This is a genomic window from Mesorhizobium sp. M1348 (assembly GCF_040317925.1).
Taxonomy (GTDB): domain Bacteria; phylum Pseudomonadota; class Alphaproteobacteria; order Rhizobiales; family Rhizobiaceae; genus Mesorhizobium.
On the sequence record NZ_JAMYLH010000012.1, the window covers coordinates 1 to 176,013 of the forward strand.

A 176,013-nucleotide genomic window follows, 5' to 3' on the forward strand; every position below is an offset into this window, starting at 1 on the left:
AAACAACAAAAAAAAAAAAAATATTTTTTTTGTTTTTTTTTTCTCTTTTTTTTTTTTTTTTTTTTTTGGGGGGGGGGGGGGGGGGGGGGGCTTTTATACTCTCCCCCCCCCCCCCCGCTTTTCGCGAAGCCGGTAGCTGTCACCGCGGATGGTGATCACTGTCGAATGATGAAGCAGGCGATCAAGGATCGCGGTCGCGACCACGGGATCGCCAAACACGCTGCCCCATTCGCCCACCGAGCGGTTGGAGGTGATCAGGATCGATCCCCGCTCATAACGCCGCGACACCAGCTGGAAGAACAGATGCGCGGCGTTGGCTTCGAACGGGAGATAGCCGAGCTCGTCGATGATCAACAGTTTCGGCCGCGACAGGGTCGTCAGCTGCTTTTCGAGTGAACCGTCGTCATGGGCCTTGGCCAGCATCGCCACCAGCGTGGCCGCCGTGACGAACTGGACGCTATGGTTCTGCCGGATCGCCTCGCGCCCGAGAGCCACCGCCAGATGTGTCTTGCCCGTACCCGGAGGTCCAAGGAACAGGACCGTGTCGCCATGGGCAATCCAGCGGCAGGTCGCCAGCTCCCGGACTTGGCGCGGATCCAGCGACGGCTGCGCGTCGAAGTCGAAGCCATCGAGTTCGCGCACAAACGGGAACTGCGCGATCTTGCCTGCCATGGAGATGCGCCGCTCGTCGCGCCGCGCGATCTCGCGCGTCACCAGGAAGGCCAAAGCCTCGCGCAAGGTCATTTGCGAACGCGCCGCTTCGTCCAGCAGCGTATCGAGCTGATCCCGGATCGCGGTCAGCTTCAGCCGGTCGAGCTGAGCCACCAGCATCTCGTGATCGACCGTCGTCATCACCAGCTGCCTCCCACCAGTGCCTCATATTCGGCCAGCGGCCGCAACAGAGCGGAAGGCGCAACGATCTCCGCCGGCGCCGATCGCACCGGCGCAGCAGCGCCGACCACGCCGGCAAGATGCGCCCGCTCGACAATCCGTTGGCGACGCCCGCGGCACAAGGCATGATCCGCCACCACCTCGCCCGCATGACGCACGATAACGCGGCCGCCCAGCACCACGACTTGGACGCTCTCCCCGATCAGCCGCCAGGGAACCGAGTAACTGTTCGTGTCCAGGTCGATTGCGCAGTCCGCCTGGACCTTGCGCACGAGATCGCGCAGCTGCCCAAACGGTGCCCGTCCGCCCAGAGGGCGAAGCGCCATGGCTTCTTCGGCAAAGCGCTCCGCAGGAGCCACGCCGGTCGTGCCATGCACACGCTGATCAGCAATCTCGCGTGTCCACCGGTCCAGATGCGCCTCGAACGCCGCCCAGTTCTCGAACCGGCGGCCGGCAATCGCATTGCGCTTGACATAGCCGACCCCGCGTTCGTCCTTCCCCTTCGTACGCGCCCGGTAGGGCGCACAAGCCCGCGGCGTAAATCCCCAGTAGCGGGCAAAGGTGTGCAGCCTCACATTGAACCGCACCTCCCGCGTCGTCGCATCGTGATGTTCGACCAGCGCCTTCGGATTGTCGAACAGTACTTCCGTTGGAACCCCGCCGAAGCGAAGGAAGGCTCCTTCCATCCCCTCGAACCAGTCCGCCTGGCGCTCCCGAAGCGAGGGACGGATATGCAGCCGACGCGAGTAACCCAGCGTTGCTACAAACAGGTGCACCCGAACACGCTCGCCGCCGACCCACGCCCGCGTGTCGCCAAAGTCGATCTGCATCTGATGTCCCGGCGCCGTCTCAAACCGAACCGTCGCGCGCTTCTGCGCCCTCAACTCCCGACGCCAACCCTGCACCCGAAGCTCCACCGACCGAAGCCCTATAACGATCCCATGTTCGCTCTCCAGTTCCTGGCGCACCACATCGGCGTTGCCGCCATGGCGGAAGAAGCGCTCCCGCAGCCAATCGTCCAGCCCGTCAAACGCGGTCCGCCGCACAGGCTTGCGAAACGGAAAAGTCCCACCCTCGCGCAGATACCGACGCACCGTGTTGCGCGCGCATCCGAATTCCTTCGCAAGTCGCTTCGCTCCCCAGCCAAGCTCATGCAGCCGCAGCATCGCTGCCACTTCTTCAGGCTGAAGCATCTCCTCCCCCCGCATCGTTCTCGACAATGCAGGAATCGCCGAAATCTCAACCGTCATCCATGCCTCCTCTCATAACCGAGGGGTCAGTTCTTCATTTCGTCAGGGGGTCAGTTTCTCAATTCGGCCGACAGCTGGTGCTGGATTTCCAACGGGTGACCTTGAGAGACAAATGCTTCGGCTCGCCGGAAACGCGACCAGCATCTGACCACCCGCTATGCGGCAGATGGACAAGAACTCAGGCCGCCATCGCCAGCCACATCCGCAATGCCGCCGGATCGATGGAAGCTGCTTACCCCGCCAGCCTCTCCGGTCATGCCGCCTGCGTCGTTAATACCTTGAACAGCAGCCTGGCGGTTAAACCGCCTTGCGTGTTCGGTATGGCGGCACAGCGGTTTGGAGATCGGAGCCGACTGGCAGCGAACGCCACGCCCCACGGTAGCGATGCCTCGCAGCCAGGTTGGATGACCAAGCAGCGGCATGTGCGGCAGGCTTGCACCCGCTTCAGATGCGAGACGGGTCAAGACAATCATCCTGCACAACGCCACGCGGCGGTGAGCCGGTTTCGAAAAGGGCCGGCCCCGGCCGTTCATACAAGTGGAGTTGGGGGCGCGGGGCCGGATCAAGCCTATCGCGTTGGACCCGCCGGGACCGCGCGTACATCATCCCGGCAACGCCAGGCGCTCGCCTGGCGTCATGCGGGCTTCGGCTTGGCGCGCCGAATGTCTGGACCGGCATCGCGGAGCAATGGCGCACCAGTCTACGACATGGTGCGTAGTCGCCATGCTGCCCCTGGCCAGATCGTAGATGACCTCGGCTTGTTCGCCATGGCGAGCCGAAGCACGTTGACGGCCGTGCCGGGTGATGCGCCGTCCCAGACTATCATCCCAAAATCGGCGCGCGCCATCTCCCGGTCTTTGGCGGCGTAGATCCAGTATCCTCTAGCGCCTTCAGGAGACGGGACCCGGTAGGCAGCCCAGTCGCCCAGATCATTGCGGGGTTCCTTGGCCGCATGGAAGACCCCGACATGTTTGTAGCCGTAGCCCGCGAGCAGGCCCTGCGCCTCGGCATCGGCTCCAGACGCGTCGCCAATCAGCACGCCGTGCACGGCAACAACGATTGGGCGGATCCGAGCGATGGCAGGTTCCGGCAGCTCAAATATCTCGCGTGAACCCCCTATGAATATCATCGACATCATGACTTTCCCTTCTCTCCAGGGCTCCCTCGCTCTGACCGCCGTCTCCCTCTGGCCCTGCGTGAGGGGTCACCCGAACGCCGAGACGGCGAAGCCGGCTCGGGGAGCGGCGGGACGCCGCAACTAAAGCCCGGTCGGCGGCAGGCCGGCGCGCAGACCTGCCGCTTCCGGAGGCGCTACGCGCGCGGAGCTAGTGGCCTTTGTCGGCCAGCCAGAGGCTCACGTCCTGGATCGAGCGCATGAGCACCGACGGATTGTCCCGCGCGGGAATGAAGCCCCAGCTCTGCCAGTAGCGCTCTGCCTCGGCGTCGATCGCCCGCACCACCACCGCGCGGCCGCCGACGATGTCGGCGCCGGCGACGCAGCGATACAGCGCGTCCTTGACCAAGCCGCTACCGACGCCTTGTCCGGCATAGCGGTGGTCGACGGCGAGTTGTCCGATCAGCAGGCAGGGGATCGGATCGGGCGGGCGTCCGGTGCGGATGGCGCGCGGTGCGCTATTTGGCTGGATCACGCCCGGCGCGAGGCCGTAATACCCGACGACTGTTCCCTCGTCGTGAACGACCAGGACGCGGGTAAACCCGCGGGCCTGGTTCGTTCGCGCGAAGCCGGCCAGCCAAGCATTGAGCGCCGGCTTGCCGCAATCGAAGCTGTCGAGGCGATGTGCGTGGTCGAGGAGTTCGATGCCTGAAAGCGCCACCTAGCTGTCCCAGGGCGGGGACCGACGCAGCCGCTCGGCCGCCTTCGTCGGGGGCGCAGCGGCCGGGGCTGAGATCGCCTGCATGAAGGCGTCATAGGCTTCCGGGGACACGCGGATGACGGTTTCGTTGAGGATGGCCGCCTGCGCCTCGTGCAGCGCGGCGCGCCGCATGAACTCCGTGCGCGACAGGCCGAGCAGCTCCGCGCCGCGGTCGATGATAGTGAGATCATCGTCGCGAAACCGCATCGAGACGGGTGCTTCCTTCCTGGTGGGTGTGGTGGCCATGGCGCGCTCCTGTGCTGCGAACGTATATACGTTAGTGTAACGCGGAACGCAATACTACGTTCCCTGGCGACGTTTCGTGGCGGATGGTCTCAGGATTTCTCGCCGGATCGGTTCTTCTCGGCTTCTCGCCCCAGTCGCCATTGCCGCAATCCAGAGCAAGGTGGCTTTGGTCAGCTCCGGCGGATCAATTACGGCTTAAGGAAGTGCATTTGTTTTTGGCGGCCGGATGAGCGGGTCCAGAAGCGAAGTCGCTGCCATGACTGTCGCCGGACGAGCCCCGGCTATCCCGAACCTGATGAACATCTGACGCGATGGCGACTTTCGGGCCGTCACGCCACAAAGGAGGAACGGCTATGAAGGCTGGGCGGCGGCACTTTCATTCTCAGGCGCCGCTCTATGCCACCTGTCGGCCAATGTGACATCGCCACTGCGGTCCTTCGAACAAGTCGATTCGATTCTGAATTTCGGCCTTTAGATGATTGTAGCGATTGAATCAGCGACAAGGGCTGGGCAATCGCGGTTGTGGTGACCGCGAGCCACTAAGCTTGTGCCGTACCCTTACAATGATTCATCAAGGCGTTTACCTCGGCAATCACGAGATCCGGCGTGATGTCGAACTTGCATCGGACTTTGACCGGACAATGCCGCACTTGGTCCAGACCACATCCGCGACATTCAATAACACTCATAAGCATGCTGACCAAGGGACCTCGAAACCCCCAAATCTCCGGTAGATGTGACGCCGTGAAAATGCCGATAGTAGGGCGGCCAAGCTGGGCAGCGACATGGCCGGTGCCTGAATTGTTCGAAACGACGAGCGCGGCCGAATTCACGAGACAATTGAATTCCAATTCTGACAAGTCGACAGCCGTCCGAATGTTCGCGGCTCCACGTTCCCTAGCTATCTTCGCAACCTCCTCAAGCGCTTCCAGGCATTCGCCACGGCCAACGAGGACCACCTCACCACGGGTCGAAAGAGCAGCGACAACTTTGCCAAAACTTTCAATCGGCCAATCTCGCAGGCTGGAATTGGAGAACGGAGCCACGACAATCGGGGCATTGCCTGTAGTCGAATTCTGTGGGTGACCCGCTCCGCTTTCGAAATAGGCAGCTGCCTTTGCGACCAGAAAGAGGAGGATTTCTGACACATGCTGGAGACGCACCTGCTTACGGTCAATGAACCAATCAAGCCATCTACGGGGGATTTTGTTAGCAAGCCCTATTTTTTGGACCAGCTTGTAGAAAATGGTTCTGCGCAGTTTCAGATTGAATGGCGCTATCGCAATATCGATCTGATGCATGCTGTACGGATCAACTATCGCCGCACGGTGCCTGGCGGGGACTTCAAGCAAGATGGGCCTTGTTTCTTCCGGAACACGCATATCAATGGCAAGATCAAACTCGCCGGTCAGCAGCGGCCTTATGTCGGCGGCTGCTTTGCGCGTTTTGACTTTTGGGTTGCGAGGAAAAAAGTCAAAAGCAATGTGATCGTCGGCGAGGTCGAACTGTTTTGCAGTAGCGATGTTCCAGCTTCCCACCACCAGCGTAATGTGGGCATGCGCAAAACGCTGACGAAGGTCCTTTAGGGGCCCTAGAGACATCCAAAAGTCGCCGACATGATCAAGCTTGAGGACCAAAATTCTCATCCTTGCGCTTGACTGTTCCGGCTCTTCCCAGCTGCGGTATATAATTTGATTGCGGTCGTGCTTTGTAAAATATGCCATTGCCATTCCGAAGATTATACGGTCAACACTGATAGCCCAGTGACGCGTGTGTAGGGTTGGAGTGCTCCCCACTTGTCCGCGTCTCCGCAAGAATTCTGCCATCAGATCCAAGCCGCGCTCCAGCAGGAGCTGTCGGGCGAAGTCTGCATCTCTAGCGGTGGTAGCGCGCCAAGAAGCCAGCTATGTCCCGACCCGCAATGTGAAGGGCTTCGTCACGGTCTTGCATGCAGTGAGTTCGAGAAACGCCGAGTAGACGGCGTTCGCCAAGCCGCCGTCCCCAGATCTCGAGCATAACGGCAGTGGCCTCGCTCTTTGGTCGATGCTGATCCTGAATGAGACCGTCGCCGCCGGCGACGACATCGCCGGCCGGATTGACCGTCTCCGGCACGCCCTGTCGCTGTGGTCCCGCATCATGGTGGTTACAAAGGACCCGCCGCAGGCGCTTTTTTCTGCGCGTCCGGGTCGTCCAACATGAAGTGGACGAATCAACCCTGTGATGAAGTCGACCGCCGGCCCGCGGTGCGCTGGCCGGCGGCGTCGATGAACACCTTTATTCGCCGAGCTTGGATAGCGGCATCCCTATCACGCTGAGAGCCTGTTATGCTGGTCCAGCGTTTGATCGCAGTCTTGATCCATGCGAGCAGCTTGTGAGGGATGCAACCGAACGAGGCGCTGCTCCCACAGTCGTCGCAGGCCCTCCATCACAGCGTCACGCTTAGCCTGATCCGGCGCAATTGTATTGAGGAGATCTCCCAACATGGCTTCGCCCTCAATCCGCATCAGCAGATTAAACAAGTCGTGTGAAATTCGTACACTGTCACTGCTGAAGTGGGTCGTGCTGATCTCGCAGTGAGTCTCCCGACGATCTGGCGCTTTGTAAGCGCGGGTTTGATGGAGGGACACATAGGGCGGCAACGAAACCGCAAGCGCAGTCCAATCCTGCAGCGTTGCAGCCCGCTTTTTTACCAGGAAGGGCCCGACCACAAGTCCATCCAGCTCTGTCGTCAGAAAGGTGGCAATCGCGTCTGCAACCGAATCCACGATCGGTTCGGCATTGTTGTTAAAGGACGTATTGAGCAGAATTGGAGTGCCTGTGCGCTTCTTGAACGCATTGATGACCTCCCAGTACGCGGGATTGGCGTTGCGCGATACTGTTTGCAGGCGAGCGGTACCGTCGACGTGCGTGATGGCACCGAGCAAGGCGCGCTTTGAGTCACGCACGCGAACGACGAAATTCATGAATGGAAATTCGTGCCTACCGTCCGGGAGGTCGAAAAATTCGCTCGCATCCTCCTCCAGCACAGATGGCGCGAAGGGCCGATAGCCTTCGCGCTTCTTGACCATCGCATTGATCCGGTCCTTGTTTGCGGCGGGCCGAGGGTCGGCAAGAATGCTGCGGTTGCCCAGCGCACGTGGCCCAAACTCCGAACGCCCCTGCACCCAGCCGATCACGGCGCCGTTGGCGATCCAGTCGGCTGCACTGCTTGCCACGTCATCAGAGCGTTCAACCTCGAGATGTCCGGCCCATGCATTCAGTTCCTGTTGCACGGCGCGCTCGCTCCCGAGATCAGGACCCCAATAGACCTCCTGCAGTCGCTCACACGGCGCGGGGCGGCCCATCTCGTTAGAGACTATCAGCGCAGCTCCCAATGCGCAGCCAGCGTCGTGAGACGCGGGTTGCACGAAAATGTCTTCGAAAAGCCCTGAATACAGCAGCTTACCGTTCATCGTGCAGTTGTGGGCCACCCCCCCCGCCAGGCACAACCGCTTCATGCCGGTGGCCTCACGGTGATGCCGGAGAATGTGGAACACGATCCGCTCAAGCGCTTCCTGCAGTGACGCACTCACATCTCGATGCTGCTGGGTGAAGGGCATTCCCTTTCGCCTGACCTCGATATTGCGGAGCAACGCCGGACCGATGCGGTCGAGGTGAACACGGTAGCCACCGCCGTTGGCGGAGAGCTCGTAGAACTGCTCGAAGAGCTCGCGATAGGGAGCGGGGTCGCCGTAGGGCGCGAGTCCCATTACCTTATACTCGTCGAACAAGCCGTAGCCGAGATAGCGGATCGTCTCGAGATAAAACAGCCCAAGAGAATTGTTCTCGGGGAAAGCCTCGAGTTGCGTAATTTCTGTGCCAGACCCTACCGCCAAGAGGCCCGATAGGAAATCACCAGAGCCATCAATCGCTAGAATGAGACTTTGTTCGAAGCCCGACATTGCAAAGGCGCTCACGGCGTGCGCCTGATGATGACTTACGAATGAAATACGCGAACTGTCCAACTTAGTGCCGAACTCACGCGTTAACAGATCCTGCACCAACGTTTTAGCATCCAACGGAATGGAGAGAATGTCCGGGTGGGATGCGGACATTCCTTCAAGCATGGCGTTGGCATAGGGCTCGCTGGCGTAGAGCGCGACACGATCAATGTCGTTGAGCTGAACCCCCGCCGCTGACAGACAGTATTGAATCGAACGAATTGGGAGCTTGTTGGAGTGTTTCATCCGATTGAGGCGTTCCTCTTCGACGGCTGCTATCACCCGTCCGTCTCGGACGAGCACCGCGGCGCCATCGTGCATAAAGGCGTTCCGAAGCTCGAATCGGTTTTCATGGACTTGGTCAAGTCCGCCGCTAATTCCTAGACACAGCATTTCTTTCTCCACATAGTGACGGGCAAGCCAAATTGGCCTGCCTCAGACCGTTTCCAACTAAATAGGCCGCGTTGTCGCTTGCAGCTGCAACCGCCTGTCAGGCATCACCGGCATCAAAGAACGCCTCATAAGGGTCCGCCTGAATCAACATGAGATGCTTCGATCGTGGCGCCTGCCGTTCCATGACGCCGAGAGCTTGGCTGGATCATCGAATCTTGAGCGGCTGCTGACTTGCATGCCGGCGATGCCGTTTTCATCTGCAGCACGAACTTGTGACGCGGGCTGCCTATATCCTTGCGAAGGGGCGGCTGTTGACGAATAATGCCGCGCCGTGAACTGGCCCGATTTCATTCCCCGAAAGACCGTCGCACAGGCGAGTGACATGTGCTGCACTGTCCGCCTGCTTCCCGGTCGCACATCCGATAACGCCTTCGCTTGTGCAGGAGGCCGCATCGCGTCATTCGTCGGCCAAACATGGCACCGACTGGAAGCCCGGCAATACCGCGTAGATGTAAAGTGCGCTGATGTTGTATGGTAGCGCTGCCGGCCGGGTCTCCAATCCGCTGCCCAAACGAGCGGACTGCCTGCGGCAAAAAGCCCGCCACAAGCAGGCAGCTGGCTCGCCTGCAAGACTTCGCAGCTCAGGAACATTGGGGACGACTAGCGTCGAACCGCCGACATGATCGGCCAGTTGCAACTCACTTCTCGGCACGACCTCCACTGCACGTCAGGGCGCATGGAAGATTTTCTCCTTTGGATGGGTGATCGGTGCGGACGTGCTTTTGTCCATGCAAGATTTCCGAAGAGTTATGAAATCGTTTGTTTCGATCAAAGTCATCCACACTATGAATAGCTGCCGGACATGCGCTTCAAAGGGGCTTCAGGCTTCCCGGATGGCTACTCCGATTCGAAGCGCGTGGCATTCCATGCGCTCTATGACAACATTTTTCAGCAAAGGGTATGAGAGCAAACCCACACTTCTTTTTCAGAAGTCGCTTCGAAGCAGCCCAGGCCTTGATGGGCTTCTTCACCAAGTTCGGCGATGGTGCCGCAGACATTCTTCCTCTTTCCGGGCTGAACAAGCGCAGAGTTCGCGCCTTGGCAGTGTATCTGGGCGCTCCGTCTGATCTTGTTGAAAAGATCCCGACCGCCGACCTGGAGAACCTCGTCCCGGTCTCACATACGATGAGATTGAGGACTTCCTCGAAGGCCAAGAGATCAACGAAGCGGCGCACAGGCGTATACTTCATGCGCATTCCAGCACAGCCCATAAGCGAGCGCTTCCCGTCACAACGATTGCCATGACGGGTTCGATATTTAGGCATCGGCAATAGCGTCTCAACATACACGATCGATGGGCTTGCCGCAGTTAGGCAGCTAGCGGCCTGAATTACCGCTGGAGCGAAGCGCTGCTCTTTCAGCCCGCATGCGGTCATGAGGTTGACAGTGTCGGCACGTATCGCCGAGGCCGGCACGCGAACTCATTCTTCCTGAATGCCTGCTCTATCGATCTTCCGCAGCGTACCCACTTGACCGGTCGCTTCGACATTCCAGGCACCTGGATTGTAGCCGATCCTTGCCGCTCTCCTTCGGCCGGTCGCAATGCTAGACGTGCGGCCGTTACGCGATGCAGAGCTTGTTGTCAGATGCGTGATGCGAAACGTGAGATGCAGCTCAAGTTTCGGCGATGGCAGGCGCGCCGCATTGTTGATATGATCCGCGCAGAAAAGGCGCGCAAATGACATCGGATTCAGAGAAGGCTGAGGCCGTCGAGCAGTTGCTTGATACACCTGACCTTGCAACCGCACTGGAAAGTGAACAGTTTAAGAAATTCCTTGACCAGGTGCCGATTGCCATTGCCGTTTCGGACCTTGCCGCTGAAGAGCGCGTGGTCTACGCCAATCCGGAATTCGAGAAACTGTCAGGCCTGACGGCCGCCAGGCTCACCCGAGAAAACTGGGCGGCCCTTTTAGGCACAGGCCTCCATCAGCAACAGGACAGGCCGCTAGCCGAGGCCGTGGTCGAGGGAACCGATCTGGTCGGCACCTTCAGGCTGGAACGCGGCGAGGACAAACCCGCGATTGTCGACGTTTATTCGAACGAGATAGAGGACGACAACGGCAAGGTTTGCTTCCGACTGGTGGCACTGGTCGACGTATCGGCTCACGGCGAGGCGGGAGATCAGCGCTCGGCCGAGGAGCGGGTCAGCGAGAAAGACACACTGCTTCGCGAACTGCAGCACAGGGTGAAGAACAACCTGCAGATGATCACCGCACTGATCCGGCTGGAAAGCCGCAACGCTACCGAGGCCGACCGGAGACGGTTTGAGCGGCTCGCCGGTCGCGTCGACGCTCTAGCGATCCTCTACCAGACGTTAACGGCCGACGAGCCGAAGGAGGAGGTCGACCTTGGTGTGTATCTCAGCCAGATAGCGTCCGCGGTCATGAGCTCGCATGCGGTCGAGGGGATCCGGCTGGATATGAAGGTGGATACATATCCGGTGTCAATAAACGTCGCCATGCCGGCGGGACTGGTCGTAAACGAATTGCTGACCAATTCGCTTAAGCATGCGTTCCGGGGCCGCGACGGCGGCACGATAACGCTGCACAGCATCGTCGATGGCGACGGCTGCAGGGTTATTGTGGCGGACGACGGAATCGGCCTGCCGGAAGGCGAGGTGTGGCCCAAACCAGGCAAGCTCGGAGCGCTGATCGCGCGATCGCTGACCGAGAACGCCAAGGCGCAGCTAGCCGTCGAGTCCAGCGCCAACAAAGGGACGAAGGTGACCATCGTTTTCAAGCGGTCGGCGGCAGCAAGCTGAACGGTTGCTGTCGACTAGCAGGCTGGCGGCTGGCTTCATGTCGCGGCTTTGAGCAGGTGGCTGCAAATAGGCCCGGACGCGCTTCGCGGCCAGCTTCACATGGTCGAGGTCTTCCATTATGCTCCAGGCTTGCTGCTTCTGACTTCGGCGGCCAGTCCATCCCCACCTAGCGGAAGGCACTCCCGCCTGATTACGTTGCGGCTTGAGTCTTGACGGCGGGGGCACCTGACGCCTTCGCGCTCATCACGCGCGGGCCGGCAATTCAGCAGCGAGTCATCGCTTGGCCAATCTTGCCGCGGACGAAGGTCTAACCTACAAATAAAATTGGTCCGACTGTTCGTGGCCGGAGGTAACCGCGAATTTCGCTATCGGGACAGGAGAGCAGTGCTGTAGGCAAACCGGGATGCGTGCATTCGTTCGACTGGTTCTACGATTATCCTGACGCCTGGGGTGACCAGTTGCACCAGTATTTCCTACTACGCGCAATCTTTGCAGGGTCATGTGCAGATCATCGCGGCCCGCCAAGACATCGGAAAACTGATCGACGATCCTTCAACCCCTGAGATATTGCGCGCCCGAATGGCATCGGCGGCCGCCATATAATAGTTTGCGGCAAAGACGGCCGCGATCGAACGGCTGAGGACGCGCTCGCCAACAGATTGCGCGACAGACGATGGGGTGGATACCGCGGATACGACGCCTGGTTCGATGCTCCGATCAACAACGCGAAGCTCGCCGCGACTTCCGTCTACAGCGATTCGGTTCAAAGGCTTGGCGCGTTCGACAAAGCTCGCCGCGCCGAAGCGCGATGCATAGAAGCCGGGATAGTCGCCCGAACACAAGTCGAACAAGCGGAGTGGTCGACCGTTTCGTCCTCCCCGGGACGAGCCGGTTGCTCTGGCCTGGGGCGACCTGATGGGTCTTGCGGAGCACCGTCTCCAGCATGGCGATCAGGTCTTCGGGAAGTATGGCGTCATTCTGCACAGACGGTTTTGCGTGGCTGTTACGGATGCCGGCGGGCACGGTGGCGATATGGCGGTCCTTTCGATCGAGCGGCTCGCCACGCTGCGTATAATTCCACGCCAGGGAGGAGAGACGGCGCTCGATCGTCGCCACAGAGTTTGGTTTCTTGTCTCCTGTAACCTTTCTGGATGCACAGGCCGTAATGTAGAGGCCGACGGTCTGCGGATCAAGCGGCAACACCTCGAGGTGCTGCCGGCGCGCCCAGGCGCAAAAAATCCGCTCTCGACCGAGCGGCGTCAGACCGGTATTCTTATGGATGTTCATCCGGTCCCCCTGGAGTCACTGAAGCTTCGACAATCTCAGCTTTCCCGGTTCGGACCGGATGGACAACCTACTGAAAGCTCACAACTAGCTACCAATGCGATCAGCTTTCGGGCTATCGGGCGCATCCAGGGAGGATGGGTATGTTCTTGGCTAACGGGCTCAAGCTGCGGGACCGCGGGTGCACGCTGGCACTGATGTTGGCGATCATATGTGTATGTGCGCCTGCACTGGCGGCAAACGCGTCGGATCAGGCGTGCCGGTCCATCGCCAAGCTCAAAATTCCAAGCGTGATCTTTACCGAGGCTAGCCTTCAAAAGCCGCAGGAGATCCCCGCAGATCCCTTCACTGCATTCACCGGCGCCTCGCCTCAGGCGGTAAAAGTGGGCGGGCACTGCCTTGTCCGAGGTGTTATCGGGAAACGCCAGGGGGTCGATGGTCAATCATATGGCACCCGGTTTGAGGTGCGTCTTCCGACGACCTGGAACGACATGTTCCTTTTCCAGGGCGGCGGCGCAGTTGATGGCTTCCTGGCGCCGGCCGTCGGGACCATTCCTTGCCGGAACTCGACCGCGGCTCCCGGGCTCTTGCGCGGCTACGCTGTTGTAAGCATGGATGGCGGGCACCCAAGCCCCGATCCGGCTTTCGGGGTCGATCAAGCCGCACGCATTGATTTTGCGTACGCCTCCATTGGCAAAGTCACTTCGGTCTCGAAGCAGGTGATTGCCAAGTTCTATGGGGCGGCTCCGAAAAAGTCGGTGTTCATGGGATGCTCGAATGGCGGTCGTGAGGCGTTGATAGCGGCTCAGCGATATCCGCTCGAGTTCGACGGCATTGTTGCAGGTAGCCCGGGTTTTCGTCTCAGTGCCGCCAACATTGCCGAAGCCTGGGATACTCGCCAGTACATGAGCATCGCTCCCAAGGACGAGGCCGGCCATCCCATTCTATCCCGCGCCTTCTCCCAGCAGGATCTGAAGATCGTCGCCAAGGCGGTTCTCGCTGCTTGTGATGCCCGCGATGGCATTGAGGATGGCGTCATCAACGCCTGGCAGCAGTGCCGGTTCGACCCAAAGGTCCTGTCCTGCCAAGGCGATAAGACGGACAGCTGCCTCACGGCTGGTCAAGTGCAGGCCATGAGCCGCGCGTTCGCGGGTCCGGAAAGCTCCGATGGCGAAAAGCTTTACAGCGATTGGCCATATGATACGGGCGTTGCGGGCGCGGACTGGAGAATGTGGAAGCTGGGCAATTCCCCCACTTCCCAGTCGGATGCAAATAACATCGTTCTGGGAGCCCGCTCGCTTCAATACTACTTCATGACGCCCCCGGCGCCGAATTTTGACCCCCTGAAGTTCGACTTCGACAAGGATCCGGCACGCGTTGCGGATACGGCCAAGCTCAATGATGCGACCGGCACGTATCTCGCCAGCTTCGCTGCCCACGGTGGAAAGCTGCTCTTGTTTCAGGGACTTTCCGATCCAGTCTTCTCAGCCAACGATCTGGTGCGCTGGTACAAGCAAGTCGTCGAGGTCACAAGCGGCGGCGATTTGGAAGCGACTCGCCGTTTCGTGCGCATGTTCATAATTCCGGGGATGACCCACTGCGGCGATGGCCAAGCCTTCGACGACTTTGATCCTTTGGCCGCCATCGAGGGCTGGATAAACCAAGACAAGGCTCCGGATTCTCTCGCGGCTGGCAGCAAGGCATTCCCCGGCAAGCACCAGCCGATCTGCGCTTATCCCACTCAAGCTGCCTATGGCGGTAAGGGAAATCCCGATGAGATCGCGAGCTATTCGTGTCGGGGATAAGAGACCTCGTCATTTGTTCGCTTCAATCTGCGCGCATTCCCGGAACAGGTCTCCCGGACCAAGGATCGGTTGGAAAAGCTAAACCCGGAATTTGTGGGCCGTGCCATAACGCAGTTGATGATCATGCCTGACTACGAAGCGTCGGCCGCCGATAGTCTGGACACAGCGCTCGCTGTGCTCGATGAGGTAATTGTTATCGCCTGAGATCTGACCGCCTCATCCCAGCGGACAAAACGGGGGCATCAGAGCCCGGACGCCTTGGTGAGATTTACGCGGAAACGATCGCGCCGGCGCTGATAATTTCGCGTCATCTCCGCGGAGGCATGGCCGAGCTGTTTTTGCACATAGCGTTCGTCGACCTCGGCCGACGAGGCGAGGCCGGCGCGCAGTGAGTGGCCGGCGAATTTCTTGGCCCGTTCGCCCTCCGACAGATCGCCGCGCACGCCGGCGGCGAGCGCCGTGCGCTTGACTAGGCGTGCGACCTCCTGGTCGTTCAAGCGATCGGCACCGACGGCTCTGCCTTGACCAGCAACGCGCCGAAACAGCGGTCCGTGCGCAATGCGCGCCAGTCTTAGCCAGGTCTGCAGAGCGACCACAGGGCAGGTGGCGTCGGAGGAGCCGCGGCCGATTTCGACCTCGCGCCAGCCGGTTTTGCCGCGCAATGTGACAAGCAGACCCTTATCGGCAAAAATCTCGACCCAGCCGCGCCCGTCCTCGGTCTGATCCCTGCCGACGTCGAGGCCGACGATTTCGGATCGGCGAAGGCCGCCGGCGAAACCCAAAAGCAGCATGGCGCGGTCGCGCAGACCACGCAGCGTGCCGCGGTCGAGGGTCTCGAACATGCGATCAGATCCTCGGGCAGGATCGCTTCCTTCTGCCTGGGAGGGGAGGCGTGGGTGTTGCGAACGCCAGCCACGACCGTTGCGATGTGGCGGTCCTTGCGGTCCAGCGGCTGACCGCGCTGGGCAAAATTCCAGGAGAGCGACGAAAGCCGGCGCTCGATGGTTGAAACGGTGTTGGGCCTTTTGTCGCCAGTGGCCGTACCTGACGCGCAGGCGGCGATGTAGAGCCCGACGACCTGAGGATCGGGCGGGAACATCTCGATGCCTTGGCGCCGGCACCAACTCGAAAAATGCTTCCAGTCGGCTGCGTAGGCGCGACGCGTGTTGGCCGAACTCGCCGCCTCGATATAATCGCGCGCGCGGCCGGCGAGCGCCTCAAGCTGCGCAGGCAGGCTGGGATTGGCAATGGCTGGAAGGGGAGGGGGACGAGGCTAGGTCGGCATCGCCCATCTGCATGACGATATCGACGATGTCGGGCAAAGCCGCGGCGCTTTGTGTGTGAAGCTTGTCCGAAATTCGTAGCATATTTCGGACATCTTGACCGTCACTTCGTCCGAAATCGGACCACAGATTTCGGACAAAGCCCCGGCATCAACCCGCCAATATCTCGATCTGCCGTCGCCGCTGCAAACGTCGCCTGTGAGAGGCGAGCCGCCTCTAAACTGGTCGTATATCCCGATTAATAATAAGAATGTAGTCAACTTCCATATTTTAGAGGGCACGCATGCTGCCACTCAACCGGCCTGATCACCACACAAAGTGAGGAAGAACCTGGTTAGGTGCAAAGCGACAATTGCCTCGACAGCGGGTCCCGGAAGGTTTATGCTGCCCAATCTTACCGCAATCCGAAATGGCGATTGAGTACCTTCACGAGTGAAGGGATTCCCGCGGTCTTAGAGATGAGTTGTCGAATGGCGCGAAGTCGCACAGAATCGCGAAGTCGCACAGAATCGTGTGTTTGATACCGATCAGGATCGCGAGCTATTTCAGGCGCAGAGAGGTCTTGCGCCCGATGCACGAGTTGCTCCCGGTCCAACGGAAGTGAATGGGGTGGAACTGCTTTGTCGACCAAATTGTTGACGGAACGTCCGGCGCCCATTGTTGCTACATGTCTGGATTCTTGGGGCGTTTTGGATGATGCAATCCACCATCTCACTCCAAAGGGCAGTGGAATCTGGAACAATGTCGCTTTTGTACGCAGGACATCCTTCGCGCCCGATTGGCATATTGTCTTTAACTCTGCTTCTATTTTTGGGCTCCCTGTTGATATCGAGGCGAGTCCAAACAGGACAATTTTTGCAATCGGCGAACCGCCGACGAAAGCTCATCGCGCATTTCATGAAGGGCAGGGGAAAAATACCATCGTCCTGACGTCTGACGCAGAGCTGGCTGCTCGGCAGAATGCAGAGCGCCGATTCGTTTTGTCTCCACCTATCACTCGGTCTTGGTCTGTAACAAAGACATATGACCAACTTCTGGTCAGCGAAGTCGTGGACAAGCCGCTTCGGCTCTCATGGATTACCAGTAACATCGCCCTGCTTAAAGGGCATCGATATCGGCTGGCGTTTCTGGAACGGCTGAGAGAGGAGCTCGATTTTGACCTGTTCGGCCGAGGTTTTCGGCTGATTGGAGATAAATGGGACGCACTCGCACCGTACCGTTACAGTATAGCTTTCGAGAATACTCGTGCTGATTACTATTTTACAGAGAAGCTTATGGACTGCTTCGTTGCTGAAACAATGCCGATCTATTACGGCAGCCCGGCAATCACGAGGTTCTTCCCTTCCGACTCAATGGTTCTGATTGACCCAGAGGACAAGAACGTAATCCAAAAAATTCAAGAAATCATCGACTCGGACCTCTGGAAGGAGCGTCGCGGCGCAATACAAGAGGCGAAGCGGTTGGTTCTTGAGAAATACAATACGTTTGCTTATCTCGCGGGCTTCATCGAAAGCGTTCACGATAAACCCTTACCGCCGGAAGTTATACACATCGGTTCGCCTGCGGTCGATTTTGGGACAGACGAATGAAGTACTCCAACGCTCGCTTCGCGTGCCCGGCGGTTGGTGGTCTGGCGAGATCGGTACGGAGCGCTCGGCGGAGAATGCCTACCTGCGCAGACGGGCCGGCACGGGCGCACGAGGTCATGCGCCCCCGGCTGCCGCTGATCAGACGAACTGGGGAAGGCCAGGAACGGAATTGAGGACCTCGTCCACGAGTTCGTCGCCGGCATGTTCCTTGGCGAAGGCGATCGTCTCGTTGGCGATGGCGGCGATCTTTAGAATGCTGAGACCCTCACTCATCAATTGCTGGCCGAGCCCCATGAGGCCGCCTCCGCCCTCTGGGTCGTTGCCATGATACTTCGCCACTAATTCCGAAGCTCCGGGAATGGCCGCGATCATGCGCGCAACGGGACCGTCGGCCGCGTGGCGTTGCAGGAAACCCAGCATTAACCCAACGGCCTTCTCTGCGAGAGCCGGGCCGATGCCGGCACCAGTGGCGATGCGCGATAAGAATTCTTCCATGGCAGGGTTCGTCTCTCTTTAATGAGGTTTACACGGGGCCGGTCCGGCGCCCAAAGCGCCCTTGGCCGAACCAGAATTGCACTCCACAAAAATAGGCCGGCGGAAGTGCTATTGCAACTGCGCGTAAAACCGCCTCTGTCAACGCAAGCTGCGTCGGACGTGCGTATTTCGCAAAAACGGGACAGTCGTTCCGCTAAATCGCGGACAGCAGTTTCACTAATTCGCGGACAGCAGGATGGGGTCGGCGCTCGGTTGCCTGGTTGAAGTCATTTGTGATTGATTTCGCCGTTTTCGGCGCCGGTCAAGGGCGACGGTGTTTTTTGCTTTCTCATGCTGTCGCCTTCGAGGGTGATGCGATGGGCGTTGTGGATGATCCGGTCGAGAATGGCGTCGGCTATTGTCGGCTCCGCGAATGCTTCATGATGCACCTTTCCTTGATCGCCTGGTCCGTTGCAGTCGGCGTTGAAGTTGATCGATCTGGTCGCTGGAAAGGTTTCCGCTTGGCCGCGGGCGTCACCATTTCTTTCCCACAAGATCCTTCAACGCGGCATTGTCGAGCATGGCGTCGGCCAGAAGCCGCTTCAGCCGCGTGTTCTCGTCCTCCAGAGCCTTCAGTCGCCGAGCCTCGCAGACATCCATCCCGCCGAAGCGGGCCTTCCAGTTGTAAATCGAGGCGTCGCTGACCCCGTGCTTGCGGCACAGATCGGCAACCGATACCTCGGCCTCATGTTCCTTCAAAATTCCGATGATCTGCTCTTCAGAGAAGCGGCTACGTTTCATGTCCTGGTCCTCTCGATGGGCCAGAACGAACTTCAAACCGGATTAGATAAGAGGGGCAAGGTCAAGGTCGATGACTCAACTGTTGTGTGGGGAGAGCTCTTACTTCTCATTCGCTCCAAATGCGGACGCGGCGCACGAGCTCGGAAGTTGAGATCCCGTAGCGATCGTGAAGCGTCGGCAGCGCGCCAGCGTCGAGGAACTCGTCGGGCAGGGCGATCTGGCGAAAGACTGGGGTCACTCTCTCGCGCATCAGCAGCGCGGCAACGCCTTCGCCAAGGCCACCAATGATGGTGTGGTTCTCCGCCGCCACCCGAACGGCGCGCGGCAGCGAGTATCGCCTCCGTATCCAGAGGTTTGATCGTCGGAACGTGCAGAACGGCGCAGCCGATCCTGTCGGCTTCAAGCGCCTTCGCGGCCTCCAGCGCGCGCATGGTCATCAGGCCGCTGGAAATGAACAATACGTCCGCGCCCTCGCGCAGCATTCGCGCCTTGCCGATTTCAAATGTATAGTCGTCTTCGTCGAGCACGACAGGAACCTTACCGCGCGAAAGCCGCATGTAGACCGGCCCGTTGTAGTCCGCGATCGCCTCCGTGGCCTGTTCGATGTCGAGCGCGTCGCAAGGGTCGATGATCGTCAGGTTCGGCATCCCGCGGAAGATCGCGATGTCCTCCGTCGCCTGGTGGCTGGGGCCGTAGCCGGTCGTCAGCCCCGGTAAGGCGCAGACGATCTTCACATTGAGTTTCTCCTCGGCGATCGCCATGCAGATGAAATCGTAGGCACGTCGCGATGCGAAGACGGCGTAGGTGGTGGCGAAGGGCGTAAAACCCTCCCGCGCCAAGCCGGCGGCGGCGCTCATCAGCACCTGCTCCGCCATGCCCATCTGATAGAAGCGGTCCGGATGCTCCTGTGCGAAGACATGGAGATCGGTGTATTTCGCGAGGTCCGCCGTCAGGCCAACTATCCCGGGCCGCTGGTGCGCCAGTCTGGCCAGTGTGTGCCCGAACGGCGCATTGCGTGTCGGTACGCCATCGGGCGCGATCGACGCGATCATCGCCGATGTGGTCTTGCGCTCACCGGCATTGGCGGCGTGGCGCGGCGCGAACTTTGACAACCTCAACGCGGACGTCCCTTTTCCAAAGCTTCGAGCGCTAACGTCCATTCGTGCGGTTCGACGCGGATGAAATGCGTGATGTCGCGGGTTTCCAGGAATGGCACACCCTTGGCCATGCGCGTATCGCAAACGATCACACGCGGACGAGGTTCCTTCAGGCCGCGCGCCATGTCGAAGGCCTTGCGGACCGCCTCGATGTCGTTGCCGTCGACGCGCTGCGCATGCCAGCCGAACGCCTCGAACTTGTCGGTCACCGGTTCGGAGGAGAGCATGGCCGTCGACGGACCATCGGCCTGCTGATTGTTGAAGTCGACAATGGCAATGAGATTGTCGAGCTTGTGGTGGGCGGCCGACATCGCGGCTTCCCAGGTCGAGCCCTCACCGAGCTCGCCGTCGGACAAAAGATTGTAGGCGAAACTGTCGCTTCGCTTGCGCGTCAGCCCCATGCACATGCCAACGGCAATGCCAAGGCCGTGACCGAGCGAGCCGCCGGTGATCTCCATGCCGGGCGTGTATGGCGCCATGCCGGACATCGGCATACGGCTTTCATCGCTGCCATAGGTTTCGAGCTCTTCCTCCGGCAGCACGCCCGCTTCGATCAGAGCCGCGTAGAGCGCGATCGCATAGTGTCCGATCGACAGCAGGAAGCGGTCGCGTCCCTCCCACAACGTGTCCTCCGGCCGGTAACGAAGCGCATGGAAATAGGCGACGGCAAGCACGTCGGCGACACCCAGCGCCTGTCCGACATAACCTTGGCCCTGGACTTGACCCATCCGCACGGCGTGTCGGCGGATACGATAGGCTCGTTCGGCCAGGCTGACATTGCTGCCAGCGCGAGGCATCTCAAGCTCCGTTGTCCACTCAGCCATGGATTAGCATCCCACCGTTGACATCGATCACGGCGCCGGTGATGTAGCTGGCCAGATCGGAAGCCAGGAAGAGATAGGCGCCGGCTACGTCGCGCGCCTCGCCCAGCCGGCTGAGCGGGATTCCCTTGATGATGTCGGCGCGCATGGCGTTGGTCAGTTTGCCGCCGGTGATGTCGGTCTGGATCAGGCCCGGTGTGATGCAGTTGACGCGGATGCCTTCGGGACCGAATTCGCGCGCCATGGCCTTGGCAAGCCCCAGAACACCCGCCTTGGCAGCCGAATAGTGCGGGCCACCGAAGATGCCGCCGCCGCGCTGGGCCGAAACTGACGACATGCAGATGATCGAGCCGCCGCCATTTTCGCGCATGTTCGGGATGAATGCCTGGCTGAGATGGAGCACGCCGCGTAGGTTGACATCGAGGATGCGGTCCCAGTCAGCCGCGCTGATCTCCAGCGTCTTGACCGGCTGCGTGACGCCCGCATTATTGCAGAGCACATCGATCCTGCCCAAGGTTTCTGTCACTTGCGCCGCCGCCCTCTTGCAGGCGTCGAGGTCCGCGACGTTGCACGCAAGGCCGAAATGGTCGGGTCCAAGCGACGCAGCGGCGTCACGCGCTTGCCCGTCATCGAGGTCGAGTATTGCAACGCGAGCCCCGTGCTGTACCATCAGCGCTGCCGTGGAGCGGCCAATTCCCCGGGGGCCCGCGGCCCCCGAAATCACCACGGCCTTGCCCTTCAGCAACAAGTCGAACTCTCCTGCTATTTCTGTTTGCCGGCGATCTAAAGTCGGTAGAACCGGGCGGCGTTGTCATGGAACAGCGCGAGCCGCTCCTCGTGCGGGTGGGCGATCGTAATTTCCTTGAAGGCGTTCAAAATGGCGTCGAAGCTCGAGAACAGCTTGTCGACGGGGAAGTTCGTCGCGAACATCGAGCGGCCGACGCCGAAGGCTGCGATCGCCTCCTCGACATAAGGACGGATCGAGAACGTGGTCCAAGTCCAGTCGCCCATGCCGAGGCCCGAGATCCAGGCGACGTTCGGCGCTTGCGCTAACTGGTGCATGCCTTTTTTCCAGGCGCCAAAATGCTCGGCGCCGTCGACCTGCATGCCGGTGTGATTGAGAATGATCTGCACGTCGGGAAAGTCGCGCGCCAGTTCGAGGAACTCGCTCATCTGCGGATAGTAGAGCTGCGGGTCGAAGCTCAGCCCGCGCTTCGCCAGCTCCCGGAAGCCGCGCCGCCATTCGGGCGTACGACTGACCTCCGGCCGCGCCAGATAGGTCTTGGCGGGGTCGGGATGATAATTCATCGGTCTGCCGCATGCCGCGGAAGTCGGATATTCCATGTGGCGGTCGAGGAGGTCGCCGACGTCGGGTTGGGACAGGTCGGCATAGCCGACGATGCCATGCGGAAAGCCTCGCTTGTTGGCGATCTCCTGCAGCCAGCGCGTTTCCCCAACCGGATCGCCGGGATCGAGAAGCAGCACTTCGGCTCCGGTGGAAAGGGCACGAGCGATCTGGACGATCTGGCCTTCGTGGAGGGACAATTTGCGTGCCGGCATTATCGATGATCGCTTCGCCGATCGCTGGGTCGATCAGCTGGAGCGGCTTCGACACCAGGCCGGTTGAAACGGCCACCGTCGATCGCAGCGCCTGCACCGCTGGTTGGCAGGAAAGCCCATTTTGGCGTCAAATAACGATGGAAGATTTCATCCGGGCCGACGTGGGCGATCTTCACCCGCGCGCCCCGTTCTCGAGATCACGAATAAAAGCCAGAACTGCCTCGACCTGACCGTCGGCGACGAGCTCGGCTGCGGTGCGATGGCCATAGTCGGCGATCGGCTCGTTGCGATACCAGTAGATTGCCTTGTCGACATCGCCGGTGAGTTCCGTCGCGGCCGAGATCACCTTCACCATCTCGCGCATCCGGCCCTGCAGGCGCTCCGATGACGGGTTACGGAGCGTGTTGCGGTGGACACCGGTCAACTGGGCGAGGTTGGCCACCTTTACGCCAAGCGCCTGTGACAGGCGCTTCGGCGAGATATAAGGCGTGCGCGGCTCCTGAAGGCTATCGACAAAGCCTGAAACCACCGTGGAATGTGCGAGCTGTGCGTGGGCCATGACAAATCTCCGACCTCTCATACGCACAATATATGCACATTTCGAGGCATAGCAAGTGGACAGAGGCCCGACGCCTTCCACCACACTGCCTGCGCGGCAATGCGCCTGATGCCGGCCGTAGAGGGAAACTTAGCCTGTGTCTGGGAGCGGACATCGGGATTAAACATGCTGGAGGTTTTGGTCGCACCTCATCTCACGTCGTGAAGCGAAAGTAGCTTCCGGTAGCAGCCGACACTCGCGCTCTCCGCACGCTAGTGAGCTGCAGGGCTGAGTTGATCGCCGAGACGCTTCAGCTCAGCTCGGTTAGTCGCTTATTCTCGAGATAAGCGCGCCATCTGCGGGTGAGTTTGCCGCGACGGAGTTGATATATACCCGGCAAAGCGACTGGTGCGCCTTCGACGACCGCATTGTAGTCCGACAGGAGTAGCAGCAGGTCCGGCTCTGTGTAGCCACGTGCGGCCGCACTTTCGACGCGTTGGAGGACATCATCGATAGCGCCGGCGGCGTTCTTGTGTGCGATCATCGTGCCGACTGTATCGGACGAAAGCAGAAAAACTAGGGCCGCCACCAGCACGCGCGCAAGTGAGACCTGTGCGTCGGTGGACATCGAAGACATAGCATGCCAGAGCGTGAAGCCCATCAGAAGCGCAACCGCAACCAGCACGAGGCACATCGCTTGGGCACTCGCGCGCTGCAAGTCGCGCGTCCAATATGCTGATTCTTCAATCAACTCGGCCAGGCGGAAATAACTCGGCTCTGCGCGGCTCGCAAAGTAGCTTTCCTCGCGCACCATTGGCTTGTTTTCGATGGGTGCGGTGAAGCCGTCAAAGATTCTAAGCCGCTGCTCTGCCGAGAACCGTGCATTGAGACCGCTTGCCAAGAGCACCGCCCGGCGCGCTTGGTCGCCAGCCGAGCGGTGCTTCCGCTGCCTGCTGCCCAGCAAGAGCCAAAAGCCGGCAAGCCCGAAGCCGATGAGCGCGAAGTTGAGAAGGGTGGCGTTGTCACTGGAATAGACTGAGATTGCGGCGATGGCCGCAACACCAAGTTGGGCGGCAAGTGCCAGGTTCTGGTATGCCTGCGCACGGTTCAGCTCCGCACGCTGATGGGTCAGCAGGCGGTCATTACTAAACGCCCCCGCTGCATTACGCAGAACCTCGGCGACAAAGCTAGACTTGCCTCGAGTGTAGGCCTTGGCGTCGGTCGGATACGCCTGCGCAAGGCGTTGCTTGAGAGCGGCATAGCGGCTCGCTAGGTCTGGATCGCCGGACAACTCGTCGCGAAATACAATCATGTCCTGTCCCCAAGAGTTGCCGTTGGGAACCAGGTGAAGGTGAAAGGGCGTGACGGGATCGGGTTTCACAAGAAAAATGCGCGGTGGGTTATCGCAACTCTCCTCCTCGACATAGCCCGCTGCTTTCAGCGTTGCGGCGACTTGTTGTGCTTCTGACCAGTCGAGAAGGGAGACCAGGAGGTCAATGCACGGCTTGCCCATAAGACCGCGGATCGCCGTAGATCCTACATGATCAATAAATGCTCGCGCCGGTGCAATGACAGCGCGGATCGCCTCCGCCTCGCCGGCACAACGCGAGGCCCATTCTTCGTCGTGCGCGACAATGCGTACCTTATCATGCGCAGCCATTTTCTCTCCACGCATGGCAGAATCAAACACCCTGGATCTTGTACTGCTCGACCACATTACCATGGACGCCATGATACGTGTTCGGCTTGGTCACGGCACGCGGGCTACGCATCGGTTTCTCGCAATCTATCCAAAAAGCATTCGTCCCCGTATGAGAGTTAAATTCTCATTTTAACTCTCGGTCATGTAGAGCAGATTATCTCTTTCTTGTTCGCAAACCCGTGCGGCATTCCTTGGCTTTCCGTACCTCTCGTTCCGCCAATGAGAGCCAGTCGGGAACGTGAGCGTTTCGACAGCCGTTGGGGACTAGCACATATCAAGGGGGGCAGTGTGAAACTTGTAAATGACTTCAAAAACTTTCTATCCGATACCGTCAATCTCAATCAAACCCGTATTACACTGCTAGAGGACCGAGCGGAGACGATTAATAGCTTTCTTCGAGAATCCGACTGGGAACCGACAATCTCCACCTTCATCGAGCAGGGCTCGTGGGCGCACGACACAATCATCCGCCCGGTGGATGGCGGAGAATTCGACGCCGATCTGCTCGTCAGGGTTCGGCCGGTCGATGGCTGGAGTGCCGCTCAATACGTGAAGGACCTGGGGCGCGTTTTCCTTGAGAGCGGACGATATGCCGACAAGACAGTCGTTTATGATTACTGCGTCACGATCACCTATGCGGACGATTGTAAGATAGATATCGCTCCGTTAGTGATGGATCGCGAGTATCAAGGAACGCTCGAGGTCTGCGACAAGCGCAACGACAAATTCGACGAATCCCAGCCCATCGAATACACTCGATGGATCCGCGAGAAGAACGGGTACTCGGGCAATAACTCGTTTCGCAAGGCGACCCGGCTCATCAAATACATCCGGGACATCAAGAAGCGTTTCAGCTGCCAGTCGGTTCTTTTAACGACTCTCATTGGTCACCGAATCGAGTGGTTCGACAAGGATTCGGACGCGTTCGCGGACACGCCAAGTGCGTTGCAGACAATCATGCGTAGGCTCGACGACTGGCTGCAGGCACGGCCAGACAAGCCGGAAGTCAACAACCCTTCGCTCCCCACCCAGGATTTTGCCGACCTATGGAACGATACCCAGTACGCGAACTTCCGAAACTTCGTGAACAAGTACCGGTTATGGATCGATGAAGCGATCGATGCCGAGACCCGCTCTGACAGCATCGAAAAATGGCGCAAGGTCTTCGGCGACGATTTTGCAAAGGGAGAGAACGTAAAGAAGACCGAGGCTTCTGCGATGCAGCGAACGAGTGCGCTTCTCATGGAAGGGGCAGCCCACCTCGATAGCCTAGTCGACAACGTAATCGACTTTGGTATCAGCATCCTTCCATTGTGGTTCCGAACGCCAACCCACCTCCAGGTCCCGCGTTGGGAGCCCGCCGAACACGTTTCTCGGAACGTCCAGGTCTTCGCCGAATATCGCGCGTCCCAGTATTCTGCCAAGGGATATCCGATCAATTCAGGCGAGGCGTTACCCCCGCGGGGTGGTCTCTGGTTCGACGTTCGTGTCAACAAGTTCCAGACGGTGCCGGCTGACTGCTACGTGCGGTGGCGCATCACCAATACCGGGGCAGTGGCGATGGCCCTCAAGAAAGGGCGGGGCGGCTTCGAGAAGCCTACCGACGGTGACCGTCGCTGGGAAGCGCTCGAATATCGTGGCGTCCACATGGCGGAAGCATTTATCATCCGTAGAAGCGATGATCGGCTCGTTGGTTTCAGCGAGCCGTTCTACGCTGTGATCAAGTAGGTTGAGGGAAGGGAGCTATCGATGCCCAGGCTAGATACGGTAGGTGGCAACTACTACAAGCCCCTCGAGTGGGCCGAAGCTGTCGGATCTGGACTGTTCTGGGTAGTTTCGATCCTCTCGATTGCGGCGCTTTTCGCCGATAAGGTGGCCTATCCGATTGTCTACGATATCGTGCAGATCGTCTTCATCGTTTGCGTGCTGCTGTTCTTTTTTCAGGGACAGATCCAGAAGCTCTATCTCTTTCCTCGTGCCGAAGACGAACGCCGGCAGGAATTGCTGTCGAACAGTTACGGCGTGATGCTGACGCATGAAGAGACAGTCGGCTACTACAATAATGACCAGACAAACCCGTTGAAGCGCCTCGCGGCGTCGGTCATGGAAAGCACGTTCTTCACGCGCGAGATTGTTCGAAAGATGCTCGTCGGACAGCGAACGAAGACCGCAGGTTACCTCGTGATCTACTTCGTCGCCGTCCTGAATCGCTCCACGAATCTCGAAGTCCTTGCTGTCGCGGCTCAGGCGGTCTTCAGTGAGGATATCATCGCCCGGTGGCTCCGGATGGAATGGCTCCGTATCCGCAGCGAGCAGGTTTTCAATAATCTAACTCGACTGTTCACAGGAAAGCAGGCCTTCTCGCGACCCGCAGCTCAATCGCAGGCGATCGACTTTTTTTCGTTCTATGAGACGACGAAATCTACGGCCGCGATCCTTCTCTCATCTAGGCTGTTTCATAAGCACAACGCCCGCCTGACGAAGGAATGGGATCAGATTCGCGGTCGTCTCGGAATCTGAGGCAAACATGGTCACAACTATATCGGAGGGCTTTCGCCAATTCAGAACGAACCTTGAAATCACAAGTCTTCAGGAAAGCACTACGTCCAGCCGTCAGCAGAACGTGCGGGACACGGTCGCCGAAGATTTCGAAGTTCTCGAATCCTTTCTGACCGGATCCTATCGCCGAAACACGATGATCGCACCCCTCACGACGGCAGACATCGACGTCTTCATCGTGCTCGATCCGAAATACTACACGGACCAAAGCCAGCATGCACTGCTGTCATCCGTGATGACGACACTCAAGAAGAGGTATCCGAAGACACCGAAAATAAAGCCCGACGGCCAAGCGGTGACCATCACCTTCACGGATTTCAAGGTCGATGTCGTTCCGGGCTTTTATCGAACTGGCGGTGGGTTTCTTATTCCCGACTCGCACCTGAAGAGATGGATCCCCACGGATCCGAAGAAGCACGTCGACTTGTGGTCCGCGTCCAACAAAGCTCACCACGGCTCACTCGTGCCACTGATCAAGATGCTGAAGTGCTGGAACCGCGAGAAGGGAGATCTCTTCCGCTCCTTTCATCTGGAGGTCCTAGTGCGCCATGTTCTGAAGGACGTCACTATCACCGACTATCCGAGCGGCGCTCGATGGGCATTCGACAAAATGAGGGACAAGGTCTGGACCAAGATTGCCGATCCCGCCGGCTACAGCGACGACGTCGCTTCCTATCTCGCTAAGTCCGAGGCCGACAGGATGATCGCCGCTCTCGACCAGGCATATCGGCGGGCCCGTACTGCGGAAAACTACTCGAACCAGGGATATGCGAAGCTGGCGATCGACGAATGGCGGTCGATTTTTGCTGACTATTTCCCCGCATACGGATGAGGCGACCACACTCGAAGAACGAAAAACGGGCAGCAGTCTTAAGCCTCGGGCTGGTTGCATGTTAGTTTCCAACAAACCAACTCGGAAGTCGCTGCTCGACCAGGGGAAACTTGATGGATGAGGAAGCCGCCCAGGAGAGCGCGCTACAGAGACGCCTAGGCAAGCTGCTGGCCGAAGCGTATGATGAAGTCGTATCTGCCATTCTTTCTAAGCTTGAGGGTGGCGGCAAACCATCCCAGGTGAGCAGATATCCGACCTTCTCGCTGCATAACAACGGCATGGCATCGTTGGGCGATGGCGCTTGGACGGGGGTGGGTCCGCTAGAATATGCTTCACTGCTCGAACCTCCCTACAACGACCCTGAGGCGCGTCAGTTAGGCAGGTTCCCACCCATTCGTTTCCCTGCAGTGGCGAGGCTGGCAGCGTTCGCCCTTGAATACCCCGAAATCGCCCGCATTCCCCCGACGGGATCCGACGCGGAAAATCCGTTAGCAAGGGTCGCTATCGACCTTCTAGTCGCGCGGGCTGCGGATGTTCATTTTCTTCGCTTCGGCGCGGCCCCCGCGACGGGCGCGACCCGCGATGTCGTTCTGAAGCCGCTTTTCAAAGGATTGTTTGACTCGCGCCTGAAGCTTGCGGTGCTCGCACCGGTCGCACTCGTCCGGTTCGACTTCGACCGGGTGCGCCTCGGACCCTCTGCCTATATCATGCGGATGTCGCCAGATTTGCAACGAGCGCGATGGGAGATGAAGGCCTACGGCGCTAACGGTCATGACCAAGTGCTCGCGGCCGCGACCCATGCTTTCGTGCTTACCGGATGGGACGTTCCGAACGGCAATTGGATCGAGCTTAGCCAGACACTATCGAACTTCAGCTCGGAAGCACGCGAGCGCATCGATGCGCTATTCGCTGCGCTCCGGCTCGAGACCGGGATCGAGACTGGATATGCGCAGGAAATCCGGCTTGCGAGGGGCTGGCGTCACCGGCATAATTATGGGCTGCCCAATGTTTATGCCGTTGGCGCACGCCGCTATCCCGAGGTGTTCGACGATTTTGGTTGGAACCGTGCGGACCTACCCCTCGTCAGCAAGGCGCAGATGCGCAAGGTCGCATGCCTTCTTGAAGCATTGGAAAGTTCAACAGGCGAAAGGCTTGCCTTGGCCACCCGTCGCCTGAACACGGCAATGACGCGCAGTGACCTCGCCGACGCAATTCTCGACGCCACAATCGCTCTTGAGGTTTTACTTGGCGACGGAGACGGGCAGGCGATCTCGTGGAAGCTCCGGATGCGCGCAGCCGCGTTGGCAGGTATCGAGGGAGGTCAAGCTGGTGCGAAAGCCATGAGTGACGCGATCGCGGTGGTCTATTCGACCCGATCAGCCATTGTCCATGGCACTCGGCGACGAATTGGCGCTGCCGACGCACATGCAGAACGGGATTTGGCGGCGAAGGACCTGGCGCTCGATGCATTGCGTGGCCTGCTTAAGATCCTCATCCGCCGACCTGAGTTTCTCGATCCACGTCGTATCGACGGCGATCTGTTGATGGCACCGCCGTGCATCACAACTAGCACCTAGACCATCGGACCGATGTCAGTTCCCAAGCGCCATCACTACGTGCCGCAGATGATTCTGAATGGCTTCACAGACTCGGATGGCTGGCTGCACTGGTGCCGCCTCTGCGAACGACCCGTCACGGTCCGCCGCGCAAGACCTCTTGAACTGTTCCATCAGAATCATCTGTACAGCACGCTTTCTGAAACCGGGGCCAAGGATCCGGCAATGGAGCACGCTCTTTCAGTTCTTGAGAGCGAGGCTGTTGGAGTCGTGCAATCCATTCTGGTGCCGGCACGGGAGGGCCGGCTTCCCGTCCTTACATCCGAGCAAAAGCGCCTCTGGTACATATTCTTTCTAACCCAGTGGCGACGCAGTCCTGAGACCCAACGAGCCAACGTCTCCGATGCTGAAGCACTGCGAATGGTTGAGGATACACTCGACGAGCTCCGCCAAGCCGCACCCCATCGACTTGACGAAATCGAAGCGCTCGCGACGGCCGATGCCAAGGCTCGAACAGTACGCAACGTTCGAGTTCAGACAATCGGACAACCGAGTGCAGAGGTTATGCGCGTGCTCGAGCGACGTGGCATCGCCATACTGCGCATCGTCCAGCCGAAGAAAAGCTTCATCGTCGGCAGCCGGCCAGTCGTGAAACTAACCGCGCCCAATCGCACCGATCTTAACGATCCGACGGTCGAGATGTGGCTCCCGATCGCGTCAGACGTTGCCGTGGGAGCAGGACAAGGCGACGGAAAGATAAGTCTTCACGATACGGTCGATGAACGCCCAGTGCGGCAGCTCAACATTGCGATCGCAGGCCAGAGTGGCACCATCGCTGCCGGTTCAGCAGCGCTGGTCAAATCCATAGCCAATGCTCGGTGAACAAATCCGAATATCCGAGGGCTCGCGGGTAAGGCCGACCTCGCGCTTCTATATGGACGGCGGCCACGAGTACCACCCGGATTTCGTGCACGCAGCAGATCAGCAGTTGGCAGGCTGACTTTCGATCGAAGGTAACCCGCAGGCCTTCTTCAATCAGCTGAGCACGATCAGTGTGCCGGTGACGATGCAACGCAACCCAACGTACCCGAAATTAATGTTGGTGTTCGGCCGCCGCGCCGAATACGCGGAGAGCGAACTGCGGCGCAGCCGTATTGACACCGAAGAGCGCGACGATTCAAGATTATCACGTTCGACACCCTCGCGGAGGGTCTATATGGCAAGCGCACATTGTGGTTCGGCGTCCGGCGCGCCGAGTTCATGGATCTTCAGAATGAGGAAGTTCGTTGACGATAATCTCTTTATCTGGGCCGATCCACGTATGCTAACCGTCAGCGAAGGGCTATACGAAAAGCTCGAGGCGGTCGGGGGCAAGAACAAGCCTTCGCCCTTCCCTACAACAGGATGCGGCCATCTTATGGGCAATATCCATCCGGATGCGCTGAAGGCGAGGATGCGCCGCCGAACGGCCGCACCCGCGACGGCGGGCTGACGGACCATGGCCGACCAAGAGCCGACTGCTGCCGAAGATAATAAGCCTGTGCAGGTGGCGCCCAAGCGCCAGGAAGCCGCTGAGACCGAGAGCAACGGCCACGCGGAGAGCACTGTATCAGAAGGGTTCATCACGGTCGCCGACCTGCCGCGCGGCCTCTACGACCATGAGGGGCACGAATCCGTGCGAGACCGCGGGCGGCGGCGGTATCACCCGTTTGCCTATGATTTCGACTCCACTTCGATGAGTCTTGACGATCCGAGCGAGCACTGGGAGGAGAAAGGGAAGGCGCTCCATATCGAGAACCGCAACAAGGCGATTGAGAGGCTCAAGGCCGAGTACGGCGAACGCCGCCATGCGCAAGTGATCCAGGACACTAAGGACCTTGGCGCAAAGGCGTTCTCCATCGTCAGTTATCATAACCTGATGCATGAACAGGCGCGCCGCGCCTTTGTATCAGGGCTCTACTTCCCAGCCTTGGTCGCTGCGTGCGCCCTCGGCGAGCGCATCCTGAATCACCTCATCCTGGACCTTCGGGATCACTACAAAGCGTCGCCGTACTACCGCCGTGTTTATCGCAGCGAGTCTTTCGATGACTGGCGGTTCGCCGTGCGCGTGCTGGAAGACTGGGGCGTGCTCTTGCCTGATGTTGGGATGGCTTTCATGGAGCTGGCGACGCTGCGCAACCGCTCTGTCCACTTTAATCCCGCGACCTACTCCACAATGCGGGAGGACGCTCTATCGGCATTGAAAACGCTCGGCCGCATCATCCAACTGCAGTTTGGCGGGTTCGGCCGGCAACCATGGTTTGTCGAAAACACGCCCGGCGCGCAGTTCATCAAGCGGACATACGAGGACGTTCCCTTCGTTAAGACTTATATCGTGCCCTTGAGCGGATTTGTCGGCGTAGAATACGGCATGAACCTCACGGAACGGGGTTGGCGTCATCTCGACTACCATGACTATGGTCCGGGCGATGTCGACGACTCCGAGTATGCGCGTCTCTACCGTGAGCGGGATCACAGCAAAGTCGTAACGCGCGAGATGGTGGAGCGCGCTGCACGAGCGCAGGCAACGGCCGCGGCCGAGGAAGGGGCGGAAAGCGCCCGCTCCGAAGGCGTCGCGCCCCAGGCATATCTCCACAGCGATCGGTTCCGCCGCGATTTGGCGCTTCGGAGTTGAGCCCGAAATCGCTGCGCATGCGCAGCGAAGCGAATTGACATTATTACGGGCAATGACCGCTATCGGGGTTTCGGTATTTCGAGTACGAGCGGCGGAAAGGGCGTCGGTTGGTTATGGGCAGCTTTCCATCAACCGCGACCGAAACCGGACGGACCGCAGTCGACCCCCTTCCAGTCATTCATAATGTCCGCCGGAGCTGCGAAGAGCCAGGGCTATTGACCTCGAAGGACACACAACGCGCCTCTCCATGTTCGCCTTTTGTGCTTCGAAAGTCGCATAAAATGGCAGACTGGAACTCAACGGCGGCTCATTGGTTTTGCGGGTTCAGCTCGTGGAAAAGGTCCGTCGGCCTTCCCTGAATGCCGGTTTCCGCATCGCCTACCTCGATTTCGTCGATGACCGCCGGACAGGCGAGGCGGAGCCGTATCTCGCCCGAGAGCACATTCGCGCGCATGATTTCGACGAACGCGCCTATCTTTTCATCCGCAGTGAGAAACCTGCGTTTGACGGATGCAGTGGTGCTACGCTTGTGGAGCCCGGGGCGTCTCTATGCGGCAATCCTTCATCGTGAGCCGATGCTATTGTGCAAGTTTCGCAGCACTGCGGGTGGCGATATCGCCCAAGACAGCATGAAGAAGCGTTCCAACTTCCTGTTCGGCGACCCCGGGTGCAATTCCTGATTCGGACAGTTGAACGAGAATTGCCTTGGCGGTGTTGCGCCAGAAGGCGTTCGCGTCCTTCCCGTTCTTGGATTCCAGGACCCGGGCGATCCCTTCGACCAACTTCCGCCGCCGATGCAGCGGAAACGCGCTTATGTTTGAATCACACATCGATCACCTCACCCCTTCAGTCGCGCGAATAAGCATTGGCGGGTGAGAAAATTTGGTTAACAGCGCTTTTGGACAATGGTCAGCAATGGAATAAAGCGTCTACCCAACAAGCCAAGAGGTGTGCCACGTGTTGATGATCGGCGCGTGCTGAACGGCCATCTTCTGGGTGCTGCGCTCCGGTGCTCCATGGCGCGACCTGCCTCAGCGCTATGGCCCGCGCACCACCTGTTGCAACCGCTTCGTCCGATGGCGAAAAGCAGGTGTGTGGCTGCGCAGTAACGAGTCTACGGCCTAAGGTTTGCGGAGCCTCACGCCGGCGCGGCTGCCGTTCTCCGGGATGAACTCGACGCCGGCGGCCTAGAGGGCGATGCGCAAGGCAGCAACGGTTCGCTCTTGTGTGGAGCCCTGTCGGGCCGCGACATCTACTTAATGTCTATTTTAGACAGTCGCCGCGACCATAACTTTTGATAACAGGTCAGGGTCGCGGGATGCCGAGCCGCTTGAAATACCGGGTTACGTCCGGATGCTCGCGATCGTCCCGCCTCAACCGCGCAAGCGCGTCATCATCGCCGGCGAGCGCCATAGCCAAACCGGGAGCGCTTATTCTCCTTTTCTGCGGCCCGCCGTTTCGCCCGACCTCAGGGAACGATATCGCCCCCCATGTATTAGAAACCCATGGACACTATGGAACCCCACGGCCACGGGATGGCGGCCGATCTTTTGACATCGGAAGTTGCCAATGCCAGGCAGCGCATCCACCGGACCGAGCTCGCGCTTCAACGCACTGAAGAAATGCTGGCGGAAAATCTCGCGCTGTGCAGCAGGATACGAACTGCGGTCGAGGCCGCAGACCGCTTGGTGAAGATCGATCCCCCCAGCTTTGAAGGACGTCGCGCGGGTTGAACTGGGCCGGCGTTTCATTCGCCTTGCGGCACCCTGCCGCAAGAGCCTGCCCGTTGGCATCACAGCGTGAGCAAACATTGGACAGAAGCATTCCAACGTCCACGATGTGCAACGCCGACGCTAGATAGACACGAATTTCAGTTCAAAGAGCGAGGTTAATGCTGCGGCAAACGAAGGGGGCACGGGGTGTCTTCGCGCGAGCCAGTTATCCGATCTCCCGCTCAGAAATTTCTACCAAATATTCCGACCTCCTGATGGAACCCATTCGTTGCGGGCGAGTTGCGGCTGATTGGGACGGACTTCCCGAACATGACAACGAGCAACAAAGCAGACCATCAGTCTGTCTCCGAAGCGTTTCGGAAACTGATCCGTTCCGAAGGCTATCGTCATCACGTACAAACGTTCTTAAATCTGGAGGTCGAACCAGAACTGCCGCCAACCCTACAGTCATTACTTGCGGCTATTGATCGGGCCAAACAGGGGCCGACGGAAGAAGTCCCTTAGCGGGCTGACTGAGCGTCAAAGCGGAAGAGTACAGAGGCTCGCTCCGTACTTTTTTCTCTGGTTCCCGCTCAGAAATTCCGCCAAACATTTCTTCTTGATTTTTCCCGATAGAGGGTAATGAATATCCCCTTGGGTTCTCGCTGAGGTGGGAGGCCTTGTATGAACGTTTGGACGAACTGCCGACCCGACAAAGCGACTGCCAAACACCTTGTTCACGAGCTGATCCTACAAGCCCGTCGCGGCCAAATCATCTCCGTCAAAGAGACTATCGCAGCGGTGCGCCGAGACGGGCCACATCTGGCGGAAACTGACTGCGAGCTGGTGGAGGTTATTGTCAATGTTGCCCCAGCCTTTGGCCTGTTCGTCGGGTTCGATCTTCGCGAATAGCCTCATGGCAACCCATTGGTTCTCGCCTGCGGTGTACGTCAGGACAGACCGACCTGGGATTGTGGGAGAAAGGCGGCTCGAGGCGCGTCAATAGGATCGTGGAGGAGCATGAGGGTCTTCGCGAGCCGGTGTCCGATCCCCACCACAGAAATTCTACAAACATTCCTGACTGTCGCGGCCCAGCGCCGTACCAATTTGTACAATTCGTACATGGCCTTGATGCCGCTCAGGTAGGGAGTAGAGTACGCTTCGGCGTGTCCCTGGGGAGGGCTGGATGAGCGTCGCGCGAAGGGTCGGTCCGCTTCTAGAGCAAGCAATCACTGTACTCCTCAACAGGGCGGACCGTGGCGACACGGTCTCGATAAAAGCGGCACTACGCGAAACGCGGGAGACTGCGCCTTATTTGGTGGCCTCCGATGAAGAACTGACCGAGGCGATCGTCGAGGCAGCAACTGCCATGGGCCTCTGCGTGGCTTTCGACTGTGGCGAGTAGCTGTCAGCCACTTCAGTCACTGTGGCATCGCAACAAAGCGCGCCGTCCTGCGCTATTTTCCCATTTTCAACAGTTAGAGGTAATCCGCAATTACCTTCGCAACGTGCTAAATCTGCCTGTAGAACGGGAACTGCCGGCTGAGCAAAGGTAATTGCTGGAGGAACTTGATAGGGCCGACAAAGAGTGACGTATGGCTCTCCACTGGTTCAACCCTCCGGTCCCGGTCAAGACCGAGCGTCTCGGGATCATCCGCAACGTCAACAACGCCGAGGCAGCCGGCGAGGAGCTGATGAAGTGGACCAAGCGTGGCCCTTGCTGGGACCTCGCGGTGCGCGTTTGCATGACCGTGATTTTCGACGAGATGGAAGCTGAGGAGGCCCGCAAGGCATTCCTGGCTGCGGCAAAAGAGGAGGGGACATTACTCCCCCCAATGACAACCAGCTAAATTGGATTGCGGTATAAGGTTCTAGGTGTCTCAGACTGAAACCGCCTTCGCGAAAGGAGCCCGCCGCCAAGCATGGAGATGAGAGGCGACGGACCCCCCCACAGCGGCTGCACATCCACGAAGTAATCCCGCTGCCGCCTCTAAACCCGCGAGGGCCTACATCGTTCCCTTAGCTGCAGCTAAAGCGGGGTTGGTCGGCGGGCTCTTGCCGCTCTAAGTTCCCTCTTATGGGTCCCCTCTGGTTCGCTCCCCCGGTCTACGTGAAGACGAAACGTCCGGGCATTCGCAATGGGGTCAGCCACGTCGAGGGAGCCGCCGAGGAACTCCTGGCATGGGACACAAAGGGCCCGAGGTGGACGAAGGCGGTCCAATCCTGCGTCGACGCGTTCGAGGGCAGGATGTCCCCCATGAGGTGCGTGAAGCTTTGAGGCGGCTGCCAAGGAGGCCAACGTGTATCTCTCCCCTGAGTAGGAGGTATCATGGCGCCCATCTGGTTCGTCGCTCCGGTGTTCGTGAAGACTGAAACCGGTGTCAGGCATGGCTGCAACGCTGCAACAATGCGAAGGAAGCCCTTGAGCAGCTCAAGATGTGGACCCGGCGAGGGCCTCACTGGCATAAGGCGGTGACCCTCTGCCTGTCAGCCTTGGAGGGCGATTCGATTGACCCCCACATAATACGAAAGGCCTTTGAGGCTGCCGCCAAGGAGGCCAAGATGTATCTCTCCCCTGAGTAGCAGTTGTCGTGGCAACCCATTGGTTCTCCCCTCCTGTGTACGTCAGGACCGACCGACCTGGGGTCAGCTACGGGAGCAACAACGTCGAGGGTGCCGCCGAGGAACTCATGAAGTGGACCAAGATGGGACCTAAGTGGAGGAAGGCTGTGCAACTGTGCGCCGACGCCCTTCAGGACCGTGTGACTCCGGAAGAGGTCCGTCAGGCTTTCGAGGCTGCTGCCAAGGAGGAGGGGGTGCTCCGTGAGTAGCAGGCCGGTGCCCATGGCTATGTTGGGAAGGACCCGTTAGGCTGTCTAATGCTGACCAAGTCCGCGCTGCTCGAAATAGACCCGGATACGAGAGCATTCACTCTGGTTGGCGCATTCATGGGCCATTTTGCACTTCTTGAAACTGGCATCGGAGCTGCTCTGGGCGAGGTAGTTGGCGTCAATGGGGCACGTCGAGTAGTCATCAATTGAAACATGGGGTTCGACGAGAAGATCAAAACCGTACGCACAGGGGACCGGAACCGGAAATCTCGGGCTTCTAAAGCCGATGGCAGAAAGCGGATATCCTGTGGCGGCATTTGAGGGCACGTTCCTGCTCTTGATTATTGCCAGTGAGCTGTGCGCGCAAATCGGGAAATGGAAGGGCCGGAGGTAGGAAGCACAGCCTCAGGCCGAGGCGCTAATCAAGCGGGTCGGCAATGATCGCGAAAAGCTCAATACGCCCTGCAGCGAAACTAAAGAAGTAGTCGCGCGTTGGACGGCGGATAACGCTATTTCGTCTCTGAGTATGGTTTAGGTCAGAGTGGTCAAGCCAACGTCGCATAAGGCAATCGATGGGTCGAGCGCTAGTCGAGCGAAGTCGCCCGCTCGTGACGAGGTCACTTTAGCGCCGCCTGCTTTCCGGCCGCTCCAGCTCGCAACGCTCGTGGACACGGTCCCTGCCGGCGATCGTTGGATCCATGAGATGAAATACGACGGCTATCGTATTCTCGTTGCCGTCGGCGGTGGCGAGGCGCGAGCCTACACACGATCTGGTCTGGACTGGTCTAGCCGTTTTCCCTCGATCCTCTCCGAGGCTCGCGAGCTCAAGGTGCGCTCCGCCTTGATCGACGGCGAGGCCGTGGTTGTCGATGCGGAAGGAAGATCTAACTTCCAGGCGCTTCAGAATGCATTGAAGGGTGCCCCGGCGACTATCGACTTTTATGCGTTCGATCTGCTGCAGCTCGACGGCGAAGATCTGACAAGGCTTCCTCTTCTTGAGCGCAAGGCGAAGCTGGAGGCGATCTTGCCTGCGAAAAATCCGGTCCTTCGTTACTCCGACCATATCCTCGGCCGCGGAGAAGAGCTGCTCGATCGCTTCTGCGCAGCCGGCCTTGAGGGCGTCATCTCAAAACTCGCGGATTCGAGTTATGTGGCGGCCCGCGGCGCAAGCTGGCTGAAGATCAAATGCATCAGGCGGCAGGAATTTGTGATTGTCGGCTGGACGCCGTCCGACAAGGTCCGCGCGTTTCGGTCCTTGATCCTTGGCGTTCATGACGGCGGCAAGCTGCGTTACGCCGGGAAAGTCGGCACCGGCTTCGATACCGCTGAACTTCTTCGTCTCTTGAAGGTCATGGCGCCGCTTGAGCAGAAGGCCGCGACCGTCGACGCACCGCGCGCCGAAGTGCGCGGCGCACACTGGCTCCGTCCGAAACTGGTCGCTGAGATTGCCTTCACCGAAATGACAAATGAAGGGACGTTACGACATCCGAGCTATCTTGGTCTCCGCGAAGACAAGAAGCCGGAGGCGGTCGTGCTCGAGACGGAACGTCATGCAGCCGATCTCGCCGCGTCTGCGACAACCGCCATCGCGATAAGTAACCGTGACCGCGTCATCTATCCGGAGTCCAACATCACCAAGGGACAGCTCGCCGACCATTACGCAGCGGTCGCGGCGATCATGCTTCCTTGGGTTGGCAGCCGGCCGATCAGTCTGGTTCGATGCCCACAGGGCCGCGGGAAGAAGTGCTTCTTCCAAAAACACGACGCCGGCAGCTTTGGCGACAAAGTCCACCACGTCGGCATCACGGAGAAGGACGGGCACGAGGAACCATATCTCTATGTCGACGATGCCGACGGACTGATGACTTGCGTCCAGATGGGAACGATCGAGCTGCATGGATGGGGGGCTCGGATCGAGGATGTCGAAAAGGCCGACCGCCTCGTGTTCGACCTCGACCCCGATGAAGGCCTCGATTTTGAGGCCGTCCGCGCCGCTGCCTTTCAGTTCCGCGCTATCCTTAAATCGCTGGGGCTTACGACTTTCCCGATGCTGACGGGAGGCAAAGGAGTGCACGTCATCGCGCCGCTCACCCCTGACGCCGAGTGGCCAGAGGTGAAGGACTTCGCGTCTCGCCTGGCGCAGGCGGTCGCCCGGAGCGATCCGGCCCATTTCACGGCCGTGTTGTCAAAGGCGCGCCGCAAGGGTCGCATCTTTGTGGACTATCTACGCAATCAGCGCGGGGCGACCGCGATCATGCCCTACAGCGCAAGATCACGTCCGGACGCTCCTGTCGCGGCACCGATCACGTGGGCGGAGATGAAGACAATAGATGCGCCCTCTCATTTCCACGTGGGCGATGCTCCTGAATTGAAGAAACGCGCAGCCTCCAAAGCTCTGGCTGGATGGGGTCGCGCTGACCAATCCTTGCCCAATCTGTAGCGTCCGACGCGTGAACAGGCAGTAAAGCCGGGGTTCAAAGGGCAACGGGGCGCTCATGGCCTTGCCTGATTGGAACCTGCGGAGATCGGCCTCGTTTGGCTGAAGCCATAGCAAAAATCGATCCGAGGACCGTCGCCAGTCTTTTGAGGGAATACGCACAACGGGCGTCTATGCGCGGCGACAATCCCTATCGCATAAAGGCATACTTGCGCGCGGCAGACAGTCTGACGGCACTGTCGCAGCCGCTTGATCGGATCATCGCCGCCGGCGCCCTCACCAGGATCCCGGGGATCGGTGACGCGATCGCAGACATCGTGACCAAGCTTTACCAAACCGGCACGCACCCGAGCCTTGAGAGGCTGCGCGAGGATGTTCCAGCGGGCGTGATGGAGCTGTTTGCCATACCCGGGCTTCGTCCCGATAAGATACTGAAGCTTCATCAGGCGCTCGGCGTGAATTCGCTGGCGGAGCTCGAGGCCGCAGCAAGAGAAGACCGCATACGCCCAGTCGAAGGCCTCGGCGCCGCGCTTCAGACAAAACTCCTGCAGAACCTGGCCATCGTGCGAAGCGGCGAAACGCAACTTCACCTGCACAAGGCCGCCGCTCTTCTCGAACATGCGATCATATCGGTGAAGCAACAGCATCCAGAGTTTTCGCGCGTCGAAATTGCAGGTGACTTCCGGGCGGTTGCGAGCTCGTTTCCGACTTCGCCCTGGTAGCGCAGGGCAGAAAGTCGACTGGAATCGAGGATACGACCCTCAGGCTTGTTGTCACGGACAGGAAGCACTTTGGCGCGAACCTGCTCGAAGCAACCGGTTCGGCAGACCACCTTGAGCAACTGAAGACGTTCGCGGCCGACAAGGGATTCACCCTAAACGCCGACGGGCTTCATCGCGGGAGAAAGCTGATCGCGTCAGCGACAGAACAAGAAATCTACCAAGCTCTAGACTTGCAGTTTATCGAGCCTGAATTGCGCGAAGGCAGGGACGAGATTGAGAGAGCGGCAAAGCAGAAGCTACCCGCCCTCGTTCGGGATGAAGATCTGCATGGCATCCTGCATTCTCACACGACCGCATCCGACGGCAACGAAACGCTTGGGGCAATGGCTGAAGCCACGCGCAAGCGCGGTTTCGAATACTATGGTGTGGCAGATCATTCTCAGTCCGCCCACTACGCAGGCGGCCTTTCGTTGCAGGAGATTGCTGAACAGCACCGCGAAGCTGACCGGCTGAACAAGGCATACAATGGAAAATTTCGCATACTGAAGGGCATCGAAGCGGACATCCTGGCGGATGGCTCGCTCGATTACCCGAATCATATCTTGGAGCACTTTGATTTCGTCGTCGCGAGCGTGCACAGCCGCTTCAAGTTGCCGAAGAAAGAGCAGACGGAGCGTATCATTGAGGCGATCGGAAATCCTCGGACGACAATCATCGGGCACATGACCGGTCGCCAGCTGTTGCGCCGGCCCGGTTATGATCTCGACATCGACAAGGTCCTCAAAGCGTGTGCGAAATACGGCGTTGCCGTCGAAATCAACGCACATCCGTGGCGACTCGACCTCGACTGGCGCTGGCATCAAAAGGCACTCGATCAGGGCTGCATCTTCAGCATCAATCCGGACGCTCATTCGATCCGCGAGCTCGATCACATGCATTGGGGTGTCGAGATGGCGCGCAAGGGCGGTGTCCCTGCGAAGCGGGTCCTGAACGCGATGCGTTTGACGGCCCTCCTTGCGCATCTCGCACTGCGCAGGCAAACGTCCTAACCTGCTTGTGCGCCCGCCCTATCAGCGCAGGAGTCCGTCATTCTCAAAATCTTCCCAGCCGCGCAAACTGGAGTGCGAGTTCTCATGGGGCCCATAACCAGCTGAAGCTGCAGTTCCGCGACCGCTTCTTTGAGCGCGTTTCATAGCGGCCCTCCCAGCGGCTCGCCGCCTATTCTCTGCAGCTGTCGCTGCGTCCTGTTCGCGCCAGACCGTAACCAGGTCGCGGTCAAGCACATCTTCCACGTGCTGAGGGTCGAACACGTGAAAGGTGATGTTCCTTGCCCGCCCGCGGAGTTTCACCGTTTTCGTCCCGGCGCTCTGCAAGCGACCATCTTTCAACCAGCGGTGCCGTTCGGCCGTCGAGATCGTCAGAATGTCCTCGATTTCACGAGGGATTACGGGCAAGTCTTCGATATTCTGCAGTGCTTTGGATACGATCCCGAATACCACCTGCACATCGTTCTCGGCGCCCTCAGACAGGCGCAGGGTAAGCACGCGGGACTCGATATTGAGCAATTTCCTGAACTCCGTTGGAAGGCGGGCGCGTATTTCGAGAAAAATACCCCTCGCTCTGACGGACGATCCAAACGTTGCAGCCGGGGTCAAAGGCCACTCTCCAATCAGCTTCGCTGTTGCATTGATTTTACGGCGCGTGGACATGCCCCTTTATATAGGTCCCCGATAGTCGGCAGCGATGAGCCGATCGCAAAGCCAACATGAGTTCTAATCCGCCAGCGGTCTGAACCACGATGCCCAAAGGCGCAACCACGATTGTGAGCGGGGCCGTTTGCAACTTCGGCTAACAGGAAACGGCAGAGTTGATCTCGAAGTGCGATATCAGGCGCGTCGCCGCCTGGCGGCTTTTTGGGGGCCGTTTGCTGTCCGTCCGGTTATTGCCGAGGGACCAGTTAAAGCCGCCGTTCGGCTCACGACCTCTTCGCGGAATACAAGGCAAGTTCAGATCCCGCGGAAGTCGACATTGAACTGCCTCTCCGTTTACACGTTTGGCAAATGTTGCGAATGGAGGGAGTTGCATGTTTGAAGGTTTCTCGCTGGAGCAGATCACTTCCGGAAGCGACGCTCAGAGTGCGGGTTGGTGGAAGGGGCCACCGCTTCCTGATGCTGCACGGTCATCCTCGCACCCATGCCACTTGGCATCGCGTGGCGCCGATTTTGGCTGAGGAATACACCGTAATTTGCCCTGGTTTTCGGTGCTCGCCCTTGCGGTGTGTCGCAACACAATCAGCGCGTCCGGTTTGCCGTGAACAGATCTTGCTGATGCACCAGTTCGTCCGCGACGGGCTGACGGAGGCGGCGTGTGCCATTCGGGTGGATGGCCGAAAATAACCCCACCTCTGCATGACGCGAATTGTCCCAGCCCGGGTAGGCCGTTATCGGGTACAGGCAAATACCCTCGAATCGATGCTCCGACACCCATAGCGGCACGCACCTCGTCGCGGCATACATAGTGGAGCCAAGCCGGCCCGCCGGATCCCTCTGAGCCGGTCTCGGCAATGAACATCGGCTTACCGTACCGATGAGCAACCTCGAGCAACATTTCCGACAAAGCGCGGTACTCATGGTGTCCCATCGATATCGTCGGCCCGTTTATTTACCATTGATTGGGCGGCTAGAAATTCAGGCCCACGACATCGACAACATCTTCGCTCCCGCCCAACTCAGGTTCGACGCGGCCCAGCAACATGTCGTAAGCTTCGAACTGCCCCTGACGGGCGTTTTCGGCCCGACCCCGTTCGCTGCGGGTCCGGTCACGAGGAGCGATTTGGATAAGGGGCTCGGCCCAGACAAATCTGCAGGCGGAGTCGATCTCCCGCATTGCACGAACACCCGCGATGGCAGCCTTCACGAGATGCCGCTTGAACCATCCACGTTTGTTCGGCCCCACGCGGGAAATAGCCGACCTCAACAGCCCATGCGAAAAAGGAGATCTAGTTGATGGGACACAACAGAGGCGGTGTTCCGGCGATCGAACGCTGTACGCTCACGGCTTCTGCCGCGAACGAGGCATAGGCATCGATGAAATGCAGCGATCGCTGATCGACATGGTCTGGAGATCCGTAATGGAAGATGTCCCAGATAACCTGGACACCTGCCGATCGGGCCGCCTTGACCATTGGCGCCCAACTTGACCAGTCATAGGCGAAGCTTGCGGAACCGGAGCCTCCACCTGGTGCTCGTCCATACGCCCCACTTCGCTCATTCGAAGTCTTCTTTCAGCAGTCGGCTTCGAACTCGGCCGCCTTGTTAGGACCGGGAACCGCGTTGGCGAAATACCGCATCCAATGGGGCGCGCCATCTTCGTTGCTCAGTCCAGCTCGTCCTGGCGCGACCGGGTAATGCCGAACCGATTTGGTCGAGCCTTTGTTCCTGTGGTGGACTGTCCGGAGCTGGGTGGCGAAGGAGGAACAAGGAGGGCCGTGCCAAGTTCGGGGCGATATACCACCGCCGCCGATCGACTCGAGCGGCTGCTCAGCAACAAGAGAGGCACGGGATCACATGACCGTTCAGATTCGACTTTCCGAGATCGACCACGCCAGGCGCGAGGATCGTGGCGACGGCGCTTGGAGCATCGCACCGGACTTGGGCTATTTGCGCCTAGCAATCGTCAATGTCGTGTTCTTCGGCGCACCGGGCAGCGGAGATCGGAACTGGATGCTGATCGATACCGGGTTGCCGACGTCCCGCGGCAGCATTCTTGCGGTCGCGGAAAAGCGGTTTGGCACGAACGCACGGCCGGCCGCGATCATCCTGACCCACGGCCATTTCGACCATGTGGGAACGGTTCTAGACCTCGCGAATAGGTGGGAATCGCGCATCCACTCGAGCGCCCCTATCTGGACGGAACCGCGTCCTATCCGCCACCGGATCCCTGGGTCGGGGGTGGACTGATGGCGCTGCTTTCGCCGCTTTTTCCACGGGGGCCAATTGATCTTGGCAACCGTTTGGAACTCCTACCTGCCGACGGATCGATCCCCGGAATGCCCGGATGGCGATGGCTACACACACCCGGGCACGCTCCTGGGCATATCTCGCTCTGGCGCGAGGAGGACCGCTCGCTGATCGTAGGGGACGCTTTCATCACCACCGGTCAGGAGTCAGTCTATGAGGTCGCCGTTCAGGATCTTGAGATGCACGGTCCGCCGCGCTACTTCACGCCGGACTGGGATGCGGCGGAAAGATCCCTGAAGCACCTGGCTGCCCTGAACCCGCACATGGTCATCAGTGGACACGGTGCGGCTGCTGCGGGAGTGGGCATGCGTCAAGCTCTTGACAGCCTGGCTGAGCGGTTCAGGGTGTTCGCCGTCCCGCCGAAATTGAAATTCGTGCGCGAGCCGGCGGCAGTCCTAGGTAGCTGAGGCTAACTGAGCCGCCGTCGTTCTGAAGTATGATCAAGTTGGGCAGACTCTGTCTCTCGACCCGGTAGAGTTACCCGTCGGGTCGCGCTTTCCATCGTCGCGACAAACTCTGACAAGCGGAACAAACCCGGGAGGCGCCGGGTTAGGGTCGCTCGATCGGCGCAGGGCGACTGCGGCCAAGCGCCCCGAAGTTCTGCGTCAGGAGAAGACGTCAGATGGAAAACGAGTACCCGAAGGACGCGTCCTCTCCGCCCGCGAGCCGACCGGCAATAAGTTGTTCGAGTCCACACGCGTCGGCATCCGCCAAGACTTGGCTTTGATTCGCTCATCGGCCAAAACCGTGGAGGAGACCAAATGGCAAATCTGGGAAGATTGGCGATCGCGATGCTTGGCGTTCTGGCATACCAAAACCGCGACAAGCTCTGTGAATTGATTCCGGGAGCGGGGTATCTTAACCCAAACGACCCGCAACGCAGAATTCTGGCTCAGATAACGAATGGCGTGTCGAGGGCTGACCTTGGTGAGATCCTCGACCGGTTCAGGGAGGTGGGGGCAGGATCGAAGGTCGACTCGTGGGTTGGCAGCGGGCCAAACCAACCGATTGAGCCAAGGGACGTCCAAGCGGCAATGGACGAAGGTACACTCACGTCCATTTCGATGCAGACGGGTCTTTCGCGCGAGGAGCTAATCAAAAGGATTGCGCGGGATCTACCCGAGACAGTCAACGAGATGACGCCGAATGGTGAATGGCCGCCTGAGCCGACACATGGCTTGGATAAGTCGACCCTGCTCGACAATGTATCCTAGGGGACACAGCCAGGAATGCAGCCGGCCAAGGCGAGATCCAGGGTGGCAACTCTACACCGGGGGACGCTCCTGCGCGATCGCCTTCATCCGCTCGCGAACCAAGGATCTGTTTCGAGCGCGCCGAACGCGCAACTGGCCGCCATCCTGAAAATGCGGCACCGCTGCATCGCGGCGCCCTCGCTCGCGTATATCGGTGAGTGGAAGAAGGCGCGTTCCTGGCTGGCCAGAGCGCTGGCGATCGATCCGGACGACTTCGTGACGCAGTACAACGCCGCTTGCATGTATTCCGTGCTCGGGGAAGTGGAGGAAGCGGTGCGGTACCTGGAAAGAGCCGTCGGAGGAAGCGTGAGTCAGAACCTATTGGAACGAATCCCGTCACGAAGTCGATTTCGACGCCATTCGCGATCACCCGCGGTTCGTGCAGCTTCTTAGTTCACTTGGCTTGTGACGCACAGCTGTACTTGCACAAGCTTCGGCCTGCCTAGCAGCCGCGTTCGGTTTGGGTGGCGGATTCAACTGATCGCAGCAACACACGAGTCTGTCTGAAAGATGGAGTGTGAGCCATGAAGCAGCGAAGTCGCATCTGCTACTCGGCCGCTCAGCGCCTGAGATTTGGGTTCGATGGCAGGCGGGCGAGTCGATGAGCTCGATCGGACGACGATTCGATCGGGAGTCTTCATCGGTCCGTTCTTGCCGCCGCGCCTGGGCCTTGCACTGGCGGGCTGCCGGCCTTGCCTGTCGCCGGTGGTGTTTTCCCGCACATTTTGCTGCTGCCGCTGCTTGTGCTGCTCACCTGGCCGCTCGCCATGGGCAAGTATTTCGCCCCGGCATCGTCTCTGTGGGGTTTGCTTCGTCGGCAAAGGACATCGCCAGCCTGGCCCTCACAGCTGCGGTCGATCGCGGCCGAATCGGCATTGATGCTGGCCGACGCGCTGGCCGGCGGCCGCTTCACCCGCCACAATGATCTGTTGCTGCCTGCCGGCATTATTGCCGGGGCCGGCGACCGGTTGTTCGATATGAAAGCCGAGGCTCTTAGACTACAATCGGAGATTCCTAGTTCGTTTGTCGATATCATCCCGCAGGCCGGCCACATGGTCCACCACACCGCACCGCACCGCTAGCTGTTCTCGCCATGGTGGACAGGGTCGCTGCCGCGGCCAGCATGAAGGAGGCCGGCACTGGCGCGATCCCGAAGAAGTGGAATCGCGATTTTCGGAAAAGATCATGCTCAAAAGCAATAGGTAGAACCCCGTCCCGACTCTATCGGGTGGCGAATCCGATGATTTACTTCACGGCGGCACGCACTTCAGCGAACCGCATCCTGTGCATCCATCCGCGCCGGTTCGGCTAACATCGACGTCGAGGTCCCGTATCTTGGGGATTTGGCCAGGGGAACGGCCCCAATTCCGTGTTCGGCTTCTGCCTCTCTTTGTGGCTGCCAGCATCTAGTCGTCTGCAAATCGAGGCCACGGACTGACAAGCACCCCCGCACTACAAGGAGCTGGCGGTCGGAGAACAAATGTAGACATGTCGCACCATCCTTGCGGGTACGGCTTGCGATGCATACTGACGGTCGAGGGCTTAATGTAACCAAATCAACGGCTCGGCGTTTCGGTCAGCGCCGTTGCAATGAGCGAAGCCATAACCTCTGTCACGAGCATAGACTGGCGATTTCATGAGTCGCAATTTTCTGGTGATCGAACCTGAGGAAGGAATTGCCGTGCTCAAGGGGCTTGCCTCCTCGGCGCGGATCTCGATGCTGAAACTGCTGCATGAGAAGGGGCCGATGAATGTCAACGAAATCGCCGCCGAGCTGTCGCTTCCGCAGTCAACCGTCTCGACCAATATCCAGGTGCTGGAGGATGCGGGGCTGATCCGCACCGAGAGCCTGAAAGCGAAGAAAGGCAACCAGAAAATCTGCTATCCGACCGCCGAAAAAGTGCTCATCGTGTTCAAGGGTGAGTATCGTAAGGTCAAGAACGACGCGATCGAAGTGTCGATGCCGATCGGGCTTTACACCGGCTTCGAGGTTACCGCGCCCTGCGGCCTTTGTTCGCCGGACGGCATCATCGGTCTGCTCGATGTGCCGAACACTTTCCTTGATCCGGACCGCATGAAAGCCGGTCTGCTATGGTTCACGCGCGGTTTTGTCGAATACCAGTTCCCCAACAATGCCAAGCTCGCCAATGCCGAGATCACCGGACTCGAAGTTGCGTTAGAGCTGTCTTCGGAAGTGCCGGGCACCAGCGCCGATTGGCCCTCGGACATCACGCTGACGATCAATGGCGTCGATGTCGGCACATGGACGTCACCGGGAGATTTCGGCGACAAGCGCGGCGTCTTCACGCCCTCCTGGTGGAAGCTCAAGGGCTCGCAATACGGCAAGCTGAAGACCTGGCGAATTGCCAAGGACGGCACCTATGTCGACGGCGTCAGGATTTCCGAAACCGGCCTCGCCGCACTCGATCTGAAGAGCCATCATTCAATCCGCGTCCGTATCGGCGTCAAGGACGACGCCGAGCGCCCCGGCGGGATCAACATTTTCGGCAAGGGCTTTGGAAATTACGATCAGGACATCCTGCTCAGGATCAAAACCGCGTGAATCCACTGGCGGCGTGCTGCGCGCAATTATGGTCCACTGCCGAATTTCAGCTGGCAACGTCGTTTATGGCGACCAGCTTGCCTGAGGTGTGTAGATGCCCTCGTCGCAAGCTTCGCCGACTGGCTGCGTATCACCTACTAGCCTCAATCACCGGTATAAAGCGATCCCTCCCACCAACCGCCAGAGCGTTTTTTTCATCCTCCGTTCCGGCAAATGCCGGAACTTACCATCTAGGCAACTCTCGAAAGTATATGCCGATCTAGGTCACACTTTGCCAACCCGAACCGCCAGCGATGGTTCGTCGCCTCACGCCTGCTCTGGTAGAACAAGGTCAGTTGCCGGCCGTCGATCATCACCGTCGAATGGCCATTCTCGCCGGGCTCACCAGGGTCGAGAACAGGGCCAACGGAAACGTAGGGACCCTTGACGTCATCGGCGATGGCGAAGAAGACGCGCTGCCGGCTGCCGCGCGGACCTTCGGGGAGGAAGCAGGTGGCGTTGAGAAGCACACGACCGTCCGGCAGCTCGACGAGCTGCGCGCCTTCGATCCCCCATTCGTAATCGGGGTGCTCGCGCGCATTGTGATGCGGCACGTCGAGATGATCGAGTATCTTGCCGAGACGTTTCCATGGCCCGAACCAGGAATCGGATTGGCTGCGCGCCAGATAGACATCAGGCTGGGGCACCCTGGTGAATTTGGGCATGCCTGAATAGACGATATAGCGCTTGCCTCCGATGATTGCGGGGTGGGGATCGTAGATGCCGTCCTCATCGGTGTCGGGCAGCGACAATATCGCCGCATTGAGCACCACCCAATGAAAGCCGTTATTGGACACCGCGTGCTCGCAACGTCCGCCGGACTTCATGAATTCGGTCTGGATAAACATGTGGAAGACGCCGCACTCATGAATGACGCCGGGCGCCGCAATGCCAGATCCGGTTACCGGCAAAACGATCGCCTCGTGCTCTGTCCAGGGTCCATAAAGATCCGGCGCTGTGGCGTGGAGGATTTTCCAGCTCTCTGTTGTGACGGTGCCGCTGGAGCCGAAGACGTGCCAGAGCGTGCCGTCGAACACCGGACAAGGGTCCTTCAGATCATCCACAACCTGCGGGTGAAACAATGGAAAGACGTTGGTTTCAAAGTCGATCTTCATTCGCCAGCCATCCCTCGATTCGTCTCGGTCTCCATTCAAATGAACCACCGGCGCGACTCAGATGAATCGATTCCAAGCGTATTTATAGCTCCGCTGATGAACGGTTGTTGAACGATTGAAGGATTTGAACCGCTCTGTGGCAAAGGGCCACATTTGGGGAGCCGACCTGACGCGAGGGGCTTCATCATGTGGATCGAATGGGGGCGGCCGGCTCGCCCCTTCTCTGTTGAGCCGTCGCAAGTGGAGCGGACGGCTGGTCTCGCCCGAGACAGTTTGGAGCTATGGAACAACTTATCGGGATGGAAGTTATATAGAAGGCTGCGAACTTCATGTCAAAGCTGCCTCGATTGACTTTTGTTAGTCGAGGCATTTTGTAACTATATCGAAGGATAATCTACATGGAAATGGCGGCGGGCCGGGCCAAAACACCAAAAAACCCTGTACAACCGTCTATTTTAATTTGCTTTTCACACCTCCGATGGAACTTCGTATATCAGAGACCACAACACATTCTCACCCTGGCGTCAAAACAGCAACAGCTAATTTACTTCGAAGAGCCGATCTTCGATGAGAGGCGCCACCCTTCGATGCGGGTGCACAATGTTACCCCCAAGATCAGAATAGTGACGCCGCTGATCCCAGTTGGTACTTCCGCGACCAGGGCGGACACAATCCAGCGCAGGTTCGTCGATCAGATCCTCGCCTCCACGCCGCATGACCGATTGACGACCTGGTATTACACGCCCATGGCGCTACGCTTCAGCGATCATCTCGCCTGTGACGTCTGCGTCTACGACTGCATGGATGAACTCTCCGCGTTCAAAGACGCTCCCGCAGAGTTGACGCAGTTGGAAAAGGCGCTGTTGCAACGTGCCGATGTCGTCTTCACGGGCGGGCAGAGCCTCTACGAGGCCAAGCGCAGCTTGCATCGGGCGATCTTTCCCTTCCCGAGCAGCATCGACGTTACCCATTTCCATCAGGCTAGGGCGCCAGGTGAAGACCCGTTCGATCAGGCCGACATACCTCACCCGAGGGTGGGGTACTTCGGGGTCATCGACGAACGGCTCGACCTTGAACTTATCGCGCAGGCGGCTGCGGCAATGCCAGACGTGCATTTTGTCATGCTCGGCCCTGTCGTCAAGATCGATCGGGCGAGCCTTCCCACGGCAGGCAACCTGCATTGGCTGGGCGGCAAGTCCTATGCAGACCTGCCGAACTATCTCAGGCATTGGAGTGTCGGCTGGATGCCGTTCGCGCTCAACGAAGCGACCCGCTACATCAGCCCGACCAAGACTCCCGAGTTTCTTGCGGCAGGACTGCCGGTGTTGTCCACGGCGATCGTCGACGTTGTGCGTACCTATGGCGTCGAAGGCCTTGTCGAGATTGTTGAGGCGGAGGATATCGAGGCCAAGCTTCGCTTGATCCTGGCCCACCCCCGCGATTTCCTGGTGAAGAAAGCCGACGCCTACCTCGCCGACATGTCCTGGGAGAAGACCTGGAGCGCGATGGCTGCCCACATCGAGCGCGCCCATGCGATGAAGAGCGTCGTCCCATTCCTGAGGAGGGCGTGAGCGTGTTCGACTGGTTGATCGTAGGGGCCGGTTTCGCCGGCAGTGTGCTGGCCGAGCGTATCGCATCGCAACGGCAGGAAAGCGTCCTGATCATAGACCGACGAAATCACGTCGGCGGCAATGCCTTTGACTGCTACGACGAGGCGGGAATACTAATTCACCGTTACGGGCCTCACATCTTTCACACCAACGCCCAATCGATCGTCGACTATCTGTCGCAATTCACCGAATGGCGGCCTTACGAACATCGCGTGCTGTCGCTTGTCGATGGAAAGCTGCTGCCGATACCGATTAATCTCGACACCATAAACCGCCTCTACGGCCTTGAGTTAACGTCCGAGCAGCTGCAGGACTTCTTCGCTTCCCGGCGCGAAACGGTCAAAGAAGTCCGCACCGCTGAGGACGTCGTGGTCAGCACTGTCGGCAGAGAGCTCTACGAGAAATTCTTCCGCGGCTACACGAGGAAGCAGTGGGGTGTCGACCCTTCCCAGCTGAGCAAGTCGGTGACGGCGCGAGTCCCAACCCGGACCGATCGGGATGATCGCTACTTTGGCGACACTTTCCAGAAAATGCCGGCAGGCGGGTATACGCGCATGTTCCAGCGCATGCTGGATAATCCCAAGATCAAGATCATGCTGCAGACCGACTACCGCGAAATTCGCGACAAGATCCCCTTCCAGCGGATGATCTATACCGGTCCGATCGACGAGTATTTCGACTGGAAGCTTGGTCGCTTGCCCTACCGCTCGCTGCGCTTTGAGCACATGACGCTTGATTGCGAGCAGTTTCAACCGGTTGCCGTCGTCAACTATCCGCAGACGGAAAAATACACACGGATCACCGAGTACAAGCATCTGACCGGTCAGCAGAATCCGAAGACCAGCCTCACCTACGAATACCCCACCGACGTCGGAGATCCTTATTACCCGGTGCCGCAGGCCGAAAACGAGGCTTTGTACAAAAGATACGAAGCTTTGGCCGCGGCCTGCCCGGAGGTCTGGTTCGTCGGACGTCTGGCGACATATCGTTATTACAATATGGATCAGGTCGCCGGCCAGGCATTGGCAACGTTCGCGCGCATTCAGAGGAGCCTGCCGGCAACCGCGATTGTGCCCCCGTCGGTGCAGCGCGAGGCGGCCGAGTGAACATTACATAGTTGAGGGGCATTCGATCGATCCTACGTTGGGTTGTTGTGTTGGTCACGGACGCGGCCGATTGGCCGAATTCGGCATGCAAGTTGCGGCTCGCAGCAATCGAGGCCTTCCCTAGCCGTTATCCTCGGCGAAACCCGCCAAGCTCACCGTCCTGGCTCTCATCACCGCGGCCAAGCTTCGCGACAGTTTTAGTCATGTCGTCGTTAACGCAGGAAGCCCGGCGCCCTGTTCGACCGGCAGAACTATACCGCGCTTGCTGGTTCTTTTCCAAACACCTCGAACAATCGGCGCTGGCGTTCCAACTCGTCCGCAAGTGGCTTGCGAACAGTGCGCGAGCCGTCCGCATGAATGGTGGAGAACAAGCCGACTTCGGCGTGGCGCGAATTGTCCCAACCTGGGTAGGCCGTCACCGGGTACAGGCATATACCCTGAACAGGTGCACCGAGGCTCGTCGCATCGCGCACTTCGTCGCAAACGTAGTGAAGCCAGGCTGGCCGGCCTGAACCTTCGGCGCCGGTCTCGGCGATGAACATCGGCTTCTTGTATCGCTCGGCGACCTCGACCAGCATTTCCGAAAGTGCACGGTATTCGTGGTGCCCCATCGGTATCGTTGGGCCATTCAAGTACCATTGGTTGTGCGGATAGAAGTTGAGGCCAATGACGTCCACAACGTCCTCGCTGCCGCCCAACTCCGGTTCCACGCGCCCAATCAGCATGTCATACGCCTCGAATTGCCCCTGGCGAGCATTTTCGGCGCGCTGCCGCTCGGGGTGAGTACGGTCACGAGGAGCAATATGGATCAGCGGTTCAGCCCAGATGAACCTGCAGCCGGGTTCGGCCTCCCGCATGGCCCTCACGCCGGCGACCGCTGCCCTGACAAGGTGTCGTTTGAACCACCCACGCTTGTTCGGCCCGACGCGGGGGAAATAGCCGACCTCCACAGCCCATGCAAAAAACGAAATCTCGTTGATCGGGCACACCAGGGGAGCCACCCCGGTAGCGGAGCGATGAACCCGAACAGCTTCCGCGGCGAAACGGACGTAGGCCTTGATAAACCCCGGGCCACCTTGGTCGATATGGTCTGGCGAGCCATAGTGGAAGATATCCCAGATAATCTGCACCCCGGCCGCCTGGGCTGCTTCGATCGCCGACGTCCAACTCGACCAGTCGAAGACTCCGGGCGCTGTTTCAATCAGGTGCCAGCGCAAGCCGTCGCGGATCGTGCGAAGCCCAAGCTCGGCACAACGGCGATAGTCGGCATGTGCATGGATGTCATGTGAGGTCGCGCGGATCAGATCAAGACGGGCCCCGTCGGCGCGCCTGTGGGAGGAACACTCGAAACCAGCCATGAAAAAGCTGTCGAACCCGGAAGAGCCTGCCGTGGGCCGACGAGCGGTATCCTCGTTCATACCAACATCCTGTCGCCCAAGGCGTGGGCAAGTAATCGCATTCGCAGTCCCCCATTGTCAGTTCCGGTGGCCTAGTCGAAACCGGTCGGCCACCACCACGTCGACGGCTCGGCGGCTGCGGTGTACACGTGTGCCTGGATTGGCGAATACAACCAAGCTCCAATCCCGTCTGCCGGGGGCCGCGGTCGCGTCGATTCGATCCGAAGTTATGCGGCCTGTTGCATCGCCCGTTCGTTGACGCCTGTTTCGCCTAGTCGGGTGAGCGCCTCATCGGTTGCTTTTTCTTCCTTGAGCGTCTGTTCGAGTAGCGGGACGGCGTCTTTCAAGCCAAGTAACCCGGCCCATGTGACAAGAGTCCCGTAGCGCGCTATTTCATAATGTTCGACGGACTGGGCTGCAGCCACGAGACCCGCGTCCAATGCCGGAGCCTCCTCGAATTCCTCCAAAATCTCCTGTCCTTCTTCGATGATGCCGTCGATCGCCGGGCACGTTTTCCCTTGGGCTCTCTTGCCAAAGGCGTCGAAAACTTGCTGCAGGCGCTCAATCTGACCCTCTGTCTCGTCACGATGTTTTTCGAACGCCGCCTTCAACTCTTCGGACTCCGCGCCCTTTGCCATTTTCCGGAGCGCCGTCAGAATCTTGCGTTCGGCGTAGTAGATGTCTTTCAGACCATCATAGAAAAGGTCTTCCAAGCCCTTGGAGCTGCCCTGAGAGCTTTTTTTCGTCGCCATTGTCATCTCCTCTTTCATTTCTATCGACGCATGCATGGCTCTAACTGGACCAGTCTCTTGTTGTTCCTTCGGCGACGGCACACCGGCAGCCAACAGCGAGCGACGGTCGGGTTGACCGCTGATTCCAGTCCGCCGCGCCAGCAGCGGCTTGAGCATCTCGGCTGCGCTCCATTGCGGAACTTCCGGAATGAGGATCGTCTGCCTCAAGGGTTTCCGCTGTCATCGAGTCCTTGCGGCCGCATTTTTCGCAACGGACCTTTGCCCGCACCTGATCAAGGTTCCCGATCTCTTCTCGGAGTTCGAGAGGGTTGGAGAAGCGCTTAAGGCGTTGGCGTCCCGGATCATTGCAAATTACATGGCCGGACTAGTGGACGAGGAAGAACTACTGTCGAGGCTTCCCGGCAGGCGCTTGGACGGCAAGTGCAGACCTGAGCGAATCCCCTGGCTAGAATTGGTCCGGAACCGTACAATAGCAAATCGTCAGCAATACAACATGGCCGCTGACGCTTGGGAGCGACTGTCGCACTCTTGGCCCAATACGAGGCATTGGTGTAATGGCGGAAGAACAAGGGCGGCTCGGCCCGAAATCTGAAATCGTCAGCGAGCTCGCGCGAGAGTCAGGCGTATCCGAACACCACATACGCGAGATAATGTCGCTGGTCGGCTTCGATCGCGGCTCAATCCTGAGGGAAGCTCGTCTCCTCAAAAAGAACAACTAGGGCCGGCGGTTTTTGCACGGCGTCGGCGGCATCTGGTCCACCGGAAATGCATTCTGGGCCGAAGCATCCTTCTGGTTGCTCGGCTTTGTCCTGTTGATGAGCGCTGCCGCGGCGCTGGCCGGCTTTACCGATTTTCTTGGAAATTCAAGGGTGCGGTCCATCAATGCAGCGTGGCACCATATGGTCGGCAATGTCGTGGCCGTGGTGCTGGCGCTGGCCAGCTTCATGCTGCGCCTAAGCGCCGGTGCCGCCGAGGGCGCCTTGCCCTGGGGCCCGGCGCTATCAACGATTGTCGTTCTGCTGCTCGTCTACACCGGCTGGAAAGGCGGAACGCTTGTCTACGAACACAGGGTAGGCGTCCATCCCGAAGAGGGTGAGGATCTCAACTCCCGCCCGGAATTATCCCGATAGGTTGACGAATGGCCGAACTGCGGGGAGCCGTCGTCGTGGTCGCCGGCGCCTCGAGCGGCATCGGCAGAGCGACTGCTCTGGGTTTGGCGCGCAAAGGCGCACGGCTAGTGCTGGTCTCAAGAAACGCGGACGCACTCGACAAGGTCGCCAAGGAGTGCGCCGGCTTGGGCGGTGAGGCGCTGACCTTTGCCACCGATATGGCGGACGATGCGGCCCGTGGAGAATGCGCAGCTTTGCCGTGTCGCGTTTCGGCAGGATCGACGTGTGGGTGAATTGCGCCGCAGTCCTGCTTTTCGGCCGCTTCGAGGAAATCCCGCCGCATGTGTGATCAGGACGTTTCTGGTGGATGGCGCCGGTACTGAACAAAGCTTGTGACCAGTCGGATGCGGTGAGTGGAAGAGCCCGCCGGCTTCCCCAGCCCCCTTGGGGTGCAACCTGTAGTGAATGGACTGGAAGACAATCTTGCCGTCCTGAATGACGGAACTGTCGGCGCCCTCAATGGCTTCGGACCTGGACGAAGTTGCCGACCAGATCAGCAGTGTATAGGGGCCGCGGACCTGTTTTGCGATGTAGTTGAACTCACCTTGAGGCAGCTGCTCGCGCAGGCGTTTGGACGACAGGCGGACGGCATCATGGCCTCTAAATTCGAATTCGCGGTCAAGAGGACCACGTCCACAGCATAGTTGCGCCTAAGATCCTCCTCGATGTCGCCAGCGGCGCGAAGCCTCAGATGGTCTTCGAAAACCCCCTCTGCGGCCGAGCACGTTATGTCTCCTTTGCAGTACCGGAAAGGCCGTGGACAGCCGTCTCGTCCTTCGCGATGCTGAACGGATGCGACCGCGGTTTGTTCCTGAGGCCAACATGCGCTGGAGCCGGATTGCCTTGCACCCCCGATCACAAACGAATGAGAACATTCAATCGGGGTCCTCATGGCTTCCGCCATCGACATTCTGGCATGCTGACCAGCGACGAGGTCGGCAATTCTCCAGGACTAGAGCGGCCGGCCAGGTGCGCTTGCAGCGGTGCCGGAGGGACCTCACGCTCCAAGGCCGTCCTGGCCTTCGCCAGCGACAACCACAAGGCCTGCAAAAAAGCTTCATCTGCTTGCGGTGTTAATCCGACCTCCTTGCAATGTTCAACGATCCTGTCCTGAATCGACACTGCGGTTTCATACCGTTGGACAACCCTTGCCAGAACGTCCTGACAGGTGCCAATCGCCACCTCCCGAATGTGGTCAGCGACGGGAGAGAGGCCAGCACGGGTGACATCATGAGCAACGGGGCGTCCCGATCAGTCGGATGTATTCCGCCTCGGGCTGCCCATAAGAACGATCCGCCAACGCGCGTCTATAGCAATAGCTTCAGCCTTCAATTGAACAAGCAATCGTGCGGGGACCGGTCCTCACCCATGACCAGGGCTGATCCGGTCATACCGTCAAAGCCAATAATGCCAACCTCGGCCTCGACCTCAGCCCGAAGCTTCGCCACCATTGACCCGAGACCGCTCTCGAAGAAATCGAGGTGTCAATCGGGACCGAGGCCTGCTCCAGGTGCGTCGTCAGTCCCAAGTGACGGCCTTCGAGGTGAGGCTGCAGCAATGTCAGATCCGGCGCGCTCAGGCGCCGCTACAGTTCGTTCTTGAACGAGGTTTCCATCTGCGCTGTCTCCCGATCGGGGCGGAAGCGCGATGGTCGCTCACAGCTGACGACGCCCTAACAATTGTCGACAGTCAGGGGAAAGTATACCTAAAAGGGCCGGGAGTCTCAAAAAGCTACTATGCTGACCAGAGAAGCTCGTCAGTTTGGCGATCATCAAGATGCTGCTAACAAGCAGTGTCCGCCTCTACCGGTCGAAGGTTGCCTTCGCAATCTGGTGTGCGCCTTTTGTCGAAGCATACGGCCCCACACTGATTCATCCTCTGGGGAAGCCAAGCGGTATCGACGCTGCCTGAAAAATTACGCGCAAGCGCTCCACACTTTCGGGGCGGCGCTTCGTCGATCGCCCAGAGTAGCCAAGCACCCCTTCTTTATCCCATAGTATTCGTCTTCGCCTATTGCTCCGGAACGGCAGAGGTTTGCGGACGATTTCGTGCTGCTTCGGCAATTTCCGGGATGTATTTCGTCGCGGTGCAACTTCGGTTCACATTGGCGCGTGCGTCGAATACCTCTTTCTCGCAGACCCGCTTGGCGAGCTCGATAGGCACATGAACTGCCAGAGGCACTTCCACCTCGGAGATTCCAAGCTCCCGTGCGATCTGCTGTTTCACTTCGTGCCTGCCAAGCGAAACGTCGACGCCGACATCCTCGGCATCTTCGGTTGTCGATGATGCGCCTTGCCCCGGAAGATCTTGCTGCTCGGTCTGAGCAAATGACTGCACGGCAAAGAGTTGCAACGCGAACACGGTGAGCGGCAAAATTCGTTGGAATACTCTCATGCCTGGCTCCTGCAGGTGCCTTTAACAACGGCAAAGTGTTTGAAGCGTTCCAGAGGCGGGGATGCGCGCGCTTAGCGGCAGTCGAGGCGGGTTTTTTCTGTTGGCGTGGAATACGATATGGCGACCATGGTTGGGTGCCGACAGCCGACTGTGCTGGCACATCGGAGTGTAGGAAGTTGCCTACCGAGAAAGAAAGACAAGCCAGGAGACGAGCGCGCCTCGGATGCTGCACGAGGATTGACCGACATTGAGCCTGCGGCACGAGACGCAAAGACCGCGGCTTCGGGAGCAGCGCCTGAAGGCCGCACTTGCTGTGACGTCGGCCCGCGGCATCTAAACCGAAGAGGACACCAAAACCGCGAAAGCCTAGCAGTCACTTGCACCACACGGGAGCTTGCATTCAACCCCACGGTGCTCAAGATCCAAGTAGGCTCTGCAGCTCTCTAGGCTCAGAACGTCGTGCACCCAAGTTAGATCCTGCTGCAGCAGTCAGGACTACCCCAGAACGAATATGGCCAGCAGGGCAACAAAGAGAACAAGGGCGATCGCGGCGCCCCAGATGAGGACCTTTCCGGTGCCGCGTTGCTCTTCCTCGCGAGAAACGTCTTTCGCCATTCCATGCATCCTTTGCGAAGGTCCAAACTGAGCAACGTGCCGTGCCAGGCTGTTCCCAACGCTCTCGGAGCCAACTTGGTGTCAGTCCAACTGCCGGTTGCCGTAGGGCTTCTTCGCTCTAGCGCTATCGGCAATACAGCGCGGCTCTCCTCTGAGCGCGACCGCAGCTCCCTTCAGGCAAGATGCGCGAGCAGACGGATATCTATCTGACCGAAAGCAAAAGAAACCACGCGTGCACTGAAAGCACAAGCAAGCGCAAAGGTTCCTGAACTGATGCTCGGCTGGCGGGAACTTGCTCGCCAGCCGAGTTGAGTTCAGGCGGTGGTCGGGGGAGATCAGCCAGCCACACGCTGGTGATTCCAACCTGAGCCGATGTGCCAATCAGCAACCTTCGTCGGTCTTTTTGACCTGGCCTGGCGCGGCGGTGTTGGCGGCCGTGTCCTGCTGACCTGGCGCAGCCTGCTGAGCGCTGCCAGTCTGCTGGCCGGGCGCGCAGTCTCTGGCCGAGTTCGGATTTGTGGTGCCGCTGGTGGTGGTCGTGTCGGTGCCTTGATCGCCGGACATGTTGGTCCCGCTGCTCGTCGTGCCGGTGCCCTGATCCGTCGTGCTGGGCATGGTCGTCGTGGTCGAGGTTCCGCTCGTCGAGGTTCCGCTCGAAGTTCCGCTGGTCGTCTGGGCAAAGGAAAGCCCGGCCGACACCGCCAGCACGGCCGAAGCCAAAAGGATGCGTTTCATCTTCTTTCTCCTGTCTGAATGCGCGGGATGCGCCTGGCAAATTGAACAGGCAGACAGAAGGAGTGTTCCCCGATGACGTTCAACTTTTGTAACTCTGGTCGTAGGTCAGCCTTAGGATGGCCAGCGTATATTAGAACCTCATGACGGCGGCTCGAGTCGAAAAGCAATCAACGAGCGGAGAGGCCGTCGCGTTCCTTGTGACTGCGGTGGCGCGGTGAGGCACAAGGCTCAATGGGGAGCGCCAGCGGCCGCGATCAGCGCCTCGTCGAGAATCCACTTCAGCTTCGCCGAGCGCTGGTAGCTTCATTTGCTTGCCGTTCTTACTTGCCGGGAACGACATGCAGCGGTCGCAGTATGCCATGCGGGACCTTCAATATGTCGCCGTATGTCGCCGCGTCGGATGCCAGGAAGCGGCCAGTGCCAGTTGGACTTTGTGATGGAGCGGCGCAGCGGCGAGCGTCCACGGGCCGTTTTCCTTGCGCCGATCTTCCGCGATCTTGGCCTTTTCCACGCATCGCTGCAGGATTTTCGCGAGGTGAATTGAGACCCGCCACGACGCTGATCTCTGCGACGGTCAAGGCCCGTTCGGCGGGCTCTACTCCGGAACAATGTCCTCTTCTGAAAGTTTCCTTAGATCGCAAAGGAGATTCGAGATGTCAGAAAGCCGCGAATGGTTTGTCCAATGGCTTAGAGATGCCCATGCCATGGAAGAGCAGGCCGAAACGATGTTGAACGGGCAGTTGGGTCGCATCGAGAACTATCCCGAGCTGAGCGACCGGATCCGACAGCACCTCGACGAAACCAAGCAGCAGGCTGCTCGGCTGAAGACTTGTCTCGATCAGATGGACGAGGGTTCATCCACGATGAAGGACGCTGGCGGTAAGCTGACGGCGATGGCGCAATCGCTGAGCGGCGTCTTCGCTGGAGACGAGGTGATGAAAGGATCGCTCGCGAGCTACACGTTCGAGCACATGGAAATCGCCTCCTACACGATCCTGATTGCCGCTGCTCGATCGCTCGGCGAAACGGAGGCTCTTCGGGTTTGCGAAGAGAATCTGCGAGAGGAAGTCGCGATGGCGGATTGGCTGAAAACCCGTCTTCCCTCGACGACCGAGCAGTTCCTTGCGCGGGCCGAAGCGGACAGCGACAGCGCCAAGCGGTGATCGGGTAGGAACGTAGTGACCGTGAACTGGGTGATCGGGATTCGTCCGCTAGCGCATTCCCCTTCGTGAACGCTGGGCAACGAACACGCCTAGCAGGCGGTCCCGAGCTGCGCATTTCGAGAAATTGCAACGACGAGCGATGCTAATATTGCGGCGTCGTCACTTAGAGAGTTGAAGCGTTCGTCTGCGCAAGCCTGGTCGAATACATTGGCACTAGCCAAGATCGGAAGGGCTAGCGCAGCGCTCGGCGAGATCAAGCTTGAGGGGGCGTGTTAAAACGTTCGAAACGAGGTCGCGATAGCGGAATGCCCGAGAACACTCGTCCCTGATCACTGAGCAGTGCGTGCGCGGGCACCGGCAGCGCCAAGCTGGATCGAAGAAAGTTCGTCCTGACAGCGGACAGAGCGCGCCGTTGCGCTCACGTTATGGGGTCGGCAGCACTTGCACGGTTCGGGGTGAATTCCGCTTCAGCCGGTCGCTGGCGGTTTCGCTGAAGGCCGTGACCGACCGGCCGACGATCATCATGCTCGAAGGGGTTGACCGCTTTGTCCGATCTTCTCCGCCGTGCGCATCGTCATCGCGCCGTCCGTGGTTCCAGAATATGCAACCCGATGGCTGAACTCGTCGGGACTCGATAAATGTGAGCGCGGCACCATACTTTGCCTTCAGGACGACTGTTTCTCTGCAATGACCTCTGTCTACGCTCATCCAGTTCGGTCGGTGTCCATCTGCTCATTCAGACGTCGTTGATAGGCAAAGCCGACAGCCGCGGCGACTGCCAAACCCGCCGCCGCCAGAAGGAGTTTGTCCTCGGTATGCTCATTGCCTGATGCGTCTTGAACAGCTAACGAAGCTTCATCGAAGGGTGCGGATGCTTTTGCGACAGTCTCGCCCTGGTGCGGCCCAACGCCGCTATGGCGGATACCCGCAGCCAGACGTTCTGTCTTCTCTTTAACAGTTTCCTTGGCCACGCCGGTCAACTCGGCAGCTTCGCGTTTTATTTTGCCAGCCGTTTCAAGAGCGAAATCACTGACGCTTTCCGCCAAATCGCTAGATTGCTCCTTCAGGCGCTCCTTGGCGTACGATAGGTGATCAACCTGCTGCTCGCTGGGTGGCCGGGCTGAATTGGTCCGCAACAAGCTGATCAATCCCGCTCCGACGAGTGCGGTTGCGATCGGCGGATGGCGGAGGAAACGCCACCCCAAACCGGCCCCAATCGCCAAAGCAGCGCTCGGATTGGCAGCCGCCTTGGCCTTGAGATCGTCAATAATCGCCTGCGCCACCGATTGCATTGAGGCTCTTGCTTTCTCCACCAGCGCATCCTTTGCCTCAAGCGCTTCGTGTTTCAAATCATCGGTAAATTCGGAGAGCGTGTTTGGCGACCGAAGTGTCGACAAGTCCTCGGCGAGCTTAGCCCGGGCAGCCTCAACTTCGTATTCAAGATGCTCAAGTTGCGGATCGGCCATCATAAATCTCTCTTGCCACCGGGGCGGGCAGGTTTGCTCGACCGAGCGTTGCCCGACCGCTGCGATTTGGCCGTTATTCCTTCCGAAGGGGTGGCGCTGCCCGGTTGCAGCTTGGCGGCCGGAGTGGATGAACCGCTCGATCCACTTGGGCTTGGCGAAGGCGGCTGCACGGGTTCACTTGATTGCTCTTCTGACAAGGCGCTTCCAAAGGCGCCCGCAACGTCCCTTGCGACCTCCTTCAGGCCGTCCGAATTCAGCCCATGTTCCTCGGCGGCGCTTTTGAGCCGTTCGCCCGCCTTTGCTGTCGAGGACTTCAAGCGTTCCCCAGCTTTTTCAGCAGCATCCGTCAATCGCTCTCCTGCTGGGCCGAGCGTGCGCCTCTCGACATCGCTGGCCGGCAAAGCAGCAGCTATAGCGGCACCAGCTGCGAAGCCGGCCAGAACAAAAGCCAATGGCTGTTCTTCCACCATGCGGCCAATCGTGTCTTGCAACGTTGATTGGGCTTGCTGCACCACGCGCCCTGACTTCTCGGATACGGAGCGACCGGCCTGTTCTGCGTATGACGCGGCGGATGATGCGTACTGACTTGCGGTTTCACTCACCTTCTCCCCAATGCCGGCTAAATTGTCGCGCATGGCCTCTGCTGTCTCGCTAGCCTCTTCCTGCGCTTTGGACGCCCCGCCGCTGGCGGTGCGTACGTGCGGAGCATTTTGGCGCCCGTCGGTTGCACGGGATTGCTCGCGATGCCCGGCACTTGAACTGCGGCTGCGCATTAGCAGCGCGCACCCTGCTGCGACGAGCAGAAGGCCTTCGGGATTGTTCCTAGCGGAGCTGAGAAGCCATTCTTTCGTTCCAAAATCCTGGACCTGTGAATTGCGGCTCATGTTAATTGCTCCTTGGTTGTCGCAATATCCTGCTTTATTTGGCTTATGGAGTGTGTCGGCAGAAGTTCTTTTTGCGCATCAGCGCGGCCCCGATAGTAGGCGAAAGCAGCGGCGAGGGCCGTTGCGGCCGCGACGATCAGACACGACCAGTGCAGGGCCATCCCTAAGCTGGCTATTCCAAGTACGAGGGCTTGCACTAGAAGCAGAGCGGCGACCACTCCCAGCACGCCAGCAGCAGACATCCACACACCTGCTTGGAGCTTCGTTGAGACGTTGGCGGACAGCTCCGCATGCGCCAGGCGCAACTCTTTTTGAAAGAGGTCGGCGACGTCCGCCAACACTGCCGACAGTGCTTGAGGGAGAGGCGAATTCTTCAGTTGTTCCTGTGCCATCAGATCAGTTCGCTCCCTGCCGCCTTCCCTTGATGGACTCTGGTGCGGGAGGCGCGCTCTTCAGTGTGCGGAACGTCAAAAAGCCCGCTACGGCGGCCAGCCCAAACACCAAACCCGGCTTGCGCCTCGCCAAATCGGACGCTGCAAGAACCAGCTGATCGACGGACCTGTCTCGCAGGTCGTCTGCGTATCCATCAAGCCTATTCGCGAAGGTTCGCACGACCCCAGCGACTATCGGTGCGTTTGCGTCGAGGTCCTCGGCCGCACGCTTGGTCGAACTCGCCAGTTGGCCCATCACCTCGGCGCCGCTGCCGACCTGACGGTCCAACATCTCCTTCACCTGATTGGTCACGGTGGACGCGCCACCAACGGCCGCCCGTTTGGCGGTTTCCGCTGCCCCTTGCGCTATGTCGGACGCTTTGGATAACGTGCCGCTTACGGTCGCTCCTATGTCTTCCGAGGTACCGTCACCAGCTCTTACCGCAGTCGGGGGACGCCGTTCAGAATTCCGGTTGTTCATGGTTTCCTCCATTCGAGGAGCAAACGGAGGTAAGGCCCGTTGGTTCCCAATGGGTGACCATCTGGGGTGTCAAGTTGCGTTTGCGAACTCGTGGCGCGCATCGCGTGCTTTTGCATTGGGAATGATGGGTAGCTTGCGGGCGGGCGCAATGCGAATAGTCATCTTTTCCTTTCCTGTCTGAAGGCGCGGAGGGATCATATCTGGCGACGGTGAGCGCGATGAGGAAGAGGATGGAGCGCGGACCTTTACGGCCGCCGCGCACCGGTCTTCGACCGCTGCGTCTGCCGCTGTCATTGGCGATCGGCGCCAAGCCCACGAGTTTGGCGATGGCCTTATTGGAAAGGTGTCAATCTCGGACAACTCGGCCATCAGGAGTACGCGGGGCCCTTGACCGAACCGAAGGCCTGATCGAGACAGGCCCACAGCGGATCGTCGTCGAGTAGCGAGGCGATCTCGCCCTTCAAGTCGGCGGCTCTGACGCTTGAGCAGAACAATGAACCTCGTCGAGGCTGGCGAGGTTTCGGCATCGGCGACGATGCTTTTGCGTTGCTTCTGGATGGTGAGATCGCCAGTCCTGGGCAAGCCGGGCGACCAGCGCCTTGAGCCGTTGCTCACGCTCGGCTGCAGCCGCTTGACGATGGCGTGCAAATTGATCTGCGCGCTACGCGTTGCGCTCGTCCAAACGCGACTGCTGGTCGGCGGCATCGGCCGGTCCGCCCAGTGTGTCGGCGACCGTGGCACCTCGCGCACCCATCGGCTGCTGCGCACCTGTGGTGGTGTCCATCGCTGTCTGATGCTCCATCTCGGAATTCAGCTCCGCACCTACAACCAGGATAATCACAGAAATCCAAGTCCACATCATCAAGCCGATGACTGCCCCAAGAGCTCCATACGTGGCGTTGTAGTTGGCGAAGTTTTCAAGATAATAGGAGAAGCCTATCGAGACTGCGATCCAGACCACAGCGGCGAGGAAGGCGCCCCATGTCGCCCATTGCCACTTTGCCCTTTCCCGGCTGGGTCCGTAGCGGTAAATCAGCGTGATCCCGACGCCCACCATGATCAGCATCATCGGCCACCGAAAGATCCGCACAAGGGCTTCGGTCCAGCCGCCGAGGTTCAGCAGCACAAGCATGGCCGGCACAATCCCCACCGAGATGATAAAGCCGATACCAATGAGGATGGCGCCAAGTGTGAAGCCCAAGGCCAGGAGATTCAGGTGGATGAAGCCGCGCTTTTCACTCTCCTCGTAGGCGATGTTCATGGCTTCGAATAGCGTCTTTATGCCGTTACTGGCGCTCCACAGTGCGACGGCAAGGCCGAAGATGAAGCCGAAGCTGAGCGCGCCAGCCTTCTGAGCGGCCAAGGACGCAAGCTGAGATCTGATAATATCCAGACCTCCCGAAGGCAGTACGCCGCCAAGGAACGCAATGTGCTCAGCGATGGTCTGAGGATCGGCGACGAAACCATAGATGGACACGAACGCGGCAAGCGCTGGAAAGAGGGCAAGAAGCAGATAGAATGCAGCCCCCGCCGCGATCAGCATAACACGGTCCTCGGTTACCTCAGCAAAGACCCGCCACAGCACGTCCTTCCAGCCGCGGCTGGGAATCTCTGACGGCCATTCGGCATTGCGTCCGCGGCTCTCCCGTTCGGCCCGCCGCTCAAGTTGCATTTGACCTTCGTAAGCGTCCTCGGTTGTTTTCTTCGACATGGCCGCCGGTCCGGAGCATCTTCTTCGCGGGGCAAACGTATAATAGCGCCAAAGGATGCAGGTGCAGACCTGCGCTTACAAATAAACATCCGCCGCCTGCAGCAACACCTGCGCCATCCCCACTTGGCCCTTCGGCTCCCATGCCCATGTGGCGGGGGATGCGACGGCTGAGCGTGCATGTTGTCGGGACGACGCAGCCTGATCTAAATCCTCATTGCGCTGGATCATTTTAACGACACCCACGTTACCAGCCATGATCTCACTCGCGCCTGAACATCAGTTCGTCAACGCCGGAAGCATTCGGCTTCATGTCGTTCAGGCCGGGCCTGCCGAGGGTAAGCCGGTCATGCTCCTGCACGGCTTCCCGGACTTCTGGATCGGCTGGAGACGGCAGATCGGTACGCTCGCTTCCGCCGGATATCGGGTCATCGTTCCCGACCAGAGGGGCTACAACACCAGCGACAAGCCAGAGGGCATCCGCGAGTACACGCTCCCCAAGCTCCTCGGCGATGTCGTCGCCCTGGCCGACGCGCTCGGCATCGGAAGGTTTCACCTCGTCGGCCATGACTGGGGCGGCATCGTCGCTTGGGCCGCCGGGGCAAAGTTGCCTCATCGCCTGGACAAGCTCGTCATCCTGAATGCGCCCCATCCCGAGGTGCTGTTTACCCATGCCCTGCGATCTCCGACGCAGTTTCTGCGGAGCAGCTACGCGGTTTTCTTCCAGATCCCCTTGCTGCCCGAAGCCGTTTTGGGTGCGCGCCGCTCGGCCTTGCTCGCACGGGCACTCAGGACATCCAGCCGGGAAGGTGCCTTCGAAGAAGAGGAGATTGCAGAATATCGGCAGGCTTGGGAGCGGCCGGGGGCGCTGACCAGCATGCTCAACTGGTATCGCGCCTTGCGCTTTCGCCCGAGCCTGAAGGAGCGGATCACGACGCCCACTCTTGTTATGTGGGGGATGCAGGACCAGGCTCTGGAATCCGGGCTGGCCAAGCGCAGTCTCGCCCTTTGCGACGATGGCCGCCTGCAGACTTTCGAGGAGGGGACGCATTGGGTTCAACGCGAAGAGAGCAACGCGGTGAATGCGGCGCTTCTGGCGTTCCTGGAGGGCTGAGGAACTCAAACATGGATAGAAACTGGGGGCAGCGTCAGATGGAGCCGGAGGAGGCCTGCAGGGCATTCCTGGCTGCTGCAAAAGAGGAGGGGACATTACAACTAGCTAAGTTGGATTGCGGTATAAGGTTCTATTATCTCCGACCAACACCGCGCTTTGCGGAGTAGATCGACAATGAGATCGACATCGTCCGTCGCCCTGACATCCCCAAGCGTGACTTCGTCGGTAATGAAAAGAGCGGTCGTGCATCCGCCCACAAATATCAGATGCTCCCGAAAGTCGCTTCCCAGCGCCTCGGCTACTATCTGTAGCATGTGGAGCAGCTGGCCTCGGATGGTCATTTCTTCAGAAGCCTTTCAGAAAGCCGCTCACCGGCAAGGCCCACCTCCCGCTGGTTTCCGAGCCGGATCGCATCGACAAGCGCAAGATATTCGTCCAGCCGCTCATCTTTCGGAACAGCTTCAGGCACGCTCTTAAACAAGGGCTCGATCGATTGCCCCATATCCCGGCCTTCCGCAAACGGCCAGATGTGGATGTACTCACCGCCGCTTATCAGCAGTCCTTTTAGCATTGGCGCGGCAAAGGCCGTCGGCATGCCGCGCGTGATGCCGCCCGCCTTGCGGGGAACACAAATTTCAGTCCGTGGACGATAAAATTGTGTAGATTGCGGCGATGGGGATTGGCTCGGCCCGTATCTCGATCTTTGATGGCGAGTCCCGACGAGAGGCTTCGCTTGATGGAAGCGTCAATCTCGTTTTGCTGATCCCGAGTAGCGATTCCAGGCCGCGAACTGAGTACGGGGCCCCGCCCGAGAAGCTCCAATGAAGCTCCCCGGAGCCAACTTGCCCCTCCTGCTCCTGCAAGCTCACGAGCTTCAGAAGCACCACGATATCCTGACTTCTCATCCCATTCATGCGGTGTGTCCTCTGTCCTAGGACTAAGGACATAAGACCATATCAAGGTGTATGACCCCAGTGCAGAGCGAACTCAGAAAACATCAAGTTCTGGCAATGGCTTGCGCCTCTCACTCGGCCTCAGCAAACTCGAAAGCCAACTCTCCGCCAGCGAACTGGCCGGGACGAACCGTCCTGATTTCGCTGCCGACCTCCATGATGATGCCGCAGTATTCTTGACCCATGTGCATGGGGCTTCGACATTCTGGATCCCCCTATACGGCCACAGGTCCGAGCCGCAAATGCAGGTCGCCGAGAGCTGGATGATGGGTCAGTCGGATGAAGAACCTTCGGGTCGGCGACTTCATCGCAGCGGATATCGCCAGGAGACGCTTTCCGCCTGAAGCCCTCGGCAAGCGTAGAGAGCTCGCGCTTTTGTTCAAAAATCTCGCGGCGCTTCGCACGGACGCTCGGCTGTCTTCGCGTCCGGGACAGCCAGGACCCACTTATCCGACGGTGAATTTCTGCGCTGGCCAAACAGTGCGGCTGCACCTTATCAAAAATCGCGATCAGGATTGCGCGGAGAACTGGGCTTGATGAGCAGATGATTCTCCGTGGTCTCTTCGACCGCGAGTGTCTCGGCTCGACGGCATCGGTCTTGGCATCGCGATCCCTCACGCTCTGCTGGGCACGATCTCTTCGCCAGTCGTGTCTTTGACACGCTTGGTCCAGCCCGTTGACTTCGACGGGCCCTACGACGATCAGTCGATCTCATTTAGACTGTGCAGCCAGGGCCTTCTCACGTCCAGGCTAATAGCCCGTTTTGAGGCGTTTCGGCTGCCGCGGGAGAAGGCAGTATTTCGGCTTCAAGTGGGGCGGCTCTTCAGTGTTAGCGAGGCCGGCATGACCTCACATCAGATCTTCAACCATCCGCGCAATTTTCCCCAGACCTGCGGTGGTCCCTCTTGTTCTAAGGAGTCCCTGTTCAGCCGCGGCCGCCTTGAAGGCCTCGAGCGCAGCTTGCTGGCTGCAATGCCCGGCGAGGGACTCCTCGACCATTCGGATCGCGTTGAGCCGCCCCGGCTTTCCCATTCTAGGCCATGGTTGCTGAAGCACCTTCATTGCGTCGGCTATGGACGCGACCACCGTCAGGTTGCGATTGAGGCAGATTGTAATTGGACTGAAGGCCCGCATTCTTGTCGCTCCCCACGATTGAACGCAGCTAAACGCGAAGACAAGGGCAGTGGTTGCATGAATGTGGATTACCGCGAATTCAAAGAATCGCTGGCCGATGCGATTGAGGCTGAGCTGGCTCTCCTTGGGCCCGGCACTTTGCCTAGCCGGACCATCCTCTCGTCGTACAACAGGACCCGGCCGGCAAAAAGCATCTGTGCACCGTCCGACGCCGCGAACTATTTTTCGAGCTCGTCACGCCGCTTGCCGACGGCTTCTCAAGCACACCGCGACGAATTCGACGGCTGTGAGGGAGGAGATGAAAAGATTATGGTCGTTTCGTTGGGCCGTCCTTTAGAGCAGGGGCTCCGAGGCGGTTTGTATCGAGCAGATGTCGCATCAGATCTTGACCTGGAGATCGGCTCCGGCAGCGGGATCGGCGCAGCGCGGCAAGGATGCCACGTTCCTTCGGCGGCCCACCGGCGATGGTCTGGCTGACGGCCCCGCGAAGGCGCGAAGCATCGAGGTCTTCTTCTGCCAGTCGGGCGAGCCAACTTTCTTTGGCTGGGAGGGCGGTGCAGTGCTTCGGCTCGGAACTGTTGACACATGCGCCAGGCTGGCAGACCGGAAGCGGCGGCGTGCCCTGACGTCATGGAGACTAGCCTCGCTTCCGAAGCCGCAGATTGTGATCTCGTTGGCTATGCAGAGCATCCAGCCGTCGTTTTGATCCGTTTCCGTCATCCAGAGCCAGCGACCATCCATGAGATCCGTCTCAAACGCTTAAAAGCCGGTCTTGCCCCGCCGCGACTGTGTGGAAATCAGCCATGTTTCAAAGTCGGAATGCTGGACGAACTCGACAAGGAACTGGAGCGACGCAAGCACTGCTTCGTTCGCTACGCCGACGACTGCCCTCTATGTTCGCAGCGAGCGTGCGGGCGCACGGGTGATGGCCAGCGTCGAACACTTCCTCGACAGGCGTCTGAAGCTGAGGGTCAAGATACGGAAGAGCGCGGTCAGCTTGGGAGAGGAGCGTTTCATAGTCTGGTGGGGCCTAATTCGCCTCGTAGTCCTAGTGGTCACCTATCGGCGCTCACCGGTCCCCTGAAGCGCCCGATAAACGCTCCGCTCACTGACCCCCAGTCCCTTTGGCTATCGCTGTTCTGGTCATGCCCTCGGCATCCAACTTCACGATTTTGTCGCGCTTCCCCATCGCTGTTGGCTTCCGTCCTGGGTACTTGGTCTTGTCGCCTTTTGGCGGCATCGATCCCGATCCGTTGGCGCTCCAGCATGACGCTACGCTCAAGGCCATCCGCCAGTATCTGGCGCCCTTCTACAAGTGGCGGCAGGCCGAGATCGTGGCGGCGGCCGAGCCGCTGATGCCTGCCACCAGGCCTTATATCCGCATCATCAACCGGCGCGATCAGGCCAGACCTTTGATACGCCTGTTCGTGGCCTCCACGCTCATATCGGCGCAGCGGGCGCTCGACATCACTAGAGCTCATTTGGCAAGCAGCCCGCCGCTATACACTGGCCGTGTCCAGGCGTGGGCGTGGCCTTTCCGCTTGGGTATTAGGGTGCGGCCTGCCCGATCGGCCGTCCCTCGATCGACCCTGAGTTGCTGATCCGCATGCGGATCGTCGGCCAGCTCGTCCTCGACTCGATGAGCGAAGTCGTCGACGCCGTGCGCACCGGGAAGACAAGCCTGGAGCTGTAGCGGCCTCGCCTGTCCCGCCCCGGTGTCGTCGCTTCGCTGGCGCCACGGTGAGAACGCATAGATCTGGTCCAGTATTTTCAGCATCAGAACGTTGAGCTGGCGGGAACTTGCTCGCCAGCCGAGTTGAGTTCAGGCGGTGGTCGGGGGAGATCAGCCAGCCACACGCTGGTGATTCCAACCTGAGCCGATGTGCCAATCAGCAACCTTCGTCGGTCTTTTTCACCTGGCCCGGCGCGGCGGTGTTGGCTGCCGTGTCCTGCTGACCAGGCGCCGCCTGCTGAGCGCTGCCAGTCTGCTGGCCGGGCGCACAGTCCCTGGCCGAGTTCGGATTCGTGGTGCCGCTGGTGGTCGTCGTGTCGGTGCCCTGATCGCCGGACATGTTGGTGCCGCTGCTCGTCGTGCCGGTGCCCTGATCGGTCGTACTGGGCATGGTTGTGGTGGTCGAGGTTCCGCTGGTCGAGCTTCCGCTCGAAGTTCCGCTGGTCGTCTGGGCAAAGGAAAGCCCGGCCGACACCGCCAGCACGGCCGAAGCCAAAAGGATGCGTTTCATCATCTTTCTCCTGTCTGAATGCGCGGGATGCGCCTGGCAAATTGAACAGGCAGACAGAAGGAGTGTTCCCCGATGAAGTTCAACTTTTGTAACTCTGGTCGTAGGTCAGCCTTACGATGGCGGGCGTATATTAGAACCTCTTGAAGAGGACACTGCCCGCACCAGAATCCATGGCATGGCTCGGGGAATAGGCATTGGTGACCAGGTGGCGATTACTGCCACGGTTCGAAGGCGGATAACAGAGGACCGCGTAAGCGTCTCTATCCCAGGTTACGACTTCCCACATTCCATCATCGACCACACCAAGGTGAACCGAGGCCAGCAAATCGACCTGAAAGGCGAGGTCACGCGCATCGACGAGGACACCGTGACGATCGACCTCGGGCCGCTGGTCACGGTCGACCGTGACAAGGTCCGGCTAATGGAGAAATATCGGCCGCCAAAACGACGAAAGGCACTTGTCGATGCCCCGGATTAGAACCGACAACATCGCGACCGGCTATGAGGGCAGGCCGCATGACGGGCCGGTAGAGGACGAGTCGAAGCACTTGGTCTACTGCCCAGTCTGCGGCCAAACGTTCGACGCGCGCGATCTTGGACAGGTCTTTCATCACGCTGAGCCGCAGCACGAGCCGCTTCCGGTCGAGCAATAGTCCAGCTAGTTGAGCTCCGGCGGCAAACCGACGTTGAGACCCTTCAGCGCGCCAGCGACGTACGTTGGATGAGAAAAAGGGTGCTGCGTGCACCCCGCCTTCCCCGCGCGCCGATGTTCCACCTGGACCGCAAAAAAGTCCCGCCGCACTGCCAGAACGGCGGGACCGATCAAACGCTTTTCACCAGGCGGGGGGATGCGGGGGGTGGGCTTGCCAAGTGAGCGCGGACCGTAACCAACCCTAAGCGCAACAGCGGCAACGCGTCCACCAACCGCCGGTTGGAGCGACAGGACGATTGAGCCGCCGGCAGGTCAGGTCATCCCGGGTCGCTATCGCTCGCAACCAGACGGTAGCGGAAATTGTTGCGGATGTGGTCGTTGAAATAGCGGCCCTTGGCGAACGCGGCCCGGAACGCCGCAAAGGTTTCCGGCGGTACCCCCTCAAACTCGTACCGTTTACGGCTGGCGACGAACCACACCGAGAGGGTCCTTCTATCCAGATCATATTCCATCTTGCGGATCGAAGTAGATGGCATGAGCACCACAGGCCGAGGCCCGCGCCTTGCGGGAGCGCGGGCCGATCGGGATACCGATCTGCAGCAATACCTGGAGGTGGAGGATTCGCTGCGTGCACCGAACTTTCGCGGCGGTCCAGTGTTCCCAATCGAATGCACAAAAAGCTAGCTGCACCTTTCGGCATCACGTGGACGTTGGATTTCTGAGAAAGCGGGAGCGTCAATACCAACTTCTGGCGATGGAATTTTCCCGTGAGATAGGCACGCTCCAGGCGAAGGAGTGGATCGCCATGACCGCCATCGCCTACAACCTTGCCAACGATATCAAAGGATCGTGGAGGGTCGTCTTCGTGCCGGACGAACTGCATCTGTATGTGGAATTCAGCCAGCCAGACGCCGACACAAACCCGGTTGATTGGATGAGCGTTGATGATTTCCTTGTATGGCAGCCGAAAGGCGCGCTTCACAAGCGAGCGCGCGACAGCTTGGTTTCGCTCATTTGCAACGCGCTGACAGGGCGATGAGACAAGGGAAAACCCGCGCCGAGATCGAGTGCGAGCGCCGCGGGTGGGCCTATTCGACGTCCCGAAGGCACCGCGACGATGCCGCCAACGCGATAGCTAAAGCTCTTATCGGTGAGGCGCGCGGGCTTGGCTTTGAAGCGTCAGCGGCGCGACATTTCACCTTTCGCTCGGTGATCGCATTTTCGATGTCGATGTCGCTGACGTTAAGCTTTCTCACGAACTCCGCGTACGACCAGGCTGGCGTTCGTCAATCGACCTCCTGCAAGCCGAGACCGAACCAAGATCGAGGCACAAATGGTTCACGCTTCGTGCTTCGAAGCGCGTAAAAAGGCAGTGTGGATCCGCCATCCATCGCCGGCCAGAATCTTCCTCGCTACCCGCACAAACGCGTCGGCTCCAATGATAGGCGGGCATATCTTCCGGACTTGTCTGAGGTTTGTCTGTCAGCACATCTAATGTGCCTGCACAGAAGCCAACATTTCTGCGACCAACCGCGTACCTGGCACCGCCGACAGGTTGCTGCGGCGGATTTTCGCTTTCGCAGGTGAACAATGCCTATCAACCTTGTCATCGCACCTGGTCGCACGTAGAGGCCGTTCGAATTCTCATCGCTCGGCGCGATGTTTGGTCCGTCTGCCCAGAAGAGCGGAGCAAGCCATTGACACCCACGAAGTTGCTGATTGGGCAGATCGCTGTCGTATTCACAATTGTCATTCTTGGCGTGTGGACTGCAACCCAATGGTGCGCCTACATGCTCTCCTATCAGCCGCCACTCGGCGCGCCCTGGTTTGTGACAGTCGGCTGGCCGATCTACCAGCCGTGGAAACTGTTCGAATGGTGGTTCCAATTTGACGCCTATGCGCCTGAAGTCTTCGACAAGGCTGGCATACTTGCCGGAGCCAGCGGGTTCCTGGGCTGTGCCGCCGCGATAGCTGGGTCCCTCTGGCGCGCACGGCAGCGGGGGTTGGTCACCACCTATGGGTCCTCACGATGGGCCATGAAGCTGGAGATCGAGAAGGCGGGCCTGTTTCAGCCGGCCGGCGTTTTCCTTGGCGGACTGAATTATCGCTATCTGCGCCATGACGGACCGGAACACGTCATGGCCTTTGCGCCGACACGGTCGGGCAAGGGCGTCGGACTCGTTGTTCCAACCCTTCTTTCCTGGACCGGCTCGGCCGTCATTCACGACATCAAAGGCGAGAACTGGCAGCTGACCTCTGGCTGGAGGTCGAAGTTCTCGCACTGTCTCTTGTTCAATCCGACCGATCCGAGATCGGCGCGGTACAACCCGCTGCTGGAAGTGCGCAAAGGTCCAGATGAGGTCCGCGACGTTCAGAACATCGCCGACATTCTCGTCGATCCGGAAGGCGCGCTGGAGCGGCGGAACCATTGGGAGAAGACCAGTCATTCACTTCTAGTTGGCGCCATCTTGCACGTGCTCTACGCCGAAGAGGAAAAGACACTCGCCCGTGTCGCCACCTTCCTGTCGGACCCGCAACGCTCATTCGCTGCGACACTGCAGCGGATGATGACCACCAACCACCTCGGCACGGTGGACAAGCCCCAGGTCCATCCGGTCGTGGCCTCGGCGGCTCGTGAGGTGCTGAACAAGTCAGAGAACGAGCGCTCAGGCGTTCTCTCGACCGCCATGTCGTTTCTCGGGCTCTATCGTGATCCAACGGTGGCCGCGGCAACATCGGCCTGCGACTGGCGCATTGCCGACCTTGTGGATGCCGAGCGACCGATGTCGCTGTATCTGGTCGTGCCGCCGTCGGATATCTCGCGCACTAAGCCCCTGGTGCGATTGGTGCTCAATCAAATCGGCCGGCGGCTGACCGAGCGCCTGGAGGGCGATCCAAAGAAGAGCCGCAAGCATCAGCTCCTGATGATGCTGGATGAATTTCCGGCGCTCGGTCGGCTCGACTTCTTCGAGACTGCGCTCGCCTTCATGGCAGGCTACGGCATCCGCGCTTATCTGATAGCGCAATCGTTGAACCAAATCTCCAAGGCCTATGGCGAGAACAACGCCATTCTCGACAATTGCCATGTGCGGATTGCCTTTTCCTCAAATGACGAGCGCACGGCCAAACGCATCTCGGACGCGCTCGGTACCGCGACGGAACTCAGATCGATGCGCAACTATGCCGGCCATCGGTTGGCGCCCTGGTTGTCCCACGTCATGGTAAGCCGCCAAGAGACCGCTCGCCCCCTGCTGACGCCGGGTGAGGTGATGCAGTTGCCGCAGGCTGACGAACTAATCCTGGTTTCGGGATTGCCGCCGATTCGCGCCAAGAAGTTGCGTTATTACCAGGATCCGAATTTCACGGAGCGAGTGCTGCCTTCGCCGGTGCTGCGCGACGGTGCCTACGCGGATCGGCCCACGTCGCGCCCGGACGATTGGAGCGGACAGGTGCGCGGCCTGGATCGGCGTCTTGCTGGCGACGACGACAGTGCCGGCGCGGCAATCGAAGACGGAGGTGTCCAGCAGCAGCGCCATCCGGGCCTGCCCGAAGAACGGACCCTCGTCGCCCAGGAGCCTGATCATGGCGATCTGTTCACGCCCGCAGACGATGACTGCGAGACGCTCGCCGACAAGCGCGTCATGGATCGGATTTCCACCGCAGCACGTGCGTACGGCCTCAATGAGGGAATGGGCGACGACAAGGACATCGTGCCCGGCTTCTGAACGGCGCGCCATACGCGGGCGCATCTCAGCGTAGATAACGGCCGTAAGCGATTTCGAGGATCTCGACGATGCTCGTTCCCGTCGCCGGTGCATCAGCGCCGGTCAGAGGGAACAAGCAGCATGAAGCCCCACCGCATTCGTCACCAGTTTTTGCTTGGACCCGAGTTGAGCGAGAAGCTGGAGAACCTCAGCCGCAATCCATCGACCACCAAATCGGCCATTGTGGCGCACGCGGTCGAGGCCTTTATCGAGCGGCGTGGGGAGAATGAACTCGACCACCGCTACGGCAAGAGGCTCGACCGTCTTTCCCGTGACCTCGGACATGTCAGGCGCGATGTCGAGATGATCCTGGAGAGCCTGGCGCTCTTCATCCGCTTTTCGATCACGCTTCATGCTCACACGCCGGTGCCGGACAAGGCCACGCAAGCGATTGCCCAGGAGCGCTTCGAGAAATTCGTCGAACAGGTCGGCCGCCAAATCGCTTCCGGTAAACGGTCACTTGGCACCGACGATCGCAGGGGAGGGGAAGGATGAGTTCTCATCCGGAAGCCGACCATCGCCGCCGCGCCATGCTGCGCACCGCCATGGGTCCGGCGATCACCGAAGCCCTTGCCGATCCGACCGTCATTGAGGTGATGGTCAATCCCGACGGTGCGCTGCGGCTCGACCGGTTGGGTGAAGGCCGGGTCGACACCGGCGTGCACATGCATCCTTCTGAGGCCGAACGCATCATCCGCCTGGTCGCCTCCCACGTGCGCGCCGAGGCGCATGCGGACAATCCGATTGTCAGCGCCGAATTGCCATCGGGCGAGCGCTTCGAGGGTCTGCTGCCGCCTGTCGTGCTGGGGCCATGCTTCGCCATCCGAAAGGCTGCGGCGAAACTCTACACGTTGGCCGACTATGTCGCCGACCGGGTCATGCTGCCGCTGCAGGCCGATGCGCTGAAGAAGGCGGTCCGCGAGCGGCGCAACATCCTGGTCGCCGGCGGCACGTCGTCGGGCAAGACAACACTTGCCAATGCGCTGCTGGCACAAGCCGCCGATTGCGACGAGCGGGTGATCCTGATCGAGGACACGCGCGAACTGCAATGCGCGGCGAAGGATTGCGTTGCCTTGAGGACGAGGCGGGGGTCGGTCACGCTCGCCGATCTCGTGCGCTCGACCCTGCGGCTCAGACCCGACCGCATCATCGTGGGCGAAGTCAGGGGCGCGGAAGCCCTGGACATGCTGAAGGCATGGAACACCGGGCATCCCGGCGGCATCGCGACGGTTCACGCCAATTCGGCGCGCTCCGCTCTCTACCGTATCGAGCAGCTCGCCCAGGAAGCCGTCGTCACCGTTCCCCGCCGCCTCATCGCTGATGCGGTAGATCTGATCGTCTTCATCGCTGGGCGCGGATCCTCGCGCCGCATTGACGCGATCGCTGAGGTCACCGGTCTCGACAGCAGCGGTGATTACGCCCTCACCCCGCTCACGCTTCCGCAACTCCAGCAGTTTTGAAAGGTCACCTCATGCTCAAGAAGCTTCGCTTCCTTTCGTCCACCGCGCTCGCGTTTCTTCTCACCGTCCCGGCCCACGCAGCGGGCTCCGGCATGCCTTGGGAACAGCCGCTGCAGCAGATCCTTGAGTCGGTCCAGGGACCGGTCGCCAAGATCGTCGCGGTGATCATCATCATCACCACCGGCCTGACCCTTGCTTTCGGCGACACGGCAGGCGGTTTTCGCCGGCTGATCCAGATTGTCTTCGGCCTGTCGATCGCCTTCGCGGCATCGAGCTTCTTTCTCTCCTTCTTCTCCTTCGGCGGCGGGGCACTCGTCTGATGGCCACCGGAGAGCAGCATATCGAGGGTTTCGAAGTCCCCGTTCACAGGGCATTGACTGAGCCGATCCTGCTGGGCGGCGCGCCGCGAGCGGTGGCGATCCTCAACGGCACGGTGGCCGCCGCCATCGGACTTGGCCTGCAGCAGTGGATCGCCGGACTGGCGCTCTGGATCGCCGGCCACACGCTCGCGGTCTTTGCCGCTCGCCGCGATCCGGACTTCGCCAGCGTGCTTGTCCGTCATCTTCGCCTGAAAGGGTGGCTTGCATGCTGAACCTTTCGGAGTATCGCGGCAAAGCCGATCGGCTGGCCGATCATCTGCCCTGGGCCGCTTTGGTGGCGCCCGGCATCGTGCTCAATAAAGACGGTAGCTTCCAGCGAACCTTCCGGTTCCGTGGCCCCGACCTTGAAAGCGCGACCGAAGCCGAGTTGGTCGGCATCTGCGCACGAGCCAACAATGCGCTACGAAGGTTGGGCTCCGGATGGGGGTTGTTTTTCGAGGCCGAGCGCGTTGAAGCGCTGGGCTATCCGAGCTCGGCTTTTCCCGATGCTGCCTCATGGCTGGTCGATGAGGAACGGCGCGCGGCCTTCGAGGGCAAGGTCGCGCACTTCGAGAGTCGCTATCATCTGACCTTGGTCTTCATGCCGGCGCCAGATGGCCAGGCGCGGGCGGAAAGCGCACTGGTCGACTCGCATCACTCGGGAGGGGCTAGAGACTGGCGCCAGGAGCTGGCGTGGTTTCGCGACGAGACCGACCGCGTCCTGGATTTGCTGTCCGGCTTCATGCCGGAAGTGCGCGCCCTCGATGATGCCGAGACGCTAACCTATCTGCACGGCACAATCTCGACCTACCGCCATCCGGTCGCCATGCCGGAAACGCCAATGTATCTCGACGGTGTTCTGGTTGACGCGCCGCTTACCGGCGGCCTGGAGCCGATGCTGGGTGAGCAGCATCTGTGCACCCTCACCGTTCTTGGTTTCCCGAACGTCACCCGGCCAGGGATCCTCGACGCGCTCAACCATCAGGATTTCGCCTACCGCTGGATGACGCGCTTCATCCCGCTCGACAAGACGGAAGCCACAAAGACACTGACCCGGTTGCGCCGTCAGTGGTTTGCCAAGCGCAAATCGGTCGCAGCCATCCTGCGCGAGGTCGTGACCAACGAACCCGTCCCTCTCGTCGATAGTGACGCCGACAACAAGGCGCTCGATGCGGATGCCGCCCTTCAGGCATTGGGCGGCGATCACGTCGGCTTCGGCTATCTCACCACAACGGTGACGGTATGGGACCAGGACCGGCAGGCCGCCGCGGAAGAGCTCCGAGCGGTTGAGCGCATAGTCAATGGGCTCGGCTTCACCACGATCCGTGAAAGCATCAACGCGGTCGAGGCGTGGCTCGGCTCGTTGCCCGGTCATGTCTACGCTAACGTTCGCCAGCCGCTCGTTCACACGCTGAATCTTGCCCATGTCATGCCGCTGTCGTCGGCGTGGGCCGGTCCGGTGGACAACGAGCATCTCGCCAACGTGACTGGGACCGAATCCCCGCCGCTTCTCTTCGCAGAGACCAACGGGTCGACACCGTTTCGGCTTTCCACCCACGTCGGCGATGTCGGCCACATGCTGGTCGTTGGGCCGACCGGTGCCGGCAAGTCGGTTCTGCTCGCGCTAGTCGCTCTGCAGTTTCGACGCTATGCCGGGGCGCAGGTCTATGTCTTCGACAAGGGCAATTCGGCTCGTGCGGCAACACTGGCCATGGGCGGAGAACACCACGCGCTGGGCGCGGATGGTGCGCTTGCCTTCCAGCCACTGAGCAATATCGGCGACCAGACTACTCGCAGCTGGGCGGCGGAATGGATCGCCGGCCTCGTTGCCCATGAGAATGTCAGCGTTACGCCGGAGGTAAAGGAGGCGATCTGGTCGGCACTCATCAGCCTTGCGACTGCGCCGGTGCAGGAACGCACGCTGACGGGCCTGTCGGTTCTGCTTCAGTCCAATGGGCTCAAGGCCGCGTTGATGCCCTACACGCTCGACGGTCCCTTCGGCCGGCTGCTCGATGCCGATGAAGATCGGCTGGCTTTGTCGGATGTGCAGTGTTTCGAGACCGAAGAGCTGATGCACAGCCAAGGCGCTGTGCTCCCGGTGCTCACCTATCTGCTCCATCGTCTCGAGGAGCGGTTCGACGGACGGCCGACGCTGCTGATGCTCGACGAGGCGTGGGTCTATCTCGACAACCCTCTCTTTGCCGCCCGCATCCGCGAATGGCTGAAGGTGCTGCGAAAGAAGAACGTCTCCGTCATTTTCGCCACGCAGTCACTTGCAGACATCGCTGCCTCGTCGATCGCGCCGGCAATCATCGAGAGCTGCCCACAGCGCATTTTTCTTCCCAATGACCGTGCCGTGGAACCGCAGGTGCGGGCAGCCTATGAGTGCTTCGGCCTGAACGAGCGGCAAATCGAATTGGTCGCCCGTGCCACACCGAAGCGCCAGTATTATCTGCAGTCGCGCCGCGGCAACCGCCTCTTCGAGCTCGGGCTCGGCCCGATCGCTCTTGCGCTCTGCGGCGCCTCTGATCCGGCCACGCAGACCCTAATCGACAAGGTGCTGTCAGAGCACGGACAGGAGGGCTTTGCCGCCCGGTTTCTGATTGCGCGCGGCCTCGATTGGGCTGCCGAGCTTCTCCAGCAATTCCCTCAACCAGACAAGGAGCAATCGTCATGATGCGGCGCCGCCTTCTCACCAGCCTGATCACCGTTTCCCTGATCGCAAAACCAATGGCCGACTACGTCCAGCCGGCCCACGCCCTGATCGTGTTCGATCCGTCGAATTATGCGCAGAACGTGCTGACAGCGGCACGTTCCCTGGAGCAGATAAACAACCAGATCCAGTCGCTTCAGAACCAGGCGACGATGCTGCAGAACATGGCGCGGCACCTTCAGCGCCTGGATTTTTCTTCCGTGGGCCAGCTCACAGGTTCGCTCCAACGGATCGACGGCCTGATGACCCAGGCCAGCGGCCTGAGCTTCGATCTCGACAAGCTTCAGAACCAGTGGCGTGTGCAATATCCGGAAAGCTACGACGCCACAATCGAGGTCAACGATGTGGCGAGCGCCGCGCGCGAGCGCTGGCAAAACGCCATGCAGGCGTTCCGCCAAACCATGAGCGCGCAGTCGCAGATCGTGGAGAACGTGCGGGCCGACGGCGACCTGCTTACCGATCTCGTCAACCGCAGTCAGGGCGCGGCAGGTGCCCTTGAGGCAAGCCAGGCCACCAATCAGCTGATCGCGCTTTCGACCAAGCAGCAGATGCAGATCCAGACGCTGCTCGCGACCCAGTTCCGGGCTGAAGCCGAAGATGCTGCCCGCAAGGCGCAGTCCGAGGAAGCCGCCCGCGAGACGACGAAGCGTTTCCTGGGCACCGGTACGGCCTATCCCGGCAACTGATCAGCAGTCTTCAAGACAACGAGGAAGACGGCGACATGAATGACCTCGGCGTCATCGATCGCTTTATGCAGACCTTCATCCGCTATATCGACAGCGGGTTCGGTCTGCTTTCGGGCGACGTCGCCTTTCTCACTACCATCCTGATCGGCATTGACATCGCGCTGGCGGGCCTGGTCTGGGCGTTCGGCGGCGAACCCAATATTCTCGGTCGGCTCGTCCGAAAGGTGCTCTATGTCGGCGCCTTCGCATTCATCCTGAACAATTTCAGAAGCCTTGCCGACATCATCTACCGCTCCTTTGCCGGGCTCGGCATCAACGCTTCGTCCGGCAATTTGTCCGCCGACAGTCTCCTGCGGCCAGGCCGCATTGCCGCGGCCGGCTTCGAGGGCGCCTGGCCGCTGCTCAATCAAGCGAGCCAGCTAGTCGGCTTCCCCGAGATCTTTGGCAACGCGCTGACCATCTTCGTGCTGCTTCTCGCCTGGTTCCTGGTCCTCATCGCCTTCTTCATCCTTTCCATCCAGCTTTTCATCACCATCCTGGAGTTCAAACTCACCACATTGGCCGGCTTTGTTCTGGTGCCCTTCGCGCTCTGGAACCGCTCGGCGTTTCTGGCCGAGCGCGTGCTCGGCAATGTGATCTCGTCGGGCATTAAGGTGATGGTGCTTGCCGTCATCGTCGGCATCGGCTCCACGCTCTTCGGCGAGTTCGCTTCCGCCCTGCAAGGCAAGGAGCCGGACTTGGCCGCGGCCATGTCACAGGTACTGGGCGCGTTGGCGCTGCTTGGGCTCGGCATTTTCGGACCGGGAATTGCCTCGGGTCTTGTTTCCGGCGCGCCGCAGCTTGGCGCGGGAGCCGCACTCGGAACCACCGCGGCGGCCGCCGGATCAACGCTCGTTGCCGGAGGTGCGGCGCTTGCCGGCGCGCGCATGGCAACCGGCGGCGGTCTCGCCGCCGTTCGAGCCGGCACGGCCATGGGATCGGCTGCTTCCACAGCTTGGCAGATGAGGCGTGCAACATCGCCCGAGTCCGGCCTCTCCGGCGTAGCTGCTGGACTGCAGGGCGTTGCCGGCGCAGCTGGCGGCGCCGCGATTCGGGGAATGCGATCTGCAACAGAACCATTCCGGCGCAGCGCCGATGCCGGCCGCGATGCCGCCTGGACCGCGACGGGCGGCACGCCGACCGCATCAATGACCGGAAACCCTGCCGCGTCAGGTGCCAATGCCGCGCCGGCGTGGGCGAGGCGCTTGCGTTCCGAACAGACCGCGCGCGCCCATCGCCACGCCGCCACGCAGGCCGTCCGCGATGGCGATCGGGGTGGAAGCGGCGCCAACCCCTCTCTCAACGATAAGGAAGACTAGATGCTCTTCAAGCGACCTGTTCAGCGTTACGGGAAGACGCCCCACCCCGTCACACCATACCAGAAGGCCGCCCAACTTTGGGACGAGCGCATCGGCACTGCGCGCGTGCAGGCAAGGAACTGGCGCCTGATCGCCTTTGGCTGCCTCGCTCTGGCCATCGGGCTCTCTGGTGGACTCTTGTGGCAGTCGATGCAGGGCCGCGTCGTGCCCTATGTCGTCGAGGTCGACCGCTTCGGTGAGACACGGGCTGTCGCGCCGGCAATCCAAACCTACGAGCCCGACGATGCCCAGATTGCCTGGCATCTCGGCCGCTTCATCCAGAATGTCCGCTCCGTCTCCACCGATGCGGTGTTGGTGCGGCAGAATTGGCTCTCGGCCTACGACTTTGCCACCGACCGTGCAGCCCTCTTTCTCAACGAGTACGCTAAGGCCAATGATCCGTTCGGCAAGATCGGCACGCGCAGCGTCTCGGTGCAGGTGACGAGCGTGGTTCGAGCGTCCGAGAGCTCCTTTCAAGTCAAATGGACCGAGCAGGTCTTTGAGCGCGGCAGCCTCGCCAGCACAACGCGTTGGACCGGGATCCTCACCATTGTGATCCGGCCGCCGAACAATACCGATCAGCTGCGCAAAAACCCGCTCGGCGTCTTCATCAATGCCATCGACTGGTCGCGCGAGCTCGACAGTGCCGCGCAGACTTCCGTTCCCCCAAAGGAGTCCGCCAATGATAAATAGACTCTCGTCGCTCCGCACTGCGCTGGTCCTGTCGACGTCGGCTGCGGTCATCTCCGCCTGTGCCTCGAAGCCGGTGCCGCCACCTCAGATTTCCTATGATGCTGCCAAGTTCCAACCGGCGGCAATCAAGAAGGCGCCGGAGAAGCCCGTCAAGGTCGTGGAAGTGCCGACACCGCTGCCGCTGCCCGGCCAGTTGCAGCCCGAGCCGGGCAAGGCTGCTGAAGACAGGCGCTCGCCTGAAGAACGTGTCGCCGATGCCAACAAGGCGGCGACGCAGCAACCCACCAAATATGGCTATGTGAATGCGGTGCAGGTTTACCCTTTTGCCGAAGGCGCGCTCTACCAGCTCTATGCCGCACCGGAGCGCGTCAGCGATATCGCTCTGCAGTCAGGCGAGAAACTCCAATCCGTGTCGGCCGGCGACACAGTGCGCTGGGTAATTGGCGACACCGTCAGTGGCTCCGGCGATGACCAGCGCACCCATGTGCTGGTGAAGCCCTTCGCGCCAGGACTTGCCACCAATCTGGTGATCACCACGGACCGGCGAAGCTATCACCTGCAGCTTCAAAGCACGGATAAGACCGCCATGGCGGCCATCTCCTGGACTTACAGCGAGGACCAGATCATCGCGCTACGCCGGCGCAATGCGCAGGCCGACGCCGCTATGCCAGTGGCGTCGAATGTGGCTCTCGAAAATATTCGCTTCCGCTATTCGATTACCGGCGACATGCCGCCCTGGAGGCCGACGCGCGCGTTCGATGATGGCAGCAAGGTCTACATCGAGTTTCCGCGCCGCATCGATCAGGGCGAGGCCCCGCCGCTCTTCATCGTCGGTGCTGACGGGGACAACCAGCTCGTCAACTACCGCGTACGGGGCAACTATTACATCGTCGATCGCCTCTTCGCCGCGGCCGAACTGCGCCTCGGCGCCAAGCAGCAGCAGGTGGTGCGCATCAGGAGGACCGACGGCAGGCAAGCGCCGCGGCGGATATTGCTCTTTTCGCGTTCCAGCAGGTGAGGGACGGCCCATGACGGATACTTCCCGCTCCGATGCTCCACCGAAACTCGATCCAGAACAGCTGCAGCTGCGGGCCTCGCCTCGCCGCGCTGTGCGCTTCAAGCGCGGCATTATTGTCGCCATTGCTGCTGTTGGTTCCGGGACCGTTCTAGCCGTCACCATGATGGCGCTGCAAGGACCGACACTGCGCATCAAAGAGCAGGCTGAAGAGCTTTACAACACCGAGCGGAAGCCAACCGCGGAGGCAATTGAAAGGCTGCCTAAGGACTATTCCGGGATCAAGCCCAAGCCTCCGGTGCTTGGACCACCGCTGCCCGGCGACCTCGGCCGCCCCATCCTTGAGCACCAACGCCAGCTGGGCATCGCGCCGGGCCAGGAGGTTTCGGCGGAGGAGCAGCGCCTTGCACAGCAGGCGATCGAGGCGCGCGAATCGCAAGTCTTCTTCCGGATCGAAAATCGACCCCGGCAAGCGGATGCCGCCGGCAACGGGCAGGGCGGGCGTCCACCCTTTGATGGAACGGCTCCACAATCCGATGCCGCACGCGATTCAGCTTCCGTTGCACCGGCCGAGGGCGACCAAAACAATCAACAGCGCAAGCTCGATTTTGTCAGCCAGCGGAACACAAGTGGAATCTACAATCTGCATGCACTGCAGACGCCGGCTTCGCCGTATCAGCTGATGGCCGGCAGCGTCATCGCAGCGAGCCTGATCACTGGCATCAATTCCGACTTGCCCGGCCTCGTCGTCGCACAGGTCACCGAGAATGTGCACGACACAGTCACCGGCAGCACCTTGCTCATTCCGCAAGGCTCTCGCCTGATTGGCACCTATGACAGCGTTGTTGCCTTTGGACAAAGGCGCGCGCTGCTGGTCTGGCAACGGATACTGCTGCCCGACGGCTCTTCGATCGAAATCGACAATCTGCCGGCGACGGACACCGCCGGCTATGCCGGGCTTGAGGACAAGGTGGATTTCCACACCTGGCAGCTGATGAAAGGCGTTGCGCTGGCCACGTTGCTAGGGGTCGGCACCGAGCTGAGCCTCGGGGAAGACGAAAGCGACCTGGTCAAAGCAATCCGCGAATCCGCTCAGCAGAACGTCAGTCAAGCTGGCCAGCGCATCACCGAGAAGAACCTCAATATTCAGCCCACGATCACCGTCCGCCCTGGTTGGCCACTGCGCGTCATCGTGCACAAGGATCTTGTGCTACGGCCGTACCCGAATTGACTGGAGTCATCATGACCAATCTGAAACTCGGCAAACTTCCGGATCGGACACCTTCGAAGATCACCATAAGCGTAAGTGCAGACCTGAACCAAGCACTGAAGGACTATGCGGCGCTTTATCGTCAGACCTATGGCGAGTCCGAATCGGTAGCGGAACTGATCCCGTTCATGCTGGCGGAGTTCCTGGAGAGCGATCGAGCGTTTGCCAAGGCCAGAAAGGAAGGGCTCCCTGTCGTCGACAAGTCAGAGAAATCGCGGCGGAAGGCAATTTCAGGGTCCGAATAAGTCACAGCGACCAGTGAGTCCGAGGGGGCACCTTTCTAGGCGGGCGAATGCATTCAAGCAACTTGCCGGCGGCAGCCGAAACATAGGGCACAAAAGACGAGCTGATCTGCCCCGAACCAATGCCGGCTCTGCGCCTTTGACGGCCGTAAAGGTCCACTTCACAGCTTCTTAAAACCAGATGAGGTGGATGGCTCCCGCTCTAGGCATCTGAGTGCCACAGTGGGTTTGCTGTCAGGCAACCCGAGCAAAGGAGCCATCCGCCATGCAGATTACTACCGTGGGCCTTGATCTGGCCAAGCGCATTTTTCAGGTTCATGCCGTCGACGCGTCTGGGGGCGTTGTCGTGGGCAAGGCCCTGCGGCGGTCGCAAGTCCTGCCGTTCTTCGCCAAGCTGCCGCGCTGCCTGATCGGAATCGAGGCCTGCGGGACGTCACATCACTGGGCTCGAGAACTGACGGAGCTCGGCCATGAGGTCCGCTTGATGCCGCCGAGCTACGTGAAGCCTTATGTGAAGCGCGGCAAGAATGACGCGGTGGACGCGGAAGCGATCTGCGAAGCGGTGACACGCCCGACCATGCGCTTCGTGGCGATGAAGTCGGCCGAGCAACAGGCGGCCCTTTCGCTTCACCGCACACGCAATCTTCTGGTCAAGCAGCGCACGCAACTGGTGAACATGATCCGCGGCCTGTTGGCCGAGTTCGGCATCGACATTCCCCAAGGTTTGGAGCGGGCGCTCAGGCTGGCGCGCCAGATCGCCGCGAAGGAAGTGGAGCCGGAAGTGCCGGCAATGGCAACGCAGGTTCTCGATCTCCTGTGCGACCAGGTGCTCGACACCCATGCCCGGCTCCAGACCATCGACCGGTCGATCCTTGCCCAACAAAGAACGAATGAAGTGGCACGGCGTCTATCGACCATACCTGGCATTGGCCCGATCGGTGCCACAGCCTTGGCGGCCTCGGTTGCCGATCCGGGTCAGTTCCGCTCGGGTCGAGAGTTTGCCGCCTGGCTCGGGCTGACACCTTCGCAAAACTCGAGCGGCGGAAAGGACCGTCTCGGGCACATCACCAAGATGGGCGACCGGTACCTGAGAAAGCTCCTTGTGATCGGCGCGACCTCTCTGATCCGACGGGCGAGGCATAAGCCCGAGGCTGCGGATCCGCGCCTCCTCGCGTTGCTCGCCAGGAAGCCAGCGCGCGTGGCGAGCGTAGCGATGGCAAACAAGATGGCCCGCGTGGTGTGGGCTATCATGGCGCGCGGCGAAACCTATCAAGCGCGTCATGCTCCGAACCTTGCAGCGTAAGTTGCGCAGAAGACGAGACATTGAAGCAGAAATCAGATCGAGCCGATCAATCGGCTCCATGAGGTTGTAAGAGCGACGCGATGTGATGGCGAGACCGGTCAGGCCGGGAACAGGGATAACCCATGCGATGTCGGAGGCATCATAGCCTGCAAAGCAGATTGGGACCTTGTTCGCCGACCCCATCAGGGCCAGCAGCTTCAAACGGCTGCATGAACAGGCCGGACAGAAGACTGCACCCGACCAATGCGCCAGAACGACGAATTACCTCTTGCAATACGGGAGCCATCCACAGAAGACATCGCTGGCGATGCCCTCGAAGTCGACCATGCCCACTTCCGGACGTTGGCTTCTTGTTGGAAGCGGGCATTGGTTGGCAGGGCCAGAACTGCCGCTTGCGGCCCGTCGCGCTTGCCTTCATCAACCACAGATCGAGGCATTTGCGCCTCATGGCGTGCTCGCTTTGTCTGTCGCCTACTGACACCAACAAAACAGGCAGGCCGGGATCAGCCTGCCTGTTACGAGGGCTACTGCGGCGGCCCAAAGGAAGTGAACCGGGTCCAGACACGGCCCAGCGCAGACAGCACACGCTTCAGGAAGGACAGACGCGCGGGGTCGCCGTGCGCGTGGCGTTCGATCTGCTTGCGCATCACCGCTTGCGACGTGGCTGGATCGAAGGTGCGCAGCCACTCAACCTCGCCGACCGTAATGAAGTAATGCGAATTGCAGGGTGCATCGCAGACGGCAATCGAAGGGCGCACCGTCGCCATACCGCCTTGTTCAGTGACCTGGTGGCTGTCGGGCACCAGCAACGAAACACGATGACCACAGCCGCAAGCGCACAGCAGGGCCCCGATCTCGAACTCCTCGCTGTGATAGACGACGCCCGGCACCAAAGGCTTGGGCATGCGCTCGACCGCTTCATAGCGAAATCTCATCTAGACTCCCCCCGCCCGGTCCATTTCGAAGGTTACGGTATCGAAGATTATCGAGGTCGCATCACTCTCCCGGTCCAGCAACCCGAAATGCTGCTTGAACCGGATCACGGCCATGTTGGCATTCAGCGCATTGAGCTCGGGAATCTGCGCCTGCTTGCGATATTCGTCAGCCTTCGCGTTTTCGACCGGCAGACGCACCGTACCCCGATTGTTGTCGAAGGCGGCACGGTCGGTGCCCGTAATGCGCACGAAGCCGCTGAGCCCGACGGCCGAGCGGTTCAGGCCCATGCCGCAATCGACAAAGGGAATGTTGTTCGCACTCAGCCAGTCCACGATCAACAGGCGCGCCGGCCCCTCATCAACCGAGACGAAGACGAAATCGAACTCGCGGAGGCGAATAACATTGTCGGCCGTGATGCGTTCGGCGACCGGCACAATGCCCGCATGCCATTGATCATAGTGCATGGCAAGCGCCTCGACTTTCAGCTTGCCGATGGCGCCGGGGATAAAGCCCGGCCATCTGAAGATCGTGTGGAGATGGACCTTGTCATCATCGAACAGCGCAATCTGCTCAAGATGCGTACGAGCCACCGAATCGAGAATGAAGGAGCCAGTTCCGCCAAGGCCGACGATGGCGACCTTCTTGCCGCGCATGAGCGCTGAGAGATCATTGAGGTGATAGCGCGCGGACATGGTGTCGGGAAAGCGCAGCGGCGAACCCTGCGCGGCCGCCTTGACGGCGATCCCACCTAGGGGTGTAGCCTGAGGATAAGCATTGACCGCCGGCGTCGTGATCGTATCGATGTATGTCTGTACCTTTTCCTCGAACGACTGGTACGCGCGCAGCGCGCCCTGCTCATCCATCAACTTGTAAGAGAAGGAGCAGCTCATGACGAGATCAGGCGTCACCTCAACGGGATTGGGACCGCCGCCAAGCCTGAGCTCGCGTCCCTGCTGGTCGTGGGGTCGGCTGCCGCGCCACCAGGCTTGGTGATCGGCGGGGGGGCCGATGACCGGGCCGGTCAGACCAAGTGGGCAGGCCCAATCGCCGTGCTGCAAGCCGGCCTCGCTGTCGAGGTAGGGCAGACCGTATATAACGAAATAACCGCCCACGAAGTCGATCAGGTATCCCGTCTCGTCCAGATCACGAAGGAAGGGGTTATGATTCACCAGTTCCGGCAACTCGAAAGCGCATTCCATCCTTCACCTTCACCTTCTGACCCGGTGCGAGCGTGCCGCTCGGGTTCTCGACCGGACCGTGGGAGTATTTGACGAGATATTCGTTCGAGGGCTTTCCGCCCTGCCCGAGATAGAGATCGACCACGCGGGCGTAAGTGATCTGTTTGGTGTCGATCTCGTGGTCATCGCCATTAACCAGAATGTCGAAGACCTTCTGGCTGTAGAAATGCTGATCCTGCGTCAGATGGATCGGCGTGTCATCGCGCGGAATGCGCTCATCTTCCTCGTCGCCCGCGACCTCGCGGTAGAGCCTCTCGTGCTGCTTAATGTCGGCCAGCGCATAGAGCGCTTCACCGGTCGTTGGGTTGGGCGAATTGATCGCCACTCGATTGATGTGGATGCGCACGATGTGCGACGCAGCAATGTCCAGCATGACTTATATCCTTTCCCGCCTCTGGCGGCGCTTGCGTTTCGCCCCGACCGGTGGCATTTTGGTGTCCGGCCAGACAACAGAAGGGGTTCGAAAAAAGCCCTGGTCTAATTCACATCAGATCAGAGCCTGTTGTCCACACAGACAACAAATAGCGATTGAAAAAAATTTGTCAAGGAGGGCGAATGCCGGAAACAGCACTGGGTGTGTGGTTGAAAGGCCTAAGGGAAGAAAGAAAGCTGAGCCTAAGGGATCTCGGCCAGCGCAGCGGGGTCGATCACGCCTACATTCACCGGCTTGAAACGGGCGTAAAGGAAGCCCCATCCGAAGACGTTTTGGACAAGCTAGCGACTGCGCTGTCAGCCTCAAAGCGCGATCGCGAAGTTCTGCGCCACCTCGCGCGCCAGGAGAACGTTAATCCGAATATCTTGGAATTTGTCCGTCAGGATCAGAGTATCAGCGCCGAGGAGCTGCAGATGCTTTCCACCGTTGTGAATCGCGGCACGCGCGCGGATTACGCGACCTCGCTCGCGCGCATCAGGCGCATGATGATGGAAGACGATGATGGATGAGTTGTCAGTCGTTTCATCTGCACGGGCGTTTATCAGCAAATGCGGGCCGCTTGCGCAGCCGGTCTCAGTCGATATCTATGCGGCAGCAATCGACGGCACGATCAAAAAGGAAGCCTTGAACGACGGCGAAGATGGCTGGTCGTTCAAGACGCCCAAGGGCAAATACAAGATCTGCGTGAACTGCAATCAGAACAACAGGCGTCAGAGGTTTACCGTCTGCCACGAGGTTGCCCACGCGGTTTTAGACATCGCCCCCGATCATAGCCAGCCAAGCTGGAGTCTCAGCAAGCGGCCCCAAGGCGAGATTTTCTGCGACATTTTCGCCGCCGAGCTACTCCTACCATACAAGCTCTTCAAGCCGCAGGTTGACATGTCGGAAATGGGCATGGCGGCCGTCGGCACGCTGGCCGATGATTTCGATGCCTCGCTTCTTGCCGCCGGCTCGCGTTTCGCAACCTTCTCGAAAAATCTCTGCGCGTTCGTCGTCTCCGAAGGCGGCAAGGTTCGCTACAGCGCCCGCTCGGCAAGTCTACGTCAGGCAAAGGGCTGGGTCAGGCCCGGGGCGCTCCTGCCCGAGGGTTCCTACAGCGCACGAGCACGAGCGGGCGAGAAGCCATCAGGGCCTGAAGAAGCGGAGGCCGATGAGTGGTTCGAAGACTGGGACCGCGATGGCGGCCTATTCGAAGACGTCTTGCATGTTGGTCAATGGGATCAGACCATGACGCTGCTGTGGTACGAAGAGGACGACGCCCCGCCCGCGCGTCTCGAGCGCAAGCAATGGGAGGAACAGACCTACGGCCTGCGTGAGCTTGACGGCAATCTGCCCTGGCCGGGCGGCAGGAAGCGGCGATAGGTGGAGACCTGAGTTTGCTAGGCCAGCGGATCGATCGCCCAATATGCAGACCTTTTCAGCGTCCGGGCAGGATCATTCCCAGACTTTTTGCGCTCCCAATCGAGCGGCCGATATCTTTCTTTCGAGAGAAAAAGCGGTCCGTCGGGTCACGGCCCCATTTTGACATTCAGTCAGACGGTCCCGCAATGCGCCGACGACAATTCTTTCTCTGAGATGCCTCAGTTGGCTCCACTTTGCATTCTGCTGGAGCTTCGTCGAAGAACATTCCTGCCGCTAACCCAAAGGTTATCGTGGAATTTTGCTAGCCACTTTCTTTGACAAGCGGCTTGGTTTCAATCGCTCCTTGAGGATAGGTTCTTCGCTTCAACTTTAGTTGGCGACGCTCTTGATGCCAGATGCGACCGCTGCGTTATCAGCGGATTGGGTTATGCTGTTGAAAAGGACACACGCACTTTCTTTTTTGCGGAAATTGAACCCTAAGCAGGATTTGTCGTTTGCACATTGCAGTATGCAGTCTGGATATCGGAGCGGAGAGGTCCAATAGGCGTTGCCAGAAATTTCCGTTTTTGTGGCGAACACCAAATTCGAGTAGCGCAAATTGCTCTCGACCACTTTTTTTGCGGCCATGATCGACTCTTCGCTTTTGACCAGTAGCGATGCGTCCCCTTTCATGAAACAAGCTCGAAATTTTGTGTTATAAGTAACCGCTAGACACCTGAAGTCGGTGTCGCAGGCGGTTTGACACTGCTCAGAACTCACGTTCCTAATTGGCATATCCGGCAGGTCGTTTCCGATCGCGTCCCACCCGGACACGACAACAAATCCACTATCTGGATCGACCTCTGTCGCAGGAGTTTCTGCGGGGACAGTTGCGGCCTGCTCTCGTGACGAGTCAGGAATGATGTCTGAAGACGCAAATGTGCGACCATCCAGCCACGCGCATCTTGTTGCAAGATCGACGGCGGATGAATCATTAAGGCCGACCAACTGAAGCGTCTGAGCAGCAGCGCCAGGCCCGGCTGGTGGCGCTGTCGGTGCAGAACGAGCTGCCAATGATACATTTACGTCTACGCCGTTCACACTCCGCCGAGAGTAACACCACGCTCGGTCCCAGGTTTGGTCGTTCTCATCCTTGAAGTGGTGACCTGTGATTAACTCCCAAGTGGTGCCTTGGAACTCGACGTTCTTGGTGGCGAACTTGTTGAAGTCGACGGTCACCACGTCAGGCTTGGTAGGGACGTCAGCCTGGGGCGCCTGCTCCTGAGTTGGCTTTGGAGTTGGAACAGGAATAGGCGGCTCATCTTTTGGGGAGGTGAGATCGCTTGGCTGCTCTATGGTCGGCAAAGCCGCCGGCTCCGGCAAGGTTTTGTCCCATAGACCAAGATTGATGCCCAGCCCAATCCCGACCGCCGCCACTGCAATGGCTCCGCCAGTCGCCATTCGGCGAAAGGCGGTCGCTCGGGCTGTCTTCTCTTGGGCCGCGGCTTGAGCCTGCAAGGTTGGAATCGCCGACCTTTTGACGGCGAGATCGACGGCTTGCTCAAGCAGGGTGGTATTATGCCGGACGAGCACTTTTGCGACCCTTCATTGATACCGTCACGAGGTCTGAGACCTCAGGCGGCAAATCCTGGTCGAGGGCCTTGCGAAGGACTTCGGGATCATCGGTGAAGAGCGGAACATAGAGGATCTCTTTGACCACCTTTTCCACAGGCACCTCAACCCGCTTCTCAACCTCTTTCTCGACCATAACTTCGACTGGTACCTTAATCGTTCGAATTCGGCGCCACCGCCAACTCAGAAGCATTCTGCGGAGCAGCCTGGAAGTCTTGCTGTCTGAATTGTCCTCTTCTCGGGCGGCAATGCGCTGGAGCGCTAGAGCGACCATTGCCGTAATTGGTCCCGCGAGCGCGGCGATGAGCGCGAGCGAGCCGAACCAAATCACAGAGATTATTCCGGCCTGTGCCTCAGTCACCAGTTCAGGTTTGCTGCCGTACCACCGTGAGGCAATACGGCGGACCTGATCTGTCCGCGCCATTGGGATCCGCTCCTTGGCCAAGGCGCTGAGGGCTTTGGCAATCTGGTCCTGTCTGACCTGGTTTTGCGCCGAGGTGTTTGCCTTGTTGGCTTCTGCCGCCTGGGCATCTGCGAGCCGTTTGCCCGCTTCATCCAATCGACGCTGCCAAGCCGCGGCATCACTATCGCGCGTTTGCTCCAGAGACGAACGCCTATCGACAAGCTTCTGCCTCTGGTCAGTAGTCATAGGAGGGCTATTTGCCCGCAAACGATCGAAATTTTCGCGCAGCGCAGCAATCTCTTGATCGAGCGGCTCAATCCGAGTGTCGAACTTGGTGATAATTTTCGTGCGGGGGTTGGCAAGTTTAGCCACTTCCGATTCTAGCCTGCGTGCCGAGTCGCTGTCGCCTGAATCGCGCGCCATCTTGATACGTTCAACAAAGCTGTCGCGTTGGCGCTCAAACTGATCGACAGCGTCTTTAACTTCGCGATCACGCTGTTGAATCAGCGCCGATCGAACAGCATTTTTCTCATCCACTTGATCGCGAACACGCGAGGCCTCTGGAGTAAGGGCTGTCGTTCCCTCCAATTCCGCATTGGCCTCGGCAATTTGCGACTGAGAGGTCGCACGCGATTTTTCTGCAAGAGAGGTCAGCTGCTCAATTTCGGAACGGGCTTGATCGACCTGATCGGCTCTTCGACCAAGTTCGTCAGCAGAGGCGAGCTTTGTCGCTTCCTGCTCAAGGGCATCAATCTTGTTTACGAGCTCCTCATAACGCAGCTGACGCAATGCGCCTGCCCTCTCCATCCCCATAAAGACAGTTTCGAAAGTGATGCCTGCAAGAACCAGGAGGAAGACCAAGATTATGGGCTTCCAGAGCCAAGACGCGCTGAAAAGCAGTGTAGCTATCGGTATCTTGGTGAGCTCCGCGATTGCCACCATGAGAAAGGGTGCACTGGCGAGCGTCAAATCCATTGCAGTGACAGACTCGCTTGCAGAAAACGCTTGTACGCCTAATGCTACACCTGTCGTAAGACCAATCGCTGCGGCCGCAATCTCTAGGGCCCAGGCACCACGGTAGGTCCACTGGCCATAGCTTGCCAGCTTTTGACTCATCACAGTCTGCATTTTACTCGCCCCCCCGACAGGGCAACATCACGCCTTGATCGCCTGCCAGCATACATTTAACGGTTTTGAAAGTCTTAGTTAAGGCGTCTCTTCTCTCTATTGTCGCAATAACTTTTTCTGCCCTTCAGATATAGAATACCTCGTCAAAAAAATGGGGTTAGCAGACCGCGTCGCCCATGCATGGTTTTCGTTGGATCGGTGTAAGCGGAAAGCCGAACAGGCCGTAGCGCGCTTACTCCGTTACATTTCAGCTAGCAGAGTGTTTCGCATGCGATCCCATCCTTGTCGCGATCGAGTTTTCCGCCCCATGAGCAGTTTTGCAGGTACCAGTTGGCTTCGTCGCAGGAACCGATCTGCTTGCACGTTCTCCGCGGCTCGCAAGAATAGCCGCTCTGCGCGACCAGCTTACGGCTGATGATGCCCAGCGGGCGACTCGACGGCGCCGCGCCGTCGGCGTGCGCAGCGCGCCATTCCCAGGGTGCCTGAAACGTCCCGGCCCACAGGCCGATCTTTGAGGCTTGGGCTTGCGCCTGCTGCCCCCCATAGGCGCCCTGGCTGTAGTGAGGCCAATCCAGCGCCTGGCCGTGCTTGACCATCCAGGCGGCCACGCCCGCGCCGTCGGCGCGCCGACAATCGCCGACAAAGCGGTGGTAGCGGTCCCACGTCACGAATGTGCATTCGAGCGGCCTCGACGCGGCCAGGAAAGTGTCCAGCGCTTCGGCCGATCGCCGGCCGCAAGGATACTCGGCGCCATTCGCATCGCGGCACAGCTGCCGGCCCTCTGGCGCGTCGATGCCGTTGAAGCGGACGCGCTGGCCGTGGATTTCGATCGTATCGCCGTCAATGACGGAAGCGACACCGGTAAGCGAGGCGGGCGCCGCCCTTTGTGGGCTGGCCTTTGATGCATCGTCGCTACGTTGCGCGCCCGACGGCGCCAGGAAGGCGGCCACCGCCGCCGCTGCCGTAAGACCGAGCATTGCCGGCACGCTCGCAAGTTGGCGCCGCCACAGCTTGGCACCGGTGGGTCTCTGCCACCGATTGGATCGATATTTGCGGTATGGCCTGCTCATCCGCTACGCCGACCAGCCCGGCCATGCGCTGTCGACCATGGGCAGGCCGGCGCAATAGTAATCGTCAACGAACCGCCCGGTGGACCGGTCGCGGCAGCGCCAGATAACGCTGTAGTTCTGGCCATAGAATTGGTCCCACGCGACGCCATAGGTTTGTGGTGGCGGTGGCCGGTAATATGTTCCGCCTCCATAGCCGTTGTTGGCAGCGACACCCACAGCTGCGCCGCCGACAGCCGCGATCGCTATGCCTGTCGCGACAGCATTGTCGGTTTGCACAAGCCTGGTGCACCTCTCTGCTGTTGCGCCCCTGCGCACTAGAAGGGCCGCTACCCTGCTACGATACTGTTCGTCCGTGCTGCTGGCGAGAACGTGACATAGCGCAACGGTATTCATTGCCGTGAGATCGCTGTCCGACACGACAGCGGTCGTAGAGCAGCCGCTGACGCACAGGGCTGCACTTGCGATGAGTGCTCCAATTTTCATGTGAATCCCCCAAACAAATATTGGGGCGAGTCCGACCTAGAAGTCCAGAGTTTTGTTTTTCACTTTGCTACGATTCACAGCATGCTGCGGCTAGCTGGCATCCACTGCAACCAACCCTTCCGCCGGTCGTTGACTGATGCTGGGTTGATCTCAGCCACTCCAGAACTTGCCCGCTGGCTCAAAACCGGCGGGCTTTTTTTCCGCGACGCCGGAAGGCTCTATCTCGCCGTATGTTGTGGTACATCGGCACGCCGTCATCGGGCCGTGCCGTTGACCGAGGTGGTCCCTCCGCCATGGTCGGCCGGCGCAGCCTTGACCGTCCGCGCGGGCCATCCCAATCAAGCCCGCTGGCTTCGGTCGGCGGCTTTTTATTTGATGCCCGGCGCCGTCGGCTTGGATCTAGATCCTCGCCAGTGCCGGATTGAAGGTAAGCTGCGGCGGTATGATCGCACTTCGCGCGGGACGGACCATTGGTGTGCAGCAAGAGCGCCGAGTTCATTCGGCCAAGATTCTGCACTAGGCCGAGGTAGGTGAAGGCAGATAGCTATCCGGTAATCGCTGAGATATTGGAGATAATGTTCCCCCATGGAGGTGTGTACCAGTATTATAAGTTTCCAAACTTCATGTACGAACGCCGTGGACGAGCTGCTGTGTGCGCTTGCCGTAAATCGCTTCCGCGAGTTCACAGTCGGAGGTTGGCTAGGACCCTAACGCGAGAGCTTCAACGGCCCCCTTCGCGATGAACTCCTCAACGAGACGCGGTTCACGTCCCTGGCCCAGGCCCGCGCGAGGCTCAATGTATGGCGCGCCGATTACAACGGCGCGCGTCCGCACTCGCACATCGGATGGCAGACACCCAACGAATGTGCATCGACCTTCAACCCGCGACGGTCGCTCGCGCTGCGCAACGTGAAACGCTCCGCGCCAGCACCCGTCGCGTCCACCGGCCATCAGGGCAAATCCACCCCCGGAAACGAACTCACGACTGGATAGAATTGGGGGAAACGTCAGGGCGGCCATAACTTTGCAGTCTTCAGACGCGAGGCGGCCTACAACAGCGCTGCCCACCATGCTTGTGGCCCGCGACCCACACGGCTTTTCCCTTCAGATCGTACATTATGCTTCCTTCATGATTACCGATGTCTGCATGACCTTGAGGTCTTCCCGCACCATTTCCGCGGCGAGCTCGCGCACGGATGTCTCATGCACCCAGCCGAGCTTCTCCTTCGCCTTGGTGGCATCGCCCAGGAGAAGATCGACTTCCGTGGGGCGGAAGTAGCGTGGGTCTACCTGGACTAGGCATCTGCCGGTCTCGACATCATAGCCCTTTTCGTCGACTCCCTCACCACGCCATTCGAGCGCGACGCCGACATCTTCGAAAACCCATTCGACGAATTGGCGGACAGGGGTCGTCTTGCCCGTCGCCAGCACGTAATCATCCGGTTGATCCTGCTGCATCATCATCCACATACCACGCACGTACTCACGCGCATGGCCCCAATCGCGTTGAGCATCCAGATTGCCGAGATAAAGCTTGTCCTGCTTGCCGAGGCAGATAGCAGCGGCGGCGCGGGTGATCTTGCGCGTCACAAAAGTTTCGCCGCGCAGTGGGCTTTCATGATTGAAGAGAATGCCGTTGGAAGCATGGATACCATAGGCCTCGCGATAGTTGACCACGATCCAGTAGGCGTAGAGCTTGGCGGCGGCGTAAGGGCTGCGCGGATAAAAGGGCGTTGTTTCGTTCTGCGGTACGGATTGCACGAGGCCGTAGAGCTCTGAAGTCGAGGCCTGATAGAAGCGGGTCTTGTCCTTCAGACCGAGGAGGCGGATCGCCTCAAGAAGTCGCAATGTTCCGATACCGTCGGCGTTTGCTGTGTATTCCGGCGTTTCGAACGACACCTGGACATGGCTCTGAGCGGCCAAGTTGTAAATCTCGTCTGGCTGGGATTCCTGAACTACTCGGATGAGATTAGTCGCATCAGTGAGGTCACCGTAATGCAAAATTAGGCGCGGATCGGGATCGTGCGGGTCTTGGTAGATGTCTTCGATGCGACCCGTGTTGAAGGAAGAGGAACGTCGCTTAATCCCATGAACGACGTAGCCTTTTTCCAGCAGAAGACGGGTAAGATAGGCACCATCCTGTCCCGTTATGCCCGTAACCAGAGCAACTTTCCTGTTCTCGCCCATTTTCTTCCTGCTCTATTATAGTTGAAGTTTCGACTCCGGCTCGCCACACCGCCAGCAAACTGCGGCCCGCCCCATACCCTATGGTAGGATTTCGACAGATGCGGCGCGGAGCTCGTCATTGACAGTGTCAGCCAGCGAGCACACCTGCTCCTGCTTGGAGGCATAGCAAAACAGAGTCTCGCCGCTAACCTGCCTAAGTCGCACATGCGGCCTGAGTGCCGAACTCAGCTCACGGGGTGAGCGACATAGATTTCAATCACGTCGCACCCGATTTGCTCATCAATCAGCGAGTGAGGACGCACGTCCGTTCTCAAGCACGCAGGTCGGTTGCATAGCCGCTCCGCTTCTTCCACGAAGTGGGTGGCCAGTAGAATCGTCTTGCCCTGCGCCAACAGGGCACGTAGCCATTCCCAGATAAAATGGCGGGCATGTGGGTCCAAGCCGACAACTCCACCTTACCGCTCTCTTGCGCTAACCAAGTAATCTTAATCATTGCCTGCTTCAGCGTCTTCTAATGGAAATTGTTTTGATCAGTGAAATCGATTGTTTGGATGAGGTGCATCCATAAAATGGATTGTTTGACAGGGCAGCGCGGCACATCGGCGGCACAAAGTCGTGGGCGCGAGGTTTCGCTCCGCGCGAAGACAAAGTTCGTGGCAGTCGGGGGCTTTGGGCGAACCGCACATTTGAGACGGCGGCGAAAAGCCGGGTAGGGCATTACGTATTGACCTCCAAGGAATTTCGGGCGCGCTAGCCCGAAAACGGTAGCTGGGCTTCAACGATGGGGGGGACGAGGCGACCATCAAACTGTGTTTCATACTGTAGGCGATCGCAGTGCGGCGAATTTGAACGGCCGCCTTTGCCAGCCCTCGCCATCGCATCCGGCTACAGGTGCCGAAGATCTTCTCGATCCGAGTACAAATTCTGTGGATCGGTTGGTTCCAGGCGTCGAGCTTTCGGCCTCGTCGCGCCCCCACAGCGGTTGCGACGATGCGCGGCCTTCCACCCTTGGCGCGCACCGCGTCGCCGAGATGATTGCCTCGGTAGGCGCTGTCGGCAAACACTTCGCCGGGATTGTCGGGCAGAACATCAGGAACGGCGTTGCCGTCCTCGGTGTGGGCGCCGTGACGGCGATCTCCTCGACAAGGGCCGTATCGGCGTAGGCACCGAAATGGGCTTTGAAGCAATGAAACGCTGGTCGGCGCTTGTACTTGACCCAATGGCCCTCTTCATCATCTTCGCTGGCCGAGGCGATGATCGCCGCATCGACAGGCGTGCCGATCTTCACCTGGATCGCTGAACTGGCGGGTGATCTCGGCGAACAACAGGGTCATGAACCTCAAGGGCCTGTCGAAAACGGACGAGAGCGGGTTCGCACAGGTGTCGGCTCCGACACCGAGAACCCGCAGAACCGTCGGAACGATCCTCCACATGGCTGCAGACGCCAAAATTCCTCTCTCGGCCGTCGTCGCACAGCATCGCGTGCCAGTCGCTCAGTCCGGCCGGATCGAAAGCTATCCGGTCGACACGAGTTGCGCCATGTTGGCGCACTTGAAAGCGTCAGAGGGCGCTGTGTCGCATCTTTCGATGGGACCGGACGCCATGATGGCCATAAATGACGTGGATGGCCTGCGCCTGACATTCGACGGCTGGCGGGTCCTGCACATCCGTCCTTCAGGAAACGCCCGCAAATGACATGTTACGTTGAGGCAGTTAAGAATTGGACTTGAAAAAGGGACTTTGTGGACTGCCTCGAACGGCTGTTTCGCTTAGCAAAGCGCGGCCTCGCGTCAGCAGAGGCCCATCGTCAAGGAATGCCTTAGTATCCAACACATGGATGGGCCACATCCACGCAATCAATTTTACAGATGTCGCCCGGCGCATTAGAGAACGCTGAATTTAACCGGAAGCGGGAGTACCCGGCGTCAAGATTTGCGAGCGTCACAGAGATAAGGATAGGCAGTGCAGAGGGAGCTCTTCTGCCCCACGCGCAGCCTCTACCAAATCGCCCGGCGTAACGGTCGACTAGTATCGATTAAGAGATCCCAAGCCAGATGCAACCTCGTCTCTGAAACGAAATTTCCGAAAATGCAGGTCAGTGGATTGGTAAAGCGCAGGTTCGTCGTCTCTCAGAGGCGTACGGGGTTCGGTGATTGTCTATGGTCGCTGGCGGCCGCTTGGCGCTACGCTCAGCGGTCGGGACGAACGCTAGCCGTCGACTGGCGCGGGTCCTGCTATCTCGACCAACCCTTCACAAATGCCTTTCCGGTGTTCTTCGAACCGATCAATGACATCGCTGGCGTACCGGCTATTTGCGACGACCGGATCAACGACTTTTCCTTCCCGGGTCCATTCTTCCCGGAGTGGTGGAATAGGCCAGCGATCGACTGCCTTTACCGCCCAGATGAGCAGATTTTCCAAGAGCGCGACGAGTTGGGCGAGCTCTTTCAGGCCGAACACGATGTCGAAGCGAACACAGTAGTGTGTGACGCTTGCTTGATGTGGCGCTGCGATGAGGATGCCGAGCGGCAGGTCTTCCAGAGTGTCAAGCCTCGGTCTGAAATTCAAACACGCATAAATGCCATTTACCAAGAATGTTTTGAGGGGCACAGCATCATCGGGGTTCATGTTCGACATGGTAACGGTGAAGACATCATGGACCATGCGCCCTACTGGGCCGATCCGGAGTTCGCCGTTCGACAAGTGTGCACTGCGGTTGATAAGGCTAAAGCGTTACCGCACCCCAAGCCTGTGCGGCTGTTCTTGTGCACGGACAGCGCGCAAATCCTGGATCACCTGTCGGCCAGGTTTCCCGATCTTCTCACCGTCCCCAAGCATTTCCGATCCGATCAAGACGGCCCCTTACACACTGCAGCACTTGGGATGGACGGCGCAATTTCCGCCCTCGTTGAGATGTATCTTCTCGGGCGCTGCGATACTGTAATTCGGTTTCCTCCGACGAGCGCCTTTACACGATATGCACGCCTTTTCGTACCACGCGTAATTGAGTTCGATCTGAAGGAGCCAAGTCGTTTGATTTTGATAGAAGACAGCCAAAGAATCTCTGGTCTCAGTTAAGACCCGTCACCTGCACAATTCGGCGGATGCAACCAACAGACATAGTTGAATGTCCATTTCTCATCGAGGCCATGGAAGCGTCGTACGATACCGATAGCGTCGTCATCTGAGGCCGTTCGGCAACGCGCCAGAACTTCGCTGTTACTCGGAGGCCGCAGACCAAGCCAGAGCGACGGCGATCGTGACGCTAACGCTCGAAAGGGCGCGGGCAATCACTCCAGAGACGAAATCGAGGTTGTTATATGAAAGTGGTTCCCGTCATCATCAGCGGCGGAGCCGGATCGCGGCTATGGCCCGCCTCAAGGCAATCGCACCCTAAACCTTTCCTCAAAGTGGCAGACGGGCATTCACTGATGCAGCACACTGTGTTGCGCGCCGGTTCGATAAAGGGCGTAGTGGAACTCGTCGCCGTGACATCTGGGGAACACCTCTTCCTTACCAAGGACGACTTCGACGAACTAGAGTCCGTGGTCCTGCCACGCACCTTTCTGCTCGAGCCTGAAGGCCGGGATACGGCCGCAGCCGTTGCGGCAGCCGCCATCCATGCCAAGGCGACGCAAGGCCCTGACGCGATTCTATGCGTCTTCCCAGCCGATCACATGGTTGGCAACCTGCCTGCATTTTTAGACGTCATGTGCCGGGCCATCGAACATGCGAAGCTCGGGCGGATCGCCACATTGGGCATCACCCCAACCAGACCGGACACGGCATTCGGCTATATCGAAGCGGATGGTGAGAAAGTCGTCCGTTTCGTTGAAAAACCGGATCTGGACACAGCCAAAGCCTATGTCGCGTCCAAGCGCTTCTTTTGGAACGCCGGCATTTTCTGCTTTAGCGCACAAACCATGCTCGACGAGATGGCATCGCATTGCCCCGCGGTGATCCAGGCCGTCTCCGACAGCTACGAGAACGGCCGCTTCAGTCAAGGCGAAGGCTTTGCCAAGATCGAACTCGCGCCTGAGCATTTCGGCTCCGCCCCGCGAATCTCGCTCGACTACGCTGTCATGGAGAAGACGAACAAACTTGCCGTGGTTGCCTGCGACATGGATTGGAACGACATCGGATCCTGGAACGCAATGGCCGATTTGATCGCCCCCGACGAAAGCGGGAACAGGATACGCGGCGATGTGCATATGGTCGACACGACCGGCAGCTATGTGAGCTCCGACAAGCGCGTCATCGGCACGGTCGGCGTCAGCGATCTGGTGATCGTCGATTCCCCGGACGCTTTGCTTGTCGCATCCCGCGACCGCGTTCAGGACGTCAAGAAGCTGTTCGAGGGCCTCAAGGCTTCAGGACATGAAGCTCACCTGGTCCATAGCACGGTACACCGGCCGTGGGGTACCTACACGGTTCTTGAGGAAGGCGAGCGCTTCAAGATCAAACGCATCGAGGTGAAGCCCGGTCGGCGGCTGAGCCTGCAGATGCACTATCATCGTTCGGAGCACTGGGTCGTGGTCAGCGGCTCCGCGAAAATCGTCAATGGCGAGCAGGAGTTGTTCCTGGCGACAAACGAATCAGCCTACATCCCCTGCGGCCATAAGCATCGGCTGGAGAACCCAGGCAGAATTGACCTGGTGATCATTGAAGTGCAGAGCGGCGATTATCTCGGCGAGGATGATATCGTTCGCTTCGACGACGTATATGGTCGAACGTAGATTTCACCCGCGTGACGAGAACGGTCAACGTGTCGCTGACTAATTACCACTAGGAAGCCCGTCTGCCCACTTAGGACCGGATGCTTGTGGAATCGGGAATTGACCAAGGCAGCGGCGAATGACCGCAATCGGCATCAGGGGTGGGACAAATCAACCGGAAAAGACCGGAGAGCATAGTAACGCAACACAGTCCCACTGTCGAATAGCCTTTGATATTTCTGACTTTCCAAGCACCCTCAGGGCCCACCAAAATTATATCAATGGCTTATGGCCGACTTCGCTCTGAAGTGGGCCAAATCGACCTCGCTATCCCCGCAGCACTCAGTTCGATTGTTTTCGCATGAAAACGAGCAAGGACAGGGGGAGGGCGATCTTGTGCTGGCTTCTATGTCCAATCTTGCTCCTGTTCGTCGTCAGGTTGTGTGCAGCCACATAGCGCGGCTATCGCGAGGCTGGAAGGCCTCCGATCGATAGGTGCGGCGAACGGCGGCAACGAGGTGCGAATAGGATGGCTGAGCGTATGATCGAGAATACCGCAGTTGCGGTCTAGCGCGAAATGCAGCGTCTGTGACTCATCGGTCATTGCAGCGGGAATCATGACCCTAAGCCGCCCTTCATCAGCCCACCAGCGCCCAGAAGAAGGCGAAGATCCGTCACAATGCCTACCTGTACCAAGGCTTCAAGCAGTTCACCGCGAATGGGAAGACCGCCAGCCATTGCTTCTTCATTTTCGGCCATTCGCTCGCTACGAATGACGACCACATCCTTAACCGCATAGCGCGTGGCAAGTTCTGGCACCTATGGTGAACCAGCATCCGCGGATAACCAGCGGATCATGAACCACGCGAACGAGCTAGCGGTGCAGCGCAACGAAAAATCGCCGCTTGATGTCGTCTTTTATGATGCTGCTACAGTTCATGTCTGGGGTTTCGGCTTAGAAGCGGAATGACTGCCAACCAGGTCATCGAGCCGGAAACTGACCGGCCGGTCGGCCCAAAAATGACATTCAGTTGCCTCCAGCCTTTCGACACGAGCCACTTCACGATCTCGCGATTGCCAGCTAGCGGCTTGTTGCTCGAGCTGCGCGATCCTAGTCTGTGGTCGCTATGCCTCAGCAACAAGAATCCGGTTCCTAGCCGGGCGGAGGCGCAACGAGATAGCCAGCTCAGGACAAGGAGAGCAAACCATGGTCGCTTTTACCCTCAATGGCGAGGCGCGAACACTCGACGTCGATCCAGAGATGCCGCTGCTCTGGGCGATCCGTGACGGCATCGGACTCACAGGAACGAAATTCGGTTGCGGCCTTGCCCAGTGCGGCGCTTGCACGGTTCACGTTAACGGCATGCCGACGCGCTCGTGCCAGACCGCAGTCGGCGACATCGAAGGAGCCTCGATCACCACCATTGAGGGCGTGTCGGGCAAGATCGGCGAAACGGTCCAGGCCGTGTGGGCCGAGTTCGACGTACCTCAATGCGGCTATTGCCAGTCTGGCCAGATCATGTCGGCCGTGGCCCTCCTGACAGAGACGCCGAAGCCGACGGACGATGATATTGATTCGGCGATGAGCGGCAATCTCTGCCGCTGCGCCACCTATCATCGCATCCGCGCGGCCATCCACGAGACCGCCAACCGGCTGGAGACTTGAGGCATGTTGCAGTTTCTCCCGAAGCATAATGCCGTGGGGCCCACGCGGCGCCAGTTCCTCCTCGGCACGGCCGTCACCACCGCGGGCTTCGCCGTGGGCTACCGGCTAATGATGGCCGCGCCCGCCAACGCACAAACGACGCCTGCAGCGGTCCAGGCGAACCCCTTCCAGACCTATGTCGAGATCACACCGGAGAACCGAATCGTCATCCACTCGTCGCAGTTCGAGATGGGACAAGGCTCCTATTTCGGCATCGCCACCCTGGTTATGGAAGAGCTCGACGGCGCCTGGGCGCAGGTCCACGTGGTCGGCGGATATGGCAATACCGCGCTCTACGGCAATCTCGCCTGGGGCGGGGCCGCGCAGGGAACCGGTGGCTCCACGTCGATGAGCTCGTCGTGGGAGCGCTACCGCAAGGCGGGTGCTGCCGCACGGGCCATGCTGGTGGCGGCCGCGGCGCAGCGGTGGGACGTGCCAGCCGGCGAGATCACAGTCGCTTCCGGGGTCGTGTCGCACGCCTCAGGGATGCAGGCGCGCTTCGGTGACCTGGCTAAAGCCGCAGCGGGAATGCCGGTTCCCGACGACGTGCCGCTAAAGCCGCGCGACAAGTGGGCCCAGATCGGATCGGACAGCCTCAAGCGCTACGATTCCGCCGGCAAGACCAATGGCGCGCAGACCTACACGATCGACCTCAAGATAGATGGACTCAATACGGCCGTTATGATCCATCCGCCGAAGTTCGGCGCTGAGATCGAGAGCTTCGACGCCTCCAAGGCCAAGGCACTCGACGGCATTGTCGATGTCGTCCAGACGCCGCGCGGCATTGCCGTGGTCGGCAGGGACATGTGGACGGCGCTCAAGGGCCGCGATCTCGTGGAGGTGACCTGGAACGAAGAGAAGGCCGAAAGGCGCGGCACGGCCGAGATCATGGCCGAATACACTAAGGCAGCAGACGATCCGGGCGCGGCCACCGCGCGCGACGACGGTAACACTCCCGCAGCGTTGGCCAGTGCTGAGAAAGTCATCCAAGGGCACTACGAATTCCCCTATCTTGTCCATGCTTCGATCGAGCCACTCAACGCGGCCGCCCGAATCAACGAAGACGGCACCATCGACGTCTGGGGCGGACACCAGATGCCCGATCTTTATCAGGCGGCTGCCGCTCAAGTAGGCGGCACCACGCCGGACAAGGTGAGGCTGCACGTGATGAAGACCGGCGGCAGCTTCGGCCGCCGAGCGGTCTCGGACGCAGATCTCATTATCGAAGCTGTTTCCACAGCGCGTGCACTGGGACCCGGCAAGCCAGTGAAGGTGCAGTGGACCCGCGAGAACGACATGCGGGGTGGGCGGTACCGGCCGGTCTATGTGCACGCAGTCAAGGCGGGGCTCGACAAGGAAGGCAATGTCGTCGCTCTCCATGACCACATCGTGGGCCAATCGATCGCGGGCGGTTCGCCCTTTGCGGCGATGATCGAGAACGGCATCGATCCGACCTCCGTGGAGGGCGCCACCAACCTGCCCTATGCGATCCCGAACCTGAAGGTCGAGCTGACCACGACGGACGTGAACATCCCAGTGCTGTGGTGGCGTTCGGTAGGCTCCACCCACACCGCTTACGCAATGGAAACCCTGATTGATGAGCTCGCCGCCGCTGCGAACCGTGATCCGGTCGATTTCCGCTTGTCGATGCTCGGTCACCATCCACGGCATGCCGGCGTGCTGAAATTGGCTGCTGAGAAGGCAGGCTGGGACAAGCCTCTGCCGGAAGGCCGTTTCCGCGGCGTGGCCCTGCATGAAAGCCTCTCGACCTATGTCGCCGAGGTGGTGGAGATCACCTTCAACGATGCAAATGATTTCAAAGTCGACCGCGTCGTCTGCGCGGTAGATTGCGGCACCGCGATAAATCCTGACCAGATCCGCGCTCAGATGGAGGGCGGTATCGGCTTCGGGCTAGGCGCGATCCTCCAGGAGGAGCTGACCCTGACGGGCGGTGTCATAGACCAAGAGAACTACGACACCTATACGCCGCTCAGGATCGAGCAGATGCCGCGCGTCGAGGTGCACATTATGCCGTCCGACGAGCCGCCCACGGGCGTTGGCGAGCCCGGTGTGCCGCCGATCGGCCCGGCCGTCGCCAACGCGCTACGGGCGGCGACGGGCAAGACGATCCGCAAGCTGCCGATCATAAAGAACTTGTCAGCATAGCCGGGAATGACACCATGAAAACGGCCGCGATGAAGATCGCGGTCGTAGGTCGTTTTTGAACGCCTCCTGACAGGCGATCACCTCCATTCGATCAATTTCCGGCGGCTGCCCGGTCCAATATCCGGTTTAGAGACGGTAACCCGTGTTCTGAACGACCGCAGACGGTCGTTGGTGCTGGTAGCACTGAAGAACCGCTTTCGAGACGCAAATGCCGCACGCAAATGTCTCGAAAGGGTCACGCTAGAGACTTTTGTACCACCTATTGCATGTCTGCTATCGCTTTCTGGGCGCGAGAAGCGGCCGGTCCTCTGACGGCCCCATAACAGGACATTGATGTCTTCGCGCTGAGCGTCAGCAGTTGGCTCTACCGCGACCTTTCTCAGGAAGGCTGCACACCGACGCGATCTTCCTTTCACCTTGCGCAAACCTCCCTTCCGAGTGAGGCGTTCAGTGCGTCGGCTTGGTGGACTGAGGCACTTCTGAGTGGGACAACAACATTGAAAAATATTGGAAAAGATTTGAATGCTCTGAAGTCCCACTGATCTCTTACCAATTGATTTTTATGGCTTTCTGAATACCCTCCGGGCCCACCATTCAGTCTGCTCGATTTCCGGGTTTTTCACCCGTCTCAGAATAGCGTCGACATTTCCGTAGGTTAGCACCGAGTAGTGGGCAACACTTGGCTGAGACGCCGCAGTGAGCGCCGAAATCACCTAACTTTTGGCCATCCGTCTCGACGGGCGAATTCCGTAGCCAAGTGTTTGGCAAAGCGATGGTTGGCTGATCGGCCGGATGCACGCCGGATTGTGTCAGAAGCCGAGGAGTGTGGCCTGGGTACTCCAGGCGTGCGGCAAGTCCGATACGCGTGAGAGCCTGTGTGAAGTTAGTTTGACAGGTTGATCACCTGCAACGATTCTGGCCGCGATCTTTGGGGAGAGGAACGCGAAGGGCAGGAGGCGGCTCACCTCAGATGCATCGGTGCCGTTGAGCACTGCAACGTCGGTGAGGCTGCGGTTCGCTCCGTCCGTGAGTTGGTTGAGATACAAGTGGGCTCGACGCAGAAGGTAGATCAAGGCGCCATCGGGTTGTCGGTTGCCGTCAGATCCGTCTGTCAGCAAGATCCGCGTTTCGACGCCGCGCCGCTTCATACCGATTGGACATTCGACGGAAGTTACTTGCGCCCCATCGCTGGGTGGCAGAATCCGGTTGAGCAGCAATTCCGACAGCAAGCGGCGATCCAGTTCGATGGTCAATGATCCGGGCTTGAGGGTAATCCTGCGAGCGATCTTTTGGAGCAGAGATCGCTTCGCGTCCGCTGTGCCTGACGCCCAGCATGACCGCATTTCGTCGGCCCGGCGCATCGCCGACTGGATTTCGCCAGCGTCGGCCCATTGCCGAATCCAATCAGACAGTTGGGCATGATCACTGAGAATCCGATTCAGGCGGTGTTCAACAACTGATTCAAGCGCGGGCGCGGGAAGACGCCAACCCTCTAACCCTTTCCGGCGCTCATCGACGAACTGCTTTGAGACATAGTATCGGTAGCGGACACCTTGCTTGTTGGCATGAACCGATCGCAATTTCTCGCCGGCTTCGTCGACGATCAAACCGGTGAGCAGATGAGGCTGCGTGACATTGGACTGGCTTCGCCGCCGTGGCGCTTGCGAGGCGAGAAGTGCCTGGGCCTCCTCGAATGTGGCAGACGTGATGATCGGCTCGTGCTCTCCATCGTAGACCTGATCCTTGTGCCTGATCTTGCCGATGTAGATCGGGTTCGAAAGAAGGTGGTAGAGGTTGCCGCGACCAAACGGCATGGTGACGGCAACTGATCCGTCTTTGCATTGTCGCGACCGTGTCCAGAGCCCGTCGCTCGCAACCTCGTCGACAAGATCCCGAACAGACTTCAGGGCGAGATAGCGGTCGAACAGGTGCCTGACTGTTTGCGCTTCAGCTTCGTCAATCACCAGCTTACGGTACTCGACGCGATAGCCTAGTGGCACCACGCCGCCCATCCACATACCCTTCTTCTTCGACGCAGCGATCTTGTCGCGGATACGCTCGGCCGTGACCTCTCGCTCGAACTGAGCAAAGGACAGAAGCACGTTGAGCGTAAGCCTGCCCATCGATGTCGTGGTGTTGAACTGCTGCGTGACCGAGACGAACGAAACGGTGCTGGCATCGAAGATCTCGACTATCTTGGAGAAATCCATCAGCGACCGGGTGAGGCGATCGATCTTGTAGACGACTACCACATCGACCTTCTTATCACGAATGTCTTGCAGGAGACGCTGCAGTGCAGGGCGTTCCATCGTGCCGCCCGAAATGCCGCCGTCATCATAGTGGTCTGACACCAGCTTCCAGCCTAGACCCACCTGCGAAGCGATGAAGGCCACGCAAGCTTCGCGCTGTGCATCGAGCGAATTGAACTCCTGTTCCAATCCCTCTTCGGTCGACTTGCGAGTGTAGATGGCACAGTTGAGGCGAGAGGTCATCGTCATAGCCCAAAGAACCTTGGGCCAGACCAATGCGCACCGGTAATTCGGCGGGCGACAGCCGACAGCGATCCGTACGTCTTGCCGTCAAGCACGAAGCCGTCATAGATCACTTCAACAACGTGCATCCGGCCATTCCATTCCCGCATAAGGCGGGAGCCGATTTTTGGCGGAAGAGACCGTGGCGGCGAGGTGGATGCCTTATCCGATGATGCGGGCCGGAGCGATGGAACTTCGTCCTGGTGATCCGACCCAACATTGCTGGTTTGGATAACATCCGCATTGGTCCGACGCGCGTTGCCTGTCGTGACTGTTTTCTTGATGGTCGAAGTCAAACCACCCAAGCGCTTGGCCTGGAGATGCCAGGCGGCCGACCGTTCAAGCAACCCACGTTTGACCCCTTTGGGCGGCGGGCAGCCATAGGCCTTTGTCCAAGCTGCTGTGAGTTCATCACGCGTGAGATCGCCGACCCCGGCGATCTCATTCTCCAAATCGAGTCGCTTGCGCATCGAGGTCAACCGGCGGTCTTCGCCTCGACAATGCGATATCGCCCTTGTCCATCCTTGCCGGTTTCGCTGAGCAATTCGTGGCCAAGCTTCTTCTTGACGGTGCCGGAGAGGAAGCCCCGCACCGAATGCGCCTGCCATCCCGTCGCATCCATCAGGGTTTGGATTGTAACGCCTTTGGCTGACTTCAGCTTCTTGAGGACGATTTCGGTTTTGGTGGGCGCTGCGGTCGCTTCGTCCTTGGCTTTTTTGTCCGTCACCGGGGCCGCAGTACTAAACTTCTGGCGCGACTTTCGGGTGGTCGAGGTGCTCTGCTTGAGTTTGGTTGCTGTCTCGTCAGCCTGGGCCTCGTCAGCAATGGCCGTGATGTCATTGAGGGTAGCCATCTTAAATCTCCGTCAGGTCCAAAGCCCGGCCTATTCCGGCGCTTGTACTGACTGAAGCCCGCGTTCCGGCGGGCTGGAGAAGTCGCAGGGTTTTTGCTTGCGCTGCTGTCACCAACCAATGCTTCGTTGTGAGATGAAGTCCAGTCGGATGATCCTCGCTATTTTGGCGTGCCGATCGGCCTTATTATGCGAGTCGAAAGGGGTTGCGGGGTGAGCAAAGACGATTCGATCAGAAATACGACAGCGACGATAAGGACATTGAGAAACGAGATAGCCGCAGCTGTCTCAAATTTCAGCGCTAATGACGTCCCCGGTCTTTGCAAACGCCTTGGCTTGCGTGAAGGCGATCGAGATGAATCTTATCAGGGAAAGTTCACATACGCTGAACGGCGACTTCGAGAAAAATCAGCGGCCGATCTTCTACCAATAGCGAGGGGCTTGCTTGAGGAAGTAAATTCCTACTGCCTTTCCGAAGCGCTGGCGAAGGTCGAAGATCACGGCAAGGCCGCTATTTCGGAACTCACTCGCCGACGCATTATGGCGATCTTCGAGAAGCGGCCGTACAGCACCGAATTCGAAGAGATCGATTTCCTCAGACGCGTTTGGCCGACAGGCAGGATGGCGTCGATTTTCGAAAACGCTCCGGACGAACAAACCCTCGACGACGATCTCTTCAACGCGATCGTGAGGAACAATGACTGGAACAATCGAGAAGTTATGGAAGCGGTCGGACTACTGACCTGCTCACAAACCCAATTTTTCAAATTTCTGAACGAGGTCACCAGCCCCCTTACCCAGTCCCCCGAAAGCCAAGCCGAGCTTGTAGCCGCCATCAACCAGCATATCCAACACGACGGCTATCGCCTCTCCGTGGTCAAAAAGCTGTCGGGCAGCCCTGTCTATGAGGTCCAGCCTGCGGCTCTTGGCAGTCCGTCGGACACTTCCATTTCGGAAACATTGGCCGCATTTGATGCCGACACCATTCACGCGCGTTGGACGCAGGCCCTCGATCGCAGGGACAGCGATCCCGAGGGAGCGATCACGCTCGCCAGGACCCTGCTTGAGGATATCTGCAAATGGATGATCATCGAGGCAGGCCAGGATTATGAGGAGAAGGACGACCTGCCGGCCCTTTATCGGAAGCTGGCGAAAATCCTGAAGCTCGCCCCTGATGACCACACAGAGATCGTGTTCAAACAGATCCTCGGCAATTGCCAATCAGTTGTCGAAGCTCTCGGTTCGCTGCGAAACAAGATTTCGGATGCGCATAGCCGCGGTCCGAAAAGGGTTAAGCCCGCCCCTCGTCATGCGCAGCTCGCGGTCAATTTGTCTGGCACGATGGCTACCTTCCTGGTCTCAACTTGGGACGCCATAAAGGCAAAACCGGAAGGAAAATAAATGCCCGTTTTCGACGAAGAAGTGATCAAGGATGATATCGCCCATGGACGCGTTGGCGCGATCTCGTTGGACACGACGGCATTCGATAGACACGAGTGCAACCTGGACGCAAAGGCCTTCGAAGGTTTGGAGCAATTCAAGGCGACCAACGTCGCGTTTCTGTTGTCGGAAGTCATCATTGGCGAGGTCAAAGCCCATCTCACCAAGGCGGCCGAGGGCTCAAAGCAAAAGCTCACGACCGCAATCCGCGAGAGTTCGAAAGGTTGGCGGCGCTCGATCGACAAACAAGCCATTCTGGATATGACGGGGTTAAGCCAGGAACCCGCGGCGTTCGCGAATGAGTTCTACGATCAGTTTGCCGAGCTCAAGGCGGTCCAGGTGGTGCCACTCAACGGGAACGTCGATGTTTCGGCTTTGGTTGGGCGATACTTCTCATCAGCGCCACCCTTTGGAAAAACCGCAGATAAGAAGTCAGAGTTTCCCGACGCCCTGACCGTAATGAGCTTGCATTCGTGGGCGGCGGCCCACAACACGAAGGTTTTGGTCGTTAGCAATGACAAGGGGTGGCATGCCTTTGCGGATGAATCTGACAGACTGGTCTGTGTGAAAGATCTGAGCACAGCTCTGGACCTCTTTAGCCCCCACGTTGCGCACGAGATTGCCAACCAGGTCCTGCAGCTGCTCCAAAACGGCCAAGCTCCGGCGATGTATGAGGCTATCGAAGGTGAACTGGACTGGTATTTCGAGTCTTCACCACCCGAAATTGACGGCGATGCAACCCACGAGTACGAGATCGAAAAGGTGGACGCTGTCCCACAGCATTGGAACGTTGCGGATCCAACCGAGCTGAGAGTTCTGAATTCGGACAATGAATTCATCACGATATCGATCAACGTCTTGGCTCGGATAAATATCTCGGTTTCGGTCCGCTCTTTCGCCCCCGACTATGCCGACAGAGACTACATCGACCTGGGTGTCCATACGGTCGAACAAGAAGAAGCGCTGGTCTTTCCAGTCGCAGTCAAATTCAATCGCAACTTCAATGGCGAACCAGTCGTGGATTCCGTCGAGGTGCAGCCCTTTCCATACACAAGCCGCTTCTACACACTCGATCCAGATTGGGATTATGAGGAATAGCGGCTGGCTCAGTACTCAGGCGGATCGGCTGATCCCGGTAGTCCAGATGATCGGTGATAAAGAGGATAGGGGCGATCACGTCGTTCGACTCCCGTATGCCGCTGGTCACCACCAGCGGCATCACTTGAAAATCAATTACTTATCACCTACCGATTCATATTTGCAGTGGGGAGGTGAGGATGGTTGATTTCACTAAGCGGTTGGGATCGTCTACGACTGAGAAGGTTGTGGATCCTGTCAAGCTTTATGACACGTTGGATAGAGCTTCTGACAAAGGGCCATTACGCCCTGCTCAGGTTTCAGTCCTTCAAGATTGGTTTGACAAAGGTCAAAGCGAGCCGGACGTTATCGTCAAGCTGCATACGGGGCAGGGAAAAACTCTTATAGGGCTTCTCATTTTGCAGTCGCGGTTGAATGCGAAGCAATCCCCTTGCGTTTACCTCTGCCCCGATAATTTCCTGATTGATCAAACTTGCGAGCAGGCGCGGCAGTTTGGCATTAAAGTGACGAAAGCGGAGGATGACCTTCCCGACAATTTTCTCAATGGGCAAGCAATACTCGTTACGTCAGTTCAGAAGGTTTTTAACGGCAGAACAAAGTTTGGACTGCATCGCCAGTCTCTACCCGTAAACACAATGTTGATGGACGATGCGCATGCTTGTTCCGATCGAATCCGAGAAGCTTGCAAAATAAAAATTCCAAAGAGTGAACCAGCATATCATTCTTTGCTGCAAATTTTCTCTTCTGACCTTGAACAACAGGGAGTTGGAACATTTGCGGATTTAGAGAACGGGAAGAGAGACGCGATTCTTCCTGTGCCTTACTGGTCGTGGACGCAGCGCGAGAGCGAAGTCGCTGCAATACTTTCTGCTAACAGTGACAAAAAGTCGATAAAATTTACCTGGCCATTACTTAAGGATACCCTCAAGTTCTGCCAATGCATTTTCTCGGGCGCTGGAGTTGAGATTGAGCCGCACATCGCTCCGTTGGAGGTGTTTGGCTCTTACGCTCAGGCGCAGCACCGAGTGTTTATGTCAGCCACGGTAACGGACGATGCCTTCTTGGTGAAAGGACTTCAGCTATCCCCCAAAACCATCACCAACCCGCTGACCTATTCGAAGGAAAGATGGTCTGGTGAGAAGATGGTTCTGTTGCCGTCATTGATGCACGACGATCTCAACCGAGCGAAACTGGTGTCGTGGTTGGCACCGGAAAACACAAATCTGAAATTCGGCATCGTTGCCATGGTCCCTAGTTTCGCCAAAAATAAGGATTGGGTTGCTTATGGATCCAAAGAAGTAACCGCAGAGAATGTTGTCGACTCAATTAACGCACTGAAAAAAGGCGCGTTTAGTCAACCTCTAGTTCTAGCAAATCGGTACGACGGCATTGATTTGCCGGACGAAGTTTGCCGTATCTTGGTATTTGACTCGCGGCCATTCTCTGAAAACCTGACGGATCTCTATCAGGAGTATTGCCGACCCAAAAGCGAGGCGACCCTCATGAGAGCGATACGGTCGATAGAGCAAGGTATGGGCAGAAGCGTGCGCGGCGAAAAGGACTATTCGGTAGTGATCGCCATCGGCCCGGACCTGGTGCGAACATTGCGGGAAAGCAGCTCTAGGAAATACCTTTCTTCGCAGATGGCAACGCAAATCGAGCTAGGTCTGGAAATTGCTGAAATGGCCCGGCAAGAGATCACTCTTGGGAAAGACCCCCTAGAAGCCCTCCGAGGTTTGATTAATCAGTGCTTGGCGAGAGACGCGGGTTGGAAGGCGTATTATATTGAGCAAATGGAAAAAGTCTTACCACGCGGCGCTAACGAGAAGGTTCTAGAGTGTTACTCAAAAGAACTTGCGGCAGAAAGGTCATTTCTGGCAGGCGATTACAATGGAGCAAGCGAGATATTACAAAAGGCGCTGGATGAGGGGGCTGCCTCGTCTGAGGACAAAGGATGGTATCTACAGGAGCGTGCTCGCTACCTATACGACGGTAATCGACTTGAGTCGCAAAAACTTCAAGTCGCTGCACATCGAAATAACAGGCTTCTTCTTAAGCCGCCGACCGGTGTTACCATAACAAAGTTGACTATCGTGAGCCAAGGACGAACAGAGAGAATATCCAAATGGCTCAGCGCCTTCGAGACTTATCAAGATCTCGACACAACCGTATCGGATATTCTTGATCGGCTAGTTTTTGGAACCAAAGCTGAAAAATTTGAAGAGGCTTTGAACGAGCTCGCGACAGCCTTGGGTTTTGCGGGAGAGCGGCCAGACTCGGAATGGAAGGAAGGGCCAGACAATCTCTGGGCACTTGATGACGTTCAATATCTCATGTTTGAATGCAAGAGCCAGGTTGATGTGAACCGTGCTGAAATTCACAAGCGCGAGACTGAACAGATGAACCGTTCCGCCGCTTGGTTTGATAAACACTATGTAGGTCTGAAGGTTAAGCGCTTGATTGTGCATCCTGCCAACAAGATACAGAGTGCGGCGGCATTCACACATGAAGTAGACGGGATGCTCGAAAGCGACTTGAAGCGGCTTGTTCGCGCCGTTAAGGCGTTTTTCAAGTCTTTTGAAAATCAGGATTTGAAGGATCTCTCAACAACCAATATTCAAAGTTTGGTGGATGCACACAATCTATCCGTGAGTGATCTCATTAACCGATATTGCAGCAAGCTGAAAAACCTAAAATAGCCGTCGTGGGGTCATGGGACAAAGGTCGGTCCCAGAGTTAGTGTTTTGCGACTGATTTTGCGAGAGACTCCGTGTCTGCGCCGGTTGCTCAACTCGCGCCCTACGGCGTAACAGAAACGGACGGGGCTTGTCGCCGTTGGACCGGCAGCTTGTTGCTGCGCCGATCAAAACCGGACGGACCGTTAACGGCCGATAGTGTTGAAAAAGTCCGGCGCACCGCAAATCGCCATCGATATTAGAATCCAGTTCCACCCCGGCGCATTGCATGGAATCAGGATTCAATTTTGGAGTCTCTGCGGAACGCCATGCTACGAAAGTGCCACGGGCGACCGCGACGCGGACTTTTTCAACAATATCGGCCAAAAGTTGCCGGACCGCAATTCGCAGCATATCGGACGTTGCGGTCACCTCTCTGGTTCGCCGATAGCTGACGTCGCGGGCGAACACCCGAGACGGCTCAACGGAGTAACCGAGGCGCCACGCCTTGAGCTGCAATCGCCTCGATGCATGTTGGCATCAGGACAAACCACAACGGTGCGCGAACGGAGAACGACCGCGCGGCGTCGAACGCCGGGTCGACCGACTGCCAGTCTCAGGCTGGAGGAATATCACCGCGCCAGAAAGGCTTGATGTAGATGTCGATAGGGGATGCCCTACAATCCGGGCAGTGCCAGAGGTTCAAAGCCAAGCTGCGCCCCTCCTGCCGGTTGTCGCAATGCAGGCAGTACCAATGGGCGGCAACGCCTCCAGACAGAGGGTGCTTTACCCGGCCCTTATAGTCCGGCATGGTCGAGCGACGCGGCCAGTCAGCGGCGACCTCGGCGTGCATTCGCCGGGCGCGAATCTCCAGGATCTGGATGGCGCGTGCGCGGAAGGCCTCATTGGTGACCGGCATCGCTTTTATACGCCGGTCCGTCACCCTGACAACCGGCGTGGCCCAAGGTGCCTGGTCGACAGTGATTTCCCAACCCCGTCCGGCAATGGCGACTTCAAACTCGTCGCCCAGCAGGCAGAAGGCCTCTCCGTTCAGCGTGCCATAAAGCTGCTCAGCATCCAGCGGCGACACATCCTCGGGAACCCAGCGGGTGAACGTCAGGCTATCTCCCATTACGCCGTAAACCGATTCAATGTCCGACGATGCCATTACTCCGTTGATCGGGGGGGCTCCGGCCATGAACAAGCATTTCAGGCCCTTTAACTGCTCCGCGGAAGGTCTCCAACCCTGCTTGTGGGCTTCCGTCAGACCGCGCCAGTGAGTCTGCCCGAGTGCGACGGCAACATGCTCCAGGGCGACGATGTGCTGGATACGGCGTGCGCGTGCAAGCCGTTTGGCAACGGCTTTGATGTCATCAAGAGTCATGATCCATTCCTTGTTGCAACGAATCCAGCCGGGTGCCCACTGCCGACCGAACCCGTCCGAAAGGAACGGTGTCAGTCTCATCTGAAAGAAACGCACTGCAGCAGCTTCGCGAGGTGAGCACACCGGCCTGTGCGTCAAGGCCAGATGCATAGTGAAGCGTCCTCCGCGTTGCGTCAATAGTCGCTGTTTGCGGCGTCCCCGAAGCTCTTCCCGTAAGGGATGGAACCCGAATGGCAGATGCATGCACAGGCTCCGTTCACGACTGCCCGTTCCCTGCAGGATGTGGCTCCGCTCGTGTCGGCTACGCGCCGCATGTAAGATATCTAGCTCGCGATCATGCTTTCCTGAAAGCGGACAAGAGGAATGCTCGTCTCAGCTTGGCCAGACACGCCACTGTCCCTTGATGGGCGGAAGACGACAAACATCCACTACCGTCCCGCTCGGTGCTCAGCTCCACGCCTCGTTGCAGACCAGCATCAGTCTCGCCTCCGAACGCCAAAGTGATTTGTCTATCTGTCGTCGCGCAATCATCCCCAGACCGGGACGGTGCGCAGGGCTGGTCATTGACAACCAGGCGCCGTTAGCCGGCGGGTCGGTGAGCCCACCGTTGCGCGGGGAAGTGACCTCTCAATAAGGTCCTCGCTGCAGTTCCTCCTTTGTTCTTTGCCAGCGGGCCGCAAAAGACTAAAGTGGCAAGATGAGCGTCCGCCAACAATCCTCCCAACCATCACCCGCTGCAGAGGGCGCAGCCACTGCCAGCCAGCGGGATAACTTCACTGCCGCGACAAAGCGCGTCCTTGCTCAGCGGGTGGGATGGCTCTGCTCCAATCCGGCCTGCACGCTGCCTACCGTGGGTCCCGAAATGGGCGGTCCGGGAACAAACAACATCGGCGTCGCAGCACATATCACCGCGGCTTCCGAGGGCTTCGCCCGGTACAATGCGCGTCTGACGCCCGAGGAACGCAAGTCAGCGGATAACGGTATCTGGCTGTGCAGCAACCACGCGCACATGATTGACCACGATGAAAAGAACTTTCCGGTGGAGCTGCTGAACATCTGGAAGAAAGATGCGGAGGAAAGGGCCTATCAGCAACTACTGGGCAACGGCACGGCAAGGGTCGAACGCCTTGGAGCCGAGTTGGCGGAAGGTCTTCAGAACCTAAAGGAACAGCTGGGCCTCCCCAGCGCCGACGACTTGCCCACATTGCAGGCCAAAGTGTCCGCGGCGGCGCGCACTCATCTCGAAAGCTTTTCCCGCGAAGGTCCGGCCCATGCTGTGAGTCTCGGACTGACGACGCCGGGAAAGCATGCGCCATTTTCTCATGTGGAGATGGCCCGTGCCCTCCGGGCCTGCGGCACCGTCAGCCTTGTCGCCGAGCCGGGTCAGGGCAAGTCAACCACGCTCAATCAGCTCGGCATCGAGCTCTTGGCGGAGGGCCCGACACCACTGTTCGTGCCCCTCGCCGAAGTAGGTGCGGGCGTTGATGACCTGTTTGCATGGGTCATCTCCCGGCATGCGTTTGCGGGCATCCGTTCCGAGCATCTGAAGTTCCTTGCCGAACATGGCGAGCTGGCCTTCCTGTTCGATGGCTGGAATGAAGTATCGCCCGTAGCACGGGTTGCACTGATCCGGACCTTGCGCGCCCTGCGTCGGGAGTTTCCGCTGCTCGTGATGTGCGTTGCCACGCGGGCACAGGCGGGAGCAGTCCCGTTCGCTGCCCGCTCGATGGCGATCGACAGGCTCTCAGACGCCCAACAGGATGACATCACGCGGCCCCATGGAGAGCGTGGGCACAATCTCCTCGATCGGGTGAGACGGACCCCCGGTGTGCGTGACCTCGCGAGGGTGCCCTTTTACCTTCAGGCACTCCTTAAAGTCACCGACTTGGGCGCTCTGCCGGCGACCACGCTGGACGTGCCGGTTGCGCCAATTGTTGCCATTCGCTTGTGGCGGAAGGAACGGCCACCCGTTGATGCAGAGCGGTCGTTCGCCGCCGGAGGCGATGTGAGGTGATTTGGACCCTATTCAGACGCCCCGGAGATTAGTTCTTGTCGTCGACACAATACAAAGAGCGAGGCGTGCTCAGTTTGATCTTGGTGGCCTTCTGAGAGTGCATCTATCTAAATTGATCGAGTAGTTCCTTTGCTTCGACGAGGTCGCGCGTATCGAGACCTTCGGTAAACCAGGCATATACAGGAGTCAGCAGGTCGCGAGCCTCTCCGTCTCGGCCCCGAGCGTGGCACAGCCGCGCGAGGCTAAGAGCCGCCCGCAACTCCAGCGATTTCGTACCTTGGTCACGAGCCAGGATCAGGGCCTTTCGGAACCAGCTCTCGGCGGTATCATCTGGGGGATTTTGTTGCAGCAGGAGTTCACCCTTGGTGCGGAACAGCTCAGGCACAAGATGTTTCGAACCGAACTCTGCGACGATAGTCAACGCCCTATCCAATAGAGGCAGCCCTTCGCTTGCCCCACCACACTCGCCGCAGGCCCGCGCCAGGACACAGAGGTTGTGTTGCAAGCCGGCTACCGCACCCATCGCTGTGATAGCTGCAAGTCCCTCGCGCATCTCCCGGATGCCTTCCGCCAAATGCCCCTCTTCAGCGAGCGCCCAGCCGAGTTGGAATCTGCCCTCGAACATCTCGCGCCGCAGGCCGAATTCCTTTGACAGCGCGATTGATTTGTCTAGACAGCGGCGCCCTTCGTCGGGTTCGCGCCGCAAGAGATGAAGGTCGGTGAAGTTCGCCTGCGCCATCGCCATCGTGAAGGGATGAGATACTCGTTCGGCCAAGGTTACGGCTTCTTGGCAACGGACAAGGGCTTGGTCAGGATAACCGCGAAGCCAAAGCATCAGCGCAGAAAAGTTCCTACAGCAGACGCCCGGGTCGTGTCCGGTATAGATGTAAGTCAAGCGATGATCCCGATCGGGATCGTAGGTCGCGATACCATAATCTAAATGGTGTTCGGCGGCAGTGTAGTCTCCGATGTAGTATTTGGTGGCCCACTGCCGATGATGTGCCTCGAGGAGTAGGGCCTGGTCGCCGGATGCCCGCGCGAGATCCAGACACTGAAGGCCGAGTTCGTCAGCGGCGGGCAAATTGCCGGAAATCATGTGGTACGAGGCTTCACCACAGAGCGCGACGAACAACTGGTCCGTGTCACCCAGTTTCTCCGAAAGCGTACGGGCTTCGGAGAAGGCCTGCAAGACCTCCGGCGCTGCAAAGCCCCTGGTTGCCATCATGGTCACGCCCAATGCCGTCTGGAGATGAATCTCCTGTCGCAGGCGACTCTCTGAGTCCGGCAAGGACGCAACCAGTTCGATTCCCTTGCCTAAGTTGGCAATCGCCTCAGGATGGGCCGATCGTTTCAGGGCTTGTTGGCCAGCCTTTAGCCAAAAGTCGACGGCTTGCTGAGGAAGGCCGCCGGCAGCGTAGTGGTACGCCAGCGTCTCAGGTTCGGCCTCGACGATCTCGCGGAACTGCGCGTCCAGCTCTGACGCGATGCTGGCGTGGATGTGTTGCCGCCGGCTTTTCAGCAGGCTCTGATAGGCAGTGTCCTGGACCAATGCATGCTTGAACGTGTAGGTCGCCTCGGGCGGGACGCCGCGCCGAAAAACGAGTTCGGACTTTTCAAGTTGCTGCAGGATGCCCTCGAGCCGGGCATTATCGTAGCCGGTCACAGCAGCCAGCAGACGATGCTGGAAGACACGGCCGATGCAGGCGCCGATCTGTGCCACCTCCTTGACCGGAGCGAGCCGGTCGAGGCGGGCCATCAGCGAATCGTGCAGCGTCGACGGGATCGCAAGGAAGGGCAACGTCCGCGACAGGACATAGTGGTCGCCTTCATCGGTAAGGAGGCCGGACTCGAGAACAGTCTTCGTCAGTTCTTCGACGAATAGGGGCACGCCCTCGGTCTTGGCCAGAATTTGGTTTCTAACATCCGTGGGCAGCATCTTGCCACCAGCCACCCGGTCGACGATCGCTGATCCCTGATCGTGATCAAGGCGGCTGAGCGATACCGCGGTGACGTACGATAGCGGCGTCCACCGTGGCTTGAACTCAGGGCGGAAGGTGATGATGAGAAGAACCGGCACGCTTTGTAGGCCGTCGATCAGCATATCGAGCCATTCGCTGGTCGTCGGGTCGATCCAATGGGCATCCTCGATAATCATCAGAACCGGCTGTCGCGCCGCGAATCCTTCGAGTAGTTGGAGCAGGGTTGTCAGCGTACGTGATTTACGCGCCTGCGGCGTCAGCTTCAGGGGCGCATAGCGGCCAAGGGTGCCGATCGACAGCAACTCCGCCAACAATGGTACCGTTTCGGCAATGTCGGGGACAGCCTGTCGCAACAGAGTCTGGAGCTTGTCGAGCTTCGTCTCCGAACTGTCGCTGCGCACCAGTCCCGCAGCACGGTCGAGCTGCTTGATCACCGGGTAGAGCGCGCTGTTCAGGTGGTAGGGCGAACAGAAATAGCGCAACCGGGCGTGCGGCTCGGCGCTCAATCGCTCTTCCAGCGCGGCTATCAGTCGCGATTTGCCGATGCCCGGTTCACCAGACAGCAATACCGCCTGGCCGTTTCCTGCCCGAGCCTGCTGCCAGCGTTGAAGCAGAAGCTCGAGTTCCTCGGATCGCCCCACCAGAGGCGTCGCAACGCCATGCAGCGCATCAAAGCGCCCCTCCGTGTCGGCCTCGCCGATAATGCGCCAGGCGCGGGTGGGAGTTGCGAAGCCCTTGAGCTGGCGGTGGCCGAGATCGATGATGTCGAACAACCCGACGACCAGCCTGTGGGTGCCGCCGGCAATCACGACGGTGTTCGGCTCGGCCAGGGCCTGCATGCGTGCCGCAAGGTTGGGCGTTTCGCCGACGACGGCTTCTTCCTGCGCTGACCCTTCGCCCACCAGGTCGCCGACCACGACAAGGCCGGTGGCGATGCCAATGCGGGCTGCAAGAGGTTCGCCCGATGGCGTCGTCAGGCTAGCGGTCGCCGCTGCTGCCGCCAGGCTTGCGCGCACTGCCCGTTCAGCATCGTCTTCATGCGCCCTGGGCCAGCCGAAATAGGCGAGCACGCCATCGCCCATGAGCTTGGCAACATAGCCCTCGTAGCGTGCTATCTCCGCCGACACCGCACTTTGGTAGGCACGGATGACGTCGCGCATTTCCTCCGGATCGAGCCGCTGTGACAGCTCGGTCGACCCCACGAGGTCGATGAACACCACGGTCAGCTGCCGCCGCTCGGCCTCGCGTACAGGCGCCGCTGACACCGGAGCGGACACGGAACTCGCGGGCGACATGGTGTCGTCGTCCAATGCGGAAATCGCCGCCAGAACCTTGCGACGCGGGCCGACGGGTAGGCCCAGCTCCCTCAGGTCATCTTCCGTGAGATGCCGAAGTGCATCGAAATCAACTTCGTTCGCGGTGAACGTCTCAATGTACTTGTCGAGCCCAAGGCGGGCCAGCCAAGAGGCGATGTCCGGCATGATGCTAACCTCGCTGGCCGGAAATCTATCACGACCGTCGCGCGCCGGACAGCAACACTCTACAATTCATATCTTCGCTTTCGGAGCAAACACACACCCAAGGTGGCCTGGGCGAATGTCAGCTCGCACCGCTTTTCCGAACCTTCAAGATCGCGAGACTGAACGGCAGCCTTGGGTCAAACCGAGACAGTTGTCGGAGCAATGCGAATGTCCGCTTTCCCTTTTCGAGTGTCTGACTCAGTCCGACTTCTTCCGGCCCACTACAGTCGTTCGAGAGCTGCCTGCGGACGACCGCTTCTGGCGCGTTCTCCGCATACGTTAGAGGTCAGTGGAACTCGCTTTGCCCGAACGGAGCGTTAGAAGGCGCTGACGAAATGGATGCGCCGAATCCCTGATGTTGAGCGGCAGCTTTGGTCCCTCGGTGATGAGCTTGGTTTCGATCTGCCAGGGCTCTTCGGCGCGAACGAAGCTCATCGCTGCGTGCACTGCCATCCAACCAGTCAAACGATCCTCATCCTCGCGGGACATGATGGCTTTGCCGGCTGCGTTCCACGATATTTGAAACTGCAGAGGTGCCTTGAGCAGCCAGGCGAGGGAGCGGCGCAGGGTCGAACTTGCTATTCGATTGCCGAGATGGTTGCGGCAAATGCGTCTTTGCAATGTGCTGGCACTTTCCGATCCTGCCTTGCTCGGTGCACGCGGCGCAATGCCGACATACAGAAGGTGGTGCTCACCGCCACGCAAAGTACCGTCGAGTGGAACGCCCGGAAGACCGCAATTGAACCACCTACCGTAGACGCCGCGTTCGTCAGGAATAAGCGAACGGTCGGCGAGCACCTCACGCGCTGGGATGAGACGCTGGGGATGAAGCAGAGTGTCGAAATTGTCATATAGATTATTAGCCATAATGCAGCCCGTCGCTGTCCCGCTTGGATCAGCCGACAGGTCAGGCGGGTGCTGATCGAGCCGGTGGTGACACCAATGCTCGATTATTACTTATCGTCTATGGAAAGATTGCCAATGCGACCGCCCTTCTGGCCGCATGGAGGCTCGAAAGAGAGTTGCAGTTAACGTTCAGCGTTTACGACGCGAAAGAGACCTCTCGCAGGAGAAGCTTGGCGAGCGCGCTAACGTGCATCAGACGTATCTGAGCCAGCTCGAAGGCAGCAAGCGCAATCCTTCGATCGACCTTCTGGAACGAATTGCAAAGGCATTGAAGGTCGATATAGCCGAGCTATTTAAGCGGAACTCGCCGAGCCAGCCATAGGCAGTAGCACTGAGAGGTCGGCCGGCCTTCAATTCAACCGGCCCGAGGCCGCACGGCTCAGGCCGGCTGGCTCGATCGGAAATGCCAAGCAGCCTAGATTTAGTAGCAACCGAACAGGGTATGGCCGGATTGCCGCAGGCGCCCCTGGTGCCAGTTTATGGCCTGCGCCAGCGAGTCGAGCTGGTCGTCGTGCCGACCGTTCGGAAATGCCTTGCATTCGGTCTCGAACTCGCCCAGCCAGCGGGCATATTTGGGGAGGAAGACTTGGCCGGCCTCGATGACGGCAGACGCGAGCGAGATGCGCACCATCTTTGGATCCTTCGGCGTAATGGCAATAACACCGATACCCTCATGCTGTAGCTCTTGCACGACAGAGAGGCCCGACACCTTCTTTTCCATCAAAATGCTGGCGGTCGGATATTTTTTGCGCTGTTCATGGAGTTTTCGCTTGAGGTGAGGGTAGACCAAGCGTTCGCGGATGACGTCGAGGACAAAATACTGCTCCCTGCGCACCAGTATGACCGTGCAGACGGAATAGTCGGCGGAGGCCGTGTCGGCCATGCCGGTGTCCCAGCTCAAGAGGTACTGATTGCCAGGCTGATACGTTGGCGTTTCACTGTAGGTGCCGAACCAGGACCATTTGATCATGCCGCCGTCGATTGGCACCGGCGCCTGAAGGTATTGCGCGGAGAAAATCGCCTCCGGCATGTCTTCGCGGCGTTCCGCCAGAATTTTCAGGGGTTCGCGCACCGCCTGCAACGGCTCGCCGGCCTTCCAAAGGTGGGTGCGCCCGAAACTCAATGGGAACGTCTGGTCGTGGTCAGCGATAGCCGGCAGACAAAGGTGCCGCGTTCCGGTCTTGGCAAGAAACAGGGCAGAGGGATCGTCCACGTGAAGGCGTTGCATCACCAGGATGGTTTTGGCCTTTCGCTTGTCATCGGCACGTGATGCCAGGGTCGATCCGAAGAATGCGTTTGTCGAATCGCTTATTGCCGCTGACAACGCGTCTTCCGGTTTGATGGGGTCGTCGACGATGAAGATGTTGCCGCCGAGACCTGTCAGCGTTCCCCCGACCGTCGTGGACCTGCGAAAACCCTGGGCCGTCGTAAAAATGCCTTCGGCGGGATTGCGGGAAATTCGGGCGTTGGGGAATAGGCGGCGATACCAGTCCGATTCCATGACCAGCCGCGTATAGCGAGCATGGGTATCTGACAGGCCCCCTGCGTACGAGATGCAGACGATCTTCTTGGTCGGATCGTGGCCGAGGAGAAATGCCGGCAGAGCCACAGAAAGGATGATGGATTTCAAGGAGCGGGGAGGGACGTTGACGACCAGCCGCCTTTCGGTCCCGGCGAGGAAATCCATTACCGCGAAGCACATTGCATCGATATGCCAATTGGGAACGAACTCTTCACCGGGCGCAACGAGCTGAAAGACCTTTCTGACGAACGTGTAGAAATCGGCCCGCGCCCCTGTGTTGAGAAGGGCTGCTGCATTTGTTTCTTTTGACCTGTCAGCCACGGCCGCTCCTCCTAAGACGAGAGGCGGCCTGCAGAGCCTGATATGCGGCCTTGTCCATCAAGCTAAAATCAACGCGACGAACATTGGTACCCAATTCAGAATGGCTGTCGGCGGCAGCAGGAGGGGCTGTCAGGGCCTTGAGATCGATGCCTTTGCCTTCGGCCATCCTGGCAAAGAGGTCCTCGAGGGCTGCGGCATCTGTGGGGGTCAAGTCTTCGGCGTCATCCGGCACTTCGATCGGCAAAACGCCGTATTTGTCCAGCAACTGCATCATCGCTTGGAAAGAACGCTGATCGCCTTGCGCTGCCTTTGCCGCCTGTTTCCAAAGGCCGGCCTTCCAGACCGGCATTTTTTGCGATTTGCCGTTCGGCAACGTCAGCGTCACCGGGGAAAGGAAGACGTCCCTAAGGTCGGTGACGACGTTTTTGCTGCCTTTGGGCCGGCCCCTAAGGTTGCCGGATCTTCCCGGTTTGAACTGGTGGCTCGGCGGCGGTTTTCCGTAACCGACATCGTAGCCACCAGACGTCTTTGACCGCCTGGGTGGTTTACCGCGGCTCATGGCTGGCCTCCCATCCCGAAGTTGACGCGGCGAATGTTTGGGCGATCCGGGTAGGGGATGGTGACAACCGAAGCGATCAAACGGGCCCGTTCAAATGCGGCGGTGCGCTCGTTGAATGTCTCTCCGGTCTCCGCATGGATGGCATCCTCGCCAGTGTAGGCCTGCCATCGGCGGATGCTGCAGTCGACATAGATGGGGTCCAGTTCGATGAGACGCGCGCAGCGGCCGGTTTTTTCCGCGGCGATCATCGTCGAGCCGGAGCCGCCGAAAGCGTCAAGGACAATGCCGCCCTTCTTGGAGCAGTCGAGCATGGCGTCGGCAAGCATCTTGACGGGCTTGACTGTCGGATGAAGTTTTAGCTCTTCCTGCCGGTCTTTGCCGCCAGTATTGAGCCCACGGTATTCCCAGACATTTGTACGATAGCGTCCATGCTGTCCCAGCTCGAAATTGTTGATGTGCGGCGCCGTACCGTTCTTGAAGGGAAAGACCAGTTCGTGGCGCGAGCGATAGAAGGTGCCCATACCGCCATTGTCCTTTGCCCATACGATCAGGTTTTTTAGCTCGGAGTAGGCTTGTGCGCCGGCTGCGGTGATCTCGGCGAGGTGGCGCCAATCCATAAAGACAAAATGGATCGAGCCATTCATGGAGAATGCAACAAGCAATCGGAACGCTGCCAACAGGAAAGCTTGGAATTCGACTGCCGACATCTCGCCGGCAGCCATGGCGAATTCGCGCTGCTTGATCTTGCCGGATCCGCCAGCGTGCCCCTGAATCGGAACATTAAAGGGAGGGTCGGTGATCACCATTTGGGCCGGTTCAGCGCCCAACAGGCTTTCATAAACTTCGCGATGCAGAGCATTGCCGCAGATAAGGCGGTGCCCACGACAAAGCCAGATATCACCCTCGCGCGTAACCGCGGGCTCGTCCGCCTCGATTTCGGGAAGCTTGTCGTCTTTTGGCGAGTTGGTTTGGTCTTCGGGCGCGAACTCGACGCTGAGCCTGTCGACTTCGTGGGCGTCAAAGCCTGTCAGGCTCAGATCGAAGTTCACATCAATCTCAAGGATTTCGCTCAGAGCGATGCTGAGCTTTTCCTCATCCCAGGTGGCGTTCAGCGTCAGTTTGTTATCGGCCAAAACGAATGCGCGTTTCTGCGCCTCGGTTAGGTGATCGACGATGAGGCAAGGTACGAACGCAAGTCCGGCGAGGATAGCCGCTTCGACACGGGCGTGACCTGCAAGGATGTTTCCTTCTCCGTCGATGACAGCATGTCCAATGAAATCAAATTTCAAGATGCTGTTGGCGATCTGCCTGACCTGTTTCTTCGGGTGGCTGCGAGCATTGCCCGCATTCGGTTTTAGCGTGCGCGGATCACGCATTTCGGTGCGAAAATGACGCAATTCGTCCTCCGTCTGAATCCAACTAGGCCCGCGAAGCGAGCTATGACATCAAGGATTTGGAAGACCGCGGGGAGATCCCCTCCGACACGCAGCGTCTAAAGCATCCCGCTCAAAGACTGACTAGCTCTTGGCTATCGGTATGGGCATCCCGCCCAAGCGCATTGCACTTCCTGTGCCGCAACCGGTCAAAGAGTAGGTGAGTTAAGAGGTATATTGCCATGGCCGCCCTTGCAAGAGCTTTGATGCCAGCAGCGAATGGCAGGGTATCTATAATATGCAGTCTGGAACTTGGGACCGATGGGCCATCTGTCGAACAGAGCGGCCACAAATGTCGCATAATATGCGGTCTGGAACTTGGGAGGACGCGCCGGGGGCGGCAGTGCGACCATCACGTGCAAGACGAAACGCTGGCTGAAGAAGCGCCATGGCCGCCGTTGCGGCGAATGGGCGTACTAGCAAATCGTGCCATTCGTGTTCGTTGAGGAGTTGCTCCCCCGGTTTGTCCCCATTTAGCCTATTCACGTTTTGATCCTTGACGGATCGGGTGACAAGCTTAAGTCGGGTGAGCCCACCGCGGCTAGTGTGAGGCCGGTTCACATTGTAATCGGTGCTCCATTCCTCTCATCTGGAAAGTCAATCCAGACGAAATCACCGCTGCCCGAAACCGAGGGTTCTAAATGTCGGAATCAATCAACTAGTTCTCAGTAATCAATTACCGCTTTAACCCTTAGCATATCATAATTCGCCGTCTTTATCACGTCCAGAACAATTTTTGACCGGTTCGATCCTATCAACGGTTGCCTCGAAGTATGGGTTATGTAATCTTGTAAAAAGAGTGGGCTTGTCGATTGAGATTGTCGATGTTGTCTTCCTGCGGGGGCGGGAGATGCCGGTTGCTGTTGAGTTTCTGGGTCGAACTCGTGTGCTGTCCGAAGGCCGCGAGGTGGCTTTGTCGCGCCAGAACATCTCATTTTTGGCTTGTCTGGTACTCTTTCGCGAAATCGATCATCCTCGGGAAGTCATCATCGAGCAGTTCTGGTCCTCCTGCGAACCGACCCGCGGTCGCTCCTGCCTTGGAACGGCACTGCAGCGGCTGAGGAAGGCACTGCAAGTCAATGGATCGAATTGGCTTGAGTTGTCTCCACGCGGTGAACCGCGGATTTCGCCGCTGGCTCCCATCTGGTTCGATATCGTTGAATTTGAAGCGGCGATCATGCCTGCTCTTGTGGTGCCCCAGGGCATGCTTGAAGCGAGCCTTCTTCAAAACCTCGTCGTCGGCCTGACCCATTATCGCGGCGATCTGTTGCTCGGCTGGTACGATGACTGGGTGCTTGCCGAGCGTGAGCGGCTGCGCCTGCTGTGCCTGCGGGGTTATCGCCGTTTGATGGAGCATCATGTCTCGGTTGGAGACATGGACAACGCGTTGGCCGCGGGCCAGTCGGCGCTGAGGATCGAGCCGTTGCAGGAGTTGGTCCAACAGCATGTGATCGAACTCTACTGCAACACCGGGCAACGCGTTTCAGCTATTCGACAATATGAGAAACTTGCGACGATGCTGAAAGCCGAGTTGGGCATCGCTCCTTCGAAGAATACGAGTGCCCTGATTGATCGCATCCGCTCCGAGCGGTCGGTTTCGTAGAATTCTCTTTACAGATCGTCCGGGCATAGGCCGGCAACGAGACGCCGTGCAAAAGCGGCGTCGCCAATTCCTCGGCAAGCTCCGCTCTCAAACACATCGTTTTCCCTACGGCCCTTGATGTCCAGTTTCCGGGCATTCGGGCTCGGTGCATGCCGAGTCGCGATTTGTCGGCTGTGACGCCGGCGTGACGGTACGGTCATGAGCAGGAATCCCCCAACGTGCCGCGCCGGTCTTGCCGCGCTCGATCCGGCGTGCCGGTCAAAAGCTTCCGCCCCGCTACTGTGAAATTGAATTGCCAAGTTTTGAATTGCGAAGTCTGGCCCGAGGTTCCGCGAGCCCGTGATGGTTGGTCAAAGACGTGCCCAGGATGCCGACATGAGTTTCTTCATTCACCTCTGGCTGGAGGATGACGATCGCTTTGTCTGGCGCGGCAGGGTGACCGACGGTAATCGCGAACATTGGTTCGAGGATGGGCAGTCGCTGATCAACTTCATTGGAGATCGACTTCGGACCAAGCACGGGGTTTCGTTGCCAAAGCGGCGGGCAGGACGGTGAACGCGACATCGACATTGATTGCCTGTTCCAACTTCGGCGATTGCTGGGCTGCCGACACCGGCGATCCGAAGTGGGACGAGCGAACCTATGCCTGTCCAAACTGCGGGAAGGTGTTTGCGTCGCCGCACTGCGTTTCGATCCTGCCCTCTGCGGCTGTAGTCCAGGAAAGCTCTTCCTTCTCTGTTACCGTCGAGGTCAAGACTGGAAAGGGTTGCGCCAAGCCTGAAGAATTGTCGCTCGAGATCAATGGCGAACGATGGGACACGCGGAGCGCTGCCGGCGGCCAAACGGTTTTTCAAATCAGTAATGGGCTCAGTGGCGGGCTCTATCCGCTGCGTGCCGTGCTGAAAACCAGCGACGGCCGTACGACCTTTTCGGACCAGCGCCTGCTCTTCATCAATCGCGAGCCTCAGCTGTTTGCACCGCTGATTTGGGCCCTGTTGCTCATTCTTCTCGTGAGTTTGAGCGCGAGCGTGGGCTGGTTCGGCAAACCATTGTTCGGCTGGACGCCCGATCCCTGGCTTTCCTACCTGATCGATGGTGTTTCCCTGGTGTCGGCCTTGTTGATTGGCGGGCTGCTGCTCAGCTTGGGTCTTCGGGAAAGAGCATTGGCAGCCCAAGAACCGTCGCTGGTCCGGCCCCGACCGTTGAAGGGGGGCAGGCGAAGCGACAAAGTTCTGAACCGCATGGGAGATACGGCAGCTTCCGGCGCCGCGCTGATTATAGTCGGCGCGCTGCCGTTTTGTTTCGCGCTGGCCTATGTGGTCGGCATTCTCAGCGGCAATCAGCAACCCTGGGACATCATGACCGTCCTCATAGCCATTGGCGCCGTCACCGTCGCCGTGGTCTGGGGGGGCAGGCTCGCGAACATGTCCCGGCAGGTCGCAAGCAAATTGCCGCGACGCGCTGGATCCCCTGCGAGCGAAGATGCAGGCCCGACTCCCATGGTGACACAGGACCCTAAACTCGGTGCGCTCCTGGCCACGCCGGATCAGCCGGCGGAAGAGGACAAGTCATCATGAAATATCCAACGACTTCAACGCCGTTGGCCAACCCTTGGTGCGGTCATTCTGCCATGCGGTTGGCCTGAGGCTGGAGGCCCAGAATGGACGATTTTTTCAAACAACTGGGAGAACTGGTCACGATCATCGTCGACGGTTTGACGCAACCTCCGGGCGCCACGGGTGCAATTTTCGGACTAGTCGGACTGATGATTCAATTGTGGGTGCGTGGCGAGTGGCCCACCGGACGGCTCAACGAAGATTCACCCAAAGTAGTGGATTTGCCGGCACTTATTCTCGCGGTCTTCGCGGCAGTGGCTGTTGGAATTATGGCCGCAGCTTATTTCAACCTGCGGACCGATCATCTTGTCCTGGATCCGACAGCTGTCGACCCTAAACGTATGTCGCCTGCAACAAAGCTAAATCTCCAGAACGCTCTCACGCTGGTGGCTTTCGGGTACTTCGCGGCGGATCTTAGACCGATGATGAAGAAGCTCATCGATCTGGTGAAAAAGGTCGGCGCATTTTTCGTAACATTGCCGAACAAGCTGACCAAGTCATGAGAACCTCAATGAAACTAATTCGGGGAGCAGGGATGGTCAGTAGCCTACCAGATTCATTTGGCGGATATCTGGTTACACGCCACTGGATTCCGAAGGCGCAGTCGAAACCGAAAGGTGCGCTTCCGCCGCGGCCGGGAACGGCGCTTGCCGAGGTCAGGAAGATCGTGATCGGCGACACTGGTCGGCGCGGCTTGACGGCCGTCGATGCCGCGAAGGATCTGGGGCAGGCCTACGGGCATTTCATCGTCGATGACACGGTCATCATCGAATGCGTGCCCGCACTGACGAGCAGCGTAGGCTTTGTTGAACAGGCATGTTTCGTCCAGTTGAAACCTGGCTTCAATGCGCAGGAGTGCGCAATCACAGTCAATCTTTGCTTCGGTGGTCAGATCACTGCCAAAGATATGTATGGTCGCTGTGTCGCGCTGGCGGCATTCGTTTGTGATCGATTCAATCTCGACCCCACCAAGGATGTGAAGCGCGCCGGCGATATCGACATTGCACGCAAGGATCCGGATCAAGCGTTGCAAGCAGCCGGAACCGATTTCCAGAAACTGCTGAATGAGATCGCTACCAAATTGAGCGATGCGAAAGCACCTGCCGTGCAGCCGCCTGGACCGGCAGATGTGCCCGGGCGGGAGTTGGCTCATGCATAGACCAGCATCCCGTGGCAAACATCGGGCCGAAGAATGAAACGCGCGCCTTCCGGCGCGTTGCGACGGCGAAAGCGTCGATTGATTTGCCTGTCATCTCACCATGGAGCTTAGGAGAATCCAATGCCATCAGCGCTGACTTATCCGGGCGTCTACATCGAAGAAATCCCGAGCGGTGTTCGCACCATTGTGGGAGTGGGGACTTCCATTGCGGCGTTTGTCGGACGGGCTGAACGCGGGCCGGTCAACAAGCCAATCGCGATTAACAGCTACGGCGATTTCGAGCGTCGTTTTGGAGGGCTTTGGAAGGACAGCACGCTGGGCTACGCGGTGCGCGATTTCTATTTAAACGGAGGCAGCCAGGCGGTCATTGTCCGCCTTTTCGGCCATGACGCGGACCAAACAAAGGAGAAGACCAAGGTTATTGTTGACAACCTGACTTTGGTTGCTGTCGATGAAGGTAAATGGGGGAAGAACTTACGCGCCGAAATCGATCTCGATGTCACCCAAGCTGGGGCAGACTCATTGAATCTGCCTCTTGAAGATTTATTCAATCTGACCGTACGAGATAGCAATAGCGGGGAGGTCGAGCAGTTCCGAAATTTAACCCTGACCGATACGCCTCGAAAGATCGATGGTGTTCTCGCGTCCGGATCGGCATTGGTCCGGTGTCCGTCCGTTCCGGAGAGCCTTTCCAAGATCAAGCCATTGCGCGAAAGTCAGAAGGCGCTCGCTGATGCCAAGAAGAAGCTTGCAACTGTGGAAGGTGCCAAGCCGCAAGTCAAAAAGGATATCGATGATGCCAGGACGGCCGTTTCAGATGCCGAGAAAGCGTTAAACACAGCGCTGTTGAACTTGGCCGATCCAATGACGAAGGCAGAGAAGCAACTCGCCGTCGCCAAAAATGCCAACAAAAAAACAGAAGACGAAGAGAAAAAGCTAAAAGATGCCTTCACTGCCCTTGATGGCTCCGACGGACTGTTTCTTAAGGAAGCAGAATTTATTGGAGATGGAAACCAGGCAGGCAAGAAAGGGCTTTACGCTCTTGATGATGCCGATCTTTTCAACATTCTCTGCATTCCGCCATATACCAGCGGTGACGTCGACACGTCGGTGATCTCCGCGGCCGCACAGTATTGCGAACGCCGGCGTGCGATGTTCCTTATTGATCCGCGTTCCGGATGGAACAGCAAGGAGTCGGCAATAGCCGGCGTGACCGACATCGGCACCAACAGCAAGAACGCCGCGCTGTTTTTTCCCAGATTGAAACAGCCCGACCCGATGCTCGGCGGTCAGGTTCGCGATTTCGTGCCGAGCGGCGCCGTCGCGGGCATCTTCGCTCGCACCGACACCACCCGCGGGGTTTGGAAAGCACCCGCCGGTTTTGAGGCAACGCTCGTTGGCGTGCCGCAGCTCAGTGTGCCGCTTACCGATGGCGAGAATGGCGAGCTCAATCCGCTGGGTATCAATTGCCTTCGCTCGATGCCTGCAGCGGGCCGCATCGTCTGGGGTTCGCGTACGTTGCAGGGGGACGACCGGCTCGCATCCGAGTGGAAGTACATCCCCGTGCGCCGCACCGCTCTGTTCATCGAGGAGAGCCTCTATCGCGGCACGCACTGGGTGGTGTTCGAACCCAATGACGAACCACTGTGGGCCCAGATCCGGCTCAACGTCGGCGCGTTCATGAACGACCTCTTCCGACAAGGCGCCTTCCAGGGCCAGACGCCGCGCGAAGCCTATTTCGTCAAATGCGACAAGGAAACCACGACACAAAACGACATAGACAAGGGCATCGTCAACATCCTTGTCGGCTTCGCCCCGCTGAAACCGGCGGAATTCGTGGTCGTCAAGCTCCAGCAGATTGCTGGCGACATTCAAACCTGAGGAGATTTGAAATGGCTCAGTTCAGCGTCAATGCGAAGCGGTTCGACCCCTACAAGAATTTCAAGTTCCGCGTGAAGTGGGACGGGAAATACGTGGCGGGGGTGAGCAAGATCGGCGGGCTCAAGCGCACCACCGAAGTGGTGACGCACCGCGAGGGGGGCGACCCCAGCAGCGGCCGGAAATCTCCAGGCCGCACCACCTATGATGCTATCACGCTGGAACGCGGCGTGACCCATGACGAGGAGTTCGAGAACTGGGCCAAGAAGATCTGGCACCAGGGCGCCGGTCTCGGCTCGGAGACCTCGCTCAAGGATTTCCGCAAGGATCTGCTCATCGAACTCTACAACGAGGCTGGGCAGCTCGCCATCGCCTACAAGGTTTTTCGTTGCTGGGTTTCCGAGTTCCAGGCCCTGCCGGACCTGGACGCCAATGCCAATGCGGTCGCCATTCAGCATCTCAAGCTTGAGAACGAAGGATGGGACCGCGACTCCGAGGTCAAGGAGCCTTCGGAGCCGTCCTTTGCATGAAGGTGAATTGAAGTGACGGTCAAGCCGAGTTCCCTGCTTGAGACATGGGAGCACGCGTCGCGGCTCACGCCGGCGGCTCGTGCCATCGCATTGCTGGCGCTGGCGGTTCCGGCGGCGCATGCGGACACGCTTGCCGGGCTGCCGCTTGGTGTCCGCGATGCCCACCTCTTGCGATTGCGGCAGGCATTGTTCGGCGATGGCATGGAGTGCCTGACCGGCTGTCCCGCATGCAACGGAGAGTTGGAGTTCACTGTCTCCGCCAGCGACTTCCTGTGGCAAGCGGGTGAAACAGAAGCAGGCGACTACTGGCTGGATGGCCCGAACCACCGTGTCCATTTTCGACCGCTCAACTCCGCGGATCTGCTGGCACTTTCCCGCTTCGAAACTGAATCCGACGAATTCCAGGCCCGGATGCTGCCACGCTGCATCATCGACATCGAGGGACCGGATGGACGTACGGAGCTTGCCGCACTTCCTCGCGATGTCGTGGAGCTGTTGGTCAAGGAGATGGAACGGCGCGACCCGCTCGCGGCGATCTGGCTCGATCTGAGATGCACGCAATGCGGCCATGCCTGGCAAAGCCTGTTCGATGTCGCCAGTCTTTTGTGGGCCGATGTGGATCGGTGGGCGAGGATGCTTCTGCACGAGGTCCATCTGTTCGCGCGCGCTTACGGCTGGACAGAGCGTGATGTGCTCCAGTTGAGCCCTGCGCGACGCGCCTATTATCTCGGGATGATTGGCGCATGACGGGTTATTTCGTCGCCCTGCAGATGAAAGCGACCGGATCCGTGTCGGCGATCCGGGCAAAGCCGGATTCGCTGTACGGGTCGTCGCCAGCGTCCAGCGATTTCGTGGCACCCGCTGCCTGGCAAGAGGCTCGATACACGGCAGAGCAGGGTGCTGACGATCCTGCAGACAGGCAGGACACCGTTGCCGAGCCCGCTTCGACCGTCATTGCGGCGGCACGCGCCGTTGCCCCGCAGGTAGGATCACACGACGCCGATCCAGGACAGAGGTCTTCGCGCAGCGATTGGTCGGCAGAGGCGATGACGCTGCAAATTCGCGCCCTGGAGCGGCGCTTCGACAGGCAAGACGATGCGTCTGGTCTGACGACCGGCGAGGCGACGCCGGAAGTGGTTTCTCCCTCTCCATTGCGTGTCCCATCCACCGCGGATCGAGGCCCGGCAACCATGTCGCCAGCTCAAAAGCCTGCGGATGCTCTCCCAGCGCCTGCGCCTCCACAGGTCCGCGCGGCGCGAGATCGCAGGGGTACCTCGCAGGATCGGACGCAACGGTCGGATCCCGACACGGGGCAGCCGAGCGGGCTAGATGTGGTCGCGGCACCGACCGTGGTGCCAGCACGGATCGTGCCAGCATCGTCCGGGCAAGCAGCGCGTGCCCGGACAGCGCATACCCTTGTCGCTCCACAAGGCCTCGCAGCATCGCCCGTTGCCGCGCCCATCAGTTCCTCCGGTCTTGTGGTTCCAGCCGAAAGCGATGCGCCCGAAAATCCGAGCCGCCAAGACCCATTGGCGGACGACCCGCATATTGCCCCAGCGCGTCCTGGACTAGTCCCAGCGGCAGCATCCGACAACAGCCGATCATCGAGCGCCGGCCAGCCGCGGATTTCGCGCCGGCTCGGGGCGCTCGGGGCTTCGATCGTCACAAGCCGGGCCGGCGAAGGCGCCGGCCAGCGGCCAGCCATACGGGCCGGTATCTCGCTGGTGTCCCTGCCGCCGGCACGCCAACCAGCCCTGCAATCCGGCTCGGATTCTGGCGGCGCTTCCAACAGTCCGGCCCACCGCGAAGAGCCGACTTCCGTGCAGGTCAGCATCGGAAGGATAGAGATCCGCGAACAGCGTCCGCCGCCGCCAGCCCCGGCCAGACGTCCGCCTCCGCCGCGAATGGGATTGCGCGAATACCTGGATCGGCGCCTGCGTGGGGGGCGCGATGAGTAACTTCGAAGCCATTGCCGCGGTCACCGAGACACTGCGTGGCAGGCTGGCCGCGGCATCGGGATTGTCCGGCACTGTCACCACCGAGCCATTGGACAAGCTGGCGGCTCACGGGGCCAACCCGGCGCTCAACCTGCACCTGTATCAGATTCTTCCCAACGCTCATTGGCGGAACATGGATATCCCGTGGAAGGTCAAGCCGGGGGAAACGGGGCATGCGCCGCTGGCGCTCGATCTGCGCTATTTGCTGACCGCTACGGCCCCCAAGCCGACCAACGCCCAAAAGGATCTTGGTATCGGCATGCGGGTGCTGCACGACAATCCCGTTGTCGATCCGGGTGGTGCGGCCGTCGCTCCCTTCGAACGCGCCAGGGTCAGCATGCAGCCGCTGTCGCTGGACGACATGGAGAAGCTGTGGACCGGTGTTTCAATCCCCCGGCTGCTCTCTGTCGCCTACGAGGTGTCGGTGGTTCTCATCGAGAGCGAGGTGCCGACGCGGTCGCCTCTGCCCGTGCTTACCCGCGGTACCGGCAGCCCGGATTCGATTGTGGTGCAGGGGGAGTTTTATCCGACCATCGAGCGGGTCGAAATCGGAGACCGGAAATTCGACGAATGGCTCAGGGGCGGATCGAGGCCGGGTCGAACCGCCGCGCAGATCGACGACAGGATCTTCCTTTACGGGCAAGGCCTGCCAAGCAACGCAAGGGCGGTCATCCATTCGCTGATGCATGCGGAGAATCCCGACCATAGCGAGAAGAAGCTGGTGGCAGCCGATCTAAGCGTCAGCGACAGGGGCGGATTGACCGTGGATCTGTCGCAACTGGATTTTGCCGCGGCGAAGTTTCCAGCCGGTCCGTGCAGCATATCGCTGGAAATCAAAAGAGACGGCCAGCACATCGACATTACCAATGCCGTGCCGTTCTCTCTGGCGCCGAAGATCATTTCGATCGTTCCAGGTGCTGCTTTCACGGTCCCACAAGACCTTACGATCCAGTTCAATCCACCGCTTGTCGACAATCAGGCTGCAACCCTGATCGTTGCCAACCGTCAAGTTTTGTCGAACACCCCTCCCCATCAAGGCGACACGTCCCTGGCTTTCAGACTGGAGGGAGTTGATCCTGGAGGTTACCCGGCTCGACTTCGCGTCGATGGCGTCGACAGCGTGGTCGTGGACATAGACAAGGGGATTTCCAGTTCCGAACGTCCCACCTTCTCCAATGTGGTGGAGGTGAAAAAATGAACACTGCCGCCACCTGGCAAGCCGACAACACCGCGTTTCTTTCCGCCGGCGTCGCCTGGGTGCGTGCGCGGCTGATCTCGCTCGCAGCAGGTGCCAGCGGCTCGGAGAAAGCCGGCAGGCGGGGCGATGCCGGAACGGCCCGTGATCCGCGCATCGGGATCGAGAAAACAAAAGACGACGGAAATGTCCCGGCGCTGGTGCAACTGGCACAGGTGCTGGACTTGTCGGCTTTCGAGCAAGATGTGCTTCTGCTGTGTACGGCAACCGCGCTCGATGGCGGCCTGGGCGCGCTTTGCGCGGCCGCGAATGGCGATGGTGGAAAACCCTTCCCGACCTTTGCGCTGGCCATGCGCTTGTCCGACGAGCCGGCCTGGGAGGCATTGGCGCCTTCCGGCGGCTTGCGCTACTGGCGGCTCATCGAGATTCATCAGCCGGCCAATGAACCGCTGATCAACAGCCCGTTGCGGGCCGATGAGAGGATCGTCAACTACCTGAAGGGTCTCAACCACATCGACGATCGTATCGGCAGCTGGATCAGGCCGATTGCGCCCGCCGGTTCGCTGCCGCCTTCGCAGGCGACCCTATGCGATCGTATCCAATCCTTTCTGCGGGCCGACGAGAGCGCGGGGCGCGCGGTCATTCAGCTGCTTGGGCCGGGCGGCGCGGCCAAGCGGGAGGTCGCGGCCGAAATCTCGCGCGACATCGGCCGCGGGCTCTGGCGTCTCTCCGTCGCCTCGCTTGCGGATCTGGGCGGCGAACTCGACACATTCGCGCGGCTGCTTGTGCGCGAGTCGATCCTGCTCGGCGCGGTGCTTTATATCGACTGTGATGAAGACGATGGTGCAGGCGGCCCTACGACGGCGTCGCTGCTGACGCGACTTCTCGATCGGCTCGACGGCATGCTTGTCATTCTGGCGATCCGCGACCCGTTGCAGGTCATCGACCGGTTGAGCCTGACCGAACTCGTCGGCAAGCCGACCACGTCCGAGCAGCAGGAAGCCTGGCTTGGTCTGCTCGGACCGGCACAGGAAGCGACGGCCGGCCTGCTGGCCGGGCAGTTCAACCTCGATGTCACCGGGATCGAGCGCATCGCCGCGCGGGCCAGGCTTCGAGGCGGACCCGATACGGAAGCCGAGCTTTGGCAGGAGGCGCGCGACGCGGTCCGGCCGCGGGTCGTGGGGCTCGCCGAACGGATCGACGCCAAGGCCGGCTGGGACGACCTTGTCTTGCCGGCACAGCAGGTCGACCTGCTCCAGGAACTGGCCACGCAGGTGCGGCATCAATGGACTGTCTACCAGCGCTGGGGCTTTGCCGGGCGGGCCAATCGCGGGCTCGGCATCGGCGCGATGTTTTGCGGCGGCAGCGGCACCGGCAAGAACATGGCGGCCGAAGTTGTGGCGCGGCACGTCAAGCTCGATCTCTACCGCATCGATCTCGCTTCCGTGGTCAGCAAATATATCGGCGAGACGGAGAAGAACCTGCGTCGCGTCTTCGATGCCTTCGAGGATGGCGGGGCGATCCTGTTCTTCGACGAGGCGGATGCGCTGTTCGGCAAGCGCAGCGAGGTCAAGGACAGTCACGACCGCTATGCCAACATCGAGATCAACTATCTCCTGCAACGCATGGAGGCCTATCGCGGGCTGGTCATTCTGGCCACCAACCGCCGGTCGGCGCTCGACCAGGCGTTCATGCGACGCCTGCGCTTCATCGTCGACTTTCCCTATCCGGGCGTGGCCGAGCGCGCCGGCATCTGGCAGCGTGTCTTCCCGGACGAGACGCCGACGGAAAGGCTGGATTTCGAACGACTTGCGCGGCTGGCGCTGTCGGGCGGCAACATCCAGTCGGTGGCGATGAACACGGCGTTCCGCGCGGTTGCCGAGAACAGGAAGGTGAGCATGGAGCTGATCCTCGCTTGCGCCCGCGCCGAACTGGTGAAGCTCGACATGCCGGTCAACGAGGCCGATTTCCGGCCTGGATCGGACATGCGGAGGATCGCATGACAGTGAAGCTGAACATCGACCGGCTGGTGATCGACGCGGCGGCCGGACAGCGTCTCGATCCGGCAGCGCTGAAGGCCGCGGTCGAGCGCCAGCTCGCCGGCCTGATCGAAACCGGCGGCGTACAGTCCATATCGGGCGCGCCGGTCAAGACACTCACCGTCCGGTCGTCTCCAGACGGCGCGCGCGGCGACGCGCGTATCGCGCAGGATATGGCGGCCCGCATCTACGAGGCAATGAAGCGATGAGCGCATGTGCACAAAGCGCGATGCAGCGCAAACCGACAGCGGCGCACAAACACGTCGGAGGCGCACTGCGGCGCTCCGGGGTGAAGGCCGAATGCGAGTGCAAGGAGTGCGCGAAGAAGAAGGGCGTGCTGCAGCGGGCGGCGGTGAATGAATATGGCGGTGATCTCATAGAGAACCTTCTGCATCCACTTCAGGAACGCCCTCCGGGCTGGAGCGTGCGAAAGGCAGAAGAGGTCAGTCAAGGTCCACTTGGGGAATACACCTCAACGGATGTCGATGAACTGGCAGCAGTGATGCTTGGCGAAGACCGCAAATCCGAACAGGGCAGGACAGCAGTCGCTTGGGTCGCGATCGGGCGGGCACTGAAAAACTACAACAACTACGGCACAAGTTTACACGCGCAACTCTCCAAAAAAGTGAAGAGGAAGGGGAAATGGGTGCGCCAGTTTATGGGTTTCACCGATAAGACGATGGGATTTCTATCGGATCCCAAGATGAAATCTGAGGTCGACGATGCGAGAGCTCTAGCCAAAAGGATACTATCTGGGCGCGAACAGAATCCGGTGGGAGATAGATTAGAGTTCAGGTCCGCAGAAACCACCACGTTAGAAGATAAAGTTGACCATGTTCAATTAGGCGGGAATGTTTTCTTTTTGAGGATCGATAAGTCAAAAAACCGGAGAAAGAACACTCCAAAGAAGCAGATTCGCCAACCGGGCATAGAAAACAAGCGGCTTGGCGAGGAGACTTCGGAAGCGGAGCGCTATCCGGAAGAGCGGATAGCCGATCTGGAGACCGGCGGACTGATGCAGCGGTCGGCAGCAGGAGGGACGGAACCAGAAGGGGAAGTGCCGGACATCGTATACGACGTCTTGAGATCCTCCGGGCAACCGCTCGATCGTGGAACGCGCGAGTTCATGGAGGAGCGCTTCAATCACGATTTCAGCGCGGTGCGAATTCATAAGGATGACCGCGCTGCGGAGTCGGCGCGGGCGGTGAATGCGCGGGCGTATACGGTGGGCACCGATATCGCCTTCGGACGAGGATACTATTCGCCTTCTACCTTCGGCGGGAGAAAACTTATCGCGCATGAGTTGTCTCACGTTGTCCTCGATCGATCTTCTGCGCGAGCGGCAACCGCAAGACGTAAAATTGATGACGGCGCCGCAAAGAATAAGGGAAAGAAAGTAATTCGCGTTGCTTTGACGATCGACGATGGTCCTCAAAAAAATACACCAGGCATGCGAGATGCAATCGAAACCGCTCTCCGTCAGAAAGGACCGCTTCCTTATCAATCATTGAATGGAACCACTTGGTTTATTCAACGCGACAGAATCATGAAGGGAGGAGTTATCGACGCGGGGAAGCTAAAGCAGCTTAAAGAGATCCAAGATAAAGGTGGAGAAATAGCCATTCATTCCTTCTCAAAAACAAGGAACCATAAGCCTTGGTTTCCAATAACTGAAGATAGGGACTACTCATATCAATCGGTCGAAGATGCGATAGATGATCTTCGGTCGTTTCGAGATGATCTCTCGAAGGCTGGGATAAGAGTGAGGTTCGTGCGAATGCCTGGTGGTCTCGTGTCAGAGCGTAAATCTTATTTGTCAAAATTGAATAAAAGCAAGCCGCGCGAATCCGAAATTAACAAGAATAAGGTAAAGTCATATGAAAACAATCTTATGAAATCAGTCGAAGGTGATGGATTTATATATAAAGATTGGTCGCCAAGAGGCGAATCCTCCGGAGATCTAGGTAGAGTTGATACAGTGACGGGTGTTGCAAGTAACGATTGGGCCGTTGGTGTTAAGAATAACTTCAAAGGTAAAAAGCCAACCGCGGACAAAATTCGGGATATGAAAAAATTGTCCGAAAATCCTGAATTTGGTGCTTTTGAAGTTGCTGTACGGGGCCTAAAAGACGGAGAGTCGACGAACTTCGTTGTGCTGTCGCATGATAATTCTGAGAGAGATGTTGCCGCACTATCGGAAGATATCAATAGGATGGTACAATATGCAAAATTTAAAAACGTTGAGGTAGAATTTGTTACACTGACTGAAATGCATATTCGTGAAAGTTTGGATCAGAAAAATACTTCAGAGTTTTTGTTACCTTTACTGCACCCCAAGCTTGTGATCGGCGATATCGATGACCCCGCGGAACGCATGGCAGACGCGCTGGCCCATCGCGTGATGTCTGCTTCCCCAAGCCGAGGTGACGAGCCGTCTACGGGGGGCAAATGACCGGCCTCTCATCCTCCCCAAAGCTCCGCAAGGCTGCACTGGTGGTCATGGATCTGCAGAACCCGGCTTCGACGGCCATTGTGTTTCAGTACAATCCTGAAACCATGACGCGTTCGCTGCAGCCGCAATTTTCTGGCGAAGGCTCGGTCGATACGACGGACTATGCCCGCGTCAAGGGGGCGCCGATCGAAACCATGCGTCTCGAGGTCGAGATCGACGCGACCGATTACCTCGCCTCCGGCGATGCCGTTTCGAACGCGGTCGGCATTCATCCGCAACTGGCGCAGCTTGAATTGCTGCTTTACCCCAAGAGCGCGCTGATCGCCTGGAACAATGTCCAGATCAACGCCGGCAGCCTCGAAATCATGCCGCCGGCAGCACCCATGACATTCCTGGTCTGGGGCCTCAAGCGCGTCATTCCGGTGCGGCTGACCGAGGTCTCGGTCACCGAGGAGCAGCACGATGCAGACCTCAATCCCATCCGCGCTAAGGTCAGCCTTGGCCTGCGGGTGCTGAGCTACAACGACCTGCCGAATGGCGGTCCCGGTTACTACGCCTTCATCGCCCACCAGGTCGCCAAGGAAGGCCTCGCCACCATGCGTAGCGTGACCAGCGCGGGGAGCGTTCTGGGCGGCGGCATTCAGCTGTTCTAGGGAGCAAAAATGTTCGACCATACCAGCCGTTACTCCGACCAGAAGAAACTTCAATATGAACGGCCTGACGGGCGCGTCGTGTCATATGCGTCGCGGCGTATACTGCCACCACGCGAGAGCTTCGACACGCTCGTCAACGTGCAGCTTACCGAGGGGCAACGGTTGGATTCGATCGCGGCCATGACACTCGGCGACCCGCAACTGTTCTGGCAGATCTGCGATGCGAACGGTGTGCTCAATCCGTTCGACCTGATGTCCGGTGTCGGCAGGGTGATCAAGGTACCGATGCCAGGGCGGCGAACACCATGAGCTGGAATCCGTCACGGCTTCTGGGCATTCGCCTCAACCTTTTTCTGGGCGAGACGATTGCCGTGCCTGCGCCGGCGATGCTGGCAGAAGCACTGCAGGATGTGCAGATCGAATTGGGCGATGAAGGCAATGACGGGTTCCAGCTGACCTTCGGCGCCGGCCGCAAGGCGGGCGTGCTGACGACGGACAGTCCGGTGTTCACCCACCCCTTGCTGCTGCCCTTTTCGCGCGTCGCTGTCCAGGTTTCCTTCGGGGCACAGTACGAAGTCCTGATCGATGGTTTCATCACCCACCGGCAGGCGTCTCCGGGCGATGAGCCCGGCAGCACCACACTGACGGTCACCGGCGAAGACATCCGCGTCATGATGGATATCGAAGAGCGCACCGTTACGCATGACGGGCTCAACCCGGAAATGCGCGTCTACAGGATATTGGGGCAATACCAGACGTTTCTTGGCGTCACACCCGACATCCGCCCGCCGCGCAACAGTCGCACGCCATCGCTCGAGCGGATACCGGTTCAACATGGAACCGACCTTCAATACCTGCGCAAGCTTGCGCGCGAGCATGCGTATGTCTTCTATGTCGAGCCTGGAAAAATGCCGAACTTCAACCTGGCCTATTGGGGCCCGCCGCCAAAGATTTCGACGCCGCAGCCTGCCCTGACCGTCAATATGGGGCCTGATACCAACGCGCGGATTCACTTCAGCTACGACGCGCTCAAGCTTGAAACCTCCAGCGGGACGGCGATGGATGCGAGGACGCGCACGCTGCAGCCGGTCTCGCCGCTGCTGGATCTGGGCCTCGCTCTGGCCCAGCAGCCGGCGCGCGATTTCCAGCGCGGAATCGTGCGCAAGACACTGGCGCGCCATGGCATTGGCGGCGACGTCATGGATGTGCTCGATGCGAGCAATGCGGCGGCGGTGCGATCGGAAGACGCATTGTCGGCCAGCGCCGACATCGATGTCGCCGAGTATGGACACGTCCTTCGCCCCCGTCGGGTCGTGGGCGTGCGGGGCGCAGGGAGACAGCTGGACGGCGCGTACTATGTCAAGCGCGTCAGCCACGCAATCCGGCGCGGGTCCTATACGCAGCGCTGCACGCTGACACGGGAGAGTTTGGGCGCGCTTGCGCAGGCGGTGGTGACATGACCGGCCGCCTTGGAAAGGTCAGAGCCACGGTGGTCTCGACGACCGATCGGTCAAACAGCGGCAGGCTGAAGGTCCAATATTCGTTGGGTGGATCGCCAATGGAGACTTGGGCGGATGCTTGCGTCCCTTACGCCGGCGGCAAGAACGGCATCCACGCGATCCCGCCGGTCGGATCTGGTGTTTGGGTGGAATTCCTGGAAGGTGATCCGGATAAGGCGATCTGGACTGGGTGCTGGTGGAAGGAGGGCGAACTCAATAGCGCCTTCGGCGCCGGCGCTTCACTCGGCTCGCTGCCGGTGGTGATTCAGTCGACTGGCAAGCACCGGGTGATCCTTGGCGGCGTCGGTGGCGATCCGGTCGTGATCGAGACCTCGCGTGGCGAGCAAGGGCCCCGGATCGTCATGACGGAATCTTCGCTGAAGATCTCATGCGGGCCGACCATGTCGATCGAAATAACTGCCTCGGAAGTGAAGATAAACAGTGACGGTCTGGTGGTGCGCTGACATCTGGGAGGGGAGACGGAATGACCGGCTATATCCTGCATCAGGGAGCTGATGTGAAATGCATGCATCTTGGCCCGGCACAGCCGGCCATGGTGAATCCAAGAGTCACGGTGGGGGGCAACCCGGTCGTGGTTCGATCGAACACCTATCTTGTCTCGGCCTGCCAGTTTCCTGCCTGGACGCTGGGAGGATCGCCGCCATGCACGACGGCAAGCTGGCTGATTGCGGCCAGTCGCGTCTTTGCCGGCGGTGACCAGGTGTTGCTGTTTGACAGTCAATCCCAGTGCACCCCCAACGGAACGCCATTGCGGGTCTTTCGGACACAGACGCGCGCCACCGGAATGTAGGAAGCGACCATGCAGATAGCCTTCCCCTATGCATTCGACGCCAACCGCAGCACGGCGCTGGCAAACGGCCCCGCGCATGTGCGGCAGATGCTGGAGCAGTTGCTGTTCACCATGCCGGGCGAACGCGTCAACCGTCCCGATTTCGGATGCGGCATCCAGCGGATGGTTTTCGCGCCGCAGAGCACGGAGGTGATGGCGACGCTGCAGGCGCTGGTCGAGTCGGAAATTCACAGATGGATGGGGGATGTCATTTCGTTGCGGAAACTAGAGGTTTCCTCGGAGGACGCAACGCTTCGCGTACTGCTGGAATACCAGTTGCCGCGTGACAATACGGTGAGAGCCGAACGGTTCGAGCGAACGGTCTAGAAACGGTGTGGCCCTGCCGCACAGGCCAGGCCGGGCGCTTCATGAGTGGAGGAGATAGAGTGGCGAAACTGCAGCCCTCGATCGATTACATGGCCAAGGACTATGAGAGCTTCCGGCAATTGATGCTGGATCGTCTCTCGTCCACTCTGCCTGCATGGCAGGAGAGGCATGCGCCGGACCTAGGTGTCACCCTTGTCGAAGCGCTCGCCTATGTCGCCGACTATCTCAGCTACTATCAGGATGCCGTTGCGACAGAGGCCTATCTGGCCACCGCACGACAGCGGATTTCCGTGCGCAGACACGCGCGGTTGCTGGACTATGTCCTCCATGAAGGCTGCAATGCGCGCGCCTGGGTTCATTGTTGCGTGAACAATGGGGGGCCCGTGCGGTTTGAGCCAGGCGATCTGATCTTTGCGGCAACCAACGAACGGATCGGCGCGGAGTTACCCCTGCTGAGCAAGAAGGACCTGTCGGTGCTGCCGGAGGCCAGTTACGAAATCTTCAAGCCTGTTGATAGCGAGCCAATCGAACTGGATGCCGGTCACAACGACTTCACTGTCGTTGGCGCGCTCGAAAAAGACGCCACGACCGCGCAAATTAGTCTCCCAGCCGGTGTGGTCCTGAAGGCAGGCACCGTGCTGATCCTCATGGGTCGCCAGGCCGGCGCGGACGGGGCCGAGATCTGTCAAGCGATCGCGCTTGCGGAAGGTGTCTCTGCCGCGAAGTCCGGAACTACGGACAGCTGGATCCGATGGCACTTCGATGATGCGTTGCTTCAAGGCATGGTCGAACCGATCGTGGCTCTTGGCAACATCGTCCTGGTGGACCATGGCCGATGGGTGTCGGACAAGGTTTCGCCGGCACAGGATCCCGCGGCTTCGGCGGTTTCGAATTCGATCAAATGGAGGAGCGGGGCGGGGCCGCTGTCGGGACTCAGCCTGACGCATCGGGTGCCGTTGGCCGCAACGGCCGGCAGTGCGGCCGCCATGATCAACCAGGATCCGCGCCAGGCGCTCCCCCAGATCTCGCTGACAATTGGCGGAACCCCCTGGGGGCATGTCAGAGCCGATCTGCTTGAAAGCTTGCCGTACGATCGTCACTTCTGTGTCGAGGTGGATGATGACGGGCGCGCCTGGATCCGTTTTGGGGATGGCGAGGGCGTCGGGCAACGACCCAGGGCCAAAGAATCTGTCGAAGCCGACTATCGGGTTGGAAACGGCCAGGCTGGAAATGTTCCCGCAGGCGCAATCAGCCGTTTGATACTCGAGGATACCGTATCTTCCAATCGGAGCCTGATTCTCGCTGATCTGGCCCGGGTTACGGTAACCAACCCGATGCCGGGAACGGGTGGAACGGAGCCTGAGTCAGCCGTCACCGCCCGCCTGATCGCTCCAGGCGAGATGCGGGTTCACCAGCAGCGGGCAATTTCCGTCGAAGACTATGCTGAGTTCGCCCGCAATGTGTCCGGTGTCGCCAACGCTGCCGCCACGATCACGCATGAGGGCGCGCGCCGGGTTGTGCGCGTGGCCATCGATCCGAAAGGCTGGCAAATCCTGGAGGAAGGCAAAGGCGAGGGCGAAGACATGTCCCTGCCTGACGGGACGGTGAAATGGACGGCGCTGAAACAGCATGTCCTGGAGCGGCTGGAGGTGGTGCGGCGCATCAATCACGACGTCATGATCGCTGTTCCCCTTTATGTCGAACTGAACATCGATCTCGAGCTTTCGATCCTCACGGGCTACATGCCGGACGTCATTCTAAACCAGGCTCGACGAAAGCTGGTTGGCATCGAGGATTCCCGGCAACAGGATCCCCAGGAAAAGCCGTTCTTTGATCCGGACAATCTGACGTTCGGACAACCGATCTACTGGAGCCAGCTCGTCGCCTGCCTGCACTCGATCCCTGGAGTGGCAAGCGTCAAACAGTGCAAATTCGCAAGAGAAGACACTCCGACCAGCGAGCCTCCGTCGCGACTGATCAACAAGATCGAGATCGGACCGTACGAGATCGCAAAGCGACCGATCTGGGGCGTTCGTCCTGCCGCCAATCTTGTCGTGAAAGTAGACAAACCTCAGGGGGCGAATAGACCATGAGCCTTTCCGGCGACAGGAAGAGGCCGCTCAGGCCCCCACAGGTGATCAGTGCCATGCGTGCCCCGGTGCGGGCACAGATTGTCGACAAGCGGTTCGACCACAAGCATGTGCTCGATGCCGTAAAGGTCCAGCTTGGGGCCGGGCAGGCGCCTGCCGCGGAGGGCAGTTCGACCATTTCCGACGCGACAATAGCGTTGGCGGATGCCTGGGCGGTCGCCTGCGATGTTCTTGGCTTCTACCAGGAGCGGATGATCAACGAGAGCTATATCGGCACGGCCGTCGAGGAGCGATCGGTCTTCGAGCTGGCAAGAATGGCAGGCTACACGCCCGATCAGGGCCTCGCTGCAAAATGCTACCTCTACTACACCGTCGACGAGAATCTGCTGCACGACATTCTCATCCCAGCGCACAGCAAGATAAGAGCCATCCCCCGGCCCAACGAAGAACCGCAGATCTTCGAGACGAGCAAGGACTTGCTTGCCCGATCGAACTGGAATGCAATCAAGGTCGCCACGTCGAGAGATTTTCCAGTCGATGCGTCCATTTCCAGGTTCTATTTCACCGGTACCGCGACCGGTCTCGATGTTGGCGATCTTCTTTGGGTCAAACTGGCTGACCGCGATATCTATTTTCTAGCGCAAAGCGTCGATGTGGACCGGGAGGCAAATCAAACGACGACATCCGTTGTCCGGCGGTCCGAACCACCGCCCAGCCTGGCAACGAAGACAAAGGACAATCCACCCGACAAGAAGTCATTGGCTGACCAGGCGGCTGACCAGGCGAAGGTCGAGCAACAAAGTTCCGACGGCTATTACCAGATGCAGATGATGGGCCGGTCATGGATGGAGGCAAACACCATGACGGCGCTTGAGCGTTCGTCGGCCGCGGCTTCCCAGAAGAAACCGATTGAGGTCATGGGGTTTCGAAAGCGGGCCATGGTGTTTGGACACAGCGCTCCGCAGCGCTTGAAAAACCCTCGCGATCCAAAGGCTGGAGGCGAACCCTGGGGCCTCGATGACGCGGACAAGGACCAATGCAATGTCATCGATCTGGAGGGACACTACCCGAACATCGTGCAGTCGAGCAATCTGTGCATCGAGATTCCCGGCCGGTCGGTCCATGGCGAGGATTTGGAAATCTATCAGGTATCGAGCGTGCAACTGACGTCGCGAACGGCCTACGGAATTACGGGCGATATTACCAGGCTTACACTCAACCGTCCCTGGAAGTCGGCTGACTGGCCCGAACAATACGAAGAGGTGGTTCAACGGGTGATCATTCACCTGGACGAGATCGCGCTGCCTCTGGGCAAGACACCGATCCTGTCCATCGGCAAGGACCCAAACGAGAAGAACGCGGGCGACAAAGTGGCGGACGAGACGCCGGTTGCGATCGAGCTGGACGGCGTCTATCTCGGGATCGAGCCGGGACGCCTGATGGTCTTGAGCGGCGATCCCCCCAAGGGAAGCGAACCGGAGCAGGATCGGGAGCCGGAACTCGTCACGGTCGAAAGCGTGTCGCATCCGCCCTATCCCTACGGCGGCATGTCATCGCAAAAAGGCGTTCCGACGCGAACGACGTTGAAATTCAAGAAACTGAACTACACCTATGATCCGGCGAAGGTGAAACTCTATGGCAACGTCGTTGCGGCGACGCATGGCGAGACCTATGCGGAAGTGCTTGGCAGCGGCATTGGCTCGCGCGAGCACCAGTCCTTCGCATTGGCAAGAGGGCCGCTGACCCAGCTTTCCGTTCCGACGTTTCCCGGAGCGAAACCCGAACTGAGCGTGACTGTCGATGGCGAGGAGTGGACTTGCGTCGACACGCTTGCACGGTCCGTCGATGGGGGACGCGCGTTCTCGCTCTGGATCGACGACACATCGATAGCACGGGTCTACTTCGGCAACGGTGACACCGGGGCGCGGCTGCCGACCGGCCGGGAGAATGTCAGGGCAAGCTACCGCATCGGGCTTGGCCAGGGTGGCAACATAGCAAGTGGAAGACTGAAGCTTCCCGTCGATCACCCGCTCGGCGTTCAGGAGGTATCCAACACGAGAGCCTCCGGCGGATCGGACCGGGAGCCTCTCGATCGCATCCGCTCGAACACGCCGCTGGCAACGGTCGGGCTCGATCGGTTGGTGACGACAGCCGATTTCCTCTACATGGCGCGCGTCTATCCTGGCGTCGCGAAGGCGAAGGTCCGCTACACACCCGTTCGGGGTCACGCCGCGGTCATCGTCAGCATCGTTCGCGATGGTCTTGCGTCGCCTGAGTCGGACATTGCAACGTGCAGCGCGCTGCAAACGGCAATGGCCAGCCGCCAGGATGGCATTGCATCGATCTTCGTCGTGCCAGGCATCCTGTGTCCCATAGCGATCGGCGCCGTCATGAAATTGCGACCTGGCGCGTCATGGGACGATACGTCAAACGCGGTTCGCGCCGCGCTGATCGACGTTTTTGGATTCGAGCGACGGGAACTGGCTCAATCGGCCCATGCAAGCGAAGCGCTCGCGGCAATCCAGTCCGTCAGGGCGGTCGAGTTCGCAACATTGACGACGTTCCAGCGATACACCCCTGGCCCGGGGACAGCCGAAGCGCTTCAGTCCCGCATCGACGTCACCAACCCGCCCGACGGCACCGAGGGTGGTCTGGTGGGCGCGGAGCTTCTTCTCGTTCAACCCAATCTCCCGAACGCTATCGTGCTGGAGCAGGACAAGTCATGACCAAAGGTAGGTTCGAGGACGGCGGACTGTACGATCTGCTTCCTTCCGTTGTCCGACACCGCGACTCGTTGATCGGCGAGCCGCTGAAAAACAAGCTCATGGAGTTCGGCGCCCTGGCGGACCGGCTCGAAAGCGAAATCAGGGATTCCTACGCAAACTTCTTCGTCGAAACCTGCGGCCAGCAAGAATTGGCCCATATCGCGGATCTGATAGGATACCGGCCGATCTTCGGACAGCCTTCGGAGGGGACCGACAGCAAATCCGGTCAATCCGGGGCCGATTCGGTCTATGTCTACAATCCATCGAAGCCTGCTTTGCGCCGGGATGTCGCCAAGACGATCTGGGCGAGGCGGCGCAAAGGGACCGCCGAGGTCCTGGGTGCGATCGTGCGACTGATAACGGGTTGGCACACGGTCGTTTTCGAAAACAACCGTGCGGTCGTTTCGACGCCGTCGATCCGTTTCGCAGGCGCGCCCCGGTCGCAGGGTGCGCCGGATTTTCGCAAGCTCGTTGGCCGCGATCAGATCGACCAAGGCCCTGGACTTGTCGCGAGGCTGGCGACGGTCCGACGCATCGATACAAGCGGTCCGCGCGGTCGATGGCACCCGCTTGATGTCGTCGTCGAGGCTTGGTCCTTGCGCGCATCGCTTCAGAAAGACACCCTGCTCCAGAACAGCAAGAAGGGTCGCTATCTTACGCTCGGTGACGATCAGCAGCTTTATGCGCCCGCCGATGCTTGCGCCGATGCGACGGAGGGGCTTCAGTCCGCACGCGCCATACGCATGAGCGACTTTGGAGGCCCCAGGGGAGGCGACTACAAAACTGAAATATATGGAGAGGACAGAGCTGTCTGCCTGTTTCAGCCTATCTCACCGCGACGTGGATCGGCTGACACCCGCACGCGGGTTGCGGTAGACGGCGGTCTGGTAACGTTCGGGCGTGTCCCAGGCCGGCCCAGCGAGAGCCGCTGGATCGTCGATCCGGAGCGTGGCCGCGTTCAGCCGCCGGCCCGCAACAGCGGTCCTGTTTTTCTCAGGCACTATGTCGCCTACGACGAGGACATCGGCGAGAAGCTCAAAAATGTGATGACGGTAAGATTGGCAGAACACGTTCCAATGGAAGCGCGAACGGGCGTCATTTGTCGTCCTGTTTGTCATCCCAACAAAGGTGAAACCAATGCGAATTGATGTATCGGCTGACAGCTTTGATATCCTTCAAGGGTATTCGCGGGTTCTTCTCCAGCAGGGACGACCGATCCTCGATCGTGACTGGAACGAACAGACCTCAATCGTGCTGCATCAGCTTCGTGCCCTGACGCGCGCGATTTACGGGCGCCATGGGGGGCCGGCTGGCGGCGAGTGCGGGTTTGTTCCGATTATTGACGGGAAGGGATTTCGACTTCGCAAGGGCTGGTACTCGGTGGATGGCCTGTTGCTGAGTTGCGAAGGTGAAACAGGCTATTGGGAGCAAAGATACTTCAAGCCGGCCAAGATGGAGTCGCAAAAAGCATATCTCGTCTACCTGGAAGCAACTGAAAGGGAAGTCACAGCGGCGGAACAAGGAAACCTTCTGGATTCCGCCTTGCCAGGCGTTGACGTGGCTGCCCGAGGTCAGATGGTTTGGCGTGTCAATCATACCGACTGGCTATCCGATCCCGAGGATCCCGCGTCCATCAAGGACCCCGAATCTTGCCACGATGCAATCGAACAGGCGAACAAATGGTCTGAATTCAAGCGAAAGAAGCAAGCCCCCGAGAACCTCCCATTTCCCAAAGAGCTGAAGGCCAAGCTGACGGATTTGGCAAGGAAGAGCCCAAACCAGTTGCTGCGCGCCGAGTATCATTCAGAGGGCATTTGGAAATTCTCCACCGACAATGCCTTCGCTCTGTTCGAGATCCATAAGCCTGCTGAACAGTCAACGACTGAGACGAGCGAGATCACGATTCGGCTGGGAGTCCTTGACAGTTGGGTTCCAGAAAAGAGAAATGTCGTTGAGCTTCTGACGGAAGAGAACGTGCGATTCAATGAGCCCGGGAAGCTGCTCGAGGTTAAAGAGATCGCATTTGCGGACCGAAACAGCTTCGAAAATATCGATCGTCAGACGATCAAGCTGAGCGAGGCTGTGAGCGGGGACAACCTATTTCGATTCGTACGTGTGTGGAACAGCCAAGTTAAAATAGACCACGACGATCGCGTCACGCCCGGAGACTACTGGCAGTTTGCCAACCGCGATTCTGGTCTGGATATCGATGGCGCGAAGCTGAGAAGGCCCACGAGGGTCTACGCTCCGCTTGCTTTGATCCGGACGAACGCTGACGGAAAGCCCCTGCCAGATATAGAGCATTTTCAGCGAATCGTAGGACCCCAGTGGCGAGAGATCAACAAGGACATCGACCCTTAGTCATCTGAAGGAGAGCGGCGTTCCTTGCAAAGGAGTCTATCCAATTCGGTTATCGTGAAGCAAACGCCAAAATTCTCTGATCTAACCGCCCGCGGAGTTCAACTATCTGGGAGCTTGTCATGGCAGTCGTCGAGAATAAAGATTTTATGCCGATACCGGAGGACAAGAAACCCCTGTACCGCTTCGACCTCAATAAATGGTTCTACATAGACGAAGTGGCCCGGCAGAGGGACTTCAGAACGCTGCAGCAATTGGAAGGCCAAATGGCTGCGCTGAACCCAGATGTGGGGAAAGACCCAGCAAAGCTCCTGTGCGCGATCGAGCTCAAGGAACGAATGGCGATTATTGCGTCACGCCTGCGGGCATATGGCTTTTTACGATATGCGGTCGACACAGCGGACACTGTGGCAAAGTCCGAGGGTGATGCGGCGTGGAGCAACTTCAACGCGACCACTCAGTATGTGTCCCTTGCGGTACAAAGCCTCGACGAAGGCAAGTTGAAGGATTTTACGGCGAGGGAGCCTGACCTGGCTCGGTATGCATTTCTACTTGAGGATTGGCGACGAGCGGGGCCCCATACTTGTCCTGAAGCGGCTGAAAATTTGCTTGCGCGAATTGAACCGGTTTTGGATCCGTTCGAGAAGAATTTCTACGATCTGATGCTGGCTCGTACGCCGGAGGCCACGTTGCTGGTCGGCCCACGAGAATTTAGCGTCATGAACCCGGGAGATTATAGCGAACTGATGCGGCTTGAGGATCGGGCCATCCGCGAGTCTGCATTTCATCGGCGTCTGGCGGGATTCAAGACGCAAGGAGATATTTACTCATTTGCATTGCTTCAGAAGATCAAACTCTCGAACGAAGTAGCCTCTGCGCGTGGTTTCGATGACAGCGCGGAAGCCGCGCTGTTCGAATATTATTTGACACCGGAAATGCTCGATACGGTCCTTACGGCATTTCGGGAGAAGGCCAACCTGACGATCCGATTCCAAGTGGCGGAACGAGCTTATCAAGAGCAGCTTCTTCAGTTGGGCAAAGCGGAATTGTGGGACCTAGAGGCACGACCGACTAGTGTGCCTGAACCAAGGTTTACGATTGGGGATGCCTCTCAAAGTATAATTGAGGCGACCAGAATATTTGGGCCTAAATACCGAGCGGAAATGGAAGAGCTCCACAACCCCCACAACGGTCGCATGGACTTAGTTGCAGGTGAAAATCGCACCAATGGGGATTTCACGTACGGTTCATATGGCCCATCGTGGCTTTTCTATATGCAGGGCTACACCGGCTACTTGTTGGACGTCGTTACATTGGCTCACGAGTCGGCCCATGCCATTCACTTTCGCCTGCTCTATAAGGCGGGTGTATCGTGGTATTACGGGGACGGTGCGCGATATTTCACCGAGGGCTTCGCCAAAGTAAACGAGCTTCTTATCTTGGATAAACTAGCAAATACTGCCAAGACACGACCAGAGCGATTGTATTACTTGCGCGAGCTAAACAGTAAAATGTCTTCAGTCAAGTTTGCGTCTATGTATTGGGCGGCATACGCGACGAGCTTCGAGACCGAAGTTTATCGTCGTGCAAAGAACGGGGCCATTGAGGGCGCGAATGATATTCATGAGGTTTGGGCCGAGTTTGGTCAATTATGGATGTTGGATGCCGAGAAGTTTCCTGATCTCAAATATGGTTGGGCGGGGACGCATCATTTCTTTGATGCCTCCCGCTATTACAGCAATTATCTGTTTGCTTGGATTTTAGCTGTTTCGATATACCAGAGATTGCAGGAGGATCCAGGATTCGCCACCAAAGTCGTTGAATTAATGGAAGCCGGATTTTCAGACAAGCCCGCCGCTATGCTGCGTTCAAAGCTCGGAATAGATCTCACCGACAAGTCCGCTTTAGAGAGGTTGTTTGTGGTCGTCGAGACGCGTTTGGCCGAGTTCGAACAGGAGATTCGGGCCAATGTCGCGTGAGTGATGGATTGATCCAGTCTTGCCACGATTTGACGCGACCATCGGCTCTCAATCGGTGGTCTCAATGGATTGGGGACGGTCATACGAAAAGAAGAGGCAGTCGTCGAACCTGACGCAGCAGCGGTCCAGGACGTCGCGACTGGCCAAGACGGGGCTCTGGCGCACAGTTATCTAGGTAGGATGATGGGATGGACTCGAAGTCGGGGGAAGTTGTCTTCGTCGGTGCAGGCGCCTCATTCGTCGCCGGGTGTCCGCTCTTGAGCGGGTTATTCAAATCTGTCGCAGGCTATGCGCTGGCCGGCTACGGCGGCCACCCAAGTTCGGCCCAAACACGGTTGGCGGAATACTTGCATCTTGTACATGGACTTGATCAAGACCGCCTCGAGGATGCAGTGAAAAATGCACTACAGCACCAACATAGCGGCCTGGCTCTCAGCAGGCTGACGGACCTGCTTACAACCCTGGACATCGCTATTGGGGATATGTCGAGCTTCGGACGGTTACCGACAGGTGGGGTGTCAGGAAAGGACCGCGAGTTCGCGGGAGGGCGTTTGCAGCGCGTCCGAAACAGCATTGCTAGTGCCATAACTATAGCTATTGCGGAGGCCCGTGGTGACGAAGGCTCCGATGGAAATACGAAAAGCGTTAGCAAATCAGGAGTTCATGCGATCCGCAAACTAGCGGATCGCTTCTGCGACGGTGTAATCATCACGACCAACTGGGATAGCTTCCTTGACCGCACGCTTTGGAACTCTGAAGGCTTGTCGCCATTTGAGAAAGCCAAATGGGCACCGGCCGAACGAAGCGTTGTCTATACGCCCATAGCTCAGGAAGTTGTTAACTTCAGCGGGCAGCGCATCAACAGTCAACTGGCTGAGCTTCCAAGTACGCCACTGTTGAAACTGCACGGATCCATGAACTGGCTGTCGTGTCCTCGGTGCCGGCGGCTGATCATCAATCCCCTTCTTGATTTGGCAAGTGGCGGATCAGGTGGAAAGCATTGGACAGACCAGACATGCTGGTGTGAAGCCGAGGCCGAGACACTCCTCGTCACCCCATCTTACGCAAAAACCTACGGCAACCTTCATCTGCAGGCCATCTGGCGAGACGCGCAGCAGGCGCTTGCCGAAGCCACTCGGTGGATATTCGTTGGGTATTCGATCCCGACTGACGACGCGTGGATCCGTGCGCTGCTGACGCGGGCGCTCGCCTGGAAGCGTTCGACGGGAAGCACGCGCAAGCTCGAAATCGTTGTGGTTTCCCATTCCGAGTCACCGTTCGAGGCCGAAGAGGCGGCAAGCGGCAAACGCGCGTCGAGCCCCTCGACCGACGCTTTCGTGCAGACTATAGAGCGCTATCGATCGCTGTTGGGAGAATTCGGGGAGGGGGGCCGCTTGGTAACTTCGGCACAGGGGCTGGAGAGCTGGGTCGACAGTTAGCCGGCCTCCGCCGATCAAAGGATCGCTATTGGGGCGCACTGTTGCGGCAGTCACTATTGCTCGCTGCTGACCGACGACCCGGATTATTCTGGTTATCTTTCATGTCGTGAAGAGCCGATCCATGAAGCGGCCTTCCCGCAAGGCCCCCTAAGGTCGCCTTTTGGGAAGCTCACGAACGAATTCCTTTAGCCTCTTAAGGTCGACGACCTCTACTTCCTTCGGGAGGCCGGGGATTTGATTCCCCCCCAGAAAGGCCACTCGAGGAACACCATATGTAATGGCCAGATTTATTTCTGCCAATGTGCCTTTTTTTCCTGGTAGTGCGACAACGCCATCAGCAGTTAAGACATTGACGTGGTTCCTTGAAGTTGAACTGTATGGGTCTTCCCCTCCCAAATGTGTGTAGATTGGTACCTCTACAAACTCATTGGGGTATCGTTCATCTTTCGGCTCATGACTGTTCGTCTTGCTCGGCACCACTCCGAGGCATTTTCCACGCCGCGCAGTGGAGTTGACGAAGAATTTGCTGACTTCAGCCATGACCCCGCCTCCCGCTCCGGTCAGCAAGTTCACTTGTGATTGCGCGAGTAGTTTGCCCACAGGTTCCGACAGCTCCGGATACGAACACTTGCCATCGCCAACAACCAACACTGTCCGTAGACGTTCCATTACAAGCTCCCAAAGATTCCTAAATGGTTACTGGCAGGCCTATGCTTTTCTGAAGACTGATACCGAGGGATGATTCGAAAATTGTGCAGTTCATTCTTGATTGAGGAGCTTAGCCTACGCGAGCGTCCAGAACTCCTGGAGCCCGTGCGGCAATTGGCGCCCGCTTGTCAAAGTGACGCTCAAGCAAGTGAAGGTGCTGAGGCAACTTAGCTAACGGAGCCTCCTCGTCGAGCCGCGCCACACAAAAGACTACTGCCTTATCCACTTAAGTCAACTAATCACTCCAAGCATATCTTGGTGGCGGTGGATCACCCTCAGGATCGTACAAGTCATCAGGCTCAGGGAAGAGGTTTTGCTCCCGCAGATTCGATGTCAGCACCTCAAGCTGGTTCTGTGCTTCCAAGTGTGCCAGCCGCTGTTCCGCCCAGGCGATCATGCGAAGGTATTCGGAACTCGCTTGGGGGAGAAACTCTGTAGCCCTGGCAATCGTGGTACGAAGATCGGCCGCTTCCTTTTGATGCTCGGCCAACTGACGGAGGAAGCTTAGTCTATTTGCCTCGCGCTCCTGGCGTTTTTTGTGAAGCTCCCGCCTATGCGCCATATACTTGCGACCGCGCTCTTCCGCTTCTCGCTCCTCCCGACGAGCTTTTTCAAAAGCCAGGTGGAAAAGAATGCCATCTGCCATCGGCTCAAGCATGGCTTCCAAGCTTTGATGCTTGCCGTCATTCCAGCGCTTGCGGGCGCCATCTGCCCAATTCTGAATTTCGAGACTGAGTTTCCCCGAGTGAATATAATCGCATTCTGGCCAGAAGCTCTCATAGGACGCCATTGACCGCGGCGGCGAGCTATTTCACGCCGCCTCTCGTGCTCGTCGTGCTTTTTGCTCTCAGCAGGCGTCGGAGTATGCTTTTCCCGACTGCGGGCCTCGCCGATCTCAAGTCGATCATCGTCGGGACCAATGGCTGTCTGTATTCCCTTCTCACTGTGGCTGAGCGTGATGTCTCGTTGATCGAGAGCAAGAGCTAGGTGATGGAGAAAGGATGTCAGCCGGGGCACGGAACTCTTGTGCACCCTCACACCAGGAATCGAGATCTCACCGTACTGGTCCGGGCTCGCAGATCTCAGGGTTGCCACAAGACCTAAGATCGAGTTGTGAGGACGTCTCACCGGTTCGAAAATGATCTGTTCCTTTGGGGGTACGAGGTTCCGGTTCCTTCTCAGGATCAGCCCGCGCTTGTCGCTCCTCCTTCGATTTCTTCACTGTGCTGGCCGTCGCCTCGATTGCAAAGGCCACGTAAGGGTTCACCAGGGGGCTTGTAGGCGCCAATGTGCACAGTCTCTAAAGTCGAGTTGTCGATTTTCCAAAGCGGAGTTTTCGTTGCGGGTTGCCCCGCTTCGACCTTTGCCCAATATCCGCGGCCTGGAACGGGTATCTGGTAGCGAGCACAAGTCTTGGCCAATCCCTCGGTCCGAAATGTCGAACTGCTGGGCGAGTGTGGCTATGGGCGTCGACCAAACGAGGTCATACAATTCTTGTCTGGTGAAAGTGCGCTGCATTGTTACTTCGAGGCAATAGGATCGAGTGAGGCAAACCAATAGGGCTTCTCTCAAGAGTCAAGCACATCTTCGGAGGCGGTCTCATCGCCGGTCGCTATCCGGCCTTGGCAACGTCGCGATTTCACCGGATGGGCCTTGATGCAGCGCTTGCGGCGATCCGCTTCGAAGTTCCCTGTTAGGCGTGGATCATTTCCCTGTTGCCCCCGTAGGGAATTTTCTTCTAAGACGTTGAATCTGCGCCAAGATTCCCGACCGAAATTAGCCCATATTCTCAATATCACCGAAAATTCGCTGTTTTTTGGCCTCGAACAGGGAAAATCGGACCGAGACTGGTTCGCCAGTGACTGCCACCACCACCAAAACTGTTCAATATCAACTAGTTATGGCCATCTCCGCTTTGAAGTGGGCCAATTCAGATACGCTATGTTCCCGCGCTCAGTTTACGATACTTGATCCATAAGAGGGGGAGGGGAGATTATGCCTGCCCTTATGCTCCGTTGTCCTCGTGTTCGTCAGTCAGGTTCTGGCAGCCACATATAGTCCAGGCGTTGCAAGGCTGGAAAGGCCGTTGGCGGAGTGTGCGGCAAAAGGCGGTAACGGCGTACGAATGGGATGGTCGCCGCGACCTCGGGAGAATGCGCTGTGACTTCTGCCGAGCCGGAACTATGGCTCGAAGCCGGCCTGGGTCTAGCCCCCCACAGGCAAATAATTTAGAAATAATATGATGGGTAATGGCGATTGCGGCCTTAGGTCAAATGATTTCCTGTCTTGCAATGTTGGGTCCGGGAAGGAAGCTTTGTTCCCGGGTCTAGCCGCCCCGTCGCGATGGCGTCCCGAACCGCCCTGTAGATCTGCGTCGCCAGCGGCGTCCTCGCGGCGCGGTCGACATGGAATGGACATAGTGCCCATGGCGCAACGGTACCATCATTCCCGCCAATCTTGGTCCTGTTTCATGACCAGAGCCGGACATATCTACCGGCCATCGCCACGTGGCAAATCACGGAGGAGACAATTCCGATGAAGGCAATCGTAGTAACGGATCAGGCCGCGGGAACGGCCGGGATGAAGCTAGTGGAACGCCACGATCCACAGGCGGCTATAAACGACGTCGTGGTTCAGGTTCATGCGTCGGGATTCGTCCCGACTGAGCTGACATGGCCCTCGACCTGGACTGATCGCGTTGACCGTGACCGAACGCCATCGATCCCCGGGCACGAGCTAGCCGGAGTGATAACCGCCCTCGGCTACGGCACGACGGGACTGTCCGTGGGCCAGCTGGTGTTCGGCCTCGCCGATTGGTATCGCGACGGCACCCTGGCGGAGTATGTGGCCGTCGAGGCACGTAACCTCGCGCCTCTGCCGGGCGACGTCGACTTTACGGTAGGCGCCAGTTTGCCGATCTCGGGCCTGACTGCGTGGCAGGGTCTGTTCGACCACGGCCGCCTTCGGGCCGGATGGAGCGTCCTTGCACACGGTGCGGCCGGCGCAGTCGGATCGATGGTGACACAACTCGCACGAGAGGCCGGCGCCTACGTCATTGGCACTGGACGCTCTGCCGACCGTCAGAAGGCGCTCGACTTCGGCGCGAACGAGTTCGTTGACCTCGAGAACGACGCACTGGAAGACATCGGCGGCGTCGATCTGGTGTTCGACGTCATCGGCGGCGACATCCAGAAGCGATCCGCTGGCCTGATTCGAACCGGAGGAACACTGGTGACAGTCGTCGGGCCGGCCGAGGCGCAGCCCGCCAATGGCCTGGCAGTCGACTTCGTTGTCGAGTCCGATCGTGCTCAACTGAGTGAGATGGTCCAGCGGGTGCGGGACGGGCGACTGCGGACGAACATCGGCAACATCTCGACCCTCGACGATGCCGTTTCCGCCTTCAACCCGACCGAGCGACGCTCGGGGAAGACGATCATACGCGTTCGTCCGTGAGCGTCACGCGCCTATCGATGCACCGGCCGGCCGGCGCTATCCGGATCGGCCGGGTGCCGCAGGCGATCGACGGGCGACAAGGGCCGTATCTAAATCTATGTTCCCTTCACGATTCTCGGTTTGGTCGGTCGTCGGGATTGAGCGGCGCTCTCGAGGGCCAAGGCCAGCCGCTTCTCGTCTTCGATGGCTCGATCGACTGCCTCAATTTCCTCTTGGAGCGCCTTCAGCTCGGCTCCGTAGCTGGAGCCGTCGCTGTCCCCGATCTGAAAGCCACTTGCCCGCATTGCGTCGCGAGTATGGTGCACGTTACGGACTCCTTCGCGTCGAGTCGCGACCAGGATTTCCCTGAATTCATCAAGGCGTTCAACGTGACTGCGAGTCATCGCGTTCTCCTATTTCTTCATCATCGTTGCCGGCGGCCATTCAGAATGGCTGAACCTTGCGGCGCAGAAGGTTTAAGTGACTACAGGAGATACTCTCGACAAAGCATGAGTGCGGAAGCTCAAATTTGAACGTCTTGCAATAACGTGGAGCGCGGCAAGCGGAAATTGGCTTGGGACCCGACAGATCACTGTCTAGACGAAGTGGCCCAGTGCTTCTTCAGGATAGGGGCTGTCGGCCAGAAGACGGGGCTTATCACCAGCTGGAGGGGCGGTGCGTTCGCCTTCATGCGAAGCCTCGCGCTGCTTGGTCCGCTGACCGTGCCGCAGATCGCCGAGATGCGGCCTACCAGCCGCCAGCGGATGCAGCGGCTGGCGGATGAGCTTGCGGCCGAGAGGCTGGTCGAATTTCATCGACAATCCGAAACACCGGGGCTCCAAGCTTGTGCAGCTTACGCGCAAAGGCGACGCGCGCTACCGCGAGCTGAACGCCCGGCTCCTGGTGATCGCCTCGACCATGGGCGTCGCTCTCAGCGAAACCGATATCCGCAAGACCGCCAACATCGTGCGGCAGCTGAGCGTGAAAGCGCGGTCGTAGCGGCTGTCAGTGGAGGCCAACACTTGCAATGCTGCTTCTACTTTCTCTAGCTGGAGCAAGCGTTGTGCCAAGGTTCTGGAGGCGATCTCTACTGTTAAATTGGGGGGTAGGGATCGTGCTCGTTATGTGGCTAATGGGCGGGGTTTTGGGATTGCGATCGAATTTGCACCTCGCCTTGGATCGACTGACTCAAGCCATCGCCGCCGGGTTCATCCACACGATTTCCCAAACATAACCGTCTGGATCTTCAATGTGGCGGTTGTACATGAAGCCAAGATCTTGTGCCGGGTTGGGATCGGCGCGGCCGCCCGCCGCAACGGCGCTGGTCAGCGTTGCATCGACAGCGTCGCGGTCATCGACAGTGAGGACGATCATGGCCTGGCTGTCGCGCCGTGCGTCGCCAATTGGGCGTTTGGTGAATTCGCTATAGTGGTCGTGGGTGAGCAGCATCACTCCGATCGCGTCGGAGAACATGAGCGAGGTGGCTTTCTCGCCCGAAAACTGCGGGTTCACGGTGCCGCCTAGCGCCACGTAGAACGCTGTCGACGCTGACAGGTCACGGACAGGCAGGTTCACAATCATCATTTTGGCCATTACTTTCTCTCTCTTCGGGAACAGCGCGCGCTACCCTAGCGCCTTGCCACAATGTGGATATACATCATGTATAGTGAAATCAAGCGGCATTTTGTCGAGGGATTGGAGGTGCCTTTCTGGCTCGCGCGGCGTTCTGCGTGAAATAGGAAATGGCGAGCGCAGTGAGGCCGACGAGGGCCGGCCCGAAGCTAAAATCGCCGGCATTGAGGTGGGCGGAGAGGGCAAGCAGCAGGTGATAGAAAATTCCCGCGTACGCCAGGTTGGAGAGCGCGATGTTAAATCGTGACAAGATGGCCAGAACACCTAGGGGCTTGATCACAATGAGGAGCGGGACGAGGTAGGTGGGATAACCGAGTGTGCCGAACAGGGCCCCTACCTTGGCAAAATGAGTGAGATAAAAAACCGCGCTGCCGAGATACATGAGGGAGAGAAGCGCCGTGCTGATCCAGTAGGCCCATTTGGTTTTGTTGTGCGACATGGATGTTCCCGTGAATGCCGTGAGATCAAATTTGACCGGATGGATCTGCCCGTGAGGCCGCTCATCTCTTTTGCTGCAACTCTCTTGCTGCAAAGATGGGCCGCCGAAAAATTTCGCCCCGCTTGCTACGTCAGTTAAGATCGGCGCCGTTGAGATCCGGGCTGAGCAGCCGATCTGACACTGCCCGCCTCGCCCGCTAAGGGAGCTGTCGCCCGCCTGCGTCCAGGCCATGTCTGAACGCCCGGCAGGAGCCGCTCGAAGGTGATGAAGTGCAGCACCAGCCAGACGAGGATGTTGCGCAATCGTCGAGCGGCGCGCCCGCCCATCACGAACAGGATGGGGTGGTCGTTGGCATCGAGAGGAAACAATGCGGCGAACCGGCCGACCGCAATCGCCTGGGCGAATGTGGAGAAAGTGAACGGCCGAATGGGCCTGCCGGCGACACGGGCCACGGCCTGCTCCGCGGCGTAGACGCCGGATACTGCGGCCGTCAGGGCGGATGGTCGAAATGGAGCCCCGGTTGACCCGATGGGATGTGCGCTATCGCCAACCGCCAGGATGGAGGGATGGGAAACAGACCGCAGATCCGTGTCGACGACCACGCGATCCTGAGCATCAACTTCGAGTCCGCCTTGTCTGGCGATCGAGGGCGCGCGCATGCCCGCCGCCCAAATGCAAATGTCGTGCGCGAAGCGGCGTCCGTTCGCTGTGACCACCTCGCTCGCTGTGATCTCGCTGACGCGCTCATCATCGGCAAGTGCGACCCCCAGTCTCGCCAGGTCGCGCCTGAGTACGGCCTGGACCTTCTCGCTCGTGAAATCTCCGGCACGCGTTCCGCTCACGAGCGTCACGTCCATGTCGGGCCAGGTCGATTTGACCTCGCCAGCCGCCTCGATTGAAAGCGGGCCACCGCCGACTGCGAGGACGCGGGCAGGTCCCCCGGAAAGCTGGTGCAGGGCAGCTCGCAGTGCTGCGGCAGAGCGTGGACCGTCACCGGGGTCCAGCCGAAAGCTGTGCTGCGACGCGCCGGGCGTGTTGTCGGTATCGACATGGGACCCCAGCGCATAGATAAGTTGGGTGAAGCCGATCTCGCGCACTGATCCTTCGGCCTCGATGTTGATCCTGTTCCGCACCGGGTCGAGCGAAAGCACGCGCGCGTGAATGAACTCGACGGGCGTTTTGGCGAGATACGCGGACAGATTCGCGATGCGCGGCTTGACGGGAGCGACCATCGATTCCTGCAGCCGCACACGCTCTACGAATTGCTCCTCGGCATTGATCAACGCGACGCGAAGTCCAAGCCGGCGTCGTCCCAGCCGAAGAGCGGCCATCAGCCCCGCATAACCAGCGCCCAATACGACAATGTCATAGGGTTTATCCGTTGAGGTTGGTGACGGAGACATGACGCGTTTCCTTAGGTCTCAGCTCTTGCACATTCGAGCTTCAGGCGTAGCGGGCGGCGGCCATGGTCACGGCCGCGATCGCGAGCAGAATGGCCGCGCCTCGTTGGGCGACGGCGACACGGGGTCGAACGCTCGGGTTGTCGCTGCCAGCTTTGCTCAACTGCCGCAGCGCACCACCTACAACCGCGGCCTGGATGGCGAGGGCAAGAATTGCGGCCACGGCGCCGGCCCCTAGCAGTTGCTCCGCGGTTCCAAAGGAACCCTCGTGCAGCGTGTGCCAAAGGTAGCCACCGGCGCCGATTGCGAATGCGGCGGCAAAAAGCTGGGGAACGAAGAGTTGTTCGCTGCCACGTCCCGCCATCCGCGCCAACGCGAATGTGGAGCCCGCCCAGAACGTGGCGGCGAGAATATGGACCGATATGGCTATAATCAGCGCCAGTTGCATGACATTAATCCTGTGAAAGCGACGCAATTAGATATACAGTATGTGTATTGAAAATCAAGAGGTGAAGATGTGTCAAGGCGTTCCTATGTCAGCGTGGCGCGGGCTGAGGCGGCCACCGAAAAAAAGGAACGGGTGATTCAGGCTGCCGCGCGGTTCCTTCGCGAAGCGGATAGCATCACGGCTTTCTCGCTGGAGGCGGTCGCAAAGGCCGCCGATGTGACGCGTCTTACGGTCTATAACCAGTTCGGATCGCGGCGCGGATTGCTCGAGGCCGTTTTTGACGACATCGCACGACGAGGAAGACTCGTGCGACTCAACGACGCGATGGCAGAGGCGGACCCCTGGAAAGGTCTCGACTCGTTGATCGCGGTCTTCTGTGACTTCTGGGGCAGCGATCCAGCCGTGGCCCGGCTCCATGACGCAATGGCGATCGATCAGGAATTTGCCCAAGCACTTCTCGAACGCAACGAACGTCGGAGACAGTCAATTGAAGAGCTGGTTGCACGAATAGCAGGCGAACAGGTGCCGCCTGCCGACCGACGCGATGCCGTGGATTTCATATTCGCACTTACCAGTTGCGCGATGTTTCGGATGCTCGCCGGGGCGAGGCCCGTCGCTGCTGTCTGCGCCATCATTACAGACGCCGCTAGGGCGGCCATCATCAGGATTGAGCCCGCGAATTCCGACGCAAAGTGATCGGGACCTCGTGGCCCTAATCAATCAGTAGATCTGAGCGAACAGAAGAGCTGGTGACGAGCGTGATCCCGTAGTTCATAGCTATGAGATCGAATAGGCTCGCTCGAGAAACATCATGGACATCCACTCGCGGTTCTGAGCCTTGCCGGCCCAGCTTCTTGTCAAGCAGTCATGAAGCTCCGGACCGGCTCGACTGACCAAAAATGTTTCATTCTGAAAGAAAGTCGAACTGATCGGCATGTTTTCGCTGCCATTTCGCATTTCTACAATGCGACGCAGCTTCGCCGAGCTAGCATTCCAGCATCAACAAGGGTCTGCCAATGATGTTCATCGTCAACCTTCTCGCTCGGGCCGAGACCGTCGATCACGTCCGTGACATCCTCATCGATCTCACGCGGCAGACATCCGCTGAGTCGGGCGCGGTGTCGTATCAGGCCGCTCAGAGCACATCCGACACCACGCATTTTTATGTCGTGGAACAATACCGCGATCATGCGGCTTGGGAGTCTCATATGGCCTCTCCCTATGTGCGCAATGCGCTATCCGTGTTCAATGACCTACTTAGAGAGCCGCCTGCGGCAGCCGCGTTGGTGGTTTTTGCCGAATACGTAGCTGCGCCAGGGGACAGTCACGCGATCTAAGCGTGTTCGCCATTTAGCTGTCGACCACACAACTGGATTGGCTCTTCATACAACTTACGACGGACGGAAAGGATTTCCGATGGCTGAAGTGGCAGTTCTAGGACTTGGAGCGATGGGGTCGCGCATGGCCGCGAATCTGCTCAAGGCAGGGCACCGCTTGACGGTGTGGAACCGGTCAAAGGGGGCGGCGGATTCGCTCATCTCCACAGGAGCACGTCTCGCCGGCACGCCGCGAGAGGCCGCGGCAGAAGCAGATTTCGTGATCGCCATGGTTCGAGACGATATCGCATCACGGAAAATATGGCTCGACGAGGACACGGGAGCATTTGGTATGCTCAAGGCGGGCGCGGTGGCGATCGAGAGCTCGACACTGACGCCGGTTTGGATCCGCGAGCTCGCCAAGGCCGCATCGGCTCGGGGCGTCGCCTTCCTTGAGGCACCGGTGGCAGGCGGGCGCCCACAAGCGGAGGCGGCCCAGCTGATCTATCTCGTCGGCGGCGAGAAGGACGTCCTTGCGCGAACAGAACCGCTGCTCAAAGCCATGGGGACGGCAGTACATCATGCTGGGCCGGTCGGGGCAGGCGCCATGGTGAAGCTCTCGGTCAACTCTCTTCTCGCTATCCAGGTTGGCGCAATGGCCGAACTCATTGGCCTGCTGCAGCGGCTGGGCGCCGATGTCGATCGAGCCGTCGAGATTATTGGCACGACGCCCGCCAGCAGCCCAGCGGCGAAAACGATGGCAACCTCCATGCGCGCGGGCACGTTCGCACCGTTGTTTCCAGTAGAACTCGTGGACAAAGACCTTGGATATGTAATCGCTATGGCGGGCGCGGGCTCTTCAAAGCATATGCCTCTGACTACTGCGGCCCGCGAGGTTTTCCAGCATGGGATTGATCGCGGCATGGCCGATGATAACATAACCGGCATCGTGCGCCTGTACACTGAGCCAACATAGTCTGTGTATGCGATGGGCGACTGCAGAACTGACGTAACAAATAAGTCGTGGATAAAGAGGCTTGGATGCTGAGTATATCCTATCGCCCGATCGAATCGATAGGTCACGTGGTTGATCGCTACTGGTCAAGTGAGACCAATCCTGGCGAAAACATCGAATTCATGCCGTTCTGGCCAAGCCCAGGCGGAGCTGAGATATTCTTTCACGTCGCACCAGGCTTTCTGCTCAACGGGAAGCAGCCGCCGCAGGCCCATGTTTTGTGCTGCCGTAGCCAGCCCATTCACCCGGAGGCCGCGCCGGGATTTCACTTTTTTGCGGTCCGCATACGTGCGGGCATGGCAGAACATCTCCTGGGAGTACCTGTTTCCGAACTTGCAGACAGATTTGTTCCGCTCGAGGTGATCTGGGGACAAGAGGCAACGGGTCTGACGGAGCAAATCGTAACCACGGCGCTTGACAGCACGCGGGTCCGCCTGCTGAACCATTTTCTGCAGCAACGTCTCAATCCCCGACCAGAGCGGCGCATCGATGCCGCCTTCCGACTTCTCGAGACGGGAACATCGTCGATCTCCAAAATCTGCGATCTTGTGGGGCTGAGCGAGAGACAGCTTGAGAGCCGTTTCAGGAGAGCGACGGCAAATTCGCCGGTCCGCTTTCGCCAACTTGCGCGGTTGAGACGAACTATCAAAGCGATATTGCAAGATCCGAACGAGAAATTTACGCAGCTTGTCGATGAGGCCTACTTTGATCAATCGCAGGCCGTTCATGAGTTCCGCCGTTTTACAGGTTTGACACCAACGGAATTTCGCGAGCTGGCGAGACGGTCCGCTCACTTCTACGAGTTGAAATCGCCGGCTTTGACTCGCCGAAAGTCAGTAGTCGGTTGAACCGGCCGAGTAACGCGGCGGAAGCTCCGTTGCTCCGGAACCACTGCAAAGCCGGCCGAAACGATCAACCCCGAAAACTTTGTTCAATGTGAGGGTTTGAATCGCTGGAGCGCTATCGTCAATAGGAGCGCGTCGAGCCTATCCTCTGAGCGCGACCGCAGCTCTAACCCCTGCCGCTTTGGCCACTCCGCGGGAACTCCACCCTTCAGGATGATCTGATCCATTTAGAAAGGCGCTCGAGCACGTAATCTGGCCGAAGGGAAATCGCTCGATATCGACGTCCGTTGTCGCGCCAGTAACTTTGAGCGAGGCGCGTTTGGTGGGACAAAAACATTGAAAAATATTAGAACGGATTTGAATGCAGCGTGGTCCCACCGGATTCTAACTTGTTGATTACGCTCGTTTTCCAAACATCCTCCGGGCCCACCAAAACATGAATTTAAGCAATTGATTCTATTAGATTTTTTGTAAAGCGCTCATAACATGGACTCGAACCCCCGGAGCTCTGAGCTTGGAAAGCTCAGGGTGGATCATGGCAATCGTTTCGAGAACGAGCCCCGGAAAGCTTGCCAAATCGGTGGTGAGGTCGTGGGTCAATCCATCAGCCAGTCGCAATTGCCGCTCCGGTATTTGCTGTCCTTGCGCCTCGACACCATGCCTTCGAGCCCCGCCTGGTCTATCAGGTGGGAAGATCGCCTTAGCCTCGCCGGGAAGCGCCTGGCTGAATTGGATACGGCCACCGTCCGGGATCATCTCGGCAAGGATCTCGCGGCGGTCCTCCAGCGCCATGTCGCGCAGGTCGTGACCATTGAGATGCAGAAGATCGAAGGCGACGAATAGAGGTCGTGCTGGCGTCGGGTGATGGCTTTCCGCAAGGCTCCGAAGTCAGACAGGCCAGTCTCGTTCAATACGACGATCTCACCGTCGATGATGGCGCTTTCCACGTCCAGTTCAGCGGCGGCCTTTGCGAGGGCGATGCCGATGGCGAAACTGTCCGAAGGCGACACGATCACGATGACTGGCGAGGTGACGCTTGTTCATGATGACGGGACCGTCACGGTTCGGCTTCACGGCTACGACGTTCCGGTGACGACGCGCGGGGAACGCCTCGCCGAAATACCGGACCTCTCCACCGCGTCCGCCCTCGGCAATCGCAACAGCATGCTTGGCTTTCGACACATCGACACCGACGTAAAAAACGTTATCTTGCTCCATGGCTCGTCCTTTCTTCGCTTGGGGCTCGGCTCGGCACTCCCGAGCAACCCCCGTTTGCTTAACAGCTGCAAAGACTAAGGGCGGGCCGCCGCTCAGACCACGGTCATAACGTCTAATAGCCATCGCAACCTTACCCGCCAAATCGTCCTTGTTGCGCCAATATTTGACGAGCTTCTTTTCATACAGCTTTCGGAATCTCTCGAGTTTGGCCTTTTTCTCGAACTCGACCTTTTCCGCGGCCCACGTCTTGCGAGCACCGCCTTCGAGCAAAAACGCCACGGTAGACACGCCTTGGGCGACGGCGTACTCGTACTCCATCTGGGTGTAGCTCTTACCCTTCAACTCTGAGCCGTACCGCTCTGCTACGATGAGTACGTAGTAGTCGCTGTCATCGATGCGCCGCTTAATGTAATCCCATTGAGTGTCGTCGCTGGCTTGGAATGCCTCCATCCCCACAGGAATATGCCCGAGGTTAAGACGGACTCGATGACCGACCGTCTTTCGTCCACCAAATCGGCGTAGGTCGAGCTGACGAAGATTTGGTATTTAACGTCATGCGGCTTCACCCTTCGATCCGCCCTTGTAAGTCTGCAAGCAGGCTGGGGATAACGTTCCGTGCCCGCATCAAGAAGCCGAGTCATGATTCTTGCAAGGGGTGAAGCGATCAAAGTCCGATCCGCGCGCTGGCACGCTAGGTTGCCCGGTTTGCCGGAAGGAATAATCACTTGCGGCCGAGGAGTATGAAACGTGCGGTGCCCCCCGCCGCAGCGACAGCCTTCGCTATTCCTTCTTGTCGACCAGCGCCCGTAGTGCCGAGACGTCATGCAGCAATAACCTGCTGCCGCGCTTTTCGATCAGCCCTCTCTTGGCGAGGTCGCTCATTTCGCGCGAGACCGCTTCCCTGTGCGTGCTCATCGTTGCCGCCAGCTCGGAATGCGTCGGTGCCGGGCTTATGGACACCTCGCCGTCCACGAGTGCGGCTTTCTCCGCCCGATGCAGGAGCTCGACGATCAGCCGTTTTCGCACGACCAGAGTGCTGTATTCGAATACCCGCTCGGTCATGCGCCGGAGCTGGGCAGACAGATGCTCAAGCAGCATCCAGGCAAAAGTCGGGTGGGTCATCACGATATCCCGGAATGCTGTGCCGGACAGCCGTGCAGCGCGGGTTGCCTCCAGCGCGACTACGCTGGCAGAGCGTGCAATCCCGTCAATGCCTCCGAGCTCCCCGAAAATGTCACCCGGTTCGACATCGCGATACGCTATCTCCCTGCCGTCCGCTGAAACCAGTGTCACGCGAGCCCGTCCTTCCAGCAGGAAGAAGACATCGCGACCAGTGTCGCCGTGGGAAATGATTAGCTCGTTGTGTCGATAGCTGCGCTCGTGCCACCGTTTGGTCAGCGCGGCGAGGTCGGCATCGCAAAGTCTTGAGATGAAGGCCAGAGAGCCTGTCACAACGGTCTCTTGTTCAATCAAGTGTACTTCACCTTACTCCCTATCCAAGGAAATTTGATGGCCGCAGGCCCCGCTTTCCGGGATGCAAACTGGGAGCGGATTTCGCCAATGTTTTCCCCGGTGTGGGAATTCCCACAGCCGAGCCTGGTTCGACTGTCATATCCTTGTTGCACGTCAGGCCCGCCGGCTCGTGTGCAAGCCGGCGAAGGGAAAGGGAACAGTCATGAAATTCTTGGCTCCCGTCACAAAACTTGCTGCGGGGTTTCGCAAATTCGTCGCGCCGCGCTACCGCCCGGAGCTTTATTACATGCGTGGCCCGGGGCCAGCCACCGCCCGCCGTATGGGCACGCCGCGGCAAAACCAATCCATCGACCACTACGCCTAATTTGCCTCGCGGACGGCTGACGCTCTCGCCCGGAGTGCCGTTCGCGCCGTTCCGTACCGGTCAATTCAGATCAATGAAGGGACGATCTGATCATGGTTATAATTCATGCTGCCGCCATTGGTCCATTTCGCAGGTGGTTACGCCTCCGCGCCGAGCGAAAAGCTCTCTTGTCGGCAACGGACCAGTTGAGCCGTTTACCCGATGACGTTCTTGGCGACATCGGCATCTCACGTGACGAAATCATGTGCGATTTGCGAAGCCGCGCCATCCGTCATGCGGAGGCAGGCGCGGCCGGCACGACGATCGAGCGCACCAGGATCGCTTCGGCCTCGATCCCGAAACGGTTGGCCGCCGGCAGTGGCTACGCCTCGGCCGAGATCCCCTTTGGCTGGTCCACGAGCGCGCGATCGAGCCTTACATCGCGGCTTCGACAAGCAGCGGCGCGCGGACGGGACCTTCGAACGGCACTACACCTGCGACCCCAAGGACTGAATGTTGACCGACGGGAGCTGGGGAGGATCTCAAAATGATCATGTCAGTTGTTAAGTCCCTCGCGCCTGTGACGCTCGGCACCGTGCTGATCGCAATCAGTCCGGCTTCATTGTCGGCTTCTGACGCTCAGGACCTCGCGTTCGCTCACGCTGACATGCCAATCAAACAGCTGAAAGACGTCTATTTGGATTGCGAGCGGGGAGGCCGCCGGTGCGCTGGGGACGGAAGACGTGATGTACTGTTCGATGCGCGAGTTCCGACTAGGCGCGCGATAGCAGTTTGCGCATAATCAACGATGCATGGCCTTCTGCACCGTGCGACGCGGCCCTGCGATCGACCACTTCGAACCATGTTTGGACCGCGCACTTCGCCGATCAGCGCAGTAACCAACCCGCGGAGTTCCGCGAGCGACAGCCTTCAAACGAATCAGTCGGTGGTAGCGTCACGCATAGGGTGAATCACGAACGCGCTCGCCTGCAAACCCCTTCGCCCGGAAATCTGTCCCGGTTACGCGGTTCGCCAGCAGACTGACAAGGAGCGGCTTCAGCCGATCGCCGATGCTATTTGTTATCTTTGTGCCGAATGGCAGCTTTGCGCCCCGATTTCGGCCGTTCGACTATATCGTTCGAACTGCCGAAAGCTTTCGGGGCTCCGGCCCTCTCAAACCCTCCGCCGCCGTTGTCGCGCATGTGCCGCATGCCACCTGCCGTGCTTTTAGCGAGCCGACCTTACCTCCAGTCTGGAACCTAGCAGTCGCCCAACTGGTTCAACCTTCCGCCACGGCCGGGCAGGGGAGGGCGTGCAAAACGGTAGGCGCGACCTAAGAAACGGTCGCGGTTCGAGTCGGTAGAGGGATACCGCCGAGGGACGCTTTTCCAAGCGCGGAGTTCGAATCCCTCCCTCTCCGCCATACGACATTGTTTACGTTGATAAAAATACAAGAATAGGTTGCGCGTCCGCCATAAAGCCCGCCAACCGAAAAAGGCGTATTCGCGGCACGTCAGCTTACGACACAAATATGCGGGGTTGATGCTTCGACCTTGTAGATGGCAGAGATCAACTTCGGCTTCGCTAAGCGAAGTCGTGGGGTTCATGCGACAGCGGAATCAGGATATGCGACGAGCACCCCGTGCCGGGTCAACCTCGCCGTCGGGAAGTACCGATCGGTGCGGAACCAAGCGGATTCACGCTTGTCGGCAGCGGACGCCGGCGGTGGCGGTCAGCACCCGAGCAGGCTCCCAATTAGCGAGACAAACGTCCAGAGCGGAGGCCAATCTTGGCACGCGACTTCGCCAGCCTGAACGACCGCTCTCCTCGGCTTAGTCAAGCATACCTACGGAATGATGCGCCTGGCCGGTGACAAATGAATCTCTGCTGGACCGCCGATGATATGGGGAGGCGCTCGCAAATCGCGCCCTACGCGCGGGTTGATCGGTTGATCAACATCAAAGCTTGAATATGAGAAATGCGCTAACTGTGACGGCGGTGGTCACCGTGGCTCGAGTGTCAGCAGATGTGGTAAGGTTGAGTGTCGGCGAGTAGCAGAGGTCCAGCAACAATGACTTTGAGGCGAACCAGAGCTTACGGCGCATCCGGCTTGGTTCTAGCGGTTTGCACTGTGTTTGCTTGGCAGAACGCCACTGCTGCTCACAATTGCCACGCAGCCGCGACGCCTGGCGTCAATTGGCACGAGTGTGACAAGAAGCTTCTCATCCTAGAAGGACAGGACCTGAGCGGGGCGAACCTGTTCGGTGTTGATTTCACTTCGACCGACCTCAGGAACAGCAATCTCCTTGCGGCAAATCTTGAGAAGGCAACGCTTGTGCGTGCTTCCCTGGCCGACTCGACCGCCAAAGGCGCCCGGTTCGACAGAATCGAGGCCTACAGGACCGACTTCAGCCGTATGGACGCGCAGGGCGCTGTGTTTGCGAGCGCGGAAATACAGCGCTCGAATTTCCAGGGCGCCAATCTGACCAATGTTGATTTCACAAAGGCAGAATTGGGGCGTGCGCAGTTCCATGACGCCGATATCAGCGGCAGCCGCTTCTCGTTTGCCAATCTCGCACGGGCGGACTTCCGAGGAGCGACGTTCACCGCGCCGATAGACTTTGACCGCGCCTTTTTCTTTCTGACCCGTATCGAGGGCGTCGATCTTTCCAATTCGGCGGGTCTGTCCCAGTGGCAGCTCAACATGGCTTGCGGAGACGCCCGGACCGAGTTGCCTTCTGGCTTGACGAGGCCTGAAGATTGGCCCTGTCAATTCCAGCAGGAATAGTTGTCGGCAAGCGAACTGTGCAATGCTGCACCCGACAGGATTTGAACCTGTAACTTCTGCCTTCGGAGGGCGCAGATCCTCCGCCAAGGTGGCACGTTTCTGCGGTATTGCTATTGGCGAAATCGCGGCCGAAGGGTGTTTGTGCCCCTTCCGTTCACCGCTACCGGTTCAATCGAACCGGTAGCTCCTGTCCGAATAAGTGGCAGCAACTCTTGTATCGTCGAGAATGACTACCATCGTCGTGATTATCATTCAGAAGCCTGGCACCAACGCGTCGATCATACTCGCCTCGCAGCACTTGAAATAGGCCGCGGCATCTTGGGGGGCTTAAGCTTTCGTCGGTCAAACGCCTGTCGAATGCATCTAGAGCGTTCATTCAGCAGCTTGGTGAGTCCGTTCGACCGGCGTGTACTCGTTTGTCGAAGGTTCAGGAATACAGTCGCAACGGCCTCACTATGTGATCTGGAAGGTCAACTGCTGATCCTCCCGCTCAACTCCTAATGAACCAGCGGATGCCGGGCGAATGGCGCTCCAGGCCGCTACTTGGGCGACGAATAGAGGCATTCACTCACGACCGCTGCGGGTTCTTCGACGACCCGCTGTCGTATGACTTACCTTGCGTAGACACAGCTTGTGAAAACGCGCGATAAGGTCGGCCTGCGCTAGATTCAAAGATGGCCGGGGCACCAGAAGATGGCACACCGAATGTGCAACGCAATGCTTGGCTTCGCGGCACTTGCCCTAGCCGCGTGCCAATCGGCTCCTGAAACGTCGCAACCGGCCACTCTCGAACCTGCGTTAGAACCTGGTGCCATTCCTCCCCAACCTGCCTTGGTTCCTTCCGGCTCAGCAATCATGCATCAAACCGTGGCGGTCACTCCCCCTGGCAAGGGCGTTCCAACAAAGTACGCTGCTTTTTCGGGTCTATGGGCCGGACGACTGGATGGGATGTATGACGCCAAACTTGCTGTTCAGACGATTTCTTCCGATGGGAAGGTGACGGTCACCTATGCGTGGGGAAATCTGGGCGACAACTATCCGGGGGAGGCCGCCGGCGCTGGAAGAATTGTGGGGACTACGTTGAAGCTTGAGCGCCTACCGAATGGCGCGGAGGTCAGTTTTGTTATGCTGTCCGACGGAGCCCTCGCCGGAACCGTTAGGCTTGCTGGCCAGACCTACACGGGCGCGTTCCTCAGGCAATGATCAAAGACGCATCTGAAGGGCTATGGAGAGGGCCAAACGACTGTTCCAATTTTGCAGCCTGTTGTTACCGGAGTGGGGGCCGTGCAGGTCGTGATCCCCAGATGAGCCACAACTCGATGCAAATGATCGTCGAACTTCTTGCCCGCCGCCTTGACGGCAAGCGCGGCCTGATCACCCTTCGCCTCCCGAATGACGGCCTCGATGCTCTGGCGGTTGATATGCGAGAAATAGCTGTCGCCGGTCGACTCGAACCATTTCGCCATTTTCACCTCAAGAGCCTATCCAAGCCGCTCTGCGTGCTCGAAAGCGCCTTTACGGTCATAGCAATGAAGCGCACAGCGTTGACGGAATGAGCCGCCGCAAAAGGGGCGGCGCCGATCCGCGGATGCGGATCCGCGTCGATCCTGCACGGAGCGCGGCGCTAGCAGCGCGGAGGAAGGACGGGGAGACCGAACTTCGCCATGCTGGCGCTAATGAAGCCGCGGCTGGGACCGCCTCACTTGGCGGAGACGGTGCGGATCACGACCAGCCGGTCGGCCCCAGATTCTGGCAGCCAAACCTCTCCGCGGCGGCCATTGATCTGGCGGACATCAGCGTTTTCCGTGGACTTGGGGTACGTCGTAAACTTGTCTGTCTGCGGATCGAACGCGTGCACGGCATTCCCTCCGAAATCGGAGAGCCAGACAATGTCGCGCTCGTCCACATAGACCGCATAGGTGCGAGGAAGGTCGCCGGGCAAACGCCAAGCGTTCCAGCCGCCGTCATGGGGGTCGTAGACCGATACCTGTCCCGCGTTCCATTCCGAAATCCAAAGCCGTCCCCGGCTGTCCGACCACACGCGGCGCGCCCCCTGGTCCGGGGTCGGAGGCTCGATCACTCGAGCTTCACCGCTCTTGCGGTCGATGCTTGCCAGATAGCTGCCGGCGAGCGACACGAAGTAGACGTCTCCGTTGGGGGTCGCAGTAATCCCGTAGGGGCCGCGGCCCTCTGGAGCGTGGAAAATTTTCATGTCGCCCGTCGCAGGGTCGAGCCTTCCGTAGATTCCGCTCTGCCCGGTGAACCAGAGGAGGCCGTCGCCGTCGAACGCGGCAGTATTGAGATTGGCGTAGCCGACGTCCTGCGGAAGCGCCCACACCTTGATTTCCTCGGTTGTCGAGTCGAAGCGCACGATCGCGTTGAGCCCGCCATCGGTTATCCACGCGTCACCGTCCGGACCCTGGATGACACCGTGAGGGCTGGATCCTTCGCCAAGCGGTACTTGGCGAACCTTGCCGGTCTCGGGATCGAGAATACCCAGTGCCCCCTGTTGCTGGGCCGTGTACCAGATGTCTCCGTCGGGCGCGGGCGCGACGTCATGGGGATGCGCGCCCTGCGGGAGACTGTAGACCTGACGTTCCTGCGCGTCGGCCGGGAAGGCGGCAAGGCTGGCGGCGAGTGCGATAAAGCGGAAGAGGCGGCGCATGAGAACTCTCCATGCTGCGGCATGTGCCACTACTCTAGGCGCAAAGTTCGTCGCAGCAATGACGGATCGGGAAAATCACGGCGCCCTGCACTGCGTTTCACCGCCCCGCGGATCGGCCAATCCAGCCCGCTGTTGGGGCAGCCTTGGGGTTCGACTGACGCGCTTATGGAACCCAATCCGGCTTGACAAGGATGGGTATTCAACAGGCGCAATGCGCCAAAAGCTCTGGCGCGAAGGGCAAGCATCTTGCCGATATGGCCATAGCCGAGGATGCCAATGCTGAATCAATTTCTGCGGCGTCAGGTGGGAGAAATAGTCTCGGCAGACGTCATCGATCGGGATGATGGCCTGACCACCATACTGAGCCATCAAAAGCAGTGCCGTGTTCATGCCGGGTTACCACCTAAGTCTGGAACCTAGCAAGCCGCCCGACGGGTTCAACCTTCCGTCACGGCCGTGCAGGGGAGGGCGTGCAAAACGGTAGGCGCGACCTAAGAAACGGTCGGGCTCGAGTCAGTAGAACGCTACCGCCTTTCCCCACATCCGCGCTACCTACTTCGTTGCGGCGGGTGAGGACCCAACTGGACTCCATTTGGGCGTATCCCGCAAAAAAAGCGCCTCTGAGGCGATGATCGAAAACGCACTCTTGTTTTTGATGGGCTCAGCAGGAACAAAACCCAATAGTATTAGAATTTGCGGATGGTATTATCTAAGTATCGATAAGAGGTAATTATCGATAGTGAGGGTTGTCCCAAGGAAGACCCGGTGTGAATGAAGCAAAGTGCAAGATAGCTTCAGCAAGTCGAATCGGCTAAAGCGATATCAATGGCTTACGACGTCACCAGTTTGCATCAAGAGAGGCTGGAGACGGGCCGCAAGCGGGTGCGCCGATTTTTGCCTAAGAATTTCAATTGGCAGCGCCAGAGCGAAGGCCGGAACGACGCCCGATGACTCTTTTTGACCTTGACCGTACCAATGCAATCCCGTGGCGCGACCTCGCGGGACCGCTCGTCACCGCAGAGGATTCTTTGGCGCGCCTCGATGAGCGGCTGGCCAGAAGTCCGGTGCGCGAAGGTTTTGTCGCGCGCACGCATTTCTACGCCGCCGCCGCCGCGCTGTGGCTCGAGGGCGAGCTTGTCCATGTCGAGGATCTGGGTCCTACACGACACCCACATGGACATCCGCACGCCGACCCACGAGCTCACCCGTGCCCATGCGGTGCTGCGGGCACGGCGGCTGATTGTTGCCAACAGGCCGGACTGGGCGCTGAGCCCGAACGGCCTAAGCCAATTGCGCGGGCGTGGCGCTAGCGCCCAGAACGCTTTGCCACCGGAGCGTCATGCGACGGCAGCGGAGGGCGCCGGTGATGAAGAGGCGGGCGAGTCGGCCAACGACGATCTGAACGATGGCCTCGGCGCCGAATTTGCTGCCATCGATGCGCTGCTCGATCGCACGCGCAACGTGCTCGACGGGCTCGCCGCCGCGCCGGTTTCGCGACCGCAACAGGTCCCGACGGACGAAAAAAATCCGCTCGTCTACGATCCCGACTGGGACGAGGAGGAACGGCTGTCGGACTGGCGGGCTATGTTGAACCGGACCACTGGCCAGCCGCCCGTGCTGAGCGCCGCCCTGCTATGGGATGCGTGGGAAACAAAAGAACCGCTGCAGCATCTGCCCTGGCTCGGACACCTGCTCGTCGGCGCCATGCTCAGGCAGGTCCGAAAAACGAGCGCACACCTCGTCTGTCTCAACACCGGGCTGCGCGCCATTCCGCGCGAAAGGCGGCGCGCCCGCGACAGGACGGCGCGGCTGATCGGGTTTCTGGAGGGCGTCACTGAAGCGGCCGTCGCCGGGCTGAAGGAACACGACCGGCTGGTGCTCGCCCGGGAGCAGATGGCTCGGCGCCTGCGCGGCCGGCGGGGGCATTCGAAGCTGCCGCAACTGGTCGAGCTGGTGCTCGCCCGGCCGCTCGTCTCCACGGCGATGATCGAAAAGGAGCTGAAGTTAAGTACACGCGGCGCGCTTAATCTCGTCGCCGAACTCGGCCTGCGCGAGATCACGGGCAGGGGACGTTACCGGGCGTGGGGGATCCTCTGACAGCTCGCGTGCGCGCGGAAAGTCGCCTGGCACGCCGGCGTGCGACCGCCACCACCGTGCGATTGCGAGTCGCTTCGTCTTGGCAGCGGGAACAGGCTTCCCACTTCATAGCTCGGACCCTGACTATCCAGTTTCCTCATCTTCTCTGGCGCGCCAAACCTTCGAACGCATTGATGTGAATCGCGACTACGAGCCGACTTCTTCAACGATATCCGCGCAATTCGCTCGTTTGACGATCGCCAGCTGTTTAGTTCTGCGGCTGTAAGTGCACGTACAGCTCTCAGCCAGTGTCGCTTTCGAGGTCCTAGAGTCTTTCACGTTTTGACGGAAGCGTATCCGGCGTTTGCGAAGTAGTTTTTGCATTCGCCGGGTTCGATCGTCGCAACGAGGTGGCCGATGTGGCGCC

General features: G+C 59.1%; 155 protein-coding genes and 18 pseudogenes. 102 read left to right on the forward strand and 71 right to left on the reverse strand.

Features of this window, described 5'->3' with window-relative positions; translation table 11 throughout:
- Positions 1-93: 93 nt before the first annotated feature.
- The 6 genes from istB to NKH13_RS20035 all read right to left on the reverse strand — a co-directional run bounded on the left by istB (position 94) and on the right by NKH13_RS20035 (position 5,985).
- Positions 94-852 carry an IS21-like element helper ATPase IstB gene (istB, locus tag NKH13_RS20010; RefSeq protein ID WP_352913986.1) on the reverse strand — a complete coding sequence of 253 codons (759 nt, stop codon included), beginning with the start codon at positions 850-852 and terminating at the stop codon, positions 94-96.
- On the reverse strand, positions 852-2,141 hold the full coding sequence (istA, locus tag NKH13_RS20015; protein WP_352643549.1) for an IS21 family transposase: 1,290 nt from the start codon (positions 2,139-2,141) through the stop codon (positions 852-854). Before istA ends, istB begins: the two co-directional genes overlap by 1 nt.
- Before the next feature lie 700 nt (positions 2,142-2,841).
- The gene (locus NKH13_RS20020) at positions 2,842-3,279 is read right to left on the reverse strand and encodes a hypothetical protein (protein ID WP_352517875.1); all 438 of its coding nucleotides are present in this window, start codon (positions 3,277-3,279) and stop codon (positions 2,842-2,844) included.
- Positions 3,280-3,466: 187 nt separating this feature from the next.
- Complete coding sequence (locus NKH13_RS20025) at positions 3,467-3,976, reverse strand: GNAT family N-acetyltransferase (protein WP_352453588.1); 510 nt, start codon at positions 3,974-3,976, stop codon at positions 3,467-3,469.
- On the reverse strand, positions 3,977-4,261 hold the full coding sequence (locus NKH13_RS20030; RefSeq protein WP_352468510.1) for a type II toxin-antitoxin system TacA family antitoxin: 285 nt from the start codon (positions 4,259-4,261) through the stop codon (positions 3,977-3,979).
- A gap of 539 nt (positions 4,262-4,800) precedes the next feature.
- Positions 4,801-5,985, reverse strand: a complete 1,185-nt coding sequence (locus tag NKH13_RS20035; RefSeq protein ID WP_352567080.1) for a glycosyltransferase family 9 protein — start codon at positions 5,983-5,985, stop codon at positions 4,801-4,803.
- Between the two features lie 319 nt (positions 5,986-6,304).
- Between NKH13_RS20035 and NKH13_RS20040 the strand changes: the two genes are divergently transcribed.
- Entirely contained in the window at positions 6,305-6,460 is a 156-nt protein-coding gene (locus NKH13_RS20040; RefSeq protein ID WP_352493109.1) for a hypothetical protein, read from the forward strand.
- Between the two features lie 107 nt (positions 6,461-6,567).
- On the opposite strand, the gene NKH13_RS20045 is transcribed toward NKH13_RS20040, so the two are convergent.
- On the reverse strand, positions 6,568-8,634 hold the full coding sequence (locus NKH13_RS20045; RefSeq protein ID WP_352493622.1) for a carbamoyltransferase family protein: 2,067 nt from the start codon (positions 8,632-8,634) through the stop codon (positions 6,568-6,570).
- 1,002 nt (positions 8,635-9,636) lie between these two features.
- On the opposite strand from NKH13_RS20045, the pseudogene nadE reads away from it, so the two are divergent.
- The 4 genes and pseudogenes from nadE to NKH13_RS20065 form a co-directional block, all read left to right on the forward strand.
- A pseudogene (gene nadE / locus NKH13_RS20050) lies at positions 9,637-9,968 on the forward strand (NAD(+) synthase); the annotation flags it as partial.
- 404 nt (positions 9,969-10,372) lie between these two features.
- Complete coding sequence (locus NKH13_RS20055; RefSeq protein ID WP_352913989.1) at positions 10,373-11,455, forward strand: sensor histidine kinase; 1,083 nt, start codon at positions 10,373-10,375, stop codon at positions 11,453-11,455.
- A 450-nt stretch (positions 11,456-11,905) separates the two neighbouring features.
- The gene (locus NKH13_RS20060; protein WP_352453905.1) at positions 11,906-12,058 is read left to right on the forward strand and encodes an aminopeptidase; all 153 of its coding nucleotides are present in this window, start codon (positions 11,906-11,908) and stop codon (positions 12,056-12,058) included.
- Positions 12,059-12,114: 56 nt separating this feature from the next.
- Positions 12,115-12,177 (forward strand): annotated as a pseudogene (locus NKH13_RS20065) (hypothetical protein); the annotation flags it as partial.
- A 196-nt stretch (positions 12,178-12,373) separates the two neighbouring features.
- On the opposite strand, the pseudogene NKH13_RS20070 reads toward NKH13_RS20065, so the two are convergent.
- Positions 12,374-12,691, reverse strand: a pseudogene (locus NKH13_RS20070) (integrase); the annotation flags it as partial.
- Positions 12,692-12,882: 191 nt separating this feature from the next.
- Here NKH13_RS20070 and NKH13_RS20075 point away from each other — a divergent pair.
- Positions 12,883-14,544 carry a tannase/feruloyl esterase family alpha/beta hydrolase gene (locus tag NKH13_RS20075; RefSeq protein WP_352913991.1) on the forward strand — a complete coding sequence of 554 codons (1,662 nt, stop codon included), beginning with the start codon at positions 12,883-12,885 and terminating at the stop codon, positions 14,542-14,544.
- 242 nt (positions 14,545-14,786) lie between these two features.
- On the opposite strand, the pseudogene NKH13_RS20080 reads toward NKH13_RS20075, so the two are convergent.
- Positions 14,787-15,911: pseudogene (locus NKH13_RS20080) on the reverse strand (site-specific integrase).
- A 536-nt stretch (positions 15,912-16,447) separates the two neighbouring features.
- Between NKH13_RS20080 and NKH13_RS20085 the strand changes: the two are divergent.
- On the forward strand, positions 16,448-17,416 hold the full coding sequence (locus NKH13_RS20085; protein WP_352453731.1) for a glycosyltransferase family 10 domain-containing protein: 969 nt from the start codon (positions 16,448-16,450) through the stop codon (positions 17,414-17,416).
- A 138-nt stretch (positions 17,417-17,554) separates the two neighbouring features.
- Here NKH13_RS20085 and NKH13_RS20090 read toward each other — a convergent pair whose 3' ends face one another.
- The 9 genes and pseudogenes from NKH13_RS20090 to NKH13_RS20130 all read right to left on the reverse strand — a co-directional run bounded on the left by NKH13_RS20090 (position 17,555) and on the right by NKH13_RS20130 (position 24,427).
- Positions 17,555-17,911, reverse strand: coding sequence for a hypothetical protein (locus NKH13_RS20090; RefSeq protein WP_352453730.1), 357 nt, complete (start codon positions 17,909-17,911; stop codon positions 17,555-17,557).
- Between the two features lie 266 nt (positions 17,912-18,177).
- A pseudogene (locus tag NKH13_RS20095) lies at positions 18,178-18,333 on the reverse strand (ATP-binding protein); the annotation flags it as partial.
- A 71-nt stretch (positions 18,334-18,404) separates the two neighbouring features.
- A pseudogene (locus NKH13_RS20100) lies at positions 18,405-18,691 on the reverse strand (transposase); the annotation flags it as partial.
- A 106-nt stretch (positions 18,692-18,797) separates the two neighbouring features.
- Positions 18,798-19,809: pseudogene (locus tag NKH13_RS20105) on the reverse strand (transketolase family protein).
- Entirely contained in the window at positions 19,806-20,645 is an 840-nt protein-coding gene (locus NKH13_RS20110; RefSeq protein WP_352469358.1) for a transketolase, read from the reverse strand. Before NKH13_RS20110 ends, NKH13_RS20105 begins: the two are co-directional and overlap by 4 nt.
- Before the next feature lie 19 nt (positions 20,646-20,664).
- Positions 20,665-21,417, reverse strand: coding sequence for an SDR family NAD(P)-dependent oxidoreductase (locus tag NKH13_RS20115; protein WP_352469357.1), 753 nt, complete (start codon positions 21,415-21,417; stop codon positions 20,665-20,667).
- 35 nt (positions 21,418-21,452) lie between these two features.
- Entirely contained in the window at positions 21,453-22,229 is a 777-nt protein-coding gene (locus NKH13_RS20120; protein WP_352618436.1) for an amidohydrolase family protein, read from the reverse strand.
- Between the two features lie 172 nt (positions 22,230-22,401).
- A complete protein-coding gene (locus tag NKH13_RS20125; protein ID WP_127253491.1) occupies positions 22,402-22,788 on the reverse strand; it encodes a hypothetical protein in 387 nt (128 codons plus the stop codon).
- Between the two features lie 289 nt (positions 22,789-23,077).
- Positions 23,078-24,427, reverse strand: a complete 1,350-nt coding sequence (locus tag NKH13_RS20130) for a GrpB family protein (protein ID WP_352566846.1) — start codon at positions 24,425-24,427, stop codon at positions 23,078-23,080.
- 330 nt (positions 24,428-24,757) lie between these two features.
- On the opposite strand from NKH13_RS20130, the gene NKH13_RS20135 reads away from it, so the two are divergent.
- The 7 genes from NKH13_RS20135 (at position 24,758) to NKH13_RS20165 (ending at position 32,090) form a co-directional block, all read left to right on the forward strand.
- The gene (locus NKH13_RS20135) at positions 24,758-26,197 is read left to right on the forward strand and encodes an SMODS domain-containing nucleotidyltransferase (protein WP_352566845.1); all 1,440 of its coding nucleotides are present in this window, start codon (positions 24,758-24,760) and stop codon (positions 26,195-26,197) included.
- Between the two features lie 21 nt (positions 26,198-26,218).
- A complete protein-coding gene (locus NKH13_RS20140) occupies positions 26,219-26,989 on the forward strand; it encodes a hypothetical protein (RefSeq protein ID WP_352484889.1) in 771 nt (256 codons plus the stop codon).
- A 7-nt stretch (positions 26,990-26,996) separates the two neighbouring features.
- Positions 26,997-27,860, forward strand: a complete 864-nt coding sequence (locus tag NKH13_RS20145; protein ID WP_352566843.1) for a CBASS oligonucleotide cyclase — start codon at positions 26,997-26,999, stop codon at positions 27,858-27,860.
- Positions 27,861-27,973: 113 nt separating this feature from the next.
- Entirely contained in the window at positions 27,974-29,437 is a 1,464-nt protein-coding gene (locus NKH13_RS20150) for a hypothetical protein (RefSeq protein ID WP_352618443.1), read from the forward strand.
- Positions 29,438-29,449: 12 nt separating this feature from the next.
- Entirely contained in the window at positions 29,450-30,298 is an 849-nt protein-coding gene (locus NKH13_RS20155; RefSeq protein ID WP_352566840.1) for a DUF4238 domain-containing protein, read from the forward strand.
- Positions 30,299-30,476: 178 nt separating this feature from the next.
- Positions 30,477-30,908, forward strand: a complete 432-nt coding sequence (locus tag NKH13_RS20160; protein ID WP_352566838.1) for a hypothetical protein — start codon at positions 30,477-30,479, stop codon at positions 30,906-30,908.
- Positions 30,909-30,914: 6 nt separating this feature from the next.
- A complete protein-coding gene (locus NKH13_RS20165) occupies positions 30,915-32,090 on the forward strand; it encodes a hypothetical protein (RefSeq protein WP_352618446.1) in 1,176 nt (391 codons plus the stop codon).
- A gap of 307 nt (positions 32,091-32,397) precedes the next feature.
- Here the strand turns inward: NKH13_RS20165 and NKH13_RS20170 are convergent, their stop codons facing one another.
- A complete protein-coding gene (locus NKH13_RS20170; protein ID WP_352913998.1) occupies positions 32,398-32,544 on the reverse strand; it encodes a hypothetical protein in 147 nt (48 codons plus the stop codon).
- A 124-nt stretch (positions 32,545-32,668) separates the two neighbouring features.
- Complete coding sequence (locus tag NKH13_RS20175; RefSeq protein ID WP_352457909.1) at positions 32,669-32,920, reverse strand: DUF6074 family protein; 252 nt, start codon at positions 32,918-32,920, stop codon at positions 32,669-32,671.
- Positions 32,921-32,995: 75 nt separating this feature from the next.
- On the opposite strand from NKH13_RS20175, the pseudogene NKH13_RS20180 reads away from it, so the two are divergent.
- The 11 genes and pseudogenes from NKH13_RS20180 to NKH13_RS20230 all read left to right on the forward strand — a co-directional run.
- A pseudogene (locus tag NKH13_RS20180) lies at positions 32,996-33,194 on the forward strand (transposase); the annotation flags it as partial.
- Between the two features lie 431 nt (positions 33,195-33,625).
- Positions 33,626-33,823, forward strand: coding sequence for a hypothetical protein (locus NKH13_RS20185; RefSeq protein ID WP_023722969.1), 198 nt, complete (start codon positions 33,626-33,628; stop codon positions 33,821-33,823).
- Positions 33,824-34,486: 663 nt separating this feature from the next.
- The gene (locus NKH13_RS20190) at positions 34,487-34,714 is read left to right on the forward strand and encodes a hypothetical protein (protein WP_352566832.1); all 228 of its coding nucleotides are present in this window, start codon (positions 34,487-34,489) and stop codon (positions 34,712-34,714) included.
- Positions 34,715-34,988: 274 nt separating this feature from the next.
- The gene (locus tag NKH13_RS20195; protein WP_352566830.1) at positions 34,989-35,207 is read left to right on the forward strand and encodes a hypothetical protein; all 219 of its coding nucleotides are present in this window, start codon (positions 34,989-34,991) and stop codon (positions 35,205-35,207) included.
- 190 nt (positions 35,208-35,397) lie between these two features.
- Positions 35,398-35,652 (forward strand): DUF982 domain-containing protein, encoded by a 255-nt coding sequence (locus tag NKH13_RS20200; protein WP_352566828.1) that lies wholly within the window; start codon positions 35,398-35,400, stop codon positions 35,650-35,652.
- Between the two features lie 541 nt (positions 35,653-36,193).
- Entirely contained in the window at positions 36,194-36,385 is a 192-nt protein-coding gene (locus NKH13_RS20205; protein ID WP_352566856.1) for a DUF982 domain-containing protein, read from the forward strand.
- Between the two features lie 35 nt (positions 36,386-36,420).
- Positions 36,421-36,633, forward strand: a complete 213-nt coding sequence (locus tag NKH13_RS20210; protein WP_352618455.1) for a DUF982 domain-containing protein — start codon at positions 36,421-36,423, stop codon at positions 36,631-36,633.
- Positions 36,634-37,174: 541 nt separating this feature from the next.
- Positions 37,175-39,073 (forward strand): DNA ligase D, encoded by a 1,899-nt coding sequence (gene ligD, locus NKH13_RS20215; protein WP_352914003.1) that lies wholly within the window; start codon positions 37,175-37,177, stop codon positions 39,071-39,073.
- 95 nt (positions 39,074-39,168) lie between these two features.
- Complete coding sequence (locus NKH13_RS20220; RefSeq protein WP_352914006.1) at positions 39,169-39,792, forward strand: helix-hairpin-helix domain-containing protein; 624 nt, start codon at positions 39,169-39,171, stop codon at positions 39,790-39,792.
- 119 nt (positions 39,793-39,911) lie between these two features.
- Positions 39,912-39,992 (forward strand): annotated as a pseudogene (locus tag NKH13_RS20225) (hypothetical protein); the annotation flags it as partial.
- 30 nt (positions 39,993-40,022) lie between these two features.
- Positions 40,023-40,841 carry a PHP domain-containing protein gene (locus NKH13_RS20230; protein ID WP_352914007.1) on the forward strand — a complete coding sequence of 273 codons (819 nt, stop codon included), beginning with the start codon at positions 40,023-40,025 and terminating at the stop codon, positions 40,839-40,841.
- A gap of 21 nt (positions 40,842-40,862) precedes the next feature.
- Here NKH13_RS20230 and NKH13_RS20235 read toward each other — a convergent pair whose 3' ends face one another.
- The gene (locus tag NKH13_RS20235; RefSeq protein ID WP_352914010.1) at positions 40,863-41,501 is read right to left on the reverse strand and encodes a hypothetical protein; all 639 of its coding nucleotides are present in this window, start codon (positions 41,499-41,501) and stop codon (positions 40,863-40,865) included.
- A 374-nt stretch (positions 41,502-41,875) separates the two neighbouring features.
- On the opposite strand from NKH13_RS20235, the pseudogene NKH13_RS20240 reads away from it, so the two are divergent.
- The 6 genes and pseudogenes from NKH13_RS20240 to NKH13_RS20265 all read left to right on the forward strand — a co-directional run.
- Positions 41,876-42,053 (forward strand): annotated as a pseudogene (locus NKH13_RS20240) (alpha/beta fold hydrolase); the annotation flags it as partial.
- 1,305 nt (positions 42,054-43,358) lie between these two features.
- A pseudogene (locus NKH13_RS20245) lies at positions 43,359-44,218 on the forward strand (MBL fold metallo-hydrolase).
- A gap of 354 nt (positions 44,219-44,572) precedes the next feature.
- Positions 44,573-45,025, forward strand: coding sequence for a YidB family protein (locus tag NKH13_RS20250; protein ID WP_502899311.1), 453 nt, complete (start codon positions 44,573-44,575; stop codon positions 45,023-45,025).
- A 15-nt stretch (positions 45,026-45,040) separates the two neighbouring features.
- Positions 45,041-45,457, forward strand: a complete 417-nt coding sequence (locus NKH13_RS20255; protein WP_352914012.1) for a TPR end-of-group domain-containing protein — start codon at positions 45,041-45,043, stop codon at positions 45,455-45,457.
- Between the two features lie 332 nt (positions 45,458-45,789).
- Entirely contained in the window at positions 45,790-46,146 is a 357-nt protein-coding gene (locus NKH13_RS20260) for an alpha/beta hydrolase family protein (protein ID WP_352914014.1), read from the forward strand.
- Between the two features lie 554 nt (positions 46,147-46,700).
- Positions 46,701-47,627 carry an ArsR/SmtB family transcription factor gene (locus NKH13_RS20265; protein WP_352914017.1) on the forward strand — a complete coding sequence of 309 codons (927 nt, stop codon included), beginning with the start codon at positions 46,701-46,703 and terminating at the stop codon, positions 47,625-47,627.
- 230 nt (positions 47,628-47,857) lie between these two features.
- Here the strand turns inward: NKH13_RS20265 and NKH13_RS20270 are convergent, their stop codons facing one another.
- Entirely contained in the window at positions 47,858-48,781 is a 924-nt protein-coding gene (locus tag NKH13_RS20270; RefSeq protein WP_352914020.1) for a glycoside hydrolase family protein, read from the reverse strand.
- Between the two features lie 398 nt (positions 48,782-49,179).
- Between NKH13_RS20270 and NKH13_RS20275 the strand changes: the two genes are divergently transcribed.
- Together NKH13_RS20275 and glf are read left to right on the forward strand one after the other, a co-directional pair.
- Entirely contained in the window at positions 49,180-50,352 is a 1,173-nt protein-coding gene (locus tag NKH13_RS20275) for a glycosyltransferase family protein (RefSeq protein WP_352902610.1), read from the forward strand.
- A gap of 2 nt (positions 50,353-50,354) precedes the next feature.
- Positions 50,355-51,497: a UDP-galactopyranose mutase gene (gene glf, locus NKH13_RS20280; protein WP_352914160.1), complete on the forward strand. Its 1,143-nt coding sequence runs from the start codon at positions 50,355-50,357 to the stop codon at positions 51,495-51,497.
- A gap of 251 nt (positions 51,498-51,748) precedes the next feature.
- Here the strand turns inward: glf and NKH13_RS20285 are convergent, their stop codons facing one another.
- Positions 51,749-52,915 (reverse strand): glycoside hydrolase family 1 protein, encoded by a 1,167-nt coding sequence (locus NKH13_RS20285; protein WP_352778553.1) that lies wholly within the window; start codon positions 52,913-52,915, stop codon positions 51,749-51,751.
- 206 nt (positions 52,916-53,121) lie between these two features.
- Positions 53,122-53,646 carry a YciE/YciF ferroxidase family protein gene (locus tag NKH13_RS20290; RefSeq protein WP_023677856.1) on the reverse strand — a complete coding sequence of 175 codons (525 nt, stop codon included), beginning with the start codon at positions 53,644-53,646 and terminating at the stop codon, positions 53,122-53,124.
- 731 nt (positions 53,647-54,377) lie between these two features.
- On the opposite strand from NKH13_RS20290, the gene NKH13_RS20295 reads away from it, so the two are divergent.
- Together NKH13_RS20295 and NKH13_RS20300 are read left to right on the forward strand one after the other, a co-directional pair.
- Positions 54,378-54,776, forward strand: a complete 399-nt coding sequence (locus NKH13_RS20295; RefSeq protein ID WP_352902607.1) for a DUF2231 domain-containing protein — start codon at positions 54,378-54,380, stop codon at positions 54,774-54,776.
- 8 nt (positions 54,777-54,784) lie between these two features.
- Positions 54,785-55,048 (forward strand): SDR family NAD(P)-dependent oxidoreductase, encoded by a 264-nt coding sequence (locus NKH13_RS20300; RefSeq protein ID WP_352706234.1) that lies wholly within the window; start codon positions 54,785-54,787, stop codon positions 55,046-55,048.
- Between the two features lie 1,777 nt (positions 55,049-56,825).
- Here NKH13_RS20300 and NKH13_RS20305 read toward each other — a convergent pair.
- Positions 56,826-57,209: a hypothetical protein gene (locus NKH13_RS20305; RefSeq protein ID WP_352914022.1), complete on the reverse strand. Its 384-nt coding sequence runs from the start codon at positions 57,207-57,209 to the stop codon at positions 56,826-56,828.
- A gap of 996 nt (positions 57,210-58,205) precedes the next feature.
- Positions 58,206-58,559 (reverse strand): hypothetical protein, encoded by a 354-nt coding sequence (locus NKH13_RS20310; RefSeq protein WP_023680319.1) that lies wholly within the window; start codon positions 58,557-58,559, stop codon positions 58,206-58,208.
- 653 nt (positions 58,560-59,212) lie between these two features.
- Here NKH13_RS20310 and NKH13_RS20315 point away from each other — a divergent pair.
- Positions 59,213-59,722, forward strand: coding sequence for a ferritin-like domain-containing protein (locus NKH13_RS20315; protein WP_352457928.1), 510 nt, complete (start codon positions 59,213-59,215; stop codon positions 59,720-59,722).
- A 704-nt stretch (positions 59,723-60,426) separates the two neighbouring features.
- Here NKH13_RS20315 and NKH13_RS20320 read toward each other — a convergent pair.
- From NKH13_RS20320 to NKH13_RS20345, 6 genes and pseudogenes are all read right to left on the reverse strand, one after another.
- The gene (locus tag NKH13_RS20320; protein ID WP_352706226.1) at positions 60,427-61,191 is read right to left on the reverse strand and encodes a hypothetical protein; all 765 of its coding nucleotides are present in this window, start codon (positions 61,189-61,191) and stop codon (positions 60,427-60,429) included.
- A complete protein-coding gene (locus tag NKH13_RS20325; RefSeq protein ID WP_352706224.1) occupies positions 61,188-62,072 on the reverse strand; it encodes a hypothetical protein in 885 nt (294 codons plus the stop codon). Before NKH13_RS20325 ends, NKH13_RS20320 begins: the two co-directional genes overlap by 4 nt.
- The gene (locus NKH13_RS20330; protein WP_352457931.1) at positions 62,069-62,464 is read right to left on the reverse strand and encodes a phage holin family protein; all 396 of its coding nucleotides are present in this window, start codon (positions 62,462-62,464) and stop codon (positions 62,069-62,071) included. The genes NKH13_RS20325 and NKH13_RS20330 overlap by 4 nt, the downstream gene beginning before the upstream one ends.
- A 4-nt stretch (positions 62,465-62,468) precedes the next feature.
- Positions 62,469-62,816: a hypothetical protein gene (locus NKH13_RS20335; protein ID WP_156948222.1), complete on the reverse strand. Its 348-nt coding sequence runs from the start codon at positions 62,814-62,816 to the stop codon at positions 62,469-62,471.
- A gap of 237 nt (positions 62,817-63,053) precedes the next feature.
- Positions 63,054-63,597: pseudogene (locus NKH13_RS20340) on the reverse strand (transposase); the annotation flags it as partial.
- Between the two features lie 48 nt (positions 63,598-63,645).
- The gene (locus tag NKH13_RS20345) at positions 63,646-64,695 is read right to left on the reverse strand and encodes a YihY/virulence factor BrkB family protein (protein WP_352903024.1); all 1,050 of its coding nucleotides are present in this window, start codon (positions 64,693-64,695) and stop codon (positions 63,646-63,648) included.
- A gap of 253 nt (positions 64,696-64,948) precedes the next feature.
- Between NKH13_RS20345 and NKH13_RS20350 the strand changes: the two genes are divergently transcribed.
- Positions 64,949-65,806, forward strand: coding sequence for an alpha/beta fold hydrolase (locus NKH13_RS20350; protein WP_352903021.1), 858 nt, complete (start codon positions 64,949-64,951; stop codon positions 65,804-65,806).
- Positions 65,807-66,143: 337 nt separating this feature from the next.
- Here NKH13_RS20350 and NKH13_RS20355 read toward each other — a convergent pair whose 3' ends face one another.
- From NKH13_RS20355 to NKH13_RS20370, 4 genes and pseudogenes are all read right to left on the reverse strand, one after another.
- Positions 66,144-66,401 (reverse strand): hypothetical protein, encoded by a 258-nt coding sequence (locus NKH13_RS20355; RefSeq protein ID WP_352848010.1) that lies wholly within the window; start codon positions 66,399-66,401, stop codon positions 66,144-66,146.
- A gap of 462 nt (positions 66,402-66,863) precedes the next feature.
- Positions 66,864-67,146: pseudogene (locus NKH13_RS20360) on the reverse strand (alcohol dehydrogenase catalytic domain-containing protein); the annotation flags it as partial.
- Between the two features lie 462 nt (positions 67,147-67,608).
- Entirely contained in the window at positions 67,609-67,893 is a 285-nt protein-coding gene (locus NKH13_RS20365) for a DUF982 domain-containing protein (RefSeq protein ID WP_023680323.1), read from the reverse strand.
- Positions 67,894-68,556: 663 nt separating this feature from the next.
- Positions 68,557-68,712, reverse strand: a pseudogene (locus NKH13_RS20370) (diguanylate cyclase); the annotation flags it as partial.
- 401 nt (positions 68,713-69,113) lie between these two features.
- Here NKH13_RS20370 and NKH13_RS20380 point away from each other — a divergent pair.
- Positions 69,114-69,494: a hypothetical protein gene (locus tag NKH13_RS20380; RefSeq protein WP_352914024.1), complete on the forward strand. Its 381-nt coding sequence runs from the start codon at positions 69,114-69,116 to the stop codon at positions 69,492-69,494.
- A 288-nt stretch (positions 69,495-69,782) separates the two neighbouring features.
- Here NKH13_RS20380 and NKH13_RS20385 read toward each other — a convergent pair whose 3' ends face one another.
- Positions 69,783-70,136 carry a hypothetical protein gene (locus NKH13_RS20385; RefSeq protein WP_352778088.1) on the reverse strand — a complete coding sequence of 118 codons (354 nt, stop codon included), beginning with the start codon at positions 70,134-70,136 and terminating at the stop codon, positions 69,783-69,785.
- Between the two features lie 175 nt (positions 70,137-70,311).
- On the opposite strand from NKH13_RS20385, the gene NKH13_RS20390 reads away from it, so the two are divergent.
- The gene (locus NKH13_RS20390; RefSeq protein ID WP_352503332.1) at positions 70,312-70,614 is read left to right on the forward strand and encodes a hypothetical protein; all 303 of its coding nucleotides are present in this window, start codon (positions 70,312-70,314) and stop codon (positions 70,612-70,614) included.
- A 491-nt stretch (positions 70,615-71,105) separates the two neighbouring features.
- On the opposite strand, the gene NKH13_RS20395 is transcribed toward NKH13_RS20390, so the two are convergent.
- Positions 71,106-71,324, reverse strand: a complete 219-nt coding sequence (locus tag NKH13_RS20395) for a KTSC domain-containing protein (protein ID WP_352772395.1) — start codon at positions 71,322-71,324, stop codon at positions 71,106-71,108.
- Positions 71,325-71,593: 269 nt separating this feature from the next.
- Between NKH13_RS20395 and NKH13_RS20400 the strand changes: the two genes are divergently transcribed.
- The 14 genes from NKH13_RS20400 (at position 71,594) to NKH13_RS20465 (ending at position 85,690) form a co-directional block, all read left to right on the forward strand.
- Complete coding sequence (locus NKH13_RS20400; RefSeq protein WP_352914026.1) at positions 71,594-71,827, forward strand: hypothetical protein; 234 nt, start codon at positions 71,594-71,596, stop codon at positions 71,825-71,827.
- Positions 71,828-72,485: 658 nt separating this feature from the next.
- Positions 72,486-74,513, forward strand: a complete 2,028-nt coding sequence (locus tag NKH13_RS20405; protein WP_352900649.1) for a conjugal transfer protein TraG — start codon at positions 72,486-72,488, stop codon at positions 74,511-74,513.
- 120 nt (positions 74,514-74,633) lie between these two features.
- Positions 74,634-75,047, forward strand: a complete 414-nt coding sequence (locus tag NKH13_RS20410; RefSeq protein WP_352458763.1) for a CopG family transcriptional regulator — start codon at positions 74,634-74,636, stop codon at positions 75,045-75,047.
- Complete coding sequence (gene trbB / locus NKH13_RS20415; protein WP_352473682.1) at positions 75,044-76,012, forward strand: P-type conjugative transfer ATPase TrbB; 969 nt, start codon at positions 75,044-75,046, stop codon at positions 76,010-76,012. The genes NKH13_RS20410 and trbB overlap by 4 nt, the downstream gene beginning before the upstream one ends.
- Before the next feature lie 11 nt (positions 76,013-76,023).
- A complete protein-coding gene (locus NKH13_RS20420) occupies positions 76,024-76,332 on the forward strand; it encodes a TrbC/VirB2 family type IV secretion system protein (protein WP_023680310.1) in 309 nt (102 codons plus the stop codon).
- Positions 76,332-76,604, forward strand: a complete 273-nt coding sequence (locus NKH13_RS20425; RefSeq protein ID WP_023680309.1) for a VirB3 family type IV secretion system protein — start codon at positions 76,332-76,334, stop codon at positions 76,602-76,604. Before NKH13_RS20420 ends, NKH13_RS20425 begins: the two co-directional genes overlap by 1 nt.
- On the forward strand, positions 76,598-79,048 hold the full coding sequence (trbE, locus tag NKH13_RS20430; RefSeq protein WP_352914028.1) for a conjugal transfer protein TrbE: 2,451 nt from the start codon (positions 76,598-76,600) through the stop codon (positions 79,046-79,048). Before NKH13_RS20425 ends, trbE begins: the two co-directional genes overlap by 7 nt.
- The gene (gene trbJ, locus NKH13_RS20435) at positions 79,045-79,770 is read left to right on the forward strand and encodes a P-type conjugative transfer protein TrbJ (RefSeq protein WP_352473678.1); all 726 of its coding nucleotides are present in this window, start codon (positions 79,045-79,047) and stop codon (positions 79,768-79,770) included. Before trbE ends, trbJ begins: the two co-directional genes overlap by 4 nt.
- 35 nt (positions 79,771-79,805) lie before the next feature.
- Positions 79,806-81,128 carry a P-type conjugative transfer protein TrbL gene (gene trbL / locus NKH13_RS20440; protein WP_352567552.1) on the forward strand — a complete coding sequence of 441 codons (1,323 nt, stop codon included), beginning with the start codon at positions 79,806-79,808 and terminating at the stop codon, positions 81,126-81,128.
- Positions 81,129-81,860 carry a conjugal transfer protein TrbF gene (gene trbF, locus NKH13_RS20445; protein ID WP_352567553.1) on the forward strand — a complete coding sequence of 244 codons (732 nt, stop codon included), beginning with the start codon at positions 81,129-81,131 and terminating at the stop codon, positions 81,858-81,860. It begins immediately after the preceding gene.
- Positions 81,850-82,878 (forward strand): P-type conjugative transfer protein TrbG, encoded by a 1,029-nt coding sequence (gene trbG / locus NKH13_RS20450; RefSeq protein ID WP_352914030.1) that lies wholly within the window; start codon positions 81,850-81,852, stop codon positions 82,876-82,878. The genes trbF and trbG overlap by 11 nt, the downstream gene beginning before the upstream one ends.
- Positions 82,879-82,888: 10 nt before the next feature.
- Complete coding sequence (locus tag NKH13_RS20455) at positions 82,889-84,106, forward strand: TraB/TrbI/VirB10 family type IV secretion system protein (RefSeq protein ID WP_352914162.1); 1,218 nt, start codon at positions 82,889-82,891, stop codon at positions 84,104-84,106.
- An 11-nt stretch (positions 84,107-84,117) separates the two neighbouring features.
- Positions 84,118-84,390 carry a DUF2274 domain-containing protein gene (locus NKH13_RS20460; RefSeq protein ID WP_352473672.1) on the forward strand — a complete coding sequence of 91 codons (273 nt, stop codon included), beginning with the start codon at positions 84,118-84,120 and terminating at the stop codon, positions 84,388-84,390.
- 262 nt (positions 84,391-84,652) lie between these two features.
- On the forward strand, positions 84,653-85,690 hold the full coding sequence (locus tag NKH13_RS20465; protein ID WP_352864851.1) for an IS110 family RNA-guided transposase: 1,038 nt from the start codon (positions 84,653-84,655) through the stop codon (positions 85,688-85,690).
- A gap of 524 nt (positions 85,691-86,214) precedes the next feature.
- On the opposite strand, the gene NKH13_RS20470 is transcribed toward NKH13_RS20465, so the two are convergent.
- Genes NKH13_RS20470 through NKH13_RS20480 form a run of 3 tightly spaced genes read right to left on the reverse strand, consistent with a single transcriptional unit; the run spans position 86,215 to position 88,237 of the window.
- Positions 86,215-86,625: a ubiquitination-like system serine protease family protein gene (locus NKH13_RS20470; RefSeq protein WP_352914033.1), complete on the reverse strand. Its 411-nt coding sequence runs from the start codon at positions 86,623-86,625 to the stop codon at positions 86,215-86,217.
- Positions 86,626-87,807 carry a ThiF family adenylyltransferase gene (locus NKH13_RS20475; protein ID WP_352914035.1) on the reverse strand — a complete coding sequence of 394 codons (1,182 nt, stop codon included), beginning with the start codon at positions 87,805-87,807 and terminating at the stop codon, positions 86,626-86,628.
- Positions 87,785-88,237 carry a multiubiquitin domain-containing protein gene (locus NKH13_RS20480; protein ID WP_352467834.1) on the reverse strand — a complete coding sequence of 151 codons (453 nt, stop codon included), beginning with the start codon at positions 88,235-88,237 and terminating at the stop codon, positions 87,785-87,787. Before NKH13_RS20480 ends, NKH13_RS20475 begins: the two co-directional genes overlap by 23 nt.
- 182 nt (positions 88,238-88,419) lie before the next feature.
- Between NKH13_RS20480 and NKH13_RS20485 the strand changes: the two genes are divergently transcribed.
- Both NKH13_RS20485 and NKH13_RS20490 read left to right on the forward strand, forming a co-directional pair.
- The gene (locus tag NKH13_RS20485; RefSeq protein WP_352914036.1) at positions 88,420-88,806 is read left to right on the forward strand and encodes a helix-turn-helix domain-containing protein; all 387 of its coding nucleotides are present in this window, start codon (positions 88,420-88,422) and stop codon (positions 88,804-88,806) included.
- Positions 88,799-89,659: an ImmA/IrrE family metallo-endopeptidase gene (locus NKH13_RS20490; RefSeq protein ID WP_352567558.1), complete on the forward strand. Its 861-nt coding sequence runs from the start codon at positions 88,799-88,801 to the stop codon at positions 89,657-89,659. The genes NKH13_RS20485 and NKH13_RS20490 overlap by 8 nt, the downstream gene beginning before the upstream one ends.
- Positions 89,660-90,028: 369 nt before the next feature.
- On the opposite strand, the gene NKH13_RS20495 is transcribed toward NKH13_RS20490, so the two are convergent.
- The 4 genes from NKH13_RS20495 to NKH13_RS20510 all read right to left on the reverse strand — a co-directional run bounded on the left by NKH13_RS20495 (position 90,029) and on the right by NKH13_RS20510 (position 94,147).
- On the reverse strand, positions 90,029-91,231 hold the full coding sequence (locus NKH13_RS20495) for a PAN domain-containing protein (protein WP_023680065.1): 1,203 nt from the start codon (positions 91,229-91,231) through the stop codon (positions 90,029-90,031).
- Positions 91,215-92,801, reverse strand: coding sequence for a hypothetical protein (locus tag NKH13_RS20500; RefSeq protein ID WP_352474457.1), 1,587 nt, complete (start codon positions 92,799-92,801; stop codon positions 91,215-91,217). The genes NKH13_RS20495 and NKH13_RS20500 overlap by 17 nt, the downstream gene beginning before the upstream one ends.
- A 251-nt stretch (positions 92,802-93,052) precedes the next feature.
- Positions 93,053-93,751, reverse strand: coding sequence for a thermonuclease family protein (locus NKH13_RS20505; protein ID WP_352467051.1), 699 nt, complete (start codon positions 93,749-93,751; stop codon positions 93,053-93,055).
- A 123-nt stretch (positions 93,752-93,874) separates the two neighbouring features.
- Positions 93,875-94,147, reverse strand: a complete 273-nt coding sequence (locus NKH13_RS20510) for a hypothetical protein (protein WP_352467052.1) — start codon at positions 94,145-94,147, stop codon at positions 93,875-93,877.
- A 921-nt stretch (positions 94,148-95,068) separates the two neighbouring features.
- Here NKH13_RS20510 and NKH13_RS20515 point away from each other — a divergent pair.
- Positions 95,069-95,347 (forward strand): annotated as a pseudogene (locus NKH13_RS20515) (integrase core domain-containing protein); the annotation flags it as partial.
- A gap of 123 nt (positions 95,348-95,470) precedes the next feature.
- Here the strand turns inward: NKH13_RS20515 and gmd are convergent.
- Together gmd and NKH13_RS20525 are read right to left on the reverse strand one after the other, a co-directional pair.
- Positions 95,471-96,541: a GDP-mannose 4,6-dehydratase gene (gene gmd / locus NKH13_RS20520; RefSeq protein ID WP_352864858.1), complete on the reverse strand. Its 1,071-nt coding sequence runs from the start codon at positions 96,539-96,541 to the stop codon at positions 95,471-95,473.
- Between the two features lie 141 nt (positions 96,542-96,682).
- Positions 96,683-96,984: pseudogene (locus NKH13_RS20525) on the reverse strand (nodulation factor ABC transporter ATP-binding protein NodI); the annotation flags it as partial.
- A gap of 483 nt (positions 96,985-97,467) precedes the next feature.
- On the opposite strand from NKH13_RS20525, the gene NKH13_RS20530 reads away from it, so the two are divergent.
- The 7 genes from NKH13_RS20530 (at position 97,468) to NKH13_RS20560 (ending at position 105,127) form a co-directional block, all read left to right on the forward strand.
- The gene (locus NKH13_RS20530) at positions 97,468-97,704 is read left to right on the forward strand and encodes a hypothetical protein (protein WP_352914037.1); all 237 of its coding nucleotides are present in this window, start codon (positions 97,468-97,470) and stop codon (positions 97,702-97,704) included.
- Positions 97,705-97,873: 169 nt separating this feature from the next.
- Positions 97,874-98,236, forward strand: a complete 363-nt coding sequence (locus tag NKH13_RS20535) for a hypothetical protein (RefSeq protein ID WP_156937465.1) — start codon at positions 97,874-97,876, stop codon at positions 98,234-98,236.
- Positions 98,237-98,629: 393 nt separating this feature from the next.
- Positions 98,630-99,619 (forward strand): nodulation protein NodZ, encoded by a 990-nt coding sequence (locus NKH13_RS20540; protein ID WP_023680057.1) that lies wholly within the window; start codon positions 98,630-98,632, stop codon positions 99,617-99,619.
- 242 nt (positions 99,620-99,861) lie between these two features.
- Positions 99,862-101,277, forward strand: a complete 1,416-nt coding sequence (locus tag NKH13_RS20545) for a mannose-1-phosphate guanylyltransferase/mannose-6-phosphate isomerase (protein WP_031212902.1) — start codon at positions 99,862-99,864, stop codon at positions 101,275-101,277.
- Between the two features lie 666 nt (positions 101,278-101,943).
- Positions 101,944-102,084 (forward strand): hypothetical protein, encoded by a 141-nt coding sequence (locus tag NKH13_RS20550; protein ID WP_352914165.1) that lies wholly within the window; start codon positions 101,944-101,946, stop codon positions 102,082-102,084.
- Positions 102,085-102,463: 379 nt separating this feature from the next.
- Positions 102,464-102,922, forward strand: coding sequence for a (2Fe-2S)-binding protein (locus tag NKH13_RS20555; RefSeq protein ID WP_352467057.1), 459 nt, complete (start codon positions 102,464-102,466; stop codon positions 102,920-102,922).
- Between the two features lie 3 nt (positions 102,923-102,925).
- Positions 102,926-105,127 carry a xanthine dehydrogenase family protein molybdopterin-binding subunit gene (locus NKH13_RS20560; protein ID WP_352474459.1) on the forward strand — a complete coding sequence of 734 codons (2,202 nt, stop codon included), beginning with the start codon at positions 102,926-102,928 and terminating at the stop codon, positions 105,125-105,127.
- 809 nt (positions 105,128-105,936) lie between these two features.
- Here NKH13_RS20560 and NKH13_RS20565 read toward each other — a convergent pair.
- From NKH13_RS20565 to NKH13_RS20575, 3 genes are read right to left on the reverse strand one after another with little or no spacing between them, the layout of a single operon-like run.
- Positions 105,937-107,619 carry a recombinase family protein gene (locus NKH13_RS20565; RefSeq protein WP_352914040.1) on the reverse strand — a complete coding sequence of 561 codons (1,683 nt, stop codon included), beginning with the start codon at positions 107,617-107,619 and terminating at the stop codon, positions 105,937-105,939.
- Between the two features lie 2 nt (positions 107,620-107,621).
- Positions 107,622-108,128, reverse strand: coding sequence for a DUF2924 domain-containing protein (locus tag NKH13_RS20570; protein WP_352914042.1), 507 nt, complete (start codon positions 108,126-108,128; stop codon positions 107,622-107,624).
- A gap of 5 nt (positions 108,129-108,133) precedes the next feature.
- Complete coding sequence (locus tag NKH13_RS20575; protein ID WP_352914044.1) at positions 108,134-108,511, reverse strand: DUF3489 domain-containing protein; 378 nt, start codon at positions 108,509-108,511, stop codon at positions 108,134-108,136.
- 210 nt (positions 108,512-108,721) lie between these two features.
- Here NKH13_RS20575 and NKH13_RS20580 point away from each other — a divergent pair, with 210 nt between their 5' ends.
- From NKH13_RS20580 to NKH13_RS20590, 3 genes are all read left to right on the forward strand, one after another.
- Positions 108,722-109,909 carry an abortive infection family protein gene (locus NKH13_RS20580; protein ID WP_352914047.1) on the forward strand — a complete coding sequence of 396 codons (1,188 nt, stop codon included), beginning with the start codon at positions 108,722-108,724 and terminating at the stop codon, positions 109,907-109,909.
- Positions 109,910-111,046, forward strand: a complete 1,137-nt coding sequence (locus NKH13_RS20585; protein WP_352914049.1) for a PIN domain-containing protein — start codon at positions 109,910-109,912, stop codon at positions 111,044-111,046.
- A 179-nt stretch (positions 111,047-111,225) separates the two neighbouring features.
- The gene (locus tag NKH13_RS20590; protein ID WP_352914050.1) at positions 111,226-113,745 is read left to right on the forward strand and encodes a DEAD/DEAH box helicase family protein; all 2,520 of its coding nucleotides are present in this window, start codon (positions 111,226-111,228) and stop codon (positions 113,743-113,745) included.
- A 592-nt stretch (positions 113,746-114,337) separates the two neighbouring features.
- Here the strand turns inward: NKH13_RS20590 and NKH13_RS20595 are convergent.
- Entirely contained in the window at positions 114,338-115,348 is a 1,011-nt protein-coding gene (locus tag NKH13_RS20595) for a hypothetical protein (RefSeq protein WP_352914051.1), read from the reverse strand.
- A 454-nt stretch (positions 115,349-115,802) separates the two neighbouring features.
- Here NKH13_RS20595 and NKH13_RS20600 point away from each other — a divergent pair, with 454 nt between their 5' ends.
- Complete coding sequence (locus tag NKH13_RS20600) at positions 115,803-117,119, forward strand: NACHT domain-containing protein (protein WP_352914053.1); 1,317 nt, start codon at positions 115,803-115,805, stop codon at positions 117,117-117,119.
- 103 nt (positions 117,120-117,222) lie between these two features.
- Here the strand turns inward: NKH13_RS20600 and NKH13_RS20605 are convergent, their stop codons facing one another.
- Both NKH13_RS20605 and NKH13_RS20610 read right to left on the reverse strand, forming a co-directional pair.
- A complete protein-coding gene (locus NKH13_RS20605; protein WP_352914055.1) occupies positions 117,223-120,579 on the reverse strand; it encodes an adenylate/guanylate cyclase domain-containing protein in 3,357 nt (1,118 codons plus the stop codon).
- 318 nt (positions 120,580-120,897) lie between these two features.
- Positions 120,898-121,485 (reverse strand): GIY-YIG nuclease family protein, encoded by a 588-nt coding sequence (locus NKH13_RS20610; protein ID WP_352914057.1) that lies wholly within the window; start codon positions 121,483-121,485, stop codon positions 120,898-120,900.
- 136 nt (positions 121,486-121,621) lie between these two features.
- On the opposite strand from NKH13_RS20610, the gene NKH13_RS20615 reads away from it, so the two are divergent.
- Complete coding sequence (locus tag NKH13_RS20615; RefSeq protein WP_352914059.1) at positions 121,622-121,846, forward strand: helix-turn-helix domain-containing protein; 225 nt, start codon at positions 121,622-121,624, stop codon at positions 121,844-121,846.
- 99 nt (positions 121,847-121,945) lie between these two features.
- On the opposite strand, the gene terL is transcribed toward NKH13_RS20615, so the two are convergent.
- Genes terL through NKH13_RS20630 form a run of 3 tightly spaced genes read right to left on the reverse strand, consistent with a single transcriptional unit; the run spans position 121,946 to position 125,323 of the window.
- Positions 121,946-123,367 (reverse strand): phage terminase large subunit, encoded by a 1,422-nt coding sequence (gene terL, locus NKH13_RS20620; RefSeq protein ID WP_352914061.1) that lies wholly within the window; start codon positions 123,365-123,367, stop codon positions 121,946-121,948.
- Complete coding sequence (locus tag NKH13_RS20625) at positions 123,360-123,926, reverse strand: DUF5681 domain-containing protein (RefSeq protein WP_352914063.1); 567 nt, start codon at positions 123,924-123,926, stop codon at positions 123,360-123,362. Before NKH13_RS20625 ends, terL begins: the two co-directional genes overlap by 8 nt.
- Positions 123,923-125,323 carry a site-specific DNA-methyltransferase gene (locus tag NKH13_RS20630; RefSeq protein ID WP_352914065.1) on the reverse strand — a complete coding sequence of 467 codons (1,401 nt, stop codon included), beginning with the start codon at positions 125,321-125,323 and terminating at the stop codon, positions 123,923-123,925. Before NKH13_RS20630 ends, NKH13_RS20625 begins: the two co-directional genes overlap by 4 nt.
- Positions 125,324-126,164: 841 nt before the next feature.
- Here NKH13_RS20630 and NKH13_RS20635 point away from each other — a divergent pair.
- The 24 genes from NKH13_RS20635 (at position 126,165) to NKH13_RS20750 (ending at position 153,788) form a co-directional block, all read left to right on the forward strand.
- Entirely contained in the window at positions 126,165-126,962 is a 798-nt protein-coding gene (locus NKH13_RS20635; protein ID WP_352914067.1) for an AfsR/SARP family transcriptional regulator, read from the forward strand.
- Between the two features lie 375 nt (positions 126,963-127,337).
- A complete protein-coding gene (locus NKH13_RS20640) occupies positions 127,338-127,517 on the forward strand; it encodes a hypothetical protein (RefSeq protein ID WP_352914068.1) in 180 nt (59 codons plus the stop codon).
- Positions 127,514-128,539: a hypothetical protein gene (locus tag NKH13_RS20645; RefSeq protein ID WP_352914070.1), complete on the forward strand. Its 1,026-nt coding sequence runs from the start codon at positions 127,514-127,516 to the stop codon at positions 128,537-128,539. The genes NKH13_RS20640 and NKH13_RS20645 overlap by 4 nt, the downstream gene beginning before the upstream one ends.
- Positions 128,540-128,622: 83 nt before the next feature.
- A complete protein-coding gene (locus tag NKH13_RS20650) occupies positions 128,623-129,081 on the forward strand; it encodes a hypothetical protein (protein ID WP_352914072.1) in 459 nt (152 codons plus the stop codon).
- 8 nt (positions 129,082-129,089) lie between these two features.
- The gene (locus tag NKH13_RS20655) at positions 129,090-129,737 is read left to right on the forward strand and encodes a hypothetical protein (RefSeq protein ID WP_352914074.1); all 648 of its coding nucleotides are present in this window, start codon (positions 129,090-129,092) and stop codon (positions 129,735-129,737) included.
- A gap of 120 nt (positions 129,738-129,857) precedes the next feature.
- The gene (locus NKH13_RS20660; protein WP_352914076.1) at positions 129,858-131,618 is read left to right on the forward strand and encodes a DUF2586 family protein; all 1,761 of its coding nucleotides are present in this window, start codon (positions 129,858-129,860) and stop codon (positions 131,616-131,618) included.
- Between the two features lie 11 nt (positions 131,619-131,629).
- Positions 131,630-132,145, forward strand: a complete 516-nt coding sequence (locus tag NKH13_RS20665; RefSeq protein WP_352914078.1) for a phage tail protein — start codon at positions 131,630-131,632, stop codon at positions 132,143-132,145.
- Positions 132,146-132,235: 90 nt separating this feature from the next.
- Complete coding sequence (locus NKH13_RS20670; protein WP_352914080.1) at positions 132,236-132,892, forward strand: T4 family baseplate hub assembly chaperone; 657 nt, start codon at positions 132,236-132,238, stop codon at positions 132,890-132,892.
- Positions 132,893-134,083: 1,191 nt separating this feature from the next.
- Positions 134,084-135,340: a Pvc16 family protein gene (locus tag NKH13_RS20675; protein ID WP_352914082.1), complete on the forward strand. Its 1,257-nt coding sequence runs from the start codon at positions 134,084-134,086 to the stop codon at positions 135,338-135,340.
- Entirely contained in the window at positions 135,337-137,340 is a 2,004-nt protein-coding gene (locus NKH13_RS20680; RefSeq protein ID WP_352914084.1) for an ATP-binding protein, read from the forward strand. Before NKH13_RS20675 ends, NKH13_RS20680 begins: the two co-directional genes overlap by 4 nt.
- Positions 137,337-137,585 (forward strand): hypothetical protein, encoded by a 249-nt coding sequence (locus NKH13_RS20685; RefSeq protein WP_352914086.1) that lies wholly within the window; start codon positions 137,337-137,339, stop codon positions 137,583-137,585. Before NKH13_RS20680 ends, NKH13_RS20685 begins: the two co-directional genes overlap by 4 nt.
- Entirely contained in the window at positions 137,582-139,828 is a 2,247-nt protein-coding gene (locus NKH13_RS20690; RefSeq protein ID WP_352914088.1) for an eCIS core domain-containing protein, read from the forward strand. Before NKH13_RS20685 ends, NKH13_RS20690 begins: the two co-directional genes overlap by 4 nt.
- Positions 139,825-140,481: a hypothetical protein gene (locus NKH13_RS20695; RefSeq protein ID WP_352914090.1), complete on the forward strand. Its 657-nt coding sequence runs from the start codon at positions 139,825-139,827 to the stop codon at positions 140,479-140,481. The genes NKH13_RS20690 and NKH13_RS20695 overlap by 4 nt, the downstream gene beginning before the upstream one ends.
- A 9-nt stretch (positions 140,482-140,490) precedes the next feature.
- Entirely contained in the window at positions 140,491-140,790 is a 300-nt protein-coding gene (locus NKH13_RS20700) for a hypothetical protein (protein ID WP_352914092.1), read from the forward strand.
- The gene (locus NKH13_RS20705; protein ID WP_352914094.1) at positions 140,787-141,941 is read left to right on the forward strand and encodes a hypothetical protein; all 1,155 of its coding nucleotides are present in this window, start codon (positions 140,787-140,789) and stop codon (positions 141,939-141,941) included. Before NKH13_RS20700 ends, NKH13_RS20705 begins: the two co-directional genes overlap by 4 nt.
- On the forward strand, positions 141,938-142,444 hold the full coding sequence (locus NKH13_RS20710; RefSeq protein ID WP_352914096.1) for a phage baseplate assembly protein V: 507 nt from the start codon (positions 141,938-141,940) through the stop codon (positions 142,442-142,444). Before NKH13_RS20705 ends, NKH13_RS20710 begins: the two co-directional genes overlap by 4 nt.
- Positions 142,445-142,464: 20 nt before the next feature.
- A complete protein-coding gene (locus tag NKH13_RS20715) occupies positions 142,465-142,791 on the forward strand; it encodes a hypothetical protein (protein WP_352914099.1) in 327 nt (108 codons plus the stop codon).
- Positions 142,792-142,800: 9 nt separating this feature from the next.
- Positions 142,801-143,157 (forward strand): GPW/gp25 family protein, encoded by a 357-nt coding sequence (locus tag NKH13_RS20720; RefSeq protein WP_352914102.1) that lies wholly within the window; start codon positions 142,801-142,803, stop codon positions 143,155-143,157.
- 59 nt (positions 143,158-143,216) lie between these two features.
- Positions 143,217-145,250 carry a baseplate J/gp47 family protein gene (locus NKH13_RS20725; protein WP_352914105.1) on the forward strand — a complete coding sequence of 678 codons (2,034 nt, stop codon included), beginning with the start codon at positions 143,217-143,219 and terminating at the stop codon, positions 145,248-145,250.
- Complete coding sequence (locus tag NKH13_RS20730; RefSeq protein WP_352914108.1) at positions 145,247-147,973, forward strand: baseplate J/gp47 family protein; 2,727 nt, start codon at positions 145,247-145,249, stop codon at positions 147,971-147,973. The genes NKH13_RS20725 and NKH13_RS20730 overlap by 4 nt, the downstream gene beginning before the upstream one ends.
- Positions 147,974-148,041: 68 nt before the next feature.
- Positions 148,042-149,160 (forward strand): hypothetical protein, encoded by a 1,119-nt coding sequence (locus NKH13_RS20735; RefSeq protein WP_352914109.1) that lies wholly within the window; start codon positions 148,042-148,044, stop codon positions 149,158-149,160.
- Positions 149,150-150,373, forward strand: coding sequence for a DUF6519 domain-containing protein (locus NKH13_RS20740; protein ID WP_352914110.1), 1,224 nt, complete (start codon positions 149,150-149,152; stop codon positions 150,371-150,373). The genes NKH13_RS20735 and NKH13_RS20740 overlap by 11 nt, the downstream gene beginning before the upstream one ends.
- A gap of 119 nt (positions 150,374-150,492) precedes the next feature.
- A complete protein-coding gene (locus NKH13_RS20745; RefSeq protein ID WP_352914111.1) occupies positions 150,493-152,349 on the forward strand; it encodes a M3 family oligoendopeptidase in 1,857 nt (618 codons plus the stop codon).
- A gap of 188 nt (positions 152,350-152,537) precedes the next feature.
- Positions 152,538-153,788, forward strand: a complete 1,251-nt coding sequence (locus NKH13_RS20750; protein ID WP_352914112.1) for an SIR2 family protein — start codon at positions 152,538-152,540, stop codon at positions 153,786-153,788.
- Positions 153,789-153,935: 147 nt separating this feature from the next.
- Here the strand turns inward: NKH13_RS20750 and NKH13_RS20755 are convergent, their stop codons facing one another.
- Positions 153,936-154,457: an SLOG cluster 4 domain-containing protein gene (locus tag NKH13_RS20755; protein ID WP_352914114.1), complete on the reverse strand. Its 522-nt coding sequence runs from the start codon at positions 154,455-154,457 to the stop codon at positions 153,936-153,938.
- A 274-nt stretch (positions 154,458-154,731) separates the two neighbouring features.
- Entirely contained in the window at positions 154,732-155,286 is a 555-nt protein-coding gene (locus NKH13_RS20760; protein WP_352914116.1) for a hypothetical protein, read from the reverse strand.
- A gap of 1,745 nt (positions 155,287-157,031) precedes the next feature.
- On the opposite strand from NKH13_RS20760, the gene NKH13_RS20765 reads away from it, so the two are divergent.
- Positions 157,032-157,949, forward strand: coding sequence for an NADP-dependent oxidoreductase (locus NKH13_RS20765; RefSeq protein ID WP_352914119.1), 918 nt, complete (start codon positions 157,032-157,034; stop codon positions 157,947-157,949).
- A gap of 95 nt (positions 157,950-158,044) precedes the next feature.
- Here NKH13_RS20765 and NKH13_RS20770 read toward each other — a convergent pair whose 3' ends face one another.
- Together NKH13_RS20770 and NKH13_RS20775 are read right to left on the reverse strand one after the other, a co-directional pair.
- Positions 158,045-158,332 (reverse strand): hypothetical protein, encoded by a 288-nt coding sequence (locus NKH13_RS20770; protein ID WP_352914121.1) that lies wholly within the window; start codon positions 158,330-158,332, stop codon positions 158,045-158,047.
- A gap of 192 nt (positions 158,333-158,524) precedes the next feature.
- Entirely contained in the window at positions 158,525-158,743 is a 219-nt protein-coding gene (locus tag NKH13_RS20775; protein WP_352914123.1) for a hypothetical protein, read from the reverse strand.
- 31 nt (positions 158,744-158,774) lie between these two features.
- Here NKH13_RS20775 and NKH13_RS20780 point away from each other — a divergent pair, with 31 nt between their 5' ends.
- The gene (locus tag NKH13_RS20780) at positions 158,775-158,927 is read left to right on the forward strand and encodes a hypothetical protein (RefSeq protein ID WP_352914125.1); all 153 of its coding nucleotides are present in this window, start codon (positions 158,775-158,777) and stop codon (positions 158,925-158,927) included.
- A 189-nt stretch (positions 158,928-159,116) separates the two neighbouring features.
- Here the strand turns inward: NKH13_RS20780 and NKH13_RS20785 are convergent, their stop codons facing one another.
- The 4 genes from NKH13_RS20785 to NKH13_RS20800 form a co-directional block, all read right to left on the reverse strand.
- Complete coding sequence (locus tag NKH13_RS20785) at positions 159,117-159,521, reverse strand: VOC family protein (protein ID WP_352914128.1); 405 nt, start codon at positions 159,519-159,521, stop codon at positions 159,117-159,119.
- A gap of 79 nt (positions 159,522-159,600) precedes the next feature.
- Complete coding sequence (locus tag NKH13_RS20790; RefSeq protein ID WP_352914130.1) at positions 159,601-159,999, reverse strand: DoxX family protein; 399 nt, start codon at positions 159,997-159,999, stop codon at positions 159,601-159,603.
- 134 nt (positions 160,000-160,133) lie between these two features.
- Entirely contained in the window at positions 160,134-161,402 is a 1,269-nt protein-coding gene (locus NKH13_RS20795) for an NAD(P)/FAD-dependent oxidoreductase (protein WP_352914133.1), read from the reverse strand.
- Between the two features lie 40 nt (positions 161,403-161,442).
- Positions 161,443-161,847, reverse strand: a complete 405-nt coding sequence (locus NKH13_RS20800; protein ID WP_352914135.1) for a hypothetical protein — start codon at positions 161,845-161,847, stop codon at positions 161,443-161,445.
- Positions 161,848-161,916: 69 nt separating this feature from the next.
- On the opposite strand from NKH13_RS20800, the gene NKH13_RS20805 reads away from it, so the two are divergent.
- From NKH13_RS20805 to NKH13_RS20820, 4 genes are all read left to right on the forward strand, one after another.
- On the forward strand, positions 161,917-162,543 hold the full coding sequence (locus NKH13_RS20805) for a TetR/AcrR family transcriptional regulator (RefSeq protein WP_352914137.1): 627 nt from the start codon (positions 161,917-161,919) through the stop codon (positions 162,541-162,543).
- Positions 162,544-162,863: 320 nt separating this feature from the next.
- On the forward strand, positions 162,864-163,184 hold the full coding sequence (locus tag NKH13_RS20810; RefSeq protein ID WP_352914139.1) for a putative quinol monooxygenase: 321 nt from the start codon (positions 162,864-162,866) through the stop codon (positions 163,182-163,184).
- A gap of 79 nt (positions 163,185-163,263) precedes the next feature.
- On the forward strand, positions 163,264-164,139 hold the full coding sequence (locus NKH13_RS20815; RefSeq protein ID WP_352914141.1) for an NAD(P)-dependent oxidoreductase: 876 nt from the start codon (positions 163,264-163,266) through the stop codon (positions 164,137-164,139).
- A 65-nt stretch (positions 164,140-164,204) separates the two neighbouring features.
- Positions 164,205-165,026, forward strand: coding sequence for a helix-turn-helix domain-containing protein (locus NKH13_RS20820; protein ID WP_352914144.1), 822 nt, complete (start codon positions 164,205-164,207; stop codon positions 165,024-165,026).
- A gap of 456 nt (positions 165,027-165,482) precedes the next feature.
- Here NKH13_RS20820 and NKH13_RS35670 read toward each other — a convergent pair whose 3' ends face one another.
- The 3 genes and pseudogenes from NKH13_RS35670 to NKH13_RS20835 form a co-directional block, all read right to left on the reverse strand.
- On the reverse strand, positions 165,483-165,815 hold the full coding sequence (locus tag NKH13_RS35670; RefSeq protein ID WP_502912396.1) for a hypothetical protein: 333 nt from the start codon (positions 165,813-165,815) through the stop codon (positions 165,483-165,485).
- A gap of 600 nt (positions 165,816-166,415) precedes the next feature.
- A pseudogene (locus NKH13_RS20830) lies at positions 166,416-167,065 on the reverse strand (DUF4062 domain-containing protein); the annotation flags it as partial.
- Entirely contained in the window at positions 167,022-167,693 is a 672-nt protein-coding gene (locus NKH13_RS20835) for a Crp/Fnr family transcriptional regulator (RefSeq protein ID WP_029356805.1), read from the reverse strand. The gene NKH13_RS20835 and the pseudogene NKH13_RS20830, both read right to left, overlap by 44 nt.
- Before the next feature lie 223 nt (positions 167,694-167,916).
- On the opposite strand from NKH13_RS20835, the gene NKH13_RS20840 reads away from it, so the two are divergent.
- From NKH13_RS20840 to NKH13_RS20850, 3 genes are all read left to right on the forward strand, one after another.
- Entirely contained in the window at positions 167,917-168,078 is a 162-nt protein-coding gene (locus tag NKH13_RS20840) for a hypothetical protein (protein WP_167522729.1), read from the forward strand.
- Between the two features lie 2,050 nt (positions 168,079-170,128).
- Complete coding sequence (locus tag NKH13_RS20845) at positions 170,129-170,845, forward strand: pentapeptide repeat-containing protein (protein ID WP_352689239.1); 717 nt, start codon at positions 170,129-170,131, stop codon at positions 170,843-170,845.
- A gap of 855 nt (positions 170,846-171,700) precedes the next feature.
- Positions 171,701-172,048, forward strand: a complete 348-nt coding sequence (locus tag NKH13_RS20850; protein WP_352914147.1) for a hypothetical protein — start codon at positions 171,701-171,703, stop codon at positions 172,046-172,048.
- A gap of 20 nt (positions 172,049-172,068) precedes the next feature.
- Here the strand turns inward: NKH13_RS20850 and NKH13_RS20855 are convergent, their stop codons facing one another.
- From NKH13_RS20855 to NKH13_RS20870, 4 genes and pseudogenes are all read right to left on the reverse strand, one after another.
- Entirely contained in the window at positions 172,069-172,311 is a 243-nt protein-coding gene (locus NKH13_RS20855; RefSeq protein ID WP_352914149.1) for a hypothetical protein, read from the reverse strand.
- Between the two features lie 233 nt (positions 172,312-172,544).
- The gene (locus NKH13_RS20860; protein WP_352914152.1) at positions 172,545-173,510 is read right to left on the reverse strand and encodes a Vgb family protein; all 966 of its coding nucleotides are present in this window, start codon (positions 173,508-173,510) and stop codon (positions 172,545-172,547) included.
- Positions 173,511-173,789: 279 nt separating this feature from the next.
- Positions 173,790-173,900: pseudogene (locus NKH13_RS20865) on the reverse strand (pyocin activator PrtN family protein); the annotation flags it as partial.
- 461 nt (positions 173,901-174,361) lie between these two features.
- Positions 174,362-174,652 (reverse strand): hypothetical protein, encoded by a 291-nt coding sequence (locus NKH13_RS20870; protein ID WP_352914155.1) that lies wholly within the window; start codon positions 174,650-174,652, stop codon positions 174,362-174,364.
- Between the two features lie 31 nt (positions 174,653-174,683).
- Here NKH13_RS20870 and NKH13_RS20875 point away from each other — a divergent pair, with 31 nt between their 5' ends.
- Complete coding sequence (locus NKH13_RS20875) at positions 174,684-175,607, forward strand: RHE_PE00001 family protein (RefSeq protein WP_352914158.1); 924 nt, start codon at positions 174,684-174,686, stop codon at positions 175,605-175,607.
- Positions 175,608-176,013: the final 406 nt, after the last annotated feature.

What these genes read in the sequence shown, in the direction of transcription:
- NKH13_RS20545 (WP_031212902.1), top strand. Translation starts at nt 99,862, where the DNA reads ATGAAAGTGGTTCCCGTCATCATCAGCGGCGGAGCCGGATCGCGGCTA.
- NKH13_RS20535 (WP_156937465.1), top strand. Translation starts at nt 97,874, where the DNA reads ATGAACCTCAAGGGCCTGTCGAAAACGGACGAGAGCGGGTTCGCACAG.
- NKH13_RS20290 (WP_023677856.1), bottom strand. Translation starts at nt 53,646, where the DNA reads ATGGCGACGAAAAAAAGCTCTCAGGGCAGCTCCAAGGGCTTGGAAGAC.
- NKH13_RS20605 (WP_352914055.1), bottom strand. Translation starts at nt 120,579, where the DNA reads ATGCCGGACATCGCCTCTTGGCTGGCCCGCCTTGGGCTCGACAAGTAC.
- NKH13_RS20565 (WP_352914040.1), bottom strand. Translation starts at nt 107,619, where the DNA reads ATGACCTCTCGCCTCAACTGTGCCATCTACACTCGCAAGTCGACCGAA.
- NKH13_RS20090 (WP_352453730.1), bottom strand. Translation starts at nt 17,911, where the DNA reads ATGGAAGAATTCTTATCGCGCATCGCCACTGGTGCCGGCATCGGCCCG.
- NKH13_RS20170 (WP_352913998.1), bottom strand. Translation starts at nt 32,544, where the DNA reads ATGCGCGCGAATGTGCTCTCGGGCGAGATACGGCTCCGCCTCGCCTGT.
- NKH13_RS20460 (WP_352473672.1), top strand. Translation starts at nt 84,118, where the DNA reads ATGACCAATCTGAAACTCGGCAAACTTCCGGATCGGACACCTTCGAAG.
- NKH13_RS20795 (WP_352914133.1), bottom strand. Translation starts at nt 161,402, where the DNA reads ATGTCTCCGTCACCAACCTCAACGGATAAACCCTATGACATTGTCGTA.
- NKH13_RS20250 (WP_502899311.1), top strand. Translation starts at nt 44,573, where the DNA reads ATGGCAAATCTGGGAAGATTGGCGATCGCGATGCTTGGCGTTCTGGCA.
- NKH13_RS20740 (WP_352914110.1), top strand. Translation starts at nt 149,150, where the DNA reads ATGCGAATTGATGTATCGGCTGACAGCTTTGATATCCTTCAAGGGTAT.
- NKH13_RS20270 (WP_352914020.1), bottom strand. Translation starts at nt 48,781, where the DNA reads ATGAAGATCGACTTTGAAACCAACGTCTTTCCATTGTTTCACCCGCAG.
- NKH13_RS20190 (WP_352566832.1), top strand. Translation starts at nt 34,487, where the DNA reads ATGAACGTTTGGACGAACTGCCGACCCGACAAAGCGACTGCCAAACAC.
- NKH13_RS20155 (WP_352566840.1), top strand. Translation starts at nt 29,450, where the DNA reads ATGTCAGTTCCCAAGCGCCATCACTACGTGCCGCAGATGATTCTGAAT.
- NKH13_RS20125 (WP_127253491.1), bottom strand. Translation starts at nt 22,788, where the DNA reads ATGGCCCACGCACAGCTCGCACATTCCACGGTGGTTTCAGGCTTTGTC.
- NKH13_RS20770 (WP_352914121.1), bottom strand. Translation starts at nt 158,332, where the DNA reads ATGACTCGCAGTCACGTTGAACGCCTTGATGAATTCAGGGAAATCCTG.
- NKH13_RS20860 (WP_352914152.1), bottom strand. Translation starts at nt 173,510, where the DNA reads ATGCGCCGCCTCTTCCGCTTTATCGCACTCGCCGCCAGCCTTGCCGCC.
- NKH13_RS20410 (WP_352458763.1), top strand. Translation starts at nt 74,634, where the DNA reads ATGAAGCCCCACCGCATTCGTCACCAGTTTTTGCTTGGACCCGAGTTG.
- NKH13_RS20255 (WP_352914012.1), top strand. Translation starts at nt 45,041, where the DNA reads ATGCAGCCGGCCAAGGCGAGATCCAGGGTGGCAACTCTACACCGGGGG.
- NKH13_RS20610 (WP_352914057.1), bottom strand. Translation starts at nt 121,485, where the DNA reads ATGGCTAATAATCTATATGACAATTTCGACACTCTGCTTCATCCCCAG.
- NKH13_RS20140 (WP_352484889.1), top strand. Translation starts at nt 26,219, where the DNA reads ATGCCCAGGCTAGATACGGTAGGTGGCAACTACTACAAGCCCCTCGAG.
- NKH13_RS20265 (WP_352914017.1), top strand. Translation starts at nt 46,701, where the DNA reads ATGAGTCGCAATTTTCTGGTGATCGAACCTGAGGAAGGAATTGCCGTG.
- trbE (WP_352914028.1), top strand. Translation starts at nt 76,598, where the DNA reads ATGCTGAACCTTTCGGAGTATCGCGGCAAAGCCGATCGGCTGGCCGAT.
- NKH13_RS20720 (WP_352914102.1), top strand. Translation starts at nt 142,801, where the DNA reads ATGCAGATAGCCTTCCCCTATGCATTCGACGCCAACCGCAGCACGGCG.
- NKH13_RS20755 (WP_352914114.1), bottom strand. Translation starts at nt 154,457, where the DNA reads ATGGAACGTCTACGGACAGTGTTGGTTGTTGGCGATGGCAAGTGTTCG.
- NKH13_RS20655 (WP_352914074.1), top strand. Translation starts at nt 129,090, where the DNA reads ATGAAACTAATTCGGGGAGCAGGGATGGTCAGTAGCCTACCAGATTCA.
- trbL (WP_352567552.1), top strand. Translation starts at nt 79,806, where the DNA reads ATGAATGACCTCGGCGTCATCGATCGCTTTATGCAGACCTTCATCCGC.
- trbB (WP_352473682.1), top strand. Translation starts at nt 75,044, where the DNA reads ATGAGTTCTCATCCGGAAGCCGACCATCGCCGCCGCGCCATGCTGCGC.
- NKH13_RS20395 (WP_352772395.1), bottom strand. Translation starts at nt 71,324, where the DNA reads ATGCCATCTACTTCGATCCGCAAGATGGAATATGATCTGGATAGAAGG.
- NKH13_RS20490 (WP_352567558.1), top strand. Translation starts at nt 88,799, where the DNA reads ATGGATGAGTTGTCAGTCGTTTCATCTGCACGGGCGTTTATCAGCAAA.
- NKH13_RS20570 (WP_352914042.1), bottom strand. Translation starts at nt 108,128, where the DNA reads ATGCGCAAGCGACTCGATTTGGAGAATGAGATCGCCGGGGTCGGCGAT.
- NKH13_RS20045 (WP_352493622.1), bottom strand. Translation starts at nt 8,634, where the DNA reads ATGCTGTGTCTAGGAATTAGCGGCGGACTTGACCAAGTCCATGAAAAC.
- NKH13_RS20710 (WP_352914096.1), top strand. Translation starts at nt 141,938, where the DNA reads ATGACCGGCCGCCTTGGAAAGGTCAGAGCCACGGTGGTCTCGACGACC.
- NKH13_RS20390 (WP_352503332.1), top strand. Translation starts at nt 70,312, where the DNA reads ATGGCTCGGGGAATAGGCATTGGTGACCAGGTGGCGATTACTGCCACG.
- NKH13_RS20420 (WP_023680310.1), top strand. Translation starts at nt 76,024, where the DNA reads ATGCTCAAGAAGCTTCGCTTCCTTTCGTCCACCGCGCTCGCGTTTCTT.
- NKH13_RS20130 (WP_352566846.1), bottom strand. Translation starts at nt 24,427, where the DNA reads ATGGCTGCGCATGATAAGGTACGCATTGTCGCGCACGACGAAGAATGG.
- NKH13_RS20120 (WP_352618436.1), bottom strand. Translation starts at nt 22,229, where the DNA reads ATGCCGGCACGCAAATTGTCCCTCCACGAAGGCCAGATCGTCCAGATC.
- NKH13_RS20815 (WP_352914141.1), top strand. Translation starts at nt 163,264, where the DNA reads ATGGCTGAAGTGGCAGTTCTAGGACTTGGAGCGATGGGGTCGCGCATG.
- NKH13_RS20400 (WP_352914026.1), top strand. Translation starts at nt 71,594, where the DNA reads ATGACCGCCATCGCCTACAACCTTGCCAACGATATCAAAGGATCGTGG.
- NKH13_RS20315 (WP_352457928.1), top strand. Translation starts at nt 59,213, where the DNA reads ATGTCAGAAAGCCGCGAATGGTTTGTCCAATGGCTTAGAGATGCCCAT.
- NKH13_RS20685 (WP_352914086.1), top strand. Translation starts at nt 137,337, where the DNA reads ATGACAGTGAAGCTGAACATCGACCGGCTGGTGATCGACGCGGCGGCC.
- NKH13_RS20385 (WP_352778088.1), bottom strand. Translation starts at nt 70,136, where the DNA reads ATGAAACGCATCCTTTTGGCTTCGGCCGTGCTGGCGGTGTCGGCCGGG.
- NKH13_RS20555 (WP_352467057.1), top strand. Translation starts at nt 102,464, where the DNA reads ATGGTCGCTTTTACCCTCAATGGCGAGGCGCGAACACTCGACGTCGAT.
- NKH13_RS20320 (WP_352706226.1), bottom strand. Translation starts at nt 61,191, where the DNA reads ATGATGGCCGATCCGCAACTTGAGCATCTTGAATACGAAGTTGAGGCT.
- NKH13_RS20625 (WP_352914063.1), bottom strand. Translation starts at nt 123,926, where the DNA reads ATGAGCCGCGGTAAACCACCCAGGCGGTCAAAGACGTCTGGTGGCTAC.
- NKH13_RS20145 (WP_352566843.1), top strand. Translation starts at nt 26,997, where the DNA reads ATGGTCACAACTATATCGGAGGGCTTTCGCCAATTCAGAACGAACCTT.
- NKH13_RS20480 (WP_352467834.1), bottom strand. Translation starts at nt 88,237, where the DNA reads ATGCTGGACATTGCTGCGTCGCACATCGTGCGCATCCACATCAATCGA.
- NKH13_RS20595 (WP_352914051.1), bottom strand. Translation starts at nt 115,348, where the DNA reads ATGCATCTGCCATTCGGGTTCCATCCCTTACGGGAAGAGCTTCGGGGA.
- NKH13_RS20765 (WP_352914119.1), top strand. Translation starts at nt 157,032, where the DNA reads ATGAAGGCAATCGTAGTAACGGATCAGGCCGCGGGAACGGCCGGGATG.
- NKH13_RS20365 (WP_023680323.1), bottom strand. Translation starts at nt 67,893, where the DNA reads ATGCGGGCCTTCAGTCCAATTACAATCTGCCTCAATCGCAACCTGACG.
- NKH13_RS20810 (WP_352914139.1), top strand. Translation starts at nt 162,864, where the DNA reads ATGATGTTCATCGTCAACCTTCTCGCTCGGGCCGAGACCGTCGATCAC.
- NKH13_RS20485 (WP_352914036.1), top strand. Translation starts at nt 88,420, where the DNA reads ATGCCGGAAACAGCACTGGGTGTGTGGTTGAAAGGCCTAAGGGAAGAA.
- NKH13_RS20840 (WP_167522729.1), top strand. Translation starts at nt 167,917, where the DNA reads ATGAAATTCTTGGCTCCCGTCACAAAACTTGCTGCGGGGTTTCGCAAA.
- NKH13_RS20875 (WP_352914158.1), top strand. Translation starts at nt 174,684, where the DNA reads ATGGACATCCGCACGCCGACCCACGAGCTCACCCGTGCCCATGCGGTG.
- NKH13_RS20790 (WP_352914130.1), bottom strand. Translation starts at nt 159,999, where the DNA reads ATGTCGCACAACAAAACCAAATGGGCCTACTGGATCAGCACGGCGCTT.
- trbG (WP_352914030.1), top strand. Translation starts at nt 81,850, where the DNA reads ATGATAAATAGACTCTCGTCGCTCCGCACTGCGCTGGTCCTGTCGACG.
- NKH13_RS20185 (WP_023722969.1), top strand. Translation starts at nt 33,626, where the DNA reads ATGGCGGCCGATCTTTTGACATCGGAAGTTGCCAATGCCAGGCAGCGC.
- NKH13_RS20650 (WP_352914072.1), top strand. Translation starts at nt 128,623, where the DNA reads ATGGACGATTTTTTCAAACAACTGGGAGAACTGGTCACGATCATCGTC.
- NKH13_RS20325 (WP_352706224.1), bottom strand. Translation starts at nt 62,072, where the DNA reads ATGAGCCGCAATTCACAGGTCCAGGATTTTGGAACGAAAGAATGGCTT.
- NKH13_RS20615 (WP_352914059.1), top strand. Translation starts at nt 121,622, where the DNA reads ATGGAGGCTCGAAAGAGAGTTGCAGTTAACGTTCAGCGTTTACGACGC.
- NKH13_RS20660 (WP_352914076.1), top strand. Translation starts at nt 129,858, where the DNA reads ATGCCATCAGCGCTGACTTATCCGGGCGTCTACATCGAAGAAATCCCG.
- NKH13_RS20680 (WP_352914084.1), top strand. Translation starts at nt 135,337, where the DNA reads ATGAACACTGCCGCCACCTGGCAAGCCGACAACACCGCGTTTCTTTCC.
- NKH13_RS20195 (WP_352566830.1), top strand. Translation starts at nt 34,989, where the DNA reads ATGAGCGTCGCGCGAAGGGTCGGTCCGCTTCTAGAGCAAGCAATCACT.
- NKH13_RS20330 (WP_352457931.1), bottom strand. Translation starts at nt 62,464, where the DNA reads ATGGCACAGGAACAACTGAAGAATTCGCCTCTCCCTCAAGCACTGTCG.
- NKH13_RS20775 (WP_352914123.1), bottom strand. Translation starts at nt 158,743, where the DNA reads ATGAAATTCGACCAGCCTCTCGGCCGCAAGCTCATCCGCCAGCCGCTG.
- NKH13_RS20800 (WP_352914135.1), bottom strand. Translation starts at nt 161,847, where the DNA reads ATGCAACTGGCGCTGATTATAGCCATATCGGTCCATATTCTCGCCGCC.
- NKH13_RS20275 (WP_352902610.1), top strand. Translation starts at nt 49,180, where the DNA reads ATGGAAATGGCGGCGGGCCGGGCCAAAACACCAAAAAACCCTGTACAA.
- NKH13_RS20785 (WP_352914128.1), bottom strand. Translation starts at nt 159,521, where the DNA reads ATGGCCAAAATGATGATTGTGAACCTGCCTGTCCGTGACCTGTCAGCG.
- NKH13_RS20150 (WP_352618443.1), top strand. Translation starts at nt 27,974, where the DNA reads ATGGATGAGGAAGCCGCCCAGGAGAGCGCGCTACAGAGACGCCTAGGC.
- NKH13_RS20055 (WP_352913989.1), top strand. Translation starts at nt 10,373, where the DNA reads ATGACATCGGATTCAGAGAAGGCTGAGGCCGTCGAGCAGTTGCTTGAT.
- NKH13_RS20590 (WP_352914050.1), top strand. Translation starts at nt 111,226, where the DNA reads ATGGTTGATTTCACTAAGCGGTTGGGATCGTCTACGACTGAGAAGGTT.
- NKH13_RS20035 (WP_352567080.1), bottom strand. Translation starts at nt 5,985, where the DNA reads ATGGCATATTTTACAAAGCACGACCGCAATCAAATTATATACCGCAGC.
- NKH13_RS20350 (WP_352903021.1), top strand. Translation starts at nt 64,949, where the DNA reads ATGATCTCACTCGCGCCTGAACATCAGTTCGTCAACGCCGGAAGCATT.
- NKH13_RS20305 (WP_352914022.1), bottom strand. Translation starts at nt 57,209, where the DNA reads ATGAGAGTATTCCAACGAATTTTGCCGCTCACCGTGTTCGCGTTGCAA.
- NKH13_RS20870 (WP_352914155.1), bottom strand. Translation starts at nt 174,652, where the DNA reads ATGGACAAGCTCGCCCTCGAGCCACAGCGCGGCGGCGGCGGCGTAGAA.
- NKH13_RS20040 (WP_352493109.1), top strand. Translation starts at nt 6,305, where the DNA reads ATGCTGATCCTGAATGAGACCGTCGCCGCCGGCGACGACATCGCCGGC.
- NKH13_RS20600 (WP_352914053.1), top strand. Translation starts at nt 115,803, where the DNA reads ATGAGCGTCCGCCAACAATCCTCCCAACCATCACCCGCTGCAGAGGGC.
- NKH13_RS20585 (WP_352914049.1), top strand. Translation starts at nt 109,910, where the DNA reads ATGCCCGTTTTCGACGAAGAAGTGATCAAGGATGATATCGCCCATGGA.
- NKH13_RS20640 (WP_352914068.1), top strand. Translation starts at nt 127,338, where the DNA reads ATGAGTTTCTTCATTCACCTCTGGCTGGAGGATGACGATCGCTTTGTC.
- NKH13_RS35670 (WP_502912396.1), bottom strand. Translation starts at nt 165,815, where the DNA reads ATGGCGCTGGAGGACCGCCGCGAGATCCTTGCCGAGATGATCCCGGAC.
- NKH13_RS20705 (WP_352914094.1), top strand. Translation starts at nt 140,787, where the DNA reads ATGAGCTGGAATCCGTCACGGCTTCTGGGCATTCGCCTCAACCTTTTT.
- trbF (WP_352567553.1), top strand. Translation starts at nt 81,129, where the DNA reads ATGCTCTTCAAGCGACCTGTTCAGCGTTACGGGAAGACGCCCCACCCC.
- NKH13_RS20075 (WP_352913991.1), top strand. Translation starts at nt 12,883, where the DNA reads ATGTTCTTGGCTAACGGGCTCAAGCTGCGGGACCGCGGGTGCACGCTG.
- NKH13_RS20850 (WP_352914147.1), top strand. Translation starts at nt 171,701, where the DNA reads ATGCATCAAACCGTGGCGGTCACTCCCCCTGGCAAGGGCGTTCCAACA.
- NKH13_RS20235 (WP_352914010.1), bottom strand. Translation starts at nt 41,501, where the DNA reads ATGTCCACGCGCCGTAAAATCAATGCAACAGCGAAGCTGATTGGAGAG.
- NKH13_RS20695 (WP_352914090.1), top strand. Translation starts at nt 139,825, where the DNA reads ATGACCGGCCTCTCATCCTCCCCAAAGCTCCGCAAGGCTGCACTGGTG.
- NKH13_RS20845 (WP_352689239.1), top strand. Translation starts at nt 170,129, where the DNA reads ATGACTTTGAGGCGAACCAGAGCTTACGGCGCATCCGGCTTGGTTCTA.
- NKH13_RS20465 (WP_352864851.1), top strand. Translation starts at nt 84,653, where the DNA reads ATGCAGATTACTACCGTGGGCCTTGATCTGGCCAAGCGCATTTTTCAG.
- NKH13_RS20165 (WP_352618446.1), top strand. Translation starts at nt 30,915, where the DNA reads ATGGCCGACCAAGAGCCGACTGCTGCCGAAGATAATAAGCCTGTGCAG.
- NKH13_RS20560 (WP_352474459.1), top strand. Translation starts at nt 102,926, where the DNA reads ATGTTGCAGTTTCTCCCGAAGCATAATGCCGTGGGGCCCACGCGGCGC.
- NKH13_RS20820 (WP_352914144.1), top strand. Translation starts at nt 164,205, where the DNA reads ATGCTGAGTATATCCTATCGCCCGATCGAATCGATAGGTCACGTGGTT.
- NKH13_RS20110 (WP_352469358.1), bottom strand. Translation starts at nt 20,645, where the DNA reads ATGCCTCGCGCTGGCAGCAATGTCAGCCTGGCCGAACGAGCCTATCGT.
- NKH13_RS20715 (WP_352914099.1), top strand. Translation starts at nt 142,465, where the DNA reads ATGACCGGCTATATCCTGCATCAGGGAGCTGATGTGAAATGCATGCAT.
- NKH13_RS20470 (WP_352914033.1), bottom strand. Translation starts at nt 86,625, where the DNA reads ATGAGATTTCGCTATGAAGCGGTCGAGCGCATGCCCAAGCCTTTGGTG.
- NKH13_RS20175 (WP_352457909.1), bottom strand. Translation starts at nt 32,920, where the DNA reads ATGTGTGATTCAAACATAAGCGCGTTTCCGCTGCATCGGCGGCGGAAG.
- NKH13_RS20300 (WP_352706234.1), top strand. Translation starts at nt 54,785, where the DNA reads ATGGCCGAACTGCGGGGAGCCGTCGTCGTGGTCGCCGGCGCCTCGAGC.
- NKH13_RS20020 (WP_352517875.1), bottom strand. Translation starts at nt 3,279, where the DNA reads ATGATGTCGATGATATTCATAGGGGGTTCACGCGAGATATTTGAGCTG.
- NKH13_RS20425 (WP_023680309.1), top strand. Translation starts at nt 76,332, where the DNA reads ATGGCCACCGGAGAGCAGCATATCGAGGGTTTCGAAGTCCCCGTTCAC.
- NKH13_RS20540 (WP_023680057.1), top strand. Translation starts at nt 98,630, where the DNA reads ATGCAGGTCAGTGGATTGGTAAAGCGCAGGTTCGTCGTCTCTCAGAGG.
- trbJ (WP_352473678.1), top strand. Translation starts at nt 79,045, where the DNA reads ATGATGCGGCGCCGCCTTCTCACCAGCCTGATCACCGTTTCCCTGATC.
- NKH13_RS20355 (WP_352848010.1), bottom strand. Translation starts at nt 66,401, where the DNA reads ATGCCGACGGCCTTTGCCGCGCCAATGCTAAAAGGACTGCTGATAAGC.
- NKH13_RS20345 (WP_352903024.1), bottom strand. Translation starts at nt 64,695, where the DNA reads ATGTCGAAGAAAACAACCGAGGACGCTTACGAAGGTCAAATGCAACTT.
- NKH13_RS20500 (WP_352474457.1), bottom strand. Translation starts at nt 92,801, where the DNA reads ATGCAGACTGTGATGAGTCAAAAGCTGGCAAGCTATGGCCAGTGGACC.
- NKH13_RS20200 (WP_352566828.1), top strand. Translation starts at nt 35,398, where the DNA reads ATGGCTCTCCACTGGTTCAACCCTCCGGTCCCGGTCAAGACCGAGCGT.
- istA (WP_352643549.1), bottom strand. Translation starts at nt 2,141, where the DNA reads ATGACGGTTGAGATTTCGGCGATTCCTGCATTGTCGAGAACGATGCGG.
- NKH13_RS20760 (WP_352914116.1), bottom strand. Translation starts at nt 155,286, where the DNA reads ATGGCGTCCTATGAGAGCTTCTGGCCAGAATGCGATTATATTCACTCG.
- gmd (WP_352864858.1), bottom strand. Translation starts at nt 96,541, where the DNA reads ATGGGCGAGAACAGGAAAGTTGCTCTGGTTACGGGCATAACGGGACAG.
- NKH13_RS20690 (WP_352914088.1), top strand. Translation starts at nt 137,582, where the DNA reads ATGAGCGCATGTGCACAAAGCGCGATGCAGCGCAAACCGACAGCGGCG.
- NKH13_RS20310 (WP_023680319.1), bottom strand. Translation starts at nt 58,559, where the DNA reads ATGAAACGCATCCTTTTGGCTTCGGCCGTGCTGGCGGTGTCGGCCGGG.
- NKH13_RS20745 (WP_352914111.1), top strand. Translation starts at nt 150,493, where the DNA reads ATGGCAGTCGTCGAGAATAAAGATTTTATGCCGATACCGGAGGACAAG.
- NKH13_RS20750 (WP_352914112.1), top strand. Translation starts at nt 152,538, where the DNA reads ATGGACTCGAAGTCGGGGGAAGTTGTCTTCGTCGGTGCAGGCGCCTCA.
- NKH13_RS20030 (WP_352468510.1), bottom strand. Translation starts at nt 4,261, where the DNA reads ATGGCCACCACACCCACCAGGAAGGAAGCACCCGTCTCGATGCGGTTT.
- NKH13_RS20855 (WP_352914149.1), bottom strand. Translation starts at nt 172,311, where the DNA reads ATGGCGAAATGGTTCGAGTCGACCGGCGACAGCTATTTCTCGCATATC.
- NKH13_RS20665 (WP_352914078.1), top strand. Translation starts at nt 131,630, where the DNA reads ATGGCTCAGTTCAGCGTCAATGCGAAGCGGTTCGACCCCTACAAGAAT.
- istB (WP_352913986.1), bottom strand. Translation starts at nt 852, where the DNA reads ATGACGACGGTCGATCACGAGATGCTGGTGGCTCAGCTCGACCGGCTG.
- NKH13_RS20730 (WP_352914108.1), top strand. Translation starts at nt 145,247, where the DNA reads ATGAGCCTTTCCGGCGACAGGAAGAGGCCGCTCAGGCCCCCACAGGTG.
- NKH13_RS20455 (WP_352914162.1), top strand. Translation starts at nt 82,889, where the DNA reads ATGACGGATACTTCCCGCTCCGATGCTCCACCGAAACTCGATCCAGAA.
- NKH13_RS20285 (WP_352778553.1), bottom strand. Translation starts at nt 52,915, where the DNA reads ATGAACGAGGATACCGCTCGTCGGCCCACGGCAGGCTCTTCCGGGTTC.
- NKH13_RS20700 (WP_352914092.1), top strand. Translation starts at nt 140,491, where the DNA reads ATGTTCGACCATACCAGCCGTTACTCCGACCAGAAGAAACTTCAATAT.
- NKH13_RS20575 (WP_352914044.1), bottom strand. Translation starts at nt 108,511, where the DNA reads ATGGCTACCCTCAATGACATCACGGCCATTGCTGACGAGGCCCAGGCT.